This window comes from Frondihabitans peucedani (genome assembly GCF_039537585.1).
Taxonomy (GTDB): Bacteria; Actinomycetota; Actinomycetes; order Actinomycetales; family Microbacteriaceae; genus Frondihabitans; species Frondihabitans peucedani.
The window spans coordinates 284,223-512,368 of sequence record NZ_BAABAU010000001.1; the positions used below are offsets into that span (position 1 = coordinate 284,223).

General features: G+C 70.5%; 217 protein-coding genes and 5 tRNA genes (2 of these 222 cut by a window edge). 95 read left to right on the plus strand and 127 right to left on the minus strand.

Translation table 11 applies throughout. The features are described 5' to 3' along the window. The 5 genes from ABD733_RS01330 to ABD733_RS01350 form a co-directional block, all read left to right on the plus strand. Positions 1–378: the 3' portion of a glycosyltransferase family 4 protein gene (locus tag ABD733_RS01330; protein WP_344793246.1), read on the plus strand. The gene continues 822 nt to the left of window position 1, outside the view; only the last 378 of its 1,200 coding nucleotides appear in the window; its start codon lies off the left edge, out of view; the stop codon is at positions 376–378. Continuing rightward, entirely contained in the window at positions 375–1,208 is an 834-nt protein-coding gene (locus tag ABD733_RS01335; RefSeq protein WP_344793247.1) for a CDP-alcohol phosphatidyltransferase family protein, read from the plus strand. Before ABD733_RS01330 ends, ABD733_RS01335 begins: the two co-directional genes overlap by 4 nt. After that, a complete protein-coding gene (locus ABD733_RS01340) occupies positions 1,205–2,440 on the plus strand; it encodes a P-loop NTPase family protein (protein ID WP_344793248.1) in 1,236 nt (411 codons plus the stop codon). The genes ABD733_RS01335 and ABD733_RS01340 overlap by 4 nt, the downstream gene beginning before the upstream one ends. Continuing rightward, positions 2,437–2,892, plus strand: coding sequence for an FAD synthase family protein (locus tag ABD733_RS01345; protein WP_344793249.1), 456 nt, complete (start codon positions 2,437–2,439; stop codon positions 2,890–2,892). Before ABD733_RS01340 ends, ABD733_RS01345 begins: the two co-directional genes overlap by 4 nt. Before the next feature lie 67 nt (positions 2,893–2,959). Next, a complete protein-coding gene (locus tag ABD733_RS01350) occupies positions 2,960–3,538 on the plus strand; it encodes a hypothetical protein (protein ID WP_344793250.1) in 579 nt (192 codons plus the stop codon). A gap of 69 nt (positions 3,539–3,607) precedes the next feature. Here ABD733_RS01350 and ABD733_RS01355 read toward each other — a convergent pair whose 3' ends face one another. The 4 genes from ABD733_RS01355 to ABD733_RS01370 all read right to left on the minus strand — a co-directional run bounded on the left by ABD733_RS01355 (position 3,608) and on the right by ABD733_RS01370 (position 8,868). Next, a complete protein-coding gene (locus tag ABD733_RS01355; RefSeq protein ID WP_344793251.1) occupies positions 3,608–3,811 on the minus strand; it encodes a hypothetical protein in 204 nt (67 codons plus the stop codon). 491 nt (positions 3,812–4,302) lie between these two features. Further along, positions 4,303–6,156: a DEAD/DEAH box helicase gene (locus ABD733_RS01360; RefSeq protein ID WP_344795945.1), complete on the minus strand. Its 1,854-nt coding sequence runs from the start codon at positions 6,154–6,156 to the stop codon at positions 4,303–4,305. 18 nt (positions 6,157–6,174) lie between these two features. Continuing rightward, on the minus strand, positions 6,175–7,542 hold the full coding sequence (gene dinB, locus ABD733_RS01365; protein ID WP_344793252.1) for a DNA polymerase IV: 1,368 nt from the start codon (positions 7,540–7,542) through the stop codon (positions 6,175–6,177). Between the two features lie 147 nt (positions 7,543–7,689). Next, the gene (locus ABD733_RS01370) at positions 7,690–8,868 is read right to left on the minus strand and encodes an acyl-CoA dehydrogenase family protein (protein WP_344793253.1); all 1,179 of its coding nucleotides are present in this window, start codon (positions 8,866–8,868) and stop codon (positions 7,690–7,692) included. A 22-nt stretch (positions 8,869–8,890) separates the two neighbouring features. Between ABD733_RS01370 and ABD733_RS01375 the strand changes: the two genes are divergently transcribed. Then, positions 8,891–9,676 (plus strand): SGNH/GDSL hydrolase family protein, encoded by a 786-nt coding sequence (locus tag ABD733_RS01375; protein ID WP_344793254.1) that lies wholly within the window; start codon positions 8,891–8,893, stop codon positions 9,674–9,676. 16 nt (positions 9,677–9,692) lie between these two features. Here the strand turns inward: ABD733_RS01375 and ABD733_RS01380 are convergent, their stop codons facing one another. Further along, positions 9,693–10,925 (minus strand): D-alanyl-D-alanine carboxypeptidase family protein, encoded by a 1,233-nt coding sequence (locus tag ABD733_RS01380; RefSeq protein WP_344793255.1) that lies wholly within the window; start codon positions 10,923–10,925, stop codon positions 9,693–9,695. Further along, positions 10,922–11,767, minus strand: coding sequence for a TrmH family RNA methyltransferase (locus ABD733_RS01385; RefSeq protein ID WP_344793256.1), 846 nt, complete (start codon positions 11,765–11,767; stop codon positions 10,922–10,924). Before ABD733_RS01385 ends, ABD733_RS01380 begins: the two co-directional genes overlap by 4 nt. 118 nt (positions 11,768–11,885) lie before the next feature. Here ABD733_RS01385 and ABD733_RS01390 point away from each other — a divergent pair, with 118 nt between their 5' ends. Both ABD733_RS01390 and ABD733_RS01395 read left to right on the plus strand, forming a co-directional pair. Further along, positions 11,886–12,731: a Sir2 family NAD-dependent protein deacetylase gene (locus ABD733_RS01390; RefSeq protein WP_344793257.1), complete on the plus strand. Its 846-nt coding sequence runs from the start codon at positions 11,886–11,888 to the stop codon at positions 12,729–12,731. 76 nt (positions 12,732–12,807) lie between these two features. After that, entirely contained in the window at positions 12,808–13,446 is a 639-nt protein-coding gene (locus tag ABD733_RS01395) for a histidine phosphatase family protein (RefSeq protein ID WP_344793258.1), read from the plus strand. Between the two features lie 39 nt (positions 13,447–13,485). Here ABD733_RS01395 and ABD733_RS01400 read toward each other — a convergent pair whose 3' ends face one another. Together ABD733_RS01400 and ABD733_RS01405 are read right to left on the minus strand one after the other, a co-directional pair. Beyond that, positions 13,486–14,589 (minus strand): glycosyltransferase family 4 protein, encoded by a 1,104-nt coding sequence (locus tag ABD733_RS01400; RefSeq protein ID WP_344793259.1) that lies wholly within the window; start codon positions 14,587–14,589, stop codon positions 13,486–13,488. Then, on the minus strand, positions 14,586–15,500 hold the full coding sequence (locus tag ABD733_RS01405; protein ID WP_344793260.1) for an alpha/beta fold hydrolase: 915 nt from the start codon (positions 15,498–15,500) through the stop codon (positions 14,586–14,588). Before ABD733_RS01405 ends, ABD733_RS01400 begins: the two co-directional genes overlap by 4 nt. Positions 15,501–15,618: 118 nt before the next feature. On the opposite strand from ABD733_RS01405, the gene treS reads away from it, so the two are divergent. From treS to ABD733_RS01475, 14 genes are all read left to right on the plus strand, one after another. Next, entirely contained in the window at positions 15,619–17,376 is a 1,758-nt protein-coding gene (treS, locus tag ABD733_RS01410; protein ID WP_344793261.1) for a maltose alpha-D-glucosyltransferase, read from the plus strand. Positions 17,377–17,413: 37 nt separating this feature from the next. Continuing rightward, positions 17,414–18,142 carry a 3'-5' exonuclease gene (locus ABD733_RS01415; RefSeq protein WP_344793262.1) on the plus strand — a complete coding sequence of 243 codons (729 nt, stop codon included), beginning with the start codon at positions 17,414–17,416 and terminating at the stop codon, positions 18,140–18,142. Between the two features lie 116 nt (positions 18,143–18,258). Further along, positions 18,259–19,380 carry a DUF475 domain-containing protein gene (locus ABD733_RS01420; protein ID WP_344793263.1) on the plus strand — a complete coding sequence of 374 codons (1,122 nt, stop codon included), beginning with the start codon at positions 18,259–18,261 and terminating at the stop codon, positions 19,378–19,380. Between the two features lie 111 nt (positions 19,381–19,491). Next, positions 19,492–20,082 (plus strand): TerD family protein, encoded by a 591-nt coding sequence (locus ABD733_RS01425; RefSeq protein ID WP_344793264.1) that lies wholly within the window; start codon positions 19,492–19,494, stop codon positions 20,080–20,082. Between the two features lie 53 nt (positions 20,083–20,135). Next, positions 20,136–20,717, plus strand: a complete 582-nt coding sequence (locus tag ABD733_RS01430; protein ID WP_344793265.1) for a TerD family protein — start codon at positions 20,136–20,138, stop codon at positions 20,715–20,717. 13 nt (positions 20,718–20,730) lie between these two features. Beyond that, positions 20,731–21,309, plus strand: coding sequence for a TerD family protein (locus ABD733_RS01435; RefSeq protein ID WP_344793266.1), 579 nt, complete (start codon positions 20,731–20,733; stop codon positions 21,307–21,309). A 40-nt stretch (positions 21,310–21,349) separates the two neighbouring features. Next, positions 21,350–22,600, plus strand: a complete 1,251-nt coding sequence (locus ABD733_RS01440; protein WP_344793267.1) for a toxic anion resistance protein — start codon at positions 21,350–21,352, stop codon at positions 22,598–22,600. 3 nt (positions 22,601–22,603) lie between these two features. Further along, positions 22,604–23,119 carry a hypothetical protein gene (locus ABD733_RS01445; protein ID WP_344793268.1) on the plus strand — a complete coding sequence of 172 codons (516 nt, stop codon included), beginning with the start codon at positions 22,604–22,606 and terminating at the stop codon, positions 23,117–23,119. A gap of 8 nt (positions 23,120–23,127) precedes the next feature. Beyond that, entirely contained in the window at positions 23,128–23,670 is a 543-nt protein-coding gene (locus ABD733_RS01450; RefSeq protein ID WP_344795947.1) for a TerD family protein, read from the plus strand. A gap of 335 nt (positions 23,671–24,005) precedes the next feature. Further along, the gene (locus ABD733_RS01455) at positions 24,006–24,443 is read left to right on the plus strand and encodes a hypothetical protein (RefSeq protein WP_344793269.1); all 438 of its coding nucleotides are present in this window, start codon (positions 24,006–24,008) and stop codon (positions 24,441–24,443) included. 9 nt (positions 24,444–24,452) lie between these two features. Further along, entirely contained in the window at positions 24,453–25,637 is a 1,185-nt protein-coding gene (locus tag ABD733_RS01460; RefSeq protein WP_344793270.1) for an HpcH/HpaI aldolase/citrate lyase family protein, read from the plus strand. Continuing rightward, a complete protein-coding gene (locus ABD733_RS01465) occupies positions 25,634–27,100 on the plus strand; it encodes a phosphoribosyltransferase domain-containing protein (RefSeq protein ID WP_344793271.1) in 1,467 nt (488 codons plus the stop codon). Before ABD733_RS01460 ends, ABD733_RS01465 begins: the two co-directional genes overlap by 4 nt. Beyond that, entirely contained in the window at positions 27,093–28,232 is a 1,140-nt protein-coding gene (locus tag ABD733_RS01470) for a cysteine protease StiP family protein (RefSeq protein ID WP_344793272.1), read from the plus strand. The genes ABD733_RS01465 and ABD733_RS01470 overlap by 8 nt, the downstream gene beginning before the upstream one ends. Then, the gene (locus tag ABD733_RS01475; RefSeq protein ID WP_344793273.1) at positions 28,229–29,041 is read left to right on the plus strand and encodes an HAD family hydrolase; all 813 of its coding nucleotides are present in this window, start codon (positions 28,229–28,231) and stop codon (positions 29,039–29,041) included. Before ABD733_RS01470 ends, ABD733_RS01475 begins: the two co-directional genes overlap by 4 nt. Before the next feature lie 113 nt (positions 29,042–29,154). On the opposite strand, the gene ABD733_RS01480 is transcribed toward ABD733_RS01475, so the two are convergent. Beyond that, entirely contained in the window at positions 29,155–29,406 is a 252-nt protein-coding gene (locus ABD733_RS01480; protein ID WP_344793274.1) for a type B 50S ribosomal protein L31, read from the minus strand. Positions 29,407–29,561: 155 nt separating this feature from the next. Between ABD733_RS01480 and ABD733_RS01485 the strand changes: the two genes are divergently transcribed. Beyond that, positions 29,562–31,019, plus strand: coding sequence for a peptide MFS transporter (locus ABD733_RS01485; RefSeq protein ID WP_344793275.1), 1,458 nt, complete (start codon positions 29,562–29,564; stop codon positions 31,017–31,019). Between the two features lie 131 nt (positions 31,020–31,150). On the opposite strand, the gene ABD733_RS01490 is transcribed toward ABD733_RS01485, so the two are convergent. Both ABD733_RS01490 and glgA read right to left on the minus strand, forming a co-directional pair. Further along, positions 31,151–31,936, minus strand: coding sequence for an ABC transporter ATP-binding protein (locus tag ABD733_RS01490; protein ID WP_344793276.1), 786 nt, complete (start codon positions 31,934–31,936; stop codon positions 31,151–31,153). 65 nt (positions 31,937–32,001) lie between these two features. Further along, positions 32,002–33,198 carry a glycogen synthase gene (gene glgA / locus ABD733_RS01495; protein ID WP_344793277.1) on the minus strand — a complete coding sequence of 399 codons (1,197 nt, stop codon included), beginning with the start codon at positions 33,196–33,198 and terminating at the stop codon, positions 32,002–32,004. A gap of 47 nt (positions 33,199–33,245) precedes the next feature. Here glgA and ABD733_RS01500 point away from each other — a divergent pair, with 47 nt between their 5' ends. After that, the gene (locus ABD733_RS01500; RefSeq protein WP_344793278.1) at positions 33,246–34,487 is read left to right on the plus strand and encodes a glucose-1-phosphate adenylyltransferase; all 1,242 of its coding nucleotides are present in this window, start codon (positions 33,246–33,248) and stop codon (positions 34,485–34,487) included. Between the two features lie 37 nt (positions 34,488–34,524). Continuing rightward, positions 34,525–35,163, plus strand: coding sequence for a phosphoserine phosphatase SerB (gene serB, locus ABD733_RS01505; protein WP_344793279.1), 639 nt, complete (start codon positions 34,525–34,527; stop codon positions 35,161–35,163). A gap of 71 nt (positions 35,164–35,234) precedes the next feature. On the opposite strand, the gene ABD733_RS01510 is transcribed toward serB, so the two are convergent. Continuing rightward, positions 35,235–35,945 (minus strand): beta-ketoacyl-ACP reductase, encoded by a 711-nt coding sequence (locus ABD733_RS01510; protein ID WP_344793280.1) that lies wholly within the window; start codon positions 35,943–35,945, stop codon positions 35,235–35,237. A 149-nt stretch (positions 35,946–36,094) separates the two neighbouring features. Here ABD733_RS01510 and ABD733_RS01515 point away from each other — a divergent pair, with 149 nt between their 5' ends. From ABD733_RS01515 to ABD733_RS01535, 5 genes are all read left to right on the plus strand, one after another. Continuing rightward, positions 36,095–36,457 carry a DUF3099 domain-containing protein gene (locus tag ABD733_RS01515; RefSeq protein WP_344793281.1) on the plus strand — a complete coding sequence of 121 codons (363 nt, stop codon included), beginning with the start codon at positions 36,095–36,097 and terminating at the stop codon, positions 36,455–36,457. After that, the gene (locus ABD733_RS01520; RefSeq protein ID WP_344793282.1) at positions 36,454–36,699 is read left to right on the plus strand and encodes a hypothetical protein; all 246 of its coding nucleotides are present in this window, start codon (positions 36,454–36,456) and stop codon (positions 36,697–36,699) included. The genes ABD733_RS01515 and ABD733_RS01520 overlap by 4 nt, the downstream gene beginning before the upstream one ends. Beyond that, a complete protein-coding gene (locus ABD733_RS01525; RefSeq protein ID WP_344793283.1) occupies positions 36,696–37,580 on the plus strand; it encodes an SURF1 family cytochrome oxidase biogenesis protein in 885 nt (294 codons plus the stop codon). The genes ABD733_RS01520 and ABD733_RS01525 overlap by 4 nt, the downstream gene beginning before the upstream one ends. Positions 37,581–37,651: 71 nt before the next feature. Beyond that, on the plus strand, positions 37,652–38,236 hold the full coding sequence (locus ABD733_RS01530) for an RNA polymerase sigma factor (RefSeq protein WP_344793284.1): 585 nt from the start codon (positions 37,652–37,654) through the stop codon (positions 38,234–38,236). Next, on the plus strand, positions 38,233–39,057 hold the full coding sequence (locus ABD733_RS01535) for a hypothetical protein (RefSeq protein WP_344793285.1): 825 nt from the start codon (positions 38,233–38,235) through the stop codon (positions 39,055–39,057). Before ABD733_RS01530 ends, ABD733_RS01535 begins: the two co-directional genes overlap by 4 nt. 27 nt (positions 39,058–39,084) lie before the next feature. Here the strand turns inward: ABD733_RS01535 and ABD733_RS01540 are convergent, their stop codons facing one another. Further along, positions 39,085–40,683, minus strand: coding sequence for an ABC-F family ATP-binding cassette domain-containing protein (locus tag ABD733_RS01540; protein ID WP_344793286.1), 1,599 nt, complete (start codon positions 40,681–40,683; stop codon positions 39,085–39,087). A 148-nt stretch (positions 40,684–40,831) separates the two neighbouring features. Between ABD733_RS01540 and ABD733_RS01545 the strand changes: the two genes are divergently transcribed. Then, positions 40,832–41,449, plus strand: a complete 618-nt coding sequence (locus tag ABD733_RS01545; protein WP_344793287.1) for a biotin transporter BioY — start codon at positions 40,832–40,834, stop codon at positions 41,447–41,449. Positions 41,450–41,838: 389 nt separating this feature from the next. Here the strand turns inward: ABD733_RS01545 and ABD733_RS01550 are convergent, their stop codons facing one another. From ABD733_RS01550 to sufB, 5 genes are read right to left on the minus strand one after another with little or no spacing between them, the layout of a single operon-like run. After that, complete coding sequence (locus ABD733_RS01550; RefSeq protein WP_344793288.1) at positions 41,839–42,174, minus strand: metal-sulfur cluster assembly factor; 336 nt, start codon at positions 42,172–42,174, stop codon at positions 41,839–41,841. Between the two features lie 2 nt (positions 42,175–42,176). Further along, positions 42,177–42,956, minus strand: a complete 780-nt coding sequence (gene sufC / locus ABD733_RS01555; RefSeq protein WP_344793289.1) for a Fe-S cluster assembly ATPase SufC — start codon at positions 42,954–42,956, stop codon at positions 42,177–42,179. A gap of 23 nt (positions 42,957–42,979) precedes the next feature. Continuing rightward, positions 42,980–43,306 (minus strand): non-heme iron oxygenase ferredoxin subunit, encoded by a 327-nt coding sequence (locus tag ABD733_RS01560; protein ID WP_344793290.1) that lies wholly within the window; start codon positions 43,304–43,306, stop codon positions 42,980–42,982. Further along, positions 43,303–44,709, minus strand: coding sequence for a Fe-S cluster assembly protein SufD (gene sufD, locus ABD733_RS01565; RefSeq protein ID WP_344793291.1), 1,407 nt, complete (start codon positions 44,707–44,709; stop codon positions 43,303–43,305). The genes ABD733_RS01560 and sufD overlap by 4 nt, the downstream gene beginning before the upstream one ends. Continuing rightward, positions 44,710–46,128, minus strand: coding sequence for a Fe-S cluster assembly protein SufB (sufB, locus tag ABD733_RS01570; protein ID WP_344793292.1), 1,419 nt, complete (start codon positions 46,126–46,128; stop codon positions 44,710–44,712). It lies immediately after the preceding gene. Positions 46,129–46,453: 325 nt separating this feature from the next. Between sufB and ABD733_RS01575 the strand changes: the two genes are divergently transcribed. Continuing rightward, a complete protein-coding gene (locus tag ABD733_RS01575) occupies positions 46,454–47,377 on the plus strand; it encodes a COX15/CtaA family protein (protein WP_344793293.1) in 924 nt (307 codons plus the stop codon). Positions 47,378–47,438: 61 nt separating this feature from the next. On the opposite strand, the gene ABD733_RS01580 is transcribed toward ABD733_RS01575, so the two are convergent. Further along, positions 47,439–48,383, minus strand: a complete 945-nt coding sequence (locus ABD733_RS01580; RefSeq protein WP_344793294.1) for a heme o synthase — start codon at positions 48,381–48,383, stop codon at positions 47,439–47,441. A 356-nt stretch (positions 48,384–48,739) separates the two neighbouring features. On the opposite strand from ABD733_RS01580, the gene tkt reads away from it, so the two are divergent. The 6 genes from tkt to pgl all read left to right on the plus strand — a co-directional run bounded on the left by tkt (position 48,740) and on the right by pgl (position 56,989). Further along, positions 48,740–50,833: a transketolase gene (gene tkt, locus ABD733_RS01585; RefSeq protein ID WP_344793295.1), complete on the plus strand. Its 2,094-nt coding sequence runs from the start codon at positions 48,740–48,742 to the stop codon at positions 50,831–50,833. Between the two features lie 44 nt (positions 50,834–50,877). After that, positions 50,878–51,999 (plus strand): transaldolase, encoded by a 1,122-nt coding sequence (gene tal / locus ABD733_RS01590; protein WP_344793296.1) that lies wholly within the window; start codon positions 50,878–50,880, stop codon positions 51,997–51,999. Then, entirely contained in the window at positions 51,996–53,594 is a 1,599-nt protein-coding gene (locus ABD733_RS01595) for a glucose-6-phosphate isomerase (protein WP_344793297.1), read from the plus strand. The genes tal and ABD733_RS01595 overlap by 4 nt, the downstream gene beginning before the upstream one ends. Before the next feature lie 118 nt (positions 53,595–53,712). Next, entirely contained in the window at positions 53,713–55,269 is a 1,557-nt protein-coding gene (zwf, locus tag ABD733_RS01600; RefSeq protein ID WP_344793298.1) for a glucose-6-phosphate dehydrogenase, read from the plus strand. Beyond that, positions 55,266–56,216 carry a glucose-6-phosphate dehydrogenase assembly protein OpcA gene (locus ABD733_RS01605; protein ID WP_344793299.1) on the plus strand — a complete coding sequence of 317 codons (951 nt, stop codon included), beginning with the start codon at positions 55,266–55,268 and terminating at the stop codon, positions 56,214–56,216. The genes zwf and ABD733_RS01605 overlap by 4 nt, the downstream gene beginning before the upstream one ends. A gap of 2 nt (positions 56,217–56,218) precedes the next feature. Continuing rightward, on the plus strand, positions 56,219–56,989 hold the full coding sequence (pgl, locus tag ABD733_RS01610; RefSeq protein ID WP_344793300.1) for a 6-phosphogluconolactonase: 771 nt from the start codon (positions 56,219–56,221) through the stop codon (positions 56,987–56,989). A gap of 130 nt (positions 56,990–57,119) precedes the next feature. Here pgl and ABD733_RS01615 read toward each other — a convergent pair whose 3' ends face one another. From ABD733_RS01615 to polA, 16 genes are all read right to left on the minus strand, one after another. Beyond that, positions 57,120–57,488, minus strand: a complete 369-nt coding sequence (locus ABD733_RS01615) for an RNA polymerase-binding protein RbpA (RefSeq protein WP_286343588.1) — start codon at positions 57,486–57,488, stop codon at positions 57,120–57,122. After that, the gene (secG, locus tag ABD733_RS01620) at positions 57,488–57,739 is read right to left on the minus strand and encodes a preprotein translocase subunit SecG (RefSeq protein WP_055957799.1); all 252 of its coding nucleotides are present in this window, start codon (positions 57,737–57,739) and stop codon (positions 57,488–57,490) included. Before secG ends, ABD733_RS01615 begins: the two co-directional genes overlap by 1 nt. 54 nt (positions 57,740–57,793) lie before the next feature. After that, the gene (tpiA, locus tag ABD733_RS01625; protein WP_344793301.1) at positions 57,794–58,582 is read right to left on the minus strand and encodes a triose-phosphate isomerase; all 789 of its coding nucleotides are present in this window, start codon (positions 58,580–58,582) and stop codon (positions 57,794–57,796) included. Beyond that, positions 58,576–59,787, minus strand: coding sequence for a phosphoglycerate kinase (locus ABD733_RS01630; RefSeq protein WP_344793302.1), 1,212 nt, complete (start codon positions 59,785–59,787; stop codon positions 58,576–58,578). The genes tpiA and ABD733_RS01630 overlap by 7 nt, the downstream gene beginning before the upstream one ends. 54 nt (positions 59,788–59,841) lie before the next feature. Then, positions 59,842–60,846, minus strand: a complete 1,005-nt coding sequence (gene gap / locus ABD733_RS01635; protein WP_344793303.1) for a type I glyceraldehyde-3-phosphate dehydrogenase — start codon at positions 60,844–60,846, stop codon at positions 59,842–59,844. Between the two features lie 127 nt (positions 60,847–60,973). After that, positions 60,974–61,954 (minus strand): DNA-binding protein WhiA, encoded by a 981-nt coding sequence (gene whiA / locus ABD733_RS01640; RefSeq protein ID WP_344793304.1) that lies wholly within the window; start codon positions 61,952–61,954, stop codon positions 60,974–60,976. 98 nt (positions 61,955–62,052) lie between these two features. Next, positions 62,053–62,934: an RNase adapter RapZ gene (gene rapZ / locus ABD733_RS01645; protein WP_344793305.1), complete on the minus strand. Its 882-nt coding sequence runs from the start codon at positions 62,932–62,934 to the stop codon at positions 62,053–62,055. Positions 62,935–62,976: 42 nt separating this feature from the next. Beyond that, positions 62,977–64,977, minus strand: a complete 2,001-nt coding sequence (gene uvrC, locus ABD733_RS01650) for an excinuclease ABC subunit UvrC (RefSeq protein ID WP_344793306.1) — start codon at positions 64,975–64,977, stop codon at positions 62,977–62,979. A gap of 9 nt (positions 64,978–64,986) precedes the next feature. Next, positions 64,987–67,881: an excinuclease ABC subunit UvrA gene (gene uvrA, locus ABD733_RS01655; protein ID WP_344795949.1), complete on the minus strand. Its 2,895-nt coding sequence runs from the start codon at positions 67,879–67,881 to the stop codon at positions 64,987–64,989. A 155-nt stretch (positions 67,882–68,036) separates the two neighbouring features. Further along, on the minus strand, positions 68,037–68,975 hold the full coding sequence (locus ABD733_RS01660) for an SDR family NAD(P)-dependent oxidoreductase (protein WP_344793307.1): 939 nt from the start codon (positions 68,973–68,975) through the stop codon (positions 68,037–68,039). Beyond that, a complete protein-coding gene (uvrB, locus tag ABD733_RS01665; protein WP_344793308.1) occupies positions 68,965–71,031 on the minus strand; it encodes an excinuclease ABC subunit UvrB in 2,067 nt (688 codons plus the stop codon). The genes ABD733_RS01660 and uvrB overlap by 11 nt, the downstream gene beginning before the upstream one ends. A gap of 9 nt (positions 71,032–71,040) precedes the next feature. Beyond that, on the minus strand, positions 71,041–71,793 hold the full coding sequence (coaE, locus tag ABD733_RS01670; RefSeq protein WP_344793309.1) for a dephospho-CoA kinase: 753 nt from the start codon (positions 71,791–71,793) through the stop codon (positions 71,041–71,043). Positions 71,794–72,189: 396 nt separating this feature from the next. Beyond that, complete coding sequence (gene rpsA / locus ABD733_RS01675) at positions 72,190–73,641, minus strand: 30S ribosomal protein S1 (RefSeq protein ID WP_344793310.1); 1,452 nt, start codon at positions 73,639–73,641, stop codon at positions 72,190–72,192. Positions 73,642–73,867: 226 nt separating this feature from the next. Continuing rightward, the gene (locus ABD733_RS01680) at positions 73,868–75,580 is read right to left on the minus strand and encodes a DUF885 domain-containing protein (RefSeq protein ID WP_344793311.1); all 1,713 of its coding nucleotides are present in this window, start codon (positions 75,578–75,580) and stop codon (positions 73,868–73,870) included. Positions 75,581–75,663: 83 nt separating this feature from the next. Beyond that, positions 75,664–75,975, minus strand: a complete 312-nt coding sequence (locus tag ABD733_RS01685) for a PTS sugar transporter subunit IIBC family protein (protein WP_344793312.1) — start codon at positions 75,973–75,975, stop codon at positions 75,664–75,666. Positions 75,976–76,112: 137 nt separating this feature from the next. Then, a complete protein-coding gene (gene polA / locus ABD733_RS01690) occupies positions 76,113–78,788 on the minus strand; it encodes a DNA polymerase I (protein WP_344793313.1) in 2,676 nt (891 codons plus the stop codon). 155 nt (positions 78,789–78,943) lie between these two features. Between polA and ABD733_RS01695 the strand changes: the two genes are divergently transcribed. Continuing rightward, positions 78,944–79,288: a PaaI family thioesterase gene (locus tag ABD733_RS01695; protein ID WP_344795951.1), complete on the plus strand. Its 345-nt coding sequence runs from the start codon at positions 78,944–78,946 to the stop codon at positions 79,286–79,288. Positions 79,289–79,310: 22 nt separating this feature from the next. Here ABD733_RS01695 and ABD733_RS01700 read toward each other — a convergent pair whose 3' ends face one another. The 3 genes from ABD733_RS01700 to ABD733_RS01710 all read right to left on the minus strand — a co-directional run bounded on the left by ABD733_RS01700 (position 79,311) and on the right by ABD733_RS01710 (position 81,269). Beyond that, positions 79,311–80,441 (minus strand): epoxide hydrolase family protein, encoded by a 1,131-nt coding sequence (locus ABD733_RS01700; protein WP_344793314.1) that lies wholly within the window; start codon positions 80,439–80,441, stop codon positions 79,311–79,313. Positions 80,442–80,513: 72 nt separating this feature from the next. Beyond that, entirely contained in the window at positions 80,514–81,119 is a 606-nt protein-coding gene (locus ABD733_RS01705) for an ANTAR domain-containing response regulator (RefSeq protein ID WP_148061463.1), read from the minus strand. 65 nt (positions 81,120–81,184) lie between these two features. Beyond that, a tRNA-Leu gene (locus ABD733_RS01710) sits at positions 81,185–81,269 on the minus strand. A 241-nt stretch (positions 81,270–81,510) separates the two neighbouring features. On the opposite strand from ABD733_RS01710, the gene ABD733_RS01715 reads away from it, so the two are divergent. Then, the gene (locus tag ABD733_RS01715) at positions 81,511–81,714 is read left to right on the plus strand and encodes a cold-shock protein (RefSeq protein ID WP_056054766.1); all 204 of its coding nucleotides are present in this window, start codon (positions 81,511–81,513) and stop codon (positions 81,712–81,714) included. Positions 81,715–81,934: 220 nt separating this feature from the next. Here the strand turns inward: ABD733_RS01715 and ABD733_RS01720 are convergent, their stop codons facing one another. The 38 genes from ABD733_RS01720 to ABD733_RS01905 form a co-directional block, all read right to left on the minus strand. Continuing rightward, positions 81,935–82,561 carry a hypothetical protein gene (locus ABD733_RS01720; RefSeq protein WP_344793315.1) on the minus strand — a complete coding sequence of 209 codons (627 nt, stop codon included), beginning with the start codon at positions 82,559–82,561 and terminating at the stop codon, positions 81,935–81,937. Between the two features lie 162 nt (positions 82,562–82,723). After that, positions 82,724–84,169 (minus strand): pyruvate kinase, encoded by a 1,446-nt coding sequence (gene pyk, locus ABD733_RS01725; RefSeq protein WP_344793316.1) that lies wholly within the window; start codon positions 84,167–84,169, stop codon positions 82,724–82,726. A 127-nt stretch (positions 84,170–84,296) separates the two neighbouring features. After that, entirely contained in the window at positions 84,297–85,754 is a 1,458-nt protein-coding gene (locus ABD733_RS01730; RefSeq protein WP_344793317.1) for a glutamate synthase subunit beta, read from the minus strand. Next, a complete protein-coding gene (gene gltB, locus ABD733_RS01735) occupies positions 85,747–90,318 on the minus strand; it encodes a glutamate synthase large subunit (RefSeq protein WP_344793318.1) in 4,572 nt (1,523 codons plus the stop codon). Before gltB ends, ABD733_RS01730 begins: the two co-directional genes overlap by 8 nt. A gap of 377 nt (positions 90,319–90,695) precedes the next feature. Beyond that, positions 90,696–91,697 carry a prolipoprotein diacylglyceryl transferase gene (gene lgt / locus ABD733_RS01740; protein ID WP_425552885.1) on the minus strand — a complete coding sequence of 334 codons (1,002 nt, stop codon included), beginning with the start codon at positions 91,695–91,697 and terminating at the stop codon, positions 90,696–90,698. Positions 91,698–91,764: 67 nt separating this feature from the next. Continuing rightward, positions 91,765–92,565: a tryptophan synthase subunit alpha gene (gene trpA / locus ABD733_RS01745; protein ID WP_344793320.1), complete on the minus strand. Its 801-nt coding sequence runs from the start codon at positions 92,563–92,565 to the stop codon at positions 91,765–91,767. Further along, positions 92,562–93,776, minus strand: coding sequence for a tryptophan synthase subunit beta (gene trpB, locus ABD733_RS01750; protein WP_344793321.1), 1,215 nt, complete (start codon positions 93,774–93,776; stop codon positions 92,562–92,564). The genes trpA and trpB overlap by 4 nt, the downstream gene beginning before the upstream one ends. Beyond that, positions 93,776–94,549 carry an indole-3-glycerol phosphate synthase TrpC gene (gene trpC, locus ABD733_RS01755; RefSeq protein WP_344793322.1) on the minus strand — a complete coding sequence of 258 codons (774 nt, stop codon included), beginning with the start codon at positions 94,547–94,549 and terminating at the stop codon, positions 93,776–93,778. Before trpC ends, trpB begins: the two co-directional genes overlap by 1 nt. After that, positions 94,550–94,744: a DUF6704 family protein gene (locus ABD733_RS01760; RefSeq protein WP_344795953.1), complete on the minus strand. Its 195-nt coding sequence runs from the start codon at positions 94,742–94,744 to the stop codon at positions 94,550–94,552. Positions 94,745–94,868: 124 nt separating this feature from the next. Then, entirely contained in the window at positions 94,869–95,510 is a 642-nt protein-coding gene (locus ABD733_RS01765; RefSeq protein WP_344793323.1) for a Trp biosynthesis-associated membrane protein, read from the minus strand. Then, positions 95,510–97,123: an anthranilate synthase component I gene (locus tag ABD733_RS01770; RefSeq protein ID WP_344793324.1), complete on the minus strand. Its 1,614-nt coding sequence runs from the start codon at positions 97,121–97,123 to the stop codon at positions 95,510–95,512. The genes ABD733_RS01765 and ABD733_RS01770 overlap by 1 nt, the downstream gene beginning before the upstream one ends. After that, positions 97,116–97,493: a phosphoribosyl-AMP cyclohydrolase gene (gene hisI / locus ABD733_RS01775; protein WP_344793325.1), complete on the minus strand. Its 378-nt coding sequence runs from the start codon at positions 97,491–97,493 to the stop codon at positions 97,116–97,118. Before hisI ends, ABD733_RS01770 begins: the two co-directional genes overlap by 8 nt. After that, complete coding sequence (gene hisF, locus ABD733_RS01780) at positions 97,490–98,314, minus strand: imidazole glycerol phosphate synthase subunit HisF (protein WP_344793326.1); 825 nt, start codon at positions 98,312–98,314, stop codon at positions 97,490–97,492. The genes hisI and hisF overlap by 4 nt, the downstream gene beginning before the upstream one ends. A gap of 2 nt (positions 98,315–98,316) precedes the next feature. Next, complete coding sequence (gene hisG, locus ABD733_RS01785) at positions 98,317–99,156, minus strand: ATP phosphoribosyltransferase (RefSeq protein WP_344793327.1); 840 nt, start codon at positions 99,154–99,156, stop codon at positions 98,317–98,319. Positions 99,157–99,204: 48 nt separating this feature from the next. Next, entirely contained in the window at positions 99,205–99,468 is a 264-nt protein-coding gene (locus tag ABD733_RS01790; protein ID WP_344793328.1) for a phosphoribosyl-ATP diphosphatase, read from the minus strand. A gap of 5 nt (positions 99,469–99,473) precedes the next feature. Beyond that, on the minus strand, positions 99,474–100,142 hold the full coding sequence (gene rpe, locus ABD733_RS01795; protein ID WP_344793329.1) for a ribulose-phosphate 3-epimerase: 669 nt from the start codon (positions 100,140–100,142) through the stop codon (positions 99,474–99,476). Between the two features lie 32 nt (positions 100,143–100,174). Next, positions 100,175–101,554, minus strand: coding sequence for an RsmB/NOP family class I SAM-dependent RNA methyltransferase (locus tag ABD733_RS01800; protein WP_344793330.1), 1,380 nt, complete (start codon positions 101,552–101,554; stop codon positions 100,175–100,177). Beyond that, the gene (locus ABD733_RS01805) at positions 101,551–102,510 is read right to left on the minus strand and encodes a methionyl-tRNA formyltransferase (RefSeq protein WP_344793331.1); all 960 of its coding nucleotides are present in this window, start codon (positions 102,508–102,510) and stop codon (positions 101,551–101,553) included. Before ABD733_RS01805 ends, ABD733_RS01800 begins: the two co-directional genes overlap by 4 nt. 33 nt (positions 102,511–102,543) lie before the next feature. Next, positions 102,544–104,619, minus strand: a complete 2,076-nt coding sequence (locus tag ABD733_RS01810; protein ID WP_344793332.1) for a primosomal protein N' family DNA-binding protein — start codon at positions 104,617–104,619, stop codon at positions 102,544–102,546. A 7-nt stretch (positions 104,620–104,626) separates the two neighbouring features. Then, complete coding sequence (gene metK, locus ABD733_RS01815) at positions 104,627–105,853, minus strand: methionine adenosyltransferase (RefSeq protein WP_344793333.1); 1,227 nt, start codon at positions 105,851–105,853, stop codon at positions 104,627–104,629. Between the two features lie 183 nt (positions 105,854–106,036). Then, positions 106,037–106,303: a DNA-directed RNA polymerase subunit omega gene (gene rpoZ, locus ABD733_RS01820; RefSeq protein WP_344793334.1), complete on the minus strand. Its 267-nt coding sequence runs from the start codon at positions 106,301–106,303 to the stop codon at positions 106,037–106,039. Between the two features lie 26 nt (positions 106,304–106,329). Further along, the gene (gene gmk, locus ABD733_RS01825) at positions 106,330–107,250 is read right to left on the minus strand and encodes a guanylate kinase (protein WP_344793335.1); all 921 of its coding nucleotides are present in this window, start codon (positions 107,248–107,250) and stop codon (positions 106,330–106,332) included. Further along, complete coding sequence (gene pyrF / locus ABD733_RS01830) at positions 107,238–108,077, minus strand: orotidine-5'-phosphate decarboxylase (protein WP_344793336.1); 840 nt, start codon at positions 108,075–108,077, stop codon at positions 107,238–107,240. The genes gmk and pyrF overlap by 13 nt, the downstream gene beginning before the upstream one ends. Further along, positions 108,074–111,349: a carbamoyl-phosphate synthase large subunit gene (gene carB / locus ABD733_RS01835; protein WP_344793337.1), complete on the minus strand. Its 3,276-nt coding sequence runs from the start codon at positions 111,347–111,349 to the stop codon at positions 108,074–108,076. The genes pyrF and carB overlap by 4 nt, the downstream gene beginning before the upstream one ends. Beyond that, a complete protein-coding gene (gene carA, locus ABD733_RS01840; RefSeq protein WP_344793338.1) occupies positions 111,349–112,518 on the minus strand; it encodes a glutamine-hydrolyzing carbamoyl-phosphate synthase small subunit in 1,170 nt (389 codons plus the stop codon). Before carA ends, carB begins: the two co-directional genes overlap by 1 nt. After that, entirely contained in the window at positions 112,515–113,015 is a 501-nt protein-coding gene (locus tag ABD733_RS01845; RefSeq protein ID WP_344793339.1) for a PH-like domain-containing protein, read from the minus strand. Before ABD733_RS01845 ends, carA begins: the two co-directional genes overlap by 4 nt. Further along, positions 113,012–114,358 (minus strand): dihydroorotase, encoded by a 1,347-nt coding sequence (locus ABD733_RS01850; RefSeq protein WP_344793340.1) that lies wholly within the window; start codon positions 114,356–114,358, stop codon positions 113,012–113,014. The genes ABD733_RS01845 and ABD733_RS01850 overlap by 4 nt, the downstream gene beginning before the upstream one ends. Beyond that, positions 114,355–115,320, minus strand: coding sequence for an aspartate carbamoyltransferase catalytic subunit (locus ABD733_RS01855; protein WP_344793341.1), 966 nt, complete (start codon positions 115,318–115,320; stop codon positions 114,355–114,357). The genes ABD733_RS01850 and ABD733_RS01855 overlap by 4 nt, the downstream gene beginning before the upstream one ends. Continuing rightward, positions 115,317–115,862 carry a bifunctional pyr operon transcriptional regulator/uracil phosphoribosyltransferase PyrR gene (gene pyrR / locus ABD733_RS01860; RefSeq protein ID WP_344793342.1) on the minus strand — a complete coding sequence of 182 codons (546 nt, stop codon included), beginning with the start codon at positions 115,860–115,862 and terminating at the stop codon, positions 115,317–115,319. The genes ABD733_RS01855 and pyrR overlap by 4 nt, the downstream gene beginning before the upstream one ends. 72 nt (positions 115,863–115,934) lie before the next feature. Further along, positions 115,935–116,744, minus strand: a complete 810-nt coding sequence (locus ABD733_RS01865; RefSeq protein ID WP_344793343.1) for a hypothetical protein — start codon at positions 116,742–116,744, stop codon at positions 115,935–115,937. Continuing rightward, positions 116,741–117,295: an RNA polymerase sigma factor gene (locus ABD733_RS01870; RefSeq protein ID WP_344793344.1), complete on the minus strand. Its 555-nt coding sequence runs from the start codon at positions 117,293–117,295 to the stop codon at positions 116,741–116,743. The genes ABD733_RS01865 and ABD733_RS01870 overlap by 4 nt, the downstream gene beginning before the upstream one ends. Positions 117,296–117,432: 137 nt before the next feature. Further along, complete coding sequence (locus ABD733_RS01875; protein WP_344793345.1) at positions 117,433–117,876, minus strand: OsmC family peroxiredoxin; 444 nt, start codon at positions 117,874–117,876, stop codon at positions 117,433–117,435. A 47-nt stretch (positions 117,877–117,923) separates the two neighbouring features. Beyond that, positions 117,924–118,373 (minus strand): MarR family winged helix-turn-helix transcriptional regulator, encoded by a 450-nt coding sequence (locus ABD733_RS01880; RefSeq protein WP_344793346.1) that lies wholly within the window; start codon positions 118,371–118,373, stop codon positions 117,924–117,926. Positions 118,374–118,551: 178 nt separating this feature from the next. Then, complete coding sequence (gene nusB / locus ABD733_RS01885; protein WP_344793347.1) at positions 118,552–118,968, minus strand: transcription antitermination factor NusB; 417 nt, start codon at positions 118,966–118,968, stop codon at positions 118,552–118,554. A 15-nt stretch (positions 118,969–118,983) separates the two neighbouring features. Then, entirely contained in the window at positions 118,984–119,547 is a 564-nt protein-coding gene (efp, locus tag ABD733_RS01890; protein WP_344793348.1) for an elongation factor P, read from the minus strand. A 110-nt stretch (positions 119,548–119,657) separates the two neighbouring features. Next, complete coding sequence (locus ABD733_RS01895) at positions 119,658–120,215, minus strand: hypothetical protein (RefSeq protein ID WP_344793349.1); 558 nt, start codon at positions 120,213–120,215, stop codon at positions 119,658–119,660. Between the two features lie 101 nt (positions 120,216–120,316). Beyond that, positions 120,317–121,063: an SDR family oxidoreductase gene (locus tag ABD733_RS01900; protein ID WP_344793350.1), complete on the minus strand. Its 747-nt coding sequence runs from the start codon at positions 121,061–121,063 to the stop codon at positions 120,317–120,319. Then, positions 121,060–121,869 carry a dienelactone hydrolase family protein gene (locus tag ABD733_RS01905; protein ID WP_344793351.1) on the minus strand — a complete coding sequence of 270 codons (810 nt, stop codon included), beginning with the start codon at positions 121,867–121,869 and terminating at the stop codon, positions 121,060–121,062. The genes ABD733_RS01900 and ABD733_RS01905 overlap by 4 nt, the downstream gene beginning before the upstream one ends. Before the next feature lie 78 nt (positions 121,870–121,947). Here ABD733_RS01905 and ABD733_RS01910 point away from each other — a divergent pair, with 78 nt between their 5' ends. Continuing rightward, the gene (locus tag ABD733_RS01910) at positions 121,948–122,406 is read left to right on the plus strand and encodes a hypothetical protein (protein ID WP_344793352.1); all 459 of its coding nucleotides are present in this window, start codon (positions 121,948–121,950) and stop codon (positions 122,404–122,406) included. Between the two features lie 19 nt (positions 122,407–122,425). Here the strand turns inward: ABD733_RS01910 and aroB are convergent, their stop codons facing one another. The 9 genes from aroB to ABD733_RS01955 form a co-directional block, all read right to left on the minus strand. Continuing rightward, positions 122,426–123,607, minus strand: coding sequence for a 3-dehydroquinate synthase (aroB, locus tag ABD733_RS01915; protein WP_344793353.1), 1,182 nt, complete (start codon positions 123,605–123,607; stop codon positions 122,426–122,428). Beyond that, positions 123,604–124,116, minus strand: a complete 513-nt coding sequence (locus ABD733_RS01920; protein ID WP_344793354.1) for a shikimate kinase — start codon at positions 124,114–124,116, stop codon at positions 123,604–123,606. Before ABD733_RS01920 ends, aroB begins: the two co-directional genes overlap by 4 nt. A gap of 7 nt (positions 124,117–124,123) precedes the next feature. Further along, positions 124,124–125,341, minus strand: a complete 1,218-nt coding sequence (gene aroC / locus ABD733_RS01925) for a chorismate synthase (RefSeq protein WP_344793355.1) — start codon at positions 125,339–125,341, stop codon at positions 124,124–124,126. A gap of 72 nt (positions 125,342–125,413) precedes the next feature. Then, the gene (mltG, locus tag ABD733_RS01930) at positions 125,414–126,895 is read right to left on the minus strand and encodes an endolytic transglycosylase MltG (protein WP_344793356.1); all 1,482 of its coding nucleotides are present in this window, start codon (positions 126,893–126,895) and stop codon (positions 125,414–125,416) included. A 3-nt stretch (positions 126,896–126,898) separates the two neighbouring features. Then, positions 126,899–127,390 (minus strand): Holliday junction resolvase RuvX, encoded by a 492-nt coding sequence (ruvX, locus tag ABD733_RS01935; protein ID WP_344793357.1) that lies wholly within the window; start codon positions 127,388–127,390, stop codon positions 126,899–126,901. Continuing rightward, positions 127,387–130,047: an alanine--tRNA ligase gene (gene alaS / locus ABD733_RS01940; protein ID WP_344793358.1), complete on the minus strand. Its 2,661-nt coding sequence runs from the start codon at positions 130,045–130,047 to the stop codon at positions 127,387–127,389. The genes ruvX and alaS overlap by 4 nt, the downstream gene beginning before the upstream one ends. Positions 130,048–130,094: 47 nt before the next feature. Further along, a complete protein-coding gene (locus ABD733_RS01945) occupies positions 130,095–130,277 on the minus strand; it encodes a hypothetical protein (protein WP_344793359.1) in 183 nt (60 codons plus the stop codon). 129 nt (positions 130,278–130,406) lie between these two features. Next, complete coding sequence (gene rpsD, locus ABD733_RS01950; protein WP_119868536.1) at positions 130,407–131,036, minus strand: 30S ribosomal protein S4; 630 nt, start codon at positions 131,034–131,036, stop codon at positions 130,407–130,409. Between the two features lie 133 nt (positions 131,037–131,169). Further along, entirely contained in the window at positions 131,170–132,606 is a 1,437-nt protein-coding gene (locus tag ABD733_RS01955) for a replication-associated recombination protein A (protein ID WP_344795955.1), read from the minus strand. Between the two features lie 192 nt (positions 132,607–132,798). Here ABD733_RS01955 and ABD733_RS01960 point away from each other — a divergent pair, with 192 nt between their 5' ends. The 3 genes from ABD733_RS01960 (at position 132,799) to ABD733_RS01970 (ending at position 135,618) form a co-directional block, all read left to right on the plus strand. Next, complete coding sequence (locus ABD733_RS01960; RefSeq protein ID WP_344793360.1) at positions 132,799–133,602, plus strand: peptidylprolyl isomerase; 804 nt, start codon at positions 132,799–132,801, stop codon at positions 133,600–133,602. Between the two features lie 137 nt (positions 133,603–133,739). After that, on the plus strand, positions 133,740–134,972 hold the full coding sequence (locus tag ABD733_RS01965; RefSeq protein WP_344793361.1) for a DUF349 domain-containing protein: 1,233 nt from the start codon (positions 133,740–133,742) through the stop codon (positions 134,970–134,972). Between the two features lie 94 nt (positions 134,973–135,066). Next, on the plus strand, positions 135,067–135,618 hold the full coding sequence (locus ABD733_RS01970) for a hypothetical protein (RefSeq protein WP_344793362.1): 552 nt from the start codon (positions 135,067–135,069) through the stop codon (positions 135,616–135,618). A gap of 68 nt (positions 135,619–135,686) precedes the next feature. Here the strand turns inward: ABD733_RS01970 and ABD733_RS01975 are convergent, their stop codons facing one another. From ABD733_RS01975 to thrS, 13 genes are all read right to left on the minus strand, one after another. Beyond that, positions 135,687–137,999 carry a RelA/SpoT family protein gene (locus tag ABD733_RS01975; RefSeq protein WP_344793363.1) on the minus strand — a complete coding sequence of 771 codons (2,313 nt, stop codon included), beginning with the start codon at positions 137,997–137,999 and terminating at the stop codon, positions 135,687–135,689. Between the two features lie 49 nt (positions 138,000–138,048). After that, the gene (locus ABD733_RS01980; protein ID WP_344793364.1) at positions 138,049–138,390 is read right to left on the minus strand and encodes a rhodanese-like domain-containing protein; all 342 of its coding nucleotides are present in this window, start codon (positions 138,388–138,390) and stop codon (positions 138,049–138,051) included. Continuing rightward, complete coding sequence (secF, locus tag ABD733_RS01985; RefSeq protein WP_344793365.1) at positions 138,387–139,367, minus strand: protein translocase subunit SecF; 981 nt, start codon at positions 139,365–139,367, stop codon at positions 138,387–138,389. Before secF ends, ABD733_RS01980 begins: the two co-directional genes overlap by 4 nt. Next, positions 139,367–141,115, minus strand: coding sequence for a protein translocase subunit SecD (gene secD, locus ABD733_RS01990; protein ID WP_344793366.1), 1,749 nt, complete (start codon positions 141,113–141,115; stop codon positions 139,367–139,369). The genes secF and secD overlap by 1 nt, the downstream gene beginning before the upstream one ends. Before the next feature lie 125 nt (positions 141,116–141,240). Continuing rightward, positions 141,241–141,663, minus strand: coding sequence for a preprotein translocase subunit YajC (locus tag ABD733_RS01995; RefSeq protein ID WP_344793367.1), 423 nt, complete (start codon positions 141,661–141,663; stop codon positions 141,241–141,243). Positions 141,664–141,805: 142 nt separating this feature from the next. Further along, positions 141,806–142,828: a Holliday junction branch migration DNA helicase RuvB gene (ruvB, locus tag ABD733_RS02000; RefSeq protein ID WP_344793368.1), complete on the minus strand. Its 1,023-nt coding sequence runs from the start codon at positions 142,826–142,828 to the stop codon at positions 141,806–141,808. Continuing rightward, positions 142,825–143,436 (minus strand): Holliday junction branch migration protein RuvA, encoded by a 612-nt coding sequence (gene ruvA / locus ABD733_RS02005; RefSeq protein ID WP_344793369.1) that lies wholly within the window; start codon positions 143,434–143,436, stop codon positions 142,825–142,827. Before ruvA ends, ruvB begins: the two co-directional genes overlap by 4 nt. After that, the gene (gene ruvC / locus ABD733_RS02010) at positions 143,433–144,029 is read right to left on the minus strand and encodes a crossover junction endodeoxyribonuclease RuvC (RefSeq protein ID WP_344793370.1); all 597 of its coding nucleotides are present in this window, start codon (positions 144,027–144,029) and stop codon (positions 143,433–143,435) included. The genes ruvA and ruvC overlap by 4 nt, the downstream gene beginning before the upstream one ends. Positions 144,030–144,054: 25 nt before the next feature. Then, positions 144,055–144,816 carry a YebC/PmpR family DNA-binding transcriptional regulator gene (locus tag ABD733_RS02015; RefSeq protein WP_344793371.1) on the minus strand — a complete coding sequence of 254 codons (762 nt, stop codon included), beginning with the start codon at positions 144,814–144,816 and terminating at the stop codon, positions 144,055–144,057. A 54-nt stretch (positions 144,817–144,870) separates the two neighbouring features. Then, positions 144,871–145,470 carry a pyridoxal 5'-phosphate synthase glutaminase subunit PdxT gene (gene pdxT / locus ABD733_RS02020; RefSeq protein WP_425552848.1) on the minus strand — a complete coding sequence of 200 codons (600 nt, stop codon included), beginning with the start codon at positions 145,468–145,470 and terminating at the stop codon, positions 144,871–144,873. Further along, the gene (gene pdxS, locus ABD733_RS02025; protein WP_344793372.1) at positions 145,467–146,369 is read right to left on the minus strand and encodes a pyridoxal 5'-phosphate synthase lyase subunit PdxS; all 903 of its coding nucleotides are present in this window, start codon (positions 146,367–146,369) and stop codon (positions 145,467–145,469) included. The genes pdxT and pdxS overlap by 4 nt, the downstream gene beginning before the upstream one ends. Positions 146,370–146,380: 11 nt before the next feature. Continuing rightward, positions 146,381–146,953: an HIT family protein gene (locus tag ABD733_RS02030; protein ID WP_344793373.1), complete on the minus strand. Its 573-nt coding sequence runs from the start codon at positions 146,951–146,953 to the stop codon at positions 146,381–146,383. A gap of 5 nt (positions 146,954–146,958) precedes the next feature. Beyond that, positions 146,959–148,995 carry a threonine--tRNA ligase gene (thrS, locus tag ABD733_RS02035; RefSeq protein ID WP_344793374.1) on the minus strand — a complete coding sequence of 679 codons (2,037 nt, stop codon included), beginning with the start codon at positions 148,993–148,995 and terminating at the stop codon, positions 146,959–146,961. A gap of 167 nt (positions 148,996–149,162) precedes the next feature. Between thrS and ABD733_RS02040 the strand changes: the two genes are divergently transcribed. The 5 genes from ABD733_RS02040 (at position 149,163) to ABD733_RS02060 (ending at position 156,509) form a co-directional block, all read left to right on the plus strand. Then, positions 149,163–149,765, plus strand: coding sequence for an RNA polymerase sigma factor (locus tag ABD733_RS02040; RefSeq protein WP_344793375.1), 603 nt, complete (start codon positions 149,163–149,165; stop codon positions 149,763–149,765). Continuing rightward, the gene (locus ABD733_RS02045) at positions 149,762–150,613 is read left to right on the plus strand and encodes a hypothetical protein (protein WP_344793376.1); all 852 of its coding nucleotides are present in this window, start codon (positions 149,762–149,764) and stop codon (positions 150,611–150,613) included. Before ABD733_RS02040 ends, ABD733_RS02045 begins: the two co-directional genes overlap by 4 nt. A 24-nt stretch (positions 150,614–150,637) precedes the next feature. Continuing rightward, positions 150,638–150,928 carry a hypothetical protein gene (locus ABD733_RS02050; protein WP_344793377.1) on the plus strand — a complete coding sequence of 97 codons (291 nt, stop codon included), beginning with the start codon at positions 150,638–150,640 and terminating at the stop codon, positions 150,926–150,928. Between the two features lie 66 nt (positions 150,929–150,994). Then, complete coding sequence (locus ABD733_RS02055; RefSeq protein ID WP_344793378.1) at positions 150,995–154,318, plus strand: AfsR/SARP family transcriptional regulator; 3,324 nt, start codon at positions 150,995–150,997, stop codon at positions 154,316–154,318. A 139-nt stretch (positions 154,319–154,457) separates the two neighbouring features. After that, the gene (locus ABD733_RS02060; RefSeq protein WP_344793379.1) at positions 154,458–156,509 is read left to right on the plus strand and encodes an acyl-CoA dehydrogenase family protein; all 2,052 of its coding nucleotides are present in this window, start codon (positions 154,458–154,460) and stop codon (positions 156,507–156,509) included. A gap of 69 nt (positions 156,510–156,578) precedes the next feature. On the opposite strand, the gene ABD733_RS02065 is transcribed toward ABD733_RS02060, so the two are convergent. From ABD733_RS02065 to ABD733_RS02085, 5 genes are all read right to left on the minus strand, one after another. Continuing rightward, complete coding sequence (locus tag ABD733_RS02065) at positions 156,579–157,397, minus strand: ABC transporter permease (protein WP_344793380.1); 819 nt, start codon at positions 157,395–157,397, stop codon at positions 156,579–156,581. Beyond that, positions 157,394–158,398 (minus strand): ATP-binding cassette domain-containing protein, encoded by a 1,005-nt coding sequence (locus ABD733_RS02070; protein WP_344793381.1) that lies wholly within the window; start codon positions 158,396–158,398, stop codon positions 157,394–157,396. The genes ABD733_RS02065 and ABD733_RS02070 overlap by 4 nt, the downstream gene beginning before the upstream one ends. Positions 158,399–158,647: 249 nt before the next feature. Then, complete coding sequence (locus ABD733_RS02075; RefSeq protein ID WP_344793382.1) at positions 158,648–159,082, minus strand: hypothetical protein; 435 nt, start codon at positions 159,080–159,082, stop codon at positions 158,648–158,650. 9 nt (positions 159,083–159,091) lie between these two features. After that, positions 159,092–161,188: an aldo/keto reductase gene (locus ABD733_RS02080; RefSeq protein WP_344793383.1), complete on the minus strand. Its 2,097-nt coding sequence runs from the start codon at positions 161,186–161,188 to the stop codon at positions 159,092–159,094. 51 nt (positions 161,189–161,239) lie between these two features. Further along, positions 161,240–162,244, minus strand: a complete 1,005-nt coding sequence (locus ABD733_RS02085; RefSeq protein ID WP_344793384.1) for a LacI family DNA-binding transcriptional regulator — start codon at positions 162,242–162,244, stop codon at positions 161,240–161,242. Positions 162,245–162,278: 34 nt separating this feature from the next. Here ABD733_RS02085 and ABD733_RS02090 point away from each other — a divergent pair, with 34 nt between their 5' ends. The 12 genes from ABD733_RS02090 (at position 162,279) to ABD733_RS02145 (ending at position 171,864) form a co-directional block, all read left to right on the plus strand. Further along, on the plus strand, positions 162,279–163,646 hold the full coding sequence (locus ABD733_RS02090; protein WP_344793385.1) for a serine hydrolase: 1,368 nt from the start codon (positions 162,279–162,281) through the stop codon (positions 163,644–163,646). A 115-nt stretch (positions 163,647–163,761) separates the two neighbouring features. Next, positions 163,762–164,706 (plus strand): MetQ/NlpA family ABC transporter substrate-binding protein, encoded by a 945-nt coding sequence (locus tag ABD733_RS02095; RefSeq protein WP_344793386.1) that lies wholly within the window; start codon positions 163,762–163,764, stop codon positions 164,704–164,706. Continuing rightward, positions 164,703–165,752 (plus strand): methionine ABC transporter ATP-binding protein, encoded by a 1,050-nt coding sequence (locus ABD733_RS02100; protein WP_344793387.1) that lies wholly within the window; start codon positions 164,703–164,705, stop codon positions 165,750–165,752. Before ABD733_RS02095 ends, ABD733_RS02100 begins: the two co-directional genes overlap by 4 nt. Continuing rightward, positions 165,752–166,411: a methionine ABC transporter permease gene (locus ABD733_RS02105; RefSeq protein WP_344793388.1), complete on the plus strand. Its 660-nt coding sequence runs from the start codon at positions 165,752–165,754 to the stop codon at positions 166,409–166,411. Before ABD733_RS02100 ends, ABD733_RS02105 begins: the two co-directional genes overlap by 1 nt. An 84-nt stretch (positions 166,412–166,495) precedes the next feature. Next, on the plus strand, positions 166,496–166,999 hold the full coding sequence (locus ABD733_RS02110) for a DinB family protein (RefSeq protein WP_344793389.1): 504 nt from the start codon (positions 166,496–166,498) through the stop codon (positions 166,997–166,999). A gap of 70 nt (positions 167,000–167,069) precedes the next feature. Then, a complete protein-coding gene (locus ABD733_RS02115) occupies positions 167,070–168,419 on the plus strand; it encodes a M20/M25/M40 family metallo-hydrolase (RefSeq protein ID WP_344793390.1) in 1,350 nt (449 codons plus the stop codon). 71 nt (positions 168,420–168,490) lie between these two features. Next, entirely contained in the window at positions 168,491–168,913 is a 423-nt protein-coding gene (gene arfB / locus ABD733_RS02120) for an alternative ribosome rescue aminoacyl-tRNA hydrolase ArfB (protein ID WP_344793391.1), read from the plus strand. Between the two features lie 49 nt (positions 168,914–168,962). Next, positions 168,963–169,703, plus strand: a complete 741-nt coding sequence (locus tag ABD733_RS02125; protein ID WP_344793392.1) for a phosphatase PAP2 family protein — start codon at positions 168,963–168,965, stop codon at positions 169,701–169,703. Then, the gene (locus ABD733_RS02130) at positions 169,700–170,329 is read left to right on the plus strand and encodes a DedA family protein (protein WP_344793393.1); all 630 of its coding nucleotides are present in this window, start codon (positions 169,700–169,702) and stop codon (positions 170,327–170,329) included. Before ABD733_RS02125 ends, ABD733_RS02130 begins: the two co-directional genes overlap by 4 nt. After that, positions 170,326–171,117, plus strand: coding sequence for a COG4705 family protein (locus ABD733_RS02135; RefSeq protein ID WP_344793394.1), 792 nt, complete (start codon positions 170,326–170,328; stop codon positions 171,115–171,117). The genes ABD733_RS02130 and ABD733_RS02135 overlap by 4 nt, the downstream gene beginning before the upstream one ends. Before the next feature lie 27 nt (positions 171,118–171,144). Then, on the plus strand, positions 171,145–171,513 hold the full coding sequence (locus ABD733_RS02140) for a VOC family protein (protein WP_344793395.1): 369 nt from the start codon (positions 171,145–171,147) through the stop codon (positions 171,511–171,513). Between the two features lie 105 nt (positions 171,514–171,618). Then, entirely contained in the window at positions 171,619–171,864 is a 246-nt protein-coding gene (locus tag ABD733_RS02145) for a CBU_0592 family membrane protein (protein ID WP_344793396.1), read from the plus strand. On the opposite strand, the gene ABD733_RS02150 is transcribed toward ABD733_RS02145, so the two are convergent. Together ABD733_RS02150 and ABD733_RS02155 are read right to left on the minus strand one after the other, a co-directional pair. Continuing rightward, complete coding sequence (locus ABD733_RS02150) at positions 171,838–173,172, minus strand: APC family permease (RefSeq protein ID WP_344793397.1); 1,335 nt, start codon at positions 173,170–173,172, stop codon at positions 171,838–171,840. The two genes, ABD733_RS02145 and ABD733_RS02150, sit on opposite strands and share 27 nt — an antisense overlap. Before the next feature lie 53 nt (positions 173,173–173,225). Beyond that, positions 173,226–173,675 carry a hypothetical protein gene (locus ABD733_RS02155; protein ID WP_344793398.1) on the minus strand — a complete coding sequence of 150 codons (450 nt, stop codon included), beginning with the start codon at positions 173,673–173,675 and terminating at the stop codon, positions 173,226–173,228. 157 nt (positions 173,676–173,832) lie between these two features. Between ABD733_RS02155 and ABD733_RS02160 the strand changes: the two genes are divergently transcribed. The 6 genes from ABD733_RS02160 to ABD733_RS02185 all read left to right on the plus strand — a co-directional run bounded on the left by ABD733_RS02160 (position 173,833) and on the right by ABD733_RS02185 (position 179,546). Then, the gene (locus ABD733_RS02160) at positions 173,833–174,564 is read left to right on the plus strand and encodes a VIT1/CCC1 transporter family protein (RefSeq protein WP_344793399.1); all 732 of its coding nucleotides are present in this window, start codon (positions 173,833–173,835) and stop codon (positions 174,562–174,564) included. A 35-nt stretch (positions 174,565–174,599) separates the two neighbouring features. Then, a complete protein-coding gene (locus ABD733_RS02165; RefSeq protein WP_344793400.1) occupies positions 174,600–175,289 on the plus strand; it encodes a response regulator transcription factor in 690 nt (229 codons plus the stop codon). After that, positions 175,286–176,719: an ATP-binding protein gene (locus ABD733_RS02170; protein ID WP_344793401.1), complete on the plus strand. Its 1,434-nt coding sequence runs from the start codon at positions 175,286–175,288 to the stop codon at positions 176,717–176,719. Before ABD733_RS02165 ends, ABD733_RS02170 begins: the two co-directional genes overlap by 4 nt. Positions 176,720–176,818: 99 nt before the next feature. Beyond that, positions 176,819–178,258, plus strand: a complete 1,440-nt coding sequence (locus ABD733_RS02175; protein ID WP_344793402.1) for a ferredoxin reductase family protein — start codon at positions 176,819–176,821, stop codon at positions 178,256–178,258. Continuing rightward, entirely contained in the window at positions 178,255–178,818 is a 564-nt protein-coding gene (locus ABD733_RS02180) for an FMN-binding protein (protein ID WP_344793403.1), read from the plus strand. Before ABD733_RS02175 ends, ABD733_RS02180 begins: the two co-directional genes overlap by 4 nt. Then, entirely contained in the window at positions 178,815–179,546 is a 732-nt protein-coding gene (locus ABD733_RS02185) for an FAD:protein FMN transferase (RefSeq protein WP_344793404.1), read from the plus strand. Before ABD733_RS02180 ends, ABD733_RS02185 begins: the two co-directional genes overlap by 4 nt. Positions 179,547–179,636: 90 nt before the next feature. On the opposite strand, the gene ABD733_RS02190 is transcribed toward ABD733_RS02185, so the two are convergent. Beyond that, positions 179,637–179,709 (minus strand) — tRNA-Val (locus ABD733_RS02190). Positions 179,710–179,857: 148 nt separating this feature from the next. On the opposite strand from ABD733_RS02190, the gene ABD733_RS02195 reads away from it, so the two are divergent. From ABD733_RS02195 to ABD733_RS02205, 3 genes are all read left to right on the plus strand, one after another. Further along, positions 179,858–179,929 (plus strand) — tRNA-Gly (locus ABD733_RS02195). Positions 179,930–179,965: 36 nt separating this feature from the next. Next, positions 179,966–180,036 (plus strand) — tRNA-Cys (locus ABD733_RS02200). A 43-nt stretch (positions 180,037–180,079) separates the two neighbouring features. Then, a tRNA-Val gene (locus ABD733_RS02205) sits at positions 180,080–180,151 on the plus strand. An 83-nt stretch (positions 180,152–180,234) separates the two neighbouring features. Here the strand turns inward: ABD733_RS02205 and ABD733_RS02210 are convergent. Both ABD733_RS02210 and ABD733_RS02215 read right to left on the minus strand, forming a co-directional pair. Beyond that, the gene (locus ABD733_RS02210; RefSeq protein ID WP_344793405.1) at positions 180,235–180,369 is read right to left on the minus strand and encodes a hypothetical protein; all 135 of its coding nucleotides are present in this window, start codon (positions 180,367–180,369) and stop codon (positions 180,235–180,237) included. A 200-nt stretch (positions 180,370–180,569) separates the two neighbouring features. After that, positions 180,570–180,767 carry a hypothetical protein gene (locus tag ABD733_RS02215; RefSeq protein WP_344793406.1) on the minus strand — a complete coding sequence of 66 codons (198 nt, stop codon included), beginning with the start codon at positions 180,765–180,767 and terminating at the stop codon, positions 180,570–180,572. Positions 180,768–181,156: 389 nt separating this feature from the next. Between ABD733_RS02215 and ABD733_RS02220 the strand changes: the two genes are divergently transcribed. The 5 genes from ABD733_RS02220 (at position 181,157) to ABD733_RS02240 (ending at position 184,095) form a co-directional block, all read left to right on the plus strand. Continuing rightward, positions 181,157–181,858 carry an ANTAR domain-containing protein gene (locus ABD733_RS02220; RefSeq protein ID WP_344793407.1) on the plus strand — a complete coding sequence of 234 codons (702 nt, stop codon included), beginning with the start codon at positions 181,157–181,159 and terminating at the stop codon, positions 181,856–181,858. Positions 181,859–182,021: 163 nt separating this feature from the next. Further along, entirely contained in the window at positions 182,022–182,207 is a 186-nt protein-coding gene (locus ABD733_RS02225; RefSeq protein WP_344793408.1) for a hypothetical protein, read from the plus strand. A gap of 31 nt (positions 182,208–182,238) precedes the next feature. Next, positions 182,239–182,862, plus strand: coding sequence for a cation efflux transmembrane domain-containing protein (locus ABD733_RS02230; protein ID WP_344793409.1), 624 nt, complete (start codon positions 182,239–182,241; stop codon positions 182,860–182,862). Next, entirely contained in the window at positions 182,859–183,467 is a 609-nt protein-coding gene (locus ABD733_RS02235) for a DUF1349 domain-containing protein (protein WP_344793410.1), read from the plus strand. Before ABD733_RS02230 ends, ABD733_RS02235 begins: the two co-directional genes overlap by 4 nt. 76 nt (positions 183,468–183,543) lie before the next feature. Then, complete coding sequence (locus ABD733_RS02240; protein ID WP_344793411.1) at positions 183,544–184,095, plus strand: GNAT family N-acetyltransferase; 552 nt, start codon at positions 183,544–183,546, stop codon at positions 184,093–184,095. A gap of 13 nt (positions 184,096–184,108) precedes the next feature. On the opposite strand, the gene ABD733_RS02245 is transcribed toward ABD733_RS02240, so the two are convergent. Genes ABD733_RS02245 through ABD733_RS02255 form a run of 3 tightly spaced genes read right to left on the minus strand, consistent with a single transcriptional unit; the run spans position 184,109 to position 185,627 of the window. Continuing rightward, positions 184,109–184,450, minus strand: coding sequence for a DNA translocase FtsK (locus tag ABD733_RS02245; RefSeq protein ID WP_344793412.1), 342 nt, complete (start codon positions 184,448–184,450; stop codon positions 184,109–184,111). A 58-nt stretch (positions 184,451–184,508) separates the two neighbouring features. Beyond that, complete coding sequence (locus ABD733_RS02250) at positions 184,509–185,027, minus strand: tetratricopeptide repeat protein (RefSeq protein WP_344793413.1); 519 nt, start codon at positions 185,025–185,027, stop codon at positions 184,509–184,511. A 6-nt stretch (positions 185,028–185,033) separates the two neighbouring features. Beyond that, positions 185,034–185,627 carry a hypothetical protein gene (locus tag ABD733_RS02255; RefSeq protein WP_344793414.1) on the minus strand — a complete coding sequence of 198 codons (594 nt, stop codon included), beginning with the start codon at positions 185,625–185,627 and terminating at the stop codon, positions 185,034–185,036. A 101-nt stretch (positions 185,628–185,728) separates the two neighbouring features. Between ABD733_RS02255 and ABD733_RS02260 the strand changes: the two genes are divergently transcribed. From ABD733_RS02260 to ABD733_RS02270, 3 genes are read left to right on the plus strand one after another with little or no spacing between them, the layout of a single operon-like run. Beyond that, positions 185,729–186,583, plus strand: a complete 855-nt coding sequence (locus tag ABD733_RS02260) for a PHP domain-containing protein (protein WP_344793415.1) — start codon at positions 185,729–185,731, stop codon at positions 186,581–186,583. Between the two features lie 47 nt (positions 186,584–186,630). After that, entirely contained in the window at positions 186,631–187,065 is a 435-nt protein-coding gene (locus tag ABD733_RS02265) for a RidA family protein (protein ID WP_344793416.1), read from the plus strand. A gap of 34 nt (positions 187,066–187,099) precedes the next feature. Then, on the plus strand, positions 187,100–187,354 hold the full coding sequence (locus tag ABD733_RS02270) for a hypothetical protein (RefSeq protein WP_344793417.1): 255 nt from the start codon (positions 187,100–187,102) through the stop codon (positions 187,352–187,354). An 82-nt stretch (positions 187,355–187,436) separates the two neighbouring features. Here ABD733_RS02270 and ABD733_RS02275 read toward each other — a convergent pair whose 3' ends face one another. Continuing rightward, positions 187,437–188,273 carry an alpha/beta fold hydrolase gene (locus tag ABD733_RS02275; RefSeq protein WP_344793418.1) on the minus strand — a complete coding sequence of 279 codons (837 nt, stop codon included), beginning with the start codon at positions 188,271–188,273 and terminating at the stop codon, positions 187,437–187,439. A 128-nt stretch (positions 188,274–188,401) separates the two neighbouring features. Here ABD733_RS02275 and ABD733_RS02280 point away from each other — a divergent pair, with 128 nt between their 5' ends. The 6 genes from ABD733_RS02280 to ABD733_RS02305 all read left to right on the plus strand — a co-directional run bounded on the left by ABD733_RS02280 (position 188,402) and on the right by ABD733_RS02305 (position 197,219). After that, on the plus strand, positions 188,402–188,926 hold the full coding sequence (locus ABD733_RS02280) for a P-loop NTPase family protein (protein WP_344793419.1): 525 nt from the start codon (positions 188,402–188,404) through the stop codon (positions 188,924–188,926). Positions 188,927–189,362: 436 nt separating this feature from the next. Next, positions 189,363–190,421, plus strand: coding sequence for a methionine ABC transporter ATP-binding protein (locus ABD733_RS02285; protein WP_344793420.1), 1,059 nt, complete (start codon positions 189,363–189,365; stop codon positions 190,419–190,421). After that, on the plus strand, positions 190,418–191,218 hold the full coding sequence (locus ABD733_RS02290) for a methionine ABC transporter permease (protein ID WP_344793421.1): 801 nt from the start codon (positions 190,418–190,420) through the stop codon (positions 191,216–191,218). The genes ABD733_RS02285 and ABD733_RS02290 overlap by 4 nt, the downstream gene beginning before the upstream one ends. 53 nt (positions 191,219–191,271) lie before the next feature. After that, positions 191,272–192,216: a MetQ/NlpA family ABC transporter substrate-binding protein gene (locus ABD733_RS02295; RefSeq protein ID WP_344793422.1), complete on the plus strand. Its 945-nt coding sequence runs from the start codon at positions 191,272–191,274 to the stop codon at positions 192,214–192,216. A 117-nt stretch (positions 192,217–192,333) separates the two neighbouring features. Next, positions 192,334–195,717, plus strand: coding sequence for an SdrD B-like domain-containing protein (locus ABD733_RS02300; protein WP_344793423.1), 3,384 nt, complete (start codon positions 192,334–192,336; stop codon positions 195,715–195,717). Positions 195,718–195,794: 77 nt separating this feature from the next. Continuing rightward, positions 195,795–197,219 carry an LLM class flavin-dependent oxidoreductase gene (locus tag ABD733_RS02305; RefSeq protein WP_344793424.1) on the plus strand — a complete coding sequence of 475 codons (1,425 nt, stop codon included), beginning with the start codon at positions 195,795–195,797 and terminating at the stop codon, positions 197,217–197,219. A gap of 198 nt (positions 197,220–197,417) precedes the next feature. On the opposite strand, the gene ABD733_RS02310 is transcribed toward ABD733_RS02305, so the two are convergent. Beyond that, positions 197,418–198,710: an ammonium transporter gene (locus ABD733_RS02310; RefSeq protein ID WP_344793425.1), complete on the minus strand. Its 1,293-nt coding sequence runs from the start codon at positions 198,708–198,710 to the stop codon at positions 197,418–197,420. 236 nt (positions 198,711–198,946) lie between these two features. Continuing rightward, positions 198,947–199,969 carry a cell division protein ZapE gene (zapE, locus tag ABD733_RS02315; RefSeq protein WP_344793426.1) on the minus strand — a complete coding sequence of 341 codons (1,023 nt, stop codon included), beginning with the start codon at positions 199,967–199,969 and terminating at the stop codon, positions 198,947–198,949. Between the two features lie 152 nt (positions 199,970–200,121). Here zapE and ABD733_RS02320 point away from each other — a divergent pair, with 152 nt between their 5' ends. Genes ABD733_RS02320 through ABD733_RS02330 form a run of 3 tightly spaced genes read left to right on the plus strand, consistent with a single transcriptional unit; the run spans position 200,122 to position 202,237 of the window. Beyond that, the gene (locus ABD733_RS02320; protein WP_344793427.1) at positions 200,122–201,030 is read left to right on the plus strand and encodes a sulfurtransferase; all 909 of its coding nucleotides are present in this window, start codon (positions 200,122–200,124) and stop codon (positions 201,028–201,030) included. Then, positions 201,027–201,482 (plus strand): SufE family protein, encoded by a 456-nt coding sequence (locus ABD733_RS02325; RefSeq protein WP_344793428.1) that lies wholly within the window; start codon positions 201,027–201,029, stop codon positions 201,480–201,482. The genes ABD733_RS02320 and ABD733_RS02325 overlap by 4 nt, the downstream gene beginning before the upstream one ends. After that, positions 201,479–202,237, plus strand: a complete 759-nt coding sequence (locus tag ABD733_RS02330) for a dihydrofolate reductase family protein (RefSeq protein WP_344793429.1) — start codon at positions 201,479–201,481, stop codon at positions 202,235–202,237. The genes ABD733_RS02325 and ABD733_RS02330 overlap by 4 nt, the downstream gene beginning before the upstream one ends. Here the strand turns inward: ABD733_RS02330 and ABD733_RS02335 are convergent. After that, complete coding sequence (locus ABD733_RS02335) at positions 202,173–203,453, minus strand: alpha/beta hydrolase family protein (protein WP_344793430.1); 1,281 nt, start codon at positions 203,451–203,453, stop codon at positions 202,173–202,175. The genes ABD733_RS02330 and ABD733_RS02335 overlap by 65 nt on opposite strands. Before the next feature lie 94 nt (positions 203,454–203,547). On the opposite strand from ABD733_RS02335, the gene ABD733_RS02340 reads away from it, so the two are divergent. The 4 genes from ABD733_RS02340 (at position 203,548) to ABD733_RS02355 (ending at position 208,829) form a co-directional block, all read left to right on the plus strand. Continuing rightward, positions 203,548–204,159 (plus strand): DUF3000 domain-containing protein, encoded by a 612-nt coding sequence (locus ABD733_RS02340; RefSeq protein WP_344793431.1) that lies wholly within the window; start codon positions 203,548–203,550, stop codon positions 204,157–204,159. A gap of 37 nt (positions 204,160–204,196) precedes the next feature. Further along, positions 204,197–205,417 carry an HRDC domain-containing protein gene (locus ABD733_RS02345; protein ID WP_425552886.1) on the plus strand — a complete coding sequence of 407 codons (1,221 nt, stop codon included), beginning with the start codon at positions 204,197–204,199 and terminating at the stop codon, positions 205,415–205,417. Between the two features lie 86 nt (positions 205,418–205,503). Continuing rightward, positions 205,504–206,712 carry a thiolase family protein gene (locus tag ABD733_RS02350; protein ID WP_344793432.1) on the plus strand — a complete coding sequence of 403 codons (1,209 nt, stop codon included), beginning with the start codon at positions 205,504–205,506 and terminating at the stop codon, positions 206,710–206,712. After that, positions 206,709–208,829 (plus strand): 3-hydroxyacyl-CoA dehydrogenase NAD-binding domain-containing protein, encoded by a 2,121-nt coding sequence (locus ABD733_RS02355; RefSeq protein WP_344793433.1) that lies wholly within the window; start codon positions 206,709–206,711, stop codon positions 208,827–208,829. The genes ABD733_RS02350 and ABD733_RS02355 overlap by 4 nt, the downstream gene beginning before the upstream one ends. Before the next feature lie 88 nt (positions 208,830–208,917). On the opposite strand, the gene dxs is transcribed toward ABD733_RS02355, so the two are convergent. From dxs to dut, 6 genes are all read right to left on the minus strand, one after another. Continuing rightward, positions 208,918–210,852, minus strand: a complete 1,935-nt coding sequence (gene dxs, locus ABD733_RS02360; RefSeq protein WP_344793434.1) for a 1-deoxy-D-xylulose-5-phosphate synthase — start codon at positions 210,850–210,852, stop codon at positions 208,918–208,920. Between the two features lie 118 nt (positions 210,853–210,970). After that, complete coding sequence (acnA, locus tag ABD733_RS02365) at positions 210,971–213,790, minus strand: aconitate hydratase AcnA (RefSeq protein WP_344793435.1); 2,820 nt, start codon at positions 213,788–213,790, stop codon at positions 210,971–210,973. A 119-nt stretch (positions 213,791–213,909) separates the two neighbouring features. After that, positions 213,910–214,365 (minus strand): MSMEG_6728 family protein, encoded by a 456-nt coding sequence (locus ABD733_RS02370; protein ID WP_344793436.1) that lies wholly within the window; start codon positions 214,363–214,365, stop codon positions 213,910–213,912. A 91-nt stretch (positions 214,366–214,456) separates the two neighbouring features. After that, complete coding sequence (locus ABD733_RS02375) at positions 214,457–215,227, minus strand: DUF3159 domain-containing protein (protein WP_344793437.1); 771 nt, start codon at positions 215,225–215,227, stop codon at positions 214,457–214,459. Between the two features lie 7 nt (positions 215,228–215,234). Continuing rightward, positions 215,235–215,867, minus strand: a complete 633-nt coding sequence (locus ABD733_RS02380; protein WP_344795961.1) for a DUF3710 domain-containing protein — start codon at positions 215,865–215,867, stop codon at positions 215,235–215,237. A 101-nt stretch (positions 215,868–215,968) separates the two neighbouring features. Further along, entirely contained in the window at positions 215,969–216,460 is a 492-nt protein-coding gene (gene dut / locus ABD733_RS02385) for a dUTP diphosphatase (protein ID WP_344793438.1), read from the minus strand. A gap of 38 nt (positions 216,461–216,498) precedes the next feature. Here dut and ABD733_RS02390 point away from each other — a divergent pair, with 38 nt between their 5' ends. After that, positions 216,499–216,954, plus strand: a complete 456-nt coding sequence (locus tag ABD733_RS02390; protein WP_344793439.1) for a DUF3093 domain-containing protein — start codon at positions 216,499–216,501, stop codon at positions 216,952–216,954. On the opposite strand, the gene ABD733_RS02395 is transcribed toward ABD733_RS02390, so the two are convergent. Then, positions 216,929–217,222: a DUF4193 domain-containing protein gene (locus ABD733_RS02395; protein ID WP_344795963.1), complete on the minus strand. Its 294-nt coding sequence runs from the start codon at positions 217,220–217,222 to the stop codon at positions 216,929–216,931. The two genes, ABD733_RS02390 and ABD733_RS02395, sit on opposite strands and share 26 nt — an antisense overlap. Before the next feature lie 218 nt (positions 217,223–217,440). Between ABD733_RS02395 and sepH the strand changes: the two genes are divergently transcribed. Beyond that, complete coding sequence (sepH, locus tag ABD733_RS02400; protein ID WP_344793440.1) at positions 217,441–218,664, plus strand: septation protein SepH; 1,224 nt, start codon at positions 217,441–217,443, stop codon at positions 218,662–218,664. 50 nt (positions 218,665–218,714) lie between these two features. Here the strand turns inward: sepH and ABD733_RS02405 are convergent, their stop codons facing one another. After that, a complete protein-coding gene (locus ABD733_RS02405) occupies positions 218,715–219,848 on the minus strand; it encodes an alkaline phosphatase family protein (protein WP_344793441.1) in 1,134 nt (377 codons plus the stop codon). Between the two features lie 136 nt (positions 219,849–219,984). On the opposite strand from ABD733_RS02405, the gene ABD733_RS02410 reads away from it, so the two are divergent. Continuing rightward, positions 219,985–222,441: a DNA gyrase/topoisomerase IV subunit A gene (locus tag ABD733_RS02410; RefSeq protein ID WP_344793442.1), complete on the plus strand. Its 2,457-nt coding sequence runs from the start codon at positions 219,985–219,987 to the stop codon at positions 222,439–222,441. A 21-nt stretch (positions 222,442–222,462) separates the two neighbouring features. On the opposite strand, the gene ABD733_RS02415 is transcribed toward ABD733_RS02410, so the two are convergent. Then, a complete protein-coding gene (locus ABD733_RS02415; RefSeq protein ID WP_344793443.1) occupies positions 222,463–224,628 on the minus strand; it encodes a DNA gyrase/topoisomerase IV subunit B in 2,166 nt (721 codons plus the stop codon). 245 nt (positions 224,629–224,873) lie between these two features. Here ABD733_RS02415 and ABD733_RS02420 point away from each other — a divergent pair, with 245 nt between their 5' ends. After that, entirely contained in the window at positions 224,874–225,101 is a 228-nt protein-coding gene (locus ABD733_RS02420; protein ID WP_066280174.1) for a DUF7455 domain-containing protein, read from the plus strand. 93 nt (positions 225,102–225,194) lie between these two features. On the opposite strand, the gene ABD733_RS02425 is transcribed toward ABD733_RS02420, so the two are convergent. The 3 genes in view from ABD733_RS02425 to ABD733_RS02435 are tightly spaced (at most 5 nt apart) and all read right to left on the minus strand, a layout consistent with a single transcriptional unit that may run on beyond the window. Beyond that, positions 225,195–225,947 (minus strand): type 1 glutamine amidotransferase, encoded by a 753-nt coding sequence (locus tag ABD733_RS02425; protein WP_344793444.1) that lies wholly within the window; start codon positions 225,945–225,947, stop codon positions 225,195–225,197. After that, the gene (locus ABD733_RS02430) at positions 225,944–227,203 is read right to left on the minus strand and encodes a MurT ligase domain-containing protein (protein ID WP_344793445.1); all 1,260 of its coding nucleotides are present in this window, start codon (positions 227,201–227,203) and stop codon (positions 225,944–225,946) included. Before ABD733_RS02430 ends, ABD733_RS02425 begins: the two co-directional genes overlap by 4 nt. Before the next feature lie 5 nt (positions 227,204–227,208). Continuing rightward, positions 227,209–228,146: the 3' portion of an RNA polymerase sigma factor gene (locus ABD733_RS02435; RefSeq protein WP_344793446.1), read on the minus strand. 379 nt of this gene lie beyond the right edge of the window; the window shows 938 of its 1,317 coding nt (coding positions 380–1,317); its start codon lies beyond the right edge, outside the window; the stop codon is at positions 227,209–227,211.

Sequence of the window (228,146 nt, forward strand, 5' to 3'; positions counted from 1 at the left end):
GTCGACGACTCCACGCCGTACCTTCAGGCGGCCGACGCCGTCGTGCTCCCGACCGACACCCTCGAGGGCTTCGGCCTGGTCACCGTCGAGGCGTTCAGCGAGGGCCGCCCGGTCATCGCGAGCCGCTCCGGCGGGCCCGAGGAGGTCATCACCGACGGCGAGACCGGCTGGCTGTTCGACTGCCAGGACGTCGACGCGCTCGCGACCCTGTTCTCGACCCTCGACGTCGAGTCGCTCGCTGCCGCCGGCAAGCGCGCCGAGCAGGTCTACCGCGAGGAGTTCACCCCCGAGCGGATGCGCCGGAGGATCGGCGCCGTCGTCGACGGCGAGCTCCACCGCACCGGACGCCGCACGTCTCCCCTGGCGGTGGCCTCGTGAGCCGCGCTGCCGGAGGCGAGACCTACGCCGGCTCGCTCGCCCGCCTGTCGACCGCTCAGAAGGGCTCGAGCGGCGCCCCCGCCTACTCCCGCTTCATCAACCGCCGCCTCGGCCGCTACCTCGCAGCCGGCGCCTACCAGCTCGGCATGACGCCGAACCAGGTGACGGCCGTCAGCGCCCTGTTCACCTTCGCGGGCATCGCCGTGATCGCGTTCGTCCCCACGACGATCTGGTCGGCCGTGGCCGTCGTCCTCCTGCTCGTCATCGGCTACGCGCTCGACTCCGCCGACGGGCAGCTCGCCCGCCTCCGAGGCGGCGGCAGCCCCGCCGGCGAGTGGCTCGACCACGTGATCGACGCGACGAAGATCGGCGTCCTGCACCTCGCGGTGTTCGGGAACTGGCTCCGTGAGCCGCAGGGCCGCGAGGCCGTCCTCGGTGTGCCCCTCGCCTACGAGGTCGTCGCCGCGGTGGCGTTCTTCGCGATCGTCCTCACCGACCAGCTGCGACGGGCCCAGCACGTCCGGACGGGCATCCCCACCCGCGGGAGCCGCCGCACCAGCGCGCTCTACTCGCTGGCGGTCGTCCCGACCGACTACGGCCTCATGTGCCTGGCCTTCGTCCTCCTGGCCTGGCCGCTCGGCTTCACCGTCGTCTACATCGCGTTCTTCGCCGCCAACACGCTCTACCTGCTGCTCGCGCTGCCGAAGTGGTTCCGCGAGCTCAAGGGCCTCGGCGAACTGCCCGACGCCGGCGCGGCGTCGGCGTCCGCCGCCTCCGACACCGGCCTCGCCGCCTCCGACACCGGCCTCGCCGCTGAGGCGCGTCCGTGACGGCCACGCCTCGCGACCGCACCGGCTTCTTCGACCTCGTGGCGCAGCTGCGGTCGAAGTGGGCCATCGTGGTCGCGGGCGGCCTCCTCGGGCTCGTCGTCGGCGTGATCGTCTCGCCCGTCGGCGGAGGCGTCGCGGGGCAGGACGCCGCGCGGTACGTCTCGCTCCTCATCCTGCTGGTCGCGGCCCTCGCCGGGCTCGTGGTCGGATTCGTCGTGGGGCTCGTCCTCACGTACCTGCAGCCCCGTGTCACGACGGCCGACGACGTCCGTCGTGTCACGGGGCTCCCCGTCCTGGCCCAGCTGCCCGCCTACATCGTCGACGCCGACGACTTCGACGAGCGCGCCACCTCGAGGCGCATGCGGACCTCCCTCCGCGAGGCGGTCATGAACACGCGTTCGCTCGCCGGCGGAGTCCTGCCGAAGCGACTCGTGGTGGCCCGCACGGACAGCGCAGCGGAGTCGAGCGGGGTGGACGGCGGTCTCGCGCGCGCTCTCGTCGAGAGCGGCTTCGTGCCGGCGCTCGTCCAGACCGACTTCGAGTCGCGTCTGCTCGTCCGTCCCTCCACGGTCGACTTCGGCACGACGAGCATCGGCGACGAGGGCGAGATCGAGCGTCCCGACGCGGCCGGGTACCAGCGCGTGCCGGTGCCCGACCGGGTCGCCTCCGCTCGCCCGGCCGACCGGACCGGAGAGGTCGACGACCTCCTGGATCTCCTCGGCGACCGCTACGACGTCACCGTCGCCCAGGCCGCCAGCAACTCGTTCCCGGTGCCGCTCCGCGGGATCGCGCCCGTCGCCGACGCCGTCCTCCTCGTGGTCCGGTCCAACCGGACGACCGTCGAGGGGCTGCTCTCGCTCTACGGGGAGCTGCTGAGCCTCGGCGTCGCCCCGCTCGGAGTGGTCATGACCGGCGTGGCGGCACGGCACCGCGTCCTGCTGCGGCAGACCTGGGTGCCGTCGGACTTCCGCGAGAGCGCCGCTGCCGGTGCCTCTCGCGCCGGCGCCGCTGCTGCCGTGCCGGCCGCGGTGCCGGCCGGCGTGCCGGTCGCGGTGCCGGTCGGCGTGCAGGTCGCGGTGCCGGCCGGCGTGCCGGTGTCGGCTGCCGCCGTGGTGGTGCCCGGGGATCCTGCACCGGCCCGCTCCGGGTTCTCCATCGCCGACCTGGCGACCCTCGCTTCGAACACCTCGGCAGGCGCAGTGCCCGCCGACGCCCGAAAGGACAAGTCATGACGAACTCCCCCCGGGTCGGCTACGCCGCCGGCGCCTACGACCTGTTCCACATCGGTCACCTGAACCTCCTCCGGCACGCGAAGTCGCAGTGCGACTTCCTGATCGCCGGAGTCGTCGCCGACGAGATGCTCGAGCTCACCAAGAGGATCTCGCCCATGGTGCCGCTCGCCGAGCGCCTCGAGATCGTGGAGCACATCGACTACGTCGACCGCGCCTACGCCGAGACGGTGCCCGACAAGATGGATGTGTGGCGCGAGCTGCACTTCGACGTCTTCTTCAAGGGTGACGACTGGCGGGGCACCGAGAAGGGCCTGAAGCTCGAGCGCGAGTTCGCCGAGGTCGGCGTCGAGGTCGTCTACTTCCCGTACACGATGTCGACGTCGAGCACGGTGCTGCGTCGTGCCGTCGCTGCTCTCGACGGCGTGCGCCTCTCCTCCACAGGCGGCGAATAACAGCGCAGGATCCCGCGGCCTGTGGAGAGGCCCGGCACCGGACGGCGACCCGCGTCACCCTCGACGCATGACACTCGTTGCTGACACCACGTACGACCACGACTCGACCCTGACCGCTCCTGCTGGGCCTGCTGCTGGCCTGGCTGCTGCTGCTGGCCTGGCTGCTGCCGGCCTGGCTGCTGCCGGCTCTGCCGGTGGTGCTGACCTCCTTCACGCCGAGGCGCCGCCGGCGGTCCCCCGCTACGACCCGCACTGCCGGCTGACCACCCGGCGCGACCTCGACGACCGGGTCGAGGGCCTGCTGCCCACCGCGGTGGTCCGGCAGCTCTGGCTCCTCCTGCTCGATGCCGACGACGTGCAGATGCCGGCGATGATCCCCATCGGCGACCTGCCGCTCCGCCAGGGAGACGCCGACGGCGAGGGCGTGGGCGAGCTCCTCACCACGCTCGACCGCGAGTTCGGCGTGGCCAGCTTCGTCTTCGTCCTCGAGCGGCCGGGCTCCCCCGACCTCACCGACGACGACCGCACCTGGCTCGCCCACGTCCTGACCCTCGGCGACGGGCGTCCGTTCGCCGTGCGAGCCGCGTACCTCTGTCACGACGACGGGGTGACGCAGTATCAGCGGGAGGACGTCGCCGTGGGATGACCGGCTCGGGCGAGGCGCCGGGTCATCCGCGTGCGGCTCCAGCCCATCCGCGTGCGGCGCCGGGCTCCGTCACGCGCCGGTGTCGCGGTGGCGCCACCAGGCCTCCTCGGCGTGGTGAGCCGAGGTGTAGACGCCGAGGGAGCGTCGCTCCGCTTCGACGAGCGACCAGCTCGTCAGCCGGAAGCCGCGCGCGAAGCCCTCGACGAGCGCTTCCGGCGGAGCGTCGTCGCGGGCGCGGACCAGCCACGTCTCCGGTCCCGTCTCGTCGAGCATCCTGCCACTGTAGATCGCTGCGGCGGGCTCGTGCTGTTCTGCTCCGGCCGGCACGTCGGCGGGTGCTGGCAGGCCGCTGGGGGTGCTGCTGCGCGTGTGGGCGGGTGCCGGTAGGAGTGGGCGCCCCTCCGGGGGCCCGCCGACGCCTGCGAGTACCCGCCGATGCAGCCCGGCAGCGCTGCTCGGAGCGTGCCGCTGCGTGCGGGTACTGCCTGCGTGTGTGGCGTCGTTGGAGGGGCCCGCGCGCGTGGGCGGGTCCCCGCAGGAGTGGGCGCCCCTCCGGGGACGCGCCCACGCCTGCGAGTACCCGCCGAAGCAGCCGGCAGTGCTGCTCGCGGCTTACCGCGGCGTGCGAGTGCTGCACGCGCGTGTGGCCCCCTCGCAGGTGCCCGCGCGCGGGGGCGGGTGTTCGCAGGAGTGGGCGCCCCTCAGGGGGCCCGCCGACGCCTGCCAGCACCCGCCGACGGGCAGCGGAGGCGCAGGAACGAAAGCTAGCGGCGGTTGCCGATCCTGCCGCGCAGCACGTCGATCCGCTTCTGGATCTGCTCGGTGCTCGCCTGGGCCACGGAGGGGCCGCCGCTGATGCGCCGGAGGTCGGCGTGGATGACGCCGTGGGGCTCGTTGGAGTGGCGCGACCAGATGGAGACGAGCCGGCTGAGCTCCTGCCGCTGCTCCTTGATCGTCTGGTACAGCGGGCGCGGCGTCTCGGCCTGCGCGGGCAGCCCGGTCTTCGGGACCCGCTTCGCGCGGCCGGCCTGCGTGGCCTGACGCTGGCGGAGGAGGTCGCGCACCTGGTCGGGCTCGAGGAGACCCGGGATGCCGATGAAGTCGAGCTCCTCCAGGCTGCCGATCTCGCCGCCGGAGCCGAACTCGCCGCCGTCGTAGAGGACACGGTCGAACGAGGCCTGTGCGTCGAGCGCCTCAAAGGGCTGCTGCTCGAGCAGGCTCGACGCCTTCTCCTCGCGGTTGGCCTCCGCCATGAGAGCGTCCTCTTCGGGCGTGAAGAGACCGTCGTCGGCGGTGGTCGGGCGGTCGAGCGCGTGATCGCGCTCGAGCTCGAGCTGGCCGGCAAGAGCCATGAGCCCCGGGACGCTCGGCAGGAAGATCGAGGCGGTCTCGCCGCGGCGGCGCGCCCGGACGAACCGGCCGACGGCCTGGGCGAAGAAGAGCGGCGTGGAGGCGCTCGTGGCGTAGACACCGACGGCGAGGCGTGGCACGTCGACCCCCTCGGACACCATGCGGACCGCGACCATCCAGCGGGACTCCCCCGCGGAGAAGGCGGCGATGCGGTCGGAGGCGGCCTTCTCGTCGGAGAGCACGACGGTCGGCCGCTCGCCGGTGAGGCGAGTGAGGATGGTCGAGTACGCGCGGGCTGCGGTGTGGTCGGTGGCGATCACCAGGCCGCCCGCGTCGGGCACGCCCCGGCGCACCTCGGTCAGGCGCTTGTCGGCGGCCGAGAGGACGGCGGCGATCCAGTCGCCCTGGGGCGAGAGGGCCGTGCGCCAGGCCTGGGCGGTGATGTCTTTCGTCACCGCTTCGCCGAGCGTGGCGCTCATCTCGTCGCCCATGCGCGTTCGCCAGCGCATCTGGCCGGCGTAGGCCATGAAGAGCACCGGCCGGACGACGCCGTCGGCGAGGGCGCGCCCGTAGCCGTACGCGTAGTCGGACTGCGAGGTGCGGATTCCGTGCTCGTCGGGGGCGTACTGGACGAACGGGATCGGCGCGGTGTCGGAGCGGAACGGGGTGCCGGTGAGCGACAGGCGGCGCGTGGCATTGCCGAACGCCTCGCGGATCCCGTCTCCCCAGGTGAGAGCGTCGCCGCCGTGGTGCACCTCGTCGAGGATGACCAGCGTTCGGCCGGCCTCGGTGATGGCCTTGTGCACCTCGGGCTTCATGCCGACCTGCGCGTACGTGATCGCAACACCGTGGTAGTGGCGCCCGAAGGTGACGTCGTTGTTCTTGAACATCGGGTCGAGCCGCAGGTTGACGCGGTCGGCGGCGTCGGCCCACTGCCTCTTCAGGTGCTCGGTCGGCGCGACGACGACGATGCGGTCGACCTCGCCGCGCGACAGGAGCTCGGTCGCGAGTCGCAGGGCGAAGGTGGTCTTGCCGGCGCCGGGGGTCGCAGCCGCGAGGAAGTCGCGGGGCGAGGTGGCGAAGTACTTCTCGAGGGCTTCCGCCTGCCAGGCGCGGAGCTTGCTCGCCGTGCCCCAGGCGGCCCGCTCGGGGAAGGCCGGGGAGAGGTGCTCGGCTGCCGAGTTGCCGGCGATCGCGCCGATTTCGAGTTCGGTGGCGGTGCCCGGAGAGGGGTTCTCGGGCTCGGGTGAAACGGACGCGCTGCTCATACTCACTGGGCGTCGAGTTTACTCGGACACGGGGCGTCGACCCGACACGGAGCCCGACACGGAGCCCGACGCGGAGTCGGGACCGGAGCCGGGGCGAGGAGCGTCGGCGGCGTGCGTCGAGGTGCCGGACGCGTTCCGCGAGAGCCGCCTCGACGAGGAGCCGAGGAGGCTCGCCGACGTCACGCTGCCCGGGCCGAACCGGGCGCGCAGGGCGTCCATCGTCGTCTCGGCCTCGCGCCAGTCGGCGTCGTCGTCCCAGAGCCCGATGGCGCCGGACGAGTCGCCGGCGAAGGCGAGCTGCTCCATCCGGACGCCGACCAGCCGGATCGGCGTCGCCGGGCCGTTCGAGTCGTCGTGGCCGGACGCCTCGTAGACGCCCCGCACCTCCTCGTAGATGCGGCGACCGAGATCGGTCGGCTCGGCGAGGGTCTTGGAGCGGGTGATGGTCTCGAAGTCGCCGAAGCGGAGCTTCAAGACGACCGTCCGCCCCGTGGCGCCGGCCGCTCGCAGCCGTCGGCCGACCTGGTCGCTCAGTCGGAAGAGCTCGCGCCGGATGCGGTCGGCCTCGCGGACGTCGTGCTCGAAGGTGACCTCGTGGCCGACGCTCTTCTCCTCGGAGCGCGTGGTGACCTCGCGGGGGTCGCGCCCCCAGGCGAGTGCGTGGATCTTCGCGCCGCCGGCTGCGCCGATGGCGCGCTGGAGCGTGTCGAGCGGGGTGTTCGCCACGTCGCCGATGGTCGACAGCCCGTAGCTGCGGAGGGTCTCCTCGGTGCGTCCGCCGACTCCCCAGAGGTTGCCGATCGGTCTCGGGTGGAGGAACGCGAGGGTCTCGTCGTGCGGGACGATGAGGAGCCCGTCGGGCTTGGCGACGCTCGAGGCGAGCTTCGCGACGAACTTCGTGGACGCGGCCCCGACGCTGCAGTGGAGGCCCGTCTCGCGGTGGACGCGCTGGCGCAGCTCGGTGGCGATGCGGAACGGCGACCCGTAGAGGCGCCTCGAGCCACTGACGTCGAGGAAGGCCTCGTCGATGCCGAGGCGCTCGACGAGCGGAGTGACGTCGTCGAACATCGCCATCACCTGCTTCGAGTAGTGCTGGTAGCGCTCGAAGTGCGGCTCGAGCACGACCGCCTGCGGGCAGCGCCGGAGGGCGACCGCCATCGGCATCGCCGAGTTCACGCCGAACTTCCGGGCCTCGTAGGTGGCCGCGGTGACGACGGAGCGCTGCGACCGGTGCCCCACGACGACGGGGAGGCCCCGGAGGTCGGGCCGCTCTAGGAGCTCGACGGAGGCGAAGAAGGCGTCCATGTCGACGTGCAGGATGCTCGCGGTCGCGTCGTCTGTCGGCACCGTCGTCACGATGCGTCCGCTGCCGTCCTGCTTGCTCATGCGCCCCTCTCGAAGGCGCGCCCCGACTCGGGCTGCCCTTCGAAGACATGTTCGCACGGGCCACCGACAACCGGCGCTCAGCAGCCGGGTCGGCCCGCCACGGGCCCTAGCAGCCGGGTCAGCCCGCCGCGGGCGCTGGCGCCCGGGTCAGCCCGCAGCGGGCCCGAGCAGCCGGTTCGCCACCGTCGCGTGCGCGGAGTCGCTGGAGGACGGGTGGAACCTCCCCGCCAGCACGTCGCGGTAGAGGCGGCCGAGCTCGGAGGTCCGGCGGAACGCGGCGCCGCCCGCGACCGTGACGGCGCCGTCGACGATGCTCGACGCGGTGCTCGTGGCGCGGTGCTTCAGGCCGACCAGTCTCGGGAACCAGTCGGCCCCGTGGTCGACGAGGTCGTCGAGATCCTGCGCGATCCGGTCGACCTGGGGCTCGAGCCCGTCGAGGGCGATGGCGAGGTCGGCGATGCGCCAGCGGGTCACCGGGTCGTCCGCCCCGGTCGCCCCGGTGCGCCGCGAGGTGCGGTTCACGGCCGCGTCGACGGCGAGCTCGACGGCGCGGCGCGCGATCCCCCGGTAGACGGACGCGATGAGCGTCTCGAAGGCCGCGAAGATGCCGAAGACGAGCGAGTCGGCGCTCGGGCCGACCGGCAGGCGCCGGACGATCCGCGACGCGTCGACGACGACGCCGTCGAGCACCGTCGTGTGGCTCTGCGTCGCGCGCATGCCGACGGTGTCCCAGTCGCCGAGCGAGGAGTGCCCGGCCGTGTCGCGGGTGGCGAAGCCGTGGACGACGACGGGCGCTCCGGGCTCCGAGTCGTCACGGCCGAAGACCCCGAGCCTCGTCCAGACCGGCGAGAGGGACGTGAAGATCTTCGTGCCGGTGAACGAGTACGAGCCGTCTGCCAGGGGCACGGCGGTCGTCGTCGAGTCGAAGAGCACGAGGTCGTTGCAGGGCTCGCTGACGCCGAACGCGAAGACCTCGCCTCGGGCGGCGTCGTCGAGCACCAGCGAGAGCGTCGTGTCGCCGCGGGCGGCGAGGACGGCCGCGGTGACGGTCCAGACGAGGTGCATGTTGATCGCCAGCGCCGTGGCGGGCGCTGCGGTCGCCAGCCGGCTCTGCAGGGCCGCGATCTCGAGCAGCCCGAGCCCGTGACCGCCCTGCGACGCGGGCACGGCGAGCCGGGTGTAGCCGAGCTCCACCAGCTCGTCGAAGTCGTCCTGCGGGAACGCGTTCTCCTCGTCGTACCCGGCCGCTCGGGAACGGAACCGCTCGAGCAGATCGTCGGGCAGGAGGCGCGCAGGATCGAAGTCGGGGCCGGGTGTCGGGGTCACGTCCCCACGGTACGTTGGAAGCATGACGGAAGCCCACCCCTGGTCCCGGTACGTCGCCATCGGCGACTCGTTCACCGAGGGGATCGGCGACCCCGATCCTGCGACTCCGGGCGGCTTCCGCGGCTGGGCCGACCGGACGGCCGAGGTCCTCGCCTCGACCGCCGACGACTTCGCCTACGCGAACCTCGCGATCCGGGGCCGCCTCCTGCAGCAGATCATCGACGAGCAGGCGGAGGCGGCGCTGGCCCTCCACCCCGACCTCGTCACGGTGTCGGCGGGCGGCAACGACATCATCCGCCCCGGCACCGATCCCGACGAGGTGGCCGGGCGGCTCGAGGGGCTCGTGCAGACCCTGTCGTCGGAGGGGGCGACCGTGGTCGTCTTCACCGGGCCCGACATCGGTGCCACCCCGGTGCTCGGCAGGATGCGCGGCAAGGTCGCGATCTACAACGAGAACATCCACGCGGTCGCCCTCCGCAACGACGCCGTCGTCGCCGACATGTGGTCGCTCCGCGAGCTCGCCGATCCCCGCATGTGGGCGCCCGACCGGCTGCACTTCTCGCCGCTCGGCCACCACACCATCGCCCGCGCCGTGCTGGCGTCGCTGAACGTCGAGAACGACCTCGAAGACCAGGTGCTGCCCGAGGCCGCGCCCCGTCAGTGGCGTGCGGCGAGGCGCGAGGACATCGGCTGGGCCCGCGAGTACTTCGTGCCGTGGGTGCTCCGGCGGGTGCGGCACCAGTCGTCGGGCGACGGCCGGAGCGCCAAGCGCCCCGACGCGGTCTCGGTCGTCTACCGCCAGGAGTGAGCGGGAAGCCCGAGGCTCAGAACACCTCGCCGGGGTTCGTGATGCGCCACCAGGCGCCGGGCTCCGTGACCGGCCGGTCGAGCTTCAGGGGAACCGTGGTCGTCTGCCCGCCGATCCTGACCCTCAGTCGGCCGACCGTCGATCCTGCTCGGGCGCTCCCGACCTTCTCGAGGGTCGGCACGGCGGTCACCCCGACGTCGCCGTAGACGAGCCGGCTGACCCCCTCGGCCGCCTCCGCATGGGCCCTGTCGCCCCACTTCGTGGCGTACGTGCCGTAGACGTCGCCGACGCGGACGGCGTCGACGGTCTGGAAGCCGGCCTTCACGCCGGCGAGGAGCCGCTGGATGTCGGCGTCGAGCGAGTCGTGGTCTCTCCCGCCGAGCATGACGCCGACGACGGTCACCGTGTGACCCTCGATCGCCTCTCGGGTCGCGAACAGGAGGCACGCGCCCGCCTGGTCGAGGGTGCCCGTCTTGATGCCGACCACGTCGTCGATCCCGAGCAGCTTGTTCGAGTTCGTGACGGTCCCGACGCCCGGCACGGCGAGGGACTTCGTCGACACGATCTTCGCGATGTCGGGGTTCGCCAGCGCGAGCTTGCCGAGGGCGACGAGGTCGGTCGCGGTCGAGGTGTTCCCGGGGTTCAGGCCCGTCGGTTCGCGGAGGGTGGTGTGGTCGAGGTGATGCTCGCTGAGCCAGGCGGAGGCCGCCTTCACGTAGCCGGCGTTCGACCCGAACGCCCAGTTCGCCAGAGCGCCCGCATAGTTGTTCGCCGACTTGATGAGGGCGACCTGGAGCACCTGCCGCTCCGTCAGCGTGAGCCCGATCGGCATCGCCGCGACCTCGCCGTCCTGCGCGAGGTACTTGGCGTACAGGGCGTTGTCGGCGGCGGTGAAGGTGATGTCGGGGCCCGACCCGCCCTTCAGCGGCTTCGCGTCGAGGACCACGAGGGCGGTCACGATCTTCGAGATGGACGCGATCGAGCGCGGCTTCGAGTCGCCCGACGTCTTCAGACTGTCGTCGAAGCCCACGGCCTCCACCGCGGTCGCACCGTAGCTGGGGAACGTCAGGTCGAGCTTCGTCTCGACCGGGGCCTTGAACGAGGTCACGACCGCCGACGCCGGCTGGATCGGGGCGAGGAGCGTCGCCGGGAAGTAGACGCCGCAGGCGACGAGGAGCGCCAGGAGGGCTCCGACGCCGACACGACGGCGGATCAGGCGGGAGCGGCTCGGGCGGCGTCGGGCGGTCACGCCGAGGCTCCGGCCGGAGCGCTCGCCGCAGTGCCGTCGGAGGGGACCCGCAGCGCCCACAGCGCCACGGCCGCCGCGGCGGCGACGTTCAGGCTGTCGACCCCGTGCAGCATCGGGATCGTGACGACCCGGTCGGCCGCCTCGAGTGCTGAGCGCGACAGGCCGTCGCCCTCCGTGCCGAGGAGCAGCGCGACCCGCTCCGGAGCGTGGGCCGCGTACTCGTCGAGAGCCACGGCGTCGTCGCTGAGGGCGAGGGCCGCGATCTCGAAGCCGGCCGAGCGCAGGATGCCCTGCGCCTCCGGCCACTCCGGCAGCCGGGTCCACGGCACCTGGAGCACCGTCCCCATCGACACTCGGACGCTCCGGCGGTACAGCGGGTCGGCCGAGCGCGGGGTGACGAGCACGGCGTCGGCGCCGAGCCCCGCCACCGCCCGGAAGATCGCCCCGACGTTCGTGTGGTCGACGATGTCCTCCAGGACGACGACGCGCCGGGCTCCCCGCAGCACGTCGGCGACCGCGGGCAGCTCCGGCCGGTGCATCGACGCCAGCGCCCCGCGGTGCAGGTGGTAGCCGGTCAGCTGCTCGAGCAGGTCGGCCTCCCCCACGAAGATGTCGCCCTCGAACGGCTCGACGAGAGGCTCGATGTCGGCGAGCCACTTCTCTGTCAGCAGCACCGAGCGCGGGACGTGCCCCGCAGCCAGCGCCCTCGTGATGACCTTCGACGACTCGGCGATGTAGAGCCCGCCCGCCGGCTCCGACTTCCGGCGGAGGACCACGTCGGTGAGCCGCGAGTAGTCTGCGAGGTCGTCGGCGTCGAGATCGGTGATGCGGGTGATGCGCACGTCACGCTCCAGGGGCGGCTCCGGGGACGCCGGTCGGTGCAGAACGGTCAGGAGCCGGAAACATATCGGAAAGAGTCGTTGTTTAGGCTAACGTCACCTGCCTTTGAGGAGCTCCACCATGCCGAACGCCCTAGTCACCGCGAGCACCACCAGCGCGGAGCTCGACCAGGCCACGGCTGTCCTCCGCGGCCGACAGGTCTCGGTCCTCACGGGAGCGGGCCTCTCGACCGACTCCGGGATCCCCGACTACCGCGGGGAGGGAGCCCCGGTCCGGCACCCGATGACCTTCCAGCAGTTCCGGTCGAACGCCGAGTTCCGGAAGCGCTACTGGGCAGGCAGCCACCTCGGCTTCCGCGCGTTCGCTGCTGCCGGGCCGAACGACGGACACCGCGCGCTCGCCGCGCTCGAGGCCGCCGGGGTGACGAACGGCGTCGTGACGCAGAACGTCGACGGCCTGCACCTCCGGGCCGGGTCCTCCCGCGTCGTCGACCTGCACGGCACGGTCGACCGCGTGGTCTGCCTCACCTGCGGGCAGACCTTCGCCCGCGAGACGGTCGCTCAGCGCATGGCGGAGGCGAACCCGTGGCTCGAACGGCCCGACGAGATCCGGCTGAACCCCGACGGCGACGTCGAGGTCACCGACATCGACGCCTTCGAGGTGCCGGTCTGCACGGTCTGCTCGGGGCTCCTGAAGCCCGACGTCGTCTTCTTCGGCGAGTTCGTGCCCATCGAGCGCTTCGCCGAGGCGAAGGCGATGGTCGCGGGCTCCGACGCGCTGGTGGTCGCAGGATCGTCGCTGGTCGTCAACTCCGGCATCCGACTCCTCGAGACGGCGCTCCGGAAGAAGCTGCCGGTGGTCATCATCAACCGCGGCGTCACCAAGGGCGACTCGCGGGCCACCGTTAAGCTGAACGCGGGCACGTCGGAGTCGCTGACGGCCCTGGCCGGACGCCTGGTCGACTGACCGTCCCCGCAGAAGCGGCGGCGCGCGCGGCCGATGGGGCGCTCGGGCTGTGACCTCCTGCCGAGAGACCCGACCGATGACACTGCTCTACCTCGTCCGCCACGGCGAGACCGACTGGAACAAGGCCCGGAAGATCCAGGGCTCCACCGACATCCCCCTCAACGACAACGGCCGCCGCCAGGCTGCGGCCGCTGCGGCGCTGCTGGCCAGGAGGCGGTTCGACGCCGTCGTCGCGAGCCCCCTGGAGCGGGCCCACGAGACGGGCTCGATCATCGCCCGGCGCCTCGGGCTCCCCGAGCCCGTGATCGTGCCGGGAGTCGTCGAGCGCGCCTACGGCGAGGCGGAGGGGCTGACCTTCGAGGAGGTCGAGGCGCGCTTTCCCGACGGAGTCGAGGTGTCCGGCCGTGAGAGCCGCTCCGGGCTCCTCGAGCGCGTCCAGGCGTCGCTCCTCGAGATCGCCCGCGAGCACGCCGGCCAGGCGGTCGTCGTCGCGACCCACGGCGCGGTCATCCGCGCGATCGTGAACCACGTCGCCCCCGAGCACGAGGCGCGACTGGGCGTGCCGATCCGCAACGGCTCGATCCACTCCTTCGAGGTGTCGGGCGGCGAGCTCGCGCTCGTCGCGTTCGACGATCCGATCGAGGTCGAGTCGGAGGCCGCCGGGCGCTACGCGTTCGACTACCAGAACGCCCTGGAGGGCCGCGGCGACGCGTGATCCTGCTCAGTCGACGCGGCGACGCGTGACCCTGCGCCCTCAGCGGCCTGCGGCCACCCTCTCGAGCAGGTCGAGCAGGATCGCGGCCGAGCGGTCCCAGCTGAAGTGCGACGCCTGCTCGACCCCGCGGGCGCTCCGGGCCTCCCACTCCGCCGGCGTGTCGAGGCGTCGGAGCGCCTCGGCGATCGACGAGGGCGACTCCGGATCAAAGTAGAGGGCCGCGTCGCCGCCGATCTCGCGGAAGATCGGGATGTCGCTGACGACGGCCGGGGTGCCGAGGGCCATGCCCTCGATGACCGGGATGCCGAAGCCCTCGGCTCGCGAGGCGGTCACGGCGGCGGTGGCCCCGAGCAGCACCTCGCGGTACTCCTCGTCGCTCGCGCCGTCGTGGAAGACCAGGCTTCCGGGCGCCGCGAGGCCCTCGAGCTCCTGGCGCTCGCGGTCCGAGACACGGCTCATCAGGTGCAGGCGGTAGCCGGGCAGGAGGGCGAGGGCGCGGACGAGGGCTCGGACGTTCTTGTACGGCATGAAGGAGCCCATGTACACGAGGTCGCGCGACTCGGGCTTCACCCGCCGCTCTGCCTCCTGCGGGTCGGCGGCGTTCGTGACGACCGTCACCGGCTTCGAGGTGAGGCGGTGGGCGGCGATCTCGCGCGCCGTCGTCTCGCTGACGGTCACGACGGCGTCGGCGCGGTTCAGCAGCAGCCGCTGCGGCCACCAGGCGAGGTGGTACAGCCTCCACAGCAGCCGGATGGGCGCTGCGAACTCCGGCGGCGGCGTGCGGTTGGTGTAGTAGATGAGGTCGTGCAGGGTGAGCACGAGCCGGTACCGGCGCCCGAACGACCCCATCGTCTGCATCGGCGACCAGACGATGTCGGGGTGCAGCCGGTTCACCTGGAGAGCGACGAGCGGCTCGAGGGGGCTCGTGGGAGCCGAGACGAGGCGGTGCGGCGCGTCCGGCAGCTTGTCGAGCTGCCGCACGTCGTTCACGAGCAGGGTCAGCTCGGTGTGCTCCGCGAGGGCGTTCACGACTCCCGCGGTGAAGCGGCTGATGCCGTCGTGGCGGCCCACCCGGACGTACCGGCAGTCGACGACGATCCTCGGCCGGCCGCTCTCCCCGCGGTCTCCGTGGGCTCCGCTCATCGGAGGAAGTCCGTGATCAGCGTGGCCGCCTCGAGCGGCTTCTCGTAGTGGATGAGGTGCCCCACCCCGTGGACGACGTCGAGCTGAGCGTCGGGGAAGAGCGCCTGCAGCTCGTATTGCCTCGGCAGAGCCGTGATGTCGTCGCGGTCGGCGGCGATCAGGAGCGTGGGTGTCGTGATCCTGCGGGCGTAGGTCGAGACGTCGCTCGACACCGACGCGGTGAAGGCCTCCAGCACGACGCGCCGGTTCTGGAACCTCGAGAAGTAGGAGTCGTGCTGATCGTGGATCCAGGCGGTGAGTGACCGGCTCCTCGTCTTGACCATCGCCATGCTCGTCACCCGCGTCACGATCCGGGAGCGCAGGATCGCCTGGCCCACCGGCTCCGGGAGCCGCGCGCCCAGCCAGTGGTACAGGATCGCCAGCCTGCTCAGGATGCCACGGGGCCCCTTCAGCGCGGGCGCCGCGATCGGATTCACCAGCACCAGCCTCGACGCCGGAAGCCCCGACGCCAGGGCCGCGCTCGCGACGATCGACCCGAACGAGTGCCCGAGGACGACGACGTCTCGCCCGATCCCCACCGCCTCGGCGAAGACCTCCAGCCAGGACGCGTAGCTCGCCACCGAGTGGTCGCGGTCTCGGAACGCCTCCGACTCGCCGAAGCCCGGCAGGTCGGGAGCGATCACGCGGACGCCCTCGAGGTACGCCACCACCGGCTCGAGGCCGTGGTGCTCGCCCCGGAACCCGTGGACCACCAGCACGGTCACCGGGGCGTCGTCGTCGCCGTACACCCAGTAGTCGCTCCGGCTCCCGAACACCTCGGCCGACAGGTGCCGCACCGGGATCGCGGCCAGCCGCTCCGCGTACGGCGAGGGGACGGACGGCTCGGGCGGGAGGCGGCGGGGCGGAGTCACCCGGCCAGTCTAAGGAGACACCCGTCGGGCGAGTCTGAACCGACGGGCGGGGTCCGTTCTAGAGTGAACGAGTCACCGGCACGGGTGGCGTCCGCTGTCGCACCTCGCAAGGAGACCGGTGAGCTTCACTGCCCCCATCCAAACGCCCGGACTGACGCTCGACCCCCAGTGGTTCCGGCGGAGCGTGTTCTACGAGGTGATGGTCCGGTCGTTCGTCGACTCCAACGGCGACGGGGCGGGCGACATCGCCGGGCTCTCGTCGAAGCTCGACTACCTGCAGTGGCTCGGCATCGACGCGCTGTGGATGCCGCCGTTCTTCCAGTCGCCCCTCCGCGACGGCGGCTACGACATCTCCGACTACAAGGCGATCCTGCCCGAGTTCGGCACCCTCGACGAGTTCCGCGACCTGGTCACCAAGGCGCACGAGCGCAACATGCGCATCGTCATCGACATGGTGATCAACCACACCTCCGACGCGCACGAGTGGTTCCAGCAGTCGCGCGAAGACCCCGACGGGCCGTACGGCGACTTCTACACGTGGAGCGACACCGACGAGAAGTACGAGAACATCCGGATCATCTTCGTCGACACCGAGGAGTCGAACTGGACCTTCGACCCGGTGCGCCGCCAGTTCTTCTTCCACCGCTTCTTCAGCCACCAGCCCGACCTCAACTACGAGAACCCGAAGGTGCACGAGGCGATCTACGACGTCATCCGGCACTGGCTCGACCTCGGCGTCGACGGCATCCGGCTCGACGCGATCCCCTACCTCTACCAGTCGGAGGAGGGCAACGGCGAGGGCGAGCCCGCCACCCACGAGTTCGTCAAGAAGCTCCGCACCATGATCGACGAGGAGTACCCCGGCCGCATCATGATCGCCGAGGCCAACCAGTGGCCGCGCGAGGTCGCCGCGTTCTTCGGCACCGACGAGGAGCCCGAGTGCCACATGGCCTTCGACTTCCCGGTGATGCCCCGCATCTTCTACTCGCTGCGCTCGCAGAGTGCCGCCGAGCTGACCCGGATCCTGTCCGAGACGACCGACGTCCCCGAGTCGGCAGGGTGGGGAGTGTTCCTCCGCAACCACGACGAGCTCACCCTCGAGATGGTGAGCGAGGAGTACCGGCAGGCGATGTACGGCTGGTACGCCTACGACCCCCGCATGCGCTCCAATATCGGCATCCGGCGCCGTCTGGCCCCTCTCCTCGACAACTCGCGGGCCGAGCTCGAGCTCGCTCACGCGCTGCTGTTCTCGCTGAAGGGCGCCCCCTTCCTGTACTACGGCGACGAGATCGGCATGGGCGACAACATCTGGCTGAACGACCGCGACGCCTCCCGCACGCCGATGCAGTGGACTCCCGACCGCAACGCGGGCTTCTCGACCGCCGACCCGGGCAAGCTCTACCTGCCCGTCGTGCAGTCGCTCGTCTACAACTACACGCTGGTCAACGTCGAGAGCCAGCTCGCGCAGTCGCGCTCGCTCCTCCACTGGATCCGCAACGTGATCCACGTCCGCAAGGCCCACCCGACCTTTGGTCTCGGCACGATGGAGGTCCTCCCGAGCGACCACGAGTCGGTCCTGGCGTTCGTCCGCTCGTACGCAGGATCGGGCACCCAGTTCGGCGACGCGGCAGAAGACGTCCTGTGCGTCTTCTCGTTCGCCCACAACCCGTCGTCGGTCACGATCACCGCGCCCCGGTTCGCCGGCCGGAAGCTCTTCGACCTGTTCGGCGGCGGCGACTTCCCCCCGTTCGACTCCGAGGGCAGGGTCACGCTCACCATGGGCACGCAGGCCTTCTTCTGGCTGCACGTGGGCGGCCCGGTCGAGGTCCCGACGCCGACGGCGGCCCTGCCGGTGATCGAGGCCGCTGGCGAGTGAGCCGCGGCATGTCGGTGGCTGGCTCTAGGCTTCAGGCGTGAGTGAGACGACGATCGGCCCGGTTCCCGAGTCCTGGTGGGAGGGCCTCGGGGTCTTCGACCTCGAGACCACGGGCATCGACGTCGAGACCGCGCGCATCGTCACAGCGCACGTCGGCCTGATCGACTCGAGCGGCGCGTCGATCGCCCACGGCGAGTGGCTCGCCGACCCCGGTGTCGACATCCCCGTGCAGGCCTCGGCCGTGCACGGCATCAGCACCGAGCAGGCGCAGGCGGAGGGGCGCCCGGCTCCCGAGGTCGTCGCCGAGATCATCGCGGCCCTCCGCGCCGTCTTCACCCGTGGTGTGCCGCTCGTCATCTACAACGCCCCCTACGACCTCACCGTCCTCGACCGCGAGGCGCGGCGTTACGGCATCACGCCCCTCGAGGTCGAGGCCGGCTGCGTCGTCGACCCCCTCGTCATCGACAAGGCGGTCGACCGCTACCGCAAGGGCAAGCGCACCCTCGAGGCCGCCGCCGAGTACTACGAGGTCGTGCTCGACGACGCCCACAACGCCGGCGCCGACGCCATCGCGGCCGGCCGCGTCGCGCAGGCCATGGCGAAGCGCCACCTCGACAAGCTCGACGTGCCCGCGACCGACCTCCACTCGCTCCAGGTCGGCTGGTGCGCCGAGCAGGCGGCGAGCTTCCAGGAGTACATGCGCCGCAAAGACCCGACGTTCACGGCGTCCGGCGACTGGCCGGCTCGGGCCCTCTCCGCCTCGTGATCAGCTGAGCGTCGCCTGAATCGTCAGGCGCGAAGCCCTACAATCGAAGCCGGGGGCGAACGACGTCCGCGTCGCCGGAAGGCGAACCCTGAAACGCAGTTGGGGGCTAAAAAGCCTTGTTCCTGAAGACCTTCGGATGGTCGCTCGTGATCACCGCGATCGCGCTCGCCATAGCACTCGTGTACGGAGGCCCGGCCGGGCTCGCCATCGCCGCCATCCTCGGCATCCTCGAGATCAGCCTCAGCTTCGACAACGCCGTGGTCAACGCGCGCATCCTCGAGAAGATGAGCGCGTTCTGGCAGCGGATCTTCCTGACCGTCGGCATCCTCATCGCCGTCCTCGGCATGCGCATCCTGTTCCCGCTGCTCATCGTGGCCGTCACGGCCCGGCTGAACCCGGTCGAGGCGATCCGGCTCGCCCTCGAGAAGGGGTCGATCGAGACGCCCGGCTCGTACGCGTACATCCTCCAAGACGCCCATCCGCAGATCGCCGCCTTCGGTGGGATCTTCCTGCTCATGATCTTCCTCGACTTCATGTTCGAAGAGCGGGAGATCCGCTGGCTCAGCGTGCTCGAGAAGCCGCTGGCCCGGATCGGCAGGCTCAACGCGGCGTCGCTGGTCGTGGGCCTCCTCGCCCTGGTCGTCGCGTCGCTCGCCGCGGGCGACAAGCAGGCCATCGTCCTGCTCGCCGGCATCCTCGGCATGGTGCTGTACTTCCTGGTCAACGGGCTCGGCGCGCTGTTCGAGGTCGACGACGCCGACGACGACGGCGAGATCGACGCCGACGAGGTCGACAAGCGCGCCGGCGTCATCTCGGGCTCCACCACCCGGGGCGTCGGCAAGGTCGTCGGCCGGGCCGCCTTCCTCCTGTTCCTCTACCTCGAGGTCATCGACGCGTCGTTCTCGTTCGACGGCGTCATCGGCGCCTTCGCGATCACGTCCGACCCGATCCTCATCGCGCTGGGGCTCGGCCTCATCGGCGCGATCTTCGTCCGGTCGCTCACCGTCTTCCTGGTCCGCCAGGGCACCCTCGACGAGTTCGAGTACCTCGACCACGGTGCTCACTGGGCCATCGGCGCCCTCGCCGTCATCCTCCTGATCACCATCACGACCGAGGTCAGCGAGGTCATCACCGGGCTCATCGGCGTGGTGTTCATCGCCGCGGCGTTCATCTCGTCGATCGTGCGCAACAAGCGTTCCCGATCGACATCCGACGAGAGCGTCACGGTCGGCGTCTGAGCACCCGCTCGTCGCCTCGCTCACCGACCGCACCACGGCAACACCGCAGCACCGAACGAACGCAGTACCGCACGACCGCACCACCGCCAACGGAGACAAGAGGAGATCGTCATGGGTTTGAGCCTTCAGAAAGGGCAGTCGCTTTCGCTGACCAAGTCGGACGGAGGGTCGCTGTCGCGGGTCCGCATGGGTCTCGGCTGGGACAGCGCCGCCCCCGTCAAGCGCGGCTTCTTCGGCAAGGCCAAGGCGGCCGACGTCGATCTCGACGCCTCGGCGATCTTCTTCGACGCGCAGGGCGCAGTCCTCGACACGGTCTGGTTCAACCAGCTGGCATCGAAAGACGGCTCGACAAAGCACACCGGCGACAACCTCACCGGGGCCGGTGACGGCGACGACGAGACGATCCTGGTCGACCTCCCCCGCGTCTCCCCCGCCGTCGCCCAGATCGTCTTCGTCATCTCGAGCTACAGCGGTCAGACCTTCGACACCGTCGAGAACGCCTTCTGCCGCCTCGTCGACGACTCGACCCCGGCCCTGCCGGAGGTCGCGCGCTACCAGCTCACCGACACCGGCACCCACACCGCCATGATCATGGCCAAGGTGTCGCGCGAGGGGGCCGGCTGGTCCTTCACGGCCATCGGGGAGCGGGCGAACGGGCGATCGGTCCGCGACCTGCTCGTGCCGGCCGCGCGGTTCCTCTGACCGGGCCGAGCGGTTCTCAGCCAGATCGAGAAGTAGCAGAGTAGGGAGAACACATGGCTAGTCTTTCGCTTTCCAAGGGGCACAACCTGTCGCTGACGAAGGCCGACCCCGGCCTCAAGCGCGCGATGGTCGGTCTGGGCTGGGACCCTCGCACGACGAGCGGCACCGACTTCGACCTCGACGCCTCGGCGCTGCTCATCGGCGCCGACGGCAAGGTGCGCTCGAACGACGACTTCATCTTCTACAACCAGCTGCAGTCGGCCAACGGCTCGGTCATCCACCAGGGTGACAACCGCACCGGCGCCGGTGACGGCGACGACGAGCAGATCCTGATCGACCTGAGTCTCGTGGAGCCCGACGTGCAGCGCATCGTCATCACGGTGACGATCGACCAGGGCGACGAGCGCCGGCAGAACTTCGGACAGGTCCGCGACGCGTTCTGTCGCGTCGTCAACGAAGACACCCAGCAGGAGATCGTGCGGTACGACCTCACCGAAGACGCCGCGGCCGAGACGGCCATGATCTTCTCCGAGATCTACCGCAACGGCTCCGAATGGAAGTTCCGTGCGGTCGGCCAGGGGTACTCGACCGGCCTCCGCGGCATCGCCACCGACTTCGGCATCATCCTCGACTGAAAGCGACAGAACAATGGCAGGACTCAGCCTCGAAAAGGGCAACAACCTCTCTCTCACCAAGACCAGCCCCGGCCTCACGGTCGCGACGGTCGGCCTCGGCTGGGACCCTCGCACCACGAGCGGCGAGGCGTTCGACCTCGACGCCTCGGCACTCCTCCTGGGCGCCGACGGCAAGGTCCTTTCGTCGGCCGACTTCATCTTCTACAACCAGAAGTCGACCCCCGACGGCTCCGTCGTCCACCAGGGCGACAACCGCTCCGGCGAGGGCGACGGAGACGACGAGCAGATCGACGTCGAGCTGCTGAAGGTCGCGCCCGACGTGCAGCGCATCGTGATCGCCGTCTCGATCGACAAGGCCGACGAGCGGCGCCAGAACTTCGGCCAGGTCCGGAGCGCGTACTGCCGCGTCGTCGACCAGGACGGCCAGGAGATCGTGCGCTTCGACCTGAGCGAGGACGCCGCCCCCGAGACGGCGATGGTCTTTGCGGAGGTGTACCGCAACGGCTCCGACTGGAAGTTCAAGGCCGTCGGCCAGGGCTACACCTCCGGGCTCGCCGGCATCGCCGACGACTTCGGCGTCCAGCTCGGCTGACGCCCTTCTCGCCCGCCCCCCTTTCGAAGGAGAATCGACCATGGCTTCCCCCCTGACACCGCCGACCGACGACGAGGCCGCACTGGTCCTCCGGGCACCCGAGGCGCCGGAGATCGTGCAGGCCGACGACGCGCCCGGCATGGTCCCCGTGCCGGCCGAGCGCCAGGCCGAGATCCAGGCTCAGGCCAGGCAGTTCGTGGCCGAGGTTGCCTCTCTCGATCCGAGGTCGCCCGAGTTCACCACCAAGGTCGACGGCATCTCCGCCCTCGCCGGCAACGAGATGCGGTCGTCGGGCGACTTCTCGTCGCGCATGCTCGAGCGCTCGTCGTCGTCGGTCTCCGGGGCGAAGAAGACGAAGGACTCCGCGCAGATCGCGGTCGCCTCGACTCTCGGCGATCTCCGTTCGACGGTGGAGGACCTCACGCCGAACCAGGCCGACCTCGGGGTCGGCCGGAAGATCCTCGGGTTCATCCCCGGCGGCAACAAGCTGGCGAAGTACTTCCAGAAGTACGAGTCGGCCCAGACGCAGCTCGACCACATCATCAAGTCGCTGATGTCGGGTCAGGACGAGTTGCTGAAAGACAACGCCTCACTCGCCGGCGAGAAGGTGCAGCTCTGGGAGACCATGCAGCAGCTCAGCGAGTACGCGGTCTTCGCCAAGGCGCTCGACGGCGCGACGGTCGAGAAGATCGACTCGTACCGGTCGTCGGGCCGGGTCGACGAGGCGCAGAAGCTCGAGGCCGACGTGCTGTTCCCGATCCGGCAGCGCCACCAGGACATCCTGACTCAGCTGGCCGTCTCGGTGCAGGGATATCTCGCGATGGACCTCATCCGGAAGAACAACCTCGAGCTCATCAAGGGCGTCGACCGGGCCCGCACCACGACCATCGCGGCCCTCCGGACGGCCGTGATCGTGGCGCAGGCGCTGGCCAATCAGAAGATGGTGCTCGACCAGATCGACGCCATCAACACGACGACCAACAACATGATCCTCAAGACCAGCGAGATGCTCCGCGATCAGACGACGCGGATCCACGAGCAGGCGTCGAGCTCCGGGGTCAGCGTCGAGACGCTGCAGAAGGCGTTCGACAACGTGTTCGCCACGATGGACTCCATCGACTCGTTCCGGTCGCAGGCGGCTGCGAACATGCAGGGCACCGTCTCGGCCCTCGAGCAGGGCATCGAGCGGTCGAGGCCCTACCTCGAGCGCAGTCGCCAGGGCGAAGCGGCCGAGAACTCGTCGCAGATCGGCTCCGGCCGCCCCACCGGCCAGATCGGGAGCGGGCGGTAGTCGGTGGCAGGACGATTCCTCGGGAGCCTCTTCGGCCGGCCGCCCGTCGAGGTGGTCGACGACACCCCGGTCGACGAGGTCCAGGCCGATGCCGAGCGCGCCGCGCGTGAGCTGGACGCTCTGCGCGCGCTGGTGCGGCGCTCCGGCGCCCTCCTGCCGCCCGTCGTGTCGTCGAGGTTGCGTCACCTCGACGACCTCCTCCGCGTGGTCCTCCAGGCCGCCGACGCGGAAGACGCGTCGACCGAGCAGCGGTACCTCCTCGACGCGATGATCCGCGACTACCTGCCGACCCCGCTCCACTCGTACCTCGCCCTGCCCGAGAGCGACCGCGCCGTCACGGCCGGCCCCACGGTCCTCCTGCTCGGTCAGCTCGAGGTGCTCGAAGAGACCGTCCGCGACCTCCTCAACCAGATCCGGATCCACGCGATCGCCGAGCTCTCCACCCACGGCCGGTTCCTCGCCGACAAGTTCGACGGCCCCTCGCTGGTGCTCGACTCGCCGTCCTCGACCTCGTCGTGACCGTGACGATGGTCCCCGGGGCGAACGCCGCCCTGACGGCGGAGAACCCCGATCTCACCCGCGTCGTCGTGGCCCTCGGCTGGGACGTCATCGAGAGCCACGGCCCCGAGGCGGAACTCGTCCCGCTGGCGGTCCTCTGCGGCGACGACGGCCGCGCCCTCTCGAACGAGCACCTGGTCTTCTTCAATCAGATCGTCAGTCACGACGGCTCGGTGGCGTTCGTCGACGACGCAGACGACGAGGAGATCGACGTCGACCTGTCGGCGGTGCCGCCGGAGGTCGCGAAGATCGTCTTCCTGGTCTACGTCGACCCCGACGTCCGCGGGGTGGGCACCTTCGCGTCCGTCCGGTCGGCCTACATCCGGGTCGCCACCGAGGACGGTCGCGAGCTCGTGCGGTTCACGGTCCCCTCGGGCGACAACCGCAGCATCAACGCGATGATCTTCGGCGAGCTGTACCGGAACCGCGACCAGTGGAAGTTCCGGGCCCAGGGGCAGGGCTACACCAGCGGGCTCCGGGGCGTCGCCGACGACTTCCGGATCAGCCTGTGACGGCGGGGGGGCCGACGACGACCCGGAGCGACCTCGTCTTCCTGCGACGGCGCGTGCGACCCGAGCGGGAGCGTCCGCAGCAAGTGGAGCGTCCGCAGCAGGCCCCGCGTCCGCAGCACGCGACGCATCAGCAGCAGGCACCGCGTCCGCAACAGGCGCCGCGTCCGCAGGCCGCCCAGGCCCGACCGCCGGCCTCCACCGGTCTCTCGCTGGGGGCACCGTCGACCGCTGCTCCGAGGCCCGCGCGCCCTCGTCTGCCGCAGCCCTTCGCGGCTCCCGGCCTCGGCGACGTGCGCGAGATCGACGGGCGGTCTCCCGTCGTCAGAGTCGATCGGGTGCGCTCGGCCGTCGGCACGCTGATCATCGCCGGGGCCTCGAGTGTGGCCTGGGAGTCGGTCTCGGGTGTCACCGGCGCGGCCACCAGCGAGGGCGAGATCACCGGATCGGCGGCGCCGACCGACGGCAACCGGCCTCTCGTGGAGTTCGAGAACGGAGCGGTGCTGGTGACGCTCCGGCACGTCCGGGAACTCCGCCGGGCCCTCGTCCTGGGCCGCCGGACGGAGGCTCTCGCCCTCCGCTTCTTCGACGGCGCGACGCTGACGGTTCCGACGGGAGTGCCGGAGCGGCTCTCCCTGCTCCAGATCCTCGTCGTCGACGGCATGCTCGAGCTGCGCTCGGAGCCCGTCGACCCGTCTCTGGCAGATCCGAGCATTCACCAGGAGTTCGGTTTCTCGATGACGCGTCGATTCGCTCTCCCCGACGGCCCGGGCTGAGAATCAAGGATGCGCCACTTCCCCTTCCTGACCGACGAGCAGCGGACGAGGCTCTTCTCCGTCGAGCCGCGCGAACTGACCGTGGCGAGTCCGGCGCCCCTGGTCGCCGCGGCCCTCGGCGCCACGCTGTACTCGCCGGGAGACCGGCCGACGCTGGTCGCCGACGTGCAGAAGATGGCGGCCCGGGGCTGCTTGAGCATGGTGCTCTGCCTCGAAGACAGCATCTCCGACCGCGCGGTCCCCGAGGCCGAGCAGACCGTCGTCGACGCCGTCGTCGAGCTCGCGCGCCTCGACGCCGAGAAGCTGCTCGTCGACGAGCTGCCGCTGCTGTTCGTCCGCGTCCGCACTCCCGAGCAGATGCGGAGCATCACCGACCGCATGGGGGCGGCCGTCGCGATCCTGGCCGGCTTCGTCATCCCGAAGTTCCGCGCGGGCGAGGGGTACGGCCAGGCGTTCCTCGACGCCCTGCACGACATCCGGAGGGCTGCACCCGAGCAGGCGCACCGTCTCCGCATCATGCCGATCCTCGAGTCGCCCGAGATGATCCACTCCGAGACGCGGGTCGAGGCGCTGGCCGACATCGCGACCGTGCTCCGCGAAAACCGCGACGACGTCCTCGCTGTGCGGATCGGCGCGACCGACCTGTCGAGCATCTTCGGTCTCCGGCGTTCCCGTGATCTCACGATCTACGACGTGAAGGTCGTGTCGTCGGTGATCTCCGACGTGGTGAACGTCCTCGGACGGACCGACGGCGGCTTCGTCATCACCGGGACCGTCTGGGAGCATTTCGCCGACACGGAGCGGCTCCTCCGCCCGCAGCTGCGTCTCACGCCGTTCGTCGACGCCAGCGACGAGGATCTACGCCGCCGCCTCCTCCTGCAGAACTTCGACGGCCTCATGCGCGAGATCTCGCTCGATCAGGCCAACGGGCTCCTCGGGAAGACCGTCATCCACCCCTCCCACGTCCCGGTCGTGCACGCCATGAGCGTCATCAGCTCCGAGGAGTACCTCGACGCTCTGGCCATCGACGCCGACCTCGGTGGCGGTGTGTCGGCGTCGCCGTCGCGCAACAAGATGAACGAGATGAAGCCCCATCAGGCCTGGGCGCAGAAGACCCTTCTGCGCGCCGCCGCCTTCGGGGTCGCGGCCCAGGACGTCACCTACGTCGACCTGCTCGAAGCGAGCATGCGGTGAACGACGAGCATGGGCTGTCCGGCGTCGTCGACCCGGGCGGATTCGTCGCGGAGCGCTTCGGCGTCCGACTCCACACCGATCAGGAGGCGAGCGTCGTCCCCGTCGGACGACTGGTCGGGCTCGCGCTCCGGAAGAACCCGCGCCGGGCCCACCTCCTCGTCTCGACCGTCCTGGCGAAGCACGTGCCGACCGACCCGGCGACGACGATCGCCGCGGGTGCCCTGCTCGGCGTGCTGGTCGCCGAGCTCCTCGCCGCCGAGGGCGGGGTCCCGCGGCTGCCGTCGGCCCGGGCGAGGGCGTTCGGCGATCGACTCACGGAGGTCCTCGAAGGGAGGGGCAGAGCCGACGGTCTCCGGGCCCTCCTCGTCGACGCGAGGGTCTCCGATCCTGCGCTGTCGGTGATCGGATACGCCGAGACGGCGACCGGCCTCGGCAGGATCGTGGCCGACACGCTCGGAGCGGCGTACATCCACTCCACGCGCCTCGACGTGCCCGGCTCGCGCTCGTTCGCCGGCTTCGAGGAGGAGCACTCGCACGCGACGAGTCACCGGCTGCTCCCCCGCCGGAGCGACTGGTTCCGCGCCGGAGGGACCGTCGTGCTGGTCGACGACGAGGTGAGCACCGGATCGACGATCATCAACACGATCCGTTCGCTGCACGCCGTCGTGCCGCAGCGCCGGTGGGTGGTCGCCGCGCTGATCGACCTCCGCTCCGGGGTCGACCGGGCCCGCTTCGACGCCCTCGCGGCCGAGCTCGGCGCCGCGATCGACGTCGTGGCCCTCGGGACCGGCAGCATCGACCTCCCGAGCGGTCTTCTCGACGAGGCACAGCGGTTCTTCGCAGACACGGCTGATGCCGTTGTGCCCGACGCGCACGTCTCCGCGCCGGGAGCCGTGTCGCTCGTCGACCTCCGCGCGCACCCGCCCGTCCCCCTCGACCGGTTCGGCACCCTCGCCGACGAGCGTCCCGACCTCCTCGCCGGGTCCGAGACGGCGCGTGCCCTCGCGGCGGCCGTCGCGGCGGAGGCCGCGGTCCCGCGGCGAGATCCGCAGGATCACGACAGCCCGCCTCGCGTCCTCGTCCTCGGCACCGAGGAGGCCATCGCCCTCCCGCTGGCCGTCGCCGACGCGCTCCGCGAGGCGACGACGGCCGAGGTGGTCTTCTCGACGACGACGCGCTCTCCCATCCACCCTCTCGACCGCGGCGACTACGCGATCCAGACGGCGGTCCGCTTCGACCGGCACGACCGGGTGCTCGATGACGAGCCGCGGCGCTACGCCTACAACCTCACCCGGGGCGGCGAACGCTTTGACGAGATCGTGCTCGTCCCCGAGCCCGGCACACCGGAAGACGCCCTGACCGGGCCGGGCAGCGTGACCGAGGCCCTCGCGGGCGTCGCCTCCCGGGTGACCGTGATCCTGCTGACCGCCCCTCTCGCCCCTTCGGAGTCCTCCCGTGCCTGAGCCCCTCACCTCCCCCGCCTTCGGGTCGTACTCCCCCGACGACGTCGGCTGGCTCCTCCACGACCTCGGCGACCTCGCCCTCGAGGCCGACGCGGCGACCCGCGAGGCCGAGATCCAGTCCGGGCGGGCGAACTACGCCGAGTCGCTGCCGATCGAGTACGTCCCGACCGCCGAGTACCAGGCGCTCTATCGCGAGGCGCTCGAGCGGTCGAGTCGCAGGATCGCCGAGGCGGTCGGGGTGGTCACCGAACTCGCCCTCGCCGCGCGGCGGGCGACACCGGTCTTCGTGTCTCTGGCCCGTGCCGGGACCCCCGTCGGCGTCCTGATGCGGCGCTGGGCCCGGGAGGTCCGCGGGCTCGACGTGCCGCACTACACGATGAGCATCGTCCGGGGCGTCGGGATCGACGAGACGGCCCTCCACTACCTGGCCGAGCACCACGATCCCGGAGACGTCGTGTTCGTCGACGGCTGGACGGGCAAGGGCGCGATCGCCCGCGAGCTCTCGGCGGCGCTCGCCCTCTTCGCGGAGCGGACCGGCATCCGATTCTCCGACGACCTGGCGGTGCTCGCCGATCCCGGTCACTGCGTCACGATCTTCGGCACGCGAGACGACTACCTGATCCCCTCGGCGTGCCTCAACTCGACCGTGTCCGGTCTCGTGTCGCGGACCGTCTACAGCCGCGAGCTCATCGCCCCCGGTTCGTTCCACGGCGCGAAGTTCTACCGCCACCTCTCGGGAGACGACGTGTCGCAGGCCTTCATCGACGCGGTCGCCGTGCACTTCGCCGACGTGGCGCCGGAGGTCGAGGCCCGGCTGCGCGCCGAGGCGGGCTCCGACGTCACGGCGACCTGGGTGGGCTGGCAGGCCGTCGAGAGGATCAGCCGCGAGTACGGGATCGGCGACGTGAACCTCGTGAAACCCGGCGTCGGCGAGACGACGCGCGTACTGCTGCGCCGGGTGCCGTGGAAGATCCTGGTGCGGTCCTCTGCCCGCGCCGAGGTCGCGCACGTGCTCCTCCTCGCCGAGCAGCGAGGGGTCGAGGTCGTCGAGGTCGACGAACTGCCCTACAGCTGCGTCGGCCTGATCGACCCCGTGGGCGTCGGTCCGACAGATGCGGCGGGAGCCGCATGACGGCCGTCCTGGTCGCGTCCGACCTCGATCGGACCCTGATCTACTCGGCTCGGGCCCTCCTCCTGGAGGCCGCCGACGCCGACGCCCCGCGACTCGTCGTCTCCGAGGTCTACCAGGGTGCTCCGCTGTCGTTCATGACCCGACGCGCCGAAGACGCCCTGAGCAGGATCGCGTCCCGAGCGGCATTCGTGCCCGTCACGACCCGCACCGTGGCGCAGTACCGCCGCGTTCGGCTTCCCGGCGGGGTGCCCGAGCACGCCGTCACGTCGAACGGCGGCACGATCCTCCACCGCGGCGAGATCGACGAGGGCTGGAACCGCTCTCTCCGGCGGCGGACCGCCGAGACGTGCGCCCCGCTCGTCGACGTGCAGGCGCTCCTCACCGACCCCTCGAGGAGTTCGTGGGTGCTCCGGGTGCACGATGCCGAGAGCCTCTTCCTCTACGCGATCGTGGACCGCGACATCCTGCCTGCCGACGACCTGGCGGCTCTCTCCGAGCGGTGCGTCGAGCTGGGGTGGGTCGTCTCGGTCCAGGGCAGGAAGCTCTACTGCGTGCCTACGACCATCGACAAGCGCTCGGCGGTGGCCGAGATCGCGAGCCGGACAGGCGCCGACACGGTCCTCGCCCTCGGCGACTCGCTCCTCGACGAGGGCATGCTGACCGGGGCCGACCTGGCGTTCCGCCCGGCCCACGGCGAGCTGCACGACGTCGGCTTCACCGCGTCGCACCTGACGGTGACATCGAGCCGGGGGGTGCTGGCCGGCGAGGAGATGCTCCTCGGCATCGAGGACGTCATCGCCGGCGGCTGAGGTCTGTGCTGCCGGCTTCCGCTGCCGCAGGTCGACCGGTGCGCCCGGGCACGACGAAGGCGCCCGACCGAGGTCGGGCGCCTTCTCGATTACTGCCTGCTTGCGGTGGCCGCCTACTTGCTGCCGAAGTTCTTGAAGCGCTGGTTGAACTTCTCGACGCGACCGGCCGAGTCGAGGATGCGCTGCTTGCCCGTGTAGAACGGGTGCGAAGCCGACGAGATCTCGACGTCGATGACGGGGTAGGTGACGCCGTCGAGCTCGATGGTCTTGTCGCTGGTCGCGGTCGAACGGGTGAGGAAGGTCTCACCGGACGCGAGGTCGCGGAACACGATCGGGTTGTAGTCGGGGTGCGTAGCGGTCTTCATGGGGTTCCTCTGAGTGTGTGCGCCCTGGTTTTTGCCAGCGCTGAACGGGTGGCGCGGAGGCCAACCAGCAACAATACCAGACCGGCGGCATCCGGTCAGGGTGCGCCGGGTGATCCTGCGCTCTCGCATGTCATATGGCAGCAGCATGGACGCCCATGAGCACGAGCAGAGAAGCCGAGACCGACACCCGCTTCTTAGGGCAGCCGCGCCCCCTGGCGACGCTGTTCGGCGTGGAGCTGTGGGAGCGGTTCTCGTTCTACGGCATGCAGGGCATCCTGCTGCTGTACCTGTTCTTCTCGACGGCCGACGGCGGGCTCGGCATCGACAAGGCGACGGCCGCCGGTATCGTCGGCGCCTACGGCGGCGGGGTGTACCTGTCGACGGTGCTCGGCGCGTGGGTGGCCGACCGGCTCCTCGACTCGCAGCGGACCCTCCTCGTCAGCGCGATGATCGTCATGCTCGGGCACATCGCCCTGGCGGCGCTGCCCGGCGCTCTGGGCGTCGGCGTCGGCCTGATCCTGATCGCCATCGGCTCGGGCGGCCTCAAGGCGACGGCCACGAGCCTCGTCGGCACCCTCTACTCCGAGGGCGACACGCGTCGCGACGCAGGATTCTCGCTTTACTACCTCGGCATCAACCTCGGCGCGTTCTTCGGTCCGATCCTCACCGGCCTCCTCCAGTCGTCCGTCGGATTCCACTTCGGCTTCGGTCTGGCGGCGGTCGGCATGGCGGTCGGCCTCGTCCAGTACGCCGTCGGACGCAAGAACCTTCCCGCCGACTCGCGGATCATCCCGAACCCGCTCCCCCGCGATCCGCGGCGACGCATGGCCGTCGTCGCGGCGATCGGCGTGGTCGTGATCGTCCTGGCGGTGGTGTTCCGCCTCGTCACCGCGACCAACCTGGCCACGGTCGTCATCGTCGTCACCGCCGTCGCTGCGGTCGCCTACTTCATCGTGATCCTGAGCAGCCGTGTCATCTCGCGCGACGAGCGGAGCCGCGTGATCGCGTTCATCCCGCTGTTCCTCGCCAGCACCGTCTTCTGGTCGATCTACCAGCAGCAGTTCACGGTCATCACGATCTACACCGACGAGCGGCTCGACCGCTCCGTGTTCGGGTGGGAGTTCCCGATCCCGTGGGTGCAGTCGATCAACCCGATCTTCATCATCATGCTCTCGGGGGTGTTCGCGGCCCTCTGGACGAGGCTCGGCTCGAGGCAGCCCTCGACACCGGTCAAGTTCGCCGGCGGCGCGATCGTGGTCGGTCTCGCGTTACTGCTGTTCCTGCCGTTCTTCGGGACCGGGCCGCACGGCACCCCGGTCATCGCGATCGTGCTGATCCTGCTCGTCTTCACCGTCGCCGAACTCCTCCTCTCGCCGGTCGGCCTCTCGGTCGCGACGAAGCTGGCGCCCGAGCGGTTCCGCACGCAGATGGTCGCGCTGTTCTTCCTGTCGGTGGCGCTCGGGACCGCGATCTCGGGCCGCCTCGCCGGCGTCTACAGCCCGTCGGACGAGGTGCCGTACTTCGGAGTGCTGGGCATCGTGGCGATCGCCGTCGGGGTGGTGCTGCTGCTGCTGGCGAAGCCCGTGCTGCGGCTCATGCGAGGCGTGCGTTAGGGGCTGCTCGCGTGTCGGCGGGTGCTCGCAGCAGTGGGCGCGCCTCCGGGGGCCCGCCGACTGCGGCCACGACCCGCCGACACCCAGCGAGTGCAGCGCGCAACGCGGAGTCACGCACCAGCGAGTGTGACCTACTCGGTCGCGCGAGCGGTGTAGCGGCCGCCCTCTTCGCTCACGGTGAGCGGCAGGCCGAAGGTCTCGCCCAGGATCTCGGCGGTGAGCACCTCGGCCAGCGGCCCGGAGGCCTTCACACGGCCGTGCGACAGCAGCAGCGCGTGCGTGAAGCCGCGCGGGATCTCCTCGACGTGGTGGGTGACCATGACGATAGCGGGGGCGCCCTCGCTCGACGCGTAGCCGCCGAGCATGCGGAGGAGCTCCTCGCGGGCCCCGAGGTCGAGCGATGCGGCCGGCTCGTCGAGGAGCAGGAGCTCGGGGTCGGTCATGACCGAGCGGGCGATCTGGACGCGCTTCTGCTCACCGTCGCTGAGGTCGCCGAAGGTGCGCTCGGCGAGGTGACCGAGGTTCCACTCGTCGAGGACTCGGTGGGCACGGCGGACGTCGACGCTCTCGTACTCCTCGTTCCAGCGACCGGTGACCGAGTAGGCCGCCGTCAGGACGACGTCGAGGACGGTCTCCTTCGGCGGGATCCGCCGGGCGATCGTCGTCGATGCGAAGCCGATGCGGGGCCGGAGGTCGAACAGGTCGACGCTGCCGAGGTCTTCGCCCAGGATCTCGGCCTCACCCGACGACGGGTGCGTCTGCGCCGCCGCGACCTGCAGGATCGTCGTCTTGCCGGCGCCGTTCGGGCCGAGCACCACCCAGCGCTCTTCGGAGTCGACGGTCCAGCTGACTGCGTCGACGACCGGAGAGCCGTCTCGGACCACGGACACGTCGGTGAGCTGGAGAACGGTGGGCATGGTCACACTCTATTCGAGGGGAGGCCGGGGAACGGCGAGGTGGTGGAGGCTGTGGAGAACGCGTGTCAGGCGAGGTCGCGGTAGATCTCGAGCGTGCGCTCCGCGATGCTCGACCAGCTGAAGTCGAGCTCGGCGCGGGCTCGCCCGGCGCGTCCCATCAGCCGGGCGAGGCCGGGGTCGGCAACCGTCTCGGTGAGGGCGGCGGCGAGATCCTGAACGAAGCGGTCGGGGTCGAGGGGCGTGCCTGTGCCGTCGGTCGCCTGGTCGATCGGCACGAGGCGGCCGGTGAGGCCGTCGGCGACGACCTCGGGGATGCCGCCGGTCGCGGTGCCGACGACGGGGACGCCGCAGGCCATCGCCTCGAGGTTGACGATGCCGAGGGGCTCGTAGATCGACGGGCAGACGAACACGGTCGCACTCGACAGGACCGCGCACAGCTCGTCACGGGGCAGGATGCGCTCGATCCAGACGACGCCGGTCCGGGTCTGCTTCAGGTCATCGACCAGCGCCGTCACCTCGGCCATGATCTCGGGGGTGTCGGGTGCTCCGGCGCAGAGGATCAGCTGGACCTCGGGCGGGAGGAGCGCGGCCGCGCGCAACAGGTAGGGAAGACCCTTCTGCCGCGTGATCCTGCCGACGAAGACGACGGCGGGACGCTCCGGGTCGATGCCGAGCGACCGGACGAGCTCGGGCTCGTCGAGTCGACGCCAGCCCTCGAGGTCGATGCCGTTGTAGACGACGCTCACCTTCGACTCGTCGATGGTCGGATACGAGCGCAGGATGTCGCGCCTCATGCCGTCGCTCACGGCGATCACGCGGTCGCAGGTCTCGTACGCCTGCCGCTCGATCCAGCTCGACACGCGGTAGCCGCCGCCGAGCTGCTCGGCCTTCCACGGGCGGAGGGGCTCGAGGGAGTGCGCCGTCAGGACGTGGGGGACGTCGTGGAGCATCTGGGCGAGCTGTCCGGCCGCATTGGCGTACCAGGTGTGGGAGTGGACGACATCGGCGCCCTCGACGTCCTGAGCGATGGCGACATCGACGCCGAGGGTCTTCAGCGCACCGTTGGCGTGCGCCAGCTCGGTCAGGTCGGGGTAGCCCGTCGTGCCGTCCTCGCCGGGGGCGCCATCGCTGCCCGAACCGGTGAACGCCCGGACGCGCACATCGATCGACGGACGGAGGGCCTTGACCAGCTCCGTCACGTGGACGCCCGCGCCGCCATAGACGTTGGGCGGGTATTCCTTGGTGATCACATCGACTCGCACGGCCTTTACCGTAGTCGCCCGCGCGAGAAACGTGCCATTCTGGCCACATGGCATCAAAGAAGATCTTCGGCATCGTGTTGGCCGGCGGAGAAGGCAAGCGACTGATGCCTCTGACAGCAGACCGCGCGAAGCCCGCAGTCCCGTTCGGCGGAAACTACCGCCTCGTCGACTTCGCCCTGTCCAACCTGATCAACTCGGGTCTCCGTCAGATCGTCGTCCTGACCCAGTACAAGTCGCACAGCCTCGACCGGCACGTCTCGCAGACGTGGAGCATCGAGGGCCTCCTCGGGGCCTACGTCGCCTCCGTGCCGGCGCAGCAGCGACTCGGCAAGCGCTGGTTCGCAGGATCGGCCGACGCCATCCTGCAGAGCCTCAACCTGCTCCGCGACGAGAAGCCCGACATCGTCGTCGTGGTCGGCGCCGACCACGTCTACCGGATGGACTTCGCCCAGATGGTGGAGGCGCACATCGCCTCGGGCAAGAGCGCGACCGTCGCAGCGATCCGCCAGCCCATCTCGCTCGCCGACCAGTTCGGCGTGATCCAGACGAACGCCGACGACGCCACCCTCATCGACGCCTTCCTCGAGAAGCCGAAAGACCCTGTCGGGCTCGCCGACTCCCCCGAGGAGGTCCTGGCCTCGATGGGCAACTACGTCTTCAACGCCGACGCGCTGATCGACGCGGTCCTCCGCGACGGCGAGAACACCGCGTCGAACCACGACATGGGCGGCGACATCATCCCCGACTTCGTGTCGCGCGGCGACGCCGCCGTGTACGACCTCAACCGCAACGAGGTCCCGGGCTCCACCGAGCGCGACCGCTACTACTGGCGCGACGTCGGGACCATCGACTCGTTCTACGACGCGCACCGCGACCTGATCGCGGCGCTGCCGGTGTTCAACCTCTACAACACGGCGTGGCCGATCTTCAGCCAGCAGCTCAACTCGCCGCCGGCGAAATTCGGCCGCGACGAGCACGGCAACCCGGGCAGCGTCATCGAGTCGATCGTCTCGCTCGGGACCGTCGCCGTGGGCTCCCACGTCGAGCGCAGCGTCGTCGGCCCGTGGAACACCCTCGACTCCGGCTCGCGCGTCGTCGACTCGGTCCTGTTCGACCGCATCTACGTCGGCAAGAACTCGATCGTCAACCGCGCGATCCTCGACAAGGACGTCGTCATCGTCGACGGCGCCCACGTCGGTCTCGACGCCGAGGCCGACCGTGCTCGCGGCTTCACCGTCACTCCGTCCGGCATCACGGTCGTCGGCAAGGGCGTCCGCGTCGAGCAGTAGGGCGTAACGCGCGGCGCCCCGCCACTAGCCTGGTCGGGTGCCGCGCTTCCTCATCGTCCTCGACGTCGACTCCACGCTCATCGACGACGAGGTGATCGAGCTCCTGGCCGATGCGGCCGGCTCGCACGCCGAGGTCCGCGACATCACGGAGCGCGCGATGGCGGGCGAACTGGACTTCGCCGCGAGCCTCCGCGAGCGGGTCGCAACCCTCCGCGGGCTCCCCATGTCGTGCTTCGACGAGGCGCTCGCCACGATCACGGTCACCCGGGGCGTCCCCGAGATGATCGCCGGCGTGCACGCGGCGGACGGCCTCGTCGGAGTCGTCTCCGGCGGGTTCCACGAGATCCTCGACCCGCTGGCCGAGCGGCTCGGCCTCGACCGCTGGCGGGCCAACCGGCTGGGCGTCACCGACGGGCACCTCACGGGCGAGGTCGACGGACCGGTCGTCGATGCGCGCGCCAAAGCCGACGCGCTCCGCGGGTGGGCGCAGGATGCGGGCATCCCGCTGTCTCAGACCCTCGCGGTCGGCGACGGCGCGAACGATCTCGAGATGATGCAGGCCGCCGGGCTGTCGGTGGCATTCGACGCCAAGCCCCGCGTCCGCGCGGCCGCGGACGTGGCGCTCAGCACGCGCGACCTCTCGCAGATCCTGCCGCTCGTCGGCCTCCGCGGCTAGCTCGTCGACCACGAAAGCGGCTCGCGACCACTCTGCTGCGTGGTCGAGAGCCGCTTTCGCGGTCGGGAGGGCTAGTGCCCCATGCCGAGGCCGCCGTCGACCGGGATCACGGCGCCCGAGATGTAGCCGGCGTCGTCGGAGGCGAGCCAGGTGATCGCGCGGGCGACCTCCTCAGCGGTGCCGTAGCGCCCCGCCGGGATGCTCTTCTTGTACTCGGCCTGCTGCGCCTCGGGGAGCACGGCGGTCATGTCGGTCTCGATGAATCCGGGGGCGACGACGTTCGCGGTGATGCCCCGAGCGCCCAGCTCGCGGGTGATGGAGCGCGCGAAGCCGACGAGGCCGCTCTTCGAGGCGGCGTAGTTGGCCTGACCCGCGCTGCCGTAGAGGCCGACCACGCTCGAGACGAGCACGATCCTGCCGAAGCGGGCCTTCAGCATGCCCTTGGAGGCGCGCTTCACGACGCGGAAGGTGCCGCCGAGGTTGGTGTCGAGGACCTCGGTGAAGTCGTCCTCGGACATCCGCATGAGGAGGGTGTCGCGGGTGATGCCGGCATTGGCGACGACGACCTCGACCGGGCCGAGCTGAGCCTCGACCTCGGTGAACGCCGCGTCGATCGACGCGGAGTCGGTCATCTCGGCGCGGACCGTCAGGGTGCCCTCCGGACCCTCGCCCGAGCGGGCCGTCACGGCGACCCGGTGGCCCTCGGCGGCGAACCGCTCTGCGATGGCGAAGCCGATTCCGCGGTTGCCTCCGGTGACCAGGACGGTGCGGGGCGTGGTCATGGTGTCTCCAAGTCGTTCGGTGTCGAGAGATCGAGACGGCGAGGCGCTTGTGCACAGCCCGCTTCGACCTCGACAAGCCTAGTGTTCTGCTGTGGACTACTCAGCATCCCGCTGTGTCCCCCTCCCCGTCGCACAGAGCCTGTGAAGTGATGAAGATCAAGTCGAAGAAGAGCAGTTCGGTCCTCGCGGTCACGACGCTGCCGCCCGCGCCGATCGATGAGCGCCGCGGCCGCATGATCCGCTACTCGCTGGCGATGCTCGTCCGTCTCGTCTGCGTGATCATGGCGCTCGTCGTGCCGTTCGGCTGGTGGACCCTCGCTCCGGCGCTCGGCGCGATCATCCTGCCGTACGTCGCCGTCGTCCTCGCGAACGTCGGCCAGGAGGGCGCGCGCGGCGAGGTCGAGCGGCCCGGCGCCGTCGAGGTCTACCGCCCGCAGGAGGCCTACGACCCGACGCAGTTCCGGGGCGAGACCTACCAGGCCTCCCCGTCGCGCCCCGAGAACGAGCGATGATCCTGGGGGCTGCCGGCCCCGACCGGGTCGAGTGCTCCCGCGCAGGATGCCGCGAGGACGCCGTCTTCCAGGTGAATTGGCGGAACCCCAGGATCCACTCCCTCGACCGCGTGAAGGTCTGGGCCGCGTGCGCCGAGCACGTAGACTTCCTTGCAGATTTCGTGCGCTCCCGTGACTTCCCCGTGGCGGTGACAGCGCTGGGCGAGACCGTCGACACGGTCGGAGCGGAGAGTGGCTCGTGAGGGAGTGGCGCTTCGTCCTGTCGAAGAAGTGGCTGGGGTACCTCGCGGTCGCCGTCGTCTTCGCGGTCGTCTGCGTGTTCCTCTCCCACTGGCAGTGGGAGCGCAGGGCTGAGAACCTCGCCCTGCAGGATCGCCTGAACGCCAACTACAACGCCCGTCCGGTCGCGATCACGAGCATCCTGCCGGAGCTCGACTCCTACTCGGCCGCCGACGAGTTCAAGCCGGTGCGGGTCACGGGCCGCTACCTCGTCGACAAGACGTTCCTCGCTCGAGACCGGAGCTACAACGGATTCCCGGGCTTCGAGGTGCTCGTGCCCCTCGAGACCACGTCCGGCCGGGTCTTCGTGATCGATCGCGGCTGGGTCCCGACCGGCAACACGCACGACGCGCCCGACTCGATCCCGGCTCCCCCGTCGGGTCGGGTCACCGTCGTCGCCCGCCTCAGCCAGTCCGAGGCCGACGTGCCGGGCCGCACCGACATCCCGGGCACGAACGAGCTGGCGCGGATCCAGCCGGCCGACATCGCGAAGCGCCTGCAGCTGCCCACCTACACCGCGGCCTTCGGGCAGTTGAAGAGCGAGACCCCCGAGACGGCCACCCTGCCGAAGCTAGCGCAGAAGCCGCAGATCGACTGGTCGCTCAACCTGTCGTACGCCATCCAGTGGGTGATGTTCGCCGTGGCCGCATTCGGGTTCCTCATCTACGTGGTCCGGCAAGAGTACGACGCCCTCAACTCCGACGAGGAGGACCAGCGCTGGCTCGAGGAGGAGCGGGAGCGGAAGCGCCTCAAGCGCGGCCCGTCCGACTCCGACCTCGAAGACCACGACCTCGACGAGAAGGGCTACGAGTCGTCGCTCCCGGGCACCCGCATCAGTCGCTGAGACCGATCGGGAACCTTTTCCGGCCAGCGGACATCAGTGGGTAGAGCACCATCTACCAGGGGGAACACGACATGCCCGACGAGAGCACGGTCTGGCGACGCGCGCGCGACGGAGACCCCGACTCGTTCGGCGACATCTTCGACGCGCACCGCGACCGCGTCTACGGCCAGGCGCTCCGTCTCACGAGGTCGGGCCACGACGCCGAGGACGTCACAGCCCTCGTCTTCCTCGAGGCGTGGAGGCGGCGGGCCTCGGTCCGCCTGGTCGACGGGTCGGTGCTCGCCTGGCTCCTGGTGACGACCAACTACGTCTCCCTGAACCACGCCAGGACGGCCAGGCGCCACCGGATCGCCCTCGCGAAGATGCCGCGGCAGGATCACGCGGACGACCACGCCGACGAGATCCTCGAGCGGTTCGACGCCTCCGGCCGCGAGAAGCGGCTGCGCGCCGCGTTCCAGAAGCTGTCGCCGAGCGACCGTGACGTCCTGACCCTCTGCGTCGTCAACGACTTCCCCCTGGCCGAGGCGGCGACCGCCCTCGGCATTCCCCTCGGAACCGTCAAGTCGCGGTTGTCGAGGGCCAAGCGGCGCCTCGCCGCGCTCACGCAGTCCCACGACCCGGCCGACACCTCGCGGGCGATCGGAGGCACGAAATGAATCACGACTCCCCCCGGCTCGATCCCGAGCGCGCTTCGAGCATGCGCCGCATGCTGGTGGACACCGCAGCAGGATCCGCAGCACTCCCCCGACGGCGACGCCCCGCGCTCTTCGTCGTCGTGGCGGCGGCAGTCGTCGTCGCCCTGGGCGGCGGCGGGGCACTCGCCTACGGACTCGGGCACGCAGGATCCGGCCGTGGTCAGGCGATCGCGCCGGTCCGGACTACCTCGGCCCGGCCCCTCGATCCTGCGACGCCCTCGAAGACGCCCGACCCCGGCGGCATCGTCGACCCGGCGGGGACCCCGAGCCCGACGCCGCTGCCGACTGGGCCCGATCTGACGGACCCCTCCTCGTGGAAGATCACGACCGCGGGCGTGGGGCCGCTCACCCTGGGCGGGAGCCAGACCGCCGAGAGCGCCGATGCTGCCGTCTCGTTCGACGTCACCGCGCCGGGATACTCCTGCCCGGTCGACTTCTACGCGCCGAAGGCGGGGGTCGTGTCGCCGAAGATCGTCACGCAGGCCGCCGAGGGCGACCGGATCGACACGATCCTCATCGGCGAGCTCGGAACGGCGGTCCCGGCAGTGTCACCGAAGACGCCGTCCGGGATCGGGCTCGGGGCGACCCAGGCGGAACTGCTGGCGACTTACCCGGGCATCGAGGACCTCACGGTGTCGTCGGACGGTGCGTCGACCTTCGGTCAGGCCTACGGGATCCGTGACGGCCAGGGACGCTGGCTGAGCTTCTCGCTGGATGCCGACGGCCGTGTGGGCGAGATCGCCATGTCGTACACGAAGGGCGCGGCCGGGGAATTCTGCTGACGGTCGCGCTGGCCCGGCTCCGGTCCGCTACGCCAGCGTGATCAAATCCGAGTAGTCCTTGGTCCAGTGGTCTTCGGTGCCCTCGGGCATGATGAGCACGCGCTCGGGGTTCAGCGCCTCGACGGCGCCCTCGTCGTGACTGACGAGCACGACGGCGCCCTCGTAGTTGTTGAGCGCGTCGAGGATCTCGAGGCGCGACGCGGGGTCGAGGTTGTTGGTGGGCTCGTCGAGGAGCAGCACGTTGGCACCCGACACGACGATCATCGCCAGAGCGAGCCGCGTCTTCTCGCCGCCGGAGAGCACGCCCGCGGGCTTCGCCGAGTCGTCTCCCGTGAAGAGGAACGAGCCGAGGACCCGCCGCGCCTCCATCTCGGTGATGTTGGGCGACGACGACACCATGTTCTCGAGGACGCTCCGCTTGACGTCGATCGTCTCGTGCTCCTGGGCGTAGTAGCCGATCCGGAGTCCGTGCCCCGGCTCGAGCTGCCCGGTGTCGGGCGCGTCGACGCCCGCGAGGATCCGCAGGAGCGTCGTCTTGCCGGCACCGTTGAGGCCCAGGATGACGACCTTCGACCCGCGGTCGATCGCGAGGTCGACCGCCGTGAAGATCTCGAGAGAGCCGTAGCTCTTCGACAGGTTCGACGCCATCAGCGGCGTGCGGCCGCAGGCGGCCGGCGTCGGGAACCGCAGCTTCGCGACGCGGTCGACGGCGCGCACCTCGTCGAGGCCCGCCAGGAGCTTCTCGGCCCGCGCGACCATCTGGTGGGCGGCGGCGGCCTTCGATGCCTTCGCGCCGAAGCGGGCGGCCTGCTTCTGCAGCGCACCGGCCTGCTTCTCGGCGGTGGCGCGCTCCTTCTTGCGGCGCTCCTCGTCGGAGGCGCGCTGACGCTGATAGTGCTTCCAGCCCATGTTGTAGATGTCGATCTGCTGGCGGTTCGCATCGAGGTAGAAGACGCGGTTGACGACCTCGTCGACCAGCTCGATGTCGTGGCTGATCACGATGACGCCGCCCTGGTACGTCTTGAGGTACTCGCGGAGCCAGACGACCGAGTCGGCGTCGAGGTGGTTGGTGGGCTCGTCGAGGATCATCGTGTCGGCGGCCGAGAACAGGATGCGCGCCAGCTCGATGCGACGGCGCTGACCACCCGAGAGGGTCGACAGCGGCTGGTCGAGGATGCGGTCGGGCAGGCTGAGGTTGGAGGCGATGCTCGCGGCCTCCGCCTCGGCTGCGTAGCCACCGAGCGCGTTGAAGCGGTCGTCGAGGTCGCCGTAGCGCTTCATGGCCTTCTCGGCGATCGCAGGATCGTCGCTGCCCATCTCCTGCGTCGCCTGCTGGATCCCGAGCAGGATCTGCCCCAGACCGCGGGCGTCCAGGATGCGCGTGCGGGCCAGGTCTTCCGGGTTGCCGGAGCGGGGATCCTGCGGCAGGTAGCCGATCTCGCCGTTGGACTCGATCGTGCCGCCCGTCGGGAGGGTCTCGCCGGCGAGGGTCTTGGTCATCGTCGTCTTGCCGGCGCCGTTGCGGCCGACCAGGCCGATCTTGTCTCCCTTGTCGACGCGGAACGTGACGCCCTCCATGAGGAGGCGCGCGCCTACGCGAATTTCGAGGTCGTGCACGGAGAGCACAGCGAAAGTCCAATCATCTGAGGAGGTGTCCACAACGCCGCCCGCCGGTGGGCCGCCCCTAGGATGAAAGGGATCGAAGCGTGGACCGTTTCGCGGCTCGTGATCACTCGTATCAGGCCGGTCAACCCACCCATTCTAGGAGATTGCATTGACGAACACCGCCGTACCTGTCCTCAGGCCCGTCCTCGCCGACCGCTTCGTCTCGAAGAGCCTCGCCACCGACGCCGCCCTCGTGCTGGGCGGTGTCGCGTTCACGGGTCTCATGGCGCAGGTGCAGGTGCCGCTGTGGCCGGTCCCGATCACCGGTCAGACGCTCGCCGTCATGCTCGTCGGAGCCACGCTCGGTGCCCGCCGCGGTGCGCTCTCGCTCACCCTCTACATGATCCTGGGCCTCGTCGGGCTGCCGCTCTTCGCCGGTCTCGCCGGCGGCGTGCACAGCCTGGCCCTGCCGAGCTTCGGCTTCATCCTCGGCTTCATCCCCGCGGCCGCCGTCATCGGCTGGCTGTCGGAGCGCCGCTGGGACCGCCGCCCGATCCTGTCGCTCGGTGCATTCTTCCTGGCCAGCCTCATCCCGTTCGCGATCGGCCTCCCCTACCTCGCCGCGTCGCTCGCGCAGCTGGGGCTCCCCCACGACTTCGCCTCGGTGATGGCCGCGGGCTTCACGCCGTTCATCGTGGGCGGCCTCGTGAAGTGGGTCGTCGCCGCCGGCTCGCTGCCGCTGCTCTGGAAGGCCGTCGGCGCGCTCGGTGCGCGTCGGGGCCGCTGAGCGCGCTCCCCTGTTCTGCTCCGAAGGCCCCCGGCGTCCTGCCGGGGGCCTTCGTGTGTCTGCTGCGCCGCTCCGCCCGCTCCCTGCGTACATATGGACGGAGATCCGTTCCCGATCCTGCCCGCGCGTACATATGGACGGAGATCCGTTCCCGATCCTGCCTGTGCGTACATATGGACGGAGAGTCTCGCGCGACGCCCCTCCGATCGGCATGAAATGACGCAGGATCCGCGGAACTCCGTCCATTTGTACGCACGACGGGCTGCGAGCACCGATCTCCGTCCATTTGTACGAAAGAAACGAGAAGGCGGGTGAACGCGGCAGTGGGCGGGTCTCCGGAGACCCGCCCACTGCTGCATTCACCCGCCCACCTGGGCGGCGCGACCCTACTAGATCGAGAACCCGATCGCGCGCATCATGTCGCGGCCGTCGTCGGTGATCCGGTCGGGACCCCACGGCGGCATCCAGACCCAGTTGATCCGGAACGCGTCGACCACGCCGTCGAGGGCGTTGGCCGTCTCCGACTCGATGACGTCGGTCAGGGGGCAGCCGGCGCTGGTCAGCGTCATGCTGATGATGAGGGCGTTCTCGACCTCGTCGTCCATTGCGAGGTCGTAGATGAGACCGAGGTCGACGACGTTGACGCCGAGCTCAGGGTCCATGACCTCTTTCAGCGCCTCCTCGACCTGGTCGAACTTCTCGGGCGCGAGCGCGACTGCTGCCATGATCAGGCCTCGGCGCCGGCGGCGGCAGCCGCAGCGCTGACGTAGCGGTCGTAGCCCTCGTTCTCGAGCTGGTCGGCCAGCTCGGGGCCGCCCTGCTCGGCGACGTGACCGTCGACGAACACGTGGACGAAGTCGGGCTTGATGTAGCGCAGGATCCGCGTGTAGTGCGTGATCATAAGGATGCCCAGGTCGGTCGACTGGTGAGCGCGGTTCACGCCCTCCGAGACGATCTTGAGAGCGTCGACGTCGAGACCGGAGTCGGTCTCGTCGAGGATCGCGAACTTCGGCTTGAGGAGCTCCAGCTGCATGATCTCGTGGCGCTTCTTCTCGCCGCCGGAGAAGCCCTCGTTGACGTTGCGCTCGGCGAACGAGGAGTCCATCTTGAGGTCGGCCATGTGCGTGCGGAGGTCCTTCACCCACGTGCGGAGGGCGGGGGCCTGGCCGTCGAGCGCCGTCTTCGCCGTGCGGAGGAAGTTCGCGACGGTGACGCCCGGGATCTCGACGGGGTACTGCATGGCGAGGAAGAGCCCGGCCTTGGCGCGCTCGTCGACGGTCATGTCGAGCACCTCCTGGCCGTCGAGCAGGATGGAGCCGCCGTCGACCTTGTAGCGCGGGTGACCGGCGATCGTATAGGCGAGGGTCGACTTGCCGGAGCCGTTGGGGCCCATGACGGCGTGGATCTCGCCCTTGTTGATGGTCAGGTCGACGCCCTTGAGGATGGGCTTGTTGCCCTGCTCGGTGTCGATCGAGACCTGGAGGTCGCGGATTTCGAGGGTAGACATGGTGTTCCTTCGTGTGGCGGAGATCAGGAGGCGCTGACGCGCGAGGAGGTGTCGACGTAGACGTCGCCGTCGACGACGGTGACTTCGAAGACCGGGACGGGCTCGTAGGCCGGCAGCGTGAGCGGCTTGCCCGTCGTCAGCTCGAACTTCGAGCCGTGCGCCCAGCACTCGAGGGTGTCGTCTTCCACGAAGCCCTCCGACAGCGAGATGTCGCCGTGGGTGCAGGTGTCACCGAGCGCGTGCAGGGTTCCGGCGGAGTCGCGCACTACGGCGACCGGGACGCCGTCGACGACGACTCGGAGAGCCTCCGAGACGCTGACGTCGCTCTCGGCACAGACCTTCGTGCTCATCGTGCGTTCCCTCCGGGGTGAGTGCCGATCGCGGTGACGCCCTGGGCGACATCCGGCTCGGTCGTGACGTGCTCGGTGCCGGTGGCCACGGAGGCGCCGGGCTGCGAGTCGACGTACGGCGAGCGTCGGGACGCGGCAGAGCCGGCGGCGGAGTCCGCCTCGGCACGGGCGCGCGCGCCCTCGGCCAGCTCCTTCTCGAGGGACGCCTGCAGGCGCTCCTGGAGGCCGGGCTCCCCGATGCGCTGAACGATCTCTGACAGGAAGCCGAGGACCACGATCCTGCGCGCCTCCTCTTCGGGGATGCCGCGCGACTCGAGGTAGAAGAGGTGCTCGTCGTCGAAGCGGCCCGTGGCGCTGGCGTGCCCTGCACCCTGGATGTCGCCGGTCTCGATCTCGAGGTTCGGGATCGAGTCGGCGCGCGTGCCCTCGGAGAGGACCAGGTTGCGGTTCTGCTCGTAGCTGTCGGTGCCGGGGGCGGTGCGCCCGATCAGGACGTCGCCGATCCAGACCGTGCGAGCACCCTCGCCCTGGAGAGCGCCCTTGTAGTTGACGCGGCTCTTGGTCGCGGGAGCATCGTGGTTGACGTAGACCTGCTGCTCGAGGTGCTGGCCCGCATCGGCGAAGTACACGCCGTTGAGGTCGGCGTCGGCGCCCTGGCCGGCGAGGTGGGCCGACGGGTTGATCCGCACGACGCTTCCGCCGAGCGAGACGACGAAGTGCTTCAGCTGCGCGTCGCGGCCGATCTTCGCGAAGTGGGTGGCGAGGTGGATCGCGTCGTCGTCCCACTCCTGGACGCTCACGACGGTGAGCTGCGCGCCTTCGTCGACGACGATCTCGACGTTCTCGACGAGGTTGGCGCTGCCGCTGTTCTGCAGGATCACCATCCCGCGGGAGTTCGGCGTCGCGTGGACGACCGTGTGGGCCGCGCGGGGGGACGCGTCGAAGCCGGAGCGGCCGAGCGTGATCGAGGAGGCGTCGTCGCCGGACAGCGTCACCAGCAGGACGTTGTCGACGCTCGCCCACGCGTTCGCCGACGCCTTGTCTTCGGGCGTGCCGGCCGTGCCGACGAGCGCGTGGTCGGGGGCGACCCACTCGACCGAGGCGCCGGGCGTGTCGCGCGCGAGGTAGGCGTACGGCGAGCCGTCGAGGGCACCGTCGATGAGCGGCCGGAGACGCTCGACGGGGCTGAGCTTCCAGTCGACCTCGCGGCCGGTGACCGCGGGGAACGCCGCAGGATCGGTGGACGCGAAGCGCCCGGAGCGCGTCTGCACCGGGACGGGGCGGTCGGCCCACGCCCCGTCGGTGTGGCCCTTCGAGCCGGGTCTCACGATGGGCTCGACGAGAGGAGCGGCCGTGGCCGGATCCGTCGAGGTCGGCTGGGTCGTTGCGGGAGTTGCGGACATCTAGCCGACGGATCCTTCCATGCTCATCTCGATGAGCTTGTTCAATTCGAGTGCGTACTCCATCGGGAGCTCGCGGGCGATGGGCTCGATGAAGCCTCGGACGATCATGGCCATGGCCTCGTCCTCCGCCATGCCGCGCGACATCAGGTAGAAGAGCTGCTCCTCGCTGACGCGCGAGACCGTGGCCTCGTGGCCGAGCTGGACGTCGTCGATCCTGATGTCGATCGCCGGGTACGTGTCGGACCGGGAGATCGTGTCGACCAGCAGGGCGTCGCACCGGACGGTGTTCGCCGAGTGGTGCGCGCCCTCGTCGACCCGGACCTCGCCGCGGTAGCCGGCGCGGCCGCCGCCACGGGCGATGGACTTCGAGACGATGGACGACGTCGTGTACGGCGCCATGTGGATCATCTTCGCGCCGGCGTCCTGGTGCTGGCCGGGGCCTGCGAAGGCGACCGACAGCGTCTCGCCCTTGGCGTGCTCGCCCGCGAGGTAGATGGACGGGTACTTCATCGTCACCTTGGAACCGATGTTGCCGTCGATCCACTCCATGGTGGCGCCCTCGTGCGCGATGGCGCGCTTGGTGACGAGGTTGTAGACGTTGTTCGACCAGTTCTGGATCGTCGTGTAGCGCACGCGGGCGTTCTTCTTCACGATGATCTCGACGACTGCGGAGTGCAGCGAGTCGGACTTGTAGATCGGAGCGGTGCAGCCCTCGATGTAGTGCACGTAGCTGTCTTCGTCGGCGATGATCAGCGTGCGCTCGAACTGGCCCATGTTCTCGGTGTTGATCCGGAAGTAGGCCTGCAGGGGGATCTCGACGTGGACGCCCTTCGGGACGTAGACGAAGGAGCCGCCCGACCAGACGGCGGTGTTGAGCGCCGCGAACTTGTTGTCGCCGGCCGGGATGACCGTGCCGAAGTACTCCTTGAAGAGGTCGGGGTGCTCGCGGAGGGCCGTGTCGGTGTCCATGAAGATGACGCCCTGGGCCTCGAGGTCTTCACGGATCTGGTGGTAGACGACCTCGGACTCGTACTGCGCGGCGACGCCCGCGACGAGGCGGTTGCGCTCGGCCTCGGGGATGCCGAGCTTCTCGTAGGTCGCCTTGATGTCGTCGGGGAGCTCTTCCCAGCTCGTCGCCTGCTTCTCGGTCGAGCGGACGAAGTACTTGATGTTGTCGAAGTCGATGCCCGAGAGATCGGCACCCCACGTCGGCATCGGCTTGCGCTCGAAGAGCGACAGCCCCTTGAGGCGGTTCTTGAGCATCCACTCGGGCTCGCTCTTGAGATTCGAGATGTCGGTGACCACCTCGGGATTGACACCACGGCGCGCGGAGGCTCCCGCGACGTCGGAGTCGGCCCACCCGAACTCGTACTGGCCGAGGCCTTCGAGCTCCGGGCGGTCGATCAACACGTCTGACATAGCTACCTCTTTCTCTACCGACTCGAACCGATACGCTCGTTGCGGCATTCCCTTGCCAGCGACCTGGATCGCCTGTGGGCGGCACTCCCCTCGCGTCTGCGAGCGGAGCAGGTTCAGCAGCGACCACCCAGATCGATGTCTCTAAACTCGAGCTGCTGAGAGCTCATGCCGCGTGAGATCTGATGGGATCTGTGGGTCTGCGTCGACGCACCGAAACGGGTGTGTTCCTGAACCCGGCAATTCTACAGGTCGAGACCGCAAATGTAAGGAAGGGCAGCAATACGTGACCAATGCACAGGCATCGTCCGCCGGGCCACTGGCGAGGGTGTGGTCCCTGCTCCCCTCGCGGGTCGACAGGCGGGTCAGGATCATCGCCTGGGCGTCGCTGGTCTGCCAGCTGGTCCTCGTCGGGACGGGGGGCCTCGTCCGCCTGACCGGCTCCGGCCTCGGCTGCCCCACCTGGCCGGAGTGCACGGCCGGCTCGCTCGTGACCACGCCCGAGATGGGCCTCCACGGCATCATCGAGTTCGGCAACCGGCTGCTGACCTTCGTGCTGGTGATCATCGTGATCCTGGCGTTCTTCGCGGTCTTCCGCATGCGGAAGGTGCGCCGCGACCTCTTCTGGCTGACCCTCATCCAGGCGCTCAGCATCCCGTTCCAGGCGGTGCTCGGCGGCATCAGCGTGCTCGCCAAGCTCAACCCCTACGTCGTCGGCTCGCACTTCATCGTGTCGATGGTGCTGGTCCGGATCACGGCGACGCTGGTCTACCGCGTCTATCACGGGCCCCGCGGCACGAGTGCGGCGACTCCCCCGTGGTACGCCCTGACGACCCGCGTCGCAGCGGTCTTCGTCGGGATCACGGTCGTCCTCGGCATCCTGACCACCGGAGCGGGGCCGCACGCCGGCGATGCAGACACTCACCGCAACGGGTTCGACCCGAAGGTGATCGAGGTCCTGCACGCCGTGCCGGCGTTCGCCGTCTTCGCGCTGACGCTCGTGCTGGTGGCCGGGGCGGCACGGCTCGGGCTGCCGCGCCTGTTCCCGATCCTGCTCCTCGCCGTCGAGGTCGCTCAGATCACGGTCGGGCTGGTCCAGGCGAACACCGGGCTGCCGCCGCTCCTCGTCGGCTCGCACCTGGTGCTCGCCGGCCTGCTGGTCGCGGCGATGACGGCAGTCGCGCACACCCTCGAGAGCGACACCGACCTGACGAAGCCGGTCGAGGTCGCTGCAGTCGCTGCGGAGCGCTAGACGCTCGGGCCCGTTAGAAGCAGAGTCGGCTAGAAGCAGAGTCGACTAGAAGCCGAGTCGACTAGAAGCCGAGGACGCGAGGCAGCAGCGGGTCGATGCCCACGGCGAGGAAGACCAGCGTCAGGTACGTGATCGACGAGAAGAAGACCTTCATCGGCTTGACGTCGACGACGTGCGTGATGGCCCGGCTGTAGAGGCTGTGCGACTGGTAGATGAACCAGATGCCGCTCGCCAGCGCTACGACCGTGTAGAGGACGCCCATGTGGGCGACCGGCACCAGCAGGAGCGAGCACACCACGGTGGCCCAGGCGTACAGGATGACCTGCAGTCCGACGTGCGCGCGGCCGCGGACGACGGCCAGCATCGGCACCCCGACCGACGCGTAGTCGTCGCGGTAGCGCATCGACAGCGGCCAGTAGTGCGGCGGCGTCCAGAGGAAGATGATCATGAACAGGATCACGGGTGCGGCGCCCAGCGAGTCCGTGACCGCCGACCAGCCGATGAGCACCGGCATGCAGCCGGCGATGCCGCCCCACACGATGTTCTGCGGCGTGCGGCGCTTGAGCCACAGCGTGTACACGAACACGTAGAACAGGATCGCGAAGAGCGAGAGGGCAGCGGAGAGCGGGTTGATCAGGATCGCCAGCCACGCGATGGACGCAACGCCCAGCACGTACGAGAAGACCAGGGCCTCGCGGTCGGTCACGTCGCCCGTGACGAGGGCACGGTCTTTGGTCCGCTTCATGACGCGGTCGATGTCGCGGTCGATGTAGCAGTTGAACGCGGAGGCGCTGCCCGCGCTGAGCGCGCCGCCGATGAGGGTGCCGAGGACGCGCCACAGGTCGGGGACACCGCCCTGCGCGAGGAACATGGTCGGCACCGTCGTGACGAGCAGGAGCTCCATCACGCGGGGCTTCGTGAGCGAGACGTAGGCGCGGACCTTGCGCGAGAATCCGATCCGGGCGCGGCCCTCGGAGTCGTTGCGAGTGTCTACTGCTGCTGTCATGCGTCCTCTGAAGTACGGGGCTCCCGAGCGGCCTTGCCGGGTGGGAGACGGACGGCTCACCGAGCTGTTTCGTGGCCCTGGCAAGTCTAAACGATGAATGTCCGCGCTGACGGCGTCGAGGGGCCTTCCGGCGGGCGCTGGACCCCCGACCTCCCTATACTGGCAGGTGCTTGCCAGTTACTGGGCCCAGGGCGCCGTTCCCACCGTTTCGAGTCGGAATCGCCCGAGAGACACGCCCGGCAGCAGGCTGCAGCGGGCCGAGGTCCGTGCGGCCGAGTCGACGGAGCCTCGGCAGGCGCCATGTCAGTGCGGGAGCGAAACCCGCGCAATCTCGCATCAAGAAGGGTCATCTTCAAGTGGCAGATCTGCAATGGGAATCCATTGACAAAAAGGCAGTAGACACGGTCCGCGTCCTCGCGGCTGACGCGGTCGAGAAGGTGGGTAACGGCCACCCCGGCACGGCGATGAGCCTGGCACCCGCGGCCTACCTCCTCTTCCAGAAGGTCATGCGACGCGACCCGAGCGACAGCACCTGGATCGGCCGCGACCGGTTCATCCTCTCCGTCGGTCACTCCTCGCTCACGCAGTACATCCAGTTCTACCTGGGCGGCTACGGCCTCGAGCTCGAAGACCTCGAAGCTCTCCGCACCTGGGGCTCCAAGACCCCCGGTCACCCCGAGTACGGCCACACCGACGGCATCGAGATCACCACCGGCCCGCTGGGCCAGGGTCTGGCCTCCTCCGTCGGCTTCGCGTACGCGTCGCGCTTCGAGCGCGGCCTGCTCGACCCCGACGCGGCACCCGGCACCAGCCCGTTCGACCACTTCGTGTACGTCATCGCCGGCGACGGCGACATGCAGGAGGGCGTCACCAGCGAGGCCGCCTCGCTCGCCGGCCACCAGCAGCTCGGCAACCTGATCGCGATCTACGACTCCAACCAGATCTCGATCGAGGACGACACCAACATCGCCTTCACCGAAGACGTGCACAAGCGCTTCCTCGCCTACGACTGGGACGTCCAGGTCGTCGACTGGAAGAAGACCGGCCAGTACGTCGAAGACGTCGCCGAGCTCCACGACGCCATCGAGCGCGCCAAGGGCGTCACCGACAAGCCGTCGCTGATCATCCTCAAGACCATCATCGCCTGGCCCTCCCCCACCAAGCAGGGCTCCGGCAAGTCGCACGGCTCGGCTCTCGGCAAGGACGAGATCGCCGGCCTCAAGCGCTTCCTCGAGTTCGACCCCGAGAAGTCGTTCGACGTCGACCCCGCCGTCCTCGAGCACACCCGCAAGGCTGTTGAGCGCGGTCAGGCTCAGCACGCCGAGTGGAACGAGCAGCTCGCGGTCTGGGCCGAGGCCAACCCCGAGAAGAAGGCTCTCCTCGACCGCATGCTCGCGGGCGAGCTGCCCGAGGGCCTCGAAGACGCCCTCCCGGTCTTCGAGCCCGGCAAAGACGTGTCGACCCGTGCCGCCAGCGGCAAGGTCATCAACGCCATCGCCGAGGTCCTGCCCGAGTTCTGGGGCGGCTCCGCCGACCTGGCCGAGTCGAACCTCACGACCATCGCGAGCGGCAAGTCCTTCGTGCCGACCGAGTGGTCGACCCACGAGTGGAGCGGCGACCCCTACGGCCGCGTGCTGCACTTCGGCATCCGCGAGCACGCCATGGGCGCGATCCTGAACGGCATCGTCCTCCACGGCAACACCCGCCCCTTCGGCGGCACGTTCCTCATCTTCAGCGACTACATGCGCCCCGCCGTCCGTCTCGCCGCCCTCATGAAGGCGCCCGCGACGTACGTCTGGACCCACGACTCCGTCGCCCTCGGCGAGGACGGCCCGACGCACCAGCCCATCGAGCAGCTCACGGCCCTCCGCGCGATCCCCGACTTCTCGGTGGTCCGCCCGGCCGACGCCAACGAGACGGCCTACGCCTGGCTGACGATCCTGCAGCGCTTCTCCGGCCCCGCCGGAATCGCGCTCAGCCGCCAGAACCTCCCCGTCTTCGAGCGCGGCGACGGCGACGCCACCGGCGAGACCTTCGCCTCGGCGAAGAACGTCGCCAAGGGCGCCTACGTCCTGGCCGAGGCTCCCGGCGGCACCCCCGACGTGATCTTCATCGCGACGGGCTCCGAGGTCCAGATCGCCGTCGAGGCCCGCGAGGTCCTCCGCGGCGAGGGCATCAACGCCCGCGTCGTGTCGGCTCCGAGCCTCGAGTGGTTCGACGAGCAGAGCGACGAGTACAAGGAGTCGGTCCTGCCCAAGGCCGTCAAGGCCCGCGTGTCCATCGAGGCCGGGATCGCCCTGGGCTGGCAGGGCATCGTCGGCGACGCCGGCCGCAGCGTCTCGATCGAGCACTTCGGTGCCTCGGCCGACTACAAGACCCTGTTCGAGAAGTTCGGCATGACCACGGACGCCGCTGTCGCGGCTGCGAAGGACTCCCTGGCCGCGCTCTGAGCGCCCAGCGGAACCCGCCGAAGAACTCACGAGAGAAGAAGAGAATGACTGACACCCAGCAGACCACCCCCACCGCTCAGCTGTCCGCAGCCGGCGTGAGCATCTGGCTCGACGACCTGTCGCGCGAGCGCATCAAGGCCGAGGGGCTCCAGAAGCTCATCGCCGAGCGCGACGTCGTCGGCGTGACCACCAACCCGACGATCTTCGCGTCGGCTCTCGCCAAGGGCGAGGCCTACGACGAGCAGGTCGCCGAGCTCGCGAAGGCCGGCACCGGCGTGACCGACGCCGTCTTCGAGATCACCACCGACGACGTCGCCGACGCGTGCAACGTGTTCAAGCCGATCTACGACTCGACGAACGGCTTCGACGGCCGCGTGTCGATCGAGGTCGAGCCGGGCCTCGCGCACGACGCCCAGGGCACCATCGAGCAGGCCAAGGCGCTCTACAAGAAGGTCGACAAAGAGAACGTCCTGATCAAAATCCCCGCGACCCTTGAGGGTCTTGAGGCGATCACGGCCGTCATCGCCGAGGGCATCAGCGTCAACGTGACGCTGATCTTCTCGCTCGACCGCTACCGCGCCGTCATCAACGCCTACCTGACCGGTCTCGAGCAGGCCAAGCAGGCCGGCCGCGACCTGTCGAAGATCCACTCGGTCGCCTCGTTCTTCGTGTCGCGCGTCGACACCGAGATCGACAAGCGCCTCGAGGCCGTCGGGACCGACGAGGCCAAGGCGCTCAAGGGCAAGGCGGGCGTCGCGAACGCCCAGCTCGCCTACGAGGTCTACCAGCAGTCCTTCGCGACCGAGCGTGCGGCCGGCCTCCTCGCGGAGGGCGCCAACAAGCAGCGTCCGCTCTGGGCCTCGACGGGTGTCAAAGACCCGAACGTCCTCGACACCACCTACGTCGTCGAGCTCGTCGCGGCCGATGTCGTCAACACCATGCCGGAGAAGACCCTCGAGGCCACCTTCGACCACGGCGTCATCGCGGGCGACACCATCACCGGCTCGTACGACCAGGCCAACGAGGTCATGAACGCCATCGCCGCTCAGGGCGTCTCCTACGACGACGTCGTCGGGGTCCTCGAGTCGGAGGGCGTCGAGAAGTTCATCGTCTCCTGGAACGAGCTGCTCGACACCGTCACCGCCGCGCTGGAAGCCGCTAAGTGACGATTGCCATCACCGCGTCGGGCGCGGCTGCCGAGGCAGTCGCGTCCGTCGTCCCCCAGCTGGTCGCCGACCTGGTCGCGTCCGGCATCACGGCTCAGGACCCCAGCCTGTGGGGTCCTGACGCCGAGGACGAGGCGTCGAAGCGGCTCGGCTGGACGGAGGCCGTCGCGGTCTCCGCCCCGCTGGTCCGCGAGATCGCCGACCTCCGCGAGAAGCTCCTCGCGAAGGGGCTCGACCGGTTCGTCCTCGCGGGCATGGGCGGTTCGTCCCTCGCTCCCGAGGTCATCACGCGCACCTACGGCGTCGAGCTCACCGTGCTCGACGCCACCGAGCCGGGCCAGGTGCGCGCGGCTCTCGCCGACCACCTCGAGCGGACCGTCCTCGTCGTGTCGTCGAAGTCGGGCTCCACGGTCGAGACGGCCAGTCAGCGGGCGGTCTTCGAGAAGGCCTTCCGCGACGCCGGCTACGCCGACATCGAAGACCGGATCGTCGTCGTCACCGACCCGGGCTCCCCGCTCGATCAGTCGGCGCGTGAAGCGGGGTACGTCGTGTTCAACGCCGATCCTGCGATCGGCGGCCGCTACTCGGCCCTCTCGGCGTTCGGGCTGGTGCCCTCCGGTCTCGCCGGCGCCGACATCGGCGAGCTCCTCGCCGAGGCGGACGCGGTGACCGTCGAGCTGGCGCAGGATCGCGAAGACAACCCCGGCCTCGTGCTGGGCGCGGTGCTCGCCGGCACCGAGCCGCTCCGCGACAAGATCGCGATCGTGGCCGACGGCACGCACATCCAGGGCTTCGCCGACTGGGCCGAGCAGCTGATCGCCGAGTCCACGGGCAAGGAAGGTCGCGGCCTCCTCCCGATCGTGCTCGACGTCGACTCCCCCGAGATCGCCGCCGGCCTGCCCGACGTGCAGGTCGTCCGGCTCGTCGCCAGCACGGAGGAGACCCGCGAGGTCGCCCCGGGCGAGGTCGAGATCTCCGGATCGCTCGGCGGCCAGATCCTGGTCTGGGAGTACGCGGTCGCCGTCGCGGGCCGGCTCCTCGGCATCAACCCCTTCGACCAGCCCGACGTCGAGTCGGCCAAGGCCGCCACGCGTGCCCTCCTCGAGGGTCGGCCCGAGACGTCTCCGGCGGCCTTGGTCGTCGACGGCGTCGAGGTCCGGGAGCGGGGCGGCATCGCCCTGGGCGACACCCTCGACTCCGCGGTCGACGCGCTCCTCGCTCGCCTCGGCGACGACGGGTACGTGTCGATCCAGGCCTACGTCGACCGGGTCGCGCATCCTGAGCTGATCGGCCTCCGCGACGTGCTCGCGCGTCGCACCGGCCGCCCGGTCACCTTCGGGTGGGGGCCCCGGTTCCTGCACTCGACCGGGCAGTACCACAAGGGCGGTCCGAAGACCGGCGTCTTCCTGCAGATCACGCAGGTGGCGACGACCGATCTCGAGATCCCCGACAGCCCGTTCGGCTTCGGCACCCTCGTCGCCGCGCAGGCCGCAGGCGACGCCGAGGTGCTCGCCGACCACGGGCGGCCCGTCCTGACCCTGACGGTCACCGACGTCGAGCAGAGCCTGCCGGCGATCCTCGAAGCCGTCCGCTGAGTGCGAAACGGGCGCAGGATGATCCTGCGCCCGTTTTTCTCATCCGAGAGCGGCTCACGACGAGACCGTCCTCGCCCCTCGCCTCTCGCAGCACCACAACGCAAGGACAGATAAGACAATGGCACCGGTGGAAATCACTCCGGAGTTCAACCCCCTGCGGTTGCCCTCCGACCGCCGCCTCAATCGCATCGCCGGTCCGTCCGGCCTGATCATCTTCGGTGTGACGGGCGACCTGTCGCGCAAGAAGGTCATGCCGGCGATCTACGACCTCGCGAACCGCGGCCTCCTCCCCCCGGGCTTCGCCCTCGTCGGCTTCGCCCGGCGCGAGTGGGAGGACCAGGACTTCGAGCAGGTCGTCTACGAGGCCGTCAAGCAGCACGCCCGGACCCCCTTCGACGAGGACGTCTGGCGGCAGCTGAAAGAGGGCATCCGGTTCGTCCAGGGCGACTTCGACGACGCGGAGGCCTTCCAGCAGCTCAAGCAGACGATCGACCAGCTCGACGTCGAGCGCGGCACGAAGGGCAACCACGCCTTCTACCTCTCGATCCCGCCGCGGTTCTTCCCCCTCGTCACCGAGCAGCTCCGCGACTCCGGCCTCGCCGAAGACACGGTCGACGCCAACGGCGACCGACCCTGGCGCCGCGTCGTGATCGAGAAGCCCTTCGGCTCCGACCTGACGACCGCCCGCGAGTTGAACGCCGTCGTCGAGACGGTCTTCGAGCCCGACTCGGTGTTCAGGATCGACCACTACCTCGGCAAGGAGACCGTCCAGAACCTGCTGACGCTCCGCTTCGCGAACCAGATGTACGAGCCGCTCTGGAACAGCAACTACGTCGACCACGTCCAGATCACCATGGCGGAAGACATCGGCGTCGCCGGCCGCGCCGGCTACTACGACGGCATCGGCGCAGCGCGAGACGTGATCCAGAACCACCTGCTGCAGCTCCTCGCCCTCACCGCGATGGAGGAGCCGGTCAGCTTCAAGGCGCGCGACCTGCGAGCCGAGAAGGAGAAGGTGCTCTCCGCCGTCCGGATCCCCGAGAACCTCGCCGAGGGCACCGCCCGCGGTCAGTACTCCGGCGGCTGGCAGGGCGGCGAGAAGGTCCTCGGCTTCCTGGAGGAGGGCGGGATGAACCCCGACTCCGTCACCGAGACCTTCGCGGCCATCAAGCTCGAGATCGCCACGCGTCGCTGGTCGGGCGTGCCCTTCTACCTCCGCGCCGGCAAGCGCCTGGGTCGGAGGGTCACCGAGATCGCCGTCGTCTTCAAGCGCGTCCCCGAGAACGTCTTCGGCCTCGGCGACGGCGCCGAGCTGGGGCAGAACGCCCTGGTCATCCGCGTCCAGCCCGACGAGGGCGTCACGCTGCGGTTCGGCTCGAAGGTCCCCGGCATCGGCACGCAGGTGCGTGACGTCACGATGGACTTCGGCTACGGCCACGCCTTCACCGAGGCGAGCCCCGAGGCGTACGAGCGGCTCATCCTCGACGTCCTGCTGGGCGACCCGCCGCTGTTCCCGCGCCACGAGGAGGTCGAGCTCTCGTGGAAGATCCTCGACCCGATCGAGGAGTTCTGGGCGACACAGGGGCAGCCCGAACAATACCGACCCGGCACGTGGGGCCCCCACTCCGCCGACGAACTGATGGCCCGCGACGGCCGGACCTGGAGGCGACCGTGATCGTCGATCTTCCCGACAGCACGATCAGTCGGGTCTCGAAGGCTCTCGTCAAGATCCGCGAGGAGGGCGGCGTCGTCGCCCTCGGGCGCGTCCTGACCCTCATCATCGCCACCAGCCTCGGCCACGAGGAGGAGGCGATCGAGGCGGCCAACGAGGCCAGTCGCGAGCACCCCATGCGCGTGATCGTCATCTCGACGGGTGACGACCCCTCGGATCACGGCGAGGCGCGCCTCGACGCCCAGATCCGCGTCGGCGGCGACGCAGGTGCGAGCGAGGTCATCCTGCTCCGCGCCTACGGCGACATCGCAGCCGACGAGGAGGGTCTCGTCACCGGGCTCCTCCTGCCGGACGCACCCGTCGTCGCCTGGTGGCCGGGCAAGGCCCCGGCCGTCGTCTCCGAGTCGCCGCTCGGCAGGATCGCGCAGCGCCGCATCACCGATGCCGCCGCGCAGACCAATCCCCGCCAGTCGATCATCGACCTCGCGTCGACCTACGAGCCCGGCGACACCGACTTCGCCTGGACGAGGCTCACCCTCTGGCGCACTCAGCTCGCCGCGGCGCTCGACCAGCCGCCGTACGAGCCGATCACCTCCGTCGAGGTGTCCGGCGCTGCCGACTCCCCCTCGACGCTGCTCCTCGCCGCGTGGTTGAAGCTGCAGCTGCGGGTTCCCGTGCTGCACGCGCTCACCACCCGGGCCACCGGCTCCAGCGGAATCCACGGCGTCCTGCTGCACCGGGCGTCGGGCACCATCGAGCTCGAGCGGTCGCTGGTCAATGTGGCGACCCTGTCGCAGCCCGGCCAGCCGACGCACGACCTCTCCCTGCCACGCCGCAGCCTGCGCGACTGCCTTGCGGAAGAACTCCGTAGACTCGATCCAGACTCCCTCTTCGGGAATGTCGTGAAGACCGGCGTGAGGCAATTGCGCGAAGACCAAGAAAGCAACTGAGTGTGACGAACGAACGCCGGGTGTTGGTTCACCCTGACAAGCAATCGCTGGGCGCCTCGGTGGCCGCGCGATTCATCACGAAGATCATCGATGTCATCGAGGAGCAGGACTACGCGTCCGTCGTCCTGAGCGGAGGATCCGTGAGCACGCTCGTGCTCGCCGCCATCAACCGCTCCGAGGCGCGCGACAGCGTCGACTGGTCGAAGGTGTCGTTCTGGTGGTCCGACGAGCGCTGGGTCGAGAGCGACAGCGCCGATCGCAACGACAAGCAGAACGGCATCGATCTGCTCGACCACATCGGCGTGCCGGCTGAGAACGTGCACCGTTTCGGCGCGGTCGGCGACTACGCATCAGTCGATGAGGCCGCCGCCGCCTACGTCGCCGAGCTCAAGGAGTTCGCGCAGGGCGACGACGAGTCGCCGCGCTTCGACATCACGCTCCTCGGCGTCGGGCCCGACGGCCATGTGGCCTCGCTCTTCCCCGACAAGCCGCAGATCAGCGCCCTCGAGCCCACCGTGCTCACCATCACCGACAGCCCGAAGCCGCCGCCGGAGCGTCTCACGCTCAGCCTCCCGGCGATCAACAACTCGCAGCGCGTGTGGATGATCCTCGCCGGCGCCGAGAAGGCGTCGTCGCTCGGGTTGGCCCTCGCCGGCGCGGGCGCCGACCAGGTTCCCGTCGCGGGCGTCAAGGGCCGAAAGCGCACCGTGTTCTTCGTCGACAAAGACGCTGCCGCCGAAGTGCCCGAACAGCTCATCGCCTCGTCGTACTAGAAGACGAGTTCCGAACGCAGGATGCCCGTGGTCGCCGACCACGGGCATCCTGCGTCTCCGTCCTCCTCGCTCCGTGCTGCTGGCAGAGGAAAGGCCCCCGGCTTCTGCCGGGGGCCTTCTCGGTGTGGAGCTACTTCTTCGCGGGAACCTTGCCGCGCCGCTCGCGGAGCTGCTGCAGGGCCTCGTCGAGGAGCTGAGCCGCCTCTTCTTCGGTGCGGCGCTCTTTGACGTAGGCGAGGTGCGTCTTGTACGGCTCGAGCTTGGCGACGACGGGCGGGTTGTCTTTGTCGCGGCCGGCCGGGAGCCCGGTCGACGGGGAGTCGACGGTCTCGGGGATCTCTTCTTCGGGGACGTTCGCCGCGAAGTGACGCACGACCTCGTTGCCGAGGGCGTCCCAGTAGGAGATGGTGATCCGCTCGGCGTGGAAGCCGCGGTCTTGTTCGCCCATCGGGCCTGCGCCGACGCGGGACCCTCGAATTGCGCTACCGCCTGATGCCATTACGAACCTGCCGAGAACTTGGTGATGAGGCCGAGGACCACGATGGACGCGATCCAGATCAGGCCGAGGATGACGGTGATGCGGTTGAGGTTGCGCTCGGCGACCCCGGACGCACCGAGGTTGCTGGTGACACCGCCGCCGAACATGTCGGACAACCCGCCGCCGCGACCGCGGTGCAGCAGGATGAGCAGGGTCAGCAGGAGGCTCGTGATGCCGAGCACCACCTGCAGTACGACCTGGAGAATTTGCACGGAGAACCTTTCGAGCGTCGGGCCGTCAGCAATTATAGCTTGGCGTCGACTGAATCAGACGCCGACGTGGTGCTGGTACCGCACGATGCTGGCGAACTCGGGGATGTCGAGGCTGGCACCGCCGACGAGGGCTCCGTCGACGTTCGGCTCGCGCATGAAAGCGGCGATGTTCGAGGACTTGACCGACCCGCCGTACAGGATGCGCGTCGCGGCGGCCGCATCGGCGCCGAGGACCTCGACGAGGGTCGACCGCAGCGCGGCGCACACCTGCTCGGCCTGGTCGGGCGTAGCGGCCTGGCCCGAGCCGATGGCCCAGACCGGCTCGTAGGCGACCACGATCTCGGCGGAGGCGGGCACCTGCGAGAGGGCTGCCCTCAGCTGAGCGACGGGGACGGCGCTCGGGCCGTGCTTCTCGAGGTCTTCGGCCGTCTCGCCCACGCAGACGACCGGCACGAGGCCGTGGCGGTGCGCGGCGGCGACCTTGGCCGCGAGGACCTCGTCGGTCTCGCCGTGGATCGTCCGGCGCTCGGAGTGACCGACGATGACGTACTTCACGTCGAGGCGCGCGAGGAAGGCGCCCGAGATGTCGCCGGTGTAGGCGCCGGAGTCGCTGGGCGACAGGTCTTGAGCCCCGAGGGAGAGTTCGAGCCGGTCGGCGTCGATCAGCGTCTGGACGCTCCGGAGGTCGGTGAAGGGCGGGAAGATCGCCGTCTCGACGCTCGCGTAGTCGTGCTTCGCGTCTTTGAGGCTCCAGGCGAGCTTCTGCACGAAGGCGATCGACTGCAGGTGGTCGAGGTTCATCTTCCAGTTGCCGGCGATGAACGGGGTGCGCGTGGTTACCATCCGAGGACCTCCAGGCCGGGAAGCGACTTGCCCTCGAGGAACTCGAGGCTTGCCCCACCACCGGTGGAGATGTGACCGAACTGCTCGTCGTCGAAGCCGAGAGCCCGGACCGCCGAGGCGGAGTCGCCGCCGCCGACGACTCCGAGGCCGTCGACGCGGGTGAGCGCGTCGGCGACGACCCGGGTGCCCGCGGCGAAGGCGTCGAACTCGAACACGCCCATGGGGCCGTTCCAGAAGACGGTCTTCGACGAGGCGATGACGTCGGCGAAGGCCGCGGCGGTCTCGGGCCCGATGTCGAGCCCGATCCCGTCGCTGCCGAAGGAGGTGCTCTCGATCGACTCGGCCGCGACGGTCGCGTGCTCGGCGTCTGGGGCGAAGCCGGACGCCACGACCACGTCGGTCGGCAGGATCAGTCGCACCCCGCGTGCCTCGGCGTCGCGCACGTAGCCGCGGACCCGGTCGAGCTGGTCTTCTTCGAGGAGGCTCTTGCCGACCGCGTGGCCCTGCGCCTTCAGGAAGGTGAACAGCATCCCGCCGCCGATGAGCAGGTTGTCGACCCGCGGCAGGAGGTGCTCGATGACGCCGAGCTTGTCGGACACCTTCGAACCCCCGAGCACGACCGTGTAGGGGCGCTCCGGGTTCTCGGTGAGCCGGTCGAGGACCCGGAGCTCCGTCTCGATGAGCGTGCCGGCCGCGCTCGGGAGGAGCTGCGGCAGGTCGAACACGCTCGCCTGCTTGCGGTGCACGACCCCGAAGCCGTCGGAGACGAAGGCGTCGCCGAGGGCCGCGAGCTGCTCGGCGAATGCCGTGCGCTCCTCGTCGCTCTTCGACGTCTCCGCTGCCTGGTACCGGAGGTTCTCGAGCACGAGGACCTCGCCGTCGGAGAGGGCCTCGACAGCGCTCGTCGTGGCCTCCCCCGTCGTCTCGGGCGCGAACGCCACGGCGGCTCCGAGGAGCTCGCCGAGGCGTGTCGCGACCGGAGCCAGGCTGTACTCGGGCTTCGCCTCGCCGTCGGGCCTCCCGAGGTGGGAGATCACGACGACGCGGGCGCCCGCCTCGATCAGGGTGCGGAGGGTGCCGAGCGACGCGCGGACGCGGCCGTCGTCGGTGATCACGCCGTCCTTCAGGGGGACGTTGAGATCACACCGGACGATGACGCGCCTGCCGGCCAGATCGCCGAGCGACTCGAGGGTGCGGAGAGCCATGGGTGTCGTGCCTAACGGTTCGTGCTGCAGGTCTCGGGCGGTCGTCGCCGAGAGCTAGAGCTTGGCGGCGACGTACTCGGCGAGGTCGACGAGACGGTTCGAGTAGCCCCACTCGTTGTCGTACCACGACGTGATCTTGACGAGGTTGCCGATCACCTTGGTCAGGCCCGAGTCGTAGATCGACGAGTGCGGGTCGCTGCGGATGTCGCTCGAGACCAGCGGGTCTTCGGAGTAGAGCAGGATGCCCTTGAGGTCGCCCTCGGCAGCTGCCTTGTACGCGGCGTTGATCTGGTCGACCGTGACGGGCGACGAGGTCTCGAGTGTGACGTCGGTGATCGAGCCGGTCGGGACCGGGACGCGGAGGGCGTAGCCGTCGAGCTTGCCGGACAGCTCGGGGATGACGAGGCCGATGGCCTTGGCGGCACCGGTCGACGTCGGCACGATGTTGAGGGCGGCGGCGCGGGCACGACGCGGGTCTTTGTGCGGGCCGTCCTGGAGGTTCTGGTCGGCCGTGTAGGCGTGCACGGTCGTCATGAGGCCGCGCTCGACGCCGAAGTTGTCGAGGAAGACCTTCATCAGGGGCGCGAGGCTGTTCGTGGTGCACGACGCGTTCGAGATGATGTGGTGCGCGGCGGGGTCGTAGAGGCCCTCGTTGACACCGAGGACGATGGTGATGTCGTCGCCGGTCGCGGGCGCGGAGATGATGACCTTCTTGGCACCGGCGTCGATGTGCTTCTGAGCGTCGGCGGCCTTGGTGAAGAAACCGGTCGACTCGATGACGATGTCGACGCCCAGCTCGCCCCACGGGAGGTTGGCGGGGTCGCGCTCGGCGAGGACCTTGATGGCCTTGCCGTTGACGACGATGCTGTCGCCCTCGAGCTCGACGGTCGCGTCGAGGCGACCCGTGATCGAGTCGAACTTCAGAAGGTTCGCCAGGGCGGCGTTGTCGGTCAGATCGTTGACGGCGACGATCTCGAGGTCACTCCCCTTCGCGAGGGCGGCGCGGAAGTAGTTGCGGCCGATGCGGCCGAAGCCGTTGATTCCGATCTTGACGCTCAATGGATCTCCAGTTTTTCGGGCGCCCTGCGGCGCTTGTTGTCATGGCTTGGCGCTGTTGTCTGACAGCGGAGGTGAAGCGAGCTCGTGGCCTCTACGACACTATCGCAGGACGCACGGGCGACGGACGTCAGTCGAGGTCGAGGTCGGCTGGGAGATTGGCCTCGGTGCCGGGGATGCCCGTGTCGGCGGCCTTCTTGTCGGCCATCGCGAGGAGCCGCCTGATCCTGCCCGCCACGGCGTCTTTCGTCATGGGCGGGTCGGCGTGGTGACCCAGCTCGTCGAGACTCGCGTCGCGGTGCGCCAGACGGAGCTCGCCGGCGTAGCGGAGGTGCTCGGGGATGTCGTCGCCCAGGATCTCCATCGCCCGGTCGACGCGGGCGCACGCGGCGACCGCTGCCTGAGCCGAGCGCCGGAGGTTGGCGTCGTCGAAGTTGACGAGCCGGTTCGCCGTCGCGCGGACCTCGCGGCGCTGACGGAGCTCCTCCCAGTCGCTGACGCTCTTCGTGGCGCCCATCTGGCTGAGCATGGCGCTGATGGCCTCGCCGTCGCGGATGACGACCCGGTGCACGCCGCGGACCTCGCGCGCCTTGGCTGCGATGCCGAGCCTCCCGGCGGCGCCGACCAGGGCCATGGCAGCCTCGTTGCCCGGGCAGACGACCTCGAGGGCGGCGGAGCGGCCGGGGTCGGTGAGGGAGCCCTGCGCGAGGAAGGCGCCGCGCCAGATCGCGGCGAGATCGTCGCGGGAGCCGGTGGTCAGGCGGTTGGGGAGGCCGCGGACCGGGCGGCGTCTGGCGTCCATCAGACCGGTCTGCCGGGCGAGCGTCTCGCCGGCCTCGTGGACGCGCACGAGGTAGTGGCTGGTCCGGCGGAGCCCGGTCGCGGCGATGACGGAGACGTCGCTCCGGGCGCCGTACAGCTCGGCGAGGTCTTTGCGGACCCGGCGCGCGAGGAGAGCGCTGTCGAGCTCGGCCTCGACCGCGATACGGCCGGAGATCACGTGGAGACCGCCGGCGAATCGAAGAATGGTGGCCACCTCGGCCGCGCGGACGGTGGTCTTCGAGACCTCGACGCGGGCGAGCTCTTCTTTGACGTCGGCGGTCTGTGCCAAGACGGTTCCTTACGTTGTTCGGGATGATGCGTGATGCCGCCGGTCGCGGGGCGCTGGTGAGGCACCTGCAGGCGCGCGGCGGGGAGGACGGCCTCGGACTACTCGCGACCCAGGTCGCGGTGCTTGACGCTGACCGCCACCCCGGGAAGACCGCGGAGGTGCGCCGCCAGCTCGCCGACGAGGGTCACCGATCGGTGTTTTCCCCCCGTGCAGCCAATGGCGATCGTAGCGTGTCTCTTGTTCTCACGCTGATAGCCGGCCATGACGGGCTCCAGCGCTCGGCCGAAGGCGTCGACGAACTCGCGGGCTCCCGGCTGGTCGAGCACGAACTCGTTCACCGCCGAGTCGAGACCCGTCATCGGGCGGAGCTCGGGCACCCAGAACGGGTTGGGGAGGAAGCGCGCGTCGCCCACCATGTCGGCGTCGGCGGGCAGGCCGTACTTGAAGCCGAAGCTCAGGACCGTGACCTGGACGCCCGGGGTCTCGGGCGCCGAGAACCTCTCGATGATGGTCGTCGCGAGCTGGTGGATGTTGAGCTCGGAGGTGTCGATGATGATGTCGCTCGACTCGCGGAGCTCCTCCATCCGGCTGCGCTCCGCCAGGATGCCGTCGAGGAGGGTGCCGTCGCCCTGGAGAGGGTGCGGTCGCCTGACCTGCTCGAAGCGCCGCACGAGAGCGGCGTCGGTGGCGTCGAGGAACAGGACGCGCACCTTCGTCGGCATGCTCTCTTGAAGAGCCCGCACCGCCTCCTGGGCCTCGGAGAAGAGACGGCCCCCGCGGACGTCGACGACCGCCGCGATCTTCGGGAGCGAGTCGCCGGCGCGCTCGGCGAGGTCGATCAGGGGGCGAAGCATCTGCGCGGGGAGGTTGTCGACGACGTACCAGCCGACGTCTTCGAGGGCGTTGCCGACCGTCGATCGGCCGGCCCCCGACATCCCGGTGACGATCAGGACGTCCTGCTGTTCGGGTGCGTCACTCATTGCAGAGGAGCCCTTCCGGTTGCCATCGAGATCGCGCCAATCCTACTCGGGCGCTGTGGCGGCGACGGGGGCGTCGGCGTCCGTCTCGTCGGCGTCCGTCTCGTCCGTGGCTGGCTCGTCAGCGTCCGCTTCGTCCGCGGCCGCCTCGTCGGCCTGCGCCGCCGTGCCCATCGCGGACACGATGCTCGCGGCGAGCGTGGGGCCGATCCCCTTCACCTCGGCGATCTCCTTCGCGCTGGCCTTCTTGAGCCTCGCGACGGAGCCGAAGTGCTTGAGCAGGACCGCGACGCGGGTGGCACCGAGACCGGGGATCTCGGCGAGCTGCGTCGCGATGTCGCGCTTCCGGCGCTGACGCTGGAACGTGATCGCGAAGCGGTGAGCCTCGTCGCGGATCCGCTGGATCAGGAACAGCGCGTCGCTGTTGCGCGGCAGGATCACCGGGAAGCCGTCGTCGGGCAGCCAGATCTCTTCGAGGCGCTTCGCGATGCCCGCCAGCTGGATGCCGGTGACCCCGAGGTCGTCCATCGCCCGCTGAGCCGCGGCGACCTGTGGCTGACCGCCGTCGACGATGAGCAGGTTCGGCCGGTAGGCGAACCGCTTGCGCTGCTCGCCGACCTCCTCGACCGGCGCCAGCTCGTCGTCGAGACGGGCGAGGCGCCGCGTGAGCGTCTGGTAGATCGACTCGGTGTCGTCGGTCGACGACGGGATGGAGAACCTGCGGTACTGGTCTTTGCGCGGCAGGCCGTCTTCGAAGACGACCATCGACGCCACGATGTTCGTGCCCTGCAGGTGCGAGACGTCGTAGCACTCCATCCGGAGGGGCGCCTCCGTCATGCCGAGCGCCTCCTGGATGTCGGCCAGCGCCGTGGACCTCGTCGCGAAGTCGGCGCTCCGCTTGGTCTTGTAGAGCATCAGCGACTGAGCCGCATTGAGGGTGGCGGTCTGCATCAGGTTCGCCTTGTCGCCCCGCTGCGGGGTGTGCAGCTGGACGCGGCCGCGCATCCTGCCGTCTGTCGCGCTCTCGGTCCGGAGATCGGTGAGCCAGGTCTCGAGGGCCTCGACGTCGTCGGGGAGGGTGGGCACGACGATCTCTCGGGGCAGCTCGCCGCCTCGGCTGTAGACGTCTTGAAGGGCCTGCTCGACGATGTCGCCGGTCGAGATGTCGATCTCCTTGTCGAGGACCCAGCCCCGCGCGCCGCGCACGCGACCGCCGCGGACCGTGAAGAGCTGCACAGCGGCGGCCAGCTCGTCTTCGGAGACGGCGAAGAGGTCGAGGTCGACGGAGTCGCGGAGCACCACGGCCGACTTCTCGAGGACCGCCTCGAGGGCGCCGACCTGGTCGCGGAACCTGGCGGCGTCTTCGTACCGCTGCTCTTCCGCGGCCTGCTTCATCTGCCGCTGGCGGTCGGCGATGACGCGGCGGTCGTAGCTGCCCATGAAGCGGACGAACTCGTCGACGATCCTGCGGTGCTCCTCGATGGTCACCCGGCCGGAGCACGGTCCGCCGCAGCGCCCGATCTGACCGGGGAAGCACGGCTTGCCCGTCTGCATGGCCTTCTTGTAGCTCGAGTCGGAGCAGGTCCGGATCGGGAAGACCTTGATCATCAGGTCGATGGTGTCGTGCACCGCCCAGATCTTGGGGTACGGGCCGAAGTACTTCGCGCCCTTGATCCTCGTGTTGCGCGAGACCATGACGCGCGGCGCCTCGTCGGCGAGCGTGATCGCCATGAACGGGTACGTCTTGTCGTCGCGGAACTTGACGTTGAAGGGCGGGTCGAACTCCTTGATCCAGGTGTACTCGAGCTGCAGGGCCTCGATGTCGGTGCCGACGACTGTCCACTCGACACTGCGCGCGGTGAGGACCATGCGACGGGTGCGCTCGTGGAGCGACGGCAGCGGCGCGAAGTAGTTGCTCAGACGCTGTCGGAGGTTCTTCGCCTTGCCGACGTACAGCACGCGGCCGCGCTCGTCTCGCCAGCGGTAGACGCCCGGCTGCGTCGGGATGTCGCTCGCTTTCGGGCGCCAGGAAACGGTGTTGCTCATCAGCCAGACCTAGCCGGCCAGCGCCTTCGCGCGGGGCTTCCTTGCCTTCGCTGGCGCCGGGATCTCGGCCCTCGGCATCGACAGGATCTCGGCCAGGAAGCGCCCGGTGTGGCTCTCCGGGACCTTCGCGAGATGCTCGGGCGTGCCCGTGGCCAGCACTCGGCCGCCGCCGGCGCCGCCCTCGGGCCCCATGTCGATCAGCCAGTCGGCCGACTTGATCACGTCGAGGTTGTGCTCGATCGTGATGACCGTGTTGCCCTTCTCGACGAGACCGTTCAGGACCAGCAGGAGCTTCCGGACGTCTTCGAAGTGCAGACCGGTGGTCGGCTCGTCGAGGACGTAGACGCTCCGGCCGTTCGAGCGCTTCTGGAGCTCGGTCGCGAGCTTGACGCGCTGCGCCTCGCCGCCGGAGAGCGTGGTGGCGCTCTGCCCGAGGCGGACGTAGCCGAGGCCCACGTCGACGAGCGTCGCCATGAAGCGGGAGATCGAGCTGATCGGCGCGAAGAACTCGGCCGCCTCGGCGATCGGCATGTCGAGGACCTCGGAGATGTTCTTGCCCTTGTAGTGCACCTGGAGCGTGTCGCGGTTGTAGCGGGCTCCCCCGCACACCTCGCACGCGACGTAGACGTCGGGCAGGAAGTTCATCTCGATCTTGATCGTGCCGTCACCCGCGCAGTTCTCGCAGCGGCCGCCCTTGACGTTGAAGCTGAATCGGCCCGGCAGGTAGCCGCGCGCCTTCGCCTCGACGGTCTCGGCGAACAGGTTGCGGATCTTGTCGAAGACGCCGGTGTACGTCGCCGGGTTCGAGCGGGGCGTGCGGCCGATCGGGGCCTGATCGACGTGGACGACCTTGTCGAGGTTCTCGAGCCCGGTGACGCGCGTGTGCTTGCCCGGAATCTGGCGGGCGCCGTTGAGCTGGTTGGCCATCACCTTGTACAGGATGTCGTTCACGAGCGTCGACTTGCCGGAGCCGGAGACTCCGGTGACGGCGACGAACGTGCCGAGCGGGAAGTCGACGGTGACGTTGTCGAGGTTGTTTGCGCGGGCGCCGACGACTGAGATCATCCGGCTCTTGTCGATCTTCCGGCGCTTCGACGGCGTCTCGATCGAGCGGCGACCGGCGAGGTAGTCGCCGGTGTACGACGAGGTGTTCGCGATGAGGTCCTCGTAGCTGCCCGAGTGCACGACCCGACCGCCGTTGACGCCGGCGCCGGGCCCGATGTCGACGACCCAGTCGGCGGTCCGGATGGTGTCCTCGTCGTGCTCCACGACGATGAGGGTGTTGCCGAGGTTCTTGAGCTTGACGAGAGTGTCGATGAGACGGCGGTTGTCGCGCTGGTGCAGACCGATGGACGGCTCGTCCAAAACGTAGAGCACCCCGGTGAGGCCCGAGCCGATCTGCGTCGCGAGCCGGATGCGCTGCGCCTCGCCTCCCGAGAGCGATCCGGCCGAGCGGGCGAGCGAGAGGTAGTTCAGGCCGACCTCGAGGAGGAACTCGAGACGCACGCGGATCTCTCGGAGCACCTGCGCCGCGATCCTGGCCTCGCGAGCGGTGAGCTCGACGGTGTTCATGAACTCGAAGGCGTCGGCGAGGCTCAGCTCGGCGACGTCGGCGATGCTCTGCTCGGCGACCTGGACGGCGAGGACCTCGGGCTTCAGGCGCTTGCCCTTGCAGACGACGCAGGGGATCTCGCGGAGATAGGACGCGTAGCGCTGGCGCTGCGAGTCGGACTCGGCCTCGGCGTACTTGCGCTCGATGTAGGGCATGACGCCCTCGAAGCCGGTGCTGTACTTCATCTCGCGACCGAAGCGGTTGCGGTACCGGACGGTCACCTCGAAGTCGTTGCCCTCGAGGACGGCGCGGCGCACCTCGGGCGAGAGGTCGCGCCACGGGGTGGTGAGCTTGAACCGGAGGTCGCTCGCGAGACCCTCGAGCAGTTTCTGGAAGTAGTTGTAGAGGCCCTTGCCGGAGTTGGTCCAGGGCAGGATGACGCCCTCCGAGAGGCTCAGCTCGTCGTCGCCGAGGAGGAGGTCGGAGTCGACCGACATCTTCGTGCCGAGGCCGGAGCACTCGGGGCAGGCGCCGAAGGGGGCGTTGAACGAGAAGGTCCGCGGCTCGACCTCGGTGAGCTGGAGCGGGTGGTTGTTCGGGCAGGAGAGCTTCTCGGAGAACGTCCGGAAGGCCTCGGGGCCCGTCTCGTCGACGAAGTTGATCGTGACGAGACCGTCGGTGAGGCGGAGAGCCGTCTCAAGCGAGTCGGTGAGGCGCGACAGCAGGTCGTCGGACGCGACGAGCCGGTCGACGACGACCGAGATGTCGTGCTTGATCTGCTTCTTGAGCACGGGCGGCGAGCTGAGCTGGATCGCCTCGCCGTCGACGATCGCGCGCGAGTAGCCCGAGGAGGCGAGCTCTTTGAAGAGGTCGACGAACTCGCCCTTCTTCTGCGACACGATGGGGCTCAGGACCTGGTAGCGGCGGCCGGTCTCGAGCGTCATGAGCTGGTCGGCGATCTGCTGCACGGTCTGCTTGCTGATCTTCTCGCCGCAGACGGGGCAGTGCGGCACGCCGATGCGCGCCCAGAGCAGGCGCATGTAGTCGTAGATCTCGGTGATCGTGCCGACGGTCGAGCGGGGGTTGCGGTTCGTCGACTTCTGGTCGATGGACACGGCGGGGCTCAGTCCCTCGATGAAGTCGACGTCGGGACGGTCGACCTGGCCGAGGAACTGGCGCGCGTAGGCGGACAGCGACTCGACGTAGCGGCGCTGGCCCTCCGCGAAGATCGTGTCGAAGGCGAGAGACGACTTGCCCGAGCCGCTCAGGCCCGTGAAGACGACGAGCGAGTCGCGCGGGATCTCGATGTCGACGTTCTGGAGGTTGTGGACGCGTGCGCCGCGGACGCTCAGCTTCGAGACCTCACCGGGGTCGGTGACGCTGGCGTCGTCGAACGCATCGAACTCGTCGAACTCGGAGAAGGCGGGGCTTGCGGGTGAAATCGACACTCTGTCCATTCTAGGGAGGAGGAATCCGGTGGATCGGTGGGCGCTGCGGCGGGCGGCGGCTACTCGAGGACGGGCTGCAGACGGGTGAGGCGAGCGGAGAGGTTCCAGAGGCGGGCGGCGGCCTTGCGGTTCATCGCGTGCTTCTTGGCCCGGACCAGGGCGGGAGCGCCTGTGAGCTGGAACCAGCCGTCGGGTCCCCAGTATTCCCCGCCGCGGACGTCCGCGCCCAGCGCAGCATACGTGAGCGGCCTGGCCCCCTGGTCCTTGCCCTGGCACACGGTGCGGAGCAGACCGACGACCGGGCTCGGGATCCAACGTCTCGACACGATGCCGGGTCGCTTCTCGGTGAGCGTGTCGAGAGCGAACCCTGGGTGCGCCACGACGCTCCGGACCGACGAGCCGGCAGCGCGCAGACGCCGGTCGAGCTCGAAGCCGAACGTCATGACGGCGAGCTTGGACCTCGAGTAGGCCCGGTAGCTGCGGTAGCCGCTGGTGAGCATGGGGTCGTCGAGGTCGAGGCGCGCCCAGCGGTGGCTGATGCTGCCGAGGTGCACGATCCTGCCCGCGTCTGCGCTCGTGAGAGCGGGAAGCAGGTGCGCGATCAGGGCGAAGTGGCCGAGGTGGTTCGTGCCGAACTGGAGCTCGAAGCCGTCGGCCGTGGTCTCGCGCGACTTCGACCCCACGACTCCGGCGTTGGCGACGAGGGTGTCGACCGGGCCGCCGGCGACGATCTGCGAGGCGGCGCGGCGGACCGACGCGAGGTCGGCGAGGTCGGCGATCACGACCTCGAGGTCGGCGTCGGGGTAGCGCTGGCGGATGCTCTCGACGGCTCGGGCGGCTCGCCCCTCGTCGCGGCAGGCGAGGACGACACGGGCACCGGTGGCCGCCACCTGCTCGGCCACGAAGTAGCCGAGGCCCGCGTTCGCGCCGGTGACGACCACCCGGGCCCGGTGGGCGCCAGCAGCAGGGGCGACCCCGGCGACCTGATCAGCGGACATGCCCAGCGGCCTCCATGCCGCGGAGGTCTTTCTTGAGCTCGGCGACCTCGTCGCGAAGGCGACCAGCGAGCTCGAACTTGAGCTCGGCCGCGGCCTGCAGCATCTGGTCGTTGAGATCGGCGATGATCGCCTCGATGCCGCCTGCGGCACTCGCGGCCTTGCCCTCGCGACGGAGCTCGGGCGTGGGCGCGCGCCTCTTGCCCTGCCGCCCGGCCAGGAGCTCGGCCGTGTCGGCGCCCTCGCGGGCCAGCACCTCGGTGATGTCGGCGATCTTCTTGCGCAGCGGGGTCGGGTCGATGCCGTGCTCGGTGTTGTAGGCGACCTGCCTCTCGCGGCGGCGGTCGGTCTCTTCGAGCGCCTGCTTCATCGAGTCGGTGACCCTGTCGGCATACATGTGCACTTCGCCCGAGACGTTTCGAGCGGCGCGCCCGATGGTCTGGATCAGCGACGTCGACGACCGGAGGAAGCCCTCCTTGTCGGCGTCGAGGATCGCCACCAGGGACACCTCGGGCAGGTCGAGACCCTCTCGGAGGAGGTTGATGCCGACGAGCACGTCGTAGATGCCCTGCCGGAGCTCGGTGAGGAGCTCGACCCGGCGGAGGGTGTCGACGTCGGAGTGGAGGTACCGCACGCGGACCCCGGCCTCGGTGAGGAAGTCGGTCAGCTCTTCGGCCATCTTCTTGGTGAGCGTGGTGACCAGGACGCGCTCGTCGCGCTCGACGCGGAGCTGGATCTCTTCGAGGAGATCGTCGATCTGGCCCTCGGAGGGCTTGATGACGATCGCGGGGTCGATGAGGCCGGTCGGTCGGATGATCTGCTCGACCACACTGTCGGTGATGCCGAGCTCGTACTTGCCGGGCGTCGCCGAGAGGTAGATCTTCTGGCCGACGCGGTCGAGGAACTCCTCGAACTTCAGCGGCCGGTTGTCGAGGGCGCTCGGCAGCCGGAAGCCGTGGTCGACCAGGGTGCGCTTGCGGGAGGCGTCGCCCTCGTACATGGCGCCGATCTGCGGGACAGTGACGTGCGACTCGTCGATGACGACGAGGAAGTCGTCGGCGAAGTAGTCGAGCAGGCAGTGCGGAGCCTCCCCCGGCCTGCGGCCGTCGATGTGCGCAGAGTAGTTCTCGATGCCGTTGCAGAAGCCGATCTGCTCCATCATCTCGAGGTCGAAGGTGGTGCGCATGCGGAGCCGCTGCGACTCGAGGAGCTTGCCCTGCTTGTCGAGCTCGGCGAGGCGGTCGGCGAGCTCGGCCTTGATGGTGCCGATGGCGCGGTGCATGACGTCGGTGCCGGCCACGTAGTGGGAGCCGGGGAAGATCGACACGGCGTCCATGCTGCGGACGACGTCGCCGGTGAGCGGGTGGAGGTAGTAGAGCGCCTCGATCTCGTCGCCGAACATCTCGATCCGGACGGCGAGCTCCTCGTACATCGGGATGATCTCGATGGTGTCGCCGCGCACTCGGAAGTTGCCGCGCGAGAAGTCGATGTCGTTGCGCTGGTACTGCATCGCGACGAAGCGCCGCACGAGCTGGTCGCGCGGGATCTGCATGCCCACCTGGAGCGCGATCATCGCCTCCATGTAGCCCTCGGGGGTGCCGAGTCCGTAGATGCACGACACCGTCGAGACGACGATGACGTCGCGCCGGCTCAGGAGGGAGTTCGTCGTCGAGTGGCGGAGACGCTCGACCTCGGCGTTGATCGACGAGTCTTTCTCGATGAAGGTGTCGGTCTGCGGGACGTACGCCTCGGGCTGGTAGTAGTCGTAGTACGACACGAAGTACTCGACGGCGTTGTTCGGGAAGAGCTCGCGGAACTCGTTCGCCAGCTGCGCCGCGAGGGTCTTGTTGTGAGCGAGCACCAGGGTCGGGCGGTTGACGGCCTCGACGAGCCACGCGGTCGTGGCGGACTTGCCCGTACCGGTGGCGCCGAGGAGCACCACGTCCGTCTCACCGGCGTTGATGCGGCCGGCGAGCTCAGCGATCGCGGCAGGCTGATCGCCGCTCGGCTGGTACTCGCTGACCACTTCGAAGGGGCGGACACTGCGAGTCGGTTCCATAGAACAAGTCTACGAGCGACCACTGACACTCGAAGGACGAGGCTGGTCCGCCCGGGGCTGCTGGGAGCGAACAGGGGGCGTGATCCTGCTCGCGCAGGCGTTGTCTGGGTCTGCGGCTTTGTCTGCGGCTGCGGCTTTCGCTGCGGCTCCGGCTTTCGCTGCGGCGAGCTCGGCGAGGCGGTCGTACAGCGCGTCGGTCTGCGCGAGCGTCTCGTCGAGGGAGCCGCTCGAGTCGATCACGTCGTCGGCGACGGCGAGGCGCTGCTCGTCGGTGGCCTGGGCGTCGATCCTGCGGACCGCGTCGGCTTCGTCCATGCCCCGGAGCGACACCATGCGCTCGATGCGGGTCTCGCGGGGCGCGTGCACCACCACGACCCGGTCGAACTCGCCCGTTCCGCGGGCCTCGACGAGGAGCGGCACGTCGTAGACGACCACCCGCGCAGGATCCGCCTCGGTCGCCTCGCGCATCCGCTGCTGGCTGAGCTGCTGCACCGCGGGGTGCGTGATGCCTTCGAGGTCACGTCGAGCGTCGGGGTCAGAGAACACGATCGCACCGAGAGCGGCCCGGTCGAGACTGCCGTCGGAGCGCAGGATCGCGTCGCCGAAGCGGCGGGCGATCGCCTCGAGAGCCGGGGTGCCCGGCTCCACCACCTCGCGCGCGAGTCGGTCGGCGTCGATGTGGGCTGCGCCCCGCTCGGCCAGTCGCGCGGACACCACGGTCTTGCCTGCTGCGATCCCGCCGGTCAGCCCCACTACGAACACGCCTGCAGCCTAGCGCTCGGGTGGTTGCCGGTTCGTCGCGGTGTCCGTGGGTGTGGTGCGCATATGGACGGAGATCCTCGCCCCGTTCTTGTTTCTCCGTCCATATCGACGGAGATCCGGTCGCGTGGGTGCAAATGGACGGAGATCTTCTGCGAAGCGCGAAAGTGAGGCGGATCGGAAGGGCATTGGACGAGAATCTCCGTCCATTTGTACGCGCAGGGAGGGAGGGGGCGAGAATCTCCGTCCATTTGTACGCGGGAGGAGGGGACGGGCAAGAATCTCCGTCCATTTGTATGCGGGGAAGGGGCCGACGAAGAACAGGCGGTGCGGAACGACGCACGCGGGAACGCCGAAACGGCGGCCACCCGGAGGTGACCGCCGCTTCGAGGGGTGTGACTAGTTGTTGTTCGACAGCTTCTCGCGAAGCGCGGCGAGCGACTCGTCGTCGGCGAGGGTGCCGGCGCCCGAGGCGGCCTCGTTCGAGAACGAGGAGCCCGAAGGCACGTCGAAGGAGGTGGCCTCCTCGACGAGCGAGGCAGCGACCTGCTTCTTGTGGGCCTCCCAGCGAGCCTGGGCGGCAGCGTAGTCCTGCTCCCACTTCTCGCGCTGGGCCTCGAAGCCCTCGCGCCACTCGTTGGTCTCCGGGTCGAAGCCCTCGGGGTACTTGTAGTTGCCCTGGTCGTCGTACTCGGTGAGCATGCCGTAGAGCGCCGGGTCGAACTCGGTGCCCTCGGGGTCGACACCCTCGTTGGCCTGCTTGAGGCTCAGCGAGATGCGGCGACGCTCGAGGTCGATGTCGATGACCTTGACGAACACCTCGTCGCCGACCGACACGACCTGCTCGGCGAGCTCGACGTGCTTGGCGGACAGCTCGGAGATGTGGACGAGGCCCTCGATGCCGTCGGCGACACGGACGAACGCACCGAACGGCACGAGCTTCGTGACCTTGCCGGGAGCAACCTGACCGATGGCGTGCGTGCGGGCGAAGACCTGCCACGGGTCTTCCTGGGTGGCCTTGAGCGACAGCGACACGCGCTCGCGCTCGAGGTCGACCTCGAGGATCTCGACCGTGACTTCCTGACCGACCTCGACGACCTCGGAGGCGTGCTCGATGTGCTTCCAGGAGAGCTCGGAGACGTGGACGAGACCGTCGACGCCGCCGAGGTCGACGAACGCACCGAAGTTGACGATCGACGAGACGACGCCCTTGCGGACCTGACCCTTGTGGAGGTTGTTCAGGAACGAGGTGCGGCTCTCGGACTGCGTCTGCTCGAGCAGAGCGCGACGCGAGAGGACGACGTTGTTGCGGTTCTTGTCGAGCTCGAGGATCTTGGCCTCGATCTCCTGACCCAGGTAGGGCGTGAGGTCGCGGACACGACGCAGCTCGATGAGCGAGGCGGGAAGGAAGCCGCGGAGCCCGATGTCGACGATGAGGCCGCCCTTGACGACCTCGATGACCGTGCCGGTGACGACGCCGTCGGCGTCCTTGATCTTCTCGACATCGCCCCAGGCACGCTCGTACTGAGCGCGCTTCTTGGAGAGGATGAGCCGGCCTTCTTTGTCTTCCTTCTGGAGGACGAGGGCTTCGACGGTGTCGCCGACGTTGACGACCTCGGTGGGATCGACGTCGTGCTTGATCGAGAGTTCGCGCGAGGGGATGACGCCCTCGGTCTTGTACCCGACGTCGAGGAGGACCTCGTCGCGGTCGATCTTGACGACGGTGCCCTCGATGAGGTCTCCGTCGTTGAAGAACTTGAGAGTCTTTTCGACCGCGGCAAGGAAGTCTTCAGCAGATCCGATGTCGTTGACGGCGACCTGCTTGGGTGCCTTGGTCGTTACGATTGTCATGTAGTGGTTGCTCCAGCTGGGCATTTCTCGGGCCGCATCCCGCTCGCCCAGCGACCTCGGTCGCAGGAGAACTGTTGGTGGGAGTGCAGCAAAGCGGATGATTCGACGCAGTTTGCGCCAAGCAATTCTAGCTGTTCGCTCCGGCCTCGATCAACCCGGTCGGCCGCCCCGTCGTAATGCGGACTCCGGCCGCTGCGCCGTCACGCGGCGCCGTCACTCCGCGCCGTCACTCCGTGTCGCCCAGCAGAGCAGTGCGGAGCGTGTCGAGGCCCACTCCGCCGAGGGCGAGCGCCTCGGAGTGGAAGCGCCGGAGGCTGAAGGATCCGCCTTCGCGACGCGCGCGCTCGGCGCGGAGGTCCTCCCAGATCCGCTGACCGACCTTGTACGAGGGCGCCTGGCCGGGCCAGCCGAGGTACCGGTCGATCTCGAACCGGACGAAGGCCTCGTCCATGTTGACGTTGTCGAGCATGTAGGCCAGCGCCTTCTCGTGATCCCAGACGCCGCCGGCCGGCATCGACTCGCAGCCCGGGAACTCCTTGCCGAGGTGCGCGCCGATGTCGATCACGACTCGCGCCGCCCGCATCCGCTGGCCGTCGAGCATCCCGAGCCGGTCTCCCGGCTCGCCGAGGTAGCCGAGCTCGTCCATGAGGCGCTCGGCGTAGAGCGCCCAGCCCTCCGCGTGACCGGAGGTGCCCGCGATCGACCTGCGGTACGTGTTGAGTGTCGCGCGGTTGACGGCGGCCTGGCCGAGCTGCAGGTGGTGGCCCGGAACGCCCTCGTGGTAGACGGTCGTCGTCTCGCGCCACGTCGTGAACCTCGTGACGCCGACCGGGACGGACCACCACATGCGCCCGGGCCGGACGAGGTCGTCGCTCGGGGCCGTGTAGTAGATGCCGCCGTCGTGCGTCGGCGCGATCCTGCACTCGAGGGTGCGGATCGAGTCGGGGATGTCGAAGTGGGTGGCTCCGAGCTCGGCGACGGCTCGGTCGCTCAGCCCCTGCATCCACTCGCGAAGAGCGTCTGCCCCGTCGAGCTGGCGCGCAGGATCGGCGTCGAGCAGCTCGATCGCGCGGGCGACCGATGCGCCCGGCTCGATCTGCTCCGCGATGGCCGCCTGCTCGGCTGCCATCCGGGCGACCTCCTCGAGCCCCCACTCGTAGGTCTCGTCGAGATCGACCGTCGCGCCCAGGAAGCGCCGCGAATGCAGGGCGTACGCCTCGCGGCCGACCCCGTCGGCGTCGCCGGCCACCGGAAGGAGCTCGTCGCGGAGGAAGGCCTCGAGCCTCTGGTAGGCCGCCCGAGAGGCGTCGGAGCCGGCGCGAAGGCGCTCGAGGAGCTCGCCGGAGAGCGGCTCCCCCGAGTCGGCGCTCGCATCGTGGGCGAGCTTGCGGAAGAAGCCCTCCGGCCCCGCGTTGCGCGCGCACTGCTCGGCGACCGCCTCGACCTGGCGCTTCGCGGGGACGACGTGCTCTTCGATGCCGAGGCGCAGGGTCTCGATGTAGCCGTCGACGGCCGCGGGGAGGGCGGTCAGGCGCGACGCGATGTCGGCCCAGTCGGTTTCGGTGGCCGTGGGCATCAGGTCGAAGACGTCGCGGAGCCCCTGCGCCGGAGAGGCGATGACGTTGAGGTCGCGGAGATGGAGTCGCTGCTCGTCGTACTCGATGTCGAGAGCGAGGGACGCCTCGAGGTCGTTGCGGGTGACCCGGTCGACCGAGTCGGCCGGAGGTGTCGCACGGAGCTCGTCGAGGGTCGCTCGGACCGCGGCGATGTAGGCGTCGTGCCCGGCCGGCGTGGTGTCGCCGTACTCGCCGGTGCGGCCCTCGCGCCCGAGCCAGGTCGCCCAGAGCGGATCGAGGTCGACGAGAGTGTCGACCCACCGCTCCGCGACGGCGTCGATCGGCGTGGCGGCGCGGGCGGTGGGAGTGTCGTCGGAGCTCATGGAACGAGCCTAGCGACGACGTCCGACGCGCGATCGGGGCCGGATGCTGCCCAGGCCGGATGCTGCCCGGAGCTGGATGCTGCTCAGAGCTCGACTGTGGTGCCGTTCTTGATGGCGTCGACGACGCGTGCGACGTCGGGGTCGCCCATGAAGAGCTGGAAGGGGACGACGGGGGTGCCCTCCGCGACTGCGGCGCGGGCGCGGTCCGCCAGGTTGTTCTGGGTGACGACGACGTCGGCGTCGGCCGGGATCTGATCGAGGGCCGAGTGGTCGACCGTCACGCCGTTCTCGGAGAGCTGCTTCTTGAGCGTGGTGGCGAGCATGATGCTCGATCCCATGCCGGCGTCGCAGGCGACGATCAGCTTCTTGACGCTCGCGCCGTCGATGGTGACCATGGTGGTTCTCCTTGGGGTGCCGTCGTGAGTGGTGCTGTGTTCATCATGCTCCCGCCCCGCCGAGCAGGCGTGGGGAGCAGGATCGGCTCGGCGCAGTTCGCCCGGTTTCGGTGCGGCTCGGTGCAGTTCGCCTCGTTTCAGTGCGCCGCGGCGTCCCAGCTCTCGCCCATGCCCACCGACACGTCGAGCGGGACGGTCAGGTCGGCCGCGGACCCCATGCGGGCGCGCACGATCTCCTCGACGACGTCGGCCTCGCCGCGGGCGATCTCGACGATGAGCTCGTCGTGCACCTGCAGGAGGACCCGCGACTGGAGCTCGCGCTCGTCGAGGTCGCGCCGGACGCCGAGCATCGCGATCTTCATGATGTCGGCGGCCGAGCCCTGGATCGGCGCATTGAGCGCGGCGCGCTCGGCGTTCTCGCGGAGGACGCGGTTCGACGAGGTGAGGTCGGCGAAAGGGCGTCGGCGCCCGAAGATCGTCTCGGTGTAGCCGTCTTCACGGGCCTTCTCGACGACGTTCCGGAGGTAGTCGCGGACGGCTCCGAACCTCGCGAAGTAGTCGGTCATCAGCTGCTTGGCCTCGGCCGTCTCGATCCGGAGCTGCTTCGAGAGGCCGAAGGCGCTGAGGCCGTAGGCGAGACCGTACGACATCGCCTTCACCTTCGTCCGCATGAGAGGCGACACGTCGGCCGGCTCGACACCGAAGATGCGCGCCCCGACGAAGCGGTGGAGGTCTTCGCCCTCGCTGAAGGCCGTGATGAGCCCGGCGTCGCCGGAGAGGTGCGCCATGATGCGCATCTCGATCTGGGAGTAGTCGGCGGTGAGCAGGGTCTCGTAGTCGGGACCGTGCTGGAAGGCCGCCCGGATCTCGTGCCCGACGGCGGTCTTGACCGGGATGTTCTGCAGGTTCGGGTCGATCGACGAGATGCGGCCGGTCGTGGTGCCGGTCTGGTCGTAGGTGGTGTGGATGCGACCACCGTCGTCGACGGCCTTGTCGAGCGTCTCGATGATCTGCCGGAGCTTCGTCGCATCGCGGTGCTTCAGCAGGAGGTCGAGGAAGGGGTGCGGGTTCTTCTCCTGGAGGTCGGCCAGGGAGGCCGCGTCGGTCGAGTACCCCGACTTCATGGAGCGCGTCTTGGGCATGTCGAGCTGCTCGAACAGGACCTCCTGGAGCTGCTTCGGAGAACCGAGGTTGACCTCTCGGCCGATGACCTCGAAGGCCTCCGCCGCGAGCAGTGCCGCGGTGTCGGCGAGGCGGGTGGAGAGCTCGCGGAGGGCGGGGCGGTCGGTCGCGACGCCGGTGAGCTCCATGTCGCCGAGGACCGGCACGAGCGGCAGCTCGATGGTGCGGAGGACCCGCCTGGAGCCCTCGTCGAGCAGCGCGTCGAGCTCGTCGGAGACGCGCAGGGCGTACCAGGCCTCGGTCGCCACTCCCCCGGCGTCGTCGGCCGGGACGAGCTGGTTGGGGTCGGCCTCGGGCATGCGCTCGGCCAGGTGCTCGTAGACGAGGTCGGCGAGGGCGAACGAGGTGCGGCCGGGCCGGAGGAGCCACGCGGCGATCCGGGGGTCGCCGTCGAGCCCGGTGAGGGTGAGACCGACGCGCCGGAGGGCCTTGTAGGCGCGTTTGGCGTCGTGCACCACCTTCGGAGAGTCGGTGTCGAGCCACTCCTCGAGGGCCACGTAGTCGCCGCGGCCAGCGGCCCACGGCACGTGCACGGAGTCGCCCGCGGCGGCGATGCCGAGGCCGGTGACCGTATTGTCAGGGCCGTACTCGACGGCGACGCCGACGGCCGGCTTGTCGGCGGAGGCGTGGGTGCGGAGCCAGTGCGCCAGCTCCTCGTCGATGAGCGTGCGCACCACGGGCGCCACCGGGCCGGTGGGAGCCGCGGGCTCGACGCTCTCGGCACCGGTCGCCGTGCCGCCGCCCTCGGCGAGGGCCGTGACGCGGTCGAGCAGGGTGCGGAACTGCAGCCGGTCGAAGACCTCCCGCACGGCGGGGACGTCGATCGGCCGGCGGAGGAGGTCGTCGGGCCCGACGGGGAGGTCGACGTCGGTGACGAGCCGGTTGAGGCGGCGGTTGCGGACGGCGCGGTCGTACTGCTCGCGGAGCCTGTCGCCGACGACGCCCTTGATCTCGTCGCGGTGCTCGATGACCTCGTCGAGCGAGCCGAACTGGTTGATCCACTTGACCGCGGTCTTCTCGCCGACCTTGTCGACGCCGATCAGGTTGTCGCTCGTCTCGCCGACGAGGGCGGCGATCTCGGGGTACTGGTGGGGTTCGATGCCGTAGCGCTCGAAGACCTTATCGCGGTCGTAGCGGGTCAGGTCGGTGACGCCGCGGGCCGACGGGTAGAGCAGGGTGACGTCGTCGTTCACCATCTGGATCGCGTCGCGGTCGCCGGAGACGACGTAGACGTTGTACCCGCCCGAGGAGCCGCGGCTCGCGAGGGTCGCCAGGATGTCGTCGGCCTCGTAGTCCTCTTTGGTGATCGTCGTGATCCCCATCGCGTGGAGGGCCTCCTGCAGGAGCGGGATCTGCCCCACGAACTCCGGCGGCGTCTCGTTGCGGGTGCCCTTGTACTCCGGGTACTCACGCGTGCGGAACGAGTAGCGGGAGATGTCGAACGCCACCGCCAGGTGGGTCGGCTTCTCGTTCTTGAGCAGGTTGAGCAGCATCGAGATGAAGCCGTGGATGGCGTTCGTGTGCTGCCCGTCGCGGTTGACGAAACTGTCGACCGGGAGGGCGTAGAAGGCCCGGAATGCGAGGGAGTGACCGTCGATCACGAGGAGGGTAGGCTTTGCTGGGTCCGGCACCCCGTCAGCCTAGCGGCCCCCTCCGACACTCGGCTCGGCCCCGGACTGCCGCCGATCCCCAGGGAGAACCCGTGCCCGACACCACGCCCAGCGCCTTCAGCGACCAGGCCCTCGAGTTCCTCGAGCGTCGGGGGGCGGGTGAGCTGGCCGAGCGCATGGGCATCGAGATCGTCGAGCTCAGCGCCGAGCGCGCGGTCGGCACGATGCCGGTCGAGGGCAATCGCCAGCCGGTGGGCATCTTGCACGGCGGGGCCCACGTGGTGCTGGCCGAGTCGCTCGGCTCGATGGCGGCCAGCGTGCACGCCGGTCCGGACCGCATCGCGATGGGCATCGAGCTCAACGCCTCGCACAGTCGCGCGGCGGCGTCGGGCATCGTCACCGGGACCTGCACCGCGATCCACCTGGGCCGGACCCTCACCACTCACGAGATCGTCATGACCGACGAGCAGGGCCGCCGGCTGTCGACGGTCCGCATCACGAACATCCTGCGCGACGCCTAGGCCCCGGCTGGGCCACAGCCGCTCACGATCTGCCGCGGAAGAACTCCCGGATGTCGTCGGCGAGCAGGTCGGGCTCCTCGTGAGGGGCGAAGTGCCCGCCGCGGTCGAACACGGTGTAGCGCTCGACGGCGTAGGTGCGCTCGGCCCAGCTCCTGGGCGGGTGCGCCAGACCGGAGGGGAAGAGCGCGACCGCCGTCGGCACGTCGACCCGGGTGACCTGGGGCGTGATCCTGCGGGCCCCCTCGTAGTACGGCCGGAACGAGGTCGCGATCGAGTTCGTGAACCAGTAGAGCGATGCCTGGGTGAGCAGGTAGTCGTCGGAGAACCTCGTGCCGACGTCGCCTCCGCTGTCGCTCCAGGCGCGGTGCTTCTCGAGGATCCAGGCGAGGAGGCCGACGGGCGAGTCGGCGAGCCCGTACGCGAGCGTCACCGGCCGGGTGCTCTGCTGGTGCGCGTAGGCGCCCTCCTCGTCGTCCCAGGCGGCGACGTCGTCGAGGTGCCGCCGCTCCTCGGGAGTGACGGACGCAGGATCGACGTCGGCCGGCTCGGCGACGGACAGCACGTGGATGCCCGTGACGGCCTCCGGATGCGCCTGCCCGAGCCGCGCGGTGATCCCGGAGCCGAGGTCTCCGCCGTGGGCGGCGTAGCGCGCGAAGCCGAGGTGGTCGCGCATCAGCCGGTGCCACACCTCGTGGGTCGGGAGGGCGTCGGTGAGCGAGGGGCGCTGTTCGGAGAAGGTGAAGCCCGGAATCGAGGGGACGACGACCGTGAAGGCGTCGTCGGCGCTGCCGCCGAAGCGCTCGGGTGCCGCGAGCCGCTCCGCCAGGGGCACCAGCTCGAAGAAGGTGCTCGGCCAGCCGTTCGTCACGACGATCGCCGGGGCGTCGCCGCGGGCCGCGTCGAAGCGCAGGTAGTGGACGCGGGCGCCGTCGATGTCGGCGAAGGCAGACGGGAGCGCGTTGAGCGAGGCCTCCTGGGCGCGCCAGTCGAAGTCGCCTGCCCAGTACTCGGCGAGGCGGTGCACCGTCTCGGGCTCGGTGCCGGCCGCCCACCCCTCGACAGGAAGGACAGCAGGCCACCGGGTGCGACGGAGACGCTCGCGGAGATCGTCGAGGTCGGCTTCGGAGACGGAGATCAGCGGCCCGGTCGTCATGCGACGACGCTACGCCGACCGCCGAGGCGATGCTCGATGGCGAGGGCCGGCTGATGGGCAGCCGGTCGGAGGCTACTTCTTGACGCTGAGCTGCTCGATGATGGCCTGAGCCACGTCGTGCATGGTCAGGCGGCGGTCCATCGATGCCTTCTGGATCCAGCGGAAGGCTTCGGGCTCTGTGAGGCCCATCTTCTCGTTGAGGAGGCCCTTGGCCCGGTCGACGAGCTTGCGGGTCTCGAACCGCTCGACCAGGTCGGCGACCTCGGCCTCGAGCGTGATGATCTGCGTGTAGCGCGAGAGGGCGATCTCGATCGCCGGAAGGAGGTCGTTCGGTGTGAACGGCTTCACCACGTAGGCCAGCGCGCCGGCCTCGCTCGCGCGCTCGACCAGCTCTTTCTGGCTGAAAGCGGTGAGGAGCACCACGGGCGCGATGTGGTTCTTGGACAGCGTCTCGGCTGCCGAGATGCCGTCGAGCTTGGGCATCTTGACGTCCATGATCACGAGGTCCGGACGGAGCTCGGTGGCGAGGGCCACAGCGGTCTCGCCGTCGCCGGCCTCGCCGACGACCTCGAAGCCGTTGTCGCGCAGGATCTCGACGATGTCGAGGCGGATGAGGGACTCATCCTCTGCGACGACGACGCGACGGGGTGCTGCTGAAGTTGCCTCTTGATCACTCACGGATGCGATCCTACCGGTCTTTGACTCGGAGGGATCTCGACCTGTGGAGAGCGTCGGAGCCCGCGTGGTGCGAATGGCGGGACTCGAACCCGCAAGCCGTGAGGCAGAGCATTTTGAGTGCCCCGTGTCTGCCAGTTCCACCACATTCGCGTGCTGACAAGCCTACCGGGCCGTCACGAGGACCCGAACTGCGACTTATTCGGGCGGAATCCCCCGTGCAGGGGTCGACCTGCGATAGTGTGGGCGCCACTGGTTGTTGTGTTACGCATTTGTACTTCGCGAAGAGGCATCATTTCGTCTCTTCGTTCTTAGAGGGAGCGGACAAAGAAAGCACCGCGACGAGAGATCTCGACAGACGAGATCGGACACCTCTGATTGAAGGAATAGAAAAATGGCAACAGGCACCGTGAAGTGGTTCAACTCCGAAAAGGGCTTCGGCTTCATCACCCCCGACGACGGATCCACTGACGTGTTCGCGCACTTCTCCGCGATCGCCGGCGACGGCTACCGCAACCTGGAGGAGAACCAGAAGGTCGAATTCGAGACCGCTCAGGGCAACAAGGGTCTCCAGGCCGAGAACATCCGCGTCATCTGATCTCCTGCGGCTGACAACGCACCTCCGGGTGCCGCGTGGTCGCACTGGAACGGCTCCGGCAGCTTCGGCTGTCGGGGCCGTTCTGTTTTTGCAGCAACGTCGACGTGCTCTTATGGAGCGTGACCCACAGCGGCAGCGCACGGGCCGAAGGCCCCGCAGCGTCAGCGCTCGACCCGCACCTTCAGCGTTCGAGCCGCAGCGTCAGCGCTCGAGCGCAGCGTCAGCGCTCGAGCCGGAGGCCGAGGAGCTCGGCGACGGGCTCGTAGTCGTGCCTCGCGACGACGTAGGCGAGTTCGGCGTCCGCCTGGGTGAGAGCCGGGGTGAGCGTCCCGGTCCGGGATGCGGTCGATGCGTCGGCAGCGTTCGACTGGAACGGCAGCTCGTCGAGGGCGACGCGCGCCGCACGGTAGCGGCGCGTCAGGACGCTCCACAGGACGAGCTCGTCCGGCGTCGAGTCGTCGGGGGCCGAGCGCGCGATGTCGCCGGGGATCTGGATCGCGGGCAGCCGCACCACCTGTTCCTCGTGCGGTCGGCCGACGAGAGCCTCGCGGATGCCGATCGCCGTCGCGAATCCGACCACCCCGCCGAGCCCGAACATCATCGCGAGGGCTGTGCCGTCGGTCAGTCGGGACGTGTGCCAGGCCGAGAAGTCGATGAACGCTCCGCCCAGCACTCCCCCGACGAAGGCGCTCCAGTGCACTCGGGGGCGATTTCCGCGTCGCCGCGCCGCGTCGCTCCTGGTGTAGCTCGAGCGCGTCTCCTCCACCGAGAAGGCCGAGTCGGAGGGCACTGCGTACAGGCGTGCTCCGTGCTCGAAGCACCCGGGAGTCCCGCCGTCGACAGCCATGCGACGATCCTAGGTCCGGGCCGCGAGGCGACCCGTGAATCTCAGCAGGATCACGGCTCGTGCAGGAGCAGGCCGGGCAGAGCGAGGGCCGGCCCACCCTGGGGTGGACCGGCCTCGACGTACGGCGGACGAGCGGTCGATCGGCCGCCCGACGTTCTGCGACTACGAGCGGGCGTACGCCGGAGCAGCCTCGTTGTGCGCGTCGCCCACGCGGTGCACGCGCAGGTCGTTCGTCGAGCCGGAGATCCCGGGAGGGGACCCGGAGATGACGATGACCTTCTCGCCGACCTCGGCGAGGCCGTTGCCGAGCAGGATGTCGTCGACCTGGCCGAACATCGAGTCGGTGTGCGTCACCGGCTCGACGAGGTAGGACTGCGCGCCCCAGCTCATGGCCATCCTGCGTCGGATCGCCTCGTCGGTCGTGAAGGCCACGATCGGGATGCGGTGCCGGAGGCGCGCCATCCTGCGGACGGTGTCGCCGCCCTCGGTGAAGACGCAGACGTAGCTGGCCTGGACGAACTCCGCGACCTCGGCTGCGGCGAGGGTGATCGCGCCGCCGAGCGTGCGGGGCTTGGTACCGAGTGCGGGGATGCGCTCGAGGCCGTGCTCCTCGGTGGACGCGACGATCCTGGCCATGGTCTGCACGGTGATGACGGGGTACTCCCCCACGCTGGTCTCGCCCGAGAGCATGACCGCGTCGGCACCGTCGAGGACGGCGTTCGCGACATCGGAGGTCTCGGCGCGCGTCGGGATGGGCGACGAGATCATCGACTCGAGCATCTGCGTCGCGACGATGACGGGCTTCGCCATGCGACGCGACAGCTCGACCGCGTGCTTCTGCACGATCGGGACGGCCTCGAGAGGCAGCTCGACGCCGAGGTCGCCGCGGGCGACCATGATGCCGTCGAACGCATCGATGATGGCCTCGAGGTTGTCGACGGCCTGGGGTTTCTCGATCTTGGCGTAGACGGGGACCTTCCGGCCCTCCTCCTCCATGATCACGTTGACCCGGTCGATGTCGTCGGCGTTGCGCACGAACGACAGGGCGATGAAGTCGGCGCCGAGCTTGAGGCCCCAGCGGAGGTCGGCCTCGTCTTTCTCGGAGAGCGCCGGCACGTTGACCGCGACGCCGGGCAGGTTGATGCCCTTGTTGTTCGACACGGTGCCCGCGACGACGACCTCGGTGGTGACCGTCGTGCCGTCGGTGTCGAGGACGCGCAGCTTGACGCGGCCGTCGTCGATCAGCAGGGGGTCACCGGGCGAGACGTCTTGCGGGAGGCCCTTGAACGTGGTGCCGCAGATCTCTTTCGAGCCCAGGATCTCGTCGGTGGTGATCTTGAAGATGTCGCCGACGGCGAGGTTGTGCGGCCCGTCGGAGAACTTGCCGAGGCGGATCTTCGGACCCTGCAGGTCGACGAGGACGGCCACGGCGCGGCCCGAGTCGGCTGCCGCCTGACGGACGTTCTCGTAGACGCCCTGGTGCACGTCGTACGTTCCGTGGCTGAGGTTCATCCGCGCGACATCGACGCCCGCGTCGATGATGGCCCGGATGTCGTCATAGCTCGACGTCGCGGGCCCGAGGGTCGCGACGATCTTTGCACGTCTCATGTGTTCCTTCATTGGGGGTGATTTCGCAGGTGGACGCTCCGATGCGTCGCTCCACCCTATTCCCACCGGGAGGGTGGTCTCGTAACGGCGCCCGACGTGCCGGTGAACTCGTGCTCGTGCCGGCGGACTAGACGGAGATGGAGCGGTCGGTGGGTCGCACCGGGAACGGCAGCGAGGTCGCGCCCTCCAGGTACTTGTCCACGGCCGACGCGGTGGCGCGGCCCTCGGCGATGGCCCACACGATGAGCGACTGGCCGCGGCCGGCGTCGCCGGTCACGAACACGCCCGGCTGGCTCGTCTCGTACTGCCCGTCGCGCTCGATGGCGCCGCGGTCGTCGAACGGGACCTTCAGCTGGCCCTCGAGCGCTTCGCGCTCCGGCCCGGTGAAGCCGAGGGCGAGGAGGACCAGGTCGGCCGGGATCTCGCGCTCGGTGCCCGACTTCGGCACGCGGCGGCCGTCGACGTACTCGGTCTCGGCGACGCGGATCGCCCGGACCTCGCCGACCTCGTTCGACAGGAACTCGACGGTGGACGCCAGGTACATCCGGTCGCCGCCCTCCTCGTGCGCGCTCGACACCTCGAAGAGGGTCGGCTGCATGGGCCACGGCTGCTCGTCGGGCCGCTCCGCCGGGGGCTGCTTGCCGATGGCGAGGTTGGTGACGCTGAGCGCGCCCTGGCGGTGCGCGGTGCCGATGCAGTCGGCTCCCGTGTCGCCGCCGCCGAGGACGACGACGTGCTTGCCCTCGGCCGTGAGCTGGTCGGCGAGGGTGTCGCCGGCTCCGACGCGGTTCTGCTCGACGAGGTACTCCATGGCGAAGTGGATGCCGGCGAGGTCGCGCCCCGGGATCGGGAGGTCGCGCGGGACCGTGGCGCCGGTGGCGACGATCACGGCGTCGTAGCGCGCGCGGAGGTCGTCCCAGGAGATGTCGTGGCCGATCTCGACGCCGGCGCGGAAGCGGGTGCCCTCGGCCTGCATCTGAGCGAGGCGCTGCTCGATCTGCTTCTTCTCCATCTTGAAGTCGGGGATGCCGTAGCGGAGGAGGCCGCCGATGCGGTCGTCGCGCTCGTAGACGGCGACGGTGTGACCGGCGCGGGTCAGCTGCTGGGCGGCGGCGAGGCCCGCGGGGCCGGAGCCGACGACGGCGACCGTCTTGCCGGTGAGGCGCTCCGGCGGGTGAGGGGTCACCCAGCCGTTCTGGAACGCCTGGTCGATGATGGACACCTCGACCTGCTTGATGGTGACCGGCGGCTGGTTGATGCCGAGCACGCAGGACGCCTCGCAGGGCGCGGGGCAGAGCCGGCCGGTGAACTCCGGGAAGTTGTTCGTCGCGTGCAGGCGCTCGATGGCCTGGCGGCCCTCGCCGCGCCACATGAGGTCGTTCCACTCCGGGATGAGGTTGCCGAGGGGGCAGCCCTGGTGGCAGAACGGGACGCCGCAGTCCATGCAGCGGCCGGCCTGGCGCCGGAGCTCTCCGCTCTCCTGCTGCTCGTAGACCTCTTTCCAGTCCATGAGCCGGACGGACACGGGACGCCGCTTGGGCAGCTCCCGCTTCTGGACCTTCAAGAAACCTTTGGGGTCAGCCACCGGTCACCTCCATGATTCTGTTCCAGACGACGTCTCCGTCGAGGTCGAGTCCCTCTTCGGCCGCCGTGCGGCGTGTCTCGATCACCGCGGCGTAGTCCCGCGGCAGGACCTTCACGAACTGCTCCGCCGCCTTCTCGACGTCGGCGAGCAGCTCTTCGGCGACGGGCGAGCCCGTCTCGCGCGCGTGCTGCTCGAGCAGGTCGCGCAGGATCTCGATGTCGGCGCTTCCGAGCGGCTGCAGGAGCAGTTCGCCGGTCGCGAGGGCGTCCTCGTTCACGTTCTCGCGCCGGAGGCCGCGCACGTACGCGGTGCCGCCGGACATGCCCGCGCCGAGGTTCCGACCGGTCTCGCCCAGGATCACGGCGAGCCCGCCGGTCATGTACTCGAGCGCGTGGTCGCCCACGCCCTCGACGACGGCGCTGGCACCGGAGTTGCGGACCAGGAAGCGCTCCCCCACGATGCCGCGGATGAACATGCTGCCCTGCGTCGCGCCGTAGCCGATCACGTTGCCGGCGATGACGTTCTCCTCGGCCGCGAAGGCGGCCTCGGCGGGCGGGCGGACGACGACGATCCCGCCCGAGAGCCCCTTGCCGACGTAGTCGTTGCTGTCGCCGACGAGGCGCAGCGTGATGCCGGCGGGCAGGAACGCCCCGAGGGACTGGCCCGCGGAGCCCGTCAGGGTGATGTCGATGCTGCCCGCGGGGAGACCGTGCTCGCCGCGGCGGACCGTCACCTCGTGGCCGAGCATGGTGCCGACAGCGCGCTCGGTGTTGCGGATGGGGAGGCTGAGCGCGATCCTGCCGCCGTTCTCGACGACCTCGGCGGTCGCCTTGATGAGCTGGTTGTCGAAGTGCTTCTCGAGCTCGTGGTCTTGAGCGACCCGGTTGCGGCGCGGCTCGTCGTCGGCGAACACCGGCCCGACGAGGACCGGCTCGAGGTCGAGGCCGGACGCCTTCCAGTGCTCGACGGCGCGGTCGACGCCCAACAGCTCGCTGTGGCCGATCGCCTCGTCCAGGGAGCGAAAACCGAGAGCTGCGAGGTACTCGCGCACCTCCTGCGCCAGGAACTCGAAGAAGTTCACGACGTACTCCGCCTTGCCCGAGAAGCGGGCGCGGAGCTCGGGGTTCTGCGTCGCGACGCCGACCGGGCAGGTGTCGAGGTGGCAGACCCGCATCAGGATGCAGCCGGAGACCACCAGGGGCGCGGTCGCGAAACCGAACTCCTCACCGCCGAGCAGGGCCGCGACGATCACGTCGCGCCCGGTCTTCATCTGGCCGTCGACCTGCACGACGACGCGGTCGCGCATGCCGTTCAGCATGAGCGTCTGCTGCGTCTCGGCGAGGCCGATCTCCCACGGCGTGCCGGCGTGCTTCAGCGAGTTGAGGGGGCTCGCGCCGGTCCCGCCGTCGTGGCCGGAGACCAGGACGACGTCGGCGAGGGCCTTCGTCACCCCGGCAGCGACCGCGCCGATGCCCGACTGGCTTACGAGCTTGACGTGCACCCGGGCGGTCGGGTTGGCGCGCTTGACGTCGAAGATCAGCTGCTTGAGGTCTTCGATCGAGTAGATGTCGTGGTGCGGCGGCGGCGAGATGAGGCCGACGCCGGGGGTCGCGTGACGGGTGCGGGCGACCCAGGGGTAGACCTTCGACGGCGGCAGCTGGCCGCCCTCGCCGGGCTTCGCGCCCTGCGCCATCTTCAGCTGGATGTCGGTGGCGTGCGTCAGGTACATGCTGGTCACGCCGAACCGGCCGGAGGCGACCTGCTTGACGGCGCTCCGGCGCTCGGGGTCGAGCAGGCGGTCGACGTCCTCGCCGCCCTCGCCGGTGTTCGACTTGCCGCCGAGGCGGTTCATCGCGATGGCGAGGGTCTCGTGCGCCTCCTTGGAGATCGAGCCGTAGCTCATCGCCCCGGTCGAGAAGCGCTTGACGATCGCCGAGACGGGCTCGACCTCGTCGAGGGGGACGGCCGGACGCGACCCGGTGCGGAGGTGGAACAGCCCGCGCAGGGTCATCAGGTGCTCGGCCTGGTCGTCGACCATCTTCGTGTACTCGCGGAAGATGTCGTACCGGCCCGTGCGGGTGGCGTGCTGGAGCCGGAACACGGTCTCGGGGTTGAACAGGTGCGGGGGCCCCTCGCGGCGCCACTGGTACTCGCCGCCCGTCTGCAGCCGCTCGTGTGCGCTGGTGGCGCCGTCGGCCGGGTAGGCGCTCAGGTGCCGCTCGGCGTTCTCGGCCGCGATGACGTCGATGCCGACGCCGCCGAGCCGCGTCGAGGTGCCCGTGAAGTAGGTCTCGACGAACTCGTGGCTGAGTCCGACGGCCTCGAAGGCCTGGGCGGCCGCGTAGCTGGACACGGTCGAGATGCCCATCTTCGACATGATCTTCAGGACGCCCTTGCCGAGCGCCTTGATCACGTTCTTCACGGCCTGCTCCGGCGAGATGCCGGTGATCATGCCGCTCCGGACGAGGTTCTCGCAGGTCTCCATCGCGAGGTACGGGTTGATCGCCGAGGCACCGTACCCGATGAGGGTCGCCACGTGGTGGACCTCGCGGACGTCGCCGGCCTCGACGATCAGGCCGACCTTCATCCGGTTCTCGGTGCGGATCAGGTGGTGGTGCACCGCCGCGAGCATGAGGAGCGACGGGATCGGCGCGAGGTCGCCCGTCGAGTCGCGGTCGGACAGGACGATGAACTGCGAGCCCTCCTCGATCGCCTCGTCGACCTCGGCGCAGAGCGCCGCGATGCGCTTCTCCATCGCGCTCGGACCCTGGTCGACCCGGTAGAGCCCGCGGAGCGTCGTCGTGAGGCGCGAGCCGGGTGCGACGTCGATGTGCTGGATCTTGGCGAGCTCGTCGTTGTCGATCACCGGGAAGTCGAGGATCACCTGGCGGGCGTGCTCGGGCGTCGCGGCGAGGAGGTTCCGCTCCGGGCCGAGGCCGAGCTTCAGCGAGGTGACGACGGCCTCGCGGATCGAGTCGAGCGGCGGGTTCGTCACCTGGGCGAACTGCTGCGTGAAGTAGTCGAAGAGCAGGCGCGGCCGGTCGCTGAGCACGGCGATCGGCGTGTCGCTGCCCATCGCCCCGAGAGGCTCGGCCCCCGTCTTCGCCATCGGCGAGAGCAGGATCCGCACCTCCTCCTCGGTGTAGCCGAACGTCCGCTGCCGTCGGGTCACCGACGCCGGGGTGTGCACGATGTGCTCGCGCTCGGGGAGGTCTTTGAGGTGGATGCGGCCCATCTGGAGCCACTCGCCGTACTCCGCGCTCGACGCGAGCTCGTTCTTGATCTCGTCGTCCTCGATGATCCTGCCGGCCTCGGTGTCGACGAGGAACATCTTGCCCGGGCGCAGGCGGCCCTTGCGGACGATCCTGGCCTGGTCGATGTCGGGGAGCACGCCGATCTCGCTGGCGAGCACGACGAGGCCGTCGTCGGTCACGAGGTAGCGGCCGGGGCGGAGGCCGTTGCGGTCGAGGGTCGCGCCGACGAGCGAGCCGTCGGTGAAGGTGATGGCGGCCGGGCCGTCCCACGCCTCCATGAGCATCGAGTGGTACTCGTAGAAGTCGCGGAGGACCGGGTCGATCCCGACCTGGTTCTCCCACGCCTCGGGCACCATCATCATGATGGCGTGCGGGAGGGAGCGGCCGGTCAGGCTGAGGAGCTCCACGACCTCGTCGAACGAGGCGGAGTCGCTGTTGCCCGGGCTCACGATGGGCAGGAGCGGCTGGATGTCGCCGATCAGCTCCGACTCGAGCTGCGACTGCCGCGCGCGCATCCAGTTGCGGTTGCCACGCACCGTGTTGATCTCGCCGTTGTGCGCGATCATGCGGAAGGGCTGGGCCAGCGGCCAGGACGGGAACGTGTTCGTCGAGTAGCGCGAGTGGACGATCGCGAGCTTCGAGGCGACCCGCTGGTCGGAGAGGTCGGGGTAGAACGGCTCGAGCTGGAGGGTCGTGACCATGCCCTTGTAGACCATGGTGCGGCAGGACAGCGACGTGAAGTACGCGCCCAGCTCGCGCTCGGCGCGTTTGCGGAGCCGGAACGCGACGCGGTCGAGCTGGATGCCCTCGCCGCGGGCGTCGTCGTGGGCGGACGCGACGAACAGCTGCTCGAAGGCGGGCATGGCCTTGCGGGCCAGCGAGCCGAGCTCGTCGGCGCGCACCGGGACGACCCGCCAGCCGAGGACGCGCAGCGACTCGTCGCGGGCGATCGCCTCGATGGCGGTCTTCAGGGCGCCGCGCTCGTCGTCGTCGACCGGCAGGAAGCCGAGGCCGACCGCGTAGCGGCCGGGGGCCGGGAGCTCGAAGTCGACGACCTCGCGGAAGAAGGCGTCGGGCACCTGCATCAGGATGCCGGCGCCGTCGCCGGTGCCCGCGTCGGAGCCCACGGCACCGCGGTGCTCCAGGTTCCGGAGGGCGCCGAGCGCCGCGTCGATGATGTCGTGGCCCGGGGTGCCGCGGAGCGTCGCCACCATGGCGAGGCCGCAGGCGTCCTTCTCCTGGGCAGGGTCGTAGAGGCCCTGGGCCGCGGGGATGCTGCTGAAGGTCTGGTGCGCTGGCGTGAGAGCCATGTCGATCCGTCCTCACGAGGGTGGACTGGCACCGTGGTCTGGAGCACGGTGGCCTAGTACGTGAAAGGTAACGCAGGGCGGGGCGTCGCTGGCCCGATTCGCGACCTCTCGGCAGGAAACCGAGGGGTTGTGGCTGGCGTCGTCGGCGCGGGGTCGTGGCCTGACGGACGTCGTTGCTTCTCGCGTTCTGAGTGCGGATCGCGAGGTGTTCCGGTGCCCGGCGGCCTGATCGGCTCGCCCGGCGGGCTGTGGTGCTCGTGGTCTGTGGTGCTGCTGCCTTGTAGTGCTTCTGATTCTGGTTGCTTCTGGTGGTGCTGCCGTCTCGCCCGCCGGGATGGGGCGGGTGTCGCGGTGGGTCTCGAGGCGGTGCTCGCGCCTCAGACGGTGGTCGTGGCCTTCGCTCCGACCGCTGTGTCGTCGTCGCGATCGCCGGTCGACCCCGCGATGGAGTCTACCTCAGGGTGGTCGACCTCCCCGGTGATGACGGGGTTGAAACCGGCCTCGTTCGGCCCGCGGCCCGGGAGGTACGCGCTCGGCACGAGGCCCGTGTGCCGTCGACTCTGCACGTAGAAGACGAAGACGCCGAGGCCCACGGCGAGGAACGCGACCCACACGTTGACGCGGACCCCGAGGAAGAGCTCGCTGTAGTCGGTGCGGATCGACTCGAACCACATGCGGCCGGTGCCGTACCAGACGAGGTAGAGCGCGAACGTCTTGCCCCACTCGAGCCGCACGTTGTGGTTGATCAGCAGGATGACGGCCATGCCGAACAGGTTCCACAGGATCTCGTAGGCGAACGTCGGGTGGAACAGTGTCCCGGCGGGGAGGCCGATCGGGTAGGCCGGGTTGTCGGACTCGATCTGGAGGCCCCAGGGCAGCGTGGTGGGCGTGCCGAAGAGCTCGTGGTTGAAGTAGTTCCCGAAGCGGCCGAACGCCTGCGCGAGCATGAGGCCGGGCGCGAGGGCGTCGACGAACACGGAGAAGCGGATGCCGGTCTGGCGGCAGCCGAGGATCGCGCCGATGGCGCCGAAGGCCAGGGCGCCGAAGATCGCGAGCCCGCCCTCCCAGACGGCGAAGACGTGCCAGAGCGGCTGCCCGCCGAAGTAGTCGTCGGGGTGCGAGACGACGTGGAAGAAGCGGCCGCCGACGATGCCGAACGGCACGCACCAGATGGCGAGGTCGATGATGATCCAGCGCTCGGCGCCGCGCCGGTTGAGGCGGGCGTTGGTGAGGAGGACGGCCGCGACGATCCCGAGCAGGATGCAGATGGCGTACGCACGGACGCTGACGTTGAACGTCAGGTTCGTGCCGAACGTGCTGTTGAACCAGTCCGTGACATCGAAGGACTGCCAGGCGGCAGACGGGCTGGGGATGCTCAGGGGCAACAACGTTCAGGTGCCTTTCGTAGTGCGGAGGAGGTTGCTGCTGCGCGAGGGAGCAGCGACGCTAGGAGACTCTACTGCCCGAGGCCAGGTCGGACGCGACCTCGGCGAGGCGCTCGACGCCGCCCTCGGCCAGGGCGCGGACGAACGCGGACCCGATGATCGCACCGTCGGCGTACTCGAGGACCTCGCGCACCTGCTGCGCGGTCGAGATGCCGAGGCCCACGCAGGCGTTGTCGACACCGACGGCCCGGAGGCGCTCGACGAGGGTCGAGGCGGCGGCGTCGACGTCGCTCCGGGCACCGGTGATGCCCATCGTCGAGACGGTGTAGACGAAGCCGCGGCTGGCCTCGACGGCCTGCCGGAGACGCTCCTCGCTGGACGACGGAGCGGCCAGGAAGATGCGGTCGAGGTCGGCCCGCTCGGCAGCCGTCATCCACTCGGTCGCCTCGTCGGGGATGAGGTCGGGCGTGATGAGCCCGGCTCCCCCGGCGGCGGCCAGGTCGTCGGCGAAGCGCTGGGCACCGTACTGCGACACCGGGTTCCAGTAGGTCATGACCACGACGGGGATGTCGGTCTGGGAGACGATCTCGCGCACGGCCGGGAAGAGCTCGCGCACGCGGAAGCCCTCGGCCAGGGCGCGCTGGGTCGCCGCCTGGATGACGGGGCCGTCCATCACCGGGTCGGAGTAGGGCAGGCCGAGCTCGAGGACGTCGATGCCGTTGCCGGCCAGAGTGACAGCCGCCTCGATGCTGGTGGACAGGGTCGGGAAGCCGACCGGCAGGTAGCCGATGACAGCGCCCGATCCTGCGTCTCTCTTCGCCTGGATCGCGCGCGAGACCTTGCTGCTGGTCGTGTCGATCACGCCGGCTGCCCTTCGTCGTCGAGGATCCCGAAGTAGCGGCTGGCGCTCGCGACGTCCTTGTCGCCGCGACCGGACAGCGAGACCAGGATCGAGGAGCCGGGACCGCGGTCGCGGCCGAGGCGGATGGTGCCGGCGAGGGCGTGAGCGGACTCGATGGCGGGGATGATGCCCTCGGTGCGGCTGAGGAGTCGGAACGCCTCCATCGCCTCGCGGTCGGTCACGGGCTCGTACTTCACGCGCCCGATCTTCGCGAGCCACGCGTGCTCGGGACCGACGGCCGGGTAGTCGAGACCGGCGGAGATGGAGTGGCTCTCGACGGTCTGGCCGTCTTCGTCTTGCATCAGGTACGACTTGGCCCCCTGGAGGACGCCGGTGCGGCCCAGGGTGATCGACGCGGCGTGGCGGCCGGACTCGATGCCGTCGCCGCCGGCCTCGTAGCCGTAGAGGTCGACCGACTCGTCGTCGAGGAAGGCGTCGAAGATGCCGATGGCGTTCGAGCCGCCGCCGATGCAGGCGGTGATGGCGTCGGGCAGGGCGCCGGTCAGCTCGAGCATCTGCTGCCGGGCCTCTTCTCCGATCACCTTGTGGAAGTCGCGCACCATCGTGGGGAACGGGTGCGGACCGGCCACCGTGCCGAGGACGTAGTGGGTCTTCTCGACGCTCGAGACCCAGTCGCGGAGCGCGTCGTTGATCGCGTCTTTGAGGGTGCGGGAGCCGGTGGTGACAGCGACGACGTCGGCCCCGAGCAGCTTCATGCGGGCGACGTTGAGCGCCTGGCGCTCGGTGTCGACCTCGCCCATGTAGACGACGCACTCCATGCCGAAGAGGGCGGCTGCGGTCGCGGTGGCGACGCCGTGCTGCCCGGCTCCGGTCTCGGCGATCAGGCGCGTCTTGCCGAGCTTCCGGGCGAGGAGCGCCTGACCCAGCACGTTGTTGATCTTGTGCGAGCCGGTGTGGTTGAGGTCTTCGCGCTTGAGGAAGATCCGCGCGCCGCCGGCGTGCTCGGCGAACCGGGGCACCTCGGTGATGATCGAGGGGCGGCCCGTGTACGACTTGTTGAGAGCGGCCAGCTCCGCCTGGAACTCGGGATCGACGGCAGCCGCCCGGTAGGCCTGGTCGAGCTCGTCGAGAGCCGCCACGAGCGACTCGGGGACGAAGCGCCCGCCGAACTCGCCGAAGTACGGACCCACTGCTTCGCGCAGCTTCGTCATCAGACCTCCAGGAAGGTGTTGAGAGCGTCGACAGGATCGCCGTGGACGACGAGAGCCTCGCCGACGAGCACGACGTCGGCACCGGAGCGACGGTAGTGGGCCACGTCGGCGGGCGACTTGACCGCCGACTCCGCGACGCGGACGACGCCCGAGGGGATGCTGTCGGCGAGGCTGCCGAACAGGTCTTGGTCGAGCTCGAAGGTGGTGAGGTCGCGGGCGTTGACGCCGAGGACCGTGGCGCCGGCGTCGAGACCGCGGACGACCTCGTCGGCCGAGTGCGTCTCGATCAGAGCGGTCATGCCCAGCTCGAGGACGAGCTCGTGCAGGGAGACCAGCTCGGCCTGCGGGAGGCCGGCGACGATGAGGAGGACGAGGTCGGCGCCGGCGGCCCGGGCCTCGAAGACCTGGTACGGCGTGGCGATGAAGTCTTTGCGGAGCACCGGGACCGAGACGACGTCGCGCACGGCCTCGAGGTCGGCGAGCGTGCCCTTGAACTTGCGACCCTCGGTCAGGACGCTGATCGCGCTGGCGCCGCCGGTCTCGTACGACAGGGCGAGCGAGGCGGGGTCGGCGATCTCGGAGAGCGCGCCACGGGACGGGCTGGCGCGCTTGACCTCGGCGATGATCTTGACCCGGTCTGCGGGCTGGAGGGCGGCACGGGCGTCGAGGGCCGGCGCGCGGTCGCGGGCTGCTCGCTCGACGACGTCGAGGGGCCGCAGGGCCTGTCTGGCCGACGCGTCGGCGAGGGACCCCGCGTAGAGATCGTCGAGCACTTACTCGTGCACCTTCGAGGCGTAGCGGCTGCCGCCGACGCCGTAGCCCATGCGCTTCAGGACCTGGCCGACGATGAGGCCGACGACCTCGAAGCCCGCGGCGATCCAGACGACGACCGGGTAGTCGAAGCAGAACGCGATGGTGCCGACGGCGAATGCGACGAGCATGATGATGACGGCGGCCCACGCGGCGATCGAGTTGCCCTCGGCGTCGTGCTCCTCGCTCGAGTCGCCCTGGCGGGCGGTCTCGGCGGCGGCCTTGCTCGTGGTCTGCGTGCTCACGGTGCTCCTTGAAGTACTAGGGGTTCGAGCCCAGAGTCTACCGGGTGTCACCCGTCTCGCGGTCGCCCTCCGGGCGCGAACGCTCGGCGTCGAGATCAGTCGGGTCGACGCCCGTGGTGAGGGTGTCCCAGGTCGCGACCGGGTCGGCCGGAGCGTCGGAATCGACGAGCCGGACGGCCTGGTAGCGGCGGGTCGAGGCGGGCCACCGCCTCGAGGTCACGAGGACGAAGACGCCGACCGCGGCCATCAGGACGCCGCCGACGAGAGCCACCCAGGGCCACGCCGTGACCGAGTGCCGGAGCACGATGCCGGAGACGGAGCGGGCGCCGTCGACGCCGGTCACCTTCGTGATGGCCGTCTGGGCCGAGCCGATCGGGTCGGTCACGACCAGGATCGAAGACAGGACGATGCAGCCGCCCAGGATGACGGCCAGGACGCCGAGGATCGCCCGGAACACGGGCCCGGCGATGGTGATCGCCCCGAAGAGGGCCAGCCCTGCGAGGGACAGCGCCGAGAGCGCCGGCGCCGCCTGGCTGCCCGCCGCGGCCACGCCGAGCGCGCCGCCCTGCGGCGACGACACCCGGACGTCGACCCAGGTCTGCGTGTACGCGAGGAGCCCGACGCCGGAGAGGGCGAGCCCGCCCAGGACGGCGAGCAGCTTGGTCGATCGTGGCGTCATCAGTGCAGCTCTCTCATCGCGTTGGCGACAGCCACGGCCCGGAGAGGCGCGGCCGCCTTGTTCCGGGCCTCCTGGTTCTCGGCGGCCGGGTCGGAGTCGGCGACGAGCCCCGCTCCGGCCTGGACCCGGGCCACATCGCACTGCAGCAGCACGGTGCGGATGGCGATGGCGACGTCGGCTGATCCTGCGAAGTCGAAGTACCCCACCACGCCGCCGTAGACGCCCCGCTGCGCCGGTTCGAGGGCGTCGATGATCTCGAGAGCCCGCGGCTTCGGCGCCCCGGACAGGGTTCCGGCCGGGAAGGTGGCCCGGAACGCGTCGATCGCGTTCGTCCCGGGGGCGAGGTCGCCCTCGACGCTCGACACGAGGTGCATGATGTGGCTGAAGCGCTCGACGTGCATGAACTCGGTGACCTCGACGCTGCCGGGGAGGCAGACCTTCAGCAGGTCGTTCCGGGCCAGGTCGACCAGCATGAGGTGCTCGGCCCGCTCCTTCGCGTCGCCCTCGAGGGCCGTGGCGAGGGCCAGGTCTTCTTCGGGGGTCGCGCCGCGCGGCTTCGATCCTGCGATCGGGTGCGAGTACACGCGCGTGCCGTCGACCTTCACGAGCGCCTCGGGGCTCGATCCGACGATCTGGTAGGGCGCTCCCCCCGTGTCTTCGAGACTCACGAGGTACATGTAGGGGCTCGGGTTGAGGGTCCGCAGCACGCGGTAGACGTCGATGGCCGAGGCGGTGAGCGCGTGGTCGAAGCGCTGCGAGATGACGACCTGAAACACGTCGCCGTCGCGGATGTGCTCCTTCGAGCGCAGGATCGCCTCGGCGTACTCGTCGTCGGTGGTCCGGCGGACCGGCTCGGGCTCGATCGAGAGGTCGACCTCGGCCAGGAACGCCTCGCTCGGCTGCGCGAGGCGCGACTGGAGGGCGTCGAGCTGGGCCTGCGCGGCCGCCCAGAGCGCATCGGCGTCGTCGGAGCCGTCGTTGAGCGCCGTGGCGACGAGGAGCGCCGACCCTCTGCGGTGGTCGAGGACGACCAGCTCGGAGACGAAGCTCAGAGCCTGGGCGGGCACGTCGAACTCCGCCGGGGGCGCGTCGGGGAGGTTCTCCAGCTCGCGCACCGCCTCCCAGCCGATGAACCCGACGAGGCCGCCGGTGAGCGGCGGGAAGCCGGGGATGCTCGGGGTCTGCCAGCGGGCGTGGAGTGATCGGAGCACCTCGAGCGGGGTGCCCGTCGCGTCGCCGAACGCGCGGTCGGCGCTCATGCCGTAGTCGATCCAGGCCGTCTCGCGCGTCGATCCTGCGCCGGCGGTGGTCAGGACCCCGAACGACGAGACGCCCACGAACGAGTAGCGCGACCAGATGCCGCCCTGCTCGGCGGACTCGAGGAGGAAGGTCCCCGGACGGCCGCCGGCGAGCTTCCGGTAGATGCCGACGGGTGTCTCGCCGTCGGCGTAGAGGCTCCGGATGACCGGGACGACGCGGTGGCCCTCGAGGAGCGCGTCGAACTCGGCGCGCGTGGTGGTGCGGGGCTCGCCGTGAGTCGTGGAGCCGGGAGTCGCGTCGACGGAAGGCGTCGCGCCGGGGGCCGTCTCGCGGGCGGTGGCCGTGTCAGTCATCGGACGAGCCGATCACGGGGCTCAGCGGCTCGACGTCGAAGCAGGCGTGGGCGCCGGTGTGACAGGCCGCCCCGATCTGCTCGACCGTGACGAGCAGGGTGTCGGCGTCGCAGTCGAGGGCGGCTCCCCGCACGTACTGGGCGTGGCCGGAGGTGTCGCCCTTCCGCCAGTACTCCTGCCGGGAGCGCGACCAGAACGTGACGCGGCCCTCGGTGAGGGTGCGGCGGAGCGCCTCGGCGTCCATCCAGCCCATCATCAGGACGTCGCGGGTCGACTCCTCCTGGATGATCGCGGGAAGGAGGCCGTGGGCGTCGAACGCGGCGCGCTCGACGACCTCCTCGACGGTGTCGCGGGTGAGCGTGTCGGTCATCGGCCCTCCTGGGCGCTCTGGTGCGGCGCGGCGCGGACGACGGCGCCCGAGGCGGCGAGGGCCGCCTTGACGTCGCCGACGGTCAGCTCGCCGTTGTGGAAGACCGACGCGGCCAGGACGGCGTCGGCGCCGGCAGCGATCGCCGGGGCGAAGTGCCCGACCGCCCCCGCTCCCCCGGACGCGATGACGGGGACGCTGCTGACCTCGCGCATCAGGCCGACGAGCTCGAGGTCGAAGCCCTGCTTCGTGCCGTCGGCGTCGATGGAGTTGACGAGGAGTTCGCCGGCGCCGCGCTCGATGGCCTCGCGGGCCCAGACGAGCGCGTCGAGGTCGGTCTCGGTGCGGCCGCCGTGCGTCGTGACGACGAATCCGCTCGGGGTCGCTCCGGAGCGCTTGACGTCGAGGCTCAGCACGAGGGCCTGCGCGCCGAACCGGTCGGCGATCTCGCCGAGCAGGTCGGGCCGGGCGATGGCGGCGGAGTTGACGCCGATCTTGTCGGCGCCGGCCGCCTGCAGACGTGCGACGTCGTCGGTCGAGCGGACTCCCCCGCCGACCGTCAGCGGGATGAACACCTGCTCGGCCGTCGCCCGCACGACCTCGTACATGGTCGCCCGCTGCTCGACCGTCGCGGTCACGTCGAGGAAGGTGACCTCGTCGGCGCCCTGCTCGTAGTAGGTGCGGGCCAGTTCGACCGGATCGCCCGCGTCGCGGAGGTCGAGGAAGTTGACGCCCTTGACGACGCGGCCGGCAGCCACGTCGAGGCACGGGATGACCCGGACGGCGAGGCTGCTCGCTCCGGGCTCGTCTCGGACGGAGGGCACGGTCACAGCCGCGCGGCGTGGATCGGACTGACCAGGATCGCGCGCGCGCCGAGGTCGTACAGGGCGTCCATGATCTGGTTGGTGTCGGACTTCGGCACCATGACCCGGACCGCCGCCCACTCGGGGTCGTGCAGCGGCGAGACGGTCGGCGACTCGCGGCCAGGGGCGATGCGGGTGGCCTCCTCGAGGAGCCTCACCGGCAGGTCGTAGTCCATCAGGACGTACTGCCTGGCGACGAGCACGCCCTGCAGGCGGCGCTGCAGCACGTCGAGGCCCGCGGGCTGCGCCTCGGACGAGATCAGCACGGCCGTGGAGCGCAGGATCACGGGGCCAAAGATCTCGAGGCCGGCGGCGCGGAGCGTCGTGCCCGTCTCGACGACGTCGGCGATCGCATCGGCGACACCCAGCTGCACGGCGCTCTCGACAGCGCCGTCGAGGCTCACGAGCTCGGCGGTGACGCCGTGCTCGGCCAGGAAGGCGCGGACGAGGCCGGCGTAGCTGGTGGCGACACGGACGCCCTCGAGGTCGCGGAGGTCGGAGAACCGGCCGGCCGGACCGGCGAACCGGAACGTCGAGGAGCCGAAGTCGAGGGGCGCGACCTCGAGGGCGCGCGACCCGGAGTCGAGCAGGAGGTCGCGGCCCGTGATGCCGACGTCGAGGGCCCCGGAGCCGACGTAGGTGGCGATGTCGCGGGGGCGGAGGTAGAAGAACTCGACCCCGTTCCGCTCGTCGGCGAGGTAGAGCGACTTGGGGTCGCGGCGGCCGGAGTACCCGGCCTCGGAGAGCATCTGACTGGCGGTCTCGGACAGGGAGCCCTTGTTGGGCACTGCAACGCGGAGCATGGGTGGGTGCCGATCTGTCGGGGGTGAACTGGTTCGCGGGGAGTCAGTTCACAGATGTCGGTACACGTCGGCCGGTGTCAGGCCCTTCGCGAGCATCAGCACCTGCAGGTGGTAGAGGAGCTGCGAGATCTCTTCGGCGGTGGCGACGTCGCCCTCGTACTCGGCGGCCATCCACACCTCGGCGGCCTCCTCGACGATCTTCTTGCCGATCTGGTGGACACCGGCGTCGAGCTCCTTCACGGTGCCCGACCCCTCGGGGCGCGACTCGGCCTTGGCCGAGAGCTCTGCGAACAGGTCGTCGAAGGATTTCACGGGGACTAGGCTACCCGGCCCGCGGCGGCCCGCAGTGCCGCTATGCGCTCGGCCGGCTCGGGCGTGCCGGGCCGGCCGTAGACCGACGACCCGGCGACGATCGTGTCGGCGCCGTTGCGGACCGCGGTCACGATCGTCTCGTCGTTGATGCCGCCGTCGACCTCCAGCCACACGTCGAGCCCGGACGCGTCGACGGCCTCCCGCGCGGTCCGCAGCTTCGGCATGGTGTCGTCGATGAACGACTGGCCGCCGAAGCCGGGCTCGACGGTCATGACCAGGATCATGTCGATCTCGTCGAGGAGGTCGAGCCAGGGCTCGATGGCGGTGCCGGGCTTGACGGCGACCGCGGCGCGCGATCCTGCGCTGCGGATCGCGCGGGCGAGGGCCTTCGGGTCGGACGCGGCCTCGGCGGGGAAGGTCACCGAGAAGGCCCCGGTCTCGGCGTACCGCGGCGCCCAGGAGTCGGGGTCGTCGATCATCAGGTGGATGTCGAGCGGCAGCGGGGACACCTCGGCGATCCGCTGGACGACCGGCAGGCCGAGCGTGAGGTTCGGCACGAAGTGGCCGTCCATCACGTCGACGTGGACCAGGTCGGCACTCGAGATGCGATGGAGGTCGCGCTCGAGGTTCACGAAGTCGGCCGAGAGGATGCTGGGGCTGATGCGGACGGACACCCGTCAAGCCTACCGGCGGCTCCCTGCGGGGTTCAGACGGGCTTCCGCAGGAGGCTGACGAACATCGCGTCGGTGCCGTGGCGGTGCGGCCACAGCTGTGCGAACGGCCCCGGGCCGAGGTCGAGGGGCGCGGTGGCGACCGCCTCGAGGGTGGCGGAGGCGTCGAGCACCTCCATCTCGGGTCCGCCGTCGCGGACCCAGCGCTTGAGGCCCGACTCGACGACCGCCCGGGTCTCGGCCGTGTGCGGGGAGCAGGTGATGTAGGCGAGCGTGCCGCCGGGCGCCAGGGCGGCCAGCGCGGAGGCGAAGAGCCTCGCCTGGAGGCCGGTGAGCTCGGCGACGTCGCGCGGCTGCTTCCGCCAGCGCGCCTCCGGGCGGCGACGGAGGGCGCCGAGGCCGGTGCACGGGGCGTCGAGCAGGATGCGGTCGTACGCGGCCGGCTCTGCCTCGCCGACGAGCGTCGCGTCGCCCTGCCGGACGGTCACGCCGCCGGGCACCGCCTGCAGGGCCTTCCGCACGAGACCGACGCGCGCCGGGACGAGCTCGTTCGCGACCAGGGTCGCTCCCCCGCGCGCCGCCTCCGCCGCGAGGAGGGCCGCCTTGCCGCCAGGACCCGCGCACATGTCGAGCCAGCGCTCCCCCGGAGCGATCGGTGCGACGCGCGACAGGGCGAGCGCTGCCAGCTGCGAGCCCTCGTCCTGGACCCGGACACGGCCCTCGGCGACCAGGGGCAGCGAGGCCGGATCGCCCGACGGCGCCGTGATGGCGACGGGCGAGAAGCGCCCGGGGTCGGCCGTCGGGACGTCTGCGGGCACGGCGAGCCCGGGCAGCGCGACCAGGCTGACGCGAGCGGGCTCGTTGTCGGCGGCGAGGAGCGCTTCGAGCTCGCTGGCGCGGTCGTCGGCCGCGAGGGCGCCCCGGAAGGCGCGGACGACCCACTCGGGGTGCGAGTACTCGGCGGCGAGGCGGTCGTCGGTGCTCGTCGCCCCGTCGAGGACGCGGCTGCGCCACTCCTCGGGCGTCGACCGGGAGATCGTCCGCAGCACGCCGTTGACGAACCCCGTGCCCGAGCGGCTGCCGACCTCGCGGGCCTGCGACACCGACTCGTCGACGGCGGCGTGCGGAGCGACGCGCGTGGCGAGCAGCTGGTGGCTCGCGAGGCGCAGGACGTCGAGGAGCGCAGGATCGATCGCCGACGTCGGCCGTCTCGCGGCCAGGGCGATCACGCGGTCGTAGTAGCCCGACATCCTGAGCGTCCCGTAGGTCAGCTCGGTCGCGAGACCGGCGTCCTGCGGGCTCAGCCGCGCTCGGACGATTCGCTGCGGGAGGAGGAGGTTCGCGTAGGCGTCGTCGTGCTCGACCGCGCGGATGACCTCGAGGGCGACGCGGCGGGCCGGCTGGACGCCGCTCACGCGCGGGCCCCGTCGTCGGGCTGGGACGCCGGCGGATCGACGACCAGGCTCTCGCGGTCGGGCGCACCGCGCAGCCAGTCGGCGGCCGGCATGGCCTTCTTGCCCGACGGCTGCACGGTGACGAGCTCGAGCGGGGTCGTGGACGTGCCGACCAGGACCCGTCGGCCCTCGAGCACGATGGACCCGGCTGGGAGCGGGTCGGGGGCGTCGTCGGGCAGGCGCAGCTCGAGGACCTTCAGCCGCGTGCCGCCGACGAGCGTGAACGCGCCGGGCTCGGGAGTCACGCCGCGGAACCGGTCGAGGGCGGCGCGCGCCGGACCGGAGAGGTCGAGGAGGCCGTCGTCGACCGTGAGCTTCGGGGCCAGGACCACCTCGCCCTCCTGCGCGACAGCCGTCGCCCGGCCCGCGGCCAGGTCGTCGACCACGCGAGACAGCAGCAGCGCCCCGGTGATCGCGAGCTCGTCGAGCAGGTGCCCCGCGGTCTCGTCGCCCTTCAGCGGCTTCGAGACGGAGGCGAACACGTCGCCGGCGTCGAGGTCGGGCACGAGCTGGAAGACGGCGGCGCCGGTCACCGCGTCGCCCGCGATGAGGGCGCGCTGGACCGGGGCCGCACCGCGCCAGCGTGGCAGCAGCGAGAAGTGGAGGTTGATCCAGCCGAGGCGCGGTGTCGACAGGAGCGGCTCGCGGAGCAGGGCGCCGTAGGCGACGATGACGCCGAGGTCGGCGCCGGTGTCTGCCACCGCCCGGGTGGCGTCGTCGGTGATCCTGCGCGTCTTGATCACGGGGATGCCGAGGTCGTCGGCGGCCGTCGCCACCGGGGTCGGCGTCAGGACCCGCTTGCGGCCCTGCGGGGTGTCGTCGCGGGTGAGGACGGCCACCACGTCGTGCTCGCTCGCGGCGAGGGCACGGAGGGACGGGACGGCGGCTTCTGGGCTGCCGGCGAAGACGAGGCGCACGGTCGGGCTTTCTGTTGGACGAGCAGGGCCGGATCAGTCGGCGAACGGCTCGACGTCGTCGAACCGCACTCTGAGTGTAGGGACGGCGCGGCGCTGATTCGAACCGCGCGGGTCGCCGGGGATCCGCCGGCGGTCGGTGGCAGCGCGGATCACGCGGCCGCGGAGGATCGCGGCGACGTCGTGCCCGGCGGCGTAGTCGAACCGGACGATCGCCCGGACGGTGCCGTCGTCGGTGTCGACCGGCCCGAGCGTCTCGGCGCGGATCTCTGCCGGGAGGTCGTCGAGCGCCGTCTCGACCGTCTCGGTCTTCCCGGTGACCGTCGCGACGCGGATCGCCGGCGGGAAGCGCAGATGGCGCCGGTCGGCGAGCTCGGCGGAGGCGAAGCGGGCGAGGTTCCAGGTGGCCAGGGCCGAGGCGAGCGACCCGCCGACGCCGACCAGGAACACGGGCGCGCGGTGCGCGGCGAGGGCCGTCGCGTCGGCCCACCAGCGCAGGCAGTCCTCCGCCACCCGCAGGCTCTCGCGGGCCAGCATGCGCTCGCCGTCGAGCAGCAGGATCGCGCGGTAGCCTCCCGGCGCGACCGGCTCGGCGCCGCGGGTCGCCACGACGATCGCCGACTCGCCGTCGACGCGGAGGATCGGCCGCGACCCGTCGGACACGACGACCTTCACGCCCGGGAACGCCCGGCCGAGCTCGTCGGCGGTGCGCCCGGCGCCGGTGCCGACCGCGCGCATCATCGTGTTCTCGCAGGTGACGCAGTGCCAGCCCACCGCGAGGGCTCCGCACCAGGCGCAGGCGGGCGTGGCGTGGGCGTCCTTCTTCTGGAGCGGGCCGGAGCAGCGGAGGCACCTCGCCGTGTCGCCGCACTCGGTGCAGGCGAGCCGCGGCGCGTAGCCCGGGTGGGCCACCTGCACCAGGACCGGGCCGTGCTCGACGGCGGCCTTCGCCTCGGTCCAGGCGCTCGACGGGATCCGCGCGTTGGCTGCGAAGCCCTCGCGCGACCCCTGCTGCGTCGTCGGGATCACCCGCGGCTGGTAGCGCGGGTCGGGCGACACCTCGGTGAGCCAGCCGATCTCGACGAGGCGCTGCACGTCGGCGCTCCGCGCGTGACCGGCGAACACGAGGGCGGGCCTCTGCTGCTCGTAGCGCAGCAGCGCGGTGTCGCGGGCGTGCACGTAGGGGCTGAGCGGCTCGGAGAAGAGGGGGTCGCCGTCGTCCCACACGGCGATCAGGCCGAGGCGGGCCGAGGGCGCCAGCAGCACCGAGCGGTTGCCGACGAGCACGAGCGCCTCGTCGCCCCGGGCCCGGAGGAGTGCGCGGTACCGGTCGGGGTTCGACTGCTTCGAGTCGAGGCGGACGATCCGACGGGGGTCGACGACGGCCTCGAGGGCCAGCACGAGCTGCTCCTGGTCGCGGTAGTCGGGGACAGCCAGGATCGCGTTCTCACCGTCGGCGAGGGCGACCGCTGCGAGCTCCGCCAGGGTCACGGCCCACTGCCCCACCCACCGCGGACGCTCGTCGTCGTTGCCGGGCCTCGGGACGTCGCCGTCGGGCGCCGGCAGCTCGACGACGCGCGGCACGGCGTCGAGGGCGAGGCGGGCCCGGGAGCGCACGGCGGCGACGAGGTCGACGGAGCGGTAGCCCGAGACCGGGCGGGGCTCGGGTGGGGTGGCGTCGAGCGCAGGATCCTGCCCCTCGCCGTTCGCCTGCGCCTCGTCGCGCGCCGCGTCTCGCGCTGCCTCCCGCGCTGCCAGCCACGCCTTCTCGACACGCACCTGCCTGGTCGGCACGGCCAGCCGGAGCACGTCGCTCGCGGAGCCGCCGGCCCGGTCGGCCAGCGCCCGGGCCAGCCGCCAGACCTCGGGGGCGAGGACGGGCACGGTCGAGAGGAGCTCCTCGACCTCGCTGAGCGAGCCCTCGTGCTCGCTCGACGGGACCACCTCGACGACGAAGCCGTCGGTCATGCGCCCGGCGGACCGGAGCGGCACCTTGACGCGCATGCCCGGGCCGATGTCGGCGCGGAGGCGCTCCGGGACGGCGTAGTCGAACAGCCGGTCGAGCTGGGGCAGGGGCGTGTCGACCAACACCCTCGCGACGGCGAGGGCCACGGCGCCCCTAGTGCTCCGGAGCGGCGTCGAGGCCGGCGGCGGCGCGGAGGGCGTCGACGCGGTCGAGGCGCTCCCAGGTGAAGTCGGGCAGCTCGCGGCCGAAGTGGCCGTAGGTCGACGTCTGGCCGTAGATCGGGCGCAGCAGGTCGAGGTCGCGGATGATCGCCGCCGGTCGGAGGTCGAAGACCCGCCGGACGGCGTCGATGATGACCTCGTCGGCGACGTGGCCGGTGCCGAAGGTCTCGACGTAGAGCCCGACCGGGGCGGCCCGGCCGATGGCGTAGGCGACCTGGAGCTCGAGGCGCTCGGCGAACCCTGCCGCGACGGCGTTCTTCGCGGCCCAGCGCATGGCGTAGGCGGCGCTCCGGTCGACCTTCGAGGGGTCTTTGCCCGAGAAGGCGCCGCCGCCGTGACGCGAGGCCCCGCCGTAGGTGTCGACGATGATCTTGCGGCCGGTGAGGCCCGCGTCGCCCTGGGGCCCGCCGATCTCGAAGCGGCCGGTGGGGTTGATGATGAACTTCGTCGCCGACAGGTCGAGCCCGGGCGCCTCGGCCTCGAGGACGGGCAGGATGACGTGCTCGACGACCTCGCGCTCGAGGTCGGCCATCGAGACGCTCGGCGAGTGCTGCGTGGAGAGCACGACGGTGTCGACGGTCTTCGGCTCGTAGCCGTCGTAGCCGATGGTGACCTGGGTCTTGCCGTCGGGCCGGAGGTAGGCGAGGAGGCCCTCCTTGCGGACCGCGGTGAGCCGCTCGGCGAGGCGGTGGGCCAGCCAGACCGGCAGCGGCATGAGCTGCGGCGTCTCGGTGGTGGCGAAGCCGAACATGATGCCCTGGTCGCCGGCACCCTGGAGGCTGAGCGCGTCGTCGGCGCTCTCGCCGGTGCGGGCCTCGAGCGCGACGTCGACGCCCTGGGCGATGTCGGGCGACTGCGAGCCGATCGACACCTCGACGCCGCAGGTGCGCCCGTCGAAGCTCACCGAGGAGTCGTTGTAGCCGATGCCCGTGATGAGGTCGCGGACGATCGTGGGGATGTCGACGTAGCCGGTGGTGGTGACCTCGCCCGCGACGTGCACCAGACCCGTGGTCACCAGCGTCTCGACGGCGACGCGGCTGTGCGGGTCGACGGCGAGGAGCGCGTCGAGGATGCGGTCGGAGATCTGGTCGCAGATCTTGTCGGGGTGCCCCTCGGTCACGGATTCGGACGTGAAGAGGCGGAGGCCGGAAGAGGTCACAGGGTTCCTAGGGGAAGAGGTGCCGGAGGGGTGCCGAGCGCTGTCGCGAAAGCGGCTAGCCAACTCTACCGCCGACCCTCGGACACTTCTGGGGCGTCCGTCCTCTCGGGTCTCGGCCACGGCGGAGACGCCGAAGGCGGGCCCGACCCGTGGTCGGACCCGCCTCGGGCGGAAGGGCGCGTGCTACTCGGCGACGGCCTCGATGGGCTTCGCGGTGAGCTTGTCTTCGTTGATCTCGTGCATCGCGACCGACAGCGGCTTGTCGTCGATGGTCGAGTCGACCAGCGGGCCGACGTTGTCGAAGAGCGAGCCCTCGTGGAGGTCGGCGTAGTAGTCGTTGATCTGACGCGCACGCTTCGAGGCGAAGATGACCAGCGCGTACTTCGACTCGACCTTGGAGAGCAGGTCGTCGATGGGCGGGTCGATGATGCCCTTGGTTCTGTCGGCCATGGAGACTCCTCGTGTCGTTTCTAAGATCAGTGTCGCCTGGCAGCGGGCTGCGCTCCGGGCATTGCCATCAAGTCTACGACCTCCTGGGCCGCTTCGCTGACCTCGGTGTTGACGACCTTCACGTCGAACTCGTCCTGTGCCGCCAGCTCGACCTTCGCGGTCTCGAGGCGGCGCTGCTGCTCGGCGGTGTCTTCCGTGCCTCGCCCGATGAGCCTCCGGACCAGCTCCTCCCAGGTCGGGGGCAGCAGGAATACCAGGACGGCCTCCGGCATGACCGCGCGGACCTGCCTGGCGCCCTGCAGGTCGATCTCGAGCAGGACGGAGCGGCCGCGGTCGAGAGCCCGGTCGATCGGCGGCCGAGGAGTGCCGTACCGGTAGGAGTTGTGGACCACGGCCCACTCGAGGAGCTCGCGGTCGCGGATCATCCGGTCGAACTCGTCGTCGTCGACGAAGTAGTAGTGCACGCCGTCGACCTCGCCGGGGCGGGGCTTGCGGGTCGTCGCCGAGATCGAGAGGTGGACGTCGGGGTAGTTCTCGCGGATGTAGCTCGAGACCGTGCCCTTGCCGACCGCGGTCGGGCCCGCGAGGACCACGAGGCGCGACTTCAGGCGCCCCTTCGCCTCGCGCCTCGACAGCCAGTCTCCGAGGACGACGCGCTGACGGACGCCGAGCCCGCCGACGCGTTTCGACTCGGCGATGCCGAGGTCGTCCATGATCTTCGTGACGCGGGTGGGGCCGATCCCCGGGATGCTCGTCAGGAGCTCCCGGACGCGGAGGGTGGCCTCGGGGGCCGTCGGCTCGACGCGCCAGCCGGTCTCGGCGACGTCGAGGGCGGTGCGGCGGCGCTCGGCGACGTCGCGCTTCACCTCGGCCCGCGCGCGGCGGGCGGCGACGGCCGCTTTCGCGGCGGCGGCCCGGTCGACCGGGGGCGGCGTCATGCGAGGCATTCGGCGACCTCTCCCGACGCGCGGCGGACGGCCTCGGCGACGCCCGACGGCCCCGCCTCGAGGATCGACCTGGACACCGACACGAGGACGCTCCCCGAGGCCGGCCCGAAGAGGTCGCGGATGTCGGAGTAGCGGGCGCCCTGAGCGCCGAAGCCGGGAGCCAGGATCGGGGTCGACACCAGCGAGGCGACGTCGATTCCGTAGTCGGAGAGGGCGACGGTCGCGCCGAGCACGACACCTGTCGATCCCAGTCCCTGGTCGGAGGAGGCGTTGTCGGCGAGCACGTCGTCGACGATACCCGCGGCCACGGTCGAACCTGTGGCGAGAATCGCCGTCTGCGTCGGTCTGGCCTCCGGGTTCGAGGTCGCCGCGAGCAGGAAGACGCCGCGTCCGGTGGCGCGGGCGCGGGCGATGAAGCCCGCGTCGGCGCCGACGCCCTGGTAGGCGGCAGCCGTCGCAGCGTCGACGCGGAGAGGCGAGTCGTCGGCGAACCAGGCGTCGCCGTAGGCGTCCATGGTGCTGCCGATGTCGCCGCGCTTCGCGTCGCCCACGACCAGCAGGTCGGTTTCGCGAGCCGCCTCGAGGACGTCCTCGAGCGCCGCGAACCCCGCCGACCCGTAGCGCTCGTAGAAGGCCACCTGCGGCTTGACGACAGACGCGGATCCTGCGGCCGCCTCCACAACCCGGAGACCGAGGTCTCGCGCGCCTCCCGCTGTGGCGGGGAGCCCCCACTCCCCCAGCAGGTAGGGGTGCGGGTCGATGCCGACGCAGAGCTGGCCGTGCGCGTCGAACGCCGCCTGGAGCCGCGCCCCGAAGGCCTCGGTCACCGCTTCGCTTCCCGTTCGCGGGCGTAGTCCTGCAGGCTCGTGACCTCGTAGCCGGTGTGGCTGGTCTCGATCGAGGCCACCGCGGCGCCGAGCTGCGCCATCGTGGTGAACAGGGCCTTGTCGGCCGCCACCGTCGCCGCGCGGATCTCGTAGCCGTCGGCCCGCCCCGACGAGCCGGTGGGCGTGTTGATCACGATGTCGACCTCGTCGCGGTTGATCAGGTCGACGACCGACTCGCCGCCCTCCGAGTACTTGCCGACGACGCGCACCTTGATGCCGTTGCGGATCAGGACCATCGCGGTGCCCTCGGTGGCGGTGATCTCGAAGCCGAGCTGCTGGAGACGCAGGACCGGGAGGACGATCGCCCGCTTGTCGCGGTCGGCCACGCTCACGAAGACGACGCCCGAGGTCGGCAGTCCGCCGTAGGCCTCGGTCTGGCTCTTGGCGAACGCCCGCGGGAAGTCGCGGTCGATGCCCATGACCTCGCCGGTGGAGCGCATCTCGGGGCTCAGCACGCTGTCGACCACCTGGCCCTCCTTGGTGCGGAAGCGCTTGAACGGCAGGACGGCCTCCTTCACGGAGATCGGCGAGTCGAGCGGGACGTCCGAGCCGTCCTTCTCGGGCAGGACGCCCTCCTCGACCAGCGAGCGGATGGTCGACCCGACCATGATCCGCGACGCGGCCTTCGCGAGGGCGATGCCGAGCGCCTTCGAGACGAACGGCACGGTCCGGCTGGCTCGCGGATTGGCCTCCAGGACGTAGAGGACGCCGGCCGCGATCGCGAACTGCACGTTGAGGAGCCCCTGCACGCCGATGCCCTGGGCGATGGCGAGGGTCGCCTCGCGGACCCGGTCGATCTCGCCGCGACCGAGGGTCACCGGCGGGAGGGTGCAGCTCGAGTCTCCGGAGTGGATGCCGGCCTCCTCGATGTGCTCCATGATGCCGCCGACGTAGAGCTCGTGGCCGTCGTAGAGGGCGTCGACGTCGATCTCCACCGCGTCGTCGAGGAACCGGTCGACGAGGAGCGGCTGGTCGGGGCCGATGATCGCCTGGTCGCGGGTGCGCTCGAAGTAGTCGGCGAGGAGCTCGGAGGAGTAGACGATCTCCATGCCGCGGCCGCCCAGCACGTACGAGGGGCGGACCAGCACGGGGTAGCCGATCTCCTCCGCGACGGCGACGGCCGACGCGTAGTCGGTGCCGGTGCCGTTCCGGGGGGCGAGCAGGCCGCCCCGCTCCAGGATCTTCGAGAAGAGGCCGCGCTCCTCGGCGGAGTCGATGGCGTCGGGCGAGGTGCCGAGGATCGGCACGCCGGCGGCCTCGAGTCCCTTCGCGAGGCCGAGAGCGGTCTGGCCGCCGAGCTGCACGACGACGCCGACGAGCTCGCCGGAGGCGCTCTCGGCGTGGACGACCTCGAGGACGTCCTCGAGGGTGAGCGGCTCGAAGTAGAGCCGGTCGCTGGTGTCGTAGTCGGTCGAGACCGTCTCGGGGTTGCAGTTGATCATGATCGTCTCGAAGCCCGCGTCGGAGAGCGCGAACGAGGCGTGGACGCAGGAGTAGTCGAACTCGACGCCCTGGCCGATCCGATTGGGTCCGGAGCCCAGGATGATCACCTTGCGGCGGTCGGACGGCGCGACCTCGGTCTCGAAGTCGTACGACGAGTAGTGGTACGGCGTGAGGGCGGGGAACTCGCCGGCGCAGGTGTCGACGGTCTTGTAGACGGGCCGGAGGCCGAACGCGTGGCGCTGGTCGCGGACATCCTGCTCGGCGCCGCCCCGGAGCTGGGCGATCTGGACGTCGCTGAAGCCGTGGTCCTTCGCCTCCTTCAGGACGTCGAGGGTCAGCTCGCCCGCGGACCGCACCTGCTCGGCGACCTCGTTGATCAGGACGATCTGGTCGATGAACCAGGGGTCGATCTTCGTGGCGTCGAAGACCTGCGTCGCGGTGGCGCCGGCGCGGAGGGCCTGCTGCACCGTGACGATCCTGCCGTCCGTCGGCACGGCCGCGAGCTCGAGGAGCGCGTCGACGTCGCCGGGCGCGCCCTCCCAGTGGAAGCTGGAGCCGCGCTTCTCGAGCGAGCGGAGCGACTTCTGGAGGGCGGTGGTGAAGTTCCGGCCGATGGCCATCGCCTCGCCGACGCTCTTCATGGTCGTGGTCAGCGTCGTGTCGGCGGCCGGGAACTTCTCGAACGCGAACCGCGGCACCTTGACGACGACGTAGTCGAGCGTCGGCTCGAACGAGGCCGGGGTCACCTTCGTGATGTCGTTCGGGATCTCGTCGAGGCGGTAGCCGATCGCGAGCTTCGCGGCGATCTTCGCGATCGGGAAGCCCGTGGCCTTCGAGGCGAGCGCGCTGGAGCGCGACACGCGCGGGTTCATCTCGATGACGATGATCCTGCCGTCGGCGGGGTCGATGGCGAACTGGATGTTGCAGCCGCCGGTGTCCACACCGACGCGGCGGATGATGTCGATGCCGATGTCGCGGAGCTTCTGGTACTCGCGGTCGGTGAGGGTGAGCGCGGGAGCGACGGTGATCGAGTCACCGGTGTGGACGCCGACCGGGTCGACGTTCTCGATCGAGCAGATGACGACCGTGTTGTCGGCCGTGTCGCGCATGAGCTCGAGCTCGTACTCCTTCCAGCCGGTGATGCTCTCTTCGAGCAGCACCTCGGTCGTCGGGCTCGAGTGGAGGCCGTCGCCGACCATGCGGAGGAGCTCTGCCTTGTCGTGCGCGAAGCCCGAGCCGAGGCCGCCCATGGTGAACGACGGGCGGACGACCAGGGGGTACCCGAGGTCTTCGGCGGCTGCGACGGCCTCGTCGAGGCGGTGCACGATGTGCGACCTGGCGACGTCGGCACCCGACTCGAGCACCAGCTCCTTGAAGATCTGGCGGTCCTCGCCCTTCTGGATCGCCTCGACCTTGGCGCCGATGAGCTCGACCCCGTGCTTGGCGAGGATGCCGGCCTCGTCGAGAGCGATGGCGGCGTTGAGGGCCGTCTGGCCGCCGAGGGTCGGCAGGACCGCGTCGGGGCGCTCCTTGACGATGATCGACTCGAGCACCTCGGAGGTGATCGGCTCGATGTAGGTGGCGTCGGCGAAGCCGGGGTCGGTCATGATCGTGGCCGGGTTCGGATTGACCAGGATCACGCGCACCCCCTCCTCGCGGAGGACGCGGCAGGCCTGCGTGCCCGAGTAGTCGAACTCGGCCGCCTGGCCGATGACGATCGGCCCGGAGCCGATGACGAGGACGGAGTTGATATCAGCGCGCTTGGGCATCAGTTGCTTTCCTGCTTGGCGGTGCTCGCGGAGCCGCGCTCGATCACGAGCGAGCGGAACCGGTCGAAGAGGTGGTTGCTGTCGTGCGGGCCGGCCGCCGCCTCGGGGTGGTACTGCACCGAGAAGGCGGGGATGTCGAGGGCGCGGAGGCCCTCCACGACGTTGTCGTTGAGCGAGAAGTGGCTCACCTCGACGCGGCCGAAGCCCGCGGGCGAGTCGAGCACGCCGTCGACCGGGGCGTCGACCGCGAAGCCGTGGTTCTGGCTGGTGATCTCGACGGTGCCGGTGGTCTTGTCCCAGACCGGCTGGTTGATGCCGCGGTGGCCGAAGGGCAGCTTGTAGGTTCCGAAGCCGAGCGCGCGGCCGAGGAGCTGGTTGCCGAAGCAGATGCCGAAGAACGGGGTGCCCTCGCGGAGGGCTCCCTGCAGCAGCTCGACCTGCGAGTCGGAGGCCGCGGGGTCGCCGGGCCCGTTCGAGTAGAAGAGGGCGTCGGCGCCGATCGCGCGGAGCTCGTCGGCCGTGATCGACTGCGGCACGACGATGACGTCGAAGCCGCGCTGCGACAGGTAGCGGAGCGTGGAGGTCTTGACGCCCAGGTCGAGGACCGCGACCGATCCGATGCGCTCCCCCTCGGCGGGCAGCTCGTACCGCTCGGTGGTCGACACCTCGCTCGACAGGTTCCGGCCGCGCATGTCCGGGCCGGCCTTCACGATGGCGAGCTGCTCGTCGTCGCCGAGGTCGGCGTCCGGGCCCGAGAAGACGCCGGCGCGCATCGAGCCGGTGTCGCGCAGGATCCGGGTGATCGCGCGGGTGTCGACCCCGCGGATCCCGACGATGCCGTCGTGCTCGAGCTGGTCGTCGAGGGTGCCCTGCGCGCGGAAGTTCGAGACCATGCGGCTGGCGTCGCGGACCACGAACCCGGCCACCCAGATGCGGCTCGACTCGGGGTCTTCGTCGTTGACGCCGGTGTTGCCGATGTGCGGCGCCGTCATGACGACGATCTGTCCGGCGTAGGACGGGTCGGTCAGGGTCTCCTGGTAGCCGGTCATGCCGGTCGCGAAGACGGCCTCGCCGAGGGTGCGGCCGATCGCTCCGTAGGGGCGGCCGACGAAGCGGCTTCCGTCTTCGAGGACCAGGACGGCCCGGGCCGTGGTGGGTGCGTCTGTCACGGGGTCTTCTCTCCTGTGCTGGGGATGATGCTGCGGATCGCGTCGACGAGTGCGCGGGGGTCGTCGTTGTCGCGGAGGTAGGTGTCGACGTCGAGGTCGCCGAGCCGCCAGCCGAGCTGGATCAGCCCGTCGCTCTCGACGACGCGGTCGATGGTCCAGGTGGCGCGGCCGATGGCGCGGAGGTCGCGAGTCGCGATCAGGATCGGGCTCTCGCCGGCGATGTCGAGGACGACCCCCTCGGGGTGGGCGCTGACGACGGCCCGCCCGCGGAAGCCGAGGCCTCCGATGACGATGCGGTCGAGGCGGTCGTCGGCCTTCGTCGTCGAGACGTAGAACAGGTCGCGCTCGGCCAGGGTCTCGCCGAGGTCCGCCGGAGCCGGGGCGGGACGCGCGACGCCCGCCTGCCCGCGGCCGCGGCGACGCCATCCTGCGCGCATCAGCAGGAAGAGGGCGACGCCGCCGAGCAGGAAGGCGGTCAGGATCAGCGGGATGGTCACCGGGGAGCCACCGCCAGGGCGTGCTCCGCCACGAGGGCCTCGTCGACGAGCTCGCCGCCGACGACGGTCTGGTAGCCGGCGTGGAAGGTGGCCTCGACCCGGCCGGGCAGGCGGCGCTCGAGGAAGGGCGAGTTGCTGCTCTTGCCGGCGAGGTCGCGGACGGAGAACTCCCTGGTCACACTCCGATCGTAGAGCGTGATCTCGGCCGGCGAGCCCACGCCGATCGGCCGACCGTGGCCCTCGACCTGTCCGATGGCCGCCGGCGTGATCGACAGGACGCGCTCGACGTCGTTCCAGTCGAGGAGGCCGGTGTCGACCATCGTCTTCTGCACGACGCTCAGGGCCGACTCGAGGCCGACCATGCCGTTGGCGGCGTTGTCCCACTCGCACGACTTCGCCTCCGCCGTGTGCGGCGCGTGGTCGGTCGCGACGATGTCGATGGTGCCGTCGGCCAGCCCCTGGCGGAGCGCCTCGACGTCCTCCTGGCGGCGGAGCGGCGGGTTCACCTTGTAGCGGGCGTCGTAGGTCGAGACGAGGTCCTCGGTGAGGAGGAGGTGGTGCGGGGTGACCTCGGCCGTGACGTCGAAGCCGCGCGACTTGGCCCAGCGGACCACCTCGACGCTCCCGGCCGTGGAGACGTGGCAGACGTGCAGCCGCGCGCCGACGTGGTGCGCGAGGAGGACGTCGCGGGCGATGATCGCCTCTTCGGCGACCGCGGGCCATCCTGCGAGCCCGAGGGTCGCCGAGAGCTCGCCCTCGTTCATCTGCGCGCCGATGGTGAGCCGAGGCTCCTGGGCGTGCTGGGCGAGGACGCCGCCGAAGCCCTTGATGTACTCGAGGGCGCGGCGCATGAGCAGGGGGTCGGAGACGCACACGCCGTCGTCGGAGAAGACCCGCACCCTCGCCCGCGAGGTCGCCATCGCGCCGATCTCGGAGAGGTGGGTGCCCTGGAGGCCCTGCGACACGGCTCCGATCGGGCGGACCGTCACGTAGCCGGCGCGGTCGCCGAGGGCCTGCACCTGCTCGACGACGCCGGCGGTGTCGGCGACCGGCGACGAGTTCGCCATCGCGTTGACCGCCGTGAAGCCGCCCTTCGCCGCCGCCCGCGAACCGGTCAGGACCGTCTCGCTGCCCTCGAAGCCGGGCTCGCGGAGGTGCGTGTGCAGGTCGACCAGGCCCGGGAGCGCGAGGAGCCCGGCGGCATCGACGACCGTCGCGCCGACCGAGGTGAGGTTCACGCCGAGGGCCTTGACCACGCCCCCGCCGATCAGGATGTCGGTGGTGCGGCCATCGCTGAGGCTCGCACCCTTGATCAGGTGCTCGGTGCGGTTCTGGTCGGTCACTGCGCTCCTTGAGAGGTCTGGGTGCCTGCGGCGAGGGTCAGGTAGAGCACGGCCATGCGGACCGAGACGCCGTTCGCGACCTGCTCGAGGACCGTCGACTGGGCCGAGTCGGCCGCCTCGTCGCTGATCTCGAGGCCGCGGTTCATCGGCCCCGGGTGCATGACGAGGGTGGTGTCGGGCAGCTTCCGGAAGCGCTCGGCGGTGAGGCCCCACGCCCGGGCGTACTCGCGGCCGTTCGGGAAGAACGCCGCGTTCATGCGCTCCTGCTGGATCCGGAGCATCATCACGACGTCGGGCCGCACCTGCGCGATCGCCTCGTCGAGGTCGTAGTGCACGTCGACGCCGAATGCCGCGACCCCGTTCGGGATGAGCGTCGGCGGCGCCACGAAGGCGACCTCGGCGCCGAGCGTCTTCAGGAGCCACGCGTTCGAGCGGGCGACCCGGGAGTGCAGGATGTCGCCCACGATCAGGACGCGGACGCCGTCGAGCCCTCTCTCCCGGCTGGCGTCGCCGTGGAGGCGCCTTCTCATCGTGAACGCGTCGAGGAGCGCCTGCGTCGGGTGCTCGTGCGTGCCGTCGCCGGCGTTGACCACTCCCGCGTCGACCCAGCCGCTGTGGGCGAGCACGCGGGGCGCGCCGGACGCGGGGTGCCGGATGACGATCCCGTCGGCACCCATCGCGGCGAGGGTCTGCGCGGTGTCTTTCAGCGACTCCCCCTTCGACACGCTCGAGCCCTTGGCGGAGAAGTTGATGACGTCCGCGCTCAGGCGCTTGGCCGCCGCCTCGAAGGAGATCCGGGTGCGGGTGGAGTCCTCGAAGAAGAGGTTGACGACGGTGATGCCGCGGAGGGTCGGCAGCTTCTTGACCTCGCGGGTCGAGACGGCGGCCATGTCCTCCGCGATGTCGAGGATCTGCACGGCGTCGTCGCGGCCGAGGTCGGCGGTGCTGAGGAGGTGCTTCACGACGCTCCCCCCTCGATGGCGACCGAGTCGCCGTCGCCGGCGTCGCTCTCGGCGAGGCGGACGAAGATGCGCTCCGCGGTCGAGGTGGGGAGGTTCTTGCCCACGTAGTCGGCCCGGATCGGGAGCTCGCGGTGACCCCGGTCGACCAGGACGGCGAGTCGTACGACGCGGGGCCGCCCGAGAGCGCTGATCGCGTCGAGAGCGGCCCGGATCGTGCGGCCCGAGTAGAGCACGTCGTCGACGAGGACGACCGTCTTGCCGTCGATGCCGCCGGGCGGCAGGGACGTCGGCTGCGGCGACCGGGTGGGCTGCCTCCGCAGATCGTCGCGGTAGAGCGTCACGTCGACCGATCCGGTCGGGACCGCCTCGCCGCTGATCGACTCGAGCGCGCGGCCCAGGCGGTCGGCCAGATGGACGCCGCGGGTGGGGATGCCCAGGACGACAAGGTCGTCGGAACCGCGGTTGCCCTCGAGGATCTCGTGGGCGATGCGTGTCAGTGCACGCGTGATGTCAGCCTGACTCAGCACTTCTCTGGTGCTCAATCGGACCCCCTTCCCCGCCTCTCGGGACGGAACTTAAAGGACGTCGGTGTGGTGCGGGGTCAAGCCTAGCGGCTACGGGACGGGGTGCTCGCCCTGCCAGAGGGTGTCGACGGCCTCGAACTCGCGGGGGTAGCACTCGGTGTCGAACGCGACGCTGCCGTCGGAGGCATAGGCGTAGTCGTACCGCTCGTCGGCGAAGGGGACGACGCCCATGGGGTGACCGGCCTCCGCCATGCAGGCCTGAAGGCGGTTGAAGGCGGTCGTGTACTCCGCGAAAGTCGCTTTGCCGTCGGCGGTCTCGGCGTCCTGCTGGGCGGAGGCTCTGGCGAGCGTCGGGAATCTGGCCCACGAGATCCAGACGGCGTACCGGGCGCTGTCAGGGCCGGAGACCGTGAACGAACGACCGGTGCCGGACACGGACCGATAGGCGGCGGCATCGGGAGAACCGACAGTGCACGGACCCGCCTCTCCGACCGGCAGGGAGCCCCACCTCTGCGAGAACGTCCCGGGATCCGTGCAGGTGAAGACCACTTCGATGGCGTCAGCACCGGCGGGCCTCGACGGGAGGCGGATCTCCGCGGGTCCCGAGAGCTGCTGGAACACGGGAGCGCCGACGAGTCGTCCGTGCGTCGTCTCCGACATGTCGTAGCGGGCCGTCGTCGCCATCAGCGACTCGACCGCGCTCTGGTCACCCGATCCCGCGGCGGCCGCAGCGGTCAGGCCTCCGGTGAGCGCCCCTCCCACGACGAAGGCCGTCACGACGGCGACCACGGTGGAGCGGTGCGGTCGGCGACGTCGGGCGGGGGCGGTCTCGACCCGTTCGACGAGGGCGTCCCTGATCCTGCTCAGGCGTTCGGTGGGTGCGTCGACGGTGCTGTTCACGGGGTGCCTCCGAGGGGTTCGGTCGTCGCCTGGTACTGCTTCTGGAGTCGGGCCTTCGCCCGGTGGAGTCTCGACTTCACGGTGCCTGCCGGCACGCCGAGCACGGACGCCGCCTCGCGCTCGCCGAGTCCTTCGACGACGCAGAGCGTCAGCACGCGCTGGTCGGCCAGCGGGAGGCCGGAGAGCGCCTCGACGGCCGAGCCGTCGGTGAAGGCGTCGGCAGGATCGGGCGCAGGATCGTCGACCGGGAACCTCCCGAGGAACGCCCGGTGCCGCCTGGTCGACCGCTGCAGATTGTGCGCGGTGTTCGTCGCGGTGACGAGCAGCCACGGCAGGAGGCTGTCGTCGACGAAGCGGACCCGGTCGCGCTTCCGCCACGCCTCGAGGAACACCACCGCCACGACGTCGTCCGCGTCGTCGGGCGTCGGCACCAGCGCCCACGCGTGGCGTCGCAGCCTCGGCGCGTGCCGGTCGAAGACGCGCGCGAACGCCCGGCCGTCGCCCTCCTGGGCCAGCGCCCAGTCGGCGTGATCCCCCGTGATCCTGTTCATGTCTCGTAGTGTCCGGCCGCCCCCGATCGGTTCCCTCTCGACACGGCGGCTTCCGCCCAGACGCGAGAGGGCCGGAATGCTCGCTCTGCGGGGGCAGAGCGGGCATTCCGGCCCGGTCGGTGCTGTGGCGGGGAGGCCTAGCTCTCGAAGGTGGTGTCGAGGGTGATCTCGACGCCGGTGAGGGCCTTCGACACGGGGCAGGTGGCCTTCGCGTCGGCGGCGGCCTTCTCGAAGGTGGCCTCGTCGATACCGGAGACCTCGCCCTTGACGGTGAGGTGGATGCCGGTCAGCTTGAAGCCGCCGTCGGAGGAGTCGGCGCCGAGCGAGACGTCGGCCTTGACGTCGAGGGCCTCGACGGTGCCGCCGGCCTGGCCGAGGATCGCCGAGAACTGCATGGCGTAGCAGGCCGAGTGGGCGGCAGCGATGAGCTCCTCGGGGCTCGTGGCGCCGTTGGCCTCGTCGGCGGCGCGCTTCGGGAACGACACGTCGAAGGTGGCGAGCTTGGAGCTGGAGAGCTCGACCTGGCCGGAGCCCTCTTCGAGGCTGCCGTTCCAGGCGGTGCGTGAGGTGCGAGTGGGCATGATTTCTCTTTTCGTCAGGTGATGAGGTGGAGCGGAAGGAGGTCGAGTCAGAGGGTCGCGCGGACGGAGCCGGCGAGGGCGGTGATCTGCCCCTGCAGAGCCACGAGGGCCGCAGGATCGAGGCCGGTCGCCTCGCAGATGCTGCCCGGGATCGAGGCGGTCGCCTCCCGCAGCGCCTCGCCGCCGGGCGTCAGCGACACCTCGACGACGCGCTCGTCGTCGTGGCTGCGGCTGCGGGCCACGTGACCCGTGGCCTCGAGGCGGCGAAGGAGCGGCGACAGGGTGCCCGAGTCGAGCTGCAGGCGCTCGCCGAGGTGCGTGACGGTCGAGGGGCCGTCCTGCCAGAGGACGAGCAGGACGAGGTACTGCGGGTAGGTGACGCCGAGCGGCTCGAGGAGCTCGCGGTAGCGCGACGTGATCGCCCGGGACGCGCTGTAGAGCGCGAAGCAGATCTGCTCGTCGAGGAGCGGGGCGGGGATCGCGGTGGCTGTCGGCACGCTCCCGACGCTAGCACCTCGCGCACGATCATGTTGCGCGCAACTCATCTGGGCCGGCGAAAGGCCGATTTCCGCCCCCGCACGGGTGCGGGAGGGCGGAAAACGGCCTCTCGGTGGAGGTGGTTGGCGCTGGCGCGCTGGTTGGGCTGGCGCGGCAGGCGCGCAGGCGCCGCTGGCGTCAGGAAGCGGTGGTGGTCGCGATCCTGCCCAGCAGTCCGTTCACGAATCCCGCCGAGTCGTCGGTCGACAGCGTCTGCGCGAGCTCGACGGCCTCGGAGATCGCCACGGCGTCGGGGATGTCGTCGTTGTGCGTCAGCTCCCAGATGCCGATGCGGAGGATCGCGCGGTCAATGGTCGGCATCCGCTGCAGCGACCAGCCCTGCGAGTATGTCTCGATGAGCTCGTCGATCTCGGGACGGTTCTCGATCACGCCCTGGACGATGTCGCGCGCGTAGCCCCAGGACGAGGTGCGCTCGGGGTTCGCCATCGCACGCTGGGTCTCCTGGACGAGAGCGTCGTCGATGGAGATCTGCCGGATGTCGGCCACGTACAGGACGTCGAGCGCGCGCTTCCGGGCCTTGGTTCTGGCACTCATGGGTGGAGGCGCCGCCTAGTCGTTGACGCGACCGAGGTAGCTGCCGTCGCGCGTGTCGACCTTGACCCGCGTGCCGGTCTCGAGGAACAGCGGCACCTGGATCTCGTAGCCGGTCTCGACGGTGGCGGGCTTGGTGCCGCCGGTCGAGCGGTCGCCCTGGAGGCCGGGCTCGGTGTAGGTGACCTCGAGGACGACCGAGGCCGGCAGCTCGATGTAGAGCGGGTCGCCGTCGTGCAGCGCGACCTGGACGTTCTGGTTCTCGAGCATGAAGTTCTTGGCGTCGCCGACGACCGTGGCCGGGATGTTGATCTGGTCGTAGTCGGTGGTGTCCATGAACACGTAGCCGTCGGCCTCGGCGTAGAGGTAGGTGTACTCGCGGCGGTCGACGTTGGCGAAATCGATCTTGGTGCCGGCGTTGAACGTGCGGTCCACGACCTTGCCGCTCATGACGTTCTTCATCTTCGTGCGGACGAACGCTCCACCCTTGCCCGGCTTGACGTGCTGGAACTCGATCACGTTCCAGAGCTGGCCGTCGATGTTGAGAACGGCGCCGTTCTTGATGTCGTTGGTAGTCGCCATGCGCTGGAAATCCTTTTACGTCTGAGGAGTTGTGAAGTGGTCTGGTGCTCTGCAGCCTCGGAAGGCGCGGCACGGGGCCGGTGACGGCCCAGACAAGTGTACCCGGAACTCTACGCGGGGCCCCGGAGACCGCGGCGGAGCCTCGTGATCCTGCGGAGCAGCAGGATCGAGGCGACGATCGCGATCGTGCCGTAGACGACGCCGTCACCGACGACGGCACCCTGCGAGGGGCCCGGCAGATCGGACAAGAAAGCGGCCCAGGACGCTCCGAGGAGGCCGAGGAGTCCGAGGGCGAGAAGGCCGAGTGCGATGCCTCGGGCTCTCGCCGGGCGTCGGTCGAGCAGCCGGACCATCTCAGCGCGTGCCTGGACGGCGAACAGGAGGAGGCCGCTCAGGGAGCTGGAGGCGAGGAAGGAGCTTCCCGACACCGCTCCGGTCACAGCCAGCGTCAGGGCGAGGCCGATGCCGACGCCGACGAACGCACGCCGGTTCTGTCTCGCAGCCGTCTCCGACACCTCGATGTACGCCCGTCTGCCGAAGACGGCCAGGATGACAGCCCCGCACAGGGCAGCAAGAGCCGCGACACGCCATCCGTCGGTGAGACGAACGGTGAGAGCTGTCGTCGCGACTCCGTGAGTGGCTGCCAGGACGAGAAGGGACAGGAGCACGATCACACCCGGCAGCAGAATCCAGCCTCGCCGGGTCACCGGCTGCCACGGCAGGAGTCTCGGATCGAATTCGTCCTCCTGCGCGTCCCCCGCCCGATCGCTCACGACCGCGGCCCCCGCCGCCGCGCATCCCACACCTGCTGCAGTCGCGGGTAGAGCTCCTCGAGGTCGCGGGGCAGCGCCGCCTTGGTCGCCCGGCTCTCGTCGTCGACGAGCACCTCCTCGGCGCCCTGCGCGACGCCGTCGAGCACCTGCGCGACCACGTCCGACGGGCTGGCCTTCGGCGCGCGGACCCGGGTCACCATGTCGGTGTCGATGAACCCGGCGTGGACGGCGACGACGAGGGTGCCCTGCTCGCGGAGCTCCACCCGGACCGCGTTCGTCATCGACCACGCGGCGGCCTTGGATGCTCCGTAGCCGCCGCTCGCGGGCGGCGCCACCCAGCTCGCGATCGAGAGCACGTTCACCAGCGCTCCCCCGCCGTTCGCCGCCAGCACGGGTGCGAAGGCGCGGCACATCCGGAGCGTTCCGAAGTAGTTGACCTCCATGGCCTGGCGCGCGGCGCTGTCGTCCGCCGCTCCGACGAGCGGGTCGAGGCGCAGGATGCCGGCGTTGTTCACCAGCAGATCGACGTCCGGGCAGCGGGCCACCGCATCCTGCACCTGCGCGGCGTCGGTGATGTCGAGGGTGAGCGGCACCACGCGCGGGTCGCTCCACGGTGCGTCGCCGCGGGTGCCGGCGTAGATGCGCCGGGCGCCGCGCGCGAGGAGGCCGTCGACGAACGCCCGGCCGAGACCGCGGTTGGCGCCGGTCACGAGAGCGGTGCGGCCCTCGATCGAAAGAGTCATGCGCGGGGGGCCAGCCGCTCGCCGAGGAACTCGACGACCCGCGCGCGGGCGGCGGCAGCGGGGTGCCGCGGGGTCTCTCGCACCTCGCCGGTGAGCACCGAGTGCGCACTGCCGGCGAATCCTGCGGCGTTGCCCTTCGACGAGTCGAGCTCGATGACCTCGAACGCGTCGCCGAGCCTCTCGGAGAGCGCTCGGAACCTCGCGCGCGGCACCGAGGCGTCGTTCGAGAAGCGCAGGCCGATGGCGCACACCTCTCCCGCCTCGGCGCGGGCGGCGATGCGGTCGAGCTCGGAGGGCGACATGCCCGGGTCGTGCTGCCGGGAACGTCCGAGGGGGAAGGGCACGGCGGGCTGGCTGAGCACCGACGCCGCGACCGAGTCGTCGACGGCGACCGCGAGGGCGAAGCCGCCGGTGAAGCACATGCCGATCACCCCGACGCCCGGGCCCGGGGTGCGGGCGGCGAGGTCGGAGGCGAGCGCGCGTAGGAAGTCGGTGATCGGGCGGTGCGCACCGGTGGCGAACGCCCGGAACTCCGCCGCGACGCAGAGCCGCGGCATCACGCGGAGGACCGCCCCGACGGTGCCCTCGCGGCCCGGCTCGCCGAACGGCGACGGGACGACGACGGTGAAGCCGCGCTCGACGAGGTGGTCGGCGAGGCCGAGGACCTCGGGCGTGATCCCGGGAACCTCGGGGATGAGCACGACTCCCGGCCCCGCGCCCTTCTCGAACACGTCGTAGGTCAGGCCGGCACCTGTGAAGGACGACCTCGCCCATCCGGTCAGGTCGGATCGTGGCGCACCTGTCATGTCGCTCCTTCGCTCAAGGATCATCGTAGGAGTCGCCGCGGTCCGATCGACGCAAGCGGCCCGCGTAGAGTTCGGCGCATGGCCGAGCAGGATCCCCGGGCGCCGAGCGACCTGGTGTCGTTCGAGCCGCGGGTCGACGACACCCGCGCCTTCACCATCGGCCTCTGGACCTCCGAGATCCTGCTGTTCTCCGGCCTCGTCGCCGGGCTGACCCTCTTCCGCGACGCGGGCGACGGCGTCCGCGTCGGTACCGCCTGCGCGGGAATGGGTCTCTTCGTCGCGGTGACCGCGATCGTCCTGCGAGGACGCCTGCAGCTTCGACCGGGTGTCGGGCGCAGGATCGCGGCGGTCCTCGCCCTGGTCGCGCTGGCCGCCTGGACTGTCGCGGTGATCCTGGTGTCGTCAGTGTCAGCGTCAGCGTCGCCGTCGCCCGCCGTCGCTCGGACGATCGGCCTCGACACGGTGGGGCTCGTCGTGCAGACGGCCGCCCTCGTCGCGGCCTACCGGGCGCGGATGTTCCGCTGGCTGGCCGACTGAAGCCCCGGCAGGACCGGCGTCAGGAGCCGATCTCCTGGTAGGCGGCGAACAGCAGGCTCTGGTCGGGCGCCTCGAGGACGGTCGGCCGGGCGATGTCGTCGAGCACGATGAAGCGGAGCATGCCCGCGCGCGCCTTCTTGTCGCGCTGCATCGTCGCGAGGAGGGTGTTCCAGCGGCCGACGGGGTACTGGACCGGGAGACCGAGCGACGTCAGGATGCTCCGGTGCCGGTCGACGACCTCGTCCGAGAGGCGCCCTGCGAGCCGCGAGAGCTCGGCGACGAACACCATGCCGACCGAGACGGCGGCGCCGTGGCGCCACTGGTAGCGCTCGGCGTGCTCGATGGCGTGACCGAGGGTGTGCCCGTAGTTGAGGATCTCGCGGAGGCCGGCCTCGGTGAAGTCCTCTCCGACGACGCGGGCCTTGAGGGCGATCGCGAGCTCGACGACGCGGCGGAACTCGGGCGTCGACGGGTCGACGACGCGGTCGACGTCGCGCTCGATGATGTCGAGGATCTCGGGCTCGGCGATGAAGCCCGCCTTCACGATCTCGGCGAACCCGGCCAGGATCTCGTTCCGCGCGAGGCCGTCGAGCATCTCCAGGTCGACGAGGACCCCGGCCGGCGCGTAGAACGAGCCGACGAGGTTCTTGCCCTCGGCCGTGTTGATGCCGGTCTTGCCGCCGATGGAGGCGTCGACCATGCCGAGCACGGTCGTCGGGACCTGCACGAGACGGACGCCGCGCAGCCAGGTCGCCGCGACGAACCCGGCGAGGTCGGTCGTGGCTCCCCCGCCGAGGCCGACGATCGCGTCGGTGCGCGTGAAGTCGGCCTGCCCGAGGATCTGCCAGCAGAACGCCGCGACCTCCACCCGCTTGCCGGCCTCGGCGTCGGGGATCTCGGCGATCATCGCCTCGAAGCCCTCGCCGAGGAGCTGCTGCCGGAGCGCCTCGGCGCGGGCGCCCAGGGGCCCCGAGTGGACGATCAAGACCTTCCGCACCTTGGACCCGAGCACGCCGCCGAGCTCGGAGACGACGCCGCGCCCGACGAGCACGTCGTAGGGCGAGTCGCCGCCCACGGGGATCACCGTCGTCGCGGTGCTGTCTGTGGCGGTGCTGTCTGTGGCGGTGCTGCCTGTGGTGGTGCTGTCCGTCGAGGCCGGCGCCTCGTCGGCCTGGGCGGGGCTCGTCGTGCTGTCGCTCATGCGTGGTCCGTTCCGACCCAGGTCACGATGTCGGCGACGACGTGCGAGAGGGGTCTGTGGGAGGTGTCGAGGGTGAGGTCGGCCAGGTCGGCGTAGAGAGGTGCGCGCTCGGCCGCGATGGCCTTCCAGGCGGCCAGGCCGTCGTCGTGGAGCAGGGGCCGGTCGCTGCCGGAGATGCGCGACTCCACCGCTTCGGGTGTGACGGTGAGCAGGACGACCGGGAGCTCCCGGAGGAGGGCGCGCGTCGCAGGATCGAGGACGGCGCCGCCCCCGAGCGACACGACCACCGGCTGGGCGACGGCGTCTCTGACCGCATCACGCTCGAGGGCTCGGAAGCCCGGTTCGCCCAGGGTCTCGAAGAGGGTCGGGATCGGGCCGTGCTCGCGCGCTACGACCCTGTCGGTGTCGATGAACCGGACACCTAGGGACTTCGCCACGCGCTTGCCGACGCTGGTCTTGCCGGCGCCCATCGGACCGATGAGCACGACCGCCGTCTGGAGCGCGGTCATCGCCGCGTCACAGCCGGGCTGCGGGGACGCCGGACTCGGCGGTCGTGGTGAGGAACTCGGGGATCGCAGCGAGGTAGCCGTCGACGTTGCGGCTGGTCTCGTCGATGGAGTCGCCGCCGAACTTCTCGAGCACGGCGTTGGCCAGCACGAGCGCGACCATCGCCTCGGCGACGACACCGGACGCCGGGACGGCGCAGACGTCGGAGCGCTGGTGGTGGGCACTCGCCTCCTCGCCGGTCGACACGTCGACCGTCGCGAGGGCGTGAGGCACCGTCGCGATGGGCTTCATGCCCGCCCGGACCCGCAGGACGGTGCCCGTGGACATGCCGCCCTCGGTGCCGCCGGCACGATCGGTGTCGCGCGAGATGCCCTGGGCCGTCCGGTGGAGCTCGTCGTGCGCCTCGGAGCCGCGGCGCGTCGTCGTCAGGAAGCCGTCGCCGACCTCGACGCCCTTGATCGCCTGGATGCCCATGAGTGCCGCCGCGAGCTGCGAGTCGAGCCGGCGGTCCCACTGGACGTGGGAGCCCAGCCCGGGAGGCAGGTTGTAGGCCAGGACCTCGACCACGCCGCCGAGCGTGTCGCCCGCCTTCTTGGCGTCGTCGACCTCGGCGACCATCAGGGCGCTCGTCTCGGCGTCGAAGCAGCGCAGCGGGTCGGCGTCGAGGGCCTCGACGTCGTCGAGGCGGGGAAGCGGTCGGCCCTCGGGGACGCGGACGGGACCGATGGAGAGCGTGTGGCTGACCAGCTCGATGCCGAGCTCGGCGAGGAACGACTTGGCGACCGCGCCGAGAGCGACGCGCGCTGCGGTCTCGCGGGCGCTGGCACGCTCGAGGATAGGGCGGGCCGAGTCGAAGCCGTACTTCTGCATGCCGACGAGGTCGGCGTGACCCGGACGCGGCCTCGTGAGGGGCGCGCTCCGGCCGCGGGACGCATCGCTCACCTCGACGGGCTCGGGGTTCATGACCTCCTGCCACTTCGGCCACTCGGTGTTGCCGATGCGGAGGGCGATCGGGCTGCCGATGGAGCGGCCGTGGATGACGCCGCCGGAGATGTGCAGCTCGTCCTGTTCGAACTTCATGCGCGAGCCGCGGCCGTAGCCGAGCTTGCGGCGCGCGAGGTCGCCCTGCAGGTCGTCCATCAGCACGGGGACGCCGGCGGGCAGCCCCTCGAGAACGGCGATCAGTTCGGGGCCGTGCGACTCACCCGCGGTCATCCAACGAAGCATGGGTCGATTCTTCCACACGTGCCCGGCGCCGCGATCCTGCGCCCTTCCCGCCCCCGGAGCCTCGGCCCGCCCCTACTTGTCGTACTCGGGGTGGGCGCGGAGCCACGACTGGAACTGCGCGACGGCCTTCTGGTGCTCGGCGTAGGTCGTCGAGAAGACCGTCTGGCCGGAGTCGAGGTCGACCGTGACGAAGTAGAGCCACGAGCCGGCCGCAGGATGCAGCGCCGCCTGGAGAGCGATGTCTCCGGGATTCGAGATGGGCCCGACCGGCAGGCCCTTGTGGACGTAGGTGTTGTACTTGTTCGACGCGTCGGCGCGCTCGGCGTCGGTCGTCGTGACCCGCCCGGTCGTGCCCGCGCCGTAGGCGACGGTCGCGTCGGACTGCAGGAGCATGCCCTGGTCGATGCGGTTCTGGAACACGCGCGCGACCTTCGGGTAGTCGGCGGCGAGACCGGCCTCCTTCTGGATGAGGGAGGCGAAGATGATCGTGTGCTCGTAGTTCGCGGGGGCGACACCGGCATCGGCGAGATGCTTCTTCATGGTGTCGACCATCTCCTGGAAGTACTGCTTGGCCGTGTTGCCCGGCTGGAGGTCGTAGGTCGCCGGGAACAGGTAGCCCTCGAGGCTCGACGCGTTCGACGGCAGGCCGTAGCTCTTGTAGTCAGCGGCGGCGGCTGTGACCTGGGTGACGGGGATCTTCGTCGTGGCTGCCATGAGCTGGATGATGCCCTTGAGGGTGGTGCCCTCCGGGATGACGAGCTTCGTCGTGATCCGCGCGCTGGCGAGCTGGAGGCGGTCGATCGCCGACTGGGCGCTCATGTGCTCGAACATCGAGTAGGTGCCCGGCTGGAACTGGATCGTCGTGTCGGCGAGGAGGATCTGGTAGGGCGCTGCCGAGCTCTTCGTGATGCCGGCCTTGGCCAGGTTCTTCGAGATCGTGGAGCCGATGTCGCCGGGGACGATGGTGAAGTCGACCTTGGTGCCGTTGCCGGAGCCGGTGTAGTCGTCGCTCTCCTTCGAGCCGAACAGGGCGGAGATGCCGGGGCCGTACTGGTTGTAGAGCGTCGAGGCGACGGCCGCGCCGCCGCCGAGGACGAGGACGAGGACGGCGATGAGGATGTAGGTGCCGCGGTGCGGTCGGCGGCGTCCACCGGGCGTCCGGCGCCTCGAGGACCGCGGGGGGCGCCCGCCGTCCTGAGGGTCGGCGGGGAGCTGCGGGGCCGAGCCGTACTCCGCCGAGGACTGCGGGGACGGGGCGCCCGTGGTGGCGCGGGACGCCGACGTCGTCGTGTCAGAGCGCGCGGGAGGAGCTACCGCGTTGGCGAGAGCGAAGAGGTCGTCGTCGGCCGGGGCGGGCTGCTGCGCCGCGGCCTGCCGCTGCTGCGCCGCGGCCTGCTGCTGCTGCACGCGCTCCGCGGCGGCTGCCTCGGCCGCCCGCTCGCGCTCTCGGAGCTCACGGCGGGACAGCGGCGCTGCCTGAGCCCGCGGACGACCGTCGGAACGAGCCGCCGGCGGTCCGGGGAAGATCTCGTCCCAGGAGGGTTCGTCTGCCACGTGTCATCGTCCTTCGTCGGGTGTCGCCTCACTCGGCACGAGAGCACCCGGTGGGCGACCGCTCGAACGCTCGAGGTCGATGGCGTGTTGCAGAATTATAACGGCGGCCACCTGATCGACCACGGACCGCTGCTTCTTGGCCGGTCGGCCGGCCGCTCGGAGCGCGCCCTGCGCGGTCACCGTCGACAGCCTCTCGTCGACGAGCCGCACCGGGCGGGGGGCCGCGGCCGCCGCGAGACGCTCGGCGAACTCGCGGGCGTCGGCGGTCGACGGGGTGTCGCCGCCCGAGAGCGAGAGCGGCAGCCCGACGATGATCTCGAGCGCGTCGAGGTCGACGACGTGCGTCAGGATCGCGCGCACGTCGTCACCCGTCGAACCCGAGCGCGCGACCGTCTCGACCGGCATCGCCAGGAGGCCGTCCGGGTCGCTGCGGGCGACCCCGATCCGGACCCGCCCGACGTCGACGCCGATGCGGTTGCCGCGACGGAAGGTCACCCGCGGAGGGCGTCGCCGATGGCCGACAGGGCTGCGGGGATCGCCGACAGGTCGGAGCCGCCGCCCTGGGCGAGGTCGTCTTTGCCGCCGCCGCCGCCCCCGAGGATGCCCGCGGCGGTCCGGGCCAGCGCACCGGCCTTGACCCCGGTGTCGCGGGCGCCGGGTGTCGTGGCGACGATGACCGCGGGCTTGCCGGAGACGTCGGCTGCGAGAGCGACGACCGACGCCGACGAGGCGCCGAGACGCTCGCGGACGTTCATCGCGAGGCTGCGGAGCTCGTCGGACGACTTCACCTGGCCCACGGACTCGATGACGACGGTGAGCGCGCCGAGGGTCGACGCCTTCTCGACCAGTGAGGGCACGCGGGTGGCGAGAGCCGCGGCCTCGAACTCGGCGATCCGCTTCTCGGCGGCCTTGAGGTCGGCCGCGAGGGCGGCGATCCGCTCCGGCAGCTGCTCGCGCGGGGCCTTGAGGGACGACGTCAGCTGGCCGACGATCGCGCGCTCGGCGGCGAAGTCGCGGAACGCGTCGACTCCGACGAGCGACTCGACCCGGCGGTTCGTCGAGCCGATCGACGACTCCCCCACCAGGTTGATCAGACCGATCTGCGACGAGGTCGAGACGTGCGTCCCGGCGCACAGCTCGCGCGACCAGGGCCCGCCGATGTCGACCATGCGGACCTCGTCGCCGTACTTCTCGCCGAACAGCGCCATCGCGCCGGCGGCGCGCGCCTCGTCGAGGGGCAGGATGCGCGTAGTCACCTGGAGGTCGTCGCGGATCTTCTGGTTGGCGATGTCCTCGATCTCGGACCGGGTGTCGGGAGACAGCGGGTTCGACCAGTTGAAGTCGAGCCGCATGTAGCCGGCCTTGTTGTACGAGCCGGCCTGGTGGGCCTCCGGGCCGAGCACCTGGCGGAGCGCGGCGTGGATGAGGTGCGTCGCGGAGTGCGCCTGCGTGGCGCCTCGCCGGTAGACCGGGTCGACGACGCTCGTCGCGGCCTGACCGACGCCGACCTCGCCGGAGCGCACCTGCACGCGGTGGCTGATGAGGCCCTTCACCGGCTTCTGCACGTCGAGCACCTCGAGGTCGAAGCCGTTGCCCACGATGCTGCCCGCGTCGGCCTCCTGGCCGCCGGACTCGGCGTAGAGCGAGGTCTCGCGCAGGATCACCTCGGCGATGTCGCCGGCGACGGCCTTGTCGACGGACTGCCCGTCGACGATGATGCCGAGGATCGTCGAGTCGGTGTCGAGGTAGTCGTAGCCCGTGAAGACGGTCTCGCCGGCCGCTCGGAAGGCGGAGTACACGCTGAGGTCGGCGAGGGCCACCTTGCGCGACTTCGCGTCGGCCTTGGCTCGGGAGCGCTGCTCGGCCATCAGCGAGTCGAAGGCGGAGCGGTCGACCGACAGGCCGGCCTCCTCGGCGATCTCGAGGGTGAGGTCGATCGGGAAGCCGAAGGTGTCGTGGAGCAGGAAGGCCGTGTCGCCCTTCAACTGGGGCTCCTGGGCGCTCTTGGTCGCGGCCACGGCCTCGTCGAGGATGCTCGTGCCGGCGCTGAGGGTGCGGAGGAAGGTCTCCTCCTCGGCGAACGCCAGGCGGGAGATGCGGTCGTAGTCGGTCTCGACCTCCGGGTAGGCGGCCTTCATGGCGTCGCGGGACGCCGCGAACAGCTCGGGGAAGGTCGCGCCCTCGACGCCGAGCAGGCGCATCGAGCGGATGGTGCGGCGCATGAGGCGCCGGAGGATGTAGCCGCGGCCCTCGTTCGACGGCGTCACGCCGTCGCTCATGAGCATGAGCGCGGAGCGGACGTGGTCGGCGATGATCCGCATGCGGATGTCGTCTTCGTGGTCGGCACCGTAGCGGCGACCCGAGAGCTCGGACGCGCGGTCGAGGACGGGGCGCACCTGGTCGATCTCGTACATGTTGTCGACGCCCTGCTTGAGGAACGCGACGCGCTCGAGGCCCATGCCGGTGTCGATGTTCTTGTGCGGGAGCTCGCGGACGATGTCGAAGTCGACCTTCGAGCGGACGTTCTCGATCTGGTACTGCATGAACACGAGGTTCCAGATCTCGACGTACCGGTCGTCGTCGGTGGCCGGGCCGCCGTCGATGCCGTAGGCGGGCCCGCGGTCGAAGAAGATCTCGGAGCAGGGCCCGGCGGGACCGGGCTGGCCGGTGTGCCAGTAGTTGGTGTCTTTGTCGAGGCGCTGGATGCGCTCGTCGGGCAGGCCGGCGATCTTCTTCCAGAGCGCGATGGCCTCGTCGTCGTCTTTGTAGACGGTGACCCAGAGGTCTTCGGGGTCGAAGCCGAGGCCGCCGTCGGCCTCGCTCGTCGTGAGGAGCTCCCAGGCGTAGGAGATCGCCTGCTCCTTGAAGTAGTCGCCGAACGAAAAGTTGCCGTTCATCTGGAAGAACGTGCCGTGGCGCGGGGTCTTGCCGACCTCTTCGATGTCGTTGGTGCGGATGACCTTCTGCACGCTCGTGGCGCGGGGGTACGGCGCGGGGACGAGCCCGGACAGGTAGGGGATGAAGGGGACCATGCCGGCGACGACGAAGAGCAGGCTCGGGTCGTCGCTCACGAGCGAGGCCGAGGGCACGACGGTGTGCCCCCGATCGCCGAAGAACTGGAGCCAGCGGTTACGGATGTCTGCGGTCAGCATGGGGGTCTCTCAGGATCGAGGAAGGACGACGGACGGTGGAGGACCGGTCAGGACCTGTCGCGGAGCTCGGCCTCGCGACTGCGGTAGCCGTCGGCCACCGAGGTCTGGAACCGCTTGATCCGGCTGTCGCGGCCCGTGAAGAACTCGCGGCCCGCGGGCGTCTCGTTCACCCGGTGGGCCACGACGAACCCGGCCGCGACGCCGATGGTCAGGACGAGCAGGTATCTCAACGGTGTGTCTCCTTCTGGTGGGCTGGATCAAGCTTAGTTCGTCGCCTGGTGCGCGATTCTCGTTCTCCACAGACGACGAAGGGAGCAGCCACCTGGGTGGCTGCTCCCTTCGGAGCGGAACGGCTGAGGCTAGCGGGCCGCGTAGTACTCGACGACCAGCTGGACCTCGCAGGTCACGGGGACCTCGGCGCGCTTCGGGCGGCGCACGAGGCGGGCCTGCAGCTTGTCGATCTCGACCTCGAGGTAGGCCGGGACCTTCGGGAGCACGTCGACGTGACCGCCGGCAGCAGCGACCTGGAAGATCTCCATCGACTCGGACTTCGGCTTGACGTGGATCATCTGACCCGGCTTCACGCGGAAGGAGGGGCGGTCGACGAGCTTGCCGTCGACGAGGATGTGGCGGTGGACCACCATCTGGCGGGCCTGAGCCGTGGTGCGGGCGAAGCCGGCGCGGACCACGAGGGCGTCGAGACGCTCCTCGAGCAGCTCGACCAGGTTCTCACCGGTCAGACCGCGCGACTTGCGGGCCTCTTCGAAGACGATCTTGAGCTGGGCCTCGCGGATGCCGTACTGGGCGCGCAGACGCTGCTTCTCGCGGAGGCGGACGGCGTAGTCGCTGTCGGTCTTGCGCTTGGTGCGGCCGTGCTCGCCCGGAGCGTAGGGACGCTTCTCGAGGTAGCGGGCGGCCTTCGGGGTGAGGGCGATGCCGAGGGCGCGCGAGAGGCGCGTCTTCGAGCGGGTGCGGGACTTGGTAGACAAAGCTGTTCCTAACGATCTTGTCGATTGACTGATGGTCTGCCAGGCGCGCGAGCGCCGACAGGCGTAACAAGAGGGGTTCGTCGCCGGCTAAAGGCAACCGTGCAAGCTTACACGGAGCGGGCAGGATCGGCGATCACTCGCCGCGCGTGATCCTGCGCAGCTTCTCGAGGCGCGCCGCCACGTCTCGCTCGTTGCCGTTCGCGGTGGGGTCGTAGTAGGTCGACCCGAGCAGGGTGTCGGGGAGGTACTGCTGCTCGACCACGCCGAAGTCGGAGTCGTGCGAGTACTTGTAGCCCTTGCCGTGGCCGAGGCGCTTGGCGCCGGGATAGTGCGCGTCGCGCAGGTGCTTCGGCACGCGGCCGGCCTTGCCGGCGCGGACATCGGCGATCGCCTGATCGAGCGCCAGGTAGGAGCGGTTCGACTTCGGAGCGGTGGCCAGGTAGACGACCGCCTCGGCCAGCGGGATCCGGCCCTCCGGCATGCCGATCAGCTGCACGGCGTCGGCGGCGGCCATGGCGATCACGAGCGCCTGCGGGTCGGCCATGCCGATGTCCTCGGCGGCGGAGATGATGACGCGGCGCGCGATGAACCGGGGGTCTTCTCCGGCCTCGATCATGCGTGCCAGGTAGTGCAGGGCGGCGTCGACGTCGGAGCCCCGCACGCTCTTGATGAAGGCGCTGATGACGTCGTAGTGCTCGTCGCCGTTGCGGTCGTACCGGAGCAGAGCACGATCGACCGACTGCGCGACCAGCTCGGCGGTGACCACCGGGACAGAGGGAGAGAGGAAGGCGCCGGAGGCGTCGTCGTCGGCGCCGCCGTCACCGTCGGGCCCGTCGTCGTCGTCGTCGCCGATCTCGCCCGTCTCGCCGGTCGGGTCGAGCTCGGCCAGGTCGGTGCCGTCGAGGTCGGTGCCCCGGGATCCTGCGAACCACTCGGTCTCGAGGAGGGCCCACGCCGACTGCGCCGAGGCCTCGAGCGCCGTGAGTGCCCGCCGGGCGTCGCCCGAGGCGAGCCGCACGATCATGGCGAGGGCGTCGTCGTCGACCTCGACGGCGCCGGCCAGCCCCCGGACGTCGTGGACGGCGCGGAGGACGAGCTCGCGGAGGTCATCGTCGCTCAGCTGCTCGAGCGTGAGGAGAAGAGAGCGGGACAGGAGGGGTGTGATCACCGAGAAGGAGGGGTTCTCGGTGGTGGCCGCGATCAGGATGATCCAGCCGTTCTCGACGCCCGGCAGCAGTGCGTCTTGCTGGGCCTTCGTGAAGCGGTGGATCTCGTCGAGGAAGAGGACCGTGGTCGTGCCGTACAGGTCGCGGTTCGACAGCGCCTTCTCCATGACCGCACGGACGTCTTTGACGCCGGCGGTCACGGCGGACAGCTCGACGAACTGCCGGCCCGACGAGTGCGCCACCGCCTGCGCGAGAGTGGTCTTGCCGGTGCCGGGCGGCCCCCAGAGGATGACCGAGACGGCGCCCGACTCACCGGTGGTGTCGGAGGCGAGCTGGACCAGGGGCGACCCCGGCCGCAGGAGGTGCTTCTGGCCCGCGACCTCGTCGAGACTGGTCGGCCGCATGCGGACCGCGAGCGGCGTGGAGCTCTGCAGGCTCCGCGGGCGCGACGGCCGCTCGGCGCTGCGTGCGCCCGCGCTCGAAGGACCGGTGCTCATAGGTCCTGATGGTAGACCTGGCCACCGACACTCACCGGGGCCCGCCGGACGACGGCCGTCCGTTACAGTGCAGGCTGGACCATCGCCCATGGAGGATCAGTGACACCGAGCAAGAACCAGGACCGCGAATCGCGCGAGAGGCTCCGCCGGTACACGGCACGGCAGAAGGTGCACGAGGGTCAGGTCCGGCGCCGGAAGCGCGACAACATCGCCGCCGTCGTCGCTGTCGTCCTGATCGGGGCCCTGGGGACCGGTTCGCAGATCTTCTACGCGCACGGCGGGTTCAACCCCCAGAAGCCGAGCGCGTCGGCCTCGGCGTCAGCGTCGGCGACGCCCTCCGCCTCCGCGACCGAGGGCGCGAACACGGGCGACGTCCCGGCGGCGTCGATCGCCGAGAACCGCTCCTGGACCGGGACGATGATCCTCAACAAGAACGTGCGGCTCGGCATCGAGCTCGACGGGAAGAAGGCTCCGCAGGCCACCGCCGTCTTGGTCAGCCTGATCGAGAAGGGCTTCTACGAGGGCACGCACTGCTGGCGCATGAGCAATGCCCCGACCGCGAAGTTCCTCCAGTGCGGTGCGGCCAAGGCCGACGGCACCGGCGACGCGGGCTTCCAGTTCGGGCCGCTCGAGAACGTCCCGAGCGACAACGACTACACCACCGGGGTCATCGCGATGGCCCGCGCGTCTTCCCCCTCGTCACAGGCCACGCAGTTCTTCATCGTCTACGGCGACACGGTCCTCGACGGCTCGACGGGCGGCTACACGGTGGTCGGCAAGGTCACCTCGGGTCTCTCCTCGCTCGAGAAGGGCATCACCGACAAGGGCCTCACCGCGGTCAACAGCGCGAACGACGGCTCCCCCAAGGTGGCCACGACCATCACGGCAGCCACCATCCGATAGAGCCGTTCCGAGCGATCGCACAGGCTTCGCGCTCGTGCAATAGGCTGAACACCCATCGCGCCGATCGGAGTCGACCGGCGCGACGAGCTCGATCGGGCTCAGACTGCACGCAGATGATCATCCAGCAAGGTGGAATTGTGGCTACGAACGATCAGGCGCCCTGGGGCCGAGTCGCCGACGACGGGACGGTCTACGTCCGCGAAGCCGACGGCGAGCGGGCCGTCGGTCAGTACCCCGACGCGACGCCCGAAGAGGCGCTCGCCTACTACGAGCGCAAGTTCACCGAGCTGGCCGGCCAGGTCACCCTCCTCGAACAGCGCGTGAAGCGCGGGGCCTCTGCCGCCGACGTGTCGAAGGCCGTCGCGCACCTCCGCGACGCTCTCGCCGAGCCGAGCGCCGTGGGCGACATCGAGGCTCTCCGCACCCGCGTGGGCGCTCTCGACACCACCGTCGTCGAGCTGACGCAGCAGCAGAGCGCGGAGGCGCAGGAGGCTCAGGCCGAGGCGATCGCCTACCGCACGACCCTGGTCGTCGAGGCCGAGCAGCTCGCCGCTCAAGATCCTGCCCGCGTCCAGTGGAAGCAGGTCACCGCCTCGATCGACGACATCTTCGCCCGCTGGCAGAAGCACCAGCAGGAGGGGCCGCGCATCCCCAAGGGCGAGGGCAACGAGCTCTGGAAGCGCTTCCGCGCCGCCCGCTCGACGATCGATGCGCACCGCAAGGCGTTCTACGCCGAGCTCGACTCCGTCCACCGCGACGCCCGCCAGCGCAAGCAGGCCCTCGTCGAGCAGGCCGACGGGCTCGCGCCGAAGGGCGCCGACGGCATCCCGGCCTACCGGGGCCTCCTCGAGGACTGGAAGCGCGCCGGCCGTGCCGGCAAGAAGTACGACGACGCCCTCTGGGCCAGGTTCAAGGCGGCGGGCGACGTGCTCTACTCCGCCAAGACCGCGATCGTCGCGCAAGACGAGGCCGAGTACGAGGGCAACCTCGAGGCCAAGCTCGCCCTGCTCGACGAGGCCGAGCCGATCCTGACCATGACCGACCGCACGAAGGCGCGCGACGCCCTCATCTCGGTGCAGAAGCGCTTCGACGAGATCGGGCGGGTGCCCCGCGACAAGGTCCGCCCCGTCGAAGACCGGCTCCGCAAGATCGAGAACCACGTCCGGGCACTCGACGACGACTTCTGGCAGAAGAACAACCCCGAGCGCAAGGCGCGCTCGGAGGGCTTGGCCGGTCAGCTCCAGGACGCCATCGCCAAGCTCGAGGTCGAGCTGTCGGAGGCACAGGCGTCCGGCGACCAGCGGGCCATCAAAGACGCCCGCGAGGCGCTCGACGCTCGAAAGATCTGGCTCGACGCCCTCGGCTCCTGAGAGCTCTCCCCCACCTCCGGCCCGCGGCGGCCGGTTCTCCACAGACGCGGAGGACCGGCCGCCGTCGCCGTCTCCGCTCCGCCAGGGTGGAGCCATGCCCTCCACGCTCCCCTCCCTGCTGACCGCCACCGACCTCCCCGACACCGAGCTCCAGGCTGCGGCCCTCGACGGCGACGTCTTCCGGCTCGACCGTGTCTTCTGCTCGATCGCCGAGTTCGACGTGCCCTGGCGACGCGCCTCGGTCTTCGACGCGTCGGAGGTGTTCGTCGTGGCGCGGCTCTCGGCCGCCTGGGTCTGGGGTGCTCTGGCTTCCGCACCGCGGGTGCACGAGGTCTTCCGCGACGGGCGGGGCAAGAACGGCTCCGAGACCGAGGGACTGCGGGTCAGCGCCACGGCCGTCCATGCCTCCGACATCGTCGACTTCGGGGGGCCGGGGGCGCCGCGCCGAGTGACGAGCCCGACGCGAACGGTCGTCGACCTGTGCCGGAGTCCCGAGTTCGACGAGCCGGCGGCCGAGGTGGTCCGACGGCTCGTGCGGGAGCACCGGGTCGACCGCGCAGGATGCGACGCGGTGCTCGATCGCGCCCGCTCGCTCCCCCACCGGCTCGCCGCCCGGGAGCGTCTCGCCGACCTCGGCCTGGTGTGAGCGCCGGGCGTGGTCGTCGATGCCCGGGGTTCACGGCCGGCTGCCGCGCCGGTGTGCCGAGGGTGGGCTCAGCCGCCGCTGACGCGGTAGACGTCGTAGACCGCGTCGATCCTGCGCACCGCGTTCAGCACCCGGTCGAGGTGGGTCGTGTCGCCCATCTCGAAGACGAAGCGGCTGAGGGCCAGGCGCTCGGAGGAGGTCGAGACCGTGGCCGACAGGATGTTGACGTGATGCTCCGACAGCACGCGGGTCACGTCGCTGAGCAGCCCCGACCGATCGAGGGCCTCGATCTGGATCTGCACCAGGAACACGCTCTTCGACGACGGCGCCCACGAGACGTCGATCATGCGCTCGGGCTCGTTCATCAGGCTCTGCACGTTGTGGCACGTCGCCTGGTGCACGCTGACGCCCTGGCCGCGCGTGATGAAGCCGACGATCTGGTCGCCCGGCACCGGCGTGCAGCACTTGGCGAGCTTGACCAGGATGTCGGGGGCTCCGCGGACGAGGACGCCCGAGTCGCTGTTGCGGATCGGACGCTGCCGGCCCTTCGACGGGAACTCGAGGTCGAGGTCGGTGTCTTCGTCGGTCTGCGTCTGGACGGCGGCGAGGATCTTCTCGATGACCGACTGGGTCGAGATGTGGCCCTCGCCGACGGCCGCGTAGAGCGCGGTGAGGTCGTCGTAGCGCATGGCGGCCGCCACCTCGGCGATGGAGTCCTGGCTCATGAGCTTCTGAAGAGGGAGGTTCTGCTTGCGCATGGCGCGAGCGATGGCGTCCTTGCCCTGCTCGACGGCCTCGTCGCGGCGCTCCTTGGTGAACCACTGCCGGATCTTGTTGCGGGCGCGAGGGCTCTTGACGAAGGCGAGCCAGTCTTGCGAGGGGCCCGAGTCGGGGTTCTTCGAGGTGAAGACCTCGACGACGTCGCCCGAGGTGAGCGTCGACTCGAGGGGCACCAGTCGGCCGTTGACCTTCGCGCCCATGGTGCGGTGGCCGACCTCGGTGTGGACGGCGTAGGCGAAGTCGACCGGAGTCGCACCCGAGGGCAGGCCGATGACCTTGCCCTGGGGGGTGAAGACGTAGACCTCCTTCGCGCCGATCTCGAAGCGCAGGCTGTCGAGGAACTCCGACGGGTCGGCCGTCTCGGCCTGCCAGTCGGAGATGTGCGCGAGCCACGCCATGTCGGTCTCGGTCTTGGGGTCGCTGAGGTTGTCGCGACCGCCGTTCATGCGCTGCTTGTACTTCCAGTGCGCGGCGACGCCGAACTCGGCCCGCTGGTGCATCTCGTGCGTGCGGATCTGGATCTCGACCGGGCGGCCCTTGGGGCCGATGACCGTCGTGTGCAGCGACTGGTAGAGGTTGAACTTCGGCGTCGCGATGTAGTCCTTGAAGCGGCCCGGGATCGGGTTCCAGCGCGCGTGGATCGAGCCCAGCACGGCGTAGCAGTCGCGCAGGCTGTTCACCAGGACGCGGATGCCGACCAGGTCGTAGATCTCGTCGAACTCGCGGCCGCGCACGATCATCTTCTGGTAGATCGAGTAGTACTGCTTCGGCCGCCCAACGACGTCGCCCCGGATCTTCGACGACTTGAGGTCGCTCTTGACGGCGTTGATGACGTTCTGCACGAACTGCTCGCGCTGCGGGGTGCGCTGCTTGACGAGGCTGTCGATCTCGACGTAGAGCTTCGGGTGCAGCACCGCGAACGAGAGGTCTTCGAGCTCCCACTTGATGGTCTGGATTCCGAGGCGGTGGGCCAGCGGCGCGTAGATCTCGAGGGTCTCGGTCGCCTTCCGGGTCGCCGAGGCCGACTCGACGAAGCCCCAGGTGCGGGCGTTGTGCAGGCGGTCGGCCAGCTTGATGACGAGCACGCGGATGTCTTTCGACATCGCCACGACCATCTTCCGGACCGTCTCGGCCTGGGCACTGTCGCCGTACTTCAGCTTGTCGAGCTTGGTGACGCCGTCGACGAGCATGGCGATCTCGTCGCCGAAGTCGCGGCGGAGCATGTCGAGCGTGTAGTCGGTGTCCTCGACCGTGTCGTGCAGCAGCGCGGCAGCGATCGTCTTCGGACCGATGCCGAGGTCGGCCAGGATCTGGGCCACCGCGACCGGGTGCGTGATGTAGGGCTCGCCGCTCTTCCGCAGCTGCCCGGTGTGGGCAGTGTCGGCCGTGGCGTAGGCGCGATCGATGATCGACAGGTCGACCTTCGGGTGGTGCATCCTGACCGTCTTGATCAGGCGGTCGACGGCGCCGGCGGGCTGGCTCCGGGAGAACAGCCTCGGGAGCAGCGTGCGGAGAGACGCGGCATTCGGAGCAGGCTGGCCGGCCGGCGTTCCGGCGGCACCGGGCGCAGACGTGTCGGTCGTGGTGATGTCGGTCGTCATCCGCGCCCACTCTCTCTCGAGGTCGAGACTCTCAGAATAGTCGACCCGGTCAGCCGACCGACGGCGCGCGGCCGTTCTCGCTGGTCAGTTCGCCGTCAGCGTCCTGCCACGCGATCATGCCGCCGAGGACGTCGACGGCGTCGTAGCCGTGCTGGCGAAGGGCGGCGGTGACCTGAGCGGACCGGCCCCCGACGTGGCAGACGACCAGCACCTCGCGGTCGGTCGGCACCTCGGACACCCGGGCGTTCAGCTCGGACATGGGCAGGAGGTGGGCGGCCGACGCGTGGCCGGCGTCCCACTCGTGCTGCTCACGGACGTCGAGCAGGTAGGCGCCTTTCTGTACCTCGGCGATAGCCTCCTGGGCGGTGATCATCTCGCGCTCGTCGCTCACGAGGCCACCTGCGCCTTCGACTTCTTCGCGTCGGACTTCTGCACGCCGACCTCGTTGCCCCGGATCTGCGCGTACACGGGCGCCGCGATGAAGATCGTCGAGTACGTGCCGACCAGGATGCCGATGAACAGCGAGAGCGAGATGTCGCGGAGCGTGCCGGCGCCGAGGAGCAGCGAGCCGATGAAGAGGATCGCGGCCACCGGCAGCAGGGCGACCACCGACGTGTTGATCGACCGGACCAGCGTCTGGTTCACGGCCAGGTTGACCGACTCGCCGAAGGTGCGTGACGAGCCGTTCTTGTCTTCGGCGTTGTTCTCGCGGATCTTGTCGAACACCACGACGGTGTCGTAGAGCGAGTAGCCGAGGATCGTGAGGAACCCGATGACGGCTGCGGGCGAGACCTGGAAGCCCAGGATCCCGTAGACGCCGGCGGTGATCACGAGGTCGTGGATCAGGGACACCATGGCTGCCGCGGCCATCTTCCAGGTGCGGAAGTAGATGGTCATGAAGATCGCGGCGAGGATCAGGAAGATGACGAGGCCGCGGATCGCCTGCGTGGTGATGTCCCCGCCCCAGGTGGCCCCGATGAACGATGTGGCGACGTTCTTCTGGGGCACGCCGTACGCCTCGGCCAGCTGGTTGCCCAGCCGGTCGGTCTGCTGCGTCGTGAGCTGGTTCGTCTGCACGCGGACCGTCGTGCCGGCCACGGTCGACACGAGCGGGGTGGCCTTCGAGTCGAACTTCGTGACGGTGTCGGTCGCGATGGTCTGGTCGGGGTTCTTCAGACCGGAGATCTGGAACTCCGAGCCGCCCGTGAAGTCGATGCTGAACTGGAAGCCGCCGCGGGCGATCGGGATCAGCACCGAGGCCAGGATCATGAGGACGGCGATGCCGTACCAGATCTTCCGGCGGCCGACGATGTTGTAGGAGCGGGCCCCGGTGTAGAGGTCGTTTCCGAACTTGGAGAAGCTGGCCATCAGGAATCCTTCTCGGACGTGGTCTCGGAGTTCTTGGCGGCGGCCGCCTCGGCCGCTCGTCGCTCGGCGATCGTCTGCCGCTTCTCGGCCTCGCGGCCTCCGGCGCGCTTCCGGCCCGTGGCCACCGGCGCGCGGAACTGGGCGCGGCCGCGGTAGACGGCGCCGAGCGCCTGCGGGTCGAGGCCGGAGAACCGGTGTCCGCCGCCGAAGTAGCCGGTGCGGGCGATCAGACGGAGCATCGGGTGCGTGAACAGGGTCACGACGACCACGTCGATCAGGGTCGTGATCAGCAGGGTGAGGGCGAAGCCCTTCACGTTGCCGACGGCCAGGATGTAGAGCGTGATGGCGGCGATCAGGTTGACGGCGTCGGAGGCCAGGATCGTGCGGATGGCCCGCTTCCAGCCGGCCTCCACCGCCGACTCGAGGACCCGGCCGTCGCGCAGCTCGTCGCGGATCCTCTCGAAGTACACGATGAACGAGTCGGCCGTGATTCCGATCGCGACGATCAGACCCGCCACACCCGCCAGCGACAGGCGGTAGCCGTCGTGCCAGGACAGGAAGTCGATGGTCAGGTAGGTGATCACACCGGAGATCGCCAGTGACAGGACCGTGACGAACGCCAGGGCGCGGTACTGGATCAGCGAGTAGATGATGACGAGGATCAGGCCGATGAGCCCGGCGATCAGGCCGGAGAACAGCTGCGTCTTGCCGAGGGTGGCGGAGATCGCCTCGTTGCTCTGCACCTGGAAGCTGATCGGCAAGGCGCCGAACTTCAGCTGGTCGGCGAGGGTCTTCGCGGTGTCGGAGGTGAAGGAGCCGGTGATCTGCGCGGAGCCGTCGGTGATCGCGCTGTTGGTGCTCGGAGCGGTGATGACGAGGCCGTCGAGCACGATGGCGAACTGGTTGCGCGGGGCGGTCAGCGAGACGAGACGGCTCGTGACGTCTTTGAACTCCGACGTGCCCTTGCCGTTGAAGTCGATGTTGACGGCCCACTGACCCGTGCTGTTGCCCTGCGAGTTCGTCGCGATGCCGCTGGTGGCGTTGGAGATCGTGGAGCCCTCGACCTCGACCGGACCGAGGATGTACTTCGAGGTCTGGCCGCCGTCGTCGGTGGAGCAGGTGACGAGGGGCTTGTCGTCGGGCGCGTTGGTGACGTCGTCGGGCGCCGCGCAGTTGTAGTTCGTGTAGAGGTCGGCGAGCCGGGCGCTGATCCAGCTGACGTCGCTGGCGTCGGTCGGCTTCGCCGTCGGGGTGGCCTCGAGCGTCTTGCTCGGCACGTACGGCGTCGCCGAGGCCGACTTGCCGACGGAGCTCGAGGTGACCGCCTCGGTGTAGAGCACCGGCCGGAACGTCAGGCGCGCGGCCGACTCGATCCTGTTGAGGGTCGCCTCGTCGGGCTTGCCCGGGATCGACACGACGATGTTGTTCTTGCCCTGGGTGTTGATCTCGGCCTCGGAGACGCCGTTGGCGTTGATCCGCTGGCGGATGATCGCGACCGCCTGGTTGAGCTGGTCGGACGACACCGTCTGTCCGCTCTGGAGCTGGGCCTGCAGGGTGATCTGCGTGCCGCCCTGGAGGTCGAGCGCGAGCTCGGGCACGAAGCTCGCGTTGCTCCACCAGCCGTTGGTCGTGTTGGTGGTCTTGTGCAGGATCGTCGCGGCCCCGTTGAGCGCGGTGATCGCGGCGATGATCACCAGCAGCCAGGTCAGGGAACGAAGGGCCTTCTTCACGGGCGTCGATCGTGCCACGTAGAAACTCAGCTTTCTCAGGCGGAGACCGCCGCCCGAGGGCGGCGTTCACCGGGTGGAGTCCGGCCGGGCGGCCGGAGTGTCACAGGGTCAGGACTTGCCGGTGTCGTTACTTGTCGGTGTCGTCACTTGTCGGTGTCGTTCTCGCGCGGCGACGTCGTCGTCCCGTCGACCCGCTCGCCGTACTCGGCGGGGTCGGTGGTGATGGCGTGGTCTTCGTTGAGCGAGTACGACGAGGTGGAACCCGCAGCTGCGGCCTTGGTCGCCGCGGCGTCGTCGTCGGCCACGACGGGCTCCACGATGCGGCCGAGCGTCTGGCGGTGGACGGTGATGACGGTGCCCGGAGCGATCTCGACCTCGGCGACGTTGTTCTCGTCGTCGATGGAGACCAGCGTGCCGTAGATGCCGAAGGTGAGCATCAGCTCGACGCCCGGGACCATCTTCGTCTGGAGCTCGGCCTGCTGCCGCTGCGTGCGACGACGGTTGCGGAAGATGAAGAAGACGAGCACGACCAGGACGACGAGCATGATGCCGGTGATTGGATCCATGGTGAGTTCTTCTTTCGCGTGGAGGCTGTGGAGACTGTCGAGATGATGGAGACGGTGGTGAGGCGCAGGATGCCGCGGAGAGATCAGCCGCGGCGGCTGTCAGCTGTCAGGCGCGGACCAGGGGTTCGGAAGCCTCCGAGGATTATAGGCCATCGTCGAAGAGCCCCCCTGGACGACGCTGGAGGCCGAAGTGGCGCCAGGCCTCGGGTGTCGCGATCCTGCCCCTCGGTGTGCGGGTGAGGAGGCCCACGCGCACGAGGAACGGCTCGACGACCGACTCGATGGTGTCGGCCTCCTCGCCGACCGACACCGCGAGGGTGTTGAGGCCGACCGGTCCGCCGTCGAAGCGGGTCAGGATCGTCTCCACCACGGAACGGTCGAGCCGGTCGAGGCCGAGCGCGTCGACGTCGTAGAGGTCGAGGGCCTCGCGGACCGTCGTGATGTCGGCTCGGCGGCCGTGGACGAGGGCGTAGTCGCGCACCCGTCGCAGGAGGCGGTTCGCGATTCGCGGCGTGCCCCGGCAGCGTCCGGCGATCTCGGCCAGCGCGTCGCGGTCGATGTCGACGTCGATGAGTGCGGCCGCGCGGCGGAGGACCTCCTCGAGCTCGGGCTCGTCGTAGAACTCGAGGTGGGCGGTGAAGCCGAAGCGGTCGCGGAGCGGGTTCGGCAGGAGGCCGGAGCGAGTGGTCGCGCCGACGAGGGTGAACGGCGACAGCTCGAGCGGGATGCTCGTGGCGCCGGCGCCCTTGCCCACCATGATGTCGATGCGGAAGTCCTCCATCGCGAGGTAGAGCATCTCCTCGGCCGACCGCGCCATGCGGTGGATCTCGTCGATGAAGAGCACCTCGCCCGGCACGAGCGAGGAGAGGACGGCCGCGAGGTCGCCGGCGTGCTGGATCGCGGGCCCGGACGACATCCTGAGCGGCCGGTTGCCCTCGTGGGCGACGATCATCGCGAGCGTCGTCTTGCCGAGGCCGGGTGGGCCGGCCAGGAGGACGTGGTCGGGGGTGCGGCCCTGCATGGCAGCGGCGCGGAGCAGCAGCTCGAGCTGGCCGCGCACCTTCGTCTGCCCGACGAACTCGGTGAGCGACTTGGGCCGGAGGGCTCCCTCGAAGGCGAGCTCGGCCTCGGACTCGAGCTCGGGGCTTGTGAGGTCGTCGCTCATCGGCCTGCTCCGGCGCGCTGCGGGCCGAGGCGGGTCAGCGTGGCGCGGAGCAGGGCGGGGACGGCGGTCGTGACGGAGGCGTCGGCCTCGTCGAGCACGTGGTCGATGGCGGTCTGGGCGTCGCGCTCCGACCAGCCGAGGCCGATGAGCGCGATGAGGACGTCGGTCGCCGTCGTGCTCGCTGCGGTGACGCTGGGCGCCTGGATGCGGATGTCGAGCTTGCCGGTGAGCTGGACGACGATCAGCTTGGCGGTCTTGGGCCCGATCCCGGAGACCCGCCGGAACGCGGCGTCGTCTTCGGAGGCGACGGCGGTGGCGATCTGCGATGGCGTGAGGTGCCCCAGAACGCCGAGGGCCGACTTCGGGCCGACGCCGGTGACGCCGCGCAGGAGGTCGAAGATCTCGAGCTCGTCGGCGGTCGCGAAGCCGAACAGCGCGAGGTCGTCTTCGCGGACGATGAGGGTGGTGAAGAGATGGGCGACGGTGCCGACCGGCATCGAGAGCGCCTGCTGCGGGGTGACCGAGACCTTGAGCCCCACTCCCCCGACCTCGAGGACCACCGTCGACCCGGATGCGGCGGCGACGGAACCGCGGAGACTCGAGATCATCCGCCCAGCCTAGGAGTGCGCACCGACTTCTCTGCGTCACGCCACGCTCGCTGGGCCGGTGTGAGGCCGGCCGCCGACGATGCTGCTGCGGCGGCGGCCGGAGCGGCGCGGACGCTGCCGCGGCGCCAGGCGTGGCAGATGGCGAGGGCGAGGGCGTCGGCCGCGTCGGCGGGCTTCGGGACCTCGTCGAGCCGGAGGAGGCGCGCCACCATCTGCCCGACCTGGGCCTTGTCGGCGTTGCCGTAGCCGGTCACGGCGGCCTTCACCTCGGAGGGGGTGTGCAGCGCGACGGGGATCTCCCGCTCGGCGGCGGCGCGGAGGGCCAGGCCGGACACCTGTGCGGTGCCCATGACCGTCCGGACGTTGTTCTGGGCGAAGACGCGCTCGATGGCCATCGCGTCGGGGCGGAACTCGTCGATGAGCTCCTCGAGCCCGCGGGCGATGCTCAGGAGGCGCCGCTCGAGAGGCAGGTCGGCCGGCGTCCGGAGGGTGTGGACCGACACGAGCGTCGGAACCCGTGTCGTCGAGACCTCGATGACACCGACGCCGCACCGGGTGAGGCCGGGGTCGACGCCCAGCACCCGGAGTGTCACGGCCGGGGCTGGATCGTCGGGAGCATCACTCGTCGTCGTCGAGCTCGGCCTGCACGTCGGCCGGGACGGCGACGTTCGAGTAGACGTTCTGCACGTCGTCGTCGTCGTCGAGGGCGTCGATGAGTCGGAACACCTTGCGCGCGGTGTCGGCGTCGACCTCGATCGTGAGGCCGGGGACGAACTCGATGTCGGCCGCCTCGTAGTCGATGCCGGCCGCCTGGAGCGCCGTTCGCGCGGGGACGAGGTCGCTCGGATCGGTCTGGATCTCGAAGCCGGCGCCCTTGTCGACGACGTCTTCGGCACCGGCGTCGAGCACGGCCCCCATGACGTCGTCTTCGGAGAGCCCGTCGGTCTTCATCACGGTGATGACGCCCTTGCGGCTGAAGTTGTAGGCGACGCTGCCCGGGTCGGCCATGGTGCCGCCGTTGCGGCTCATGACGGTGCGGACGTTCGCCGCGGCGCGGTTCTTGTTGTCGGTGAGGCACTCGATCATGAGCGCCACGCCGTTGGCGGCGTAGCCCTCGTACACGATGGTCTGGTACTCGACGCCATCGCCGGTGAGGCCCGCCCCGCGCTTGACGGCGCGGTCGATGTTGTCTTTGGGGACCGAGGTCTTCTTGGCCTTCTGGACAGCGTCGACCAGGGTCGGGTTGCCCTCGAAGTCGGCACCGCCGAGCTTGGCGGCGACCTCGATGTTCTTGATCAGCTTCGCGAACGACTTCGCGCGGCGACCGTCGACGACGGCCTTCTGATGCTTGGTCGTCGCCCACTTGGAATGCCCGGACACGGTGCTCCTGTCGTTGCTGAGGATCTGAACCAGATAAGTGTACCGGCGACCCGTTCAGGAGGAGGCGCGGGCGCGGGCCTTCGCGAGGAAGTACTCGTGGAACCGGAAGTCGCCGGTGATCTCGGGGTGGAACGACGTGCCGAGGAGGTTGCCCTGCTCGACCGCGACCACGCGGCCGTCGGCCAGGGTGCCGAGCGGCTTCGCGTCGGCGCCGACGGTCTCGACCACGGGTGCGCGGATGAACACGGCATGCACCGGCTCGCCTTCGAGCGCGGGAACCTCGAGGTCCTCTTCGAAGGAGTCGCGCTGGGTGCCGAAGGCGTTGCGTCGCACGGCGACGTCGAGGCCGCCGATCGTCTGCTGCCCGGCCATGCCGTCGAGGATCGAGTCGGCGAGCATGATCAGCCCGGCGCAGGTGCCGTAGACGGGGAGACCCGACGCCACGGCCTCCTTGAGCGGCTCGGCGAGGCCGAAGGTCCGCGAGAGCTTGTCCATGACCGAGGACTCGCCACCGGGGATGATGAGCCCGTCGACGCCCTTCAGCTCGTCTTCGCGGCGGACCGGCACGGCCGTCTCGCCGAGTGACGAGACGACCTGCAGGTGCTCGCGGAAGTCGCCCTGGAGTGCCAGGACGCCGATGCGGAGAGCGGTCACCAGCCCCGCTCGGAGAGACGGTGCGGTGCCGGGACGTCGGCGACGTTGATGCCGACCATGGCTTCGCCGAGACCGCGCGAGGCGTCGGCGACGACCTGCGGGTCGTCGTAGAACGTGGTGGCCTTGACGATCGCGGCGGCGCGCTGCGCCGGGTTGCCGGACTTGAAGATGCCGGAGCCGACGAAGACGCCGTCGGCGCCGAGCTGCATCATGAGAGCCGCGTCGGCCGGGGTGGCGACGCCGCCCGCGGTGAACAGGACGACGGGGAGCTTGCCGGTCTCGGCGACCTCCTTGACGACGTCGAACGGCGCCTGCAGCTCTTTGGCGGCGACGTAGAGCTCGTCGGGCGAGAGGTAGCGGAGGCCCGCGATCTCGCGCTTGATGGTGCGGATGTGCTTGGTCGCCTCGGAGACGTCGCCGGTGCCGGCCTCGCCCTTCGAGCGGATCATGGCCGCGCCCTCGGTGATGCGGCGGAGCGCCTCGCCCAGGTTCGTGGCACCGCAGACGAAGGGGACCGTGAACTTCCACTTGTCGATGTGATTGACGTAGTCGGCGGGGCTCAGCACCTCGGACTCGTCGATGTAGTCGACGCCGAGCGTCTGCAGGATCTGCGCCTCGACGAAGTGGCCGATGCGGGCCTTCGCCATGACCGGGATGTTCACGGCCTTGACGATCTCGTCGATCATGTCGGGGTCGGACATGCGAGCGACGCCGCCCTGCGCACGGATGTCGGCGGGGACGCGCTCGAGGGCCATGACGGCCGTGGCTCCGGCGTCTTCGGCGATCTTCGCCTGCTCGACGTTGACGACGTCCATGATGACGCCGCCCTTGAGCATGTCGGCGAGGCCGCGCTTGACCAGAGAGGAGCCGGTGGTGGGGGTGGGGGTGCTGTCGCTCATGATCCCCTAGCTTACGGGGTCGCAGGGGGTGGAGCCGATTGGCTCCAGGCCGCAGACACGGCCGTTCTCACGTCGTCGAGCAACTGCGTGACGGCCTTCGTCTGCGCGATGATCGGGAAGAAGTTCGAGTCGCCCGCGTAGCGCGGGACGACGTGCTGGTGCAGGTGCGCCGCGATGCCCGCTCCCCCGACGTCGCCCTGGTTCATCCCCATGTTGAATCCCTGAGCGTGCGAGACCGTCGTGAGGACGCGCATGGCCGTCTGCGTGAGCACGCCGATCTCCGCCACCTCGTCGGCCGTCGCCTGGTCGTAGGTCGAGATGTGGCGGTAGGGGCAGACCAGGAGGTGGCCCGGGTTGTAGGGGAACAGGTTCAGCAGGACGTAGGCGTGCTCGCCGCGCGCGACGATGAGCGCCTCCTCGTCCGTCTTGCCGGGGGCGGCGCAGAAGGGGCAGTCGTCGTCGTGGGCGCCCTGCCCCTTCTCGACGTAGACGGCGCGGTGCGGTGTCCAGAGACGCTGGAAGGCGTCCGGGGCCGCGGCGAAGTCGGAGGACGACTCCGTCGGAGCCCCGGACGCGTCGCTCATCGAGGTCAGACCTGAGCCTTGGTCTCGATGGCGGTGACGATCTTCTCGATGGCGTCGGCGACCGGGATCCCGTTCTCCTGCGATCCGTCGCGGTACCGGAACGAGACCGATCCTGCCTGGCGGTCCTCCTCGCCGGCGATCAGCTGGAACGGCACCTTGGCCTTGGTGTGCGTGCGGATCTTCTTCGGCATGCGGTCGTTGCCGTGGTCGATCTGCACCCGGACGCCGCGGGCGCGCAGCTGGGCCGCGACCTCGTCGAGGTAGTCGCCGTACTCGTCGGCGACCGGGATCCCGACCACCTGCACCGGGGCGAGCCACACGGGGAAGGCGCCCGCGTAGTGCTCGGTGAGCACTCCGAAGAAGCGCTCGATCGAGCCGAACAGGGCGCGGTGGATCATCACGGGGCGCTGGTGGGTGCCGTCGGCCGCGGTGTACTCGAGGCCGAATCGCTCGGGCAGGTTGAAGTCGAGCTGCACGGTCGACATCTGCCAGGTGCGGCCGATCGCGTCGCGCGCCTGCACCGAGATCTTCGGGCCGTAGAAGGCGGCGCCCGCAGGATCGGGGACGAGCTCGAGCCCCGTCTCGCGCGCGACCTCGGCGAGGGTCTCGGTCGCCTCCTCCCAGGTGGCGTCGTCGCCGACGTACTTCTCGGGGTCTTTCGTCGACAGCTCCAGGTAGAAGTCGTTCAGGCCGTAGTCCTTGAGGAGCGACAGGACGAACGACAGGGTCGTCTTGAGCTCGTTGGCCATGTCTTCGCGGGTGGTGAAGATGTGGGCGTCGTCCTGCGTCATGCCCCGCACACGGGTGAGGCCGTGGATCACGCCCGACTTCTCGTTGCGGTAGACGGAGCCGAACTCGAACAGGCGCATCGGGAGGTCGCGGTACGACCGGCCCTGCGAGCGGTACACGAGGATGTGCATCGGGCAGTTCATGGGCTTGAGGTAGTAGTCGGCGCCCTGGCGGGTGATCTCGCCGGCCTCGTTGCGGACCTCGTCGAGGTGCATCGCCGGGAACATGCCGTCTCGGTACCAGTCGAGGTGACCGGAGGTCTCGTAGAGGTTCGACTTGGTGATGTGGGGCGTGTAGACGAACTCGTAGCCCTCTTCTTCGTGGCGCTTGCGGGAGTAGTCCTCCATGGTGCGGCGGATGATGCCGCCCTTCGGGTGGAAGACCGGGAGCCCCGAGCCGAGCTCGTCGGGGAACGAGAAGAGGTCGAGCTCGGCGCCGAGCTTGCGGTGGTCACGCTTGGCCGCCTCCTCGAGGCGCTCGAGGTGGGCGCGGAGGTCGTCCTTCGTCGCCCACGCGGTCCCGTAGATGCGCTGCAGCTGCTTGTTCTTCTCCGAGCCACGCCAGTAGGCGGCGGCCGTCCGCATCAGCTTCCAGCCGTTCTGGATGAGGCGCGTCGAGGGCAGGTGCGGCCCGCGGCAGAGGTCGCGCCAGACGACCTCGCCGGTCTTGGCGTCGACGTTCTCGTAGACGGTGAGCTCGGTGCCGCCGATCTCGACACTTGTCTCATCAGCGAGCACGACTCCGGCGTCGCCCGCGTTCTCGACCAGGTCGTTGCCGCCCTTGAGGCCGATCAGCTCGAGCTTGTAGGGCTCGTCCGCCATCAGGGCGCGGGCCTCGCCCTCGTCGACCACCCGGCGCACGAAGCGCTGGTTCGCCTTGACGATGCGCTCCATGGCCTTCTCGATGGCCTTGACGCTCTCGGGCGTGAAGGGCTCCTCGACGTCGAAGTCGAAGTAGAAGCCGTCCTCCACGGGCGGCCCGATGCCGAGCTTGGCCTCGGGGTTGATGCTCTGGACGGCCTGCGCCATGACGTGCGCCGTCGAGTGACGCAGGATCTCGAGACCCTGCGGCTCCGAGATCAGCACCGGCTCGGCGAGGACGCCCGGCTCGAAGGAGGCCGCCATGTCGAAGAGCGCGCCGTCGACGCGGACCGCGACGACGCTGCGGTCGGGGAAGAGGTCGAAGCCGGTCGTCGTCTCCGTGACCTCGCGCGGCGATGGCGGGGTGGGCACGGTTGCTTCGGCGTCTGACACGGAACGTCCTTTTCATCGACAGGGGTTTGACCCAGTTTAGGGGCGGGGCCGAGAGGGCCTCCGCGGCACTCGGTGCGGGGCGGACGGATCCCCTCCGAAAAAAGATGGAACCTTCCGGTCACTTCGGACATCCATCATCAGAGGGACCGAACACAAGGGGGAACACCATGCCGGACCGGACAGGATCCGACGAGCCAGGGCTCTGGGAGCGGGCGAGGAACGGCGACTCCGCCGCCTTCGCGCTGCTCTACGACCGCCACCGCGACCGCGTCTTCGGCCAGGCACTCCGCTGGACGAGGTCGGGTCACGACGCGGAGGACGTCCTGGCCCTCGTCTTCCTGGAGGCCTGGCGGCGGAGAGCCGCGGTGAGGGTCGTCGAGACGTCGATCCTCCCGTGGCTCCTCGTCACGACCAATCACGTGGCCCAGAACGCCCAGCGCGCGGCACGGCGGCACCGGATCGCCATGGCGAGGGTCCCCGCGCAGGAGGACGTCGCCGACCACTCGACCCGGGTGCTCGACGATCTCGACACCGACTCCGCGGCAGCCCGCGTCCGGACCGCGTTCGTGCGGCTCCGCCCGCGAGAGCAGGACGTCCTGACGCTCTGCGTCATCCACGAGTACTCGCTCGCCCAGGCCGCCGAAGCACTCGGCGTGCCCACCGGGACCGTCAAGTCCCGCCTCTCCCGCGCCAAGGCACGACTGGCGCAGCTCACCGGCCCGCAGGATCGCGACGAAGCGTCCGCCCCAGCCCTCGGAGGCCTCCGATGACTTCGACATCCCAGCCCGACGCCGCGCGCTCCGCGGCGATCCGCTCCATGCTCATCGACACCGTCGACCGATCGGAGGCGAGAAGGCCGGCCAGGCGCGCGGTCCTGTTCACGTCGATCGCGACGGCGGCGGTGCTCGTGATCGGAGGCCTCGGAGTCACGGTCTCCAGGATCACGGCCCCGGCGCCCGGCCACGGCATCGTCGTCGGGCCGAGCCCCGAGCCGACGCTCCCCGCGACGGTCACCCCGACCCCGGGGAGCACGTCGGGCCCCGGGATCGTCGACCCGGCCGGCACCCCCAGCCCCGTGCCGATCGTGCCGGATCCTGCACCGACACCCTCGGTCGACCTGTCCGACCCGGGCTCGTGGAGGATCACCTTCGACGGGATCGGCCCGATCCGGGAGGATCAGGACATGGTCACGGCCTTCGCGTCGCTGTCGGGATACCCCACGCGCGATGACGGAAGCAGCAACTTCTGCCTCATCCGGTCCAAGCAGCTCCCCGAGGGGGTGTCACTGATCCTCGTCCCCGTGGAGAAGAAGACTCCGCTCGGTGCGGTGAAGATCGCCGTCTTCGGCGACTACGACCAGACGGCGGTGACGCCCGCGCAGGCCGCGGAGTCGCCCCGGACCCAGGAGGGCATCGGTCTCGGAGCCACTCTGACGGAGGTGCGCGCGGCCTACCCGGGTCTCACCGATCTCGGCATCGGGACCAACGGCCGCAACTACGGGGTCAGAGACTCGCGCGGGCACCTCATCGTCTTCGAGGCCGGATCGAACGGGATCGTCAGCTCGATCACGGCGGGGGCGTCGGATGAGACCTGGTCGTTCTCGATGGGCTGCGGCTGACGGGCGGCGTATGTTGGTCGGCAGATGTTCACCATTACTCTGCCTCCCCTTCTCGAAGACGCTGCCGCCGGACGCTCCCTGGCCAGCTCCCTGCCCGTCGACGGCGCCGCCCACGTGGAGATCGACGCGTCGCTCCTGGCGCTCGCCGACCACGCCTTCGTGGGCGCGCTGATGGACGAGCTGATCGGCCGCGGCCTCGAGGTCCTGGTCGTGGAGGGGGCGCCGTCCGACCTCCGCGGCTCGTTCCTCGACGCGGCGGAGCGGCACCGCTTCGAGGAGATCTGGTTCTCGACCGACACGGCCGAGGCGGGCTGACGGTCCACCCCTAACGATATATCTCCGTTGTATCGTTCGGTCTCGCTCAGGCAGTAGGCTCAGAACGTGTCCGCCGCTCCGTCCTCCCTGCGCGTCGCGGTCCTGGGGCCCGTCCTGGTCCTCGGACCGTCCGGCGAGGGTCTCGTCGAGCCGCCGGGCTCCCGCGGCAAGGCCCTCGTGGCGACCCTCGCGCTCGCCTCCGGCGGCAGCGTCTCGGCTCCGCGGCTCATCGACGAGCTGTGGGGCGACTCTCCGCCCCGGGCCGGCAAGGCCGCGCTCCAGACGCTCGTCTCGCGCCTCCGGCAGGCCTGCGCCCACGACGTCATCGTCTCGACCCCGGTCGGCTATGCCCTGGGCGACGCCGGCGCCTCCGACTTCGGTCTCGCTGCCGCCGGCCTCGTCGACGCGGAGCGGCTCCTCCCCCGAGACCCGCGGGCCGCAGAGCGCATCGCCGGAGACGCCCTCGCTCTCTGGCGGGGCGAGCCCGGAGCCGACCTCCCGGACTCCGAGGCGGCCGACGAGCTGACGGCCTCGGCCGAACGGCTGCGCACCGGTCTCCTCCGCGTTCGTGCCCGCGCCCGCTTCGACGCCGACGACCAGGCCGGGGCGCTGGCCGACCTCGACGCCCTCGGCGACACGGCACTCCGCGACGAGACGCTCGTCGGGCTGCGCCTCCGCGCCCTCGAGGCGGCCGGGCGGCGCACCGAGGCTCTCCGGGTCTTCGCCGACCACCGGGAACGCCTCGCCGACGAGCTCGGCGCCGACCCCTCCGCCGATCTCGTCCGTCTGCACGCCGATCTCCTTCGGGAACCCGCCCCGGCAGAGACCCGCTCGCGTCTCACCGTGGGCCTCCGCACCGCACCGAACGTGCTGATCGGCCGTGACGCCGACGTCGCCCGGATCGACGCCCTCCTCGCGCAGGCCCGGCTCGTCACGATCCTGGGCCCCGGCGGCCTCGGCAAGACCCGTCTCGCGCAGGAGGTCGCGCGGCACCAGTCGCAGATTCTTCCCGGAGTCGTCGTCGTGGAGCTCGCCGGCGTCCGGGCCGGAGACGACGTGACGCTGGCGCTCGCCACCACCCTCGGCATCCGCGAGGCCCGAGTCGGGCGCGTGCGCCTCGGCGAACCGGGCGTCGCCGCCGACGTCCGCGAGCTGATCCTGCTGGCCCTCGACGAGCGCCCGACGCTCCTGGTCGTCGACAACTGCGAGCACGTGATCGAGGCCGCCGCCTCGTGGGTGGCCGACATCCTGGCGTCGACCGAGAACGTCCGGGTCCTCGCGACCAGCCGGTCACCTCTGGCGATCGGAGCCGAGCGCGTCTACCCGCTCGAGTCGCTCGCCAGTGCCCCGGCAGGAGCCGAGGAGGGTGCGGCCGTCGTCCTGTTCCGCGAGCGGGCCCGGGCTGCCCGGCCCGGAGTCGCGCTCCCCCGCGACACGGTCGCCCGGCTCTGCACGCGGCTCGACGGGCTCCCGCTCGCGATCGAGCTCGCCGCGGCCCGCGTGCGGTCGATGTCGGTCGACGAGATCGAGCGGCGCCTCGAGAACCGGTTCGCGCTCCTCACCGGCGGCGACCGCTCGGCGCCCGAGCGGCACCGCACCCTCACAGCGGTCATCGACTGGAGCTGGAACCTCCTCGGCGACCGCGAACGCGTCCTGCTCCGCCGGCTCTCGCGGTTCCCCGACGGCTTCGGTGCGGACGCCGCCCAGATCGTCGGCGCCGCAGGTATCGGGCCCGACCTCTCGACCGGAGCGCAGGATCACGGCGACGTCGCCGACGCCCTCGACGGCCTCGTGACGCAGTCGCTCGTCTCCGTCGCCGACGACGCGTCCACCGGGGCCGCGCGCTACCGCATGCTCGAGACCGTGCGCGAGTTCGGCGACCGCGAGCTCCTCGCGGCAGGCGAGGCGGACCTGGTCGAGCGGGCGATGTCCCGCTGGGCCGAGGCCTTCTGCGTGGAGGCTGCCGCGCGTCTGGACGGCCGCGACCAGGTGTCGGCATTCGAGGCCCTCGCCCTCGAGCAGGACAACCTGACGACGATCCTGCGCGCGGCGCTCCGGGCCGACCGGCCCGACGTCAGCGTCAGTCTCTTCGCCGCACTCGGCTACTCCTGGTCGCTCCGCGGCAACCAGTCCGACGTCATCTCGTTCGGGGCGGCGGTGCTCGACGGCGTCCGCTCCTACGAGCCCGACGACGCTCACCTGACGGCGACGGCGCTGACCCTCGCCCTCGCCGGCGGCACAGCCCTTTTCAGTGGAAACACGCGCGTCAGTCACCCGGCCCTCTCCGCGCTCCGGAAGCTGCGCGCGCGCCGCCGACTGGAGCCCGCCCGCACCCTGGTGATGGTCGACATCCTGCTCAGCGCCGTGCAGGGTCCCGAGGTGCTCCGCGCCCGGCTACCGAGCATCGTGTCGTCGCCCGACTCGTCGATCGCCGAGATCGGCCTGATCCTGAGCGCGCAGCTCGCGGAGAACCGCGGCCTCCTCGCCGAGGCCCGGCGCCTCGCCGAGCGGGCCTACCGGAGCGCGGGCGCCACCGGCAACGTCTGGGCGTCGGCCAGTGCGGCGGGCTTCCTCGCGCAGCTCGGAGTGCAGAGCGCAGCCCCGGAGGAGGCGCTCCTCTGGGCGGTCCGCGCCCGCGAGGGGCTGGAGGCGATCGGGGCGCGCGGCGACCTCCACGAGCTCGACCGCCGGATCGCCGCCGCCGAGATCGCGACCGGTCGCTTCGATCTCGGGCGCCGGCTGTTCGAGGGGATCCTGAACGGCGAGGAGGAGGTCCCGGCCTTCGACCGGGACGACGTGCGCTTGCAGGCGGCCTGCGGGCTCGCCGAGATCGATCACCTCGAGGGGCGCGAGCGCGAGTCGCTGGAGCGCTACGACCTGGCCGTCGCCGAGCTCCGCGGGGTCCCGGGCGCGTGGGAGATCCGCCGCTGGCCGCAGCTGATCGTGGCGGCCTCCGCCGCTGTCGCCGCGCACGCCGTCCGGGAGGCAGAACCGGTGTCGCCCGCCGACACCGACGCCCTGGCGACGTCCCTCCGCGTCCGCGTGATCGCCCTCCACCGCGTCCGCGCCGCCTTCGAAGACACCCCGGTCGCCGGCGCCGCCGCCTTCGCCATCGGTGCCTGGCTCGTCTGGCCCGCGCGGCACGCCTCTGCCGAGGTCCGAGACATCGGTCTCCGCCTCGTGCTCCTGGCCGAGTCGCTCGGCTCCCGGCAGGACGTCGGCCCGCTCGAGACCGCCGCGTTCGTCGCGGGCCTGGGCGCGCGCTTCGGAGCGGCCCGGGTCGCCGAGGTCCGCTCCGAGCTCGCGCTGGCGTCGGCCGACCAGCGGCTGGAGAAGGTGCACGAGCTGCTCGCGAGGCGGGAGATGCGACGGCCCTTCGGCGCCGTTTGACGATTTCGACAACGGGTGCGGGTGATCCTGCGTCACGCCTCGTGGCTCGTCCACGACTGATTTCGACCCTCGACGGCCGCGACGTACCGTGACGGAGTCCGCTCCGTCCGAAGCCGCAACCCGGAGAGAATCAGCGCTGATGACCCGTCTCGACGAGAACCCGACCACCCGCACCGTGCCGCCCGTCTCGCCGCCGGCGCGCCGCGCGGCGGCCGCCCCAGGGGCCGCCACTTCTGAGCGGATCGACGTGGCTGCGCTCGGCGAGCAGCTCCTCGGCCGCTGGGCGGAGGCGCGGAAGCACTCGCGCGAGCTCCTCCGCGACGACGCCTTCCACCGCCGCAGCGACCTGACCCTCGACGAGCAGCGGGAGCGGGTCTTCGGCCAGCTCCAGCACCTCCTCGACCGCGACGCCGTGCTGCGGGCGTTCCCGAAGCGCCTCGGCGGGCTCGACGACCACGGCGGCAACATCGCCGCCTTCGAGGAGATCGTCACCGCCGACCCGTCGCTCCAGATCAAGGCGGGCGTCCAGTGGGGACTCTTCGGCTCGGCGGTCCTGCACCTCGGCACCGAGTACCACCACGACACGTTCCTGCCCGCGATCATGAGCCTCGAGGTGCCCGGCGCCTTCGCGATGACCGAGACCGGCCACGGCTCCGACGTCGCGTCGATCGGGACGACGGCCACGTACGATCCTGCGACCGAGGAGTTCGTCATCCAGACGCCGTTCCGGGCCGCCTGGAAGGACTACCTCGGCAACGCCGCCGTCCACGGCCGCGCCGCGGTCGTCTTCGCCCAGCTCGTGACCGACGGACAGGGCCAGGGGGTCCACGCGTTCTACGTGCCGATCCGCGACGACCAGGGGTTCCTGCCCGGCGTCGGCGGCGAGGACGACGGGCTGAAGGGCGGCCTCAACGGGATCGACAACGGCAGGCTGCACTTCGACGGCGTGCGGGTGCCCCGGACGAACCTGCTGAACCGCTACGGCGACGTCGCCCCCGACGGCACCTACTCGTCGCCGATCGCCAGCAAGGGCCGCCGCTTCTTCACCATGATCGGCACGCTCGTCCAGGGACGGGTGTCCCTCGACGGCGCCGCGGTCGTCGCGTCGAAGCTGGCCCTGAAGATCGCGATCACCTACGGATCCGAGCGGCGCCAGTTCACCGCGGCCGACCCGGGCCGCGAAGAGGTGGTCCTCGACTACCAGCGTCACCAGCGCCGACTCCTGCCCCGGCTCGCGACGACGTACGCGATGTCGTTCGCGCACGAGAAGCTGCTCGCCGCGTTCGACGGCGTCTTCTCGGGCGAGCACGACACGGACGCCGACCGGCAGGATCTCGAGACCCTCGCGGCCGGCCTCAAATCGCTGAGCACCTGGAACGCCCTGGACATCCTGCAGGAGAGCCGTGAGGCGTGCGGCGGCGCGGGGTTCCTGGCCGAGAACCGGCTCACGCAGCTCCGGGCCGACCTCGACGTCTACGCGACGTTCGAGGGTGACAACACGGTGCTTCTGCAGCTCGTCGCGAAGCGGCTGCTCGGCGACTACGCGAAGAAGTTCAGAGGCGCCGACGCGAAGACCGTGGCCGGGATCGTCGCGGGCCAGGTCGGCCAGGCCGCGACCGACCGCTCCGGACTCCGCCGCCTCGCGCAGAACGTCACCGACCGCGGGTCGACCGGCCGTGCCGTCGGGCACGTCCGCGACGAGGAGTCGCAGCGCGCACTCCTGACCGGCCGCGTCGAGACGATGGTCGCGGGTATCGCCGCGCGACTCCGGCCCGCCGCGAAAGCCTCGCCGGTCGAGGCCGCGCGGCTCTTCGACTCGAACCAGAACGAGCTGATCGAGGCGGCCCGCGCCCACGCCGAGCTCCTGCAGTGGGAGGCGTTCACCGACGCACTCTCGGAGGTCCAGGATCCTGTGACCCGGACGGTGCTCACCTGGCTCCGCGACCTGTTCGGGCTCTCGCTCATCGAGAAGCAGCTCGCCTGGTACCTGATCCACGGCCGGCTGTCCGCCCAGCGCGCCACCGCGATCACCGACTACATCGACGACCGGCTGCTGCCGCGGCTGCGGCCGCACGCTCTCGACCTGGTCGAGGCGTTCGGCTTCGCGCCGGAGCACGTGCGCGCGCCGATCGCGTCGGGTGCCGAGCAGGCCCGGCAGGACGAGGCCGCGGCGCACGCGGCCCGGCGGTAGCGGTCGAGCGGCCGATATCCGCCCCCGCTGTCTGCGGCAGGGGCGGATATCGGCCTCTCGACGAGGCGGTCAGGCCTTCCGCATGTAGGCCCGCACGGTGAGCGGCGCGAAGATCGCGACCACGACGGCGGCCCCGAGCAGGGCGAGCCAGACGTCGACGGTCCACTCGCCGGTGTTGGCGAGGGCGCGCACCCCCGAGACGATGTGCGACACCGGGTTGGCGTTCGCGAACCAGGCCAGCCAGTCGGGCAGGCTCTTCGTCGGCACGAACGCGTTCGAGAGGAACGTCAGCGGAAACAGGATCAGGAACGAGATCCCCTGCACGCTCGACGCGCTCCGGGCGACGACACCGAAGAACGCGAAGATCCAGCTGAGCGACCAGGCGCAGACGATCACCAGGAGTGCGGCCACGACGACGAAGCCGAAGCCGCCGCCGGGACGCCAGCCGAGGATCACGCCCATCACGAGGGTGAGCGTCGTCGCGATCGCGTACCGGATCGTGTCGGCGAGCAGAGCACCGGAGAGCGGCGCGATCCGGGCGATCGGCAGCGACTTGAAGCGGTCGAACACGCCCTTGTCCATGTCCTCGCGGAGCTGGACGCCCGTCGTCACAGACCCCGTGATCACCGTCTGCACCAGGATCCCGGGGATAATCAGCGGCAGGTAGGCCGCGACGCCGCCCGCGATGGCGCCTCCGAAGAGATAGGTGAACATCAGCGTGAACAGGATCGGCTGGACGGTCACGTCGATCAGCTGCTCCGGGGTGCGGCGCACCTTGAGCAGGCCGCGGTACGCCATCGTGAACGAATGGCGGACCGTCTGGCCGAGGCTGACGTGGTTCTTGAGCTGCCGGGTGCTCCCGGCGGCGATGGTGGCGGTGGTGGTCATGCGGAGACCCTCTCCTTCTGGGCGGCGCTGTCGGTGGGGGCCTCGGCGTCGCTGGCGACGCCGTGGCCGGTGAGGGTCAGGAAGACCTCGTCGAGCGTCGGCTTCTGGACGCTCATCTCGGCGAGCCGGATCCCGGCCTCGCGGAAGGTGATGAACAGGTCGGTGACCCGGTCGGGGTCGGCCATGGGAGCCGTGATGCGTCCGGCCTCCGGGGAGACGACCGCCTCGACGCCGAGGACGTCCCGGATGACGCGCCGAGCATCCTGCACGTCTCCCGGGTCGGTGAGGCGGAGCTGCAGCGACGACTCGCCGACGGACGCCTTGAGCTCGTCGGCGGTCCCCTCGGCCACGACGCGGCCGGAGTCGATGACGGCGACGCGGTCGGCGAGCTGGTCCGCCTCCTCGAGGTACTGCGTCGTCAGCAGGACGGTCGAGCCCGATGCCACGAGGCGCCGGATGGTGTCCCACATCTGCGAGCGGGTGCGCGGGTCGAGGCCGGTCGTCGGCTCGTCCAGGAAGATCAGCGGCGGCTGCGCGATCAGGCTGGCCGCCAGGTCGAGCCGGCGCCGCATACCGCCGGAGAACTTCGCGAGGGGGCGCTTGGCGGCCTCGGTCAGGCCGAACTCCTCGAGGAGCTCACGGCTCTTCCGTCGTGCCTCCGAGCGGGAGAGCCCGAGGAGGCGGGAGAAGATGACGAGGTTCTCGGTCGCCGACAGCTTCTCGTCGACGGAGGCGAACTGCGCGGTGACGCCGATCAGCTGGCGGACGACCTGCGCCTCCCTGACGACGTCGTGGCCGAAGACGCGGGCCTCGCCGCCGTCGGGGCGGAGGAGGGTGGCGAGCATGCTGATGGTGGTGGACTTGCCGGCGCCGTTCGGTCCGAGGACGCCGTAGACGGTTCCGGCCCGGACGTTCAGGTCGACCCCGTCGACGGCGCGGTTCTCGCCGAAGACCTTGACAAGCCCGTGGGCCTCGACGGCCCAGTCGCTCTGGGTGCTCATGATTTCCTTTCGGGGGTGGCTGCCGCAGGATGTCCTGCTGCGACGATCCTGCGGTCCCCCGCTTGCACGGCGCTCACGCGGCGCTTGCACGCGCTTACGTGCTCTGTCGCCGGCGGTGTCCTGCTGTCAGCGCGGCCAAGGCGCACATCCTGCCCCCGGAGGCCGCCGCCGGGCGCCGAGCGGCCACGATCCGCCCGGGCGACTCCGAGCGGAGGGCGGAAATCGGCCTCTCGAGGCCCAGGGCGACAGTCAGACGACCGCGGGCCGACTCCGAGCCAGCAGGATGCTCGCCACGACCACGAGGGCGATCCCCCCGAGCGTGAGGAGACCCCCGAAGACGAGGTTCTCGATCGCCGTCGACCCGTCCACCGACACCGAGGGCCAGATCCCGGAGGCGACCGTCGCGATGGCGGCGACCCAGGCCGCACCTCCGACGAGGGCGACGATCCCCGCGGCCAGGGTCCGCCCGGCCGCCTGGCGGTCGCTCGGCGTCGGCGCCGGTGCCGCGTCGCGCACGAGCGGTCGGGCCGGCCAGATCACGAGGCAGGCGGCCGCGATCGGCCCGAAGAACAGCACGAGCAGGAACCAGTACCAGGCCGACCGGTTGCGGGTCCGGGCGAAGCCTCCGGCGAGGATGGCGACGGTCACCCACACGAGCGGGAGGGAGGACTGGTCGAGGCTCATGCCCCGAGGTTAGCGGTCTCCTCGGAGGTCGAGCCAGGCCACCTGCTCCGGCGTGAGGTCGATCGCGAGCCCGGCCATCGAGGTCCTGGTCTCCTCGAGCGAGCGCGGCCCGAAGAGCGCGAAGGTCGGGAAGCTCTGCGCCAGCACGTAGGCCAGCGCCACCGCGGTGGGCTGCACTCCCAGCTCGTCGGCGAGCGAGCGGGCCCGGGCGAGACGCTCGAAGTTGTCGTCGCTGTAGTAGCAGCGGACGAGCTCGGCGTCGGAGAGGTCCGCGGGATCGGCGCGCGCGAAGAAGCCGCGGGCCTGCGACGACCACGGCAGGAGCGCGGTGCCCGTGCGCTCGAGCCACTCGCGGTCGGCGGGCTCGGTGACGTGCTCGCATCCTGCCCACGGCACGTCGAGCGCTCGGGCGAGCCCGAAGTGGTCGCTGAGCGCGGCGAACCCCTGCTTGCCGTTCGCGGCGGCGTAGTCGAGGGCCTCCTGGTAGCGCGAGATGGTCCAGTTCGAGCCGCCGAAGGCGCGGATCCTGCCGGCCCTGGCGTGCTCGTCGAGGACGTCGACGAATTCGCCGACGGGGATCGCGGGGTTGTCGCGGTGCATCAGGTAGAGGTCGAGGTGGTCGGTCTGCAGCCGGTCGAGCGTCTCGCCGAGCTGGCGGGTGATCGACTCGGGATCGCAGTGCGGCGTGTGCGCGCCCTTGCCGATGACGACGATGTCGTCGCGGATGCCCCGGTTCGTGATCCACTGCCCGAGGAGGCGCTCCATCAGGCCGTTCCCGTAGACGTAGCCGGTGTCGAAGGTGTTGCCGCCGAGCTCCGTGAAGTGGTCGAACATGGCGGTCGCGTGTCCGAGGGTCCGCTGGTTGTCGCAGCCGAGGACGAGCCTGGAGACGGGCTTGTCGATCCCGGCGATGGTGCCGTAGCGCATCGTCGAGCCGTCGCGGACCCGGAGCGGACGCCCGTCGGCCGTGGGCACGAAGGCGGTGTCGGCCTCGAAGGGGTAGCGCAGGCCGATGGCGTCGCGCCAGCGGTCGAGCGTCGCCGCGTTCCCGAGGCTGTCGGCCCAGGTGATCTCGGGGCTCTGCCCCGCGGCGTGGTTGCTCGCGACGGCGTCGCCCTCGAGCCCCCACTGCCGGTCGCCGGCGATGTGGATGGTCTCGCGGGGCCGCCCGACGACGTCGAGGTCGATGTCCGATCCCTCGGTCTCGCTGGGGAGCCACGGGTCGCGCAGCGTGATCCTGCCGGCGGATCCGATCACGGTGACCTCGTTGTCGTCCTGCAGGCGGATCCCCGAGCGGACGTTCGCGGTCACGCCCGACGGGAACACGAGGGAGGCGGTTGCCCACTCGTCGACGCCCTCGGGGCTCAGGGTGCCGACGGCGGTCAGCGACACGGGCTCCGCGAAGGCCGTGCCCGATGCGAACGAGCGGCCCTCGGCGATCCCGGCGACGAGCCGCGCGACCGAGACGGGGTAGCCGCCGACGTCGAGGATCCCGCCGCCCGCGAGCTCGGGGTTCGCCAGGCGGTGGTCGGACGCGGCGTCGGTCGCGAAGGCGAACGAGGCGTCGACGTGCTGGATCGTCCCGATGGCGCCGCTCTCGAGGAGCTCGGCGAAGCGGGCGATCTGCGGGTGGAAGCGGTACATGAAGCCCTCGGCGAGGTAGACCCCGGCGTCGCGAGCGGCCTCGACGAGTCGCATGACGCCGGCGTGGTCGACGGCCATCGGCTTCTCGCAGACGACGTGCTTGCCAGCCTCGAGAGCGCGCATCGCGAGACGCACGTGCTCCGTGTGCACGGTGCCGATGTAGACCGCGTCGATGGCAGGATCCTCGAACAGCTCGTCGTACGAGCCGTAGACGGCGACGCCCGCGGCTGCATCCTGCGGGCCGAACTCGTCGGCGAAGGCCTGCGCCCGCTCGAGGGACCTGCTGGCGACGCCGGCGAGGACTCCGACCTCGCTCGTCAGGAGCTGCGAGCCGAATCTCCGCGAGATCGTCCCGGGCCCCGCGATCCCCCAGCGGATCGTCCGCCGGGACTCGGCGGTCTCCGCCACCGCCCCGCCGCTCGAGTCGGACACCTGTTCTGCACCATCGCCGTGAACGTTCACGTAGGGACGCTACCAAGGCTTCGGCGAGGCGGGCAAGGGGCCTCGCCGAAGTCAGGCGGATTCGCGCAGCAGCAGCGTGTGCCGGACGACCCGGTGCACCTCGGGGCCGGAGGACGGGAGCGCACCGGTCTGCATCCCGATCGCGAGCTCGACCGCGATCCTGCCGACCGCGGCGATGTCGAGGTCGAGGCTCGACAGCTCGGGGCTGCTGACGACGCCCATCGCGAGCCCGTCGATCCCGAGCACGGCGCACCTGTCGGGCACCTCGAGCCCGGCGTGCTGCACGGCCTTGAGGACGGCGAACGCGTGCAGGTCGTTGAACGTCATGAAGGCGTCGACGTCGGGCGCCTCGCGGAGTGCCCGGGCGACCGCTCCGGCCGCGTCTCCGCCGGAGTCGCCCTCGAACACCACGAGCGGGTCGAGCCCGTGCCTCTCCATCGCGGCACGGAAGGCGGCCGTCCGCCGGGACGGGGCCGCGGCCGACCGGGAGTCGATCATGACGATCCGGCGACGCCCGGTCTCCAGGAGGTGCTCGATCCCGGCGTCGAGCCCGGGAGCGAAGTCGATCTCCACGACGCCGCGGTGTCCGTCTTCGGCGGTCCCCTCGAGGACGACCACGGGGAGGTCGCCGAACACGTCGTCGAAGGCGTCGGGGCCGATGCGGAAGTAGCCGATGACGGCGTCGACCTGGTCGGCGACCTCGCGGAGGAACCGCCGCGGATCGCCGCCGTCGTGTGAGCCGTCGGTGACCAGGACGTTCCAGCCGGCGGCCGTCGCCGCCTCGACGACTCCGTCGGCGAGCTCCGGGAAGTACGGGTTCGTGAGCCCCTCGGTCACGAGGCCGAGGGCGGGCCGGTGCCCGACGACGAGCCCGCGGCCGAACCTGCTCGGCCGGTACCGGAGCTCCTTGGCGACGTCGAGGACCCTCTGCCTGGTCGCCGCGCTGATGCCGTCCATGTCGTTCATGGCCCGCGTCACCGTCTGGCGCGACACGCCGGCGGCGCGGGCGACGTCGATGACCGTCGCTCGCTTGTGCCGCTCGGGCTCCGCGTTCATGGTGGCACTGTAGCAACGTGCGTAGGCTGGCCCCGTGACCGATGACCAGCTCACGCCGACGAAGGCGCTGCCCGAGAGTTCCCCCACCGCCGAAGGGATCGACGCCTCCGGCATCGACCGGTTCGTGACCGCGCTCGAGCAGGCGGCCGACGTCGAGCCGCACGGTCTCATGATCCTGCGTCACGGCCGCGTCGTCGCCCAGGGCTGGTGGGGTCCGTACTCCCCCGACCGGGTGCACCTGCTCTACTCGCTCAGCAAGAGCTTCACCTCGACCGCGGTCGGATTCGCGATCGCCGAGGGCCTCCTCGGGCTCGACGACACGATCATCAGCCACTTCCCCGAGCTCGATGCCGAGATCACCGACGAGCGCTCGCGCAGGATCCGGGTGCGTCACCTCCTGGCGATGGCCAGCGGCCACCGCGAGGAGACCGTGGACCGCGCCTACGCCCTCGACCCGGTCGACCTCGTGCGCGGGTTCCTGATGATCCCGCCCGACGAGGAGCCGGGCACCCTGTTCTGCTACAACCAGCCGTGCACCTTCACGGTCGGCGCCATCATTCAGCGGGCGAGCGGCCAGTCGCTCACCGACTACCTGCGTCCGAGGCTGTTCGACAAGCTGGGGATCGGCGAGGTCGGCTGGAGGCGCGACGACTCGGGCAGGCAGCTCGGGTTCAGCGGATTCCACGCACCGACCTCGGCGGTGGCGAAGCTCGGCCAGCTGTACCTGCAGAAGGGCGTCTGGGAGGGCGAGCAGCTCCTGTCGGCCGAGTACGTCGAGGAGGCGACCCGGTCGCACATCGACAACCCCGACGAGGACAAGATCGACTGGCGGCAGGGCTACGGGTTCCAGTTCTGGATGGCCAGGCACGGGTTCCGCGGCGACGGCGCGTACGGCCAGTACTGCGTGATCCTGCCCGAGCAGGACGTCGTCGTGGCGATCACGAGCCAGAGCCCCGACATGCAGGCCGTGCTCGACGCCGCGTGGGAGCACCTGCTCCCGGCGATCGACCGCGACCCGCAGCCCGGTGCCGACGAGGCCCTCGCCGCGCGACTGGCCGACCTCCACCTCGCACCGGTCGCGGGCGACGACCTGCCCGACGGGACCTTCGCGGCCGCCCCGGGGAACGACGTGCCGACAGTGACCTCGATCACCGTCGCCGACGGCGCCGTGTCGCTCGAGGAGGGCGGCGACCCGCTCGTCCTGCCGATCGGGCGCGGCTCCTGGAGGGTGACCGACGCGTTCGCCGTCTCGGGCGGAGGGTCGACGGTCGATGTCGTCTTCGTCGAGACGCCCCACCGGCTCCACCTGACCCTCGACCCGGCAGCCGGCACCTTCATGTCGCGCTGGGAGACGTCGCCGCTGCACGGCGGGCCGCTCGCCGAGCTGCGGATGCCGCGCTGAGGCGGGAGCGTCACACGGCGAAACGCGTTTCGACAGGTGCGCGAGGCCCTGGAAGGCTCGTTGACCTAGGCTCCCGGGCCCTGATCACCTGTCGTTCCACGAAAGAGGCACCACGATGTCCACCTCCTCCGCTCCTCAGCTGCCGCAGCGCGCCAAGCGCGGCCCCGGCCTCCTGATCGGCATCATCGCCGCGGTCGTCGTCATCGCCGTGATCGTCGTGATCGCGGTCGTGTCGAACCGCTCGAACGGCGCCTCCGCCGCAGGAAAGACGGTGTCGATCGGCGTCGCCGACAAGGCCGAGCCGTACTGGAAGACCTACCAGGCGCTCGCGAAGAAGAAGCTCGGCGTCACCGTCAAGCTGGTCAACTTCACCGACTACAGCCTGCCGAACCCGGCGCTCAGCCAGGGCCAGACGGACCTCAACGAGTTCCAGCACATCCAGTACCTCGCGAACTACAACGTCACGAACGGCGACGACCTGCAGCCGATCGGCGCCACCGCCGTCTACCCGCTGCCGCTGTACTCGACGAAGTACTCCAGCGCGTCGAAGATCCCCGAGGGCGCGAAGGTCGCGATCCCGAACGACGCCGTGAACGAGGCGCGCGGCCTCCTCATCCTGCAGTCGGCCGGCCTCCTGAAGCTGAAGGACGGCGGCAACGCGTTCTCGACCTCGAGCGACATCGTCAGCCACCAGGTCGACGTGACGCCGATCGACGCCTCGCAGACCGCGGGCGCGCTGAAGGCCGGATCGGTCGCGGCCGCGATCGTCAACCAGAACTACGCCACCACCGGCGGCCTCTCGAAGTCGGACGCCATCTTCAAGGACGACCCGTCGTCGACGAGCGCCGCACCCTACGTCAACGTCTTCGTCGCGCAGAAGAAGGACGCCGACAACGCCCTCTACCTGAAGCTCGCGAAGCTCTACCACACCGCCAGCGTCGAGAAGGGCGTCCAGGAGGCGAACGCCGGCACCGCCGTCTTCCGCAGCACCTCGGCCGCCGACCTGCAGAAGGAGCTCGCCACCGTCGAGAGCGACGCCAAGGCCGCCTCGAAGTCGTGAGCCCTGTTCCCGAGACCCGCCAGAAGAACCTCGTCCGCCTCGAGGGCGTCACCAAGTCGTACCCGACGCCGGACGGCCCCAGGATCGCCGTCGACGACGTCAGCCTGGACGTCCGGGAGGGCGAGATCCTGGGCGTCATCGGCTACTCGGGCGCCGGCAAGTCGACGCTGGTCCGGCTGATCAACGCCCTAGAGCTGCCGACCTCGGGACGGGTCTTCGTCGGCGACGACGAGCTGACCGCGCTCCCGGAGAGCCGCCTCCGCGAGGTCCGTCAGGGCATCGGCATGATCTTCCAGCAGTTCAACCTGTTCCGCTCGCGCACCGTGGCCGGCAACGTGGGGTTCCCGCTCCGCGTCGCCGGCCTCGGCCGTGCCGAGCGCGACGCCCGGATCGCGGAGGTGCTCGACTTCGTGGGGCTCCTCGACCGCGCCTACAGCTATCCCGAGCAGCTTTCGGGAGGGCAGAAGCAGCGCGTCGGCATCGCGCGGGCCCTGGCGACGAGCCCGAGGATCCTGCTCGCCGACGAGGCCACGAGCGCTCTCGACCCCGAGACCACCTCCGACGTGCTGGCACTCCTCCGCCGGATCAACCGCGACCTCGGCGTGACCGTCGTCGTCATCACGCACGAGATGGACGCCATCCGGGCGATCGCCGACCGGGTCGTGGTCATGGACGCGGGCCGCGTCGTCGAGCAGGGCGAGGTGTACGACGTGTTCTCGAAGCCGTCGACCCCGGCGGCCGCGCGCTTCGTCCGCTCGGTCCTGCAGGACCGCCCCTCGCCCGAGACCCTCGGGCGACTGCGCCAGAACCACCCGGGCAGGATCGCGACGATCCAGGTCGCGGAGATCAAGAACTTCATCGGCGTGGTCGCCGCCGCGTTCGCGGACGCCGGTGTCGACGCCGAGCTCGTGTTCGGCGGCATCAGCGAGCTGCAGCAGCGGGCGATCGGGGCTCTGACGTACGAGCTCTCGGGCTCGGACGCCGAGATCGACCGGGCGCTCGGCGCTCTGACGGACCGCGGCATCACCTGGAACGAGGAGGACTGATGGACTACTTCCTCAGCAACATCGACGTCTTCGTCACCGCGATCTGGACCACGCTCTTCATCGTCTTCGTATCGCTCGTCGCCGCCGGCATCCTGGGTCTCGCCCTCGGGATCGGCCTGTACGTCACGCGCCCGGGCAACCTGCTGTCGAACCGCGTCGTCTTCACGGTGCTGAACGTCGTGGTGAACATCGTCCGGCCGATCCCGTTCGTGATCTTCATCACGGCGATCGGTCCTCTGACGAAGAACGTGATCGGCACGACCATCGGGCCTCAGGCGGCGACGTTCGCGCTGTCGCTGGCAGCCGCGTTCGCCGTCTCGCGGATCGTCGAGCAGAGCCTCGTCGGCATCGACCCCGGCGTGATCGAGGCTGCCCGCGCGGTCGGAGCGGGCCCCGGCAGGATCATCTTCACGGTGCTGATCCCGGAGGGCCTCGGCCCTCTGATCCTCGGCTACTCGTTCATCTTCGTGGGGATCGTCGACATGTCGGCTCAGGCGGGCCTCGTCGGCGGCGGCGGTCTCGGCGACTTCGCCGTCACCTCGGGATCGCAGCGGAACAACTGGGTCGTCGTGTGGATCACGGTCGCCGCGATCGTCGTGCTCGTGCAGCTCGGGCAGTTCGTCGGCAACCACCTGGCGCGGCGGGCGCTGCGGCGCTGATCGCGCGCCGCGGCGCTCGGGCGCTGCGGCGCTGATCCGGCAGGATGCTCGCCTCCGGAGCCCCGGGTGCGCCACACTCGGTGCATGGAACGCACCGACCACCCCACCGAGTGGGACGAACGCTCGACCCTGCTGACGATGCTGCAGTACACGCGCGACACCGCGATCGAGAAGGCCTCCGGGCTGAGCGACGCCGATGCCGCAGCCGCTCCCCTGCCGACCTCGCCGATGTCGACCGTCGGCGGCGTCCTGAACCACCTCCGCTGGGTGGAGCACTCCTGGATCGAGAACCGGTTCGTCGGCGGACCCGACCTCGGGCCGTGGACCGACGAGTCGCCCGACCAGGAGTTCCTCGACGGCGCGATCCTGCCGCTCGACGACATCATCGCCGGCTACCGGGAGCAGATCGTCCGCACCGACGCGCTGATCGAGAAGCTCGATCTCGACGACCGGTCGGTCACGCCGTTCCGGTCCGGCGTCCTGCCGACGCTCCGCTGGGTGATCATGCACCTGATCGAGGAGAACTCCCGGCACAACGGCCACCTCGACATCCTGCGCGAGATCGCCGACGGGGTCGTCTGCGACTAGGCCTCCTCGAGTACCGCCTCGGCGCGCGGCGGAGGCCACCCAGGGCGCCCCGGAGCCCTAGGGTCGAGGGATGACGAGTGCCGCAGTGCCCGATGACCAGGCGACGACCGACACGGTCGAGCTCCTCCGCGACCTGATCCGCAACGCCTGCGTCAACGACGGCAGCCCCGACTCCGGCCAGGAGCACCGGAGCGTCGCGACTCTCGAGCGCTTCTTCCAGGGCTCCTCGCTGACGTGGGAGATCGTCGAGCCGCACCCGGGCCGCACGTCGCTCGTCGCGCGCCACCGGGGCACCGACCCGGAGGCCCCGGCTCTGCTCCTCCTCGGCCACCTCGACGTCGTGCCCGTCGCGCGCGGCTGGCAGCACGACCCGTTCGCGGCCGAGCTCGTCGACGGCGTCGTCTGGGGGCGCGGCGCTCTCGACATGCTGCACCTGACCGCCGCCTACGCGACCGTCATCCGCGAGCTGGCCGCGACCGGCACGCGACTCAGGGGCGATCTCGTCTTCGCCGCCGTCGCCGACGAGGAGGCCGGCGGCGGCTTCGGAGCCCGCTGGCTCGCCGAGAACCGTCCCGAGCTGGTGCGGGCCGACGGGGTCCTGAGCGAGTCGGGCGGCGTGCCGCTGAGCGTCGACTCCGAGGTGCGCGGCGTCACCGTGACGGTCGGCGAGAAGGGCATCTCGACCCGGCGCCTCGCCGTGTCGGGTCATCCCGGGCACGCGTCCACCCCCTGGGGCTCGAGCAACGCGGTCGTGACCGCGGCCCAGGCGGTCGGCAGGATCGTGGAGCACCCCGTCCCCCCGGTCATCGACGAGCTCTGGCCGCAGTACGTCGGCGCCCTCGGTGTCGACCACGACCTCGCCGCAGCGCTCACCGATCCCGCCCGGATCGACGGCGCCCTCGGGTCTCTCGGGAGGCTCGCCGGCCTCGCGCACGCCGTCACCCACACGACGATCTCGCCCGATGTCATCCGCGGCGGCGACGCCATCAACGTGATCCCGGCGCACGCCGAGGTCGAGCTGGACATCCGCACGCTTCCCGGCGTCTCCCCCGACGACGTCGACCGCCACCTCGTCGAAGCGCTCGGCCCCCTGGCCGACCGCGTCGAGATCAGCAGGATCAGCGACAACCCGGCCGCGCGCTCGACCAGCGACACCGCCCTCTTCCGCGCCCTCGGGGAGGCCGTGTCCGCTGCCTATCCCCAGGCGCACGCGATCCCGGTCATCGCGCCCGGAGGATCCGACAGCCGCTACTTCCGCTCGCAGGGCATCCCCGCCTACGGGTTCGGCCTGCTGTCGCCCGGGTGGAACCACGCCGACGTCCGCCGTCTCCTGCACAGCACCGACGAGCGGGTGGACGTGGCGTCGGTGGCGCTCGTGACGAGCGCTCTCCGGCGGATCGTCCGGTCCGTGCTCGGCTGAGATGCCGCGCCGGGCCTGCAGCCGTCCCAGCCTGGCCTGCACTCGTCCGCGGCTCGTGCGAGGCTGGTGGCATGGACCTGGAGGTGACACCGGCACTCACGATCCCCGAGGCGGAGCTCCGCTGGCGGTTCTCCCGGTCGTCCGGTCCCGGCGGGCAGCACGTCAACACGTCCGACAGCCGCGTGCAGCTCTCGTGGGATCTCGGGGAGTCGGCCGTCGTCACCGACGAGCAGCGCGCGATCCTGCGGGACCGGCTCTCGGGTCGGCTGATCGGCGGTGTCGTGACGGTCACGTCGTCGGAGCAGCGGTCGCAGCTCCGCAACCGCGAGAGCGCCCTCGTGAAGCTGGGCTCCCTGGTCGCCGAGGCGCTCGCGCCCCCCGGACCGCCTCGACGCCCGACCCGGAGGACGCGCGGCTCGGACCGTCGCCGGCTTGCGGCGAAGGGCGAGCGCTCGGCGACGAAGCAGCAGCGGCGGCGCCCGCCCCTCGACTGATCCGGTCGGTCTTGGCGGTTTCTGAGGGTGCCCGGGCGAGGCTCGCGGCATGCCGACCCATCGATCCACCGAAGACCTCCGCCAGGAGACCGTCCCCGCCCTCCTCCTGCCGAGTCGGACGCCGCGCGCGACCGTGACTCTCGGTGTCGCCGCGGCGGTGCTCGTCACCGTCTTCGGGCTGCTGATCGCGAAGACCGGGTGGATGACGCGCGCCGACCTCCGAGGGGTCGAGGCGCTCAACGCGCTCCACACGGGACTCCTCGGCGCCGTCGGCGCGGGGGTCTACCGCGTGTTCAGCCCGGTCTCGGCGGTCGTGCTGACCGTCGTGATCGTGGGAGTGCTCTGGGTCGTCACGAAGGACCTCCGCGTGGCGGCGGTCTTCGCCGTCACGGTCGCGGTCACCTGGCTCTCGAGCGACATCGTGAAGATGCTCGTCGAGCGGCCCCGCCCCGACCACGCGGTCCTGACGAACCCGCTCGGGATCGCGCCGGCCGACGCCTCGTTCCCGAGCGGGCACATGGTCTTCGTGGCGACGCTCGCCGTGACGTTCTTCCTCCTGGCGAGACGGAGCGTCCACCGCGGCACCGTGACCGTCATCGGCTTCGTGGCCGTGCTCGTCGTCGCGTTCAGCCTGGTCGCCGACGGCGTCCACTACCCCTCCGACGTGATCGCGAGCGTCGTCTGGTCCGTCGCCGTGACCCCGGCGGTCCTGCACCTCGTCGACCGGTACGCGCTGCCCCGGGTTCCGGCGCGCCTCGCCGGGAGCACCCGCGAGAGGACCTCCGCGTGATCCTCGATCCCCAGGCGTTCCTGACGTCCCTCGGTCCGGTCGCCCTGATCGGCCTGGCCGCGATGGTCTTCGTCGAGTCCGGCCTCCTGTTCCCGTTCCTCCCCGGCGACTCGCTCCTGTTCACGGCCGGGCTCCTCGCCTCCAGTGGAGTCCTCCACGTGCCCGTCTGGGCCGTGATCGTCGTCGCGTTCGTCGCCGCGGCCGCGGGCGACCAGGTCGGCTACCTCCTCGGTCACCGGTTCGGACGCCGCCTCTTCCGCCCCGACGCGCGCGTCCTGAAGACCCGGTACCTCGACGAGGCCGAGGCGTTCTTCGCCCGGTACGGCGGGCCGGCCCTGATCCTCGGCCGGTTCGTCCCGGTCGTCCGCACCTACGTGCCTCTCGCGGCGGGCGCGAGCCTCTACCGCTACCGGTCCTTCCTCGTCTGGAACCTCACCGGGGCGGCGCTCTGGACCGCGGCGGTGAGCATCCTCGGAGTCGTGCTCGGGAAGATCCCGTTCGTCGCCTCGCACATCGACATCCTCGCGATCCTGGTGGTGATCGTCTCGATCCTGCCGATCGTCATCAGCGGGATCCTGCGCTACCGGAAGAGCCGCAGGACGAGCGACGTCGAGAGCGACCGATGACGACGAGCGGCTGGTTCACGCTCACCGAGGCCCGGGGCAGGACCTTCGCGAGCTCGAAGGTGCCCGAGATCACGGCCCTCTTCTGGGCGGTCAAGCTGCTGACGACCGGGGCGGGCGAGACGTCGTCCGACTTCCTGGTGACGCACCTCGATCCTGTCGTGGGCGTCGGGATCGGCCTGGTGGGGTTCGTCGTGGCGATGTGGCTGCAGCTCCGGTCGGATCGCCACCGCCCCGTCCTCTACTGGGCGGCCGTGCTGATGGTCAGCGTGTTCGGGACGATGTGCGCCGACGTCCTGCACGTGGGAGTCGGCGTGCCGTACGCCGTTTCGGCACCGGCGTTCGCGGTGATCCTGGCGGTCGTCTTCGTGCTCTGGCGCCGCTCGGAGGGCACGCTGTCGATCCACAGCATCACGTCGCGCCGCCGCGAGTGCTTCTACTGGGCGGCTGTCCTGGCGACCTTCGCCCTCGGTACGGCGGTCGGCGACCTGACCGCGTCGACCCTGCACCTCGGCTACCTTGCGTCCGGCATCGTCTTCGTCGTCGTCCTGGGCCTCTCGCCGCTCGGCCTCGCCCTCCGCCTCTGGGGGCCGGTCTTCGCCTTCTGGTCGGCCTACGTGCTCACCCGCCCGATCGGTGCGTCGTTCGCCGACTGGATGGGGGTCTCGCAGGCCAGGAGCGGCCTCGGCTGGGGCACCGGCCCGGTGAGCCTCGTGCTCCTCGCGGCCATCGCGGTGCTCGTGGGCGTGCTCGCGGTGCGGCGGCGCCGGTCGCCTGTCGCCGTCGCCTGAGGGCGCAGGATCGGTAGGGTGCCGGGTATGCAGATGCGTCTCGAGCTCGTCCCCCTCCCGGCCCGCGACGTCGATCGGAGCAAGGCCTTCTACGTCGACCAGGTCGGATTCGTCCTCGACCACGACGTCGAGCCCGGGAACGGCATGCGCGTCGTCCAGCTCACTCCCCCGGGATCGGCGTGCTCGATCGTCATCGGCACCGGGATGGGCGATCCTGCCGGCCCTCCGGTGACCGGTCTGCACCTCGTGGTCGACGACATCGCCGCCGCCCGGAGCGAGCTCGCCGGTCGCGGCGTCGACGTCTCCGAGGTCGTGCCCGTCGGCGGTGGTGTGAGCTACGCCTACTTCGCCGACCCCGACGGCAACTCGTGGGCCCTCCAGCAGATCGACCGGTGATGCCCAGGTCGGTCTGTTAGCGTCCTCGGCGATCGGGCGGAGGCCCGGATCCCGGACGACAGGCACCGTACCCGGCACGACGACGGCGAACCAGGAAGCACCGCCGTGTCTCTCGTCATCCAACTCGCAGGCTCTCTGCTCGTCCTGGCCGGCTTCGCCCTCGCTCAATGGGGCGTGCTCGACCTCAAGTCGAAGCGGTACCTCGCAGCGAACACTCTCGGGTCGGGCGCGCTGGCCGTCGACGCGGTCCTCGAGGAGCAGTGGGGCTTCCTCCTGCTCGAGGGCGTGTGGGCGGTCGTCTCGGCCGTCGAGCTCGTGCGCGTGTCACGACGGGTCCCGGAGCGGGTCTGAGCCTCTCCGTGCCGCCCGTCTCCGCGTGACCCGTCGCTGCATGACGACACGCGACACCACTCCCACGAGGAGCACGGCGACCCCCGCGACGATCCCGACCGGAGGCACCGTCGCGACCAGGATCACGCAGAGCACCGCACCCACAGCGGCCAGGGCGCGCGGATACCGACGCTCCGGCGCGGGCTGCCGGAGCGCTGCGACATTGGCGACGAAGTAGTACAGCAGCACGCCGAACGACGAGAACGCGATCGCGCCGCGCAGGTCGCAGACCACGAGGAGCACCGTCACGACGGCCGCGAGGGCGAGCTCCGCGCGGTGCGGCACGCCGAAGCGCGGGTGGACAGCGGCCAGCCAGCGCGGCAGGTCGCCCTCGCGGGCCATGGCGAGCGACGTCCGGCCGATGCCGGCGATCAGCCCGAGGAGCGCCCCGAGCGACGCCACGGCGGCGCCGACCCGCATCAGCGGTACGAGGGCCGGTGATCCTGCGGCCGTCAGGGCATCCGCCAGGGGCGAGGTCGAGTCTCCGAGAGCCCGGGCGCCGAGCGCTCCGAGCAGGGTCACGGCGACGGCCGCGTAGACCACCACCGTGATTGCGAGGGCGACGACGATCGCGCGCGGGATCGTCCGCACCGGATCGACCACCTCCTCGCCGAGGGTCGCGACGCGCGCGTAGCCCGCGAAGGCGAAGAACAGGAGGCCGGCGGCCTGCAGGATCCCGTACGGTCCGGCCGCGAGGAGGCCGTCGCCCGGTCCCCCGGCAGCGGGGCGCGTGAGGGCGAGGCTCTCGGACGCGTGCGGCAGCCCGCCCGCGGCGCCCGCCGCGACGAAGAGCACCAGGACCGCGAGACTCACGGTCACGAGGAGCGCGGCAAGCCGTGCGGTCTTCGTCACACCCCGGGAGTTGACCGCGGCCAAGACGATCACGGCTGCGATCGCGGTGGGCCGCTGCCACGCGGTCGGCACGGCGTAGGAGGCGAAGACGAGGGCCATCGCGGCGCAGCTGGCGGTCTTGCCGATGACGAACGACCAGCCCGCGAGGAAGCCCCACCACTCGCCGAGGACCCGGCGGCCGTAGACGTAGGTGCCGCCGGACTCCGGGTAGCGCGCAGCGAGTTGCGCCGACGACGTCGCGTTGCAGAGGGCCACGACCGCCGCGATCAGGAGCCCGACGAGGAGCCCCCGCCCGGAGGCTCGAGCGGCCGGCGCGAACGCCGCGAAGACGCCGGCTCCGATCATCGAGCCGAGACCGATCACGACCGCGTCTCGGAGGTGGAGTCGCCGCTGCAGGGCGGCCGGTGCCGTCGTCATGCGGCGAACACTAGCGGAGCGGCGTGAACCCCCTGCGGCGGGGCTCTCGAGCCCTAGACGGCTTCGCGACGGAGCCGTGCGGACGCGATCGAGAGCCAGATGGCGATTCCGTAGACGACGAATGCGAGGGCGACGTGGAACGGGGTGACCCAGTCCATGCCGAGGGTCGAGATGGCGTGTCCGGACAGCCACTGGACGACCGTGGCGACGAAGAGGAGCCCGGCCATGAGCGGCACGGCGCCCGACCCGCGGAGGCCGCGGAAGGCGACGATCGCCGCGAGGAGCGAGAAGACCATCACCGGGTACGCGATGAAGCCGTGCACGTCGGTCCAGGTGTTCTTGGCGCTCTCCGGCAGACCGTCCTCGATGAAGGTGCCCGCGGTGATCGACTGCACGAAGATGAACAGGACCGCGATCCCGGTCACGATCGCGAAGGTCTTCCGGGCGGAGGCGGAGGAGGTGGGCCGAGCGGGGACCGGGCGGCGCGTGGTGGGGGTCGTCATGAGCCTGACGCTAGGCGGTGCGGTCCCGCGAGCACCCTGCGAACGCACCCCCGCACATTCGAATCCTCACATGTGAGCGCCGACTGCCCGGGGATTCCGGGCTCAGGCCAGGCTAACCATGCTGGCGCGGCTCGCGATCCGGAGAGAGGGTCGTCTCATGTCCACTCCCGAAGAAGTCCTCGCCGCCCGATCGGACGAACCCCACGCCGCCGGAATCGCCGGTCGACTCAACTGGCTCCGAGCCGGCGTCCTCGGCGCGAACGACGGGATCGTGTCGGTCGCCGCCATCGTCGTCGGCGTCGCCGGAGCGACCACGTCCACCGGTGCGATCGCCACCGCCGGTACCGCGGGCCTCGTCGGAGGCGCGATCTCGATGGCACTCGGCGAGTACGTGTCGGTCAGCAGCCAGAGCGACAGCCAGCGGGCCCTGATCGACAAGGAGCGCGTCGAGCTGCAGGACGACCCCGAGGCCGAGCTCGAGGAGCTGACGCAGCTCTACGAGGCGCAGGGGCTCAGCCGGTCCACCGCCGAGACGGTGGCCCGCGAGCTGACCGAGAAGGACGCCCTTCAGGCGCACCTCGCCATGGAGCTCAACATCGACGAGGACGACGTCGTGAGCCCGTGGCACGCCGCCGCGGCATCGGCGCTGGCCTTCACGGTGGGCGCGATCCTGCCCCTGCTGGCGATGCTGCTGCCGCCGCCCGGCGTGCGGGTCCCGGTCACCTTCGCCGCGGTCCTGATCGCGCTCGGCCTCACCGGCGCCCTGAGCGCCAGGATCGGCGGAGGCTCGAAGACCCACGCGACCGTCCGGGTCGTGATCGGAGGGGCGCTCGCACTGGCCGCGACGTTCCTGGTCGGTATGCTCCTCCACACCGGCGGCGTGGCGTAGCCGACGGCCGGAGCGGTCGAGAGAGCGAGGCGCCGATGGCGAGGATCCTGCTGGTCGAGGACGACGTCGAGATGCGCGGACTCGTCGCCGACAGCCTGACCGCCGAGGGGCACGAGGTGACGAGCGTCGGCGACGGCGTCACGGCGCTCATCGCGGCGAGCGGCACCGACTTCGACGCTGCCGCCATCGACGTGATGCTCCCGGAGATGACGGGGTTCGAGATCTGCCGGCGGCTGCGGCAGGCCGAGAAGACGTTCCCCGTGATCCTGGTCACCGCTCGAGACGCCGTGGACGATCGGATCTTCGGGCTCGACTCCGGCGCCGACGACTACCTCACGAAGCCGTTCTCGCTCGCCGAGCTGCAGGCGCGTCTCCGGGCTCAGCTCCGTGGGCGCGCGGCGGCTCCGACCGCCGCCCCCCTCGTCGAGCTGGGAGACCTCTCTCTCGACACCTCCGCCGTCCGCGCCCGGATCGGCGGGCGACCGGTCGCCTTCAGCCTCAAGGAGTTCTCGCTGCTCCGCCACCTCGCCAGGTCGGCGCCGGAGCCACGCAGCCGGGCCGAGATCCTCGCGGAGGTGTGGGGCTCGGCCGAGCACTTCGACCCGACGATCGTCGACCAGTACGTCAGCTACGTGCGGAAGAAGCTGGCGGCCGCAGGATCGAGCGTGTCGATCGCGACCGTGCGGGGCGTGGGCTACCGCTGCGTCGCCCCGGGTGCCGAGTGAGGCGAATCCGCGCGCTGCCGATCCAGCTCAGGATCACCCTCGGCAGCCTCCTCGTCGCAGCGATCGTCCTCGCCGGCGTGGCCGCCCTGCTCGCCTACCAGATCCGGGCGACGACCTCGGCGAGCGAGGAGACGCTCGCCAGGAGCGACATCGAGCCGTACCTCAGCGACCTCCAGAAGAACCCGGCCGAGAAGCCCGACGATCCTGCGACGGGCGTGCTCATCGCGGTCCGGTCGGAGAAGTCGGGCTTCCTGATCGACTCGCTCCCGAGAGAGCTCCAGGAGAACCTCGACGACCGCGACCTGCACGACCCCGAGTTCGAGCTGCAGGCGCCGTCGGGCGGGAGAGGGGGCGGCCGATCGGGCGAGGCTCCCACCCGTCGCGTGACGAGCGACGGGACGACCTACGTCGTCGTCGAGCAGCACCTCACCACCTCCGAGGGGCAGTTCACCCTCTGGGCGGCACGGAGCACCACCTCGGGCGATCTCACGATCGCCGCTCTCGACCGGTCGCTCCTCATCGGACTCCTGGTCGCGCTCGTGGCGTTCGGCGGGGCCGCCTGGCTCCTCAGCAGCCTGTCGCTCCGGCCCGTGCGACAACTCGTGCGCTCGGCCGAGAGCCTCAGCCGCAGCGACAGCGGTCAGGCGCTGCCGGTCTCGAGCGCGGGCGACGAGCTCTCGACGCTCGCCACCACCCTCAACGCGTTCATCGCCCGGCTGCGTGCGAGTGCCGACCACGAGCGCCAGATGGTCTCCGACGCCAGTCACGAACTCCGGACGCCTCTGGCGGCGCTCACCGCGAGACTCGAGCTCGCGCACCGCTCGTTCGGCGACGCGGAGGCTCTCGAGCGGGAGATCGTCGCCGCGGAGCGGTCGGTGGCGAGACTCACCGATCTCACGACGACGCTCCTCGAGCTCTCCCGGCTCGAGCAGCCGGGCGAGCCCGAGGGCGCCGGCCTGCGGACGACCGCCGAGATCCTGGTCGCCGAGACGCTCGACGCCGTCGACCGCGCCCGGGTCGCCCCGGGGCACGGCGGCGTGGAGGTCCAGTTCGACGTCGATGGTGTCACGGACACCGGGCACGAGTACGCGGTCGCCCCGGTCGCCTTCGGCCGGATCGCCGACAACCTGATCGGGAACGCGGTCACGTTCTCGCCCGAGGACGGCGTCGTCCGGGTCGTCCTCGCGCAGGAGGGCGGGCTGATCCGGCTGTCCGTCTCCGACGACGGGCCCGGTGTGCCGGAGGAGTTCCTGCCCGTCGCGTTCGACCGCTTCACCCGGGCCGACGAGTCGAGGCGCAGGATCCGCGGTGGCTCAGGGCTCGGCCTCACCCTGGTGCGCGGTCTCGCTGAGCGGGCCGGCGGTCGCGCCTCTCTGGTCAACGGGGCCGACGGCGGAGCGGTCGCGGTCGTCGAGCTCCCCCAGATGTGAGTTCTCGAATCACCGAGGCCCGATTCCACCAGCGCCCCGAAAGGTGAGGATCCGACGATGGGGGGACGACGGCGCCCAGCCGTCGCGAAGGAGGACTCCATGACGACCATGGTCGACCGCGCCGCCACAGCCCGGATCCCCCGCCCGCCCGCAGTGACGCCCGAGGCCGCCGGGAGGCGCAACCGTCGCGCATACCGTCGCCGGAGCGCGGTCGCGGACCTCCTCACCGTGTCGGTCTGGGCGTCCGCGGCCGCAGCCGCGGGCCTCTACCTCGCCTCGCCGGGAGCGCACGATCTCACGAGCGCGGCCTCGGTCGTGACCGGGATCGGCATCGTCGCGGGGCTCGTCGCCACCGATCTCGTGCTGGTCATGATCCTGCTGGCGGCCCGCGTGCCGCTCGTCGACCGCGTCTTCGGGCAGGATCGCGCGATCGCTGTCCACCGCTCCCTCGGAAAGCCCGTCCTCTACCTGATCCTGGTGCACGGCCTCCTGATCACGATCGGCTACGGGCTCAGCGACCGCACGAACCCCGTCGGCGAGACGATCTCGCTCTTCACGACTCTCGACGACATGCCGCTCGCCTACCTGTCGCTCGGCCTCTTCATCGCGGTCGTCGTGACCTCGCTGGTAGCGGTCCGCCGGAGGATGCCGTACGAGGCGTGGCAGGCGATCCACCTGCTCAGCTACGCCGCCGTCGCCGTCGCGCTCCCCCACCAGCTCAGCGTCGGGAGCGTCCTCGCCTCCGGCACCTGGCAACGGGTCTACTGGATCGCGCTCTACGTCGTGGCCCTGGCCGCCGTGGTCGTCTACCGGTTCGCGCTGCCCCTCGTGGTCACGTTCCGCCACCGGATCCGCGTGACGGCGGTCGAGACGATCGCCCCGGGGGTCTTCTCGATCCATCTCCAGGGCCGCGACCTCGCCCGGCTCGGCGTCGAGGGCGGCCAGTACGGCATCTGGCGCTTCTGGACCGCGAAGACCTGGTTCCACGCCCACCCCGTCTCGTTCTCGGCGGTGCCCGAACGGAACAGCGCTCGCATCACGGTCCGCGACCTCGGCGCAGGATCCCGCAGGCTCGGCTCCCTGCGGCCGGGCACGGCCGTCTCCCTCGAGGGGCCGTACGGTCTGTTCACAAAGCGCGCCCGCACCGCCCCCTACCTCGCCCTCGTCGCCTCCGGGATCGGCATCACGCCGGTCCGATCCCTCCTCGAGCACTCGGACCTCCGCCCCGGCGAGGCGACGGTCCTGCTCCGCGGCTCCGACCGGTCGTCCACCTACCTGTGGGACGAGGTCGCGGCTCTCGCGCGAGCCACCGACAGCGAGGTGTTCGCGATGGTCGGGCGACGCCCGTCCCGGCTCGACGCCTGGCAGTCGGAGGACGACCTCCGCCGCGGAGTCACCCTGACGTCGACGTTCCCGCACCTGCTCGAGTCCGACCTCTACATCTGCGGCCCGCAGCCCTGGGCCGACCTCGTCGCCCGCGACGCCCGGTTCGCGGGAGTCCCCGAGCACCAGATCCACCAGGAGAGGTTCGAGTCATGAGAGCACGCGCGATCGCAGGCGGGATCGTCACGTCGGCGGCAGTCCTCGTCGTCGGCTGGCAGATCGGTGCGGGACAGGTGGCGGCGACGCGGGTGACCACGCCGAGCGCGAGTGGCACGTCGGGATCGACGGGATCGTCCGGGTCGAGCGGCTCGGGATCGTCGGGGTCGACAGGCTCGGGATCGTCGGGATCGTCGGGATCGTCGGGATCGTCGGGATCGTCGAGCTCTTCGGGATCGAGCTCTTCCGGGTCGTCGTCCTCCGGCTCCTCCGCGTCCACGGTCTCGGGCACCTTCCAGGGCACGACGGTCGAGACGCAGTTCGGTCCGGTCCAGGTCGAGATCACCGTCAAGAGCGGGACCATCACCGACGTGACGGCGCTGCAGTTGACGAATGACGGCGGCCGCTCGGTCGAGATCAGCAACTACGCCGCCCCGATCCTGCGCACGGAGGCCCTGAGCGCGCAGTCGGCGTCGATCCAGTCGGTCAGCGGTGCGACGTACACGAGCGAGGGCTACACGACGTCTCTGCAGGCCGCGATCGACAAGGCCGGACTGTGACCACGCACGTCTTCTCAACCATGGGCACCGTCGCCAGCCTCCGGGTCGACGGGCCTGCTCCCTCGGCGCAGGATCTCGAGGCGGTCGAGGCGGTCTTCCGCCGTCACGACGAGACCTTCAGCCTCTACGACGAGGCGTCTCCCCTGAGCAGGATCGCGCGTGGCGAGCTCGCCCTGTCGGCCTCCGGCGCACAGATCCTCGACGCCTACGCCCTCGCGCTCGACTGGCGGAGCCGGACGGGTGGCGCGTTCACCCCGCACCGCCCCGACGGCGTCGTCGACCTGTCGGGTGTCGTGAAGGCCCTCGCGATGGAGGAGGCCGGGGTGCTGCTCGCGCGGGAGCACCCGGACTTCCTGCTCGCGGTCGGCGGGGACATCCTCGGGCGGGGCCTCGACGAGGGGGCGGACTGGAAGGTGGGGGTCGTCGATCCTGCGCACCGAGACCGGCTTGCAGCCCTGGTGGACCTCACGGGCAGCAGGCGAGCGGTCGCGACGTCGGGAACGGCCGAGCGCGGCCAACACCTGTGGCGTCGAGGGGGCGAGCGGTTCTGCCAGGTGACCGTGGTCGCCGACGACATCGTCACGGCGGATGTGCTGGCCACTGCGATCGCTGCCGGTGACGGCTCGGACCTCGACCGGATCTGCGGCGGCTTCGACGTCGACGTGATCACGTTCGACCTCGAGGGTGCTGCGCGGGCGACGCCGGCTGCGCGGGGCTGGGTCGTGTGACGCGCAGGTGCAGAAGGCCGAACCGAAGACTCATAGCGGCCGGAAGCCGAACCGCGAATGTGTCGGCCGAAGGCCGAACAGAGAACACTGTGGGCGATACCGGACTCGAACCGATGACCTCTTCCGTGTGAAGGAAGCGCGCTACCAACTGCGCCAATCGCCCTTTCGGACTCGATGATCCTACTGGACGAAGGCCTTCTGGACCGAATCGGGAAAGCGTTCGAACACGAAGATAGCTCAGTTTGTACTCCGCTCCAGACTCGGATAGAGTTCTGGACGTCGCAGAGATGCGAAAGAAAAGCAACAACAATGCGGATGTGGCGCAGTGGTAGCGCATCACCTTGCCAAGGTGAGGGTCGCGAGTTCGAATCTCGTCATCCGCTCGAGTGAAAGCTCACCAGGGGGGCCCTGCTCCTCAGGGTGGGGTGGCCGAGAGGCGAGGCACCGGCCTGCAAAGCCGTTTACGCGGGTTCAAATCCCGTCCCCACCTCACAGCCAGGGTTTACACTTGGTTGGTTCAAACTGAATAGCCTGAGCGATTGGCGCAGCGGTAGCGCGCTTCCCTGACACGGAAGAGGTCGCTGGTTCGATCCCAGTATCGCTCACAGAGAAAAACCCCCGGCTCGCCGGGGGTTTTTTGTTGTCCAGATGCTCTACGAGCGAGCCCCCGCGATCAGCTTCCCGAACCTCAGGGGTAGCGGGGATCGGGACGCTCCCGACCGAATCGGTTCGCGCGGTCGGGGTTGGCAGCCGCCCACCGATCGACCAGAAGCGCCTCGCCGATCGTGGCCCACCACTTCGTGTCGATGCTGCCGTCGCTCATGCCACAGCCGATCGACCCGCAGTTCCCAGCGCTCGGGCTCGCGCTCGAAGAGCGATCCGAATGCCGCCTGTGCCGCGTCATTGTCAGTCATGACTTGCGTTCCGGGTCGGTGGGGGCTGCGTTCCATCCGTGCTGACTGCCTCGGCTCGGGCACCCCGGCATGGTTTCGAGCGCTTCGGCCGGTCCATCGGACCTCTGCCTCAGAAGTTCAAGCCCGTGTTCGCACCCCGGCCGCGGGCGACGTCCTCACGCTCGGCCTGGCGTGAATCGGCCCGCAGCAAGTCGTCGGGAGTGCTCGTCGTCTCGTCGTCGTGGCCGCCACGCCGCCGACCGATGGCGATGCCGATGACCAGGCCGATCGCGAAGATCAGTACCGCCAGCACGATGAGTGCGATCACGTCAGGTCCCTCCCCCGGGTCGTCGACTCCGAGGCCGACGCCTCAGTGTCGTCCCGGCGGGTCGGCACGCGCAAGTGAACTCCTGACTCCGCAGGCTTCGTCCCGGGCCCGGCGGCGTTGACCCTGGTGCAGCGGGTGGAGGAGGGCTACCGTGATCCTGACGAAAAGGGGGCGTGATGCGCGCTGTCAGGTTCATCGCGAGGCTCGCCGGCAGGCTCGCTGTCCTCATTGCGAAGACGGTCGGCGGAATGTCCGGAGCGAAGACATTCGACCAGGATGGCGCCGTAGCCGCCTACAAGCGCCCCGACCAATACCGGCCCTAGCGGCCGGGTGACAAGCGTCTCAGCGAAGGCAGAGCATCCGGAGGATGGTCCGTCTACCGTGGAGGCATGCCCGCTTCGCAGCCTGACCTCGGCGACGTGCTCCGCGGCCTCGCCGGAGACGCCGCGACCGACGACCTCCTCGACACCCTCAACGGCCTCGTCCAGACGAGCACCGCCTACACCTCGGCCTCCGAGGGCGGCATCGTCCTGGTCGACGCCGACGGAGGCCTGCACGTCATGGCATCGACGAGCGCGCGGACCGCGGACGTCGAGGAGGCTCAGCTCGGCACGCGGGAGGGTCCCTGCATCGACTGCGTCGCCACGGGCGAGGCGCTCGAGGTCGCCGACCTGGCGGAGAAGCGCGCCGAGTGGCCGACGTTCACGCGCGTGGCCGAGGAGCGCGGCTTCCGCGCCGTGCTCGCCACACCGATGCGTCTCCGCGGCCGGACTCTCGGCACGGTCTGCCTGTTCTCGAAGGAGCCCGGGCACCTGTCCGACCGGGATGCCGCACTCGTCCAGACGCTCGCGGATGCCGCGATCCTGAGCATCCTGCAGCAGCAGGAGATCGCGGAGGGTCGCGCCCTCAACGAGCAGCTCCAGCACGCCCTCGACAGCCGCGTGGTGATCGAGCAGGCGAAGGGCTTCCTCGCTCAGCGGCTCGGCGTCTCGATGGACGAGGCGTTCACCGTGCTCCGGCGCCAGGCGCGGACGACACAGCGACGACTGCAGGATGTCGCGCGCCAGGTGATCGAGACCGGCGCGCGGTAGTCGCACCCGGGCCGGGCATCTCGGGCCGCACTACGCCTCGGACGAACACCCGGTCGCATCCTGTCCGACCGACCTACCATGGACGAGCACGACACAGAGCGGCCCGGACCCTGATCGCCCTCCCCCAGCGACCACGTGCCGCTCTTCGCGATCAGGAACCCTCATGAACGGCTACATCCTCTACCGGCAGTCAGACGGCAGCATCGGCCGCGTCGAGGAGCAGCGCTCCTCCCGCGCGTCCCTCAAGAAGATCCTGGAGGACTCCGTGCCGCCGGGTCACGCCGTGCTCGGGATCGTCTTCGGCCCGAAGGAGCAGTCCAGGCTGCAGGTGCTGCGGGCGGCCTCCTAGCCGCCTGGCCGGCATCTGCCAGGATGCCTGCATGACCGTCACGCCGCCGACCGAAGAGCGCTCCCGGATGCTCCACCGCCGCGGCGTGGGGCTCGAGGTCGTGACCCTCGCCTGGAACATCGTGGGCGTGGTGGTGCTCGCGATCCTGGCGCTCGCCTCGTCGTCGGTCGCGCTCGTCGGGTTCGGTCTCGACAGCCTGATCGAGATCGGCGCGAGCACGGTGGTGCTGTGGGAGCTCGCCGGGACCGGCCAGGATCGCCAGCGGCGGGCCCTCCGGCTGATCGGCGCGGCCTTCGTGGCGCTCGCCCTCTACCTCTCGATCCAGTCGACCGTCGCGCTGGCCACCGGTCATCACGCCGGGTCCAGCGGCGGCGGGATCGTCTGGACGGCGATCACTGCCGCCGTCATGTTCACCCTCGCCACCGGCAAGGCCCGCACCGGCCGGGCGCTCGGGAATCCGGTCCTCGCGACCGAGGGCCGCGTCACCTTCGTCGACGGCCTGCTCGCCGTCGCCGTCCTGGTCGGGCTGAGTCTCGACGCGGCGCTCGGCTGGTGGTGGGCGGACCCCGTGGCCGGCTACGTCATCGTGTTCTACGCGGTGCGCGAGGCCGTCGAGATCTTCCGGTCCGGCTCCTCCGCTAGCGTCGAGGCATGACACTGCAGATCCCAGGACTCCCGCCTCTCGCCTGGACCGGCGCGGAGGGTGCCGCCGACATCGACGAGTCGGCCGCAGGCTCGGTCCTGACGATGACCTCCGAGCCCGGCGTCGACTGGACCAACGACGCCCTCGGTGGTCCGCAGCAGCAGGCTGCGACGGCCCTCGGCTTCGTGGCCGACGGCGACTTCGCCCTCTCCGCGCGGGTGCGCGTGCTCTCCGAGCGCTCGACCTTCGACGCCGGGGTGCTCGCCATCTGGGCCGACGACGACCACTGGGCGAAGATCTGCTTCGAGTTCTCGCCGCAGGGCGAGCCGATGGTCGTCTCCGTCGTCACCGACGTGTTCTCGGACGACTGCAACTCCCAGCTCGTCGAAGGCGACTTCGTCTTCCTCCGCGTGGTCCGGACGGGCGACGGCTGGGCCTTCCACTCGTCGGAGGACGGCCGAGTCTGGCGGTTCGTGCGCCTGTTCCGGCTCAGCAGCCCCGGTCCGTTCCGGGTCGGCTTCCTGTCGCAGGCTCCGACGGGCGACGCCTGCACGGCCGCCTTCGACGAGATCGCGTACACGACGACGGTGCCGTCCGACCTGCGAGACGGCAGCTGAGCAGGATCCGCCCCTCTCACCTCCGCCTCACCGGTCGGCAGGCGCGCTGCCGATCGGGTGACGCTAGGGTCTCGAAGTGACCTCCGAGCTGACCCTGAGTGAGAGTGTGTTCCTGCGCCCGCTCAGGGCATCGGATGCCGGGGCGCTCGCGCGTGCCTATCGAGAGAATCGCGAGCACCTCGCGCCGTGGGAGCCCGAGCGCTCGGCGGAGTTCTTCTCCGATATCGCTCAGCTCAGGCAGATCGAAGGGGTCCTGACGGAGGCGGATTCAGGATCAGCAAGCCCCTTCGTTCTCGCCGAAGGGCCACGCATCGTGGGGCGCGTCAACGTCACAGGGATCGTGCGAGGGGCGTTCCAGAGCGGCAATCTCGGCTACTGGATCGACTCGCGGTTCTCCGGTCGAGGGCTGATGACCGCTGCGCTGCAGGCCGTGATCGTCCTCGCGCGCGACGAACTCCGACTTCATCGCCTCCAAGCTGCGACGCTCGTGCACAACGCCGGCTCTCAGGCGGTCCTGCGTCGGTGCAGGTTCTCCGAGATCGGGACAGCGTCGGAGTACCTGCAGATCGCAGGCCGGTGGCAGGATCATCGGCTCTACCAGCGCATCATCGCCAGCAGATCTCCTTGAGCAGGATCCGCCCCTACCCGACAGGCTCGGCGCCATCGCGCCGCCGGAACTCCGCCACCACAGCAGGCAGCTGGCCCGCCGTCGTCAGGACGCGGCGCCGCTCACGGCCGTGGCCGGCGCTGACGATCTCGCAGTGCTCCAGCCGCGCGAGCAGCCTCTCCGCCACCTCGTCGGTGACGTAGAGCTGACGCATCAGGAGGGCCCTCGTCGCCGTCCTGGTCGTGACGACGAGCCGCGCCGCCTCGATGATGAGCGCGGTGTCGACGCTCCTCGCGGCAGGCTCGTCGGGAGCGGCCGGTCCCCCGACCGGGTCGCTCGGGCGCAGGATCCTGCGCAGTGCGTCTCTGATCCCCATTGCTCGAGGCTACGGATGCGGCGCGCCGGTCGAACTCCCCAGTTCGGGACGCTGAGCGTCACGGAGACGGCAGCTCAGTGCCCCCGTCGAGCGAGTCGAGGTAGTCGGCGTTGCCGCGCAGCGCAGGCCGGTAGCGGTCGAGACCCTGGTCGTCGACGTGGTCGGCGAGGAGCCTCAGCACATTCGCGAGGGCCGCATCGGCACGGCCGCCGGCGTGGAGGCTCAGCGATTCGAACGCCCCGAGGGCGAGAGACGCGGGGAACTCCGCCCGCGCCCGCTCGAAGACGGCGAGCGACTCGTCGATCCTGCCCAGATTGCGGAGCGTGCTGCCGTACTGCAGCAGGCAGCGCTGGCGGAGGTCACCCGAGAGCCCCCCGTCGAGCGCGCGCTCGTAGAGGCCGACGGCCGTGGCCTCCTCGCCCGCCGTGTCGTACGCGCCGCCGAGCTCGTAGAGCACTCGTGCATCGTCGGGGTGTCGCTCCGCCAGCGGGAGCAGCGCCGCGATGGTCGGAGCCATGTCGTCGCGGTCGCGTGCCGCGAAGATCCGGTCGAGCTCGTCGTCGAGGGCGCGCGTCACGAGCGGTCAGTCGTCGAGGAGCGCCCGGAGCGCACCCTTGTAGGCCTCGATGTGACCTCGCAGCCTGGCAGCCTCGGCCTCGAGCTCGGCCACGCGCCCGGCCACGTCGGTGTCGGCTCGCGCGTCGGTCTCAGGCGCAGGATCAGCCGCCTCGTCCTCCGCCGGATCGTCGAGGGTCTGCTCCTGCACCTCGACCGGGACCTCGGGCTCCTCTTCGGCGACGGCTTCGGGCTCCGCGGGCGCTTCGTCGACCGCCGCCTCCTCGACCGGCTCGAAATCGACCTCGGATTCGCCGTCGCCCTCGTTGTCGTCATCGGGCTCAGCGTCGCCCTCGCCTTCCGGCACCTCGACCTCGTCGTCCCGCGGCTCGATACGTGTCCGGACGACGGGCGAGAACTTCGGCCGCGCCTTCTTCTTCGACAGCGCCGCGGTCGGGCTCGCAGCCTCGACCCAGGCGCGGAGCGACCTCTCGTCGACGCTGAACTCGTCGGAGACCACCCGGAACACCGACTTGTCGCCCGGGTTCGTGAAGAGCCGCTGGAGCACGCGCGCCGTCGCGGCCTCCTGGGTCGCGTCGTCGTACCACTGGTCCACGGGCATGCTGTCTCCGGACGGTCGGTGCAGATCGGTCAGGACAACGCTAGCTGGCGCGCGGGCACCGACACGACCGACGTCGCCGCGGCTGTGGAAGCATGACACCCATGACGCTTCCCGCCGACGCGCACGTCCACAGCGAGTGGTCGTGGGACAGCGGCTCCGACCCCGCCTCCCCCGGCCGCATGCGGCGCACGTGCGAGCGCGCGGTCGCGATCGGCCTCCCGGCCCTGATCTTCACCGAGCACCTCGACTTCGAGGACTCCTGGAAGGTCGACGACGGCGACATGGGCGAGCACGCCGGATCGCTCGTCGACGCGACCGGTCACGTCCGCCTCCCGCCCTTCGACGTCGACGGCTACCTGGAGTCCATCGAGCGGTGCCGGCGGGAGTTCGAGGAGCTCCGCATCCTGACCGGGGTCGAGTTCGGGCAGCCGCACCTCTGGGACGCCGAAGCCCACCCGCTGCTCTCGTCCGGGGCCATCGACCGGGTCAACGGCAGCCTCCACATGCTCCCGCTCGGCGATGACGGCGACCGCAGCGAGCCGACGACGCTCTACCGCCACGAGAGCCCCGACGCCGTGATGCGCGCGTACCTCGACGAGATCCCGCGGATGGTCGCAGGATCCGACAGCTTCGCTGTCTTCACCCACATCGACTACGCCGTGCGGGCGTGGCCGACGCTCACGGCCGGGCCGTTCGACCCCCGCCGCTTCGAGGACGGCTTCCGCGCCGGCATGCGGGCCATCGCCTCGTCCGGCCGGGCCCTGGAGATGAACACGCGGCGGCTGTGGTCGTGGATCCCCGAGTGGTGGGCGCAGGAGGGCGGCCGGGCCGTCACCTTCGGGAGCGACGCGCACGTGCCCGAGAACCTCGCCGCCAACTTCCCCGAGGCCACCGCGATGCTCGAGTCGTTCGGCTTCCGGCCCGGAGCTCGTCCCGAGGACTTCTGGCGGCGCTGATCCTGTGTCCGCCTCGGCCTGGCCTGCTCCTCTGGCAGACTGCGGCCATGACGCAGCCATCCGACTCGGCGACGGGACCGGCCGTCGCCCTCCACCGCTCCGACACGCTGTTCGGCACCGAGTACGCCTACGCGGCGAGCGTTGCGCCCGGCAGCCGTCTGATCTTCCTCGCGGGGTCGTGCCCGCTCGACCCGGCCGGAGCGACAGTCGGGGTCGGCGACTTCGCCGCGCAGGCCGTGCAGTGCCTCGAGAACCTGAGAAGCGTCCTGCAGGATGCGGGAGCCGGCCTCGCAGACATCGTGAGCACGCGCATCCTGGTGGCCTCCTCGGACCGTGCCGATCTCGGCGCCGTGTGGTCGGTCGTCCGCGAGGCGTTCGGCGACCACGACGTGCCGAGCACCCTCCTCGGGGTGACCGTGCTCGGCTACGAGGATCAGCTGGTCGAGATCGAGGCTGTGGCGGCCGTCCGGGATCCTGCGTGAGCGGTGCGGACCGGGCGTCTGCCATGCTTCGGCTGTGACCGAGCAGCAGGGCATCCCTCCGATGGCGCCGGTGCGCGCCGACGACGCGATCCCCGAGCGATCGCCGTGGGGTTCGCCGAGGTCGGTCCTGACGAGGCTGAGCTGCATCCTACTCGGCTGGGCCGCGGTGTTCGTGGCGACGGAGGTGCTCCACCTGCCGCTCGGTGCGCTGGTCGCTGGGGGTCTCGCGATCCTGGTGGCGGCTGTCGCCTTCGACTTCGTGCGCTGGCGACGGCGCCGGCGCCGCTGACGGCTCGCGAACGCGGGCGACTGCGTGCGGCTCGGACAGGAAGCGCTCCCGAGCGGCTCCGCCTGCCGCGGTGCAGCGATGGTCAGCGGCCCGCGAGCTCCCGCACGAGCCCGGCGACGACCGTGGGCTGGTCGAGGCCGGGGAGGTGCGCGGTGCCGGGCAGGATGCGGGCAGGCCCCTGGCCGAGCCTGCGCACGGTCTCCTCGTAGAAGGGCACGTCGCACGGCACATCGAGGTCGCCCCAGGCGGCGGTGACCGGCACCTGGAGCTCGTCGAGCCTCGTCCAGGCGTCGACCCCGGCGTCGCCCGCGGAGTCGGGGGCTGCGACCTCGAGGATCCGGCGGTTCATCGACCGAAAGAGCTCCCGCGGCGCACCGCTCACCCGGCCCGCCGGAGCCGCGGGACCGTCGAGCCAGAGGTGGGCGAGGGCGTCGATCCGGGCGTCGAGCGGCGCGTCGGAGTCCTCGGCGGTCTCCATCAGAGGCGCGGAGGCGTCGTCCAGTTTCCAGTCGAACGGGGTGTCGTCGTCGGTCATGCCGCTGACCGCCGCGCCGACGAGCAGGATGCCCGCCACCCGGTCGGGATGCAGCAGCGCGGTGTCGAGGGCCAGTGCGCCGCCCATCGAGTTGCCGACCAGGAAGGCCCTGCCGACCCCGGCGAAGTCGAGGACGGTCAGGAGGTCGTCCACGTGCGTCAACGACGAACCCTCCGCTGCCGCCGCGGTGTCGCCGTAGCCGCGGCGGTCGTAGCTGAGGAGGTCGAAGCCGTCTTCCTCGAGGTCGGCGGCGACGGTGTCCCAGGCGCGTCGGTCGGCGACACCGGCGTGCAGGAGGAGGACGGTCGGGCCGGTGCCGTGTCGACGCGTCGCCGCGATCGCGGTGCCGTCGGGCGTGGGGATCGAGAGCTGCTCTGCTGTCATGGCCGCCAAGGTACTCGCACCCGGTGTCGTCGGCGAGGGGTGAGAAGTGGTGCTCGGCGTGCTGCCCGCTCAGTCGTCCAAGCGCTGACGATTCCCGCGACGACGCGCGACGACCTACTGTCGAAGCCATGGACCCGACCGACCTCGGAGAGCGCATCTGCATCCTCGGGCAGTCGGCGAGCGGCAAGTCGACCCTTGCGGCAGCCCTCGGACAGGCCCGCGGGCTTCCCGTGGTCCATCTCGACCAGCTGCGCCATGTCCCGGGCTCGCGGTGGGTCGTGCGACCGGACCCCGAGTTCGAAGCCCTGCACGCGGCCGCCGTCGCCGAGGAGCGGTGGGTGATCGAGGGCAACTACTCGCGGTGGCTGGAGTCGAGGCTCGAGCGCGCCACGGGGCTGATCCTGCTCGAGGTGTCGACTCCGACGAGCCTCCTCCGGAACGTCCACCGCTCGTCCACGGTCGAGAGACACCCCCGCGTCGGCGATCTCGGCGGTGGCGACACCCTCACCTGGGAGCGGGTTCGGTTCATCGTCGGCCAGAGCGGGGCCGCGCGGCGCCGTCGAGCCGCCGTGTTCGCCGAGACCGACCTGCCGAAGGTCCGACTGAGCGGCACTCGCGCCATCCGCGACTTCTGCCGTCGCGCTAGTGCATGAAAAAATTGCCGGGGCTTTCGATTCATGCGGATCGCGGGCCCTCGTGCCGAGAAATTCATGCATTGGCCAGGGCAAAGCGACGCAACGCATCACGACGACACGACACGTGGCGCAATCGGGCTAAACGAAGCGCAACCGATCAGATCACGACCACAATGGAATCGGTCGAGCTGGTTACTCGGCCTCATGCCGTCGCTCGAGGGATCGCCTGATCCTGACCCCTCGTCAGCGGCGGCAGCGCGTCCTCGCACCTCGTGCGGGGGCGCGCCTCTCTTTCTGCCCGGGTCGTGCGCGAGGCGAGGCGACCCGACGAGACACGAAGCCGAACGACCCGCCCCGTGACGGTTTGTGACGCCCGACGTCGTCCCCCCGTCACGCGCGGTCACGCGGCGACCCCGACCCGCGCTGCCCGTCCCCCGGCCTCTACTCTCGCGTCATGATCAGCCTCCAGCAGCTCACGAAGGTCTTCGACCACGACGGCGCCCGCAGCGTCGTCCTCGACCGCCTCGACTTCGAGGTCGGCACGGGCGAGATCGCCGCCGTCGTCGGACGGAGCGGCGCCGGCAAGTCGACGCTCGCCGCATGCGTGAACCTCCTGGAGCGCCCGACGTCCGGCTCGGTCGTCGTCGACGGGCTCGACCTCACCGCGTCGGGCGAGGCCGGCCTCCGCTCCGCCCGCCGCGCCATCGGCACGATCTTCCAGACCGACGGCCTCCTCTCCCGCCGGACCGCCGCCCAGAACGTCGCGCTCCCCCTCGAGTTCCTGGGTGTCACGCGTGCCGAGACCAGGTCGCGCGTCGGCGAGCTGCTCGACCGGGTGGGGCTCGCCGACAAGGCCTCGTCGTACCCGCACCAGCTCTCCGGCGGGCAGCGGCAGCGCGTCGGAGTGGCCCGCGCTCTCGCGCTCCGACCCCGGGTGCTCCTGTCTGACGAGGCGACGTCGGGTCTCGACCCGGAGTCGACCCGGTCGATCCTGCGGCTCCTCCGGGAGCTCCGCGACGACCTCGACCTCTCGATCCTGCTGATCACGCACGAGATGGAGGCCGTGCGCGAGGTCGCCGACACCGTCGCGCGGCTCGAGGGCGGGCGGTTCATCGAGAGCGGTCGTGTCGTCGAGCTGCTCCGCGATCCTGCATCGGCATTGGGCCGCGACCTCCAGCCCGAGCGGCCTGCCGCACCAGCGAGCGCAGGATCCGCGGAACTCGTCGTGGCCTACGCCTCGGCCGCCGTCCCCGCCGACTGGCTGACGCGCCTCGGCGGCGAGCTCCGCGCGCCCGTCGACCTGCTCGGCGCCTCCATCGAGGTCGTGGACGGTCAGTCGGTCGGGCACGCGACGATCGCGGTGCCGGCAGCACTCGAGAGGGCCGCGCAGGATGCACTGGCCCGCCTCGGACTCGCCCGCCGCGTCCCCGAGGGGCGCACCGCCGCCCTCGGCCCCGCGTCCTTGAGCGCCGCCCCCTCTGCCGCCCCCGTCCCCCTGGAGTCCGTCGCATGAGCCTCGCAGCAGCAGCAGCAGCCACGGCAACAACGGCAGCAGCAGCAGCCCCGACCGCGGTGGCAGCCGCCGCCGACCCGGTCGGCGAGGTCCGGGTGCCGCTCGACCAGATCGCCGGCCTCGTTATCCCGGCGCTCGGCGACACGATCGTCATGGTCGGCGTCACGATGGTCATCGTCGTGCTCGTCGGGATCCCGCTCGGCGCCCTCGTCCACAACACCGCGCGCGGCGGCCTCTTCGAGCACCGCGTCGCGCACGCCGTGGTCGGCTGGGTCGTGAGCCTCGGGAGGAGCCTGCCGTTCCTCATCCTGATGGCCGCCATCATCCCGTTCACCCGCCTGATCACGGGCACCAACATCGGCATCCCCGCGGCGGTCGTCCCGATGTCGCTCGCCGGTATCGCCTTCTTCTCGCGGATCGTCGAGAACGCGCTCCGGTCGGTCCCGCCCGAGTACGGCCGGGTCGCCAGGGCGGCCGGAGCCTCGCGCCTGCAGGTCATCCGCACGGCGCAGCTCGCGGAGGCGGTCCCGGCGATCATCGGCGGCCTCACCATCAACACGATCGCCATGATCGAGTACTCGGCCATCGCCGGGACCATCGGCGCAGGCGGGATCGGCTACGTCGCGGTCACCTACGGGTACCAGCGGTTCGACACGCGGGTGATGATCGCGACGATCGTGATCCTCGTCCTGCTGGTCGCGCTCGTCCAGCTCGCCGGCGACCGGCTGGCGCGCCGCCTCACGCCGCGCCTCCGGCTCTCGTCGCGCCGGACGCGCGTGGCCGAGCCCGTCGTCTGACCACCCACCCTCCCACCACCCACCCTCACCCCCCACCCTGGAGCAGCACAGCCATGCCCTCGAACGAACCCACCACCCCAGAAGCCGGCAGCACCAGCGCCGACCCGAACAGCACCCGCGAGCACGGCTTCACCCTGAAGAGGCGCCGCCGCTGGCCCTTCGTCGTCGGCGCAGCGGTCGCCGTCGTCGCGGTCGCCGCCGGCATCACCGTCCCGAGGCTGCTCCCGACCGCGTCGGCCAACGACACCGCCGGCGCGACCCTCTACGTCGCCACCGCCGAGGGCAACTCCGCCGAGGAGAGCCTCGTCGACTTCGTCGCGAAGAACGTCGCGCCGAAGTACGGCATCAAGGTCGCGTTCAAGGGCCTCTCCGACTCGACGACGCTGAACCGCGCCGTGAGCGAGGGCGAGGTGGCCGGCACGGTGTACCAGCACAAGCTCTGGCTGAGTCAGGTCCTGAAGGCCAATCCGGGCTTCGAGGAGACGGCGGCCACCCCGGTCTTCCGCTGGGGCTTCGGTTTGTGGTCGTCGAAGTGGAAGTCCGCGGCCGAGATCCCCGACGGCGCCACGATCTCGCTCTACTCCGACCCGGCCAACGAGGCGCAGGGCCTCTGGATCCTGGAGCGCGCCGGTCTCATCACGCTCAAGCCGGGCATCGACAAGGGCTACGCCACGCAGGACGACATCGCCTCCAACCCGAGGCACCTGAAGTTCACGCTCCTGGACTTCGCCGCCCAGTCGCGCTCGCTCGACGACCTCGACGCGGCCGTCGGCTACACGGAGTACTACCTGGCTGCCGGGATCCCGATCGAGAAGAAGATCTTCGCGCCCGCGGCACCCGACGAGTTCGCGGGCCAGCTCACAGTCGGCACGAAGTACCTCGACTCGCCGAACGTGAAGAAGCTCATCGCCGCCTTCAAGGACCCCGCCGTGCAGGAGTTCCTGGCGACCGACCGTCAGGAGAAGGGGATCCTGCTGCCGCTCGCCGCGAAGGAGTAGCGCCCGCGCGATGCAGCCCAGGAGGTGGCGACAGGGCATTCATGCCTCAGGCATGTGTAACATGTGACGCATGCCCTTTCACATGCCAAGCGTCCTGAGCACCCTGCGAGTCCTCCCGTGAGGCCCGTGGTCGTCGTCGCCCTCGCGACAGCCCTGGTCGCCGGGCTCGTCCCCGCGACCGTGTCGAGCGCGGCAGCCGTGGCCGCCTCGGCGCCTGCGCCCGCAGCGAGCATCGCTCTCGCCCTCGAGGTCGCGAGCGACGGCCGCGGTCCCTTCACCCCGTCGGCCGGTGCCGGCGCCGACACGGGCCGGTCGAACGGCGTCGTCCGGACGCACGACCAGATCACCTATCGCGCGACCGTCAACGCGGTCGACGGCGCTGCCGACGACGAGACGATCCGGCTCGAGGCCCCCGCGAACACCTCCTGGGGCGCTCTCCCCCGCGAGTGCATCGCAGGATCGTCCGTGGCCGGCCCGATCCTGACCTGCGCCCTGGGGCGCGTCGAGACCGCGGTCCGCGCGGTGTCCGTCACTCTCGAGATCGACGGCTCGGCCCGGAACGGCCAGGTCGTCGCGATCACCGGGTCGGTGGCGGCGGGCGACACGTCGTCCGCCGACGAGCAGGTGCGCTCGCCCGAGACCGTCGTCTCCGCGGCGCCCCGCTTCGACCTGGTGAAGAACGGGAGCGCCTCGCTCCTGAAGGCCGGAGTCGCCGGGCCCGACGGCGAGCCGGGGCTCACCCTCACGTACCCGATCACCGTCGTGGCGCGGCCGCTCGTGCCCGGGCAGGGCGCGCTGGGCTCGGAGGAGCTGGCCGGGATCCTGCGCTTCCGCGACGACGTCTCTCGGCTCGAGGGGCGCGACACGAGTCGCGCTCGGCTGTACGACTGGGGCGGTCAGCCCTGCGGCCTGAACGGTCCGGGGTTCTTCCACTCGCTCCCGAGCGGACGGGGCGGCGGACGACGCGCCGTCGCCGACTCCGGAGTCGCGCGGTGCAGGCAGTCGGCGCCGGGGCAGCCGATCGACGTGAGCATCGACGGCACCGACACGCGGCTTGACTCGAGTCCCGACCTGAGCTCCACCGGCGGGGCGATCGAAGGGGGTGCTGCGCCCTACGTCATGTCGATGACCATCACCGTGTGGCTCCCCTCCCCGAGCGCCGGGTCGTCGGCCCTCGCGGTCAACACGTTCTCCGCGCTCTCGGCCACCAGCGTGAGCGGACAGGAGAACTACGGGGCGACCTCCGAGCCCCTCGCCAACAACGTGTCGTCGAGGCTGGTCTCGAACTTCCTGCCGGGCAGCGGATACAAGGCCTACGGCCGGGTGACGGCTTCGGGCTCCACGGTCCCCGGCTCGGGCAAGAGCGGCGACCCCTACGCGACGCCGATGACGCTCCTCCGCTCGCAGGTGAACCTGGCGAACAGCGGCCTCGGCACCTACCAGGGCGCGATCGCCTGCGACGTGTACGACCCGGGCGTCCAGACGCTGGCCGTCGGCCCGGCCGGCAGGTACGCCACGACCTCCGGTCAGCCGCGAGCCCGCATCGAGTACGCGGCGGTCCCCTGGACGACCCCGACGGCCGGTCGCGACGCGACGTGCTCCGACTCCGACGGACCGTGGTTCTCCTCGCCCGACGACGTCCCCGGCGGCGTGACGGCCGTCGACCGCGTCCGCGCCGTGTCCGACGTCCCCGGCAGCCAGCGACTCGACCTGTTCACCTACCTCCGGGTCGACGACGGCGCCTCGGCGACCCGCGTCCGGAACTTCGGGCAGCTGTTCTTCGGCGCCACCTCCGACGGCACCTGGGTCCACGACACCACGTCCGCCGATGTCGCCGGCGGTCCGCTCTCCGACTTCGTCGTCCGCACGACCGATCTCGCGCGCATCACGACCAAGGTCGTCGATCCCGGCTCGGACGCCGCCTCCACCCCCGACGCGACCAAGACGGCCACCGCAGGCAGCAGCCTCCGACTCGCGCTCTACCCGACCGTGACCAGCGCCGACACGGCCGCCCGGACCACGACCGTCACCGTCACCGACGTCCTGCCGGCGAACACCAGCTACATCGCCGGCAGCGCCTCGGTCTCCCCGACGTCCATCGACGAGGTCGACGGCCCGGGCGGCCCCGGCGACCGCCGGCAGCGGCTGACCTGGATCCTGCCCCACCGCACCGTCGGAGACCTCATCGACCCGCTCGTCTTCGACATCGCCGTGGCGGTCGACGCGCCGCCGAGCGCGCTGACGAACACCGCGACGGTGGCGTCCGACGGCGACATCTCGGCGGAGCGGTTCCGCACCGCGTCGCGGGCCGTGGAGGTCGTCTCGTCCGGCGGTCTGGCGGTGAGCACGACCGCCGTGCACCCGGTGATCGAGGTCGGCGACCCGGCCGAGTGGCTCCTGACGGCCGTCAACACCGACACGAGCGCGCTCGAGGGTCTCGACCTGATCGACGTGCTGCCCTCCGACGGCGACACGGGCGGGTCGTCGTTCGCCGGCCGCGTGCACCTGGCGAGTCCCGTCGTCCCCGGCGCCGCCCTCCGTGAGCGGGTGCTCTACTCCGCCGCCCCGCCGTCGACGATCTCGCTCGACCCGGCCGCCGAGTCCAATGCGCTCACGGCCGCCGGAGCATCGGCGGGCAGCGCCGCCACGACCTGGTGCGAGCTGTCGGCGCTGGGCACGGCCGGCTGCCCCCGGTCGCTCGCAGAGGTCACCGCCGTGCGGATCCTGCGCGGCGCCGCACTCCCCGTCGGAGGCCGCGCAGAGCACCACCTCCGGGTCGACGTGCCCCGAGCCGCCGACGGAGACCTGCTCGTCGACCGGTTCGGCCTCCGGGCGTCCAACCTCGCGCTCCCGGTCAGGAGCGACTTCGCGACCGTCCGCGTCGTCGCAGGCGCGGTCGGCGACTTCGTCTGGAGCGACACCGACGGCGACGGTGTCCAGAGCAGGGGAGAGCCCGGCGTCGGCGGCATCGCCGTCCGACTGACCGGCACCGACGACATCGGCCGCCCCGTCTCCCGGTCGACCACCACGGACGCCACGGGCCGGTACCTCTTCGCCGGGCTCCGCTCCGGGTCGTACGAGCTGACCTTCACGCGCCCGGACGGGAGCCGGTGGACCCGAACCGGCGCGAGCGGCGATCCTGCGCTCGACTCGGACGTCAGCCTCGCGGGCGCGACCAGCGTGCAGCTGAAGCGCGAAGAACTCGCCGGAGCGCTCGTCGGGGTCGACACCCGACTCGACGTCGACGCGGGCCTGGTGCTCCCGGAGGAGCCGGTCATCGTCCTGCCCGTCATCGATCCGCCGGGCGTTCTGATCGGCACGCGACCGGACCCGGAGGGCGTCCACCCGGGCACCACGACCGCGACCACGAGCGCGGCCGGCCCCGACCACCTGGCCTTCACGGGTACGGCCCTGCTCGTGCCGGGCGGCGCGGCGCTGCTCCTCCTCCTCGCCGGAGGGATCGCGATCCTGCTCTCCAGGCGGCGCCGCTCCGACGGGTAGCGGGTGCGAGCCCCCCGCGTGACGGTTCGTTACGCGGGGGGCTGTGGCTGCGCGCGCGGGTGCCGGACGATGAAGCCATGACCCGACAGATCCGCTTCAACGCCTTCGACATGAACTGCGTGGCCCACCAGTCGTCCGGCCTCTGGCGCCACCCGAACGACCGGTCGCGCCACTACAACGACATCGAGTACTGGACGAGCCTCGCGAAGCTGCTCGAGTCGGGCACCTTCGACGGCATCTTCATCGCCGACGTCCTCGGCACGTACGACGTCTACGGCGGCAACAACATCGCAGCCGTCCGCAACGGCGCGCAGGTGCCGGTGAACGACCCGGTGCTGCTCGTCTCCGCGATGGCGGCTGTCACGAAGCACCTCGGCTTCGGCGTCACGGCCGGCACCGCGTACGAGCACCCCTACCCGTTCGCCCGCAGGATGTCGTCGCTCGACCACCTGACCAAGGGTCGCGTCGGCTGGAACGTCGTCACCGGCTACCTGCCGAGCGCCGCGCGCAACATGGGCCACGACGACCAGCTCGAGCACGACGCCCGCTACGACGTCGCGAGCGAGTACCTCGACGTGCTCTACAAGCTGTGGGAGGGCTCGTGGGAGGACGACGCGGTCGTCGAAGACCGCGAGGGCGGCGTCTTCACCGACCCCGAGAAGGTGCACGAGATCGGCCACCGCGGCGAGCACTACACCGTTCCCGGCATCCACCTCTCGGAGCCGTCGATCCAGCGCTCCCCCGTCATCTACCAGGCCGGCGCGTCGCCTCGCGGTGTCGCCTTCGCGGCCGACAACGCCGAGGCCATCTTCGTGTCCGCTCCGACCGGGGCGGTGCTGAAGGCGACGGTCGGCAGGATCCGCGACGCCCTCGAGAAGGCGGGTCGCGACCGCTACTCAGCCAAGATCTACACGCTGCTCACGATCATCACCGACGAGACGCACGAGAAGGCCGAGGCGAAGCACGAGGAGTACCTCCGCTACGCGAGCGAGGAGGGCGCGCTCGTGTTCATGTCGGGCTGGACCGGCATCGACCTGTCGCAGTACGACCTCGACCAGCCGATCGGCGACGTGCAGGGCAACGCGATCCAGTCGGTGATCGAGAACTTCAAGGAGTCGGCGAAGCTCGACGGCCGCGAGTGGACGGTCCGCGACATCGCCCGATTCGGCGCCATCGGCGGCCTCGGGCCGATCTTCGTCGGCTCGGGAGCCGAGGTCGCCGACCACCTCCAGGCCCTCGTGGCCGAGACCGACGTCGACGGGTTCAACCTCGCCTACGCCGTCTCGCCCGGCACCTGGGAGGACGTCATCGAGCACGTGATCCCCGAGCTCCGTGCCCGCGGTGCCTACCCGACCGAGTACGCGCCCGGGTCGCTCCGGGAGAAGCTGCACGGGCGCGGCGACCGCCTGCCCGAGGAGCACCGCGGGGCGAGCTTCCGCATCGGCGGCGCCCGCTCCACGTCGACGGGGAGTGTCGCCGACGCCGCCCGCGTCTCGGCGTAGCCCGCCGCCGCCCCGCCTCCGGGCCCGGCGACGGCTGCCGTGCAACGTCTCACGGACGAGGCACCCTGCCGCGGCCGGGTGCGGTGTCCGTGCAACGTCGGGCGGCACCGCGCACCACGGCAGGACACACGAAGGCCCCGACACCCTCGCGGGTGCCGGGGCCTTCGTGATGAGGCGAAAGGCGGGAGGCGGCGGAGACTAGACGCGCTCGTCGAGGAGCACGTAGCCCTCCTCGCCGTGCACGGCCGTGTCGATGCCGGCGATCTCGTCCTCGTTGGTGACTCGGAAGCCCATCGTCTTCTGGATGATCCAGCCGATCGCGTAGGCGAGAGCGAACGAGTAGACCATGACGACGAGGGCCGCGAGAGCCTGCACGCCGAGCTGGTGGAAGCCGCCGCCGTAGATGAGGCCGATGCCCTTGTAGGCGAAGACGCCGATGAAGAGGGTTCCGACGATGCCGCCGATGAGGTGGACGCCGACGACGTCGAGCGAGTCGTCGAAGCCGAGGCGGAACTTGAGGTCGATCGCGAGGCAGCAGACGGCGCCGGCGACGACACCGAGGACCATGCCCCAGAAGGGCGTGAGCGCGGCACAGGCGGGAGTGATCGCGACGAGGCCGGCGACGGCGCCCGAGGCGGCGCCGACCGAGGTGGCCTTGCCGTCCTTGAGCTTCTCGACGACGAGCCAGCCGAGCACGGCCGCGGCGGGGGCTGCGAGGGTGTTGATGAAGGCGATCGACGCGGTTCCGTCGGCGGCGAGCTCGGAGCCCGCGTTGAAGCCGAACCAGCCGAACCAGAGCAGGCCCGCACCGAGCATCACGAAGGGAGGGTTGTGCGGCTTGTAGGCGCCCTTGGCGAAGCCGACGCGCTTGCCGAGGACGAGGGCGAGCGCGAGGCCCGCGGATCCTGCGTTGATGTGCACCGCGGTACCGCCGGCGAAGTCGATCAGGCCCATCCGAGCCAGCCATCCGCCGTCGACCACGGAGCCGTCCTTGCCGAGGGTGAAGTTGAAGACCCAGCTGGCGACGGGGAAGTACACGATGGTCGCCCAGACGCCGGCGAAGACCATCCACGCGCCGAACTTGGCGCGGTCGGCGATGGCGCCCGAGATGAGGGCGACGGTGATGATCGCGAAGGTGGCCTGGAACGCCGCGAAGGCGAGACCCGGGTAGCCGGCCTTGGTCGCGGAGTTGGCCTGGTCGACCAGCGCGTTGAGGCTGAACAGCGTCGGGTCGAACCCGATGACGCCGTCGATGCCGATGAAGTGCTCGGTCGCCCCGGCGCCGCCGGCAGCGCCGGAGAACACCATCGAGTACCCGTACAGGACCCACAGGACGGCGATGAGGCCGATCGCGCCGAAGCTGAGCATCATCATGCTGATGACGCTCTTGGCCTTGACGAGTCCGCCGTAGAAGAAGGCGAGGCCGGGGGTCATGAGCAGGACCATGGCGGCCGTGATCAGGACGTAGGCGGTATTGCCTTGGTCGAACATCTGGTGTCACCTCTCAGTTGTGCAGTGCGGGGCTCCCGGCGCGCTCGAGGAACAACATGCGGGTGGATCGAGTTCGCCGCCTCGGGATACCGCTCATCCTGGCGGCAGCACGTTTCGATCCGTGTGCCTCGATGTTTCGCCGATGTAACACGATTCGGCCCCTTGTAAACATGAGGTTTCGCGAATCTGACCGCGCGGCAGGAATCGCCCCTGAGATGCGGGCAGCCCGAAGGCGTCTAGAGGAGGGTGAGCGCGACGAGCCGCGACATGGCCCGGAGGTACTTCTTGCGGTAGCCGCCCGCGAGCATGTCGGCCCCGAACACCTCGTCGAGAGGGACACCGGAGGCGACCACCCGGACCTGGGCGTCGTAGAGGCGGTCGACGAACGCGACGAAGCGGAGCGCCTGAGTCTGGTCGTGCAGCGGCGCGACGTCGCGGAGGGCGACCGCGTCGACGCCGTCGATCAGCTTCACGTACTTCGAGGGGTGCACGGTGGCGAGGTGCTCGATGACGGCGGCGAAGTCGTCGACCGAGACCACGCCCTCCTGGGCGTCGATCGCAGGATCGAGGTCGCCGGTCACGACCGCGTGCGCCTCCACCTCGCGCCGCCGGTAGTCGGTGCCGTCGATGCGGAGGGTGCGGAAGCGGCCGGAGAGGGCCTGGATCTCGCGGAGGAAGTCGCTGGCGGCGAACCGACCCTCGCCGAGCGCGTTCGGCGGGGTGTTGGAGGTCGCCGCCATCTTCGTGCCCGAGTCGGCCAGCTCGCCGAGCAGCCTGGTCATGATCATGGTGTCGCCCGGGTCGTCGAGCTCGAACTCGTCGATGCAGATCAGGCTCGCGCCGGTGAGCTGCTTGATGGCGCCCTGGTACCCGACGGCGCCGACGAGCGCCGTGTACTCGATGAAGGTGCCGAAGAACTTGGTGCCCGCGTCGGGAGCACCGGGCATGCGGTGCCAGAGGGCGGCCAGGAGGTGGGTCTTGCCGACGCCGAAGCCGCCGTCGAGGTAGAGGCCGGGCGTCGACGACGACGCGGCCCGTCGCCGGAACAGGCCCCTGGCGGCCGGGGCGGGCTCGGCGAAGGCGCGGACGGCCTCGACGGCCTCGGTCTGCGACGCGTACTGCGGATCGGGGCGGTAGTTGTCGAGCGAGGCGCCGTCGAACTGGCGCGGCGGCACGAGGTGGGCGACGATCTCCGCTGCCGAGATGCTGGGCGACCGGTCGGTGAGGGAGACGATCGCTCTGGTGGTCTCGTGGGACATCGAGCGGTGCCTGCCAATCTGTGTCAGAGTCGTATGGGCCGGGCCCGGCATATTCGGACGGCGCCTGCCGTTGAGGTTTTCGTCCGGTGGGCCGAGTTTACCGCCGGCCCCGTGAGCACGAGCCGCCCGAAGGGCGGCACCAGGAGGTAGAAATGACCGTCGACCGCGATCCGTCCCCGAAGTTCAGCGAGTACGCGCACCCCGAGCGTCTCGTGTCGACCGACTGGCTCGCCGAGCACCTCGGCGACGAGGGCCTCGTCGTCGTGGAGTCCGACGAGGACGTCCTGCTCTACGAGGTCGGGCACATCGAGGGCGCCGTGAAGCTCGACTGGCACACCGACCTCAACGACCCGGTCCAGCGCGACTACGTCTCGCCGGAGCGCTTCGCCGAGCTGATGCGCGAGCGCGGCATCTCGCCCGACACCACCGTCGTCGTCTACGGCGACAAGAACAACTGGTGGGCCGCCTACGCCCTGTGGGTGTTCACCCTCTTCGGCCACTCCGACGTCCGCCTCCTCGACGGCGGCCGCGCGAAGTGGGAGGCCGAGGGCCGGGGCTTCACGCTCGACGCCCCCGACGTCGCCACCGCCGAGTACCCGGTGCCGGTGCGCGACGACTCGGTCGTCCGCGCCTTCAGAGACGACGTGCTCGCCCACTTCGGCAGCCCCCTGATCGACGTCCGCTCCCCCGAGGAGTACGACGGCTCGCGCACGACGGCGCCGGCCTACCCCGAGGAGGGCGCCCTGCGAGCCGGGCACATCCCGAGCGCCAAGAACGTCCCGTGGGGCAAGGCGGCGGCCGACGACGGCACCTTCCGTCCGCTCGCCGAGCTCGACGCGATCTACCGCGACGGCGCCGGTCTCGCCTCCGGCGACGACGTCATCGCCTACTGCCGCATCGGCGAGCGGTCGAGCCACACCTGGTTCGTGCTCCACCATCTGATGGGCTTCGAGAACGTCCGCAACTACGACGGCTCCTGGACCGAGTGGGGCTCCGCCGTCCGCGTGCCGATCGCGACCGGCTCCGAGCCCGGCGAGGCCCCGGTGGCCGCGGCACGATGACCGGCTCCGCACCGTCCGAGTCCGCCGCTCTCCCCGAGGCGCTGGCCGAGATCCGTCACGACTTCCTCGACCTCGGCGTGAAAGACCGCCTCCAGCTGCTCCTCGAGTTCTCGAACGAGCTCCCGGAGCTCCCCGCGCGCTACGCCGACCACCCCGACCTCCTTGAGCAGGTCGTCGAGTGCCAGTCGCCGGTGTTCATCTTCGTCGAGATCGACGACGGGCTCGTCCACCTCTACGCGACGGCTCCGCGGGAGTCGCCGACCACGCGCGGCTTCGCGTCGATCGTGGCGCAGGGACTCGACGGGCTCACGGTCGACGAGGCGCTCGGAGTCCCCGACGACTACCCGCAGACCATCGGTCTCGTCGAGGCGGTCAGCCCGCTCCGCATCCGCGGGATGACGGCGCTGCTCGGCCGGGCCAAACGGCAGATCCGCGAGAAGTCGGCCGCGTGATCCTGCGTCTCCTGCACCGGTCGCCCGACGCCGGGCCCGACGTCGAGACCGCCCTCGAGGTCGGCGCCGACGCCACGCAGGAGACTCTCGCCAGCTGGTACGCCCCGCCCGCGACGCCCTGGCTGCGCATCAATCTGATCGCTGCTGTCTCGGGCGACGCGGCCGGGGCCGACGGCACGAGCGACACCCTCAGCAATCCCGCCGACCGCGCGATCCTGCGGGCCGTCCGCGACGTCGCCGACGCCGTCGTCGTGGGCGCCGCGAGCGTCCGGGCCGAGGGGTACCGCGTACCGCCGTCGGCGAAGCTCGTCGTCGTCACCTCGACCGGCGACCTCAGCGGTCACCGCATCGCGCCCGAGCGTGCCGAGCGCGTGGTCGTCGTCTGCCCCGAGAACGCGGTCGGCCGGGTCGAGGAGTCCCTCGGCGACAGCCTCTGCCGGCTCGCCACGATCGCGCCGGTGGCCGACACGGGCGGCAGGATCGCGCCCCGGGCCATCGTCGAGACCCTCCACGCGCGCGGCCTCACGTCGCTCGTCTGCGAGGGCGGACCGTCGCTCGCCGGTCAGTTCGTCCGCGACCACCTGGTCGACGAGCTGTGCCTCTCGACGTCGCCGGTCGTCATCGGGAGCGGCCTGCCCGTCTTCGGCTCGGAGCGCTTCGACGCCTCGAGGCTGAGCCTCAGCCAGCTGCTCATCGACGACCAGAGCGCTCTGTACGCCCGGTGGCGGGTCGAAGGCGCCGAAGCCACCCGCTGATCGCCCCCTCGAAGCGCTCGGGCTCCATATTCCAGAGCTTCGTGTGCCGGGCGACGTGGAAGTCCTCCAGCGTCACGAGGTCCGGTCGGGCGAGCGCCAGAGCCCGCGACGCGGTCGAGGGCACGAACCCGTCGTCGTCGCTGTGCAGGATCAGCACCGGCACCGTGATCTTCTCGGCCCCGGCGACGAGGTCGAGCGCGTCGAAGTCGATCGGTGCGGCCTGCCCGGTGATCGCCGAGAGGCGACGGGCGCCCAGGATCGCGAGGACGGCCTTCTGCATAGGACCGGGCAGGTGGAGCGCGTCGCCCTGGTAGCGGAGCGTCGTCCGCCAGTCGACCACCGGCGATTCGAGGACGAGCCCCTCGATGACGCCGCGGTGCTCCGAGCGGAGGAGCGTCTGCAGCACGAGGGCGCCGCCCATCGACCAGCCCATCAGGACGACGCTCGTCGCGCCGTGCTCGACGGCGTACTCGATGGCCGCGTCGACGTCGGCCCACTCGGTGAGCCCGAGCCCGTAGCGGCCGTCCGACGACGCCGGAGCCTCGCCGTCGTTGCGGTACGAGACGACGAGGGTCGTGAACCCGGCCTCGCGGAACGGCGGCACCGCGCGGAGGGTCTCGGCCCGCACCACTCCCCGGCCGTGGACGATCACGGCCCAGCGGCCGCCCGTGGGCGCACCGGGATCGGCATCGGCCGCCGGGATCTCCCAGGCGGGTGCCGGCCCGGCGTCGGTGTCGACCTCGACCTCGGTGAAGGGCAGTCCGAGGTCGGATGGACGCCGGTAGTACCAGCCGAGGAGCCGCCCGCGCCTCGCCTCGTCGAGGGCGCCCTCGTCGACCGCGTCGACCCGGCGGACGACGACGGCGCCGTCGTCGCTGACGACCTCGCCCAGCCGGGCGTAGCCCCGGCCCTCGTCGAAGAGGAACCCGTAGCGGCCCGGCAGGCGGGTGTCGGGCGTCGAGGTCAGGGCGACGGTGCCCTCGTCGTGGTCAACGCGCAGGATGCGGATCCGCTCGTGCCGCTCTCTCGCCGGCGTGACGACGAAGCGGGCGACCGCGTAGGTCAGACCGGCGAAGCCCGCGAGTGCCACGACCCCGGCGCCGCCCGCCGACACGCCGGCGATGATCGCGACCAGACGGGCCGCGGCCCGACGGGGCGACATCACGGGGACGGCGGGGATCCCGAGACCACCGGGTGATCCTGCGACACGTGTCATGGAGGCGCCTCCGGTCGAAGTCGTGCTGGGGGTGCAGGGCTGCCTCTCGGCGTGCCGCTGGCCACCGGTTCGTCTTCGAGCCTAGTCTTCCTACGTGTCCGAAACTCCCTCAGGTCCTCAGGCGACGCCGGTGCTGCCCGCCGCCTTCGCGGCCGCGGTGGACGCGATCCGCGCGCTCGAGTCGCGCGACGACCTGGCGGTCACCGAGATCCCGGCTCCGGGCGGACTCGCCCCGAGCTCCTTCGCTCTCGCAGCCGACGTCGTCGGCGCGCGGGGTGCCGCCGATCCCGACCTCGGGACCGGCCGCTTCATCGTCCTGTACGACGCCGACGAGCCCGAGCAGTGGGGCGGCCCCTGGCGCGTGGTCAGCTTCGCGCAGGCTCCCCTCGAGACAGAGATCGGTCTCGACCCGTTCGTCGCCGACGTCGCCTGGAGCTGGCTCATCGACTCGCTCGAGGCGAACGGCGCGGAGTACACCGCCGCGTCCGGGACGGCCACCAAGATCCTCTCGACCGGGTACGGCGAGCTGGCGGCGCAGGGCGACGGAGCGCAGCTCGAGCTGCGCGCGTCGTGGTCGCCGACCGGCGGCTCGCTCGCCTCGCACGTCGAGGCCTGGTCCGAGCTGATCTGCACGCTCGCCGGGCTCCCCCCGACCGCCGAGGGCGTGACCCTCCTCGCTTCCCGAAGGGTGGGGCGTGAGCAGTAGTCCCAGTCCCGACGCCCAGGCGTCGGCCGCACCGCGCATCTCGACCGCCGACGACGACCACGGCGTCGTCGAGGTCATCGCCACCCGCGAGGAGTACCTCGAGGCCGTCCGCGCCATCGCGGCCGGACACGGGCCCATCTCCATCGACGCCGAGCGGGCCTCCGGCTACCGGTACTCGCAGCGCGCCTACCTGATCCAGATCTTCCGCCGCGGCTCCGGCGTCTTCCTCTTCGACCCTCCGGCGATCGGCTCGTTCGCCGAGCTCGACGCGGAGATCCGCGACGAGGAGTGGGTGCTGCACGCGGCCTCGCAAGACCTGGCCTGCCTCCGCGAGGTCGGCCTCGACCCGACGCGCATCTTCGACACCGAGCTCGGTGCCCGGCTCGCCGGCATGCCCCGCGTGGGCCTCGGCGCCGTCGTCGAGGAGCTCCTCGGCATCCACCTCGCCAAGGAGCACTCGGCGGCCGACTGGTCGACGAGGCCTCTCCCCCAGAGCTGGCTCGTCTACGCCGCCCTCGACGTCGAGCTCCTCGTCGACCTGCGCGACGCCATGCACGCGCTGCTGTCCGAGCAGGAGAAGATCGAGATCGCCGAGGAGGAGTTCGAGGCGACCCTCCGCCGCGAGGCGAAGCCGCCGAAGCAGGAGCCCTGGCGCCGCACCTCCGGTCTCTCCACGCTTCGCGGGCAGCGGGCCCTGGGCCTCGTCCGCGAGCTCTGGGAGGCGCGCGACGAGTACGCCCGCGAGGTCGACACCGCCGCCGGCCGCCTTCTCCCCGACTCCTCGATCATCGCGGCCGTCCGCGGGAACCCGCCGACCAAGCGCGAGCTCGGCGCCATGAAGGAGTTCGTGGGGCGCGCCAGCCGCTCCGAGCTCGGCCGCTGGTGGGCCGCCCTCGAGCGCGGTCGCGCCACGAGCGACCTGCCGTCCCTCCGCGGTCCGGCGAGCGACACGCTGCCCCCGCCCCGCTCCTGGATCGACCGCGCCCCCGAGGCCGACGCGCGCTACAAGGCCGCCCGGCCCAAGCTGCAGCACATGTCCGAGGCCATGTCGATCCCGGTGGAGAACCTCCTCACCCCCGACCACCTCCGACGTCTCGCCTGGGACGTCCCCGAGGTCCTCGACCTGGAGCACATCGGCGACGCCCTGCGCCAGGCCGGAGCCAGGGAGTGGCAGATCGAGGCGACCGCTCCGAGCATCCTGCAGGCCTTTGTCGAGGCCCGCCAATCGGCCAGCGACGACGCCGACGAGCGTTCGTAGGAACAGTCAAAGGATTCCTGCCCCACAGGTGTCGCTTCTAGGATTCAGGCAGTCGAGATCAGACTGAGGAAGCATCAGGAGGCAGAGTGGCCGAGAGAACAGAGGTCGTGTTCGTCGACGGGGTCCGTACCCCGTTCGGACGAGCCGGCGACAAGGGCATGTACTGGCAGACACGGGCCGACGACCTGGTCGTGAAGGCCATGAAGGGGCTCCTCGGGCGGAACCCCGGGCTCGATCCTGCGGACATCGACGACGTCGCGATCGCGGCCACGACCCAGACGGGCGACCAGGGCCTCACCCTCGGACGCACCACTGCGCTCCTCGCCGGGCTCCCCCGCTCCGTGCCCGGCTACGCCATCGACCGCATGTGCGCGGGCGCGATGACGAGTGTCACCAGCGTCGCCGGAGCCATCGCCTTCGGCGCCTACGACTTCGCCCTCGCCGGCGGGGTCGAGCACATGGGCCGACACCCGATGGGCTTCGACGCCGACCCCAATCCGCGGTTCCTCACCGAGAAGCTCGTCAGCGGCGAGGCCCTCAACATGGGCAACACCGCCGAGCGCATCCACGACCGGTTCCCGGCGCTCACCAAGGAGCGCTCCGACCGGTTCGCCCTCGGCTCGCAGCAGAAGCTCGCGCAGGCCTACGCCGACCGCCACATCCAGCCCGACCTCGTCTCGGTCGCGATCAAGACCAGCGCAGGATGGGGGCTCGCCGACCGCGACGAGGCGCCCCGCCCCGAGACCACCCTCGAGGGCCTCGCCACGCTCCGCACGCCGTTCCGGCCGCACGGGCGGGTGACCGCCGGCAACTCGTCCGGCCTCAACGACGGCGCGACCGTCAGCCTCATCGCCTCCGATGACGCAGCCAGCCGCGCCGGCCTCGCTCCGAAGATGCGGCTCGTCAGCTTCGCCTTCGCCGGCGTCGAGCCCGAGATCATGGGCATCGGTCCCGTGCCATCGACCGAGAAGGCGCTCCGCAAGGCGGGTCTCACGATCGACGACATCGGGCTCTTCGAGCTCAACGAGGCGTTCGCCGTGCAGGTGCTGTCGCTCCTCGACCACTTCGGCATCGACGACGACGACCCGCGCGTCAACCCGTGGGGCGGCGCGATCGCCGTCGGCCACCCGCTGGCGTCCTCCGGCGTCCGGCTGATGATCCAGCTCGCGCGCCAGTTCGAGCTGCACCCCGAGGTCCGCTACGGCCTGACCGCCATGTGCGTCGGCCTCGGCCAGGGCGGCAGCGTCATCTGGGAGAACCCGCACTTCGACGGACGGAAAGGAAAGAGGCGATGACCGACACCAGCCTCCTGCTCGCGCTCTCGGCCGACGAGGTCGTCACCCACTCGTACGTCCGCGACGTCGCGCTGCCCTCGGGCGGCACCCTCGCCCTCGTCACGCTCGACAACGACCGCGACCACCGGCGCCCGCCGACTCTCGGGCCAGCGACGCTCGTCGAGTTCTCCGAGACGATGGACGCCCTCCGGGCGCGCGCCACAGCCGGCGAGATCCAGGCGATCGCCGTCACCGGCAAGCAGTACTTCCTCGCCGCCGGGGCCGACCTGTCGAAGGTCGGTCAGATCCCCTCGCGTGAGGCCGGCAAGCAGATGGCGCAGCTCGGGCACGAGGCGCTCGGCAAGCTCCACGACGCGGGAGTGCCCACGTTCGTCTTCATCAACGGCCTCGCGCTCGGCGGCGGCATGGAGATCGCGCTGAACGCCGACTACCGGACCGTCGACGAGACGGCTCCCGCCCTGGCGTTCCCCGAGGTCTTCCTCGGCATCATCCCCGGCTGGGGCGGCGCGTGGCTGCTGCCGAACCTCATCGGCATCGAGAACGCCCTCCGCGTCATCGTCGAGAACCCGCTGAAGAACAACCGGACCCTCAAGGCGCGCCAGGCCTTCGAGCTCGGGATCGCCGACGCGATCTTCGGGTCGGCGGCCTTCCTCGAGGAGTCCATCGCGTGGGCCGACAAGGTCGTGCACGGCGCGATCACGGTCGACCGGCCCAACGTGCCCGGCAAGATCGAGCGCGCCGTGAAGTGGGACGCGGCGATCGGCATCGCCCGGAAGTCCCTCCAGTCGCGGATCGGGACGGTCGCGAAGTCGCCGTACGCGGCGCTCGACCTCCTGGCCGGAGCGAAGCGCGCCTCCCGCGAGGAGGGCTTCGCCGCCGAGGACGAGGCTCTCGCCGACCTCGTCTCGGGCGACCAGTTCCGAGCCAGCATCTACGCGTTCGACCTCGTGCAGAAGCGCGCCAAGCACCCCGCCGGGGCACCCTCGGCCGACCTCGCGAAGAAGATCACGAAGGTCGGAATCGTGGGCGCGGGTCTCATGGCCTCGCAGTTCGCCCTGCTGTTCGTCCGGAAGCTGAAGGTGCCGGTGGTCATCACCGACATCGACCAGGCGCGGGTCGACAAGGGCGTGACCTCGATCCGGTCGTCCATCGACGAGCTCCAGGCCAAGGGCCGGATCAACGCCGACGAGTCGAACCGCCTGCAGGCGCTGATCTCCGGCACCACCGACATCGCCGACTTCTCCGACGCCGACTGGGTGATCGAGGCCGTCTTCGAGGAGCTCCAGGTCAAGCGCGACGTCTTCGCCAACGTCGAGCGGGTCGTCTCGGAGTCCTGCGTGCTCGCGACCAACACGTCGTCGCTGTCGGTCACGGCCATCGGAGCCGATCTCGCGCATCCGGAGCGGCTCGTCGGGTTCCACTTCTTCAACCCCGTCGCCGTCATGCCGCTCGTCGAGGTGGTCAACACCGACGTGACCGACGAGGAGACCCTCTCGACCGCCATGGTGGTGGCGAAGACCCTGGGCAAGAGCGCGGTCATCACCCGCGACGCTCCCGGCTTCGTCGTGAACCGCGTGCTCGCGAAGCTCCTCGGCGAGGCGATGCACGCCGTCGAGACCGGCACGCCGTTCGAGGTGGTCGACCGGGCCACCGCGCCGTTCGGCCTCCCCATGACGCCGTTCGAGCTCCTCGAGCTCGTCGGCCTGACCGTCGGCGCCCACGTGCTCGACACGCACCACGCGGCGTTCCCCGACCGCTTCTTCGAGAGCGAGGCTCTGCACCGCCTCGCCGAGCACGGCCGGATCTTCGACCGCGACTCGAAGGGGAAGCGCCGAGGCTTCGACAAGAAGGCTGTCGCGATCGTCGCCGGCCGGGGCACGGCGATGACCGAGGAGCAGCTCCTGACCAGGATCGAGGACGGCCTCGCCGACGAGATCGGCCGCATGCTCGACGACGGCGTGGTCGCGGCCCCGGAGGACATCGACCTGTGCCTGATCCTCGGCGCCGGGTGGCCGTTCCAGATGGGCGGGGCGACGCCCTACCTCGACCGCGTCGGGGCCTCCGAGCGGGTGCGCGGCCGGACCTTCCACGATCCTGCGATCCGCGGAGTCGCCTGACCCGCGATCGTCGGCACGTCGCCCGCGAAGCGAATCGCCGCCCACCTCGACGGTGGGCGGCGATTCGTGTTCGTGCGGGCGGTTGCGGCTACTCGGCCGCGTGCTGCGTGGCGGGCTCCTGCTGCTCGGCCCGCGCGAACGGGATCTTGCTGCCGAGCACCATGGCGGTGACGTCGCGCGCGATGACCTGCGGCGTGAGCCCGGCCGCCTCGAAGATCTCGGCGCGCGAGGCGTGGTCGATGAACTCGTCGGGCAGACCGAGCTCGGTCACGGCCGTGTCGACCTCGGCAGCGCGGAGGTCTTGACGGACGCGGGTGCCGATGCCGCCCACCCGCACGCCGTCTTCGAGGGTGACCACGAGCCGGTGCGCGGCCGACAGGCCGATGACGCTCTTCGCCACGGGGACGACCCAGCGCGGATCGATGACGGTCGCACCGATGCCCTGGTCGGCCAGGCGCTCGGCCACCTGCAGCGCGAGGGTCGCCATCGGCCCCACCGCCAGGATGAGCACGTCGTCGCGGTCTCCCTGGTGCAGGATCTCGACCCCGTCGTCGAGGCGCTCGACCGCCTCGATGTCGGTGCCCACGCCGCCCTTCGGGAACCGGACCACGGTCGGTGCGTCGTCGACGGCGACCGCCTCGCGGAGCTCCTCGCGGAGCCGGGTGGCGTCGCGCGGCGCGGCGATGCGGATGCCGGGGACCACCTGCAGGATCGAGAGGTCCCAGATGCCGTGATGGCTCGGCCCGTCGGGCCCGGTGACGCCCGACCGGTCGAGGACGAAGGTCACGCCGGCCTTGTGGAGCGCCACGTCCATCAGCACCTGGTCGAAGGCCCGGTTGATGAAGGTCGCGTAGAGCGCGACGACGGGGTGCAGCCCGCCGAAGGCGAGACCGGCTGCCGACGCGACCGCGTGCTGCTCCGCGATGCCGACGTCGAGCACGCGCTTGGGGTACTTCTCGGCCATGCGGTGGAGCCCCACGGGCCGGAGCATGGCGGCGGTGATGCCGACGACGCGGCGGTCGGTGTCGGCGATGGACACGATCTCGTCGGCGAAGACGCTGGTCCAGTCAGGACCGCTCGACGCCTCGAGGGCCTCGCCCGTCTCGGGGTCGATGTGCCCGACGGCGTGGAACTGGTCGGCGACGTCTTTCAGCGCGGGCTCGAAGCCGCGGCCCTTCTGCGTGATCGCGTGGACGATGACGGGGGCACCGTAGTTCTTGGCCTGCTGGAGCGCCTGCTCCATCGCGGACTGGTCGTGTCCGTCGATCGGGCCGATGTACTTGATGTCGAGGTTCGAGTAGAGCGCCTCGTTGTTGGTGAAGCGGCTGAGGAACCCGTGGAGGCCGCCTCGTACGCCTCGGTAGAGAGCGCGCGCGGGAGAACCCAGGTGGTCGAACGCGGCCCGCGACGAGAGGTGCATGTCGCGGTAGGCCTGCGCCGTCCGCACCGAGTTCAGGAAGCGGGCCATGCCGCCGATGGTCGGCGCATACGACCGGCCGTTGTCGTTGACGACGATGATCAGCCGGCGGTCGTTGTCGTCGCTGATGTTGTTGAGCGCCTCCCACGTCATGCCGCCGGTGAGGGCGCCGTCGCCGACGACGGCCACCACGTGGCGGTCGCCGTGACCGGTGAGGGTGAAGGCGCGCGAGATGCCGTCGGCCCACGAGAGCGACGACGAGGCGTGCGACGACTCGACGATGTCGTGCTCGGACTCGGACCGCTGCGGATAGCCGGCGAGGCCGCCCTTCAGGCGGAGGCGCGCGAAGTCCTGCCTGCCCGTGAGGAGCTTGTGGACGTACGACTGGTGGCCGGTGTCGAAGACGAGGGCGTCGTGCGGCGAGTCGAAGACGCGGTGGAGGGCGAGGGTGAGTTCGACGACGCCGAGGTTCGGGCCCAGGTGCCCGCCGGTCTTGGCCACCTCGGTGACGAGGAAGCGGCGGATCTCGGCGGCCAGGATGAGCATCTGCTCGTCACTGAGGGCGTCGAGGTCTCGTGGCCCGTGGATGGTCTCGAGGAGGCTCATGCGACTCCCTTTCCGCAGCGTTCCGAGGCTGCTCTGCCAGTTTATGCGGGCACCGCCGCGAGACGACCGAACGCCCCGCATTCCGCGACGGGAGATGCAGGGCGTTCGTTCGCGAGGATCAGACGAGCGATCGGAGGACGTACTGCAGGATGCCCCCGTTGCGGTAGTAGTCGGCCTCACCCGGGGTGTCGATGCGGACGACCGCGTCGAACTCGACGGTCTGCTTGCCCTCGGGCGAGTGAGCCGTCGGCTCGGCGGTGACGTGGACCGTCTTCGGCGTCGTGCCCTCGTTGAGCGCGGTCAGGCCCGAGATGCTGATGCTCTCGGTGCCGTCGAGGCCGAGGGAGTCCCAGGTCTCGCCGGCGGGGAACTGCAGCGGGACGACGCCCATGCCGATGAGGTTCGAGCGGTGGATCCGCTCGAAGCTCTCGGTGATGACCGCCTTGACGCCGAGGAGGGAGGTGCCCTTGGCGGCCCAGTCGCGCGACGATCCGGAGCCGTACTCCTTGCCCGCCAGGACGACGAGGGGCGTGCCCTCGGCCTGGTAGTTGGCGCTGGCGTCGTAGATGAACGACTGCGGGGCGTCGGGCTTCGTGAAGTCGCGGGTGTAGCCGCCCTCGACGCCGTCGAGGAGCTGGTTGCGGAGGCGGATGTTGGCGAAGGTGCCGCGGATCATGACCTCGTGGTTGCCGCGGCGCGAGCCGTAGCTGTTGAAGTCCTTCCGCTCGACGCCGTGCTCGGCCAGGTAGCGGCCGGCCGGGCTGTCGACCTTGATGGTCGAGGCCGGGCTGATGTGGTCGGTCGTGACCGAGTCGCCGAGCTTGGCCAGGACGCGGGCGCCCTGGATGTCGGTGACCGGGGTCGTCTCGATCGTCATGCCGTCGAAGTACGGGGGCTTCCGGACGTAGGTCGACTCCTCGCTCCACTCGAAGGTCGAGCCCTCGGGGGTCGGGAGCGAGCGCCAGCGCTCGTCGCCGTCGAAGACGCCGGCGTACTCGTGCGTGAACATGCCGGTGTCGATCGACTCGTCGATGGTCTTCTGGACCTCGGAGGCGTCGGGCCAGATGTCGCGCAGGTAGACGTCGGTGCCGTCGGACCCGGTGCCGAGGGCGTCCTTCTCGAAGTCGAAGTTCATCGACCCGGCCAGGGCGTAGGCGATGACCAGCGGCGGCGAGGCCAGGTAGTTCATCTTGACGTCGGGGTTGATGCGGCCCTCGAAGTTGCGGTTGCCCGAGAGGACGGCCGTGACGGCGAGGTCGTTGTCCTGCACGGCGGTGGAGATCTCGTCGAGCAGCGGCCCGGAGTTGCCGATGCAGGTGGTGCAGCCATAGCCGACGGTGTAGAAGCCGAGGTCTTCGAGGTAGCTGGTGAGGCCGGCCTTCTCGTAGTAGTCGGTGACGACCTTCGAGCCCGGAGCGAGCGTGGTCTTGACCCACGGCTTCGCCTTCAGGCCCTTCTCGCTCGCGTTCCGTGCCAGCAGACCGGCGGCGAGCATCACCGAGGGGTTCGACGTGTTGGTGCAGCTCGTGATCGCGGCGATGGCGACCGCGCCGTGGTCGAGCGTGAACGCCGAGCCGTCGTCGAGGGTGACCGACGTCGGCTTCGAGGCGTGCGAGGGCGCGGCCGAGGCGTGGGAGTGGGAGTGCTGGTGAGCGGTGTCCTCGTCCTGCGGGGTCAGGCCCACCGGGTCGGACGCCGGGAACGTGGCCTCGACGGCCTCGTCGACGCCGGAGTGCTCCTCGCCGTCGGCGTAGTTGCCGAGGTCGATCTCGAACTGGCTCTTGGCGGAGGACAGCTCGATGCGGTCTTGCGGGCGCTTCGGGCCGGCGATCGAGGGGACGACGGTCGCGAGGTCGAGCTCGAGGTACTCGCTGAAGACGGGCTCGGTCGACGGGTCGTGCCAGAGCGTCTGCGCCTTGGCGTACGCCTCGACGAGGGCGACCTGCTCGTCGCTGCGGCCGGTGAGGCGCAGGTAGTCGAGCGTGACCTCGTCGATCGGGAAGATGGCGGCGGTCGAGCCGAACTCCGGGCTCATGTTGCCGATGGTGGCGCGGTTGGCCAGCGGGACCTCGGCGACGCCCTCGCCGTAGAACTCGACGAACTTGCCGACGACGCCGTGCTGGCGCAGCATCTGCGTGATCGTGAGCACGACGTCGGTCGCGGTCACGCCGGTGGGGATGGCGCCCGAGAGCTTGAAGCCGACGACCTTCGGGATCAGCATCGACACGGGCTGACCGAGCATGGCCGCCTCGGCCTCGATGCCGCCGACGCCCCAGCCGAGGACGCCGAGACCGTTGACCATGGTCGTGTGCGAGTCGGTGCCGACGAGGGTGTCGGGGTAGGCGCGGAGGGCACCGTCGACCGTGCGGGTGTAGGTCACCTGCGCCAGGTACTCGATGTTGACCTGGTGCACGATGCCCGTCCCGGGCGGGACGACCTTGAAGTCCTCGAAGGCGGTCTGGCCCCAGCGGAGGAACTGGTAGCGCTCCCCGTTGCGCTCGTACTCGAGCTCGACGTTGCGCTCGAGGGCGTTCTCGCTGCCGAAGAGGTCGGCGATGACGGAGTGGTCGATGACGAGCTCGGCGGGCGAGAGGGGGTTGATCTTGGTGGGGTCGCCGCCCAGGTCGGCCATCGCCTCGCGCATGGTGGCGAGGTCGACGATGCAGGGCACGCCGGTGAAGTCCTGCATGACCACGCGAGCGGGGCTGAACTGGATCTCGGTGTCGGGCTCGGCCGTGGGGACCCACGAGCCGAGGGCCTTGATCTGCGACTCGGTCACGTTCGCGCCGTCTTCGGTACGGAGGAGGTTCTCGAGCAGGACCTTGAGGCTGAAGGGCAGCTTGTCGTACCCCGGAACCGCGTCGATGCGGTAGACCTCGTACGTCTTCTCACCGACGGTGAGGGTGCTCTTCGAGCCGAAACTGTTTACGTCTGACACGTGCCGTCTCCCTTGCGCTGACTACGCCCATCATTCTGGCGAAGCGCGGCGCCGCACCAGCAAGGCCAGCCTAAGTCCGCGGTGGTGTCGCGGGCGGGCCGAAGTCATTTATCTTGATGTCAAGATAAACCTAGCACCTTCGGCCACACGTAGGCGAGATCGTCCGGCGTGCCGGCAAAGACGTCGCGGTAGAACTCCGGGTCCTTCTGGAGGAGTTTCGACCGGTGCGACTCGTGGACCTCGGGGCGGCCGAGCCAGTCGGGCGGGGCGGACGAGCCGTTCCGGTAGGCGGCGAGGTCGGCCGGATCCTGCGCCAGCACCTCGAGGGTCTTCTCCCGGCAGGTGTCGGCGAAGCCCCGCGCGGTCCACTCGTCGCAGACGGCGTCCTGGTAGGCCATGAGCGACGGGCGGTGGCCCCGCCACATGGCGGTCACCGGGTGGTGCTGCCAGCCGTAGCCGGGCACGGTCAGCGCCTTCATCACCTGGAGCGTCTCGACCCGCTGCTTGCCGAGCCGCTTCGAGTCGAGCGACCGAGCCGACTCGCGGAAGTCGCTGTACGGGAGGAAGGTCTGCACGCACCTATCCAACGCCTGCCCGGCGCGGCCGTTCCGACCGCGGAGGCGGCTGCCGACCGCTTCGTCGGCGGGTCGAGAGCGACTGCCGCGGTCAGGAAGCGGTGTCGGCCGCGTCTTCGGCGTGGCGGGCGGCGTACACGGTGCGGACGAGCAGCCAGGTCACCCAGAGCATCGCCGCGTAGAACGGCACGCCCAGGATCAGCTTGAGACCGCCGAGGAGCGCCGCATCGCCGGCCAGGAACAGCGGCACCTCGACGGCGAGGCGGATCGCGAACAGGAGCACCCAGAGCCAGGTCGCGAGGGTCAGGACGCGCCGCTTGGCCCGGTCGTCGCGCCAGGCTCCGCCCTCGCCGGTCAGGAGACCGACGACGACGCCGATCAGAGGCCAGCGGGCCGCGAGGCTCACCAGCAGGACGGTGATCGAGACGGCGTTGATGACGATGCCCGGGATGAAGTTGTCGACCGCGCGCCCGGACAGGAGTGCCAGGACGGCCGACAGCGCGATGCCGAGGAGGCCGGCCACGGCCTGCGGGATCGGCCCCCGCTGCACCGCCCGCACGACGACGAACACGACGCCGATCGCGACCGGGATCAGCACCGACGGCAGCAGCGCGTGCGAGAACGTGTAGATGACCAGGAACGCGAGGCCCGGCAGGATCGACTCGGCGAGACCCCGCACTCCCCCGATGGCCGCGAGGAGGGCATTGCCGGTCGGCACCTCGCCCGGCGCGACCTGCCCGATGCCGGCGCGCTGAGCGACAGCCCGCAGCTGGTCGCCGAGCGAGACAGCCGGCTGCTCGGCCGAGCCGTCGCGGGCTCCGGACGCAGGATCGGACTCGGGCCCGGTCGACGAGGTGCTCATCCGTCGGTCAGACGGCCGTCGCTCCGGGCTCGGTGGGCCCGGTCTTCGGCATGTGCAGCGGGATCAGGTCGCGCGGCGGCATCGGCTCGGTGCCGCGGACGACGACGACGCTCCGGAAGAGCTCCTCGATCTTCTCGGCGGCCTCGGGGTCGATGGTGGCGTCGCCCGCGATGACGCCGCGGAGGAACCAGCGCGGCCCGTCGACGCCGACGAAGCGCGCCATGCGGGTGGTCTGGCCGGCGACGGCGTTCTCGGAGCCTGCGGCGATCGGGATCTCGGCGCGGATCTCGGGCCCGAACGGACCATCGACCTCACTCGTGGTGCCGCCCTGCTTGCGGATCTGGTCGGCGATCTGCTCGCGGATCTCGTGCCAGAGCCCGGTGGAGCGCGGCGCGGCGAAGGGCTGAACCTGCAGCGTCGACTTCGCGAAGTCGAGCCCCACGGCCACGACCCGCTTGGAGCCCTCCTCGACCTCGAGGCGGAGGTGCAGACCCTCGCGCGGGACGATCTTCACGCCCCCGAGGTCGACGTAGGGGCGCACGGGGTTGGCCTCTGACTCGTCGAGCGGGCCCTCCTCGGCGCGGTCGGCCGGAGCCGACTTGTCGTCGAAGACGATCTCGGCGGACGGGTCTTCGATGATCTCGAGCTCGGCCTCGGTCGCGTCGTCCGCCGTCTCGATCTCGGTGTCCGCAGCCTCTGCCGCGGCCAGTTCTTCTGCGGCCTGCCGCCGACTCTTCCTGCTCACTTGCTGCCTTCCGTCGTTGCTTCGCCGCTCTCGAGACGGGAGTACCCCGTCGAACCGAACCCGCCCTCGCCGCGGAGGCTCTCGGGCAGGGTGTCGACCTCGACGAACCGCGCCCGGACTACGGGCACGATCACGAGCTGCGCGATCCTGTCGCCCTTCTCGATCGCGTAGTCGTCGGCGCTGTCGGTGTTGAGGAGCGTGACCTTGATCTCGCCACGGTAGCCCGCGTCGACTGTCCCGGGCGCGTTCAGGACCGTGATGCCGTGCTTCGCGGCCAGACCGGACCTCGGGACGACGAACGCCGCGTAACCGTCGGGCAGCGCGATCGACACCCCGGTCGGGACGAGGGCGCGCGCTCCGGCGGCGAGGGTGAGGCTCTCGGCCGCGAGGAGATCGGCGCCGGCGTCGCCGGGGTGCGCGTAGCCGGGAGCGGGAACCGCCTCCTGCCCCGCGACGGGCGCGAGGAGGACGTCGAGGGTCTGAGTCACGTGTCGAGGGTAGTGCAGAAGTCTGGTCGAATAGACCCATGACCACGTACCGCGAACGTCTCGTCCCGCCGCCACTCGTCTTCCTCGCGCTGCTGATGGTCGTCCCGGCGAGCGTGCTGGTCTTCCTGCCGATCAACGTGCCGGTCGGCTGGTTCGTCGGCATCGGTCTCTTCGTCGCTTTCGGCCTCGCGCTCTGGTTCGGCAGCCCGGTCATGGCCGTCGACGAGCGGGGCTTCCACGCGGGCCGCGCGGTGCTGTACCCCGAAGAGATAGGAGCGACCGCCGCCTTCTCGAAGGAGGAGGCGACGGCCGAGAGGGGTCCGCGTCTGGACGCGCGGGCGTGGACGCTCTTCCGGGGCTGGGTGGGGCCGGTGCTCAGGATCGAGCTCACCGACGCGACCGACCCCGCTCCCTACTGGCTCGTGTCGACGAGGCACCCGCAGAGGATGTCGAAGGCGATCGACGGGATCAGGCCGCGCACTCCAGGCAGATAGGCCCGAGCTTCGACTCGTGGTCGAGCTGCGAGCGGTGCTTCACCAGGAAGCACTCCACGCAGGTGAACTCGTCGACCTGCGGGGGCAGGACCACGACGTCGAGATCGAGGTCGGAGAGGTCCTGGCCGGCGAGCTCGAAGCTGCCGGGATTGTCGGCGTCGTCGGCGTCCACGACGCCGGACATCGCGTCGGGGACCCGCTCTTTCAGCGCCTCGATCGACTCGGAATCGTCGTCGTTCTTTCGAGGTGCGTCGTAGTCGGTGGCCATGCCCGTCCAGTTCTGTCGGTGCTGCTCCTGCCGACCTGTCTCCAGATCGGCGCGCACAGTCTGCATCACGGGATTGTCGATAGCAAACCGGGGCGCGCGGCCCCTGGAGCCCTCCGGAGCCGCACCGGGGGAACTTCCGGCACGCCCGGGGTATTCCCCGGAATGACTGGCCTTCCGTGGCATCCTGACTGCGAATCGCGACGGCGGAAGGCGTGACCATGCAAGAGCTCAGAGTGATCGGTGTCGAGAGCGGCGCCCTGCTCGTCTCCACCGATGCGGGGAGTGAGTTCCGTCTTCCCGTCACCCACTCGCTGCAGTCGCAGCTGCGGCAGGCGAACCCCGAGCACACCCCGGCGGCCCCTCCGAAGGTCTCGCCTCGCGAGATCCAGGCGAGCATCCGCGGCGGCCGGACGGCCGAGCAGATCGTCGCCGACACCGGCGCCGACCTCGACTACGTCCGCCGCTTCGAGGGACCGGTCCTCGACGAGCGCGCCTTCGTGCTCGAGACGGCGCGGTCCGTCTCGGTGAGCGTCGTCGGGATGGCCGAGGCACCGGGCGGCAGCGCTCGCTTCGGCGACGTCATCGACACCCGGCTCGACGAGGCCGAGGCGACGGACCGCCAGTGGACGAGCTACAAGGATCCTGCGCTCGGCTGGATCGTCCACGTCGCCTACACGACGCAGGAGATCGAGCGGGAGGCGTCCTGGCGCTTCGACCCGAAGAGGCAGGCGCTCTCGCCCGAGAGCGGCGACGCCCAGACCCTCTCGCGGCAGGACGGCAAGCACACCTCGCTCGTCCCCCGCCTCCGTGCCGTCGGCGGCGACAGCCTCCCCGACGAGTCGGGCCGCTTCGACAGCGGCGCCTTCGAGCCGGCGCCGGTCGCGCCCGAGACCACCGTGCCCGGTGACGACACCCCCGAGTCGGTCGCCATCGGCGCCCGCGCCCGGGAGGGCCGCTCGGCGGCGTCGGTCGCGGCGATGAACCGCGCCCCCGAGGCCGAGCCCTCGCACAACCAGACCGCCGACCTCCTGGAGGCGCTCCGCCGCCGCCGAGGCGAGCGGGAGTCAGCGCGCTTCGACGGCGACGGCGAGAGCGACGCTCAGGCCCGAGCCGCGCACCCCTCCACCGGGTCGCTGCGCGTGATCGACGTGCCGCTCGACGACTTCGACGGCCCCGAGACGTCCGAACCCGCCGACGCGGAACGGTCCGGCAGGCCGGAGTGGTCCGAGAGGCCCGAGTCGCCGCGCGCGACCAAGCCGCTCGCGACCCACCCGACCGCGTCGCGTCGTACCGAGACGCAGGACGACACCGCCGGGCAGCAGGAGCAGCGCCGTCCCGAGCGCCAGAAGTCGACGTCCGGCTCGCGCCGCAAGGGCCGGGCCTCCATGCCCAGCTGGGACGAGATCGTCTTCGGCGCCCGCAGCGACGACGACCCGGCCTGACCGCCTGCCCGCCTGAGCTGCCGCTCAGCCGAACCGCCGCTCGCCTGCGGTCAGCGGGCGAAGACCCCGAACCGGGCCAGCGGCACCTGCGTCTCGTCGGGCGACCACGAGCCGTGCTGGCCGATCATCGAGCGCCCGCGCTCGTCGGCCTCGCGGTAGTAGGCGATTCCCTTGCGGGCGGCGACGAGCAGGTCGCCGATCCGCGGCTCCACCGCCGGATCGACGGGGCCGAACCAGCCCGCGTCGATCGCCTCGCGGCGGGTGGCGATCCACGACCGGTGGCCCTCGGCTGCGCGCCAGGCCTCGACCAGCCGGTCACGGGCATCCTGCGTCAGATCGGGCTCGACGTAGAGCTGCAGGCAGCGCGGCTCGCCGCCGACGTGCCGCACTCCGTCGAGCAGCCCGGGCTTGTCGCCGAAGATCACGTGCTTGTGCGCCGGCACGTCGACCACGCCGTGGTCGGCGGTCACGAGCACACCCTGGCCGGTGCCGAGGCCAGACACGAGGCGGCCGAGCTGCGAGTCGACCTCCTCGAGCGCGCGCGACCACTCGTCGGACTCCCAGCCGTGGCGGTGGCCCGCCATGTCGAGCTCGGGCACGTAGAGGTAGGTGAGAGACGGACCGGGAGCCTGCAGGATGCTCGCGGCGGCCTCGAACCGGTCGCCGACGCTCTCGGCGGCTCGATACGCAGCACCGCGGAGGATCGCCTTCGTCAGTCCCGAGGCGGCGTAGCGGCCCGGCCCGACGGAGTGCACCGAGACGCCCGAGTCGCGGAGCCGCTCGAAGACGGTCGGGACGCGCTGCCAGGTCAGCGGGTCGAGAAGGCCGGCGTCCCAGCCGGAGAGCTGGCGGACGACCCTGTCGTGCTCCGGATCGAGGACGCTGTAGCCGACCAGGCCGTGGACGCCGGGGAGCACGCCGGTCGTGATCGTCGTCAGGGCGGAGGCCGTCGTCGTCGGGAATCCCGACCAGAGCGTCTCGGCGGCGGCGGTGAGCGTGCGGGCATACGCTGCGCGCTGCTTGAGGGCGGCGCTGCCCAGGCCGTCGACCACGACCACGACGATGCCGGTCGCGAGCGGGAGACCCAGCGGGTTCGACTCCCCGCGGAGCGCGGCTCCGCAACTCGGCAGGACGTCGGCAAGGCTCCGGGCCTCGGTGTCCCTCGCCGGTACCATGGTCGTCATCGGCCTCAGTCTGGCACAGCACCGCGGTGCGGCGTCCGTCTGCTCCCGGCCTGAGAGTCCTCCTCCCCCACCCACCGCCCGCGGCCGGTCCCGCCGCGGCGGCACCTCCACCTGAAGAGCTGGTTCACACACCGACATGACGACGACCGACAGCGCATCCGGGCCCCTCGACGGCGAACGCATCGAGGAGATCGACGTCTCCGCCGAGATGCAGGGCTCGTTCCTGGAGTACGCCTACTCGGTCATCTACTCGAGAGCGCTCCCCGACGCCCGCGACGGACTCAAGCCCGTGCAGCGCCGGATCCTGTACCAGATGTCGGAGATGGGCCTCCGACCCGACCGCGGCCACGTGAAGAGCGCACGCGTCACGGGCGAGGTGATGGGCAAGCTGCACCCGCACGGCGACGTGGCGATCTACGACGCGCTCGTCCGTCTTGCTCAGGACTTCACGATGCGGCTGCCGACGATCGACGGCCACGGCAACTTCGGGTCGCTCGACGACCCGCCCGCCGCCGCGCGATACACCGAGGTGCGCCTCGCCGCGGCCGCCCTCGCGATGACCGACGGCCTCGGCGAAGACGTCGTCGACTTCGTGCCGAACTACGACAACCAGCTGATGCAGCCGGAGGTGCTGCCGTCGGCGTTCCCGAACCTGCTCGTCAACGGGGGCTCCGGCATCGCCGTCGGCATGGCGACGAACATGGCGCCGCACAACCTCATCGAGGTCGTCGGGGCCGCGAGGCACCTGATCGACGACCCCGACGCGTCGCTCGACGACCTGATGGCCTTCGTCCCCGGGCCCGACCTCCCTACCGGCGGGACGATCGCGGGGCTCTCCGGGGTGCGCGACGCCTACGCGACCGGCCGCGGCAGCTTCAAGGTGCGGGCCAAGGTCTCGATCGAGAACCTCACCGCCCGCAAGAAGGGCCTCGTCTTCACCGAGCTGCCCTACCTCGTCGGGCCCGAGAAGGTCATCGAGAAGGTCAAAGACGGCGTCAACGCCAAGAAGCTGACTGGCATCTCCGACATCAACGACTACAGCGACCGCCACCACGGCATGCGCCTCATCGTCGAGATCAAGACCGGCTTCAGCCCGGAGGCGGTGCTCGAGCAGCTCTACCGCCACACGCCGCTCGAAGACGGCTTCAGCATCAACAACGTCGCCCTCGTCGAAGGGCAGCCGCGCACCCTGGGGCTCAAGGAGCTCCTCGAGGTCTTCGTCGCCCACCGCCTCGCCGTGGTCACCCGCCGCAGCCGCTACCGGCTGCAGAAGAAGGAGGACCGCCTCCACCTCGTCGAGGGCCTCCTCATCGCGATCCTCGACATCGACGAGGTCATCCAGGTCATCCGGACGAGCGACGACTCCGACTCCGCCAAGACGCGGCTGCGCGAGGTCTTCGACCTCTCCGACCTCCAGGCCGAGTACATCCTCGAGCTGCGGCTCCGGCGGCTGACCCGGTTCTCGCGCATCGAGCTCGAGACCGAGCGCGACGAGCTGAACGCGCAGATCGCCGAGCTCCGCGAGCTCCTCGGCGATCCCCGGCTCCTCCGCGCCCTCGTGTCCTCGGAGCTGGCAGACGTCGCCGACACCTTCGGGACCCCCCGCCGCACGCTCCTCACCGAGGCGGCGCCGTCGGTCGCGTCCACGTCTCGGAAGGCCGCTCCGGTGCTCGAGGTGGCCGATGTCGCGACCAGGGTGTACCTGTCGACGACGGGGCGGATCCTGCGCGTCGATCTGGTCGAGGCGGCTGCCGACGGACCGGTGCCGCCGACGCGACGCACCAAGCACGATGCGATCCGGTCGTCGATCACCACGACCACGCGCGCCGAGATCGGTGCCGTCACGAGCACCGGCCGCTTGATCCGCTTCAGCCCGGTCGATGTGCCCGCTGCTCCCCCGTCGTCGGTGCAGCTCGGCGCCGGCGTCCCGATCGCCGACTATCTCGGGCTCACCGACAAGCGCGAGAGGGTGCTCGGCCTGGTGTCGCTGACGTCCGACGAGCCGATCGCTCTCGGCACGGCCCAGGGCGTCGTGAAGCGCGTCACCCCGGGAGCGTGGCCGTCGAAGCCCGACTTCCCGGTCGTCACGCTGAAGCCCGGTGACGCGGTCGTCGGGGTGGGCCAGGGCGGAGACTCCGACGAGCTCGTCTTCGTGACGAGCACGACGCAGCTCCTCCGCTACCCGGCGAGCCTCGTGCGGCCGCAGGGGCCGGCCGGCGGCGGAGTGGCGGGCATCTCGCTCGGCTCTGGTGCGAGCGTCCTCTTCTTCGGAGCCGTGCCCGCAGGATCGGAGGCAGTGGTCGCCACGATCTCGACCTCGACGGCCACCATCGCCGGTGCCGACCCCGGGCGGGCCAAGGTCAGTGCCTTCGCCGACTACCCGGCGAAGGGCCGCGCGACCGGCGGTGTCCGGGCTCACGCGCTCCTCAAGGGCGAGGACTCCCTGTCGATCGCCTGGGTCGGGGTCGCGCCGCCGCTCGCCGTCGCAGCGGACGGCGGCGTCCGGAAGCTGCCGGAGACCCTCGCGCGACGCGACGCCTCCGGGACGCCGCTCGACACGGTCGTCGGCTCGATCGGTGGCGCCGTCTCGTAGCGGTGCACTCGGTGGTACGGCCTAGGTGTCGATCCGCTCGCGGTCGAGGCCTGCCCCGTCGATGATGAACTCCTTGCGCGGGGCGACGTCGTTGCCCATCAGCAGCTCGAAGACGCGGCCCGCGTTCTCGGCGTCCTCGAGCTTCACCCGCCGGAGAAGCCGGCCCTTGCGGTCCATCGTCGTCGTCGCGAGCTGCTCGGCGTCCATCTCGCCGAGCCCCTTGTAGCGCTGGATCGGGTCCTGGTACTTCTTGTTAGTCCGCCGGAGCCCGGCCAGGACGCCCTGGAGCTCCTGCTCGGAGTACGTGTAGATCGTCTCGTTCGGCTTCGATCCCGGGTTGACGACGACGACCCGGTGCAGCGGAGGCACGGCGGCGAAGACGCGGCCCGCCTCGATCATCGGGCGCATGTAGCGGAAGAAGAGGGTCAGGAGCAGGGTGCGGATGTGTGCGCCGTCGACGTCGGCGTCGCTCATGATGATCACCTTGCCGTACCGGGCGGCGTCGAGGTCGAACGAGCGCCCCGATCCTGCACCGATCACCTGGATGATCGACGCGCACTCGAGGTTCGACAGCATGTCGCTGACCGAGGCCTTCTGGACGTTGAGGATCTTCCCGCGGATGGGCAGCAGCGCCTGGTACTCGCTGTTGCGGGCCGCCCGTGCGGTGCCCAGGGCGGAGTCGCCCTCGACGATGAACAGCTCGGTCGTGCCGACGTCGTTCGAGCGGCAGTCGACGAGCTTGGCCGGGAGCGACGACGACTCGAGCGCATTCTTCCGACGCTGCGTCTCTTTGTGGGCGCGCGCCGCGATCCGGGCCTTCATCTCGGACACGACCTTCTGCAGGATCGCCTCGGCCTGAGCCTTGTCGTCGCGCTTGCTCGACGAGAACCGCTCGGCGAGCGTCTTGGCCACGACGTTCGCGACGATCGCGCGGACCGCCGGGGTGCCGAGGACCTCCTTCGTCTGGCCCTCGAACTGCGGCTCGGGCAGGCGGACGGTCAGCACCAGGGTGAGGCCCGCCGTGATGTCGTCGCGCTCGAGCTTGTCGTTGCCGATCTTGAGCCGGCGCGCGTTGGCGTCGAGCTGCTGCTTGAGGAACTTCAGCAGCCCCTGGTCGAAGCCCGCCTGGTGGGACCCGCCCTTCGGCGTGGCGATGATGTTGACGAAGCTCCGCGACACGGTCTCGTAGCCCTCCCCCCAGCGGAGGGCGATGTCGACCTCGCACTCGCGGGCGACCTCGGTGGAGACCATGTGCCCCTTGTCGTCGAGGACGGGCACCGTCTCGGTGTACTTCCCGGAGCCCTGCAGCCGCCAGGTGTCGGTGATCGACTTGTCGGGGGCGAGGAAGTCGACGAACTCGCTGATGCCGCCCTCGTAGGAGAACACCCGCTCGATCGGCAGGCCGTCCTCGGTCTCGGCGAGAGCAGCGGGGCGCTCGTCGCGGATCGAGATCGTGAGGCCCGGCACCAGGAACGCCGTCTGCTGCGCGCGGCTGACGAGGTCGTCGGTCTGGAACGTCGCGCCCTTGGTGAAGATCTGACGGTCGGCCCAGTAGCGGACGCGCGTGCCGGTGACGGCCTTCGGCGTCTTGCCGATCACGGTGAGCTCGCTGCCGTTCTCGAACGGCGAGAACGGGGAGTCGGGCTTCTTCGATCCTGATCCGCCTGGCCTGTCGGCGAACCGGCCGGGCTCTCCGCGGTGGAACGACATGGCGTAGGTCTTGCCGCCGCGGTCGACCTCGACGTCGAGCCGCTCGGACAGCGCGTTGACGACCGAGGCGCCGACGCCGTGCAGGCCGCCGGAGGCCGCGTACGAGCCGCCGCCGAACTTGCCGCCCGCGTGCAGCTTCGTGAACACGACCTCGACGCCGGTGAGGCCCGTCTTCGGCTCGATGTCGACGGGGATGCCGCGGGCCGTGTCGCACACCTCGACGCTGTCGTCGGCGTGCAGGACGACCTCGATAGACGTCCCGAATCCGCCCAGGGCCTCGTCGACGGCGTTGTCGATGATCTCCCACAGGCAGTGCATCAGCCCGCGCGAGTCGGTCGACCCGATGTACATGCCCGGACGCTTGCGGACGGCCTCGAGGCCTTCGAGCACCGAGAGGTGCCGGGCGGAGTACGACGAGGCGGTGTCGCTCTTCGGGCTCGTGGAGGCGGACGACGACGGACTGCTGGATGCGGGCACAGGGCTCCTTCTGACGTGCTGCCGCCGACACACCGGCGGAATACGCGGGGGCAGACGACCGTTCAAGAATACGGGCGCGCGACCGCCGATCCGCACCCGACACCCCCGCAGAGGGACGCCCTGAACTGGGGCCGTGAAAACACGTACGCGATGAGCGAAATCCAGCGAATTGTCGCACGGACGAAACGTCCACGTGTTTTGATGAGTGTCACGAACCCGCGCACCACCTTCTGGAGGAGCATCCAATGACTCAGATGGCCACCGACCACAACGCCGTCGACGAGCTCGGCTCCCGTTACCAGCTCTCCGCAGCAGACCGTTGCGACAGCTGCGGGGCCCAGGCCTATATCCGGGCCACCATGGCCAGCGGCGAACTCCTGTTCTGCGCCCACCACGGCGCCAAGTTCAAAGAGAAGCTGCAGCCGAACGCCATCGAGTGGCTCGACGAGACGGCCAAGCTCAGCGCCCACTGATCGACCTCGATCAGGGCGCCCGACAGACTCACAAGAAGGCCCGCCTCCCCATCCGGGAGGCGGGCCTTCTGCTGTCGAGGGGCGTGTCGCCGGTCACATGGCCTTGAAGGCGCGCTCCAGATTGGCGTGGACGACCTCGCGCGACTTCGCCGCGAAGTGGTCGAGCTTCGCGTGCGACTCGTTCGTCGAGTAGCTGCCCCCGGTGCGAGCCACCGCCGCACGCAGCAGGCGATCGGTCAGCTCCGGGTTGAGCGGCAGCACCGGGCCCTTCAACTGCGTGCCGAACGAGGCACCGCGGACGACGCCCTCGCGGCCGTCTCCGTTGCCGCCACCGTGCGTGACCGTGCCGAGCGGAGTCGATCCTGCGCCGAGCTCGAGGCTCGAGGCGTGGTCTTCGAACCCGTACAGGGTGAGCGCGCCGCCCTGGTAGCCGGTCTCGACCTGGAAGTAGTTGGCACGGCGCTTCGCACCGCGACGGGCGGTCGCGTCGAAGAAGCCGAGCCCCTCGAGGTCTCCGCCCTCCCCGCCGACGATGCCGCGCGACAGGATCTCCATGCCGCCTCCGATGGCGATGACGGGCACGCCCTCGTCTGCCCAGTCGGAGAGCGGGGCACCCAGACGCAGGATGTCGTCGTGGAGCGCCCGCAGAGTCGACAGGGGTCCGCTGCCGATGACGACGATGTCGGCGGTGGTGGGCACGGCGTCGCCGGGGCGGTGGGCCGAGACCGTCACGTCGAGCCCCGCTCGACGCGCGCGCTCGGCCAGGGTGACGACGTTGCCGCCGTCTCCGGAGACGCCGAGCTGCTCCGGGTAGAGCTGGACGATGGTCAGGGAGTCGGAGCTCACGCTTGCTTCTCCAGGTCGGGGTAGCCGAGCATGTTGCGGGCGATCATCATCTGCTCGTAGTTGACGATGAAGTTCTTCGTCTTGTTCGACGGCGCCGGCAGGGCCTTCATCAGCTCGATCGCCCTCTTGATGTCGGGCTCGACGGTGCCGATGGGGATCCCGGCGTGCTCGAGCCGCAGGGCGATCTGCCAGGCCTTCGCTCCCGAGACGACATCGACGTGGTCGAGCGAGGCGAAGTCGACGTCGTAGATCCAGGAGATGTCGGGGGTGCCCTCGTCGATCGCCAGGAGGACCTGCTCCGGAGCCGACTCGAAGGCGTCGAGGTTGAGCTGGAGGCTGGCGGCGTTCTTGAACATGACGAACTCGGCCTCGTCGCTGCCGATCCTGAGCCGCTCGCCGCGCCCGTAGGCGGGCTTCATGGCGGCGAAGGCCGCCACGGCGCGGTCGGACCGGAACTCGGAGCCGAGAGCCACCCGCGCCGCCTGGATCGCGGCTGCAGCGTCGACGGCGTAGTGGAGCCCGCGAGCGGGGAGCCTGACGTCGAGGTCCTCGCCGCCCACGCGGACGGTGGCGCCGCGCGGGGTGAGGGCGACCACCTCGGCCTCGGCCTCGAGGGCAGCCCGGTCGCCGGCGGCCGCGAAGTCGTTGGCGTTCTGCAGGCCGTGCGGGGCGGCCGCGACGAGATCGCCGGAGGCGCCGAAGCGGGTGACGTCGAGCGTGGCGCTGGTGAACGGGCCGAGGTACTCGTCGTCGCGGTTCGTGACGACGTGGGCCGACGACGTCGCCGCCGTGTCGGTCATCATGTCGGCGACGCGGGACGTCTCGTAGAAGCGGTACAGCTGGTCGACCTGCACGTTCAGCATGAGGACGGTCGACGGGTGGAGCAGGCCGCTGAGCTCGACGGCGAACGCCTCGTCGACCTCGATGACACCGACGTCGGCCTTGAGCCGGCCGAAGACGCTGACCTCGGACAGGAGCGCCGAGGCGATCCCCTGCGGGAGGTTCGCACCCGTCGGGTTGGTGAAGACGCGAAGACCGTGCGAGCGCATCACGTCGGACAGCATGTGCGTCGTCGTGGACTTGCCGTTGGAGCCCAGGACGAAGAGCACCCCGCGGTCGAACTGCTTCGTCACGTCGGTGAGGAAGGACGGGAGCAGCTTGAGCACGAGGTAGCCCGGGTACGCCGACCCGCCCCCTCGGGCCCGGGCGAGAACACGTGCGAGGCGCCCGAGGAGGATCGGGAAGACGAAGCGCATACGGCTTACTCGAGGTAGTCGCGGAGCGACTGCGACCGGGACGGGTGGCGGAGCTTGGCCATGGTCTTCGACTCGATCTGGCGGATCCGCTCGCGCGTGACGCCGAAGGTGTCGCCGATCTGGTCGAGGGTCTTCGGCATGCCGTCGCCGAGTCCGAAGCGCATGCGGATGACCCCCGCCTCGCGCTCGGAGAGCGAGTCGAGGAGCGACTCGAGCTGCTTCTGCAGCATCGTGAAGCCGACCGCGTCGGCCGGGACGACCGCCTCGGTGTCCTCGATGAGGTCGCCGAACTCGCTGTCGCCGTCCTCGCCGAGCGGGGTGTGGAGGGAGATCGGCTCGCGGCCGTACTTCTGCACCTCGACGACCTTCTCGGGCGTCATGTCGAGTTCGCGCGACAGCTCCTCGGGCGTGGGCTCCCGACCGAGGTCCTGCAGCATCTGGCGCTGCACGCGCGCGAGCTTGTTGATGACCTCGACCATGTGCACCGGGATGCGGATGGTGCGGGCCTGGTCGGCCATGGCACGGGTGATGGCCTGACGGATCCACCAGGTGGCGTAGGTCGAGAACTTGAAGCCCTTGGTGTAGTCGAACTTCTCGACCGCGCGGATCAGGCCGAGGTTGCCCTCCTGGATGAGGTCGAGGAACTGCATGCCGCGACCGGTGTAGCGCTTGGCGAGGCTGACCACGAGGCGGAGGTTCGCACCGAGCAGGTGGCTCTTGGCACGCTGGCCGTCGCGGGAGACCCAGCGCAGCTCGCGCTCGAGCTCCTTCGAGAGACCGGTCGAGTTGGCCAGCTTGTCGTCGGCGAACAGGCCGGCCTCGATGCGCATGGCGAGCTCGACCTCTTCGGCCGCGTTCAGGAGCGCGACCTTGCCGATCTGCTTGAGGTAGTCCTTGACCGGGTCGGCGGTCGCGCCGGTGATGGTCGTGGAGTAGACGGGGA

Excerpts from the sequence above, each read along its gene's own strand:
- ABD733_RS02135 (WP_344793394.1), top strand. The coding sequence starts at position 170,326 with ATGACGACGAGCGGCTGGTTCACGCTCACCGAGGCCCGGGGCAGGACC.
- ABD733_RS02230 (WP_344793409.1), top strand. The coding sequence starts at position 182,239 with ATGACCGTCACGCCGCCGACCGAAGAGCGCTCCCGGATGCTCCACCGC.
- ruvB (WP_344793368.1), bottom strand. The coding sequence starts at position 142,828 with ATGAGCGACGACCTCACAAGCCCCGAGCTCGAGTCCGAGGCCGAGCTC.
- ABD733_RS02040 (WP_344793375.1), top strand. The coding sequence starts at position 149,163 with ATGCCGGACCGGACAGGATCCGACGAGCCAGGGCTCTGGGAGCGGGCG.
- arfB (WP_344793391.1), top strand. The coding sequence starts at position 168,491 with ATGGACCTGGAGGTGACACCGGCACTCACGATCCCCGAGGCGGAGCTC.
- ABD733_RS02165 (WP_344793400.1), top strand. The coding sequence starts at position 174,600 with ATGGCGAGGATCCTGCTGGTCGAGGACGACGTCGAGATGCGCGGACTC.
- tpiA (WP_344793301.1), bottom strand. The coding sequence starts at position 58,582 with ATGGTAACCACGCGCACCCCGTTCATCGCCGGCAACTGGAAGATGAAC.
- ABD733_RS01550 (WP_344793288.1), bottom strand. The coding sequence starts at position 42,174 with ATGGCAGCAGTCGCGCTCGCGCCCGAGAAGTTCGACCAGGTCGAGGAG.
- ABD733_RS02430 (WP_344793445.1), bottom strand. The coding sequence starts at position 227,203 with ATGCGCTTCGTCTTCCCGATCCTCCTCGGGCGCCTCGCACGTGTTCTC.
- hisG (WP_344793327.1), bottom strand. The coding sequence starts at position 99,156 with ATGCTCCGCGTTGCAGTGCCCAACAAGGGCTCCCTGTCCGAGACCGCC.
- pyk (WP_344793316.1), bottom strand. The coding sequence starts at position 84,169 with ATGAGACGTGCAAAGATCGTCGCGACCCTCGGGCCCGCGACGTCGAGC.
- ABD733_RS01700 (WP_344793314.1), bottom strand. The coding sequence starts at position 80,441 with ATGACGACCGGGCCGCTGATCTCCGTCTCCGAAGCCGACCTCGACGAT.
- uvrC (WP_344793306.1), bottom strand. The coding sequence starts at position 64,977 with ATGAGCAACACCGTTTCCTGGCGCCCGAAAGCGAGCGACATCCCGACG.
- efp (WP_344793348.1), bottom strand. The coding sequence starts at position 119,547 with ATGGCGACTACCAACGACATCAAGAACGGCGCCGTTCTCAACATCGAC.
- rpsA (WP_344793310.1), bottom strand. The coding sequence starts at position 73,641 with ATGACAATCGTAACGACCAAGGCACCCAAGCAGGTCGCCGTCAACGAC.
- ABD733_RS01450 (WP_344795947.1), top strand. The coding sequence starts at position 23,128 with ATGGTCCCCGGGGCGAACGCCGCCCTGACGGCGGAGAACCCCGATCTC.
- ABD733_RS01400 (WP_344793259.1), bottom strand. The coding sequence starts at position 14,589 with ATGAGCGGAGCCCACGGAGACCGCGGGGAGAGCGGCCGGCCGAGGATC.
- ABD733_RS02355 (WP_344793433.1), top strand. The coding sequence starts at position 206,709 with ATGACCGACACCAGCCTCCTGCTCGCGCTCTCGGCCGACGAGGTCGTC.
- ABD733_RS01480 (WP_344793274.1), bottom strand. The coding sequence starts at position 29,406 with ATGAAGACCGCTACGCACCCCGACTACAACCCGATCGTGTTCCGCGAC.
- ABD733_RS02260 (WP_344793415.1), top strand. The coding sequence starts at position 185,729 with ATGACGCTTCCCGCCGACGCGCACGTCCACAGCGAGTGGTCGTGGGAC.
- ABD733_RS01485 (WP_344793275.1), top strand. The coding sequence starts at position 29,562 with ATGAGCACGAGCAGAGAAGCCGAGACCGACACCCGCTTCTTAGGGCAG.
- dxs (WP_344793434.1), bottom strand. The coding sequence starts at position 210,852 with ATGAGCCTCCTCGAGACCATCCACGGGCCACGAGACCTCGACGCCCTC.
- ABD733_RS01910 (WP_344793352.1), top strand. The coding sequence starts at position 121,948 with ATGGCCGAGCAGGATCCCCGGGCGCCGAGCGACCTGGTGTCGTTCGAG.
- ABD733_RS01680 (WP_344793311.1), bottom strand. The coding sequence starts at position 75,580 with ATGAGCTCCGACGACACTCCCACCGCCCGCGCCGCCACGCCGATCGAC.
- ABD733_RS01955 (WP_344795955.1), bottom strand. The coding sequence starts at position 132,606 with ATGCGGCCGACCAGTCTCGACGAGGTCGCGGGCCAGAAGCACCTCCTG.
- ABD733_RS01920 (WP_344793354.1), bottom strand. The coding sequence starts at position 124,116 with ATGACCGCGCTCCAGACGGCGGTCGTGCTCATCGGTCCGATGGGCGCC.
- ABD733_RS02285 (WP_344793420.1), top strand. The coding sequence starts at position 189,363 with ATGATCAGCCTCCAGCAGCTCACGAAGGTCTTCGACCACGACGGCGCC.
- rapZ (WP_344793305.1), bottom strand. The coding sequence starts at position 62,934 with ATGAGTGACGCACCCGAACAGCAGGACGTCCTGATCGTCACCGGGATG.
- ruvA (WP_344793369.1), bottom strand. The coding sequence starts at position 143,436 with ATGATCTCGAGTCTCCGCGGTTCCGTCGCCGCCGCATCCGGGTCGACG.
- ABD733_RS01720 (WP_344793315.1), bottom strand. The coding sequence starts at position 82,561 with ATGGCTGTCGACGGCGGGACTCCCGGGTGCTTCGAGCACGGAGCACGC.
- ABD733_RS02105 (WP_344793388.1), top strand. The coding sequence starts at position 165,752 with ATGGACTACTTCCTCAGCAACATCGACGTCTTCGTCACCGCGATCTGG.
- ABD733_RS02405 (WP_344793441.1), bottom strand. The coding sequence starts at position 219,848 with ATGACGACCATGGTACCGGCGAGGGACACCGAGGCCCGGAGCCTTGCC.
- ABD733_RS02030 (WP_344793373.1), bottom strand. The coding sequence starts at position 146,953 with ATGAGCGACGCGTCCGGGGCTCCGACGGAGTCGTCCTCCGACTTCGCC.
- carB (WP_344793337.1), bottom strand. The coding sequence starts at position 111,349 with ATGCCCAAGCGCGCTGATATCAACTCCGTCCTCGTCATCGGCTCCGGG.
- ABD733_RS02295 (WP_344793422.1), top strand. The coding sequence starts at position 191,272 with ATGCCCTCGAACGAACCCACCACCCCAGAAGCCGGCAGCACCAGCGCC.
- ABD733_RS02060 (WP_344793379.1), top strand. The coding sequence starts at position 154,458 with ATGACCCGTCTCGACGAGAACCCGACCACCCGCACCGTGCCGCCCGTC.
- ABD733_RS01350 (WP_344793250.1), top strand. The coding sequence starts at position 2,960 with ATGACACTCGTTGCTGACACCACGTACGACCACGACTCGACCCTGACC.
- ABD733_RS01975 (WP_344793363.1), bottom strand. The coding sequence starts at position 137,999 with ATGACGACCGACATCACCACGACCGACACGTCTGCGCCCGGTGCCGCC.
- ABD733_RS02125 (WP_344793392.1), top strand. The coding sequence starts at position 168,963 with ATGCCGACCCATCGATCCACCGAAGACCTCCGCCAGGAGACCGTCCCC.
- sufB (WP_344793292.1), bottom strand. The coding sequence starts at position 46,128 with ATGTCAGACGTGTTGATCGACCGCCCGGAGCTCGAAGGCCTCGGCCAG.
- gltB (WP_344793318.1), bottom strand. The coding sequence starts at position 90,318 with ATGGCTCTCACGCCAGCGCACCAGACCTTCAGCAGCATCCCCGCGGCC.
- ABD733_RS02155 (WP_344793398.1), bottom strand. The coding sequence starts at position 173,675 with ATGACGACCCCCACCACGCGCCGCCCGGTCCCCGCTCGGCCCACCTCC.
- ABD733_RS01460 (WP_344793270.1), top strand. The coding sequence starts at position 24,453 with ATGCGCCACTTCCCCTTCCTGACCGACGAGCAGCGGACGAGGCTCTTC.
- ABD733_RS02085 (WP_344793384.1), bottom strand. The coding sequence starts at position 162,244 with ATGAACGCGGAGCCCGAGCGGCACAAGCGAGCGACGGTCATCGACGTC.
- ABD733_RS01430 (WP_344793265.1), top strand. The coding sequence starts at position 20,136 with ATGGCTAGTCTTTCGCTTTCCAAGGGGCACAACCTGTCGCTGACGAAG.
- ABD733_RS01615 (WP_286343588.1), bottom strand. The coding sequence starts at position 57,488 with ATGGCATCAGGCGGTAGCGCAATTCGAGGGTCCCGCGTCGGCGCAGGC.
- secF (WP_344793365.1), bottom strand. The coding sequence starts at position 139,367 with ATGGCCAGCTTCTCCAAGTTCGGAAACGACCTCTACACCGGGGCCCGC.
- ABD733_RS02045 (WP_344793376.1), top strand. The coding sequence starts at position 149,762 with ATGACTTCGACATCCCAGCCCGACGCCGCGCGCTCCGCGGCGATCCGC.
- ABD733_RS02410 (WP_344793442.1), top strand. The coding sequence starts at position 219,985 with ATGACGACGACCGACAGCGCATCCGGGCCCCTCGACGGCGAACGCATC.
- hisI (WP_344793325.1), bottom strand. The coding sequence starts at position 97,493 with ATGACCGACACGCTCACCCGCGACACCGTCGAGGAGGTCGTCGAGCGC.
- ABD733_RS02075 (WP_344793382.1), bottom strand. The coding sequence starts at position 159,082 with ATGAGCCTCGACCAGTCCTCCCTCCCGCTCGTGTGGGTGACCGTCGCC.
- ABD733_RS02245 (WP_344793412.1), bottom strand. The coding sequence starts at position 184,450 with ATGGGGATCAGAGACGCACTGCGCAGGATCCTGCGCCCGAGCGACCCG.
- ABD733_RS02180 (WP_344793403.1), top strand. The coding sequence starts at position 178,255 with ATGAGAGCACGCGCGATCGCAGGCGGGATCGTCACGTCGGCGGCAGTC.
- ABD733_RS02110 (WP_344793389.1), top strand. The coding sequence starts at position 166,496 with ATGGAACGCACCGACCACCCCACCGAGTGGGACGAACGCTCGACCCTG.
- ABD733_RS01535 (WP_344793285.1), top strand. The coding sequence starts at position 38,233 with ATGAATCACGACTCCCCCCGGCTCGATCCCGAGCGCGCTTCGAGCATG.
- ABD733_RS01695 (WP_344795951.1), top strand. The coding sequence starts at position 78,944 with ATGGGCATCGAGATCGTCGAGCTCAGCGCCGAGCGCGCGGTCGGCACG.
- ABD733_RS01580 (WP_344793294.1), bottom strand. The coding sequence starts at position 48,383 with ATGACAGCAGCAGTAGACACTCGCAACGACTCCGAGGGCCGCGCCCGG.
- ABD733_RS01770 (WP_344793324.1), bottom strand. The coding sequence starts at position 97,123 with ATGACTGACACGGCCACCGCCCGCGAGACGGCCCCCGGCGCGACGCCT.
- ABD733_RS01870 (WP_344793344.1), bottom strand. The coding sequence starts at position 117,295 with ATGAACAGGATCACGGGGGATCACGCCGACTGGGCGCTGGCCCAGGAG.
- ABD733_RS02390 (WP_344793439.1), top strand. The coding sequence starts at position 216,499 with ATGACCACGTACCGCGAACGTCTCGTCCCGCCGCCACTCGTCTTCCTC.
- sepH (WP_344793440.1), top strand. The coding sequence starts at position 217,441 with ATGCAAGAGCTCAGAGTGATCGGTGTCGAGAGCGGCGCCCTGCTCGTC.
- ABD733_RS02395 (WP_344795963.1), bottom strand. The coding sequence starts at position 217,222 with ATGGCCACCGACTACGACGCACCTCGAAAGAACGACGACGATTCCGAG.
- ABD733_RS01560 (WP_344793290.1), bottom strand. The coding sequence starts at position 43,306 with ATGAGCACGAAGGTCTGTGCCGAGAGCGACGTCAGCGTCTCGGAGGCT.
- ABD733_RS02115 (WP_344793390.1), top strand. The coding sequence starts at position 167,070 with ATGACGAGTGCCGCAGTGCCCGATGACCAGGCGACGACCGACACGGTC.
- ABD733_RS01520 (WP_344793282.1), top strand. The coding sequence starts at position 36,454 with ATGATCCTGGGGGCTGCCGGCCCCGACCGGGTCGAGTGCTCCCGCGCA.
- ABD733_RS02310 (WP_344793425.1), bottom strand. The coding sequence starts at position 198,710 with ATGTTCGACCAAGGCAATACCGCCTACGTCCTGATCACGGCCGCCATG.
- ABD733_RS01660 (WP_344793307.1), bottom strand. The coding sequence starts at position 68,975 with ATGTCCGCTGATCAGGTCGCCGGGGTCGCCCCTGCTGCTGGCGCCCAC.
- ABD733_RS02305 (WP_344793424.1), top strand. The coding sequence starts at position 195,795 with ATGACCCGACAGATCCGCTTCAACGCCTTCGACATGAACTGCGTGGCC.
- ABD733_RS01395 (WP_344793258.1), top strand. The coding sequence starts at position 12,808 with ATGACACTGCTCTACCTCGTCCGCCACGGCGAGACCGACTGGAACAAG.
- ABD733_RS02420 (WP_066280174.1), top strand. The coding sequence starts at position 224,874 with ATGACTCAGATGGCCACCGACCACAACGCCGTCGACGAGCTCGGCTCC.
- ABD733_RS01375 (WP_344793254.1), top strand. The coding sequence starts at position 8,891 with ATGACGGAAGCCCACCCCTGGTCCCGGTACGTCGCCATCGGCGACTCG.
- sufC (WP_344793289.1), bottom strand. The coding sequence starts at position 42,956 with ATGTCTACCCTCGAAATCCGCGACCTCCAGGTCTCGATCGACACCGAG.
- ABD733_RS01345 (WP_344793249.1), top strand. The coding sequence starts at position 2,437 with ATGACGAACTCCCCCCGGGTCGGCTACGCCGCCGGCGCCTACGACCTG.
- alaS (WP_344793358.1), bottom strand. The coding sequence starts at position 130,047 with ATGCTGACCGCAGACATCCGTAACCGCTGGCTCCAGTTCTTCGGCGAT.
- trpB (WP_344793321.1), bottom strand. The coding sequence starts at position 93,776 with ATGACGAAGCTGCGCGAAGCAGTGGGTCCGTACTTCGGCGAGTTCGGC.
- ABD733_RS01715 (WP_056054766.1), top strand. The coding sequence starts at position 81,511 with ATGGCAACAGGCACCGTGAAGTGGTTCAACTCCGAAAAGGGCTTCGGC.
- ABD733_RS02160 (WP_344793399.1), top strand. The coding sequence starts at position 173,833 with ATGTCCACTCCCGAAGAAGTCCTCGCCGCCCGATCGGACGAACCCCAC.
- ABD733_RS01515 (WP_344793281.1), top strand. The coding sequence starts at position 36,095 with ATGAAGATCAAGTCGAAGAAGAGCAGTTCGGTCCTCGCGGTCACGACG.
- ABD733_RS02235 (WP_344793410.1), top strand. The coding sequence starts at position 182,859 with ATGACACTGCAGATCCCAGGACTCCCGCCTCTCGCCTGGACCGGCGCG.
- dinB (WP_344793252.1), bottom strand. The coding sequence starts at position 7,542 with ATGAGCAAGCAGGACGGCAGCGGACGCATCGTGACGACGGTGCCGACA.
- tal (WP_344793296.1), top strand. The coding sequence starts at position 50,878 with ATGACTGACACCCAGCAGACCACCCCCACCGCTCAGCTGTCCGCAGCC.
- ABD733_RS01475 (WP_344793273.1), top strand. The coding sequence starts at position 28,229 with ATGACGGCCGTCCTGGTCGCGTCCGACCTCGATCGGACCCTGATCTAC.
- ABD733_RS01510 (WP_344793280.1), bottom strand. The coding sequence starts at position 35,945 with ATGACCACGCCCCGCACCGTCCTGGTCACCGGAGGCAACCGCGGAATC.
- ABD733_RS01630 (WP_344793302.1), bottom strand. The coding sequence starts at position 59,787 with ATGGCTCTCCGCACCCTCGAGTCGCTCGGCGATCTGGCCGGCAGGCGC.
- ABD733_RS01875 (WP_344793345.1), bottom strand. The coding sequence starts at position 117,876 with ATGCCCACTCGCACCTCACGCACCGCCTGGAACGGCAGCCTCGAAGAG.
- ABD733_RS01425 (WP_344793264.1), top strand. The coding sequence starts at position 19,492 with ATGGGTTTGAGCCTTCAGAAAGGGCAGTCGCTTTCGCTGACCAAGTCG.
- ABD733_RS02225 (WP_344793408.1), top strand. The coding sequence starts at position 182,022 with ATGAACGGCTACATCCTCTACCGGCAGTCAGACGGCAGCATCGGCCGC.
- ABD733_RS01440 (WP_344793267.1), top strand. The coding sequence starts at position 21,350 with ATGGCTTCCCCCCTGACACCGCCGACCGACGACGAGGCCGCACTGGTC.
- uvrB (WP_344793308.1), bottom strand. The coding sequence starts at position 71,031 with ATGGAACCGACTCGCAGTGTCCGCCCCTTCGAAGTGGTCAGCGAGTAC.
- ABD733_RS01970 (WP_344793362.1), top strand. The coding sequence starts at position 135,067 with ATGCCCTCCACGCTCCCCTCCCTGCTGACCGCCACCGACCTCCCCGAC.
- ABD733_RS01765 (WP_344793323.1), bottom strand. The coding sequence starts at position 95,510 with ATGACGCCACGATCGACCAAGCTGCTCGCCGTCCTGGGCGGGCTCGCC.
- gmk (WP_344793335.1), bottom strand. The coding sequence starts at position 107,250 with ATGCCTCGCATGACGCCGCCCCCGGTCGACCGGGCCGCCGCCGCGAAA.
- ABD733_RS01360 (WP_344795945.1), bottom strand. The coding sequence starts at position 6,156 with ATGAGCAGCGCGTCCGTTTCACCCGAGCCCGAGAACCCCTCTCCGGGC.
- ABD733_RS01685 (WP_344793312.1), bottom strand. The coding sequence starts at position 75,975 with ATGGTCACCATCGACGGCGCGAGCGTCAAGAAGCTGATCGTCGCCTGC.
- ABD733_RS02065 (WP_344793380.1), bottom strand. The coding sequence starts at position 157,397 with ATGACCACCACCGCCACCATCGCCGCCGGGAGCACCCGGCAGCTCAAG.
- ABD733_RS02175 (WP_344793402.1), top strand. The coding sequence starts at position 176,819 with ATGACGACCATGGTCGACCGCGCCGCCACAGCCCGGATCCCCCGCCCG.
- ABD733_RS02335 (WP_344793430.1), bottom strand. The coding sequence starts at position 203,453 with ATGACACGTGTCGCAGGATCACCCGGTGGTCTCGGGATCCCCGCCGTC.
- ABD733_RS02095 (WP_344793386.1), top strand. The coding sequence starts at position 163,762 with ATGTCCACCTCCTCCGCTCCTCAGCTGCCGCAGCGCGCCAAGCGCGGC.
- ABD733_RS02325 (WP_344793428.1), top strand. The coding sequence starts at position 201,027 with ATGACCGGCTCCGCACCGTCCGAGTCCGCCGCTCTCCCCGAGGCGCTG.
- ABD733_RS02140 (WP_344793395.1), top strand. The coding sequence starts at position 171,145 with ATGCAGATGCGTCTCGAGCTCGTCCCCCTCCCGGCCCGCGACGTCGAT.
- ABD733_RS02210 (WP_344793405.1), bottom strand. The coding sequence starts at position 180,369 with ATGAGCGACGGCAGCATCGACACGAAGTGGTGGGCCACGATCGGCGAG.
- ABD733_RS01995 (WP_344793367.1), bottom strand. The coding sequence starts at position 141,663 with ATGGATCCAATCACCGGCATCATGCTCGTCGTCCTGGTCGTGCTCGTC.
- ABD733_RS01435 (WP_344793266.1), top strand. The coding sequence starts at position 20,731 with ATGGCAGGACTCAGCCTCGAAAAGGGCAACAACCTCTCTCTCACCAAG.
- ABD733_RS01905 (WP_344793351.1), bottom strand. The coding sequence starts at position 121,869 with ATGACAGGTGCGCCACGATCCGACCTGACCGGATGGGCGAGGTCGTCC.
- aroC (WP_344793355.1), bottom strand. The coding sequence starts at position 125,341 with ATGCTTCGTTGGATGACCGCGGGTGAGTCGCACGGCCCCGAACTGATC.
- pdxS (WP_344793372.1), bottom strand. The coding sequence starts at position 146,369 with ATGAGCGACAGCACCCCCACCCCCACCACCGGCTCCTCTCTGGTCAAG.
- ABD733_RS01355 (WP_344793251.1), bottom strand. The coding sequence starts at position 3,811 with ATGCTCGACGAGACGGGACCGGAGACGTGGCTGGTCCGCGCCCGCGAC.
- ABD733_RS02150 (WP_344793397.1), bottom strand. The coding sequence starts at position 173,172 with ATGACGACGGCACCGGCCGCCCTGCAGCGGCGACTCCACCTCCGAGAC.
- ABD733_RS02255 (WP_344793414.1), bottom strand. The coding sequence starts at position 185,627 with ATGCCCGTGGACCAGTGGTACGACGACGCGACCCAGGAGGCCGCGACG.
- ABD733_RS02280 (WP_344793419.1), top strand. The coding sequence starts at position 188,402 with ATGGACCCGACCGACCTCGGAGAGCGCATCTGCATCCTCGGGCAGTCG.
- ABD733_RS01900 (WP_344793350.1), bottom strand. The coding sequence starts at position 121,063 with ATGACTCTTTCGATCGAGGGCCGCACCGCTCTCGTGACCGGCGCCAAC.
- ABD733_RS02375 (WP_344793437.1), bottom strand. The coding sequence starts at position 215,227 with ATGAGCACCTCGTCGACCGGGCCCGAGTCCGATCCTGCGTCCGGAGCC.
- ABD733_RS02220 (WP_344793407.1), top strand. The coding sequence starts at position 181,157 with ATGCCCGCTTCGCAGCCTGACCTCGGCGACGTGCTCCGCGGCCTCGCC.
- zapE (WP_344793426.1), bottom strand. The coding sequence starts at position 199,969 with ATGTCCCACGAGACCACCAGAGCGATCGTCTCCCTCACCGACCGGTCG.
- rpoZ (WP_344793334.1), bottom strand. The coding sequence starts at position 106,303 with ATGGCCGACAGAACCAAGGGCATCATCGACCCGCCCATCGACGACCTG.
- ABD733_RS01490 (WP_344793276.1), bottom strand. The coding sequence starts at position 31,936 with ATGCCCACCGTTCTCCAGCTCACCGACGTGTCCGTGGTCCGAGACGGC.
- aroB (WP_344793353.1), bottom strand. The coding sequence starts at position 123,607 with ATGAGCGACAGCACGACGAGCCCCGCCCAGGCCGACGAGGCGCCGGCC.
- ABD733_RS01390 (WP_344793257.1), top strand. The coding sequence starts at position 11,886 with ATGCCGAACGCCCTAGTCACCGCGAGCACCACCAGCGCGGAGCTCGAC.
- ABD733_RS02265 (WP_344793416.1), top strand. The coding sequence starts at position 186,631 with ATGACGCAGCCATCCGACTCGGCGACGGGACCGGCCGTCGCCCTCCAC.
- ABD733_RS02050 (WP_344793377.1), top strand. The coding sequence starts at position 150,638 with ATGTTCACCATTACTCTGCCTCCCCTTCTCGAAGACGCTGCCGCCGGA.
- ABD733_RS02070 (WP_344793381.1), bottom strand. The coding sequence starts at position 158,398 with ATGAGCACCCAGAGCGACTGGGCCGTCGAGGCCCACGGGCTTGTCAAG.
- sufD (WP_344793291.1), bottom strand. The coding sequence starts at position 44,709 with ATGTCCGCAACTCCCGCAACGACCCAGCCGACCTCGACGGATCCGGCC.
- ABD733_RS02320 (WP_344793427.1), top strand. The coding sequence starts at position 200,122 with ATGACCGTCGACCGCGATCCGTCCCCGAAGTTCAGCGAGTACGCGCAC.
- ABD733_RS02290 (WP_344793421.1), top strand. The coding sequence starts at position 190,418 with ATGAGCCTCGCAGCAGCAGCAGCAGCCACGGCAACAACGGCAGCAGCA.
- ABD733_RS02275 (WP_344793418.1), bottom strand. The coding sequence starts at position 188,273 with ATGACAGCAGAGCAGCTCTCGATCCCCACGCCCGACGGCACCGCGATC.
- ABD733_RS01530 (WP_344793284.1), top strand. The coding sequence starts at position 37,652 with ATGCCCGACGAGAGCACGGTCTGGCGACGCGCGCGCGACGGAGACCCC.
- nusB (WP_344793347.1), bottom strand. The coding sequence starts at position 118,968 with ATGAGTGCCAGAACCAAGGCCCGGAAGCGCGCGCTCGACGTCCTGTAC.
- zwf (WP_344793298.1), top strand. The coding sequence starts at position 53,713 with ATGGCACCGGTGGAAATCACTCCGGAGTTCAACCCCCTGCGGTTGCCC.
- ABD733_RS01500 (WP_344793278.1), top strand. The coding sequence starts at position 33,246 with ATGGCATCAAAGAAGATCTTCGGCATCGTGTTGGCCGGCGGAGAAGGC.